This window comes from Streptomyces sp. NPDC054842 (assembly GCF_053611025.1).
Map to the genome: position 1 here is coordinate 226,973 of NZ_JBSGZN010000001.1, position 175,444 is coordinate 402,416.

At 72.5% G+C, this 175,444-nt stretch carries 150 protein-coding genes, 2 tRNA genes, 1 pseudogene and 1 riboswitch (1 of these 154 only partly in view); of the genes and pseudogenes, 91 read left to right on the plus strand and 62 right to left on the minus strand.

The genetic code is table 11. The features are described from left to right. Nucleotides 1-137, plus strand: partial view of an MMPL family transporter gene (locus ACWGIS_RS00960; protein ID WP_453360278.1) — the 3' portion only. It extends 2,095 nt beyond the left edge of the window; the window shows 137 of its 2,232 coding nt (coding positions 2,096-2,232); its start codon lies off the left edge, out of view; it ends in the stop codon at nt 135-137. Nucleotides 138-190: 53 nt separating this feature from the next. Here the strand turns inward: ACWGIS_RS00960 and ACWGIS_RS00965 are convergent, their stop codons facing one another. Then, nucleotides 191-754: an ATP-binding protein gene (locus ACWGIS_RS00965; protein ID WP_453360279.1), complete on the minus strand. Its 564-nt coding sequence runs from the start codon at nt 752-754 to the stop codon at nt 191-193. 140 nt (nt 755-894) lie between these two features. Here ACWGIS_RS00965 and ACWGIS_RS00970 point away from each other — a divergent pair, with 140 nt between their 5' ends. From ACWGIS_RS00970 to ACWGIS_RS00980, 3 genes are read left to right on the plus strand one after another with little or no spacing between them, the layout of a single operon-like run. Next, nucleotides 895-1,743 carry a helix-turn-helix domain-containing protein gene (locus tag ACWGIS_RS00970; RefSeq protein WP_453360280.1) on the plus strand — a complete coding sequence of 283 codons (849 nt, stop codon included), beginning with the start codon at nt 895-897 and terminating at the stop codon, nt 1,741-1,743. Continuing rightward, nucleotides 1,740-1,979, plus strand: coding sequence for a DUF397 domain-containing protein (locus ACWGIS_RS00975; protein ID WP_453360281.1), 240 nt, complete (start codon nt 1,740-1,742; stop codon nt 1,977-1,979). The genes ACWGIS_RS00970 and ACWGIS_RS00975 overlap by 4 nt, the downstream gene beginning before the upstream one ends. Before the next feature lie 26 nt (nt 1,980-2,005). After that, nucleotides 2,006-2,215, plus strand: coding sequence for a DUF397 domain-containing protein (locus ACWGIS_RS00980; protein WP_453360282.1), 210 nt, complete (start codon nt 2,006-2,008; stop codon nt 2,213-2,215). Between the two features lie 23 nt (nt 2,216-2,238). Here ACWGIS_RS00980 and ACWGIS_RS00985 read toward each other — a convergent pair whose 3' ends face one another. Then, nucleotides 2,239-2,589 carry an SsgA family sporulation/cell division regulator gene (locus ACWGIS_RS00985; protein WP_453360283.1) on the minus strand — a complete coding sequence of 117 codons (351 nt, stop codon included), beginning with the start codon at nt 2,587-2,589 and terminating at the stop codon, nt 2,239-2,241. A gap of 166 nt (nt 2,590-2,755) precedes the next feature. Here ACWGIS_RS00985 and ACWGIS_RS00990 point away from each other — a divergent pair, with 166 nt between their 5' ends. From ACWGIS_RS00990 to ACWGIS_RS01005, 4 genes are all read left to right on the plus strand, one after another. After that, nucleotides 2,756-3,808 (plus strand): energy-coupling factor ABC transporter permease, encoded by a 1,053-nt coding sequence (locus tag ACWGIS_RS00990; protein ID WP_453360284.1) that lies wholly within the window; start codon nt 2,756-2,758, stop codon nt 3,806-3,808. A gap of 1 nt (nt 3,809) precedes the next feature. After that, nucleotides 3,810-4,571, plus strand: coding sequence for a cobalt ECF transporter T component CbiQ (gene cbiQ, locus ACWGIS_RS00995; protein WP_453360285.1), 762 nt, complete (start codon nt 3,810-3,812; stop codon nt 4,569-4,571). A gap of 10 nt (nt 4,572-4,581) precedes the next feature. After that, entirely contained in the window at nt 4,582-5,358 is a 777-nt protein-coding gene (locus ACWGIS_RS01000; RefSeq protein WP_453360286.1) for an energy-coupling factor ABC transporter ATP-binding protein, read from the plus strand. A 313-nt stretch (nt 5,359-5,671) separates the two neighbouring features. Then, entirely contained in the window at nt 5,672-6,835 is a 1,164-nt protein-coding gene (locus ACWGIS_RS01005; RefSeq protein ID WP_453360287.1) for a serine hydrolase domain-containing protein, read from the plus strand. Between the two features lie 191 nt (nt 6,836-7,026). On the opposite strand, the gene ACWGIS_RS01010 is transcribed toward ACWGIS_RS01005, so the two are convergent. The 5 genes from ACWGIS_RS01010 to ACWGIS_RS01030 form a co-directional block, all read right to left on the minus strand. Then, nucleotides 7,027-7,872 (minus strand): EamA family transporter, encoded by an 846-nt coding sequence (locus tag ACWGIS_RS01010; RefSeq protein ID WP_453360288.1) that lies wholly within the window; start codon nt 7,870-7,872, stop codon nt 7,027-7,029. After that, on the minus strand, nt 7,869-8,426 hold the full coding sequence (locus tag ACWGIS_RS01015; RefSeq protein WP_453360289.1) for a YbaK/EbsC family protein: 558 nt from the start codon (nt 8,424-8,426) through the stop codon (nt 7,869-7,871). Before ACWGIS_RS01015 ends, ACWGIS_RS01010 begins: the two co-directional genes overlap by 4 nt. 58 nt (nt 8,427-8,484) lie before the next feature. After that, complete coding sequence (locus ACWGIS_RS01020) at nt 8,485-10,146, minus strand: penicillin-binding transpeptidase domain-containing protein (protein ID WP_453360290.1); 1,662 nt, start codon at nt 10,144-10,146, stop codon at nt 8,485-8,487. A 96-nt stretch (nt 10,147-10,242) separates the two neighbouring features. Next, nucleotides 10,243-11,871, minus strand: coding sequence for a penicillin-binding transpeptidase domain-containing protein (locus ACWGIS_RS01025; protein WP_453360291.1), 1,629 nt, complete (start codon nt 11,869-11,871; stop codon nt 10,243-10,245). A 75-nt stretch (nt 11,872-11,946) separates the two neighbouring features. Then, on the minus strand, nt 11,947-13,686 hold the full coding sequence (locus ACWGIS_RS01030) for a dolichyl-phosphate-mannose--protein mannosyltransferase (RefSeq protein WP_453360292.1): 1,740 nt from the start codon (nt 13,684-13,686) through the stop codon (nt 11,947-11,949). Nucleotides 13,687-13,748: 62 nt separating this feature from the next. Here ACWGIS_RS01030 and rsmI point away from each other — a divergent pair, with 62 nt between their 5' ends. The 10 genes from rsmI (at nt 13,749) to ACWGIS_RS01080 (ending at nt 26,836) form a co-directional block, all read left to right on the plus strand. After that, complete coding sequence (gene rsmI, locus ACWGIS_RS01035) at nt 13,749-14,606, plus strand: 16S rRNA (cytidine(1402)-2'-O)-methyltransferase (RefSeq protein WP_453360293.1); 858 nt, start codon at nt 13,749-13,751, stop codon at nt 14,604-14,606. Between the two features lie 230 nt (nt 14,607-14,836). Beyond that, nucleotides 14,837-15,250: a hypothetical protein gene (locus tag ACWGIS_RS01040; RefSeq protein ID WP_453360294.1), complete on the plus strand. Its 414-nt coding sequence runs from the start codon at nt 14,837-14,839 to the stop codon at nt 15,248-15,250. A gap of 51 nt (nt 15,251-15,301) precedes the next feature. Further along, nucleotides 15,302-16,171: a TatD family hydrolase gene (locus tag ACWGIS_RS01045; RefSeq protein WP_453360295.1), complete on the plus strand. Its 870-nt coding sequence runs from the start codon at nt 15,302-15,304 to the stop codon at nt 16,169-16,171. Between the two features lie 133 nt (nt 16,172-16,304). After that, complete coding sequence (locus ACWGIS_RS01050) at nt 16,305-17,741, plus strand: ubiquitin-like domain-containing protein (protein ID WP_453360296.1); 1,437 nt, start codon at nt 16,305-16,307, stop codon at nt 17,739-17,741. A gap of 470 nt (nt 17,742-18,211) precedes the next feature. Next, a complete protein-coding gene (rsmA, locus tag ACWGIS_RS01055; RefSeq protein WP_453360297.1) occupies nt 18,212-19,144 on the plus strand; it encodes a 16S rRNA (adenine(1518)-N(6)/adenine(1519)-N(6))-dimethyltransferase RsmA in 933 nt (310 codons plus the stop codon). Continuing rightward, nucleotides 19,141-20,034 (plus strand): 4-(cytidine 5'-diphospho)-2-C-methyl-D-erythritol kinase, encoded by an 894-nt coding sequence (locus ACWGIS_RS01060; RefSeq protein WP_453360298.1) that lies wholly within the window; start codon nt 19,141-19,143, stop codon nt 20,032-20,034. The genes rsmA and ACWGIS_RS01060 overlap by 4 nt, the downstream gene beginning before the upstream one ends. 70 nt (nt 20,035-20,104) lie before the next feature. After that, nucleotides 20,105-21,910, plus strand: coding sequence for an ABC-F family ATP-binding cassette domain-containing protein (locus ACWGIS_RS01065; RefSeq protein ID WP_453360299.1), 1,806 nt, complete (start codon nt 20,105-20,107; stop codon nt 21,908-21,910). Nucleotides 21,911-22,109: 199 nt separating this feature from the next. Beyond that, complete coding sequence (locus tag ACWGIS_RS01070) at nt 22,110-23,975, plus strand: outer membrane protein assembly factor BamB family protein (RefSeq protein ID WP_453360300.1); 1,866 nt, start codon at nt 22,110-22,112, stop codon at nt 23,973-23,975. Between the two features lie 82 nt (nt 23,976-24,057). Further along, complete coding sequence (locus ACWGIS_RS01075) at nt 24,058-25,869, plus strand: outer membrane protein assembly factor BamB family protein (RefSeq protein WP_453360301.1); 1,812 nt, start codon at nt 24,058-24,060, stop codon at nt 25,867-25,869. A 262-nt stretch (nt 25,870-26,131) separates the two neighbouring features. Continuing rightward, entirely contained in the window at nt 26,132-26,836 is a 705-nt protein-coding gene (locus ACWGIS_RS01080) for a helix-turn-helix transcriptional regulator (RefSeq protein ID WP_453360302.1), read from the plus strand. A 50-nt stretch (nt 26,837-26,886) separates the two neighbouring features. Here ACWGIS_RS01080 and ACWGIS_RS01085 read toward each other — a convergent pair whose 3' ends face one another. Continuing rightward, nucleotides 26,887-27,183, minus strand: coding sequence for a hypothetical protein (locus tag ACWGIS_RS01085; RefSeq protein WP_453360303.1), 297 nt, complete (start codon nt 27,181-27,183; stop codon nt 26,887-26,889). A gap of 20 nt (nt 27,184-27,203) precedes the next feature. Then, entirely contained in the window at nt 27,204-28,901 is a 1,698-nt protein-coding gene (locus ACWGIS_RS01090) for a sodium:solute symporter family protein (protein ID WP_453360304.1), read from the minus strand. A 172-nt stretch (nt 28,902-29,073) separates the two neighbouring features. Here ACWGIS_RS01090 and galT point away from each other — a divergent pair, with 172 nt between their 5' ends. The 3 genes from galT to galK are packed head-to-tail and all read left to right on the plus strand — an operon-like array spanning nt 29,074 to nt 32,271. After that, a complete protein-coding gene (galT, locus tag ACWGIS_RS01095; RefSeq protein WP_453360305.1) occupies nt 29,074-30,162 on the plus strand; it encodes a galactose-1-phosphate uridylyltransferase in 1,089 nt (362 codons plus the stop codon). Next, nucleotides 30,159-31,118, plus strand: a complete 960-nt coding sequence (galE, locus tag ACWGIS_RS01100; RefSeq protein ID WP_453360306.1) for a UDP-glucose 4-epimerase GalE — start codon at nt 30,159-30,161, stop codon at nt 31,116-31,118. Before galT ends, galE begins: the two co-directional genes overlap by 4 nt. A gap of 10 nt (nt 31,119-31,128) precedes the next feature. Next, nucleotides 31,129-32,271 (plus strand): galactokinase, encoded by a 1,143-nt coding sequence (gene galK / locus ACWGIS_RS01105; protein ID WP_453360307.1) that lies wholly within the window; start codon nt 31,129-31,131, stop codon nt 32,269-32,271. Between the two features lie 84 nt (nt 32,272-32,355). On the opposite strand, the gene ACWGIS_RS01110 is transcribed toward galK, so the two are convergent. After that, the gene (locus ACWGIS_RS01110; protein ID WP_453360414.1) at nt 32,356-32,814 is read right to left on the minus strand and encodes a GNAT family N-acetyltransferase; all 459 of its coding nucleotides are present in this window, start codon (nt 32,812-32,814) and stop codon (nt 32,356-32,358) included. 243 nt (nt 32,815-33,057) lie between these two features. Between ACWGIS_RS01110 and ACWGIS_RS01115 the strand changes: the two genes are divergently transcribed. Next, nucleotides 33,058-33,825, plus strand: a complete 768-nt coding sequence (locus ACWGIS_RS01115) for a LuxR C-terminal-related transcriptional regulator (protein ID WP_453360308.1) — start codon at nt 33,058-33,060, stop codon at nt 33,823-33,825. Here ACWGIS_RS01115 and tamR read toward each other — a convergent pair. Then, nucleotides 33,784-34,281 carry a MarR family transcriptional regulator TamR gene (tamR, locus tag ACWGIS_RS01120; RefSeq protein ID WP_355790238.1) on the minus strand — a complete coding sequence of 166 codons (498 nt, stop codon included), beginning with the start codon at nt 34,279-34,281 and terminating at the stop codon, nt 33,784-33,786. The genes ACWGIS_RS01115 and tamR overlap by 42 nt on opposite strands. Before the next feature lie 241 nt (nt 34,282-34,522). Here tamR and ACWGIS_RS01125 point away from each other — a divergent pair, with 241 nt between their 5' ends. Both ACWGIS_RS01125 and ACWGIS_RS01130 read left to right on the plus strand, forming a co-directional pair. After that, on the plus strand, nt 34,523-35,332 hold the full coding sequence (locus ACWGIS_RS01125) for a trans-aconitate 2-methyltransferase (protein WP_453360309.1): 810 nt from the start codon (nt 34,523-34,525) through the stop codon (nt 35,330-35,332). A gap of 3 nt (nt 35,333-35,335) precedes the next feature. Beyond that, nucleotides 35,336-35,716 (plus strand): VOC family protein, encoded by a 381-nt coding sequence (locus ACWGIS_RS01130; RefSeq protein ID WP_453360310.1) that lies wholly within the window; start codon nt 35,336-35,338, stop codon nt 35,714-35,716. Here the strand turns inward: ACWGIS_RS01130 and ACWGIS_RS01135 are convergent. Next, nucleotides 35,713-36,387 carry a TetR/AcrR family transcriptional regulator gene (locus ACWGIS_RS01135; protein WP_355790251.1) on the minus strand — a complete coding sequence of 225 codons (675 nt, stop codon included), beginning with the start codon at nt 36,385-36,387 and terminating at the stop codon, nt 35,713-35,715. The two genes, ACWGIS_RS01130 and ACWGIS_RS01135, sit on opposite strands and share 4 nt — an antisense overlap. After that, entirely contained in the window at nt 36,384-37,394 is a 1,011-nt protein-coding gene (locus ACWGIS_RS01140) for an acyl-CoA desaturase (protein ID WP_453360311.1), read from the minus strand. The genes ACWGIS_RS01135 and ACWGIS_RS01140 overlap by 4 nt, the downstream gene beginning before the upstream one ends. 327 nt (nt 37,395-37,721) lie before the next feature. Between ACWGIS_RS01140 and ppc the strand changes: the two genes are divergently transcribed. Continuing rightward, nucleotides 37,722-40,454, plus strand: coding sequence for a phosphoenolpyruvate carboxylase (gene ppc / locus ACWGIS_RS01145; RefSeq protein WP_453360312.1), 2,733 nt, complete (start codon nt 37,722-37,724; stop codon nt 40,452-40,454). Nucleotides 40,455-40,534: 80 nt separating this feature from the next. On the opposite strand, the gene ACWGIS_RS01150 is transcribed toward ppc, so the two are convergent. The 8 genes from ACWGIS_RS01150 to ACWGIS_RS01185 form a co-directional block, all read right to left on the minus strand. Further along, nucleotides 40,535-41,242, minus strand: coding sequence for an LPXTG cell wall anchor domain-containing protein (locus ACWGIS_RS01150; protein WP_453360313.1), 708 nt, complete (start codon nt 41,240-41,242; stop codon nt 40,535-40,537). A gap of 244 nt (nt 41,243-41,486) precedes the next feature. Next, nucleotides 41,487-41,975 carry a hypothetical protein gene (locus tag ACWGIS_RS01155; RefSeq protein ID WP_453360314.1) on the minus strand — a complete coding sequence of 163 codons (489 nt, stop codon included), beginning with the start codon at nt 41,973-41,975 and terminating at the stop codon, nt 41,487-41,489. A gap of 95 nt (nt 41,976-42,070) precedes the next feature. Further along, entirely contained in the window at nt 42,071-42,682 is a 612-nt protein-coding gene (gene pth, locus ACWGIS_RS01160; RefSeq protein ID WP_453360315.1) for an aminoacyl-tRNA hydrolase, read from the minus strand. A 69-nt stretch (nt 42,683-42,751) separates the two neighbouring features. Beyond that, on the minus strand, nt 42,752-43,342 hold the full coding sequence (locus ACWGIS_RS01165; protein ID WP_453360316.1) for a 50S ribosomal protein L25/general stress protein Ctc: 591 nt from the start codon (nt 43,340-43,342) through the stop codon (nt 42,752-42,754). Between the two features lie 199 nt (nt 43,343-43,541). Beyond that, nucleotides 43,542-44,516 (minus strand): ribose-phosphate diphosphokinase, encoded by a 975-nt coding sequence (locus ACWGIS_RS01170; RefSeq protein WP_121402468.1) that lies wholly within the window; start codon nt 44,514-44,516, stop codon nt 43,542-43,544. 111 nt (nt 44,517-44,627) lie between these two features. Further along, nucleotides 44,628-46,076, minus strand: a complete 1,449-nt coding sequence (gene glmU, locus ACWGIS_RS01175) for a bifunctional UDP-N-acetylglucosamine diphosphorylase/glucosamine-1-phosphate N-acetyltransferase GlmU (RefSeq protein WP_453360317.1) — start codon at nt 46,074-46,076, stop codon at nt 44,628-44,630. Nucleotides 46,077-46,191: 115 nt separating this feature from the next. Beyond that, nucleotides 46,192-46,263 (minus strand) — tRNA-Gln (locus ACWGIS_RS01180). A gap of 27 nt (nt 46,264-46,290) precedes the next feature. Then, nucleotides 46,291-47,148, minus strand: a complete 858-nt coding sequence (locus ACWGIS_RS01185; protein WP_453360318.1) for a hypothetical protein — start codon at nt 47,146-47,148, stop codon at nt 46,291-46,293. A gap of 167 nt (nt 47,149-47,315) precedes the next feature. Between ACWGIS_RS01185 and ACWGIS_RS01190 the strand changes: the two genes are divergently transcribed. Continuing rightward, entirely contained in the window at nt 47,316-48,629 is a 1,314-nt protein-coding gene (locus ACWGIS_RS01190) for a sensor histidine kinase (RefSeq protein WP_453360319.1), read from the plus strand. Nucleotides 48,630-48,673: 44 nt separating this feature from the next. On the opposite strand, the gene ACWGIS_RS01195 is transcribed toward ACWGIS_RS01190, so the two are convergent. Then, nucleotides 48,674-49,168 carry an SUKH-3 domain-containing protein gene (locus ACWGIS_RS01195; protein ID WP_453360320.1) on the minus strand — a complete coding sequence of 165 codons (495 nt, stop codon included), beginning with the start codon at nt 49,166-49,168 and terminating at the stop codon, nt 48,674-48,676. A gap of 62 nt (nt 49,169-49,230) precedes the next feature. After that, nucleotides 49,231-49,743: a YwqJ-related putative deaminase gene (locus ACWGIS_RS01200; protein WP_453360321.1), complete on the minus strand. Its 513-nt coding sequence runs from the start codon at nt 49,741-49,743 to the stop codon at nt 49,231-49,233. Between the two features lie 247 nt (nt 49,744-49,990). On the opposite strand from ACWGIS_RS01200, the gene ACWGIS_RS01205 reads away from it, so the two are divergent. From ACWGIS_RS01205 to ACWGIS_RS01215, 3 genes are all read left to right on the plus strand, one after another. Further along, the gene (locus ACWGIS_RS01205; protein WP_453360322.1) at nt 49,991-51,007 is read left to right on the plus strand and encodes an SMI1/KNR4 family protein; all 1,017 of its coding nucleotides are present in this window, start codon (nt 49,991-49,993) and stop codon (nt 51,005-51,007) included. Nucleotides 51,008-51,014: 7 nt separating this feature from the next. Next, nucleotides 51,015-53,885 (plus strand): SUKH-4 family immunity protein, encoded by a 2,871-nt coding sequence (locus ACWGIS_RS01210; protein WP_453360323.1) that lies wholly within the window; start codon nt 51,015-51,017, stop codon nt 53,883-53,885. Nucleotides 53,886-54,077: 192 nt separating this feature from the next. Beyond that, nucleotides 54,078-54,962, plus strand: a complete 885-nt coding sequence (locus ACWGIS_RS01215; protein ID WP_453360324.1) for a DivIVA domain-containing protein — start codon at nt 54,078-54,080, stop codon at nt 54,960-54,962. 37 nt (nt 54,963-54,999) lie between these two features. On the opposite strand, the gene ACWGIS_RS01220 is transcribed toward ACWGIS_RS01215, so the two are convergent. From ACWGIS_RS01220 to ACWGIS_RS01230, 3 genes are all read right to left on the minus strand, one after another. Beyond that, nucleotides 55,000-56,580, minus strand: coding sequence for a sodium/solute symporter (locus tag ACWGIS_RS01220; protein WP_453360415.1), 1,581 nt, complete (start codon nt 56,578-56,580; stop codon nt 55,000-55,002). 26 nt (nt 56,581-56,606) lie between these two features. Beyond that, nucleotides 56,607-57,050 (minus strand): DUF485 domain-containing protein, encoded by a 444-nt coding sequence (locus ACWGIS_RS01225; RefSeq protein ID WP_453360325.1) that lies wholly within the window; start codon nt 57,048-57,050, stop codon nt 56,607-56,609. Between the two features lie 232 nt (nt 57,051-57,282). Further along, complete coding sequence (locus ACWGIS_RS01230; protein WP_453360326.1) at nt 57,283-58,806, minus strand: MFS transporter; 1,524 nt, start codon at nt 58,804-58,806, stop codon at nt 57,283-57,285. Between the two features lie 457 nt (nt 58,807-59,263). Here ACWGIS_RS01230 and ACWGIS_RS01235 point away from each other — a divergent pair, with 457 nt between their 5' ends. From ACWGIS_RS01235 to mfd, 3 genes are all read left to right on the plus strand, one after another. Next, the gene (locus tag ACWGIS_RS01235; RefSeq protein WP_453360327.1) at nt 59,264-60,052 is read left to right on the plus strand and encodes an ABC transporter ATP-binding protein; all 789 of its coding nucleotides are present in this window, start codon (nt 59,264-59,266) and stop codon (nt 60,050-60,052) included. Next, nucleotides 60,049-62,616 carry an ABC transporter permease gene (locus tag ACWGIS_RS01240; protein WP_453360328.1) on the plus strand — a complete coding sequence of 856 codons (2,568 nt, stop codon included), beginning with the start codon at nt 60,049-60,051 and terminating at the stop codon, nt 62,614-62,616. The genes ACWGIS_RS01235 and ACWGIS_RS01240 overlap by 4 nt, the downstream gene beginning before the upstream one ends. 538 nt (nt 62,617-63,154) lie before the next feature. Then, nucleotides 63,155-66,685, plus strand: a complete 3,531-nt coding sequence (gene mfd, locus ACWGIS_RS01245; protein WP_453360329.1) for a transcription-repair coupling factor — start codon at nt 63,155-63,157, stop codon at nt 66,683-66,685. Nucleotides 66,686-66,915: 230 nt separating this feature from the next. Here mfd and ACWGIS_RS01250 read toward each other — a convergent pair whose 3' ends face one another. Beyond that, on the minus strand, nt 66,916-67,497 hold the full coding sequence (locus ACWGIS_RS01250; RefSeq protein WP_453360330.1) for a TetR/AcrR family transcriptional regulator: 582 nt from the start codon (nt 67,495-67,497) through the stop codon (nt 66,916-66,918). 114 nt (nt 67,498-67,611) lie between these two features. Here ACWGIS_RS01250 and ACWGIS_RS01255 point away from each other — a divergent pair, with 114 nt between their 5' ends. Continuing rightward, nucleotides 67,612-68,544: an SCO6745 family protein gene (locus ACWGIS_RS01255; protein ID WP_453360331.1), complete on the plus strand. Its 933-nt coding sequence runs from the start codon at nt 67,612-67,614 to the stop codon at nt 68,542-68,544. A gap of 502 nt (nt 68,545-69,046) precedes the next feature. Here the strand turns inward: ACWGIS_RS01255 and ACWGIS_RS01260 are convergent. Next, nucleotides 69,047-69,226 (minus strand): antitoxin, encoded by a 180-nt coding sequence (locus ACWGIS_RS01260; protein ID WP_453360332.1) that lies wholly within the window; start codon nt 69,224-69,226, stop codon nt 69,047-69,049. Nucleotides 69,227-69,385: 159 nt separating this feature from the next. On the opposite strand from ACWGIS_RS01260, the gene ACWGIS_RS01265 reads away from it, so the two are divergent. Then, the gene (locus ACWGIS_RS01265) at nt 69,386-70,099 is read left to right on the plus strand and encodes an HNH endonuclease family protein (protein ID WP_453360333.1); all 714 of its coding nucleotides are present in this window, start codon (nt 69,386-69,388) and stop codon (nt 70,097-70,099) included. 232 nt (nt 70,100-70,331) lie between these two features. Here the strand turns inward: ACWGIS_RS01265 and ACWGIS_RS01270 are convergent, their stop codons facing one another. Further along, nucleotides 70,332-71,078 (minus strand): hypothetical protein, encoded by a 747-nt coding sequence (locus tag ACWGIS_RS01270; protein ID WP_453360334.1) that lies wholly within the window; start codon nt 71,076-71,078, stop codon nt 70,332-70,334. 226 nt (nt 71,079-71,304) lie between these two features. On the opposite strand from ACWGIS_RS01270, the gene ACWGIS_RS01275 reads away from it, so the two are divergent. The 6 genes and pseudogenes from ACWGIS_RS01275 to ACWGIS_RS01300 all read left to right on the plus strand — a co-directional run bounded on the left by ACWGIS_RS01275 (nt 71,305) and on the right by ACWGIS_RS01300 (nt 78,136). Next, complete coding sequence (locus ACWGIS_RS01275) at nt 71,305-73,374, plus strand: N-6 DNA methylase (protein WP_453360335.1); 2,070 nt, start codon at nt 71,305-71,307, stop codon at nt 73,372-73,374. A gap of 132 nt (nt 73,375-73,506) precedes the next feature. Beyond that, nucleotides 73,507-74,112: a hypothetical protein gene (locus ACWGIS_RS01280; protein WP_453360336.1), complete on the plus strand. Its 606-nt coding sequence runs from the start codon at nt 73,507-73,509 to the stop codon at nt 74,110-74,112. A 38-nt stretch (nt 74,113-74,150) separates the two neighbouring features. Next, nucleotides 74,151-75,644 carry a protein kinase domain-containing protein gene (locus ACWGIS_RS01285; RefSeq protein ID WP_453360416.1) on the plus strand — a complete coding sequence of 498 codons (1,494 nt, stop codon included), beginning with the start codon at nt 74,151-74,153 and terminating at the stop codon, nt 75,642-75,644. Further along, nucleotides 75,604-76,002: pseudogene (locus ACWGIS_RS01290) on the plus strand (glycoside hydrolase domain-containing protein); the annotation flags it as partial. The gene ACWGIS_RS01285 and the pseudogene ACWGIS_RS01290, both read left to right, overlap by 41 nt. 218 nt (nt 76,003-76,220) lie before the next feature. After that, complete coding sequence (locus ACWGIS_RS01295) at nt 76,221-76,877, plus strand: SurA N-terminal domain-containing protein (RefSeq protein WP_453360337.1); 657 nt, start codon at nt 76,221-76,223, stop codon at nt 76,875-76,877. A gap of 260 nt (nt 76,878-77,137) precedes the next feature. Then, nucleotides 77,138-78,136: a nucleoside triphosphate pyrophosphohydrolase gene (locus tag ACWGIS_RS01300; RefSeq protein WP_453360417.1), complete on the plus strand. Its 999-nt coding sequence runs from the start codon at nt 77,138-77,140 to the stop codon at nt 78,134-78,136. 238 nt (nt 78,137-78,374) lie between these two features. Here the strand turns inward: ACWGIS_RS01300 and ACWGIS_RS01305 are convergent, their stop codons facing one another. Then, nucleotides 78,375-79,853: a globin domain-containing protein gene (locus ACWGIS_RS01305; RefSeq protein ID WP_453360338.1), complete on the minus strand. Its 1,479-nt coding sequence runs from the start codon at nt 79,851-79,853 to the stop codon at nt 78,375-78,377. Between the two features lie 743 nt (nt 79,854-80,596). Here ACWGIS_RS01305 and ACWGIS_RS01310 point away from each other — a divergent pair. The 12 genes from ACWGIS_RS01310 to ACWGIS_RS01365 all read left to right on the plus strand — a co-directional run bounded on the left by ACWGIS_RS01310 (nt 80,597) and on the right by ACWGIS_RS01365 (nt 94,710). Next, complete coding sequence (locus ACWGIS_RS01310) at nt 80,597-81,838, plus strand: cytochrome P450 family protein (RefSeq protein ID WP_453360418.1); 1,242 nt, start codon at nt 80,597-80,599, stop codon at nt 81,836-81,838. A 274-nt stretch (nt 81,839-82,112) separates the two neighbouring features. After that, a complete protein-coding gene (locus tag ACWGIS_RS01315; RefSeq protein WP_453360339.1) occupies nt 82,113-83,099 on the plus strand; it encodes a transglycosylase family protein in 987 nt (328 codons plus the stop codon). 216 nt (nt 83,100-83,315) lie between these two features. Beyond that, a riboswitch (cyclic di-AMP (ydaO/yuaA leader) is annotated at nt 83,316-83,486 on the plus strand. A gap of 4 nt (nt 83,487-83,490) precedes the next feature. Then, nucleotides 83,491-84,186, plus strand: a complete 696-nt coding sequence (locus tag ACWGIS_RS01320) for a transglycosylase family protein (RefSeq protein ID WP_453360340.1) — start codon at nt 83,491-83,493, stop codon at nt 84,184-84,186. Nucleotides 84,187-84,620: 434 nt separating this feature from the next. After that, nucleotides 84,621-85,907 (plus strand): phosphopyruvate hydratase, encoded by a 1,287-nt coding sequence (gene eno, locus ACWGIS_RS01325; RefSeq protein ID WP_453360341.1) that lies wholly within the window; start codon nt 84,621-84,623, stop codon nt 85,905-85,907. A 97-nt stretch (nt 85,908-86,004) separates the two neighbouring features. Beyond that, nucleotides 86,005-86,481, plus strand: a complete 477-nt coding sequence (locus ACWGIS_RS01330) for an FtsB family cell division protein (RefSeq protein ID WP_453360342.1) — start codon at nt 86,005-86,007, stop codon at nt 86,479-86,481. 26 nt (nt 86,482-86,507) lie between these two features. Beyond that, a complete protein-coding gene (locus ACWGIS_RS01335; protein ID WP_453360343.1) occupies nt 86,508-87,047 on the plus strand; it encodes a DUF501 domain-containing protein in 540 nt (179 codons plus the stop codon). A 260-nt stretch (nt 87,048-87,307) separates the two neighbouring features. Beyond that, on the plus strand, nt 87,308-88,249 hold the full coding sequence (locus tag ACWGIS_RS01340) for a Ppx/GppA phosphatase family protein (protein ID WP_453360344.1): 942 nt from the start codon (nt 87,308-87,310) through the stop codon (nt 88,247-88,249). Between the two features lie 468 nt (nt 88,250-88,717). Then, nucleotides 88,718-90,124 (plus strand): NAD(P)/FAD-dependent oxidoreductase, encoded by a 1,407-nt coding sequence (locus tag ACWGIS_RS01345; protein WP_453360345.1) that lies wholly within the window; start codon nt 88,718-88,720, stop codon nt 90,122-90,124. Between the two features lie 246 nt (nt 90,125-90,370). Beyond that, complete coding sequence (locus tag ACWGIS_RS01350) at nt 90,371-91,666, plus strand: class I SAM-dependent methyltransferase (protein WP_453360346.1); 1,296 nt, start codon at nt 90,371-90,373, stop codon at nt 91,664-91,666. A gap of 526 nt (nt 91,667-92,192) precedes the next feature. After that, nucleotides 92,193-92,275 (plus strand) — tRNA-Leu (locus ACWGIS_RS01355). A 214-nt stretch (nt 92,276-92,489) separates the two neighbouring features. Continuing rightward, the gene (locus tag ACWGIS_RS01360) at nt 92,490-93,665 is read left to right on the plus strand and encodes a 4-hydroxybenzoate 3-monooxygenase (protein WP_453360347.1); all 1,176 of its coding nucleotides are present in this window, start codon (nt 92,490-92,492) and stop codon (nt 93,663-93,665) included. A 148-nt stretch (nt 93,666-93,813) separates the two neighbouring features. Further along, nucleotides 93,814-94,710, plus strand: coding sequence for a Bax inhibitor-1/YccA family protein (locus tag ACWGIS_RS01365; RefSeq protein ID WP_453360348.1), 897 nt, complete (start codon nt 93,814-93,816; stop codon nt 94,708-94,710). Nucleotides 94,711-94,818: 108 nt separating this feature from the next. On the opposite strand, the gene ACWGIS_RS01370 is transcribed toward ACWGIS_RS01365, so the two are convergent. After that, a complete protein-coding gene (locus tag ACWGIS_RS01370) occupies nt 94,819-95,049 on the minus strand; it encodes a DUF4287 domain-containing protein (RefSeq protein WP_355779589.1) in 231 nt (76 codons plus the stop codon). Nucleotides 95,050-95,152: 103 nt separating this feature from the next. Between ACWGIS_RS01370 and ACWGIS_RS01375 the strand changes: the two genes are divergently transcribed. After that, nucleotides 95,153-95,464 carry a hypothetical protein gene (locus ACWGIS_RS01375; RefSeq protein ID WP_453360349.1) on the plus strand — a complete coding sequence of 104 codons (312 nt, stop codon included), beginning with the start codon at nt 95,153-95,155 and terminating at the stop codon, nt 95,462-95,464. 54 nt (nt 95,465-95,518) lie between these two features. Here the strand turns inward: ACWGIS_RS01375 and ACWGIS_RS01380 are convergent, their stop codons facing one another. The 3 genes from ACWGIS_RS01380 to ACWGIS_RS01390 all read right to left on the minus strand — a co-directional run bounded on the left by ACWGIS_RS01380 (nt 95,519) and on the right by ACWGIS_RS01390 (nt 99,497). Next, entirely contained in the window at nt 95,519-96,331 is an 813-nt protein-coding gene (locus ACWGIS_RS01380; protein ID WP_453360350.1) for a hypothetical protein, read from the minus strand. Between the two features lie 311 nt (nt 96,332-96,642). After that, nucleotides 96,643-97,863, minus strand: coding sequence for an acetyl-CoA C-acetyltransferase (locus ACWGIS_RS01385; RefSeq protein ID WP_453360351.1), 1,221 nt, complete (start codon nt 97,861-97,863; stop codon nt 96,643-96,645). A 608-nt stretch (nt 97,864-98,471) separates the two neighbouring features. Continuing rightward, nucleotides 98,472-99,497: an SGNH/GDSL hydrolase family protein gene (locus ACWGIS_RS01390; RefSeq protein ID WP_453360352.1), complete on the minus strand. Its 1,026-nt coding sequence runs from the start codon at nt 99,495-99,497 to the stop codon at nt 98,472-98,474. Between the two features lie 173 nt (nt 99,498-99,670). Between ACWGIS_RS01390 and ACWGIS_RS01395 the strand changes: the two genes are divergently transcribed. Continuing rightward, nucleotides 99,671-101,065 carry a cystathionine beta-synthase gene (locus ACWGIS_RS01395; protein WP_453360353.1) on the plus strand — a complete coding sequence of 465 codons (1,395 nt, stop codon included), beginning with the start codon at nt 99,671-99,673 and terminating at the stop codon, nt 101,063-101,065. Between the two features lie 393 nt (nt 101,066-101,458). Here the strand turns inward: ACWGIS_RS01395 and ACWGIS_RS01400 are convergent, their stop codons facing one another. The 5 genes from ACWGIS_RS01400 to ACWGIS_RS01420 form a co-directional block, all read right to left on the minus strand. After that, nucleotides 101,459-101,884: a hypothetical protein gene (locus ACWGIS_RS01400; RefSeq protein WP_453360419.1), complete on the minus strand. Its 426-nt coding sequence runs from the start codon at nt 101,882-101,884 to the stop codon at nt 101,459-101,461. A 145-nt stretch (nt 101,885-102,029) separates the two neighbouring features. Next, on the minus strand, nt 102,030-102,962 hold the full coding sequence (locus tag ACWGIS_RS01405) for an ABC transporter substrate-binding protein (protein WP_453360354.1): 933 nt from the start codon (nt 102,960-102,962) through the stop codon (nt 102,030-102,032). A gap of 9 nt (nt 102,963-102,971) precedes the next feature. Next, a complete protein-coding gene (locus ACWGIS_RS01410; RefSeq protein WP_453360420.1) occupies nt 102,972-103,640 on the minus strand; it encodes an ABC transporter permease in 669 nt (222 codons plus the stop codon). Next, the gene (locus ACWGIS_RS01415) at nt 103,640-104,281 is read right to left on the minus strand and encodes an ABC transporter permease (protein WP_453360355.1); all 642 of its coding nucleotides are present in this window, start codon (nt 104,279-104,281) and stop codon (nt 103,640-103,642) included. The genes ACWGIS_RS01410 and ACWGIS_RS01415 overlap by 1 nt, the downstream gene beginning before the upstream one ends. Continuing rightward, a complete protein-coding gene (locus tag ACWGIS_RS01420) occupies nt 104,278-105,378 on the minus strand; it encodes an ABC transporter ATP-binding protein (RefSeq protein WP_453360421.1) in 1,101 nt (366 codons plus the stop codon). The genes ACWGIS_RS01415 and ACWGIS_RS01420 overlap by 4 nt, the downstream gene beginning before the upstream one ends. A 142-nt stretch (nt 105,379-105,520) precedes the next feature. Between ACWGIS_RS01420 and ACWGIS_RS01425 the strand changes: the two genes are divergently transcribed. The 3 genes from ACWGIS_RS01425 (at nt 105,521) to ACWGIS_RS01435 (ending at nt 108,547) form a co-directional block, all read left to right on the plus strand. After that, nucleotides 105,521-107,041, plus strand: a complete 1,521-nt coding sequence (locus ACWGIS_RS01425) for an aromatic amino acid ammonia-lyase (protein WP_453360356.1) — start codon at nt 105,521-105,523, stop codon at nt 107,039-107,041. Then, a complete protein-coding gene (locus ACWGIS_RS01430; RefSeq protein WP_355792421.1) occupies nt 107,038-107,880 on the plus strand; it encodes a MurR/RpiR family transcriptional regulator in 843 nt (280 codons plus the stop codon). Before ACWGIS_RS01425 ends, ACWGIS_RS01430 begins: the two co-directional genes overlap by 4 nt. A gap of 82 nt (nt 107,881-107,962) precedes the next feature. Continuing rightward, on the plus strand, nt 107,963-108,547 hold the full coding sequence (locus ACWGIS_RS01435) for a hypothetical protein (protein ID WP_453360357.1): 585 nt from the start codon (nt 107,963-107,965) through the stop codon (nt 108,545-108,547). 75 nt (nt 108,548-108,622) lie between these two features. Here ACWGIS_RS01435 and ACWGIS_RS01440 read toward each other — a convergent pair whose 3' ends face one another. From ACWGIS_RS01440 to ACWGIS_RS01460, 5 genes are all read right to left on the minus strand, one after another. Then, complete coding sequence (locus ACWGIS_RS01440; protein WP_402385112.1) at nt 108,623-108,997, minus strand: roadblock/LC7 domain-containing protein; 375 nt, start codon at nt 108,995-108,997, stop codon at nt 108,623-108,625. A 16-nt stretch (nt 108,998-109,013) separates the two neighbouring features. After that, nucleotides 109,014-109,565, minus strand: a complete 552-nt coding sequence (locus ACWGIS_RS01445; protein WP_453360358.1) for a roadblock/LC7 domain-containing protein — start codon at nt 109,563-109,565, stop codon at nt 109,014-109,016. Between the two features lie 38 nt (nt 109,566-109,603). Beyond that, entirely contained in the window at nt 109,604-110,341 is a 738-nt protein-coding gene (locus tag ACWGIS_RS01450; protein ID WP_453360422.1) for a transcriptional regulator, read from the minus strand. A 104-nt stretch (nt 110,342-110,445) separates the two neighbouring features. Further along, nucleotides 110,446-110,844 carry a hypothetical protein gene (locus tag ACWGIS_RS01455; protein ID WP_121402515.1) on the minus strand — a complete coding sequence of 133 codons (399 nt, stop codon included), beginning with the start codon at nt 110,842-110,844 and terminating at the stop codon, nt 110,446-110,448. A 248-nt stretch (nt 110,845-111,092) separates the two neighbouring features. Continuing rightward, nucleotides 111,093-112,508, minus strand: coding sequence for a diaminopimelate decarboxylase (locus tag ACWGIS_RS01460; RefSeq protein ID WP_453360359.1), 1,416 nt, complete (start codon nt 112,506-112,508; stop codon nt 111,093-111,095). Nucleotides 112,509-112,653: 145 nt separating this feature from the next. Here ACWGIS_RS01460 and hutU point away from each other — a divergent pair, with 145 nt between their 5' ends. The 4 genes from hutU (at nt 112,654) to hutI (ending at nt 118,113) form a co-directional block, all read left to right on the plus strand. After that, a complete protein-coding gene (gene hutU / locus ACWGIS_RS01465) occupies nt 112,654-114,318 on the plus strand; it encodes a urocanate hydratase (protein WP_453360360.1) in 1,665 nt (554 codons plus the stop codon). Next, nucleotides 114,315-115,538 carry an allantoate amidohydrolase gene (locus tag ACWGIS_RS01470; protein ID WP_453360361.1) on the plus strand — a complete coding sequence of 408 codons (1,224 nt, stop codon included), beginning with the start codon at nt 114,315-114,317 and terminating at the stop codon, nt 115,536-115,538. Before hutU ends, ACWGIS_RS01470 begins: the two co-directional genes overlap by 4 nt. Continuing rightward, nucleotides 115,535-116,869: a formimidoylglutamate deiminase gene (locus tag ACWGIS_RS01475; RefSeq protein ID WP_453360362.1), complete on the plus strand. Its 1,335-nt coding sequence runs from the start codon at nt 115,535-115,537 to the stop codon at nt 116,867-116,869. Before ACWGIS_RS01470 ends, ACWGIS_RS01475 begins: the two co-directional genes overlap by 4 nt. Nucleotides 116,870-116,937: 68 nt before the next feature. After that, on the plus strand, nt 116,938-118,113 hold the full coding sequence (gene hutI / locus ACWGIS_RS01480; protein ID WP_453360363.1) for an imidazolonepropionase: 1,176 nt from the start codon (nt 116,938-116,940) through the stop codon (nt 118,111-118,113). A 585-nt stretch (nt 118,114-118,698) separates the two neighbouring features. Here the strand turns inward: hutI and ACWGIS_RS01485 are convergent. Next, nucleotides 118,699-119,622 (minus strand): RNA polymerase sigma factor SigF, encoded by a 924-nt coding sequence (locus ACWGIS_RS01485; RefSeq protein ID WP_453360364.1) that lies wholly within the window; start codon nt 119,620-119,622, stop codon nt 118,699-118,701. A gap of 237 nt (nt 119,623-119,859) precedes the next feature. Here ACWGIS_RS01485 and ACWGIS_RS01490 point away from each other — a divergent pair, with 237 nt between their 5' ends. The 6 genes from ACWGIS_RS01490 (at nt 119,860) to ACWGIS_RS01515 (ending at nt 125,642) form a co-directional block, all read left to right on the plus strand. Next, nucleotides 119,860-120,228 carry an STAS domain-containing protein gene (locus ACWGIS_RS01490; protein WP_355792397.1) on the plus strand — a complete coding sequence of 123 codons (369 nt, stop codon included), beginning with the start codon at nt 119,860-119,862 and terminating at the stop codon, nt 120,226-120,228. Between the two features lie 233 nt (nt 120,229-120,461). Continuing rightward, complete coding sequence (locus tag ACWGIS_RS01495) at nt 120,462-120,998, plus strand: ATP-binding protein (RefSeq protein WP_453360365.1); 537 nt, start codon at nt 120,462-120,464, stop codon at nt 120,996-120,998. A 452-nt stretch (nt 120,999-121,450) separates the two neighbouring features. Further along, nucleotides 121,451-122,194 (plus strand): LPXTG cell wall anchor domain-containing protein, encoded by a 744-nt coding sequence (locus ACWGIS_RS01500; protein WP_453360366.1) that lies wholly within the window; start codon nt 121,451-121,453, stop codon nt 122,192-122,194. A 105-nt stretch (nt 122,195-122,299) separates the two neighbouring features. Beyond that, nucleotides 122,300-123,208 (plus strand): hypothetical protein, encoded by a 909-nt coding sequence (locus tag ACWGIS_RS01505; RefSeq protein ID WP_453360367.1) that lies wholly within the window; start codon nt 122,300-122,302, stop codon nt 123,206-123,208. Further along, nucleotides 123,205-124,317, plus strand: a complete 1,113-nt coding sequence (locus ACWGIS_RS01510; RefSeq protein WP_453360368.1) for a hypothetical protein — start codon at nt 123,205-123,207, stop codon at nt 124,315-124,317. The genes ACWGIS_RS01505 and ACWGIS_RS01510 overlap by 4 nt, the downstream gene beginning before the upstream one ends. Nucleotides 124,318-124,355: 38 nt before the next feature. Then, a complete protein-coding gene (locus ACWGIS_RS01515) occupies nt 124,356-125,642 on the plus strand; it encodes a hypothetical protein (RefSeq protein WP_453360423.1) in 1,287 nt (428 codons plus the stop codon). Nucleotides 125,643-125,934: 292 nt separating this feature from the next. Here the strand turns inward: ACWGIS_RS01515 and ACWGIS_RS01520 are convergent, their stop codons facing one another. Beyond that, nucleotides 125,935-127,431 carry an oligopeptide:H+ symporter gene (locus ACWGIS_RS01520; RefSeq protein ID WP_453360369.1) on the minus strand — a complete coding sequence of 499 codons (1,497 nt, stop codon included), beginning with the start codon at nt 127,429-127,431 and terminating at the stop codon, nt 125,935-125,937. Nucleotides 127,432-128,003: 572 nt separating this feature from the next. Here ACWGIS_RS01520 and ACWGIS_RS01525 point away from each other — a divergent pair. Both ACWGIS_RS01525 and ACWGIS_RS01530 read left to right on the plus strand, forming a co-directional pair. Next, on the plus strand, nt 128,004-128,681 hold the full coding sequence (locus ACWGIS_RS01525) for a response regulator transcription factor (RefSeq protein ID WP_453360370.1): 678 nt from the start codon (nt 128,004-128,006) through the stop codon (nt 128,679-128,681). 56 nt (nt 128,682-128,737) lie between these two features. Next, a complete protein-coding gene (locus ACWGIS_RS01530; RefSeq protein WP_453360371.1) occupies nt 128,738-130,012 on the plus strand; it encodes an ATP-binding protein in 1,275 nt (424 codons plus the stop codon). A gap of 47 nt (nt 130,013-130,059) precedes the next feature. Here ACWGIS_RS01530 and ACWGIS_RS01535 read toward each other — a convergent pair whose 3' ends face one another. Beyond that, on the minus strand, nt 130,060-130,599 hold the full coding sequence (locus tag ACWGIS_RS01535; protein ID WP_453360372.1) for a GtrA family protein: 540 nt from the start codon (nt 130,597-130,599) through the stop codon (nt 130,060-130,062). Nucleotides 130,600-130,787: 188 nt separating this feature from the next. Here ACWGIS_RS01535 and ACWGIS_RS01540 point away from each other — a divergent pair, with 188 nt between their 5' ends. The 4 genes from ACWGIS_RS01540 (at nt 130,788) to ACWGIS_RS01555 (ending at nt 134,887) form a co-directional block, all read left to right on the plus strand. Continuing rightward, nucleotides 130,788-131,927 carry a 5-(carboxyamino)imidazole ribonucleotide synthase gene (locus tag ACWGIS_RS01540; protein WP_453360373.1) on the plus strand — a complete coding sequence of 380 codons (1,140 nt, stop codon included), beginning with the start codon at nt 130,788-130,790 and terminating at the stop codon, nt 131,925-131,927. After that, nucleotides 131,924-132,463, plus strand: a complete 540-nt coding sequence (gene purE, locus ACWGIS_RS01545) for a 5-(carboxyamino)imidazole ribonucleotide mutase (RefSeq protein WP_453360374.1) — start codon at nt 131,924-131,926, stop codon at nt 132,461-132,463. Before ACWGIS_RS01540 ends, purE begins: the two co-directional genes overlap by 4 nt. A 5-nt stretch (nt 132,464-132,468) precedes the next feature. After that, nucleotides 132,469-133,647, plus strand: coding sequence for a dipeptidase (locus ACWGIS_RS01550; protein WP_453360375.1), 1,179 nt, complete (start codon nt 132,469-132,471; stop codon nt 133,645-133,647). Between the two features lie 115 nt (nt 133,648-133,762). Further along, a complete protein-coding gene (locus ACWGIS_RS01555; protein ID WP_453360376.1) occupies nt 133,763-134,887 on the plus strand; it encodes a dipeptidase in 1,125 nt (374 codons plus the stop codon). Nucleotides 134,888-134,905: 18 nt separating this feature from the next. On the opposite strand, the gene ACWGIS_RS01560 is transcribed toward ACWGIS_RS01555, so the two are convergent. Beyond that, complete coding sequence (locus tag ACWGIS_RS01560; RefSeq protein ID WP_453360377.1) at nt 134,906-135,274, minus strand: VOC family protein; 369 nt, start codon at nt 135,272-135,274, stop codon at nt 134,906-134,908. 112 nt (nt 135,275-135,386) lie between these two features. On the opposite strand from ACWGIS_RS01560, the gene ACWGIS_RS01565 reads away from it, so the two are divergent. Further along, nucleotides 135,387-135,884, plus strand: a complete 498-nt coding sequence (locus tag ACWGIS_RS01565) for a CGNR zinc finger domain-containing protein (RefSeq protein ID WP_453360378.1) — start codon at nt 135,387-135,389, stop codon at nt 135,882-135,884. A 111-nt stretch (nt 135,885-135,995) separates the two neighbouring features. Here ACWGIS_RS01565 and ACWGIS_RS01570 read toward each other — a convergent pair whose 3' ends face one another. Next, nucleotides 135,996-137,339: a UDP-glucose dehydrogenase family protein gene (locus tag ACWGIS_RS01570; protein ID WP_453360379.1), complete on the minus strand. Its 1,344-nt coding sequence runs from the start codon at nt 137,337-137,339 to the stop codon at nt 135,996-135,998. Between the two features lie 186 nt (nt 137,340-137,525). Between ACWGIS_RS01570 and ACWGIS_RS01575 the strand changes: the two genes are divergently transcribed. Then, nucleotides 137,526-138,683 (plus strand): acyl-CoA dehydrogenase, encoded by a 1,158-nt coding sequence (locus tag ACWGIS_RS01575; protein WP_453360380.1) that lies wholly within the window; start codon nt 137,526-137,528, stop codon nt 138,681-138,683. A gap of 75 nt (nt 138,684-138,758) precedes the next feature. Here the strand turns inward: ACWGIS_RS01575 and ACWGIS_RS01580 are convergent, their stop codons facing one another. Beyond that, entirely contained in the window at nt 138,759-140,036 is a 1,278-nt protein-coding gene (locus ACWGIS_RS01580; protein WP_453360381.1) for an LCP family protein, read from the minus strand. 108 nt (nt 140,037-140,144) lie between these two features. Here ACWGIS_RS01580 and ACWGIS_RS01585 point away from each other — a divergent pair, with 108 nt between their 5' ends. Then, nucleotides 140,145-140,705, plus strand: a complete 561-nt coding sequence (locus ACWGIS_RS01585) for an acyl-CoA thioesterase (RefSeq protein ID WP_453360382.1) — start codon at nt 140,145-140,147, stop codon at nt 140,703-140,705. Nucleotides 140,706-140,756: 51 nt separating this feature from the next. Here ACWGIS_RS01585 and ACWGIS_RS01590 read toward each other — a convergent pair whose 3' ends face one another. Continuing rightward, nucleotides 140,757-142,229 (minus strand): LCP family protein, encoded by a 1,473-nt coding sequence (locus ACWGIS_RS01590; RefSeq protein ID WP_453360383.1) that lies wholly within the window; start codon nt 142,227-142,229, stop codon nt 140,757-140,759. A 125-nt stretch (nt 142,230-142,354) separates the two neighbouring features. Here ACWGIS_RS01590 and ACWGIS_RS01595 point away from each other — a divergent pair, with 125 nt between their 5' ends. Further along, complete coding sequence (locus tag ACWGIS_RS01595) at nt 142,355-143,383, plus strand: glycosyltransferase family 2 protein (RefSeq protein WP_453360384.1); 1,029 nt, start codon at nt 142,355-142,357, stop codon at nt 143,381-143,383. Between the two features lie 64 nt (nt 143,384-143,447). On the opposite strand, the gene ACWGIS_RS01600 is transcribed toward ACWGIS_RS01595, so the two are convergent. The 4 genes from ACWGIS_RS01600 to ACWGIS_RS01615 all read right to left on the minus strand — a co-directional run bounded on the left by ACWGIS_RS01600 (nt 143,448) and on the right by ACWGIS_RS01615 (nt 149,745). Continuing rightward, nucleotides 143,448-145,199 carry an LCP family protein gene (locus ACWGIS_RS01600; RefSeq protein ID WP_453360385.1) on the minus strand — a complete coding sequence of 584 codons (1,752 nt, stop codon included), beginning with the start codon at nt 145,197-145,199 and terminating at the stop codon, nt 143,448-143,450. 105 nt (nt 145,200-145,304) lie between these two features. Next, complete coding sequence (locus ACWGIS_RS01605; RefSeq protein ID WP_453360386.1) at nt 145,305-147,047, minus strand: LCP family protein; 1,743 nt, start codon at nt 147,045-147,047, stop codon at nt 145,305-145,307. Nucleotides 147,048-147,284: 237 nt separating this feature from the next. Continuing rightward, on the minus strand, nt 147,285-148,649 hold the full coding sequence (locus ACWGIS_RS01610) for an LCP family glycopolymer transferase (protein ID WP_453360387.1): 1,365 nt from the start codon (nt 148,647-148,649) through the stop codon (nt 147,285-147,287). Nucleotides 148,650-148,989: 340 nt separating this feature from the next. Further along, nucleotides 148,990-149,745 carry a TIGR03089 family protein gene (locus ACWGIS_RS01615; RefSeq protein ID WP_453360388.1) on the minus strand — a complete coding sequence of 252 codons (756 nt, stop codon included), beginning with the start codon at nt 149,743-149,745 and terminating at the stop codon, nt 148,990-148,992. Nucleotides 149,746-149,873: 128 nt separating this feature from the next. Between ACWGIS_RS01615 and ACWGIS_RS01620 the strand changes: the two genes are divergently transcribed. Together ACWGIS_RS01620 and ACWGIS_RS01625 are read left to right on the plus strand one after the other, a co-directional pair. After that, entirely contained in the window at nt 149,874-151,223 is a 1,350-nt protein-coding gene (locus ACWGIS_RS01620) for a peptidoglycan recognition protein family protein (protein WP_453360389.1), read from the plus strand. Nucleotides 151,224-151,340: 117 nt separating this feature from the next. Next, the gene (locus ACWGIS_RS01625) at nt 151,341-152,423 is read left to right on the plus strand and encodes a sugar phosphate nucleotidyltransferase (protein WP_453360390.1); all 1,083 of its coding nucleotides are present in this window, start codon (nt 151,341-151,343) and stop codon (nt 152,421-152,423) included. 5 nt (nt 152,424-152,428) lie between these two features. On the opposite strand, the gene ACWGIS_RS01630 is transcribed toward ACWGIS_RS01625, so the two are convergent. The 4 genes from ACWGIS_RS01630 to ACWGIS_RS01645 all read right to left on the minus strand — a co-directional run bounded on the left by ACWGIS_RS01630 (nt 152,429) and on the right by ACWGIS_RS01645 (nt 156,423). After that, nucleotides 152,429-153,430, minus strand: coding sequence for a DNA-3-methyladenine glycosylase family protein (locus tag ACWGIS_RS01630; protein ID WP_453360391.1), 1,002 nt, complete (start codon nt 153,428-153,430; stop codon nt 152,429-152,431). A gap of 155 nt (nt 153,431-153,585) precedes the next feature. Beyond that, a complete protein-coding gene (locus ACWGIS_RS01635) occupies nt 153,586-154,911 on the minus strand; it encodes a coenzyme F420-0:L-glutamate ligase (protein ID WP_453360424.1) in 1,326 nt (441 codons plus the stop codon). Nucleotides 154,912-154,916: 5 nt separating this feature from the next. Next, on the minus strand, nt 154,917-155,876 hold the full coding sequence (cofD, locus tag ACWGIS_RS01640; protein ID WP_453360392.1) for a 2-phospho-L-lactate transferase: 960 nt from the start codon (nt 155,874-155,876) through the stop codon (nt 154,917-154,919). 34 nt (nt 155,877-155,910) lie between these two features. Further along, nucleotides 155,911-156,423, minus strand: a complete 513-nt coding sequence (locus ACWGIS_RS01645; protein ID WP_453360393.1) for a cysteine dioxygenase — start codon at nt 156,421-156,423, stop codon at nt 155,911-155,913. Between the two features lie 682 nt (nt 156,424-157,105). Here ACWGIS_RS01645 and ACWGIS_RS01650 point away from each other — a divergent pair. The 3 genes from ACWGIS_RS01650 to ACWGIS_RS01660 all read left to right on the plus strand — a co-directional run bounded on the left by ACWGIS_RS01650 (nt 157,106) and on the right by ACWGIS_RS01660 (nt 162,716). Then, complete coding sequence (locus ACWGIS_RS01650; RefSeq protein WP_030377564.1) at nt 157,106-157,369, plus strand: WhiB family transcriptional regulator; 264 nt, start codon at nt 157,106-157,108, stop codon at nt 157,367-157,369. Between the two features lie 182 nt (nt 157,370-157,551). After that, on the plus strand, nt 157,552-161,217 hold the full coding sequence (locus tag ACWGIS_RS01655) for a glycosyltransferase (RefSeq protein WP_453360394.1): 3,666 nt from the start codon (nt 157,552-157,554) through the stop codon (nt 161,215-161,217). Next, entirely contained in the window at nt 161,214-162,716 is a 1,503-nt protein-coding gene (locus ACWGIS_RS01660) for a DUF5719 family protein (RefSeq protein ID WP_453360395.1), read from the plus strand. Before ACWGIS_RS01655 ends, ACWGIS_RS01660 begins: the two co-directional genes overlap by 4 nt. Nucleotides 162,717-162,765: 49 nt before the next feature. Here the strand turns inward: ACWGIS_RS01660 and ACWGIS_RS01665 are convergent, their stop codons facing one another. Continuing rightward, nucleotides 162,766-163,215, minus strand: coding sequence for a metallopeptidase family protein (locus ACWGIS_RS01665; RefSeq protein ID WP_453360425.1), 450 nt, complete (start codon nt 163,213-163,215; stop codon nt 162,766-162,768). Between the two features lie 329 nt (nt 163,216-163,544). Here ACWGIS_RS01665 and ACWGIS_RS01670 point away from each other — a divergent pair, with 329 nt between their 5' ends. The 6 genes from ACWGIS_RS01670 to ACWGIS_RS01695 all read left to right on the plus strand — a co-directional run bounded on the left by ACWGIS_RS01670 (nt 163,545) and on the right by ACWGIS_RS01695 (nt 169,469). Further along, the gene (locus ACWGIS_RS01670; protein WP_356173093.1) at nt 163,545-163,919 is read left to right on the plus strand and encodes a DUF3499 domain-containing protein; all 375 of its coding nucleotides are present in this window, start codon (nt 163,545-163,547) and stop codon (nt 163,917-163,919) included. 333 nt (nt 163,920-164,252) lie between these two features. Then, entirely contained in the window at nt 164,253-165,614 is a 1,362-nt protein-coding gene (locus ACWGIS_RS01675) for a phosphomannomutase/phosphoglucomutase (RefSeq protein ID WP_453360396.1), read from the plus strand. A 184-nt stretch (nt 165,615-165,798) separates the two neighbouring features. Next, nucleotides 165,799-165,969 carry a Trm112 family protein gene (locus ACWGIS_RS01680; RefSeq protein ID WP_121402559.1) on the plus strand — a complete coding sequence of 57 codons (171 nt, stop codon included), beginning with the start codon at nt 165,799-165,801 and terminating at the stop codon, nt 165,967-165,969. 42 nt (nt 165,970-166,011) lie between these two features. Beyond that, a complete protein-coding gene (locus ACWGIS_RS01685) occupies nt 166,012-167,139 on the plus strand; it encodes an SIS domain-containing protein (RefSeq protein WP_453360397.1) in 1,128 nt (375 codons plus the stop codon). An 83-nt stretch (nt 167,140-167,222) separates the two neighbouring features. After that, the gene (gene manA, locus ACWGIS_RS01690; protein ID WP_453360398.1) at nt 167,223-168,374 is read left to right on the plus strand and encodes a mannose-6-phosphate isomerase, class I; all 1,152 of its coding nucleotides are present in this window, start codon (nt 167,223-167,225) and stop codon (nt 168,372-168,374) included. 117 nt (nt 168,375-168,491) lie between these two features. Beyond that, a complete protein-coding gene (locus ACWGIS_RS01695; RefSeq protein WP_453360399.1) occupies nt 168,492-169,469 on the plus strand; it encodes a cation diffusion facilitator family transporter in 978 nt (325 codons plus the stop codon). 88 nt (nt 169,470-169,557) lie between these two features. Here the strand turns inward: ACWGIS_RS01695 and lepB are convergent, their stop codons facing one another. Next, complete coding sequence (gene lepB / locus ACWGIS_RS01700) at nt 169,558-170,226, minus strand: signal peptidase I (RefSeq protein WP_453360400.1); 669 nt, start codon at nt 170,224-170,226, stop codon at nt 169,558-169,560. Between the two features lie 373 nt (nt 170,227-170,599). Between lepB and ahcY the strand changes: the two genes are divergently transcribed. Both ahcY and ACWGIS_RS01710 read left to right on the plus strand, forming a co-directional pair. Next, nucleotides 170,600-172,057, plus strand: coding sequence for an adenosylhomocysteinase (gene ahcY, locus ACWGIS_RS01705; protein WP_453360401.1), 1,458 nt, complete (start codon nt 170,600-170,602; stop codon nt 172,055-172,057). A 135-nt stretch (nt 172,058-172,192) separates the two neighbouring features. After that, complete coding sequence (locus ACWGIS_RS01710) at nt 172,193-172,807, plus strand: hypothetical protein (protein WP_453360402.1); 615 nt, start codon at nt 172,193-172,195, stop codon at nt 172,805-172,807. A gap of 39 nt (nt 172,808-172,846) precedes the next feature. On the opposite strand, the gene ACWGIS_RS01715 is transcribed toward ACWGIS_RS01710, so the two are convergent. Then, nucleotides 172,847-173,905 carry an RDD family protein gene (locus ACWGIS_RS01715; protein ID WP_453360403.1) on the minus strand — a complete coding sequence of 353 codons (1,059 nt, stop codon included), beginning with the start codon at nt 173,903-173,905 and terminating at the stop codon, nt 172,847-172,849. A 119-nt stretch (nt 173,906-174,024) separates the two neighbouring features. Between ACWGIS_RS01715 and ACWGIS_RS01720 the strand changes: the two genes are divergently transcribed. Beyond that, nucleotides 174,025-175,032: a stage II sporulation protein M gene (locus tag ACWGIS_RS01720; protein WP_453360404.1), complete on the plus strand. Its 1,008-nt coding sequence runs from the start codon at nt 174,025-174,027 to the stop codon at nt 175,030-175,032. The last annotated feature ends 412 nt before the right edge of the window (nt 175,033-175,444 follow it).

Here is a 175,444-nt window from a genome sequence, read left to right on the forward strand (position 1 = left end):
GCAAGCGGGCCTGGTGGCTGCCGAAGTGGCTGGACCGGGCGATCCCGAACGTCGACGTCGAGGGCGAGGGGCTGCGCGCCCACGACACCGACGGCCCGAAGGACGACGACGGGGACCGTGAGCTCGTACGGGTCTGACCCGGCCCTTCGCCCTCTCGCCGGCCGCCGGTGAGGCCCCCGCAGGGGTGCCCTCACCGGCGGCCGGCGCGGTTCGGGGGGACGTCGCTCTGCGGCGCCGGTACCCGGCTCTCCGGGGTGCAGGAGGCCGTCGGTACGCCGCTTTCCGGGGTGCAGGAGGCTGCCGGTTCCCCGCTCTCCGGGGTCCAGGGGGGAATCCGCACCTCCGCCCAGACCGTTTTGCGCGGCGGCGGCCCCGAGGACACGCCCCAGCGGTCGGCGAGGGCGTCCACGAGCAGCAGCCCCCGGCCCGACGCGGACTCCGGGAGCACGTCGCGCGGGAGGGCGGGCAGCCGGTCACCGCGCGTGTCCGTCACCTCGACGCGGAGGGTGTCGCCGACGACGTAGAGCGTCAGCCGGAAGTCCCGCCCCGGCACCCGGCCGTGCGTCACGGCGTTGGCGGCCAGCTCCGCCACGAGGTGGGCCGTCGTCGCCGACGGCAGCTCCCAGCAGCGCAGTTGCTCCACCGCGAGCAGGCGGGCCAGGCGGGCGCCACGAGGGGTCGGGGACAGCAGGACGCTGAAATTGCGCAGGGGATGGGCGACTTGGGGCCGCGGCCCACGGGTCTCTTGATTCACGTCACTCAGCGTGGCCGACGCGGCCCGCGCCGAGCGGGGATCACGCCGGTACGTACGGGGACTGTCCGGCCGCTGTCCCACTCTGTCCGGGGTGTCCCGAGTGCGGTTCGGGTACGGCTGAGCGTTGGAAGGGGGTGCACATGAGCGGCGAGGGTGCGGACGAGCCCGGGTGGGATGTCGGACCGGAGGACGAGATCGCTCCGGTGGTGGAGGCGACGGGGCGCCAGATCAGACTCTGGCGCGAGGCTGCGGGGCTGCGGGTCGCCGACTTCGGGGAGGCCGTCGGCTACGGCGAGGACCTGGTCCGCAAGGTGGAGCGCGGGGCGCGCATCCCCCGCGCCGAGTTCCTGGACAGGGCGGACGAGGTCCTGAACGCGGGGGGCCGCATCCGCGCGTTCCGCGAGGACATGGAGAAGGCCCGGTACCCGAAGAAGGTGCGGGAGCTGAAGATGCTGGAGGAGCGGGCGGTGGAGCTTGTCGCCTACGGTGACCACAACCTGCATGGCCTTCTGCAGACGGAGCTTTACGCCCGTGCCCTCTTCGAGATGCGTCAGCCCGCGTATGCCCCTGACGAGGTCGAGCGAGCGGTGGCGGCACGGATGGCACGACAGGCCATCTTCGACCGTGACCCCGCTCCGGCTCTCGTCTTCGTTCAGGAAGAGGTGACGCTGCGGCGGCCTCTCGGGGGGAGAATGGTGATGCGCCGCCAACTCGAACGCCTGCTTGAAGTGGCGCAGTTGAGGAACGTCACCATTCAGGTGATGCCCACGGACCGCGAGGAGCACGCGGGTATGCAGGGCGAGACCCAGGTGCTGAAGTTCGAGGACGGCTCGGCGGTGGGGCGCTCCGAGGGGGCGTTCAACGGCCGTGCGGTGTGCGAACCAAGGCAGCTTCGGATCCTGGAGCTGCGCCATGGCATGATCCGGGCTCAGGCTCTCACGCCCCGGGAGTCGACGGCCTTCATCGAGCAAGTGCTGGGAGAGACATGACACTTGGGACCACTGCCGAGACCGTCTCCGGGTTGCTGTGGATCAGAAGCAGCTACAGCGACAGCAGCAACAGCAGTGAGTGCGTCGAGATGGCCGCCGCCCCGCCGACGATCCACGTCCGTGACTCCAAGAACCCGGGCGGCCCGCGCCTGGCCGTGGAAGCCGGCGCGTGGACGGAGTTCGTGGCGTACGTGACGTCCGCCCAGTCCGCGGCCGGCGTCTTCGCGGCACGGTGACCTGACGTGCGACTGCCGGGAGGGACATGAGACGTGAGCCGACGGCCGGGTCCAGCTCCGGGCCGACGTGGATCAAGAGCAGCTACAGCGACAGCAACAACCCGAACGACTGCGTCGAGATAGCCACCGCCCCGCCGACGGTCCACGTCCGTGACTCCAAGGACCCCCGCGGCCCGCGCCTGGCCGTGGAGGTCAACGCCTGGACGGTGTTCGTGGCGTACGTGGCCGGGGTGTGAGGCGAGGCGTTGCTCAGGTCACCTCAATGCGCCACCGGCGCCACCGGTACCGCCAGGTACGTCCGGCGGAGGAAGCGGATGAGGGTCTTCGCGTCGAACTGGACGACCGCCGTTCCCTTGGGGGAGTGGAACTCCATGATCGCCTGGACCCGGCCGCAGGGCCATATCTCCACGTCGCCGCTGCGGACGGGGGTGCGCAGGCCGCGTTCCAGCAGTTCGCGGGGGAACGTCCACTCGTGAGGGCCGGGCAGGGCGATCCGGACGGCGCGGGGGTCGATCTCGGGGTCGTAGCGCAGGGCGACCGGGACGGCATTCTCGCCTTCCTGGGACTCCGTGACGATGTGGACTCGCGCGTACTGCTCGACGACGGACATCGGACGGCTCCTTACGCAGCGTGACCCGAGCGGAAGCTATGCGTCCGCTCCTCATCCAATGTCCCATATTTTCCCAAAATCACCTCATGGTGGTGCTCGGTCGCCGGGACTATTCATGTGGGGCCGCTCTTGCAAGGCGTTCGCAACAAGGCGCTATCCTCGTACGGTGCATGTGCCTGACGGATTCATCAACGCCCCGGTCTCCGCGGTCACCGGCGTCATCGCCGCCGGTGCCATCGCCGTGAGCCTCAAGGGGGCCCGCCGCGAACTGGACGAGAAGACCGCGCCGCTCGCCGGACTCGTCGCCGCCTTCATCTTCGCCGTACAGATGCTGAACTTCCCGGTCGCCGCCGGGACCAGCGGGCATCTGCTCGGCGGCGCCCTGGCGGCGATACTCGTCGGCCCCTTCACCGGGGTGCTGTGCGTCTCCGTCGTGCTGCTGATGCAGGGCATCCTCTTCGCGGACGGCGGCCTGACCGCGCTCGGCGTGAACATCACCGACATGGCGATCGTCACGACGGTGCTGTCCTACGCCGTCTTCCGGGGACTGGTGAAGGTGCTCCCGCGCGGGCGCCGCTCCCTCACCGCCTCCGCCTTCGTCGCCGCGCTGATCTCCGTACCGGGCGCCGCCGTCGCCTTCACCTTCCTCTACGCCCTGGGCGGCACCACGGACGTGTCGATCACCAAGGTCGCCACCGCCATGATCGGCGTCCACGTCCTCATCGGCCTCGGCGAGGCCGCGATCACCGCGCTCACGGTCGGCGCCGTGATCGCCGTACGGCCGGACCTCGTGTACGGCGCGCGGGGCCTGCGGCAGCGCCTGAAGCTGCGCGTGAACGGGGAACTGGTCGACGCCCCCGGCACCGTCGCCGTCCCGGTGGCCGCCCGGACCTCCCGGCGCGGGGTGTGGGCCGCGGGCCTGGCCGCCTCCCTCGTCCTCGCCGGGTTCGTCAGCTTCTACGCCTCCGCCAGCCCCGACGGACTGGAGAAGGTCGCCCACGACCAGGGCATCGACAAGAAGGCGGAGGAGCACGCCGCCTCCGGCTCCCCACTGGCCGACTACGGCGTCAAGGACGTCTCCGACGCCCGGATCTCCGGCGGCCTCGCGGGCGTGATCGGCGTCGGCGCCACCGTCGTCGCGGGCAGCGGCGTCTTCTGGGCGGTCCGCAGGCGGCGTACGGCCGACGCCTCGCCCGTCTCCCTCCCCGAGGGCGTCTGAGATGGGGGCGGGCCACGCCCACAAGCTCTACCGGCACGGGCACTCCGCCGTGCACGCCCTGCCCCCGCACACCAAGCTCGCGGCGGCCTTCGGCTTCGTGGTCGTCGTGGTCTCCACCCCGCGCGAGGCGATGTGGGCGTTCGCGCTCTACGCGGTGCTCCTCGCCGGCGTCGCCCACCAGGCCCGCGTCCCGGCGCCCTTCCTCCTCAAGCGGCTGCTGATCGAGGTCCCGTTCGTCGCCTTCGCGGTGCTCATGCCGTTCGTGGCCGAGGGCGAGCGCGTGGACGTGCTCGGCCTGTCCCTGAGCGTCAACGGCCTCTGGGGCGCCTGGAACGTCCTCGCCAAGGGCACCCTCGGCGTCGCCGCCTCCGTACTCCTCGCCTCCACCACCGAGTTGCGCGAACTGCTCCTCGGACTCCAGCGCCTGAAGCTGCCGCCGCTGCTCGTGCAGATCGCGTCCTTCATGATCCGCTACGGCGACGTCATCACGGACGAGATGCGGCGGATGCGCATCGCGCGCGAGTCACGCGGGTTCGAGGCCCGCGGCGTCCGGCAGTGGGGCGTCCTCGCCAAGTCGGCCGGCGCGCTCTTCATCCGCTCCTACGAACGCGGGGAGCGCGTGCACCTGGCCATGGTGAGCCGCGGATACGCCGGCTCCATGCCGGTGATCGACGAGGTGACCGCGTCCCGGGCCCAGTGGACGTACGCCCTCACCCTCCCCCTCGCCGCCCTCGTCGTCTGTCTGCTGGGATGGACCCTGTGACCCCGTCTGGATGGACCCCGTGACCCCCACCGCCGTGACGCCGCCCTCGCTGGACGTGGCCGGGCTGGCCTTCGCCTACCCCGACGGCCACCAGGCCCTGTTCGGCGTCGACTTCACCATCGGGCGCGGCGAGCGGGTGGCGCTGCTCGGGCCGAACGGCGCCGGCAAGACCACCCTCGTGCTGCACCTCAACGGCATCCTGAGCGGCGGCGCCGGGACCGTGACGGTCGCCGGACTCCCCGTCGGCAAGAAGCACATGGCGGAGATCCGGCGCAAGGTCGGCATCGTCTTCCAGGACCCCGACGACCAGCTCTTCATGCCGACCGTGCGCGAGGACGTGGCCTTCGGGCCCGCCGCGGCGGGCCTGCGCGGGGAGGAACTGGAGGCGCGGGTTCGTACGGCGCTGGAGCGGGTCGGCATGGAGTCCTTCGCCGACCGTCCGCCGCACCACCTCTCCTTCGGCCAGCGCCGCCGGGTGGCCGTCGCCACGGTGCTCGCGATGGAGCCGGAGATCCTCGTTTTGGACGAGCCCTCCTCCAACCTTGACCCCGCCTCCCGGCGCGAACTCGCCGACATCCTGCGCTCGTTGGACGTGACGGTGCTGATGGTCACGCACGACCTGCCGTACGCCCTCGAACTGTGCCCCCGCGCCCTGATCCTCAGCGAGGGCGTCATCGCGGCCGACGGGAGGACCGGCGAACTGCTCTCCGACGACGCGCTGATGCGCGGTCACCGGCTGGAGCTTCCGTTCGGCTTCGACCCGCGCTCCGTGACCATGGGCGCGTGACAAACGAAGAGACGGGCCCGGGCGGCCCCGCGGCCGCGCCGGGAAGCCGTGGCGGCTCGCCCGGCGTGCGGAGAGCAGCGCCGGGCACGGGCACCAGCAACCGTCGTCCGGATCGAGTCGGCGTCGCGGGAGCCGAGTGCGCCCGTACTCCGGTGCCACTCGCGGTGACCTCGGCCTCACGGTCCTGCCCGGGCGGCGCGGGCGCAGGAATCGGGCGGGACGCGCCGCTGTTGCACACCCTGGCGCCGGCTGGGCGCGGGCGAGGGCGGACGCGGGTACGCGTACCGGCGGTCAACTGGACGGAGTGGCGGGCGTGGACGTGAACGGCACAGTGGCCGAGGGCTTCGAGCCGGTCAGGGAGGCGTTCGTCCGCAACTTCGACGCGCTCGGCGAACGGGGCGCCGCGGTGGCCGTCCACCGCCACGGACGCAAGGTCGTCGACCTGTGGGGCGGCACGCGGGACGTGGACGGCACCGCGCCCTGGGAGCAGGGGACCGCGCACGTCGTGCACTCCGCGACGAAGGGCGTCGCCGCCGCCGTACTCCTGCTGCTGCACCAGCGCGGGCAGGTGGACCTCGACGCCCCGGTGGGCGCGTACTGGCCCGAGTTCAAGGCCCGGGGCAAGGAGGCGGTGCTCGTCCGCCACGTGCTGTCGCACCGGGCCGGGGTACCGGTGGTGGACCGCCCGCTGACCCCCGCCGAGGCCGCCGACCCCGCCCGTACCGCGGAGGCGGTCGCCCGGCAGGCCCCCGTGTGGGAGCCCGGCACGGAGCACGGCTACCACGCGCACACCTACGGCTGGCTCGTCGGCGAACTCGTCCGCCGGATCACCGGCCGGGGCGTCGGCGACTGGATCGCGGACGAGATCGCCGGACCGCTCGGGGCCGACCTGTGGGTCGGGCTGCCGGACGCGAGCCGGGACCGGGTCGGGCGCTCCGGCAAGGTCGCGCCGCCGGAGACGGCGAGCAGCCTGCGGATGCGCCCGAAGCGGTCCGTCGCCGAGTCCTACGCCGACCCGGCCTCGCTGACCAGCCGCGCCTTCGCCGCGATCACCCCGCACCCCGACGACAACGACCCGGCGTACCGGGCGGCGGCGCTGCCCGCCTCGAACGGCATCGCCACGGCGGAGGCGCTGGCCCGCTTCTACGCCGCCCTCATCGGTGACGTGGACGGCCGCGCCCGCCTGTTCACGCCGGCGACCGTCGACCTCGCCCGCGCGGAGGCGTCCTCGGGCGCGGACCGCGTCCTGGTGGTCAACACCCGCTTCGGCCTCGGCTTCATGCTGCACGGCACCGCCTCCCCGCTGCTCGGCCCCGGCTCCTTCGGACACCCCGGCCGCGGCGGCCCCCTCGGCTTCGCCGACCCCGAGTCCGGCATCGCCTTCGGCTACGTCACGAACGGCTTCCGCAAGACGGTGACGGCGGACCCGCGGGCGCAGGCGCTGATACGCGGGGTGCGGGCGTCGCTCGCCGGCTGAGGGGCCCGCCCGCGGGAAAGCGGGGTGCGGGCGTGCTCGCCGGCAGAGCGGCCCGCCGGATCGCGGGGTGCGGAGGGCGGAGGCGTCCGGCCGGGACCTGGACCGCGCCCGCAGGCGTGCGGCGGGACCCGGACCGCGCCCGCGGCGGTCTCCACCGGCCCCCGCGGCGGTCTCAACCGGCCGCGGCGGTCTCAACCGGCGTGCAGCATCAGCCCGATGCCCGCCACCAGCAGTCCCGCCGCCGCGACCCGGGGCGCCCCGAAGCGTTCCTTGAAGAACACCGCGCCGATGGCCGCGCCGACGATGATCGAGGACTCCCGCAGTGCCGCGATCGGCGCCAGCTCGGCGCGGGTCTGGGCCCACAGGACCAGGCCGTACGCCGAGACGGAGAGGACCGCCCCGAGCAGCCCGACGGCGGCGAAGGGGCGCAGGCGCGCGACGGCGGAGCCCCGCCACCGGTGGAGCGCGTACACCGGGATCACCCAGCCCTCCGCGGCCATCAGCCAGGCGGTGTACCCGAGGGAGGAGCCGGAGGCGCGGACGCCGAGCCCGTCGACGACGGTGTACGCGGCGATCGACAGGCCGGTCGCCAGCGCGGCGCCGATCGCCGCCCAGTGGGGCCGCCGCCCGCGCAGGCCCCACAGCGCGACGCCCGTCAGCCCCGCGCAGGACAGCGCGATCCCCGCCGCCGCCCACCGGTCGGGGACCTCGTGCGCGAAGAAGGCGGCCAGCACGGTCACCACGAGCGGCGCCGTCCCGCGCGCGATCGGGTACGCCTGCCCGAAGTCGCCGAGCCGGAACGAGCGCATGAGCAGGGCGTAGTACACGACGTGGATGAGGGCCGACGCGATCAGGTACGGCCACGCCCCGCCCGCCGGGAACGGCACGAACGGGATCGCGGCCAGCCCGAGGAGCGCCCCGCCGCCCGCGATCAGGGTGAAGCCGACGAGCTTGTCGGTGATGCGGTGGGCGAGCGCGTTCCACCCCGCGTGGGTCACGGCGGCGAGCAGTACGGCCGCCGTGACCAGCGGCGTCACGGAGTCCGCTCGCGCACGTCCGCCCCGGCGGCCCCGCCGCCCGACTCCGGTGCGGGCGCGTCCTGTTCGCGGACGTCGGCCAGGGTGGCGCCCGAGTGGGAGACGAGTTCCCCGGGGGTCATCGGGAAGACGGCGTAGGGGGTGCCCGCCGCGGCCCACACCGTGGCGTGGGCGAGCAGGGAACGGTCCGCCAGCACGCGGGTCCTGGTGCGGTGGCCGAAGGGCGGGACGCCGCCGATCGCGTACCCCGTCGTCTCGCGGACCAGGTCCGCCCGCGCGCGGGTGACCTTCTCGGCGCCCAGCGTCCGCCGGACGAGCTCCAGGTCCACCCGGGACGCGCCGTCCATCAGCACCAGGACCGGGACCCCGTCCGCGGCGAAGATGAGCGACTTGCAGATCCGGCTCGGGTCGCAGCCGATCGCGGCGGCGGCCTCGGCGGCGGTGCGCGTCGCCTCCGGGAACCGGCGGACGCGCGGCAGCAGGTCCTCCAGGCCCGCCTCGCGCAGGGCCTCGGCGAATCGGGGGTGGGCGGCGTGCTCTTCGGCGGCGGTCATGGACGGCACGGTAGTGGTGGATGTACGGGGCACGCGAACGGTTTCCGGGACGTGGACGTCAGCTTCCCGCACGCAGCAGCGCGGCCACGAGCGGGCCCGCGGAGTCGCCGCCGTGCCCGCCCGCCTGCACCACGCCCGCGGCCGCCAGGTCGCCCTTCCAGGCGGTGAACCAGCCGTTCGGCTTCTCCTGGCCGTCGACCTCCGCGGACCCGGTCTTGGCGCCGAAGTCGGGACCGAGCCCGGACATGGCCCGGGCGGCGGTGCCGGCGGCGGCCGTGTACCGCAGCAGTTCCTTCAACTGCGCGCGCGTCGCCGGGGACAGCGGACGGGACGCCTTGGCGAGGGTGCGGCGGTCCACCGAGGGCGGCACCAGGTACGGCTGACGGAAGGTGCCCGTCTTGGCGGTGGAGACCACCGACGCCATGTTCAGCGGGTTCATGCGCACGCCGCCCTGGCCGATCAGGGAGGCCGCCATCGACGCGGCGCTCTGCACCGGGACGGAGCCGTCGAAGGAGGGCACGCCGATGGACCAGTTGTCCATGCCGAGGCCGAAGACCTGCTGGGCCTGCGCGGTCAGGTCGCCGTTGTCCAGCTTCTTCGCCTGGGAGATGAAGGCGGTGTTGCAGGACGCGGCGAAGCTCGCCTTGAACGTGCCGTCCTTGATCTGGAACTTGTCGTCGTTCTGGAACTTCCAGCCGCCGTACGTCACGTACTTGGGGCAGGGGTGCCGCTTCTCGGCCGACGCCAGGCCCTTGTCGATCAGCAGCGACGAGGTGACGATCTTCATCGTGGAGCCGGGCGCCAGGGAGCCCTGGAAGGCCGTGTTGAAGCCGTGGCCCGAGTTCGCGACGGCCAGGATCTCGCCCGTCGAGGGGCGCATCACCACCACCGACGCCCGGGGCTTCTTCGCCACCTGCCGTTCCGCGGCGGCCTGGAGAGCCGGGCTGAGCGTCGTGCGCACCGTCCCCGGAGTGCCCTCGCTCAGCGCCACCAGCGTCTTGTCGGGCGTCTTGTCGGCGCCCTTCGCCGCGGCCCTGCGGACCACCCGGAGTTCGATGCCGGCCTTGCCGCCCGCCTTCTTGCCGTACTTCTCGCGCAGCCCGTCCAGCACGGTGCCCAGCGACGGGTACGCGGCCTCGGTCAGCACACCGCCGGCCGCGTCGAGCGCCTTGACCGGGGGCGTGCCGGACTCGCCGGTGACGAGCCGGTCGCCCTCCCGCAGATCGGGGTGCACGACGGAGGGCCGCCAGTCGACGAGCGGGACACCGTCCTCGGCCCGCCGTACGACGGTCAGCTTCGTGTCGTACGCCAGGGGCCTGCTCCTGCCCTTGTACGTCACCGTCGCCTTCACGGAGAACGGGACGGCGGTGCCCGCCCGCCTGCCCGGGGTCAGTGTCACGCCGGTGAGGTGGGCGTCCTCGCGGTGGCCGGTGAGGGCGGCCTCGGCGGCGGCCGGGTCGTCGGTGACGGCGGCCGCCTTCGCGAGGCGGCCCCGCTGCCAGGAGGTGAGGAACGTCGTCGCCGCCGTGCGGACCTCGGCCGCCGACAACGGGCCCGTCTTCACCGGCTTCTGGTCGGCGCTGGTGGACCCTTCGTCACCCGCCGCTCCGAACAGGCTGTAGGCGCCGAACCCCCCGCCCGCGACGACGACGGCGATCAGCCCGCCGATCACGGCCGGCCTCGTCCTGCTGCGCTCGGCGGCGCGCCCTCTCTTGCCCACAGCTACAGATCCTTTGCTGGTTCCCCTGATGCCCCGGTGCCCTCGCGTGCTCAACGAGGGGCACCATCCCGGGGTCCCGGTGCGGCCGGTGTGACTTCAGCCGCTCGTTCTTAGCACATCCGCGACGATGGGCCCGGCCGCGTCCCCGCCGTGGCCGCCCTCCTCGGTCATCGCGGCGACCGCCATGTCGCCGCGGAACCCGGTGAACCAGCTGTTGGACCTCGCCTGGCCGTCCACCTCGGCGGAACCGGTCTTGGCGCCGATGTCGCCGCCGAGCCCCGCCATCGCCGGGGCACCGGTGCCCTGCGTCGCGGTGAGGCGCATCATCTGCTTCAGCTGCGCCGCGGTCCCGGCGCGCAGACCGCGGGCCGTCGCGAGGGTACGGCCGTCGAGCTTCGGCGAGACGAGGTAGGGCTGGCGGAACGTGCCCGTGACGGCGGTCGCGGTGACGGACGCCATGTTCAGCGGGCTCATCTGCACCTGGCCCTGGCCGATCGCGTTGGCCGCGCGGTCCGGGCCGCCGGACGCGGGGATCCGGCCGTCGAAGGAGATGATCCCCGTCTTCCAGTCGTCCCGCCCGAGGCCGAACCGCTCCTGCGCCTCGGTGGTCAGCGAGGCGTCGGTGAGCGGCTTCTCGTCGACGAGCTTCACGAAGGCGGTGTTGCACGAGCGCATGAAGCTGTTCGCGAGCGTGGCCTTCTCGTTGGGGGGCATGCCCTTGAGGTTGTGGAAGGTCTGGCTCTGCCACACGGCGGTGTCCGTGCAGGGCGCCGGGCCGTTCATGGAGGTCACGCCGTTGTCGATGAGCATGGCCGCGGTGATGATCTTCATCGTGGAGCCGGGGGCGAGGCGGCCCTCGAAGGCCGCGTTGAAGGCGTCCCTGCGGTGGTTGGCGACCGCCAGCACCTCACCGGTGCTGGGCTTCACCGCCACCACGGACGACTCGGCGTACCCCTCGACGGCCCGCTCGGCGGCGGCCTGCGCGCTCGCGCTGATGGTGGTGCGCAGCCGGCCCGGCTTCCCCTTGGCGAGGGTCAGCAGCGTCTTGTCGCCCGCGTTCTCGTCCGCGTGCCGGATGGCGAGCTCGACGCCCGGTGTGCCGCCCGCCTTGTCGCCGTACCGGCCGCGCAGCGCGTCCAGGACCGGGCCCAGCGACGGGTACTTGCCCTCCGTCAGGACAACGTTGTTCCGGTCCACGGCCTGGATCGGCGCGCTCGCCGCCTCGCCCGTCACCAGCGTGTCCCCCTCGACCAGGCCGGGGTGCACGACGGAGGGCTTCCAGCCGACCAGCGCCTTGCCGGTGGTGACCCCGCGCACGACGGTGAGCTGGGAGTCGTACGCCAGCGGCTTGCTCTTGCCCCGGTACCGCACGGTCGCCCGCACCGAGTACGGCACGGTCGTCCCGGAGGGCGCGCCCGCCTTGATCCGCACGCCGGTGAGATGGGCGTCGTCGCGGTAGGCGGCGAGCAGCGGCTCGGCGGAACCGGCGTCGTTCGTGTACGCCGCCGCCTCGGCCGCGTCGCCCTTCTCCCAGGCGGCGAAGAACTTCTCCGTGGTCTCCCGGACCTCGTCGCCGTCGGGCGTCCCGGTCCGCACGGGCGCGGGACCGCCCGCCGTCCCGTCCCCGCTGACGGCGGTCACCACGTTGTAGGCGCCGTACCCGGCACCGCCCACCATCACCGCGAACACACTGCCGACGACGGCAGCCTTGACCCCCTTGCGCATGGCGCGCTCCCTCCCCGTAAGCGGTTGCACTCTAAGCCTGGCGAGTGACGGGAGGGGAGGGTGTTTTCGCGATTGTTAGACCCAGGTATCCAGCCACATGCGTGAACGCCAGTCGTCGATCGGGATCGCGGTGCCCGTGTAGATCGGCCAGAAGTAGATGAAGTTCCAGGCGATCAGGAGGACCAGGACGCCCGTGGCCGTGGCGCCCGCGACGCGGCGGCGTTCGCCGGAGCCGGGGGGGCCGAGGATCGCGCCGACCAGCATGGCGACGGCCAGGCAGAGGAACGGCACGAAGACGACGGCGTAGAAGAAGAAGATCGTCCGCTCCTGGTACAGGAACCAGGGGAGGTACCCGGCGGCGACGGCGCAGGCGATCGCGCCCGCCCGCCAGTCGCGGCGGAACGCCCAGCGCCACAGCACGTACAGGAGCGCGAAGCACGCCGCCCACCACAGCAGCGGGGTGCCCAGCGCCAGCACCTCGCGGGCGCACTTCGCGCCGGCGTCGGCGGGGCAGCCGTCCTTGCCGGGCGCCGGGGACTCGTAGAAGTACGAGACGGGGCGGCCGGTGACGAGCCAGCTCCACGGGTTCGACTGGTAGGTGTGCGGGGAGGACAGGCCCACGTGGAAGTCGTAGACCTCGTGCTCGTAGTGCCACAGGCTGCGCAGCCAGTCGGGCAGCAGGGTCCAGTCGCCGCCCTTGCCGTCGGTCGCCGCCCAGTTGCGGAAGTAGCCGCCCTTGCCGTCGGCCGGGGAGAGGATCCAGCCGGTCCACGACGCCAGGTAGACCACGACGGCGACCGGCACCGTGGCCAGGAACGTGATGCCGGTGTCGCGCAGGAGGGCCGCCGAGTACGGGTGACGGGCGCCGGCGACCCGGCGCGAGGCGACGTCCCACAGGACGGCCATCACGCAGAACGCGGCCAGGACGTACAGGCCGTTCCACTTCGTGCCGATGGCCAGGCCCAGCATCACACCGGCACCCCAGCGCCACGGCCGCAGACCGAGGCGGGTGGTCTCGGCGATGTGCGCGTCGGGCCGCACCAGGCCGTCCGCGTCCGCCGGCAGCGCCGCCGCGAGCCGCGCCCGTGCCTTGTCCCGGTCGACGACCAGGCAGCCGAAGGCGGCCAGCACGAAGAACATCAGCACCCCGTCGAGCAGCGAGGTGCGGCTCATCACGAAGTGCAGCCCGTCCACCGCCATCAGCGCGCCCGCCAGGCACCCGAGGAACGTGGAGCGGAACAGCCGCCGGCCGATCCGGCACAGCATCAGCACCGACAGCGTGCCGAGCAGCGCCGTCATGAAGCGCCAGCCGAACGGATCGAAGCCGAACATCAGCTCGCCGAGCCCGATGACGTACTTGCCGACCGGCGGGTGCACGACGTACGCGGCGTCGGTCGGGATCGACACGTGCCCGTTGCCCTGGAGGATCAGGTCGTTGGCGTCCTTGGCCCAGTTGACCTCGTACCCGCGGTGCACCAGTGCCCAGGCGTCCTTGGCGTAGTACGTCTCGTCGAATATCACCGCCTTGGGGCTGCCGAGGTTCCAGAACCGCAGCACCCCGGCCAGCAGGGTCACGAGCAGCGGACCGCCCCACCCCGACCAGCGGGCGAGGCGGTCGCCGGTCTCCCGGCGCAGCCCGATCGCGGCCCAGAACCGGGCCCCCGGCTCCGCGTAGGGCGGCACGAGGCGGTCGCGGACGTCGCTTCGGGGCCTGGCCGAGTAGCCGAAGCGCCGCAGCCGCTGCTGCCACGACGGCCGCTGCTCTTCGGTGGCCCGGCCCTGCCGGGTGTCCGTGGAGGACGCGGTACTGGTCACCGCGCCATCGTAGGGAACGTCTCTGTGGGAGTCCCGTCCCCGGGCCCTGCGAGGATGGAAACGTGACAGGAACCCTTGTACTGGCAGGCACCCCCATCGGCGACGTGAGCGACGCCCCGCCGCGGCTCGCGCACGAGCTGGCGACCGCGGACGTCGTGGCCGCCGAGGACACCCGGCGGCTGCGCAGGCTCGCGCAGGCGCTGGACGCGCTGCCGACCGGGCGCGTGGTCTCGTACTTCGAGGGGAACGAGGCCGCCCGCACCCCGGAGCTGGTCGAGGCGCTGGCCGGCGGTGCCCGGGTGCTGCTGGTCACCGACGCGGGCATGCCGTCCGTGTCCGACCCCGGCTACCGGCTGGTCGCCGCCGCCGTCGAGAAGGACATCAAGGTCACCGCCGTGCCCGGCCCGTCCGCGGTGCTCACCGCGCTCGCGCTGTCCGGGCTGCCCGTCGACCGGTTCTGCTTCGAGGGCTTCCTGCCGCGCAAGGCGGGCGAACGCCTGTCGCGGCTGCGGGAGGTCGCCGAGGAACGCCGCACCCTCGTCTACTTCGAGGCGCCGCACCGGCTCGACGACACCCTCGCCGCGATGGCCGAGGTGTTCGGCGAGGGCCGCCGGGCCGCCGTCTGCCGGGAGCTGACGAAGACGTACGAGGAGGTCAGGCGCGGCCCGCTCGCGGAGCTGGCCGCCTGGGCCGCCGAGGGCGTGCGCGGCGAGATCACCGTCGTCGTCGAGGGGGCGCCGGAGAAGGCCGCCGGTGACCTGGACGCCGCGGAGCTGGTGCGCAGGGTGCGGGTGCGCGAGGAGGCGGGGGAGCGCCGCAAGGAGGCGATCGCCGCCGTGGCCGCCGAGGCGGGGATTCCCAAGCGCGAGGTCTTCGATGCCGTGGTGGCGGCAAAGAACGCGGCGCAGAGCGCACCATAGAAGGGCAAAGGACTGTCGGGAAAGGCAAAGCCCGGACGGGCTCCGGGGGCGTTGCGGCAAGGAACGGCCAAGACGCCTCCAACACTCGGCAGGTCTGATGCTTTCGCGCCGGGAGAAGCGTCCACTGGTCGAAGGGACGCACCCGTCCCTCGCCTCCGGAGGGCCGCAGGGGAGCCCGCGCTCCCCCGTCCGCGACGGAGGCGCTTGTCCAGCGGACAAGAGGAGCTGGAATGAGTGAGATCGCCGGGCGGACCGGTCACCGCACCCCGGGGGCCGACGTCGTCCACGAGTCGTACGCCTTCGCCTGCATGCGCTGCGGGCACGGCTGGGAGCAGTCCTACGAGATCGAGCACCACCGCGACGCCGAGGGCACCGCGTTCGTGACGTACGTGGCCGACGGCCTGGTGGTGCCGTCGCCGCTGAGCCGGCCCACCTGCGTCAACTGCGACAACCACGTGGTGCGCATCATGCGCGCCGGACAGGTGTCCTCCGCGCTGGCCTCCATGCGGCGCGCCCAGCCGCCCGCGCTGCCCCGGCAGGCCGGCCAGGAGCCCGCCGGACCCGAGCAGGGACCGGAGCCCAAGGAGCACCACTGGCACCTCTCGGACCTGCTGCACCCCTTCCAGCACCGCAGGGCGAGCTGATCCGCCGACCGTGACGAGAGGGCGGGCATGCCCCCTTCGTAGGATCGGGGCATGCCTTCCAACGCCGAAGCCCCACCCCTGCCGGAGCCGCTGCGCGTCGCGGTCGCCGACTCGCACACCCACCTCGACATGCAGTCCGGCACGGTCGAGGAGGGGCTCGCCAAGGCCGCGTCGGTCGGCGTGACGACGGTCGTCCAGGTCGGCTGCGACCTGAAGGGCTCCCGCTGGGCGGCCGAGACGGCCCTGGCCCACGACGCCGTGCACGCGACCGTGGCACTGCACCCCAACGAGGCGCCCCGCATCGTGCACGGCGACCCCGACGGGTGGTCCCGCCAGGGCGCGCGCACCGCCGGTGGCGACGCCGCGCTGGACGAGGCGCTCGCCGAGATCGACCGGCTGGCAGCCCTCCCCCAGGTCAAGGGCGTCGGCGAGACCGGACTCGACTACTTCCGCACCGGACCCGAGGGCAAGGCCGCCCAGGAACGGTCCTTCCGCGCGCACATCGAGATCGCCAAACGGCACGGCAAGGCCCTGGTCATCCACGACCGCGACGCCCACGCCGACGTGCTCCGCGTCCTCGACGAGGAGGGCGCACCCGAGCGGACCGTGTTCCACTGCTACTCCGGCGACGCGGAGATGGCCGAGATCTGCGGCCGGGCCGGGTACTTCATGTCCTTCGCCGGCAACATGACCTTCAAGAACGCCCAGCCGCTGCGCGACGCGCTCGCCGTGGCTCCGCTGGAACTGCTCCTGGTGGAGACCGACGCGCCGTTCCTGACCCCGGCCCCGTACCGCGGACGGCCCAACGCCCCGTATCTCGTTCCGGTGACCGTCCGCGCGATGGCCGCCGTGCGCGGCATCGGCGAGGACGCGCTGGCGACGGCACTCGCCGCGAACACGGCCCGCGCGTTCGATTACTGACCCATAACGCTTCCAGGGGTTTTCCCGCGGTCCCACCTTGGGGGAGTGTCGCGACACTGTGTAGCCGCGTTGCTTTGGAGAGTGACGGCCACTCCGCTAGGTTCTGGTCGCCCGATCCCCCTGGAGCGTCGTCGTGAGCAACTCGCAGTACGAGACGTACGGCCCGGCCGGTCCCGGCCCGGTCACCTATGACCCGCCGGTGCCGTACGACGTCCATGACCCGCACAGTGCCCCGACGCTGCCCTACGACGTGCACGCCGGGCACGGCGGCCCCGCCGGGTTCGAGGCCGCCGACGGTCCGGCCGGGGCCTACGCGGACACCTACCGGCCCGCCTACGAGGAGCCCACGCTGCCCCGGCAGGCGTACCCGGAGGGCGGGTTCCCCGAGCACGCGACCCTCCCCGCCCCCGTGGGGCCGCCGCCCGGCGGACGGGCCCAGGCGCGCCGCGCCGCCCGCCGCAGACGCACCGCCGCCGGGCCCGACCCGCTGCGCCGGCTGCTTCCGCAGGCCCTGGTCGTGGCGTTCCTGGCGGGCGGCACCAGCGCCTTCGTCGCCAAGGACAAGGCGATCGAGCTCAGCGTCGACGGCAAGCCGCGCACGCTGCACACCTTCGCGGACGACGTCAGCGAACTACTCGCGGACCAGGGGGTCGACGTCGGCGCCCACGACGTCGTGTCGCCCGCCCCCGGCACGGAACTCGACAGCGGCGACGAGGTCACCGTCCGCTACGGGCGGCCCGTGCACCTCACCCTCGACGGGCAGCGGCACACGGTGTGGACGACCGCGCACACCGTGGACGGCGCCCTCCGCCAGCTCGGGGTCCGCGCGGAGGGCGCGTACCTGTCGGCCGCGCGCTCCCGGCGGATCGGCCGGGCGGGGCTGGCCCTCGACGTCCGCACGGAACGCACCGTCACGATCATGGCGGACGGGCGGGCCCGGACGATCCGCACGAACGCCGCGAGCGTCCGGGAGGCGGTCGAGGAGGCCGGCATCACCCTGCACGGCCAGGACACCACCTCCGTGGCGCCGGGCAGCTTCCCGCGGGACGGGCAGACCGTCACCGTCATGCGGATCACCGGCACCAAGGAGGTCCGCGAGGAGCCGATCCCGTTCGCGGTGGAGCGCACCCAGGACCCGTCCCTGTTCCGCGGCACGGAGGTGGTCGAGCGGGCCGGGCGGCCGGGGACCCGCCGGGTCACGTACGCCCTGCGCACCGTGAACGGCGTCCGGCAGAAGCCCCGGCGGCTGCGGACCGAGATCGTGCGGGAGCCGCAGACCCAGGTGGTGAAGGTGGGCACGAAGGCGCCGCCGACGTCCGTCGCGGGGGCCGACCACCTCGACTGGTCCGGGCTCGCGGCGTGCGAGTCGGGGGGCCGGCCGGGGGCGGTCGACGCGTCCGGGACGTACGGCGGGCTCTACCAGTTCGACACCCGCACCTGGCAGAGCCTCGGCGGGGCGGGGCGCCCCCAGGACGCCCCGGCGGCGGAGCAGACGTTCCGGGCGAAGAAGCTGTACGTGCGGCGTGGGGCCAGTCCGTGGCCCCACTGCGGGGCGCGCCTGCGCGGGTGAGGCCGGTCGGTCTCCGGGGCTGCGCTCCCGAAGCCCGGGGGGCGGTGTCCTCAATCGCCGGACGGGCTCAATCTTCTTCCGGGCCTCGGCTGTCCGGTTGCTGTTCCTGTCCTTGACCGCCTTCCGGGCCGGGGGTGGTTCGAACTCTCGGTGTGCGTTGGCGCGCTTGTCCTCAATCGCCGGACGGGCTCGAAGTTCCTCCGCCCTTGGCTGTCCGGCGAACCCTCGGTGTGCGTGGCCGCGCTTGTCCTCAATCGCCGGACGGGCTCAATTTTCTTCCGGGCCTTGGCTGTCCGGCGAACCCTCGGTGTGCGTGGCCGCGCTCGTCCTCAATCGCCGGACGGGCTCCGATTTCCTCCGGGCCTCGGCTGTCGGCTGTCCGGGCGAACCCTCCGTGTGCGCTGGCGCGCTCCCCGACGGGCTCGGACGGGGTGGGCGAGGTGGGGGGTGGGCACCCGTACCCTTGGTGCGTGAGCAGCCCCACCCCCGACGCCCTCCTGGGCCCCGCCGACATCCGCGAGCTCGCGGCCGTCCTCGGCGTGCGGCCCACCAAGCAGCGCGGCCAGAACTTCGTGATCGACGCCAACACCGTGCGGCGGATCGTGCGGACCGCCGGTGTGCGCTCCGACGACGTGGTCGTCGAGGTCGGGCCCGGGCTCGGGTCGCTGACCCTGGGGCTGCTGGAGGCGGCCGACCGGGTCGTCGCCGTCGAGATCGACGACGTGCTCGCGAGCGCGCTGCCCGCCACCATCGAGGCGCGCATGCCGGAGCGGGCCGAGCGGTTCGCGCTCGTGCACTCCGACGCCATGCAGGTGACCGAGCTGCCGGGCCCCGCGCCCACCGCCCTCGTCGCGAACCTGCCGTACAACGTCGCCGTGCCCGTGCTGCTGCACATGCTGGAGGCCTTCCCGACCATCGAGCGGACGCTCGTGATGGTGCAGGCGGAGGTGGCCGACCGGCTCGCCGCGCCGCCCGGCTCGAAGGTGTACGGCGTGCCGTCCGTGAAGGCCAACTGGTACGCCGAGGTGAAGCGCGCCGGGGCCATCGGGCGCAACGTGTTCTGGCCCGCGCCGAACGTCGACAGCGGGCTGGTGTCGCTGGTGCGGCGGACCGAGCCCCTGAAGACCACGGCCTCACGGCGCGAGGTGTTCGCCGTCGTCGACGCCGCGTTCGCGCAGCGCCGCAAGACGCTGCGGGCGGCGCTCGCCGGGTGGGCGGGGTCCGCCGCGGCCGCCGAGGCCGCCCTCGTCGCCGCGGGTGTCTCGCCGCAGGCCCGCGGGGAGGCGCTGACGGTCGAGGAGTTCGTCCGCATCGCGGAGCACCGCGCCGCCGCGGGCGGCACACAGGCGGCGGACGCCGGGCACGGCGAGCACACCGAGAAGAAGGAGCCCAGGGCATCGTGACGGTGACGGTACGCGTCCCGGCCAAGGTCAACGTCCAGCTCGCGGTGGGCCCCGCCCGCCCCGACGGCTTCCACGACCTGGCCAACGTCTTCCTGGCGGTCGGGCTGTACGACGAGGTGACGGCCACCCCCGCCGACGAGCTGCGCATCACCTGCGCGGGCCCGGACGCCGCACAGGTGCCCCTGGACGCCACCAACCTGGCGGCCCGCGCGGCCCTCGCGCTCGCCGCCCGGTACGGCCGCACCGCCGGCGTCCACCTCCACATCGCCAAGGACATCCCCGTCGCGGGCGGCATGGCGGGCGGCAGCGCGGACGCCGCCGGCGCGCTCCTGGCCTGCGACGCGCTGTGGGGCACCGGCGCCCCGCGGGAGGAACTGCTCGACATCTGCGCCGAGTTGGGCAGCGACGTGCCGTTCAGCCTGGTGGGCGGGGCGGCTCTCGGCACCGGCCGGGGCGAGCGGCTGCGGCCGCTGGAGGTCGGCGGGACCTTCCACTGGGTCTTCGCCGTCGCCGACGGCGGGCTCTCCACGCCCGCCGTGTACCGGGAGTTCGACCGGCTCACCGCGCACGTCACCGTTCCCGAGCCCGCCGCCTCCCAGGAACTCCTCGACGCCCTCGCCAAGGGCGACCCGGCGGCCCTCGCCGCCGCCGTCTCCAACGACCTCCAGCCGGCGGCGCTCTCCCTGTTCCCGGCGCTCGCGGACACCCTGGACGCCGGACGCACCGCGGGCTCCCTCGCCGCGCTGGTCTCCGGGTCCGGACCGACCACCGCCTTCCTCGCCCGGGACGCCGGGTCCGCCCGGGAGATCGCGGACGCGCTGCTCGCCTCGGGCACCTGCCGGACGGCACGCGTCACCGAGGCCCCCGCGCCCGGCGCCACCCTGCTCTGAGACCGCGGCCCGGGCGAGGACGGGCCCGGACTACCCTTGAGGGTCGATCGTCCCCCTTGTCAGGAGAGAAATGGCCGTCAACCTGGTCAATGTCGAGTCCGTCAGCAAGGTGTACGGAACCCGTGCCCTGCTCGACGGAGTCTCCCTCGGCGTGTCCGAAGGGGACCGGATCGGCGTGGTCGGCCGCAACGGCGACGGCAAGACCACCCTGATCCGGCTGCTCGCCAAGCTGGAGGAGGCGGACACCGGCCGGGTCACGCACTCCGGCGGCCTGCACCTCGGGGTGCTCACCCAGCACGACTCCCTGGACCCCGCCGCGACCGTCCGGCACGAGGTCATCCGGGACATGGCCGACCACGAGTGGGCGGGCAACGCCAAGATCCGTGACGTGCTGACCGGCCTCTTCGGCGGCCTGGACCTGCCCGGCTTCCCGCAGGGACTCGACACCGTGATCGGCCCGCTGTCCGGCGGTGAGCGGCGGCGCATCGCGCTCGCCAAGCTGCTCATCGAGGAGCAGGACCTGATCATCCTGGACGAGCCCACCAACCATCTGGACGTGGAGGGCATCGCCTGGCTGGCGAAGCACCTGCGCGAGCGGCGCTCGGCGCTGGTCTGCGTCACCCACGACCGGTGGTTCCTCGACCAGGTCGCCACCCGCATGTGGGACGTGCAGAAGGGCGCCGTCTACGAGTACGAGGGCGGCTACACGGACTACGTCTTCGCGCGGGCCGAACGGGAGCGCATCGCCGCCACCGAGGAGACCAAGCGCCAGAACCTGGTGCGCAAGGAGCTGGCGTGGCTGCGCCGGGGCGCGCCCGCCCGCACGTCCAAGCCGCGCTTCCGGGTCGAGGCCGCCAACGAGCTGATCGCGGACGTGCCCCCGCCCCGGGACACCAGTGAGCTGATGAAGTTCGCCTCGTCGCGGCTCGGCAGGACCGTGTTCGACCTGAAGGACGTGACCGTCCAGGCGGGGCCCAAGCTGCTGCTCAAGCACCTGACCTGGCAGCTCGGCCCGGGCGACCGGATCGGCCTGGTCGGGGTGAACGGCGCGGGCAAGACCTCCCTTCTGCGGGCCATGGCCGAGGCCGCCCGCAGCGACGGCGAGAAGCAGCCCGCGGCCGGCCGGATCGTCACGGGCAAGACCGTCAAGCTGGCCTACCTGTCGCAGGAGGTCGCCGAACTCGACCCCACCTGGCGGGTGCTGCAAGCGGTGCAGGCCGTGCGCGACCGCGTCGACCTCGGCAAGGGCCGGGAGATGACGGCGGGACAGCTCTGCGAGACGTTCGGCTTCAGCAAGGAGAAGCAGTGGACGCCCGTCGGCGACCTGTCCGGCGGTGAGCGCCGCCGGCTCCAGCTCCTCCGGCTGCTGATGGACGAGCCGAACGTCCTCTTCCTCGACGAGCCCACCAACGACCTGGACATCGAGACCCTCACGCAGCTGGAGGACGTCCTCGACGGATGGCCCGGGTCGATGGTCGTGATCTCCCACGACCGGTTCTTCATCGAGCGGACCACCGACAAGGTGTACGCGCTGCTCGGGGACGCCACGCTGCGGATGCTGCCGCGCGGCATCGACGAGTACCTGGAGCGTCGCCACCGTATGGAGGAGGCCGCCGCGGCCGCCGTCCTCGCCGCCGCCCCGGCCCCGGTCAAATCCGCGTCGGCCGCGGACGCCCGCGCCGCGAAGAAGGAACTGCAGAAGATCGAGCGGCAGTTGGACAAGATCTCCGACAAGGAGACCAGGCTGCACGCCCAGATCGCCGAGAACGCGACGGACTTCGCGAAGGTCGCCGGACTGGACGCGGAGCTGCGGGAGTTGGCCGGTGAGCGCGAGGAACTCGAACTGCGCTGGCTGGAGCTGGCCGAGGACGCGTAGCACATCGCCGGGGGCGTGAAGGGCGCGTGAAGGCGCGTAACGAGGGCATCACGGGCCGGTCCTCCCTTGGGAACAGGGGATGGACCGGCCCCTTGTTCGAGGGCCGCGCAGTGATAGAAAGAGCCGTCTAAGACAGTCTGAGAACCACTCCGGCGCGCGACGCGGGTGGCTAAAAATCAGTGAAGAGGGGGGAGCGCTGATGACTCAGCCGCCCAACGAGCCGCCCAAGGGCGGCTCGGGAACGCCGCACGACCAGCCGACACAGATCGCCTTCGGGGCACCGCAGGACCCGCGGCAGGGAGCGACACCCCCGCCGCCGGCACAGCCGCCCCAGGCGCCGGCCGCCCCGCCGGCCGGCGGACCTCCGCAGGCACCGCAGCCCGGCTACGGCTACCCGCAGCAGCCCGGCCCGTACGCCCAGCCCGGCCCGTACACCGCACCGCAGCAACCCGGCCCCTACGGCCAGCCGCAGCAGGCCGGTCCCTACGGCCAGCCCCAGCAGCCGGGCCCCTACGGGCAGCCTGCGCAGCCCGGGCCGTACCCGCAGCAGGGCCCGTACGGGCAGCCGCCGCAGCCCGGCTACGGCTACCCGCAGGCGCAGTTCCCCGGCGGCCCCGTGCCTCCGCCGCCCGGCGGCGGGTCGCGGAACCCCTTCAAGGGCCGGCCCGCGATGATCATCGGTGCCGCGGTCGCCGCGCTCCTCGTCGTGGGCGGCACCGTGTGGGCCGTCTCCGGCGACGGTGACGACGACAAGAAGCCCGTCGCGAAGAAGACCCAGGACGGCAAGCCCACCCAGTCCGCGCCCGTCAACGAGGGCGACGGCAGCGGCGACGGCGGCGAGGACCCGGACAACCTCAACGAGGGCCGCCAGGACGGCGAGGCGAAGGTCCTCTGGTACAAGGAGGCGCCCGACGCCCCCGCCTCCGGCGCGGACGCCCCCGGCATGTGGATCACCGACAAGTCGGCGGTGAAGGCGGCCTACAAGCAGCTGTTCGCGTACAACGTCGGCGACGGAAAGCCCGCCTGGGAGATCACCTTCCCCCAGAAGATCTGCTCGGCCACCCCGCAGAAGACGTCGGACGACAAGATCGTCGTCGCGTACAAGAGCGGCGCGAGCGACAGCGCCAAGTGCAACCAGATACAGCAGGTCGACCTCACCACCGGCAAGAAGGGCTGGAGCGGGAAGGTCGCCGAAGGCGGTCTCTTCGACAGCGCCCTGTCGGTCGAACTGACCCTGTCCGGCGACACGTTGTTGGTCGGGCGCTCGCAGTCCGGCACCGCCTACGACATGTCCTCCGGCAAGAAGCTGTGGGACAAGGAGAAGTACGGCACGGCCTGCTTCCCGACCGCGTTCGCGGGTGGCGCCAAGCTGATCTCGGTGTCCTCCTGCGGCGCCGGCACCTCCAACGAGCACGACGAGGTGCAGGAGCTGGACCCGGCGACCGGCAAGACCCGCTGGACGCAGAAGGTCACCAAGGGATGGCAGGTCGCCCGGACGTATTCCGTCGACCCCGTCGTCCTCTACCTGACCAACAAGGACAAGAAGCAGTGGAACGTCTCCACGCTGAAGAACAACGGGACGATCCGCTCCCAGGTCGACGTCGACGAGTCGTTCGCACCGGAGTGCGGCTGGGCCATCCTCACCCGTGACCTCCAGGGCTGCACCGGGGTCGCGGCCGACGCCAACACCCTCTACCTGCCCACCGAGGCGAAGAGCGGCCCGAACGAGATCGTCGCGATCAGCCTGGAGAGCGGCAAGGAGAAGTGGCGCGTCAAGTCGCCCACGGACCAGACGATGCTGCCGCTGAAGCTCGACGGCGGCAACCTCGTCGCGTACGTCGAGCCGTCGTACGACGCGGGAGGGCGCATCGTGTCCGTCCCGACCGGCGGCGCCTCCCACAAGCCGACCGTGCTGCTGCAGAACCCGCAGGGCGCCGCGGACGTCGAGAACGGCTTCTACTCGAAGGCACTCGACTACGTGGACGGGCGCTTCTACCTCTCCACGACCCGGCTGACGGGCAACGACGAGTCGAAGGAGAAGCTGATGCTGGCCTACGGCAAGTGACCGCCGGCCCGCGCAGAACGATCCTCCCCGCCGCCGCCGTGCGCCCCGCGCGCCCTTCCGAACACCCCGAGGTAGAGACGTCATGAGCCAGCCGCCGCCACCGCCCAACCAGCCCCCGCAGGGGGGAGGCTTCGGCGCACCGCAGGACCCGCCCCCCGGCGGCTTCGGCGCGCCCCAGAGTCCGCCGCCGGGCGGCTTCGGCGCGCCCCAGCAGCCGCAGGGACCGGGCTACGGCTACCCGCAGGCCCCCCAGCCGCCGCAGGCGCCGCCGCCCGCCCCGCCGCAGGGCACGCCCCCGCAGCCGCAGGGCCCGGGTTACGGCTATCCGCAGACCCCGCCGGCCCAGCCCGGCTACGGCTACCCGGGGCAGCAGCCCCCCTCGCCGTACGGCTATCCGCAGCCGCCGACGCAGCCCATGCACCCGCAGGTGCCGCAGGGCGGCGGTGGCCGCAAGGCCAGCCCGCAGCTCCTGATCGTCGTCGCGGCGGTCGTCGCCATCGGCCTCATCATCGGCGGCGGTGTCTGGTACTCGTCCTCGGGCAAGGACGACAACAGCAAGGACACCTCCGCGGGAACCGGCGGCGGCACCGGCGGCAAGGACGGCAAGGGCGGCTCCGGCACCTCCGGGGGCGGCGGCTCCAAGGAGAAGGCGCCGTCCGACCCGGCCGCCAAGGTCCTCTTCCAGGTACCGGCGCCCGAGGTCAAGGAGGACAGCCAGATCGACAGCGTGGCCGGCTCCTGGCTCACGGACGCGGTGTACGCCAAGTCCGGCGTCAACAAGATCGTCGGCTACGAGCCCGACAGCGGCTCCGAGAAGTGGACCCTCGACCTGCCCGGGCAGACCTGTGCGGCCTCCCGCGAGACGACCGGGGCCGGTGTCGCCGCCGTGGTGACCGAGGAGGCCCCGCGCAAGAACAAGAACGACCGCCGGCCGTGCACGCAGGTCGTCGCCTTCGACGTGAACACCGGCAAGAAGCTGTGGACCGGCACGGTCGCCATCAGCGGCACCAAGGTCGCCTTCGGCGAGATCACCATCAGCGGCAGCACCGTCGCGGTGGGCGGCGGATTCTCCGGTGGTGCCGCGTTCGACGCCAAGAGCGGCAAGGTCCTGTGGCAGCCGAAGGTCAGCTCCTGCGAGGACGTCGGCTACGCGGGCGGCGCGCAGCTGGTCGCGGTCCGCAAGTGCGGTGACTACGGCAGCGAGAAGTACCAGGTGCAGCTGCTCGACCCGAAGAGCGGCAGCGTCAAGTGGAGTTACAAGCTGCCCGCCGGCATCGACAACGCGAAGGTGATCTCCACCAAGCCGGTGGTCTTCGGCGTGGACTCCGGCGACATCACCGCCTCCGGGGTCACGGACGCCTTCTCGCTCGACGACAACGGCAAGCTGCGCACCAAGATCACGCTGGCCGACGGCAAGTACGAGCACGACTGCGACGTCGGCAAGGTGAACGACTGCAAGAGCATCACGGTCGGCAACGACAAGCTGTACGTGCCGACCAAGGAGCACGAGGGCACCGGCGAGTACAGCCGGACCAACGAGATCATCTCGTTCTCGCTGGCCACCGGTAAGACCACCGGCGACCGGATCGACGCGGGCGACGGCTACTCGATCTTCCCGATCCGGATGGACGGCGCCAACGTCATCGCGTATAAGGACGGTCCGTACAACAAGGGCGCCCAGGTCGTCTCCGTGGACGGCACGTCGCTGAAGCAGACGAAGCTTCTGGAGACGCCGGCCTCCGAGACCGTCCTGGACGCGATCAGCGGTATGGTTCCGGACTCCTGCGAGCTGCTCTACTCCGGCGGCCGGCTGTTCATGGGCAAGGACCTCGTCAGCAAGCCGTACTCGAAGGACGAGAAGGAGTACACGGCCCTCGGGTTCGGCGCGAAGTAGCACCGCCCGGCGCCCGGTGCGCACGAGGCCCCGCCCCCGGGCGGGTGCGCGGCCGACGGCCCCGCCCCTGCTCAGGGGCGGGGCCGTGCGCATTACCCCGCATCATTCGCGAAGGGGAGGGATTTCGGTATTCCGGGTCACTTCTCTCCGGTAGGGGAAGCGCAACGTCGAACAAGCGTGTAGCTTCCGGGGGATGGAGAGCCGGGGGGCTCCTACCACGGGGAACCAGTGGGGATGCTCAGGGGGACTGGGGGGTTGCTCGATGGGAGTTCGGCTCATGGTGGTCGACGACCACCGGCTGCTCGCCGAGGCGCTGGCCTCGGCGCTGAAACTGCGCGGGCACCGGGTGCTCGCCGCCGCCGCGCCGGCCGCGGGAGCGGCCGAGCTGGTGATCGCGCGGGCGCCCGAGGTGTGCCTGATCGGCACGGCGGCGCCGGCGGAGCCGGGGATCTTCGACCCGGTGGTGAAGATCAAGCGGGAGCGTCCGCAGGTCGCGGTGCTGGTCCTCGGGCCGGTGCCGAACCCGCGCGGGATCGCCGCCGCCTTCGCGGCCGGGGCCTGCGGGTACGTCCGGCACGACGAGCGGATAGAGGGCGTCGAGCGCGCCATCATGAAGGCCCGGGCCGGAGAGGCCGCCGTGGCCCCGCAGTTGCTCCAGGGCGCCTTCGGTGAGCTGCTCAACCCGGCGGCGCAGCCCGACGACGAGGGCCAGCGGCTGCTGCAGATGCTCACTCCGCGCGAGGTGGAGGTGCTGGTGCGGGTGGCCGACGGCGAGGACACGCGGCTGATCGCGGCCGGCATGGGGATCGCCCCGAGCACCGCGCGCACGCACGTCCAGCGGGTGCTGATGAAGCTGGGGGTGGGCTCGCGGCTTGAGGCGGCGGCGCTCGCCGCGCGCACCGGGCTGCTCGACCGGGCTGGCCCGGTGCCGCACCCCCCGGCGGAGACGGAGACGGGGCCGGAGTGACGTGAACTCCGGCCCCGCCGGGGCGGTTCGGGCGCGCCCGCGCCCGTCCGTCAGGCGCTGTCGTCCCGCGCCCCGGTCTCGTCCGGGGTGGGCGGGGCGATGGGGCGCAGCTTCAGCCACACCAGGAAGAACAGCCCGAGGGCGAGCATCGCGAGGCCCGTCCACAGGTTGATGTTGACGTTCTCGGCCTTCTCCAGGTCGGCGTCGGACGGGTTGATGCCGGCGATCGTGACGATCACGCCGTAGACGACGAACAGGCCGCCGATGATGCGCCGGATGTCGAAGAGACGGGCGGCGGTCGCGGACTTGCTCTCCAGCTCGGAGACTTCGCGTTGCAGGTCGGACATGGTCAGTGCCTCCGATCGGGTCAGAAGGAGTACGGGACGTAGCACAGCGCGGCGAGGGCGATCGCGCCCCAGCCCAGCAGGGCAGGCCTGCGGTACCAGGCGTCGTCGCCCTTCGCGGGCGGCTCGGCGAGACCCGGGGAGGTCGTCCCGTAGACCAGACCGGCGAGTTCGGCCTCCGGCTTCGGGGCGGTGAACAGGGTGACGGCGACCATGACGACCGCGCCCGCGACGAACCCGACGATGGCCGACACGAAGTTGGCGCCCTGGTCGCTGGGGATGGAGATGACGCCCTGCTTGTAGATCCAGAAGTAGTTGACCATCGCGGCCGTGGTGCCCGCGACCAGGCCCCAGACACCGGACTTGACCGAGGCGCGCTTCCAGAACATGCCGATGATGAAGACCACGAACATCGGCACGTTGAAGAAGGAGAACAGCGTCTGGAGGTAGCTCATGATGTTGGAGAAGCTGGAGGCGATGAACGCCGTGCCGACGGAGGCCAGCACACCGATCGCGGTGATCAGCCGGCCGAACCTCACGTAGTAGCCGTCCTCGCGGTCCTTGACCACGTACCGCTGCCAGATGTCGGTGGTGAAGACGGTGTTGAAGGACGAGACGTTCGCCGCCATGCCCGCCATGAACGCGGCGAGCAGACCGGTCACCGCGATGCCGAGCACGCCGTTGGGCAGCAGCTCCTGCATCAGGTACGGGATCGCGTCGTTGTACTGGAGGTCCGAGCCGCCGGTGCCGATCTTCGGGACGAGGACGGCGGCGACCAGGCCCGGGATCATCACCAGGAAGACGATGAAGATCTTCGGGAACGCGGCGATCAGCGGGGTGCGCTGGGCGGCGGAGAGGTTCTTCGCGGACAGCGCGCGCTGGACCTCGGCGAAGTTGGTCGTCCAGTAGCCGAAGGAGAGCACGAAGCCGAGACCGAGGACGATCGTCAGCCAGTTCGCGCCGAGCGGGTTGGCGTCGCCGATGCCCGTACCGCCCCAGGCGGAGAGGAAGTTGTCACCGTGGCTCTTGGTGAGCGAGTCGCTCAGGCCGTCCCAGCCGCCGACCTTCTTCAGGCCGAGGACGGAGAGCGGGATGAGCGCGGCGAGGATCACGAAGAACTGCAGGACCTCGTTGTAGATCGCCGAGGACAGGCCGCCGAAGGTGATGTAGGCGAGGACGAAGAAGCCCGCGACGACGATCGCGACCCACTGCGGCCAGCCGAGCAGCGCCTCGACGACGATCGCCAGCGCGTACAGGTTGACGCCCGCGATGAGCACGGCGGCGAAGGCGAACAGGATCGAGCTGAGCAGATGTGCGGACTTGTCGAACCGCTGGAGCAGGAACTCCGGTACGGACCGGACCTTGGAGCCGTAGTAGAACGGCATCATCACCAGGCCGAGGAAGACCATGGCCGGGATGGCGCCGATCCAGTACCAGTGGACGACGGCCACGCCGTACTGTGCGCCGGTCGCCGCCATGCCGAGGATCTCGGTGGCGCCGAGGTTGGCCGCGACGAACGCGAGGCCGGTGACCCAGGCGGGCAGCGAGCGCCCGGACAGGAAGAAGTCGAGGCTCGTCTTCACCGAGCGGCGCGCGGCGAAGCCGATGCCCAGCACGACGACGAAGTAGATCGCCAGGATCGCGTAGTCGAGCCCGTTGGTGGGGAGCCGGAGCCCTTCCGCGAGATAGGTGCTTCCGGGCGGATATGTGGGGGACTGCATAGGGGAACTCGCTTCGTTGCGTGAACGTATCCGACCGGAACCTACGCCTCCGCGTTCAGAATTTGAACACTTCGGTTGATGTTCTTTGTTTGATTGTGATGTTGACGCCCGTGGGGACTTGTGGTTTGTTGTGTTCGGTTCTGTTTGATGGGTGGGACAGGGGAGTCCGGCAGTGAAGAAGACGTCGACCCGGCTGGCGGACGGCCGGGAGCTCATCTACTACGACGCCCGGGACGACTCGGTGCGCGACGCGGTCGACCGGCGCCCGCTCGACCCGACCGTCACCACCTCCGAGGTCCGCCGCGACCCGCTGCTCGGCGACGCCGTCGCGATCGCATCGCACCGCCAGGGCCGCACCTACCACCCCCCGGCCGACGAATGCCCCCTGTGCCCGTCCCAGGGCGACCGGCTGAGCGAGATCCCCGACTCCTCGTACGACGTCGTGGTGTTCGAGAACCGCTTCCCGTCGCTGGCCGGCGACTCCGGCCGCTGCGAGGTCGTCTGCTTCACCTCCGACCACGACGCGTCGTTCGCCGACCTCACCGAGGAGCAGGCCGGCCTCGTCCTGGAGGCGTGGACCGACCGCACCGCCGAGCTGTCCCATCTCCCCTCCGTCGAACAGGTCTTCTGCTTCGAGAACCGCGGCGCCGAGATCGGCGTGACCCTCGGCCACCCCCACGGGCAGATCTACGCCTACCCCTTCACCACCCCGCGCACCGCACTGATGCTGCGCTCGCTGGCCGCCCACAAGCAGGCCACCGACGGCGCCAACCTCTTCGACGAGGTCGTCGCCCGCGAACTCGCCGACGGCACCCGCCTCGTCCTGGAGACCGAGCACTGGGTCGCCTTCGTGCCGTACGCCGCGCACTGGCCCTACGAGGTGCACCTCTACCCCAGGCGCCGGGTGCCCGACCTGCTCGGCCTGGAGGAGGGCGCGCGCACAGAGTTCCCCCAGGTCTACCTGGAACTCTTGAGGCGCTTCGACCGGATCTTCGACGCGCGGGACGAGAAGAAGGAGGGCGGGGGCGAGCCTCCGACGCCGTACATCGCGGCCTGGCACCAGGCGCCGTTCGGCACGCTGGAGGAGTTCGAGGGCGTCAGCCGCGACGACTTCGCCCTCCACCTCGAGCTTTTCACCATTCGCCGCACTTCCGGCAAGCTGAAGTTTCTCGCGGGTTCCGAGTCCGGCATGAGCGTGTTCATCAACGACGTGCCGCCGGAGACCGCGGCCCAGCGACTGCGAGAGGTAGCGAGTTCATGAGTGGGAAGTACCTGGTCACCGGCGGCGCGGGTTATGTCGGCAGCGTGGTCGCCCGGCATCTGCTGGAGGCGGGCCACGAGGTCACCGTCCTCGACAACCTCTCCACCGGCTTCCGCGAGGGCGTCCCCGCCGGGGCCGCGTTCATCGAGGGCGACATCCGCGACGCCACCAAATGGCTGGACTCCTCCTACGACGCGGTCCTGCACTTCGCCGCGTTCTCCCAGGTCGGCGAGTCCGTCGTGAAGCCCGAGAAGTACTGGGACAACAACGTCGGCGGCACCATGGCGCTCCTCGCCGCGATGCGCTCCGCGGGCGTGCGCAAACTCGTCTTCTCCTCCACCGCCGCCACCTACGGCGAGCCCGAGGTCACCCCCATCGTCGAGAGCGCGCCGACCGCCCCCACCAACCCCTACGGCGCCTCCAAGCTCGCCGTCGACCACATGATCACCGGCGAGGCGGCGGCCCACGGACTCGGCGCGGTGTCCCTGCGCTACTTCAACGTGGCGGGCGCCTACGGCGACTGCGGCGAGCGGCACGACCCCGAGTCGCACCTCATCCCGCTGGTGCTCCAGGTCGCCCAGGGCCGCCGCGACGCCATCTCCGTCTACGGCGACGACTACCCGACCCCGGACGGCACCTGCGTCCGCGACTACATCCACGTCGCCGACCTCGCCGAGGCGCACCTGCTCGCGCTGACCGCGGCCCGCCCCGGCGAGCACCTCATCTGCAACCTCGGCAACGGCAACGGCTTCTCCGTCCGCGAGGTCATCGAGACCGTCCGGCAGGTGACCGGCCACCCGATCCCCGAGGTGATCGCCCCGCGCCGCGGCGGCGACCCGGCCGTCCTGGTCGCCTCCGCCGCCACCGCGCGCGAGCGGCTCGGCTGGAACCCGTCCCGCGCGGACCTCGCGGGGATCGTCGCGGACGCGTGGGCGTTCGCACAGAACAGGGACTGAGGAGTAGCAGGTGGGGGTTCGCGAAGGATTCCAGGAGCTGTACGGGACCGCGCCGGAGGGCGTCTGGGCGGCCCCCGGCCGGGTCAACCTGATCGGCGAGTACACGGACTTCAACGAGGGGTTCGTGATGCCGCTGGCCCTGCCGCACACCGCGGTGGCGGCGGTCTCCCGGCGGGCGGACGGCGTCCTGCGGCTGCACTCGGCCGACATCGACGGACCCGTCGTCGAGCTGCACGTCGACACGCTCCAGCCGCTCACCGACACCGGCTGGGCCGCGTACCCGGCCGGCGTGGTGTGGGCGCTGCGCGCCGCCGGGCACGCGGTGACCGGCGCCGACGTGCACCTCGCCTCCACCGTGCCGACGGGCGCGGGCCTCTCCTCCTCCGCGGCCCTGGAGGTTGTGACGGCCCTGGCCCTGAACGACCTGTACGAACTCGGCCTCACCCGGCCCGAACTGGCCCGGCTGGCGCAGCGCGCGGAGAACGACTTCGTCGGCGTGCCCTGCGGGATCATGGACCAGACGGCGTCGGCGTGCTGCACCGAGGGGCACGCCCTGCACCTCGACTGCCGCGACCTGTCGATCCGTCAGGTCCCCTTCGACCTGGCGGCCCAGGGTCTCGAACTGCTCGTCGTGGACAGCCGCGTCAAGCACGCCCTCGGCGACGGCGCCTACGCGGAGCGGCGCGAGGGATGCGAGGAGGGCGCGCGGCAGCTCGGCGTCCCCCACCTGCGCGACGTCGCGTACGAGGACCTGGACGCGGCGCTGGAGCGGCTGTCCGACGAGCGGGTGCGCCGCTACGTCCGGCACGTCGTCTCCGACGACCACCGGGTCGAGCGGGTCATCGGCCTGCTGGACGCGGGCGACGTGCGCGCCATCGGGCCCGTCCTCACCGAGGGGCACGTCTCCCTCCGGGACGACCTGCGGATCTCCTGCCCGGAGCTGGATCTGGTGGTGTCCGCCGCCAACGCGGCGGGGGCGCTCGGGGCGCGGATGACCGGCGGCGGCTTCGGCGGCTCGGCGGTCGTCCTGGTGGAGTCCGCCGACGTCGACAACGTCACCAAGGCGGTGACGGAGGCGTTCGCCGCGGCCGGCCACACCGCCCCCCGGGTGTTCCCGGCGGTCCCGGCGGCGGGCGCCCACCGGCTGAGCTGAACCCCGGGGGAGGGGACGCGCGGGGCGGAGGACCCGAAGGGCCCCGTGCCTCAGTGGGGCAGCGGGCCGGGAAGGCCCCGTGCCTCAGCGGGTCAGCCGTTTGGTGAGGGTGTACTCGGTGATCCCCGGCGGATAGCCGGGAATCACGCACACCACCTCGTAGCCCTGCTTCCGGTAGAAGTCGGGGGCCTGGAAGTCCCAGGTCTCCAGCCGGGCACTGCGGCAGCCGTGGTCGTCGCGCGCGGCCCGCTCGGCCCGCGCGAGCAGCCGGCTCCCGAGGCCGGCTCCCCGGTGCCGGTCGTCGACCCAGAGATACGTGACGTGCAGCCAGGTCGCCCAGGCGTGCCCGACGAGTCCGCCCGCGAGCGCGCCGGCGTCGTCCAGAGCCCAGACGTGGAGCGGAACCTCCCGCTCACCGGGGGTCCCCCGCAGGGAGCGCAGCACCGGCGAGGCCTGCGTGTTGGCCTCCCGCAGCCGCCGGCGCAGCAGATCCCGCCGTTCCCTGTCCACTTCTGTCTCAAGACGAAACATACGGCTCACCATAAACGCGCTGGCCAACCAGTTCTGCAAATGGCCTTCCGCTCCCCGCTCCCAGCCCTACCCTGATGAACAGCACCGGTGGGGGCCGGTGCTGATCAGGGGGCGAGACAGCCGGGTACGACGCCCTGAGTGGGGGTAGCAGTTCCAGCACGGCGGCGGCCGTGCGGCTGCGGCGCCCACCCCGGGGTCCGGGGTCGTTCCGGGCGTCGTACCTGCGCAGGTCGTCCTCCGACAGTGGGGGTTTCAGTGGTTCGCATCCGAGTCCTGGTCGTCGACGACCACCGCATCTTCGCCGAGTCGCTCGCCGCGGCACTGGCCGCCGAGCCGGACGTCGACGTGTCCGCGGCGGGCAGCGGCCCCGCCGCGCTGCGCTGCCTGGAGCGCGGCGCCGCGGAGGGGCACAGATTCGACGTCCTGCTCGTCGACGCGGACCTGGGCGGCAACGTCCCGGGCATGCGGTCGGCCGTCCCGGTGCAGGAGAGCAACGAGGACGGGCTGGTCGACGGCATCTCGCTCGTCGCCGGGGTCCGTTCCGGCCAGCCCCACGTCCGCACGGTGGTGCTCGCCGAGAAGGACGACCCGCGCCGCGCGGCCCTCGCCCTCCAGGCCGGCGCCTCGGGCTGGGTCGCCAAGGACTGCTCGCTGTCCCGGCTGCTGACCGTCATACGGGGGGTGCTGCGCGACGAGACGCATCTGCCGCCCGCCCTGCTCACGGGCGTGCTGCGGGAGCTGACCGCCGCCCGCAAGCACCGCACCGAGAGCGAGCGCCTGGTGGAGTCCCTCACGCCGAGGGAGCGGGAGGTGCTGCGGTGCATGGTCGCGGGGCTGGGCCGCAAGGCCGTCGCCGAGCGGCTGTTCCTGTCGCCGCACACCGTGCGCACGCACATGCAGAACGTCCTGGGCAAGCTCGGGGTGCACTCCACGCTCGCGGCGGTCGCGCTCGCCCGGCGGGCCGGGGTGGGCCCGGTCGACCTAACCGGGGATGTTGTCGAACGGGGCGGTCAACTGGCGTAGCAGCGCGGCCAGTTCACCGCGCTGGGCCCGGCTGAGTTCCGCCAGGATCGCCCGCTCCTGGGCGAGGAGTCCGGCGAGTGCCTGGTCGGCGCGGTCCTGGCCCTCCTCGGTGAGCCGCACCAGCACGCCCCGGCGGTCGCTGGGGTCGGGCAGCCGCTCCACCAGGCCCTTCTTGGCGAGCCGGTCGATGCGGTTCGTCATGGTGCCGGAGGTGACCAGGGTCTGGGTCAGCAGCTGGCCGGGGGAGAGCTGGTAGGGGGCGCCCGCACGGCGCAGCGACGTCAGGACGTCGAACTCCCAGGGCTCCAGGCTGTGCTCGGAGAACGCCAGGCGGCGGGCCCGGTCCAGGTGCCGGGCCAGTCTGCTCACCCGGCTGAGCACCTCGAGCGGTTCCACGTCGAGGTCAGGGCGCTCCCGGCGCCATGCTGCGACCAGCCGATCGACCTCGTCCTCCATGACGATCAGTGTAGTGGTTGTGTCGATGTGAAGTCTCTTGACGTCAAGATACTTCCGGTGTGAGGGTGGAGACCGCCCGGAACGCCCCCCTGGGAAGGACCGGGCCGCCCCCACGCGCCCGCTGCCCGCTGCCACCGCCCACGCGACCGCCCCTCGCCCCGCACCATCGTCCCGACCGTCCGTCCAGGACGCCACCGCACCGGTACCCGAGCACCGGACGACACCTCAAGGAGGCCCCGCCATGCCCGCCGCCGCCCCCCTCTGGGACCCCCGCCAGTACCTGCGCCACGCGGACCACCGCGCCCGCCCCTTCGCCGACCTCCTCGCCCGCGTCCCGGACCTCCCCGGCCGGCCCGCCCGCATCGCCGACCTCGGCTGCGGCCCCGGCAACGTCACCGCCCTGCTCGCCGCGCGCTGGCCCACCGCCCACATCACCGGCTACGACAACTCACCGCAGATGCTGGAGCGCGCCCGCGCCGACCACGAGGGCCCCACGCCGGGCGGCGGCCGCCTCGACTTCACCGCCGCCGACGCCCGCACCTGGGCGCCCGCGGAGCCGTACGACCTGATCATCAGCAACGCCACCCTCCAGTGGGTCCCCGGGCACCCGGCGTCCTTCCCGGCCTGGGTCGACGCCCTCGCCCCCGGCGGCACCCTCGCCTTCCAGGTCCCCGGCAACTTCGACTCGCCCAGCCACCGGCTGATGCGCGAGATCGCCGGCACCCCGCGCTGGCGGGACCGCCTGAGCGGCACCCTGCGCCACGACGGGGCGATCCTCACCCCGGCCGGCTACCTGGACCGCCTCGCCGCCCTCGGCTGCGACGCCGACGTCTGGGAGACGACGTACCTGCATCTCCTGACCGGCGAGGACCCGGTGCTCGACTGGGTGAAGGGAACCGGGCTGCGGCCCGTACTGACCGAGCTGGGGCCGGACGCGGACGCGTTCGTGGACGAGTACCGGGCGGCCCTGCGCACGGCCTATCCGGCGGGCGAGCACGGCACGGTGTTCCCGTTCCGCCGTGTCTTCGCCGTCGCCCGCAAGGCGGGCTGACCGGTGCTGACCAGCGTCGACCACGTCCAGCTCGCCGCCCCGGCCGGCTCCGAGGACGCCCTGCGCGCGTACTACGTGGACGTCCTCGGCATGACCGAGATGCCCAAACCGCCCGCTCTCGCCGCCCGCGGCGGCTGCTGGTTCGCGGCGGGCGCGGTGCGCCTGCACCTGGGGATCGAGGACGGCTTCCGCCCGGCGAGAAAGGCCCACCCGGGGCTGCGCGTCCACGGCATCGCGGCGTACGCGGCCCGCCTCGCGGCGCACGGGGCGCCCGTCACCTGGGACGACGGGCTCCCGGGCCACCACCGCTTCTTCTCCGAGGACCCGGCCGGCAACCGGCTGGAGTTCCTCGAACCCCACGCCGCCGGCCGGAGCACCGCCTAGGCCTTGCGGTGGCCGATCAGGCGGGGCTTGGCCTCCAGGCCGTCCAGCCCGTGCCAGGCCAGATTCACCAGATGGGCGGCCACCTCCGCCTTCTTCGGCCGCCGCACGTCCAGCCACCACTGGCCGGTCAGCGCGACCATGCCCACCAGGGCCTGCGCGTACAGCGGCGCCAGCTTCGGATCGAAACCGCGGCTCTTGAACTCGCGGCCCAGGATGTCCTCCACCTGCGTCGCGATGTCCGAGATGAGCGACGCGAAGGAACCCGTCGACTGCGGGATGGGGGAGTCGCGGACCAGGATCCGGAAACCGTCCGTGTACTCCTCGATGTAGTCCAGGAGCGCGAACGCGGCCTGCTCGCACAGCTCACGCGGATGCCCGGCCGTCAGCGAACTGGTCACCATGTCCAGCAGCCGGCGCATCTCGCGGTCCACCACCACCGCGTACAGGCCCTCCTTGCCGCCGAAGTGCTCGTACACCACCGGCTTGGAGACCCCGGCCTTCGCCGCGATCTCCTCCACCGACGTGGCCTCGAAACCCTTGGCGGCGAACAGCGTGCGACCGATCTCGAGAAGCTGCTGGCGTCTTTCAGCACCGGTCATACGGGTCCGGCGCGGACGCCGCTGCTTGTCGTTGCCGGAGGTGCTGGAGTCGGTCGCCACGCCGTCCATCATGCCGCGTCGGCGGTCTCCGGCTTGCGGCGGGCGCCCGTCCCGTCCGTGTTCCGGCGGGAATCGATACGCGAGCGTGACGGCCAGCGCACGTCATAGGCCCAGCCCAGTTGCTCGCACCAGCGGATGATCCGGGCCGAGGAGTCCAGCTGGCCCTTCTCCACCCCGTGCCGCGCCGACGTCGGGTCGGCGTGGTGCAGGTTGTGCCAGGACTCGCCGCACGACAGCACGGCCAGCCACCACACGTTGCCCGAACGGTCACGCGACTTGAAGGGCCGCTTGCCCACCGCGTGGCAGATCGAGTTGATCGACCACGTCACGTGATGCAGCAGCGCCACCCGCACGAGTGAACCCCAGAAGAACCCGGTGAACGCGCCCCACCAGGACATCGTCACCAGACCGCCGATCAGCGCCGGCAGCGCCAGCGACAGCGCCGTCCACGCGATGAACTGCCGCGAGATCGCCCGGATGGCCGGGTCCTTGATCAGGTCCGGCGCGTACTTCTCCTGCGACGTCCGCTCCTCGTCGAACATCCAGCCGATGTGCGCCCACCACAGGCCCTTCATCAGCGCGGGAAGGGTCTCACCGAAACGCCACGGCGAATGCGGGTCGCCCTCCGCGTCCGAGAACTTGTGGTGCTTGCGGTGGTCGGCCACCCAGCGCACCACGGGCCCCTCGACCGCCATCGAGCCGGCGATCGCCAGCGCGATCCGCAGCGGCCGCTTGGCCTTGAAGGAACCGTGCGTGAAGTACCGGTGGAAACCGATCGTGATGCCGTGGCAGCCCAGGTAGTAGAAGAACACCAGCAGGCCGAGGTCCAGCCAGCTCACCCCCCAGCCCCAGGCCAGCGGCACCGCCGCCAGCAGGGCCAGGAAGGGAAAGACGATGAACAGCAGCAGCGCCAGCTGTTCCACCGAACGCTTCTGCTCACCGCCCAGCGTGGCCGGAGGGAGCGTGCCGTCGTCGTCCGCCTGCGGGGCGTCTTCGATCACGTCGGAGCTTGCGGTCATGGGCGTCCCCTTGTGGGGTCGAGGGTCTGGGGGTTGAGAAAGATGCCGCGGGTAGGGATCCCGGAGACATCCCTGGAGCTGACGGGGTCCCTACGGTTCCGTAACCTACGGCGTCGTAAGTATGGCAGCGCGAAGGCCGACGGCAAGAGCCCGAGAGTCTGCGCGTCCGCATGGACACCTATCCTTGAGGTCGGTCGGACAGCGCGGTCCGTTCTGACTTCTTCCCGGATGCCACGTCCCTAAGCGGCACCCCGCCGCGCGGTCGCCACCCGGGTTCCCCTCCAGACGAGCTTCAGACGAGCTTCAACACTGCAAGGAGCCGCACCTGTGAGCAGTGCCGACGATCAGACCATGACGACCAGCAGCGAGCTGCGCGCCGACATCCGCCGCCTCGGCGACCTGCTGGGCGAGACCCTCGTACGGCAGGAGGGCCCCGAGCTCCTGGAACTGGTCGAGAAGGTCCGCCGCCTGACCCGCGAGGACGGCGACGCCGCCGCCGAGCTGCTCCGCGGCACGGAACTGGAGACCGCCGCCAAGCTGGTCCGCGCCTTCTCCACGTACTTCCACCTGGCGAACGTCACCGAGCAGGTGCACCGCGGCCGCGAGCTGCGCGCCAGGCGCGCCGCCGAGGGCGGCCTCCTCGCCCGCACCGCGGACCGCCTCAAGGACGCCGACCCCGACCACCTGCGCGACACCGTACGCAACCTCAACGTCCGCCCGGTCTTCACCGCGCACCCCACCGAGGCAGCCCGCCGCTCCGTACTGAACAAGCTGCGCCGCATCGCGGCCCTCCTGGAGACCCCGGTCATCGAGGCCGACCGGCGCCGCCACGACACCCGGCTCGCCGAGAACATCGACCTCGTGTGGCAGACCGACGAACTGCGCGTCGTCCGCCCCGAGCCCGCCGACGAGGCCCGCAACGCCATCTACTACCTCGACGAACTCCACGCCGGCGCCGTCGGCGACGTCCTGGAGGACCTCACCGCCGAACTGGAGCGCGTCGGCGTCGTCCTGCCCGACGACACCCGCCCCCTCACCTTCGGCACCTGGATCGGCGGCGACCGCGACGGCAACCCCAACGTCACCCCCCAGGTCACCTGGGACATCCTGATCCTCCAGCACGAACACGGCATCAACGACGCCCTGGAGACCATCGACGAGCTGCGCGGCTTCCTGTCGAACTCCATCAGATACACCGGCGCCACCGAGGAACTGCGCACCTCCCTGCGCACCGACCTGGAACGGCTGCCCGAGATCAGCCCCCGCTACAAGCGGCTCAACGCCGAGGAGCCCTACCGGCTCAAGGCCACCTGCATCCGCCAGAAGCTCGAGAACACCAAGACACGCCTCGCCAAGGGCACCCCCCACGAAGAGGGCCGCGACTACCTCGGCACCGGCGAACTGCTCGCCGACCTCACCCTCATCCAGACCTCCCTGCGCGAGCACCGCGGCGCCCTCTTCGCCGACGGCCGCATGAACCGCACCATCCGCACCCTCGCCGCCTTCGGCCTCCAGCTCGCCACCATGGACGTCCGCGAACACGCCGACGCCCACCACCACGCCCTCGGCCAGCTCTTCGACCGGCTCGGCGAGGAGTCCTGGCGCTACGCCGACATGCCCCGCGACTACCGCGGCAAGCTCCTCGCCAAGGAACTGCGCTCCCGCCGCCCCCTCGCACCCAGCCCCGCACCCGTCGACGCCGCCGGCGAGAAGACCCTCGGCGTCTTCCAGACCGTCAAGCGGGCCCTGGAGGTCTTCGGACCCGAGGTCATCGAGTCCTACATCATCTCCATGTGCCAGGGCGCCGACGACGTCTTCGCCGCCGCCGTCCTCGCCCGCGAGGCCGGCCTCATCGACCTGCACGCCGGCTGGGCGAAGATCGGCATCGTGCCGCTCCTGGAGACCACCGACGAACTGCGCGCCGCCGACATCATCCTCGACGAGATGCTCGCCGACCCCTCCTACCGGCGCCTGGTCGCCCTGCGCGGCGACGTCCAGGAAGTCATGCTCGGCTACTCGGACTCCTCCAAGTTCGGCGGCATCACCACCTCGCAGTGGGAGATCCACCGCGCCCAGCGCCGCCTGCGCGACGTCGCCCACCGCTACGGCGTACGCCTGCGCCTCTTCCACGGCCGCGGCGGCACCGTCGGCCGAGGCGGCGGCCCCTCGCACGACGCGATCCTCGCCCAGCCCTGGGGCACCCTCGAAGGCGAGATCAAGGTCACCGAACAGGGCGAGGTCATCTCCGACAAGTACCTCGTGCCGTCACTCGCCCGCGAGAACCTCGAACTGACCGTCGCCGCCACCCTCCAGGCGTCCGCCCTGCACACCGCACCCCGCCAGTCCGACGAGGCCCTCGCCCGCTGGGACGCCGCGATGGACGTCGTCTCCGACGCCGCCCACGCCGCCTACCGCCGGCTCGTCGAGGACCCCGACCTGCCGACCTACTTCCTCGCCTCCACCCCCGTCGACCAGCTCGCCGACCTGCACCTGGGCTCGCGGCCCTCCCGCCGCCCCGGCTCCGGCGTCTCGCTCGACGGACTGCGCGCCATCCCCTGGGTGTTCGGCTGGACCCAGTCCCGGCAGATCGTCCCCGGCTGGTTCGGCGTCGGCTCCGGCCTCAAGGCCCTGCGCGAGACCGGCCTCGACACCGTCCTCGACGAGATGCACGAGCAGTGGCACTTCTTCCGCAACTTCCTCTCCAACGTCGAGATGACGCTGGCCAAGACGGACCTGCGGATCGCCGGCCACTACGTCGAGACCCTCGTCCCCGACGAACTCAAGCACGTCTTCGACACCATCAAGGCCGAACACGAACTCACCGTCCGCGAGGTCCTGCGCGTCACCGGCGGCGAGCAACTGCTCGACACCCAGCCGGTGCTCCAGCAGACGTTCGCCATCCGCGACGCCTACCTCGACCCGATCTCCTACCTCCAGGTCGCCCTCCTCAAGCGCCAGCGCGACGAGGCCGCGGCCGGCACCGAACCCGACCCGCTGCTCTCCCGGGCCCTGCTCCTCACCGTCAACGGCGTCGCGGCCGGCCTGCGCAACACCGGCTGACCGCACCCCCGCACGGACGTGGCCCCCGCCCTCGCACCAACGAGGACGGGGGCCACCCCCATGTCACCGGCGCCGCGGGCTCAGCCGCGGTTCGCCCGACGGCGGAACACCAGGTAGCCGCCCGCGGCCACCAGCGCCGCGGCCGCCGCCGACAGCGCGCCCACCGGAGCGCCGCTGCCCGTCTCCGCGAGGTCACCGCCGCCCTGCGCCGACGGCGACGAGGACGGCGAAGCGCCCTCCGCCGGAGCCGACGACGTCTGCGACACGGACGAGGACGGAGACGCGCTCGCCCCCGTCGACCCCGACGGCGACGCCGACGCGGACGCGGACGGCGAGGCGGACGCGGACGGCGTGCCGCCGCCACCCGCCTCGCCCTCGCAGTCCGACCAGAACACCTTGTGCTTCGCGGCGCCCTTCTCCCCCTCGAAGGTCCAGAACAGCTTGTAGTGCCCGTCGGGCAGCTTCAGGTCGTCGCTGCGGCCGTGGCCCTCCGCGTCCAGGGTCAGCTCACCCGACTTCACCGTCTCCCCCTTGACGTCGGCGGTCGGCGCCCAGGCCTCGATGTGCCAGTCCACCTCCTGCACCCCGTCGAAACCGAAGGCGTCCAGGTAGAACGCGCACACGTGCGGCTCGTTCCTGCGGAGCTCCTCGCCGGTGACGGCGTCATGGATCTTGACGGTGCCGTTGTCACCCGGAGCGGTGTGCGGCGTGGCATGGGCGGAGGGCGCGGTCAGCAGCGCGGCGGAGAAGCCGGCGACGAGAGCGCCGGCGCGAACGAGGGTACGCATGGGCAGTCCATCTTCGAGAGGAGCGGCGGAAGATGTGGAGGGGGCGGCTCAGCATCCAGCCGCCACGGCCGCCCGTCAAGCGATGCAACGTCCCCCGTGCCCCATGCGCCACCATTCGCCCCCGAAGGAACGGATAACGATCGGGGAACACGGAGATCATCCGCCTCCGCCCCGCGCAATTCAGCGCACCGGAAGGTCGGCGCACCAGGACTTCAGCGCATCAGAAGGTCAACGCCCCGGTACCTCACAGCACCAGGAACGTCGCCGTCAAGAACGTGACCCCCGCGCCCGCCATCAGCCACGCCGCCCGCGTCAGCCGCAGACCCCCCGCCACCACCACCGACGCCAGCAACAGCGCACCCGCCAACGGCACCCACGCGTACAACAGCCCCGCGGGCCCCGTACGCACCACATGACCACTGCCCGGCTTCACCGCGACGGCGTACGTCCGCCCCTTCTCCACCGCCACCGGCTGCTCGATCACCACCCGCGACCGCGCAAGCGAACCCACCGACTCCGGCCGGTACGGCCCCCAACAGGCGTCGTCCGCACACGACGTCACCCGCATCGTCCCCTGCTCACGCCCCTTGGTCAGCATCACGTGCTGCGCCGTACCCCAGGAACCCCACACCCCCGCGACCAGGATCAGCGCCGCGACCGCGCCCATCACCGCGAGCCGCCCGAACCGCAGCGCCGCGTACGCGCTCTGACTGGAAGAGGGCTTGGAACGCATGGCGGCGATCCTTGGCCATGGCGCTGCACCCGGTCAACCGGCCCGGGCGACAAGTCGCCCCATGTCCCCCTACATCGACCGGCCCCCCGGCCCGCTCACGAGTTGTACGTGCCCTGCGCCCGCTCCAGACCCTCGATGACCAGAGCCTCCGCCGCGTCCGCCGCACGGTCCACGAAGTACCCCAGCTCCTTGCGCTCCGCCGACGAGAAATCCTTCAGCACGAAATCCGCCACCTGCATCCGCCCCGGCGGACGCCCGATACCGAAACGCACCCGGTGATAATCCGCACCCATCACCTTCGTCATCGACTTCAGCCCGTTGTGCCCGTTGTCGCCGCCCCCCAGCTTCAGCCGCAGCACACCGAAATCGATGTCCAACTCGTCGTGCACCGCCACCACCTGACCCACCGGCACCTTGTAGAAGTCCCGCAGGGCGTTCACCGGACCACCGGACAGATTCATGTACGACATCGGCTTCGCCAGGATCACCCGCCGGTTCGCCGGCCCCGGCGGACCGATCCGCCCCTCGATCACCTGCGCCTGCGCCTTCCCCGCCCGCTTGAACTTCCCGCCCACCCGCTCCGCCAGCAGATCGGCCACCATGAAGCCCACGTTGTGCCGGTTCATCGCGTACTCGGGCCCCGGATTGCCCAGCCCCACGATCAGCCAGGGCGCATTGGCGTCGGTCGTCACGTCCGTGTCTCCCATGTGTCTTGGATACACGCCGGCCGCCGCCCCGGAACGGAGCGGCGGCCGGCATTCGAGCAGAGCGAGGGATCAGGCCTCGGCGGACTCGTCGCCACCCTCGGAGTCGGCCGCGGCCTCCTCCGCCTGGGCGGCCAGCACCTGGAGGACGACCGCGTCCTCGTCGATGGCGAGCTTCGTGCCCGACGGCAGCGGGATGTCCTTCGCGAGGATGGCCGCACCGGCCTCCAGGCCCTCGATGGACACGGTGACCGACTCGGGGATGTGCGTCGCCTCGGCCTCGACCGTCAGCGTGCTCAGCACGTGCTCGAGCAGGTACGCGCCCGGAGCCAGCTCGCCCTCGGTGTGCACGTAGACCTCGACCGTGACCTTCTCGCCACTGCGGACGAGCAGCAGGTCGACGTGCTCCAGGAAGCCCTTGATCGCGTCACGCTGGACGGCCTTCGGGATCGCCAGCTGCGACTTGCCCTCGAGCTCCAGGGACAGCAGGACGTTCGGGGTACGCAGGGCGAGCAGCAGCTCGTGACCCGGAAGCGTCACGTGGACCGGCTCGGCGCCGTGGCCGTAGACGACACCGGGGACCTTGCTGTCACGACGGATACGGCGCGCGGCACCCTTGCCGAACTCCGTGCGGGTCTCAGCGGCGATCTTGACCTCGGACATGTCACTCCTCGTAGTACCTGGGGAAAGTGGTCACCCGGCCACGAACGGCCTGCTACGAAGAGCGCGTCGATAACGGACAGCCGTACGCACAAAGCGGTACGGCCTCCCTCGCCGAGCAACTGTGACAGCTTACTCGGCGGGAAGGCCGTACCAGAAATCGATCTTCAGCGAACCCGCGGACGGCTCACCGCCCCCCGCGTCACTGCTCCTCGAACAGGCTCGTCACCGAACCGTCCTCGAAGACCTCACGCACCGCGTTCGCGATCGTCGGCGCGATCGACAGCACCGTGATCTTGTCCAGCTCCAGCTCACCCGGCGTCGGCAGCGTGTCCGTGAACACAAACTCGCTCACCTTCGAGTTCTTCAGCCGGTCCGCCGCCGGACCCGACAGCACACCGTGCGTCGCCGTCACGATGACGTCCTCCGCACCATGCGCGAACAAGGCGTCCGCCGCCGCGCAGATCGTGCCACCCGTGTCGATCATGTCGTCGACCAGGACACAGACCCGGCCCTTCACGTCACCCACCACCTCGTGCACGGTGACCTGATTCGCGACGTCCTTGTCACGCCGCTTGTGCACGATCGCCAGCGGCGCGTCCAGCCGGTCGCACCACCGGTCCGCCACCCGCACCCGGCCCGCGTCGGGGGAGACGACCGTCAGCTTGCTGCGGTCGACCTTCGCACCCACGTAGTCCGCCAGGATCGGCAGCGCGAACAGGTGGTCCACCGGACCGTCGAAGAAGCCCTGGATCTGGTCCGTGTGCAGGTCCACCGTCAGAATCCGGTGCGCACCCGCCGTCTTCATCAGATCCGCGATCAGACGCGCCGAGATCGGTTCACGCCCACGGTGCTTCTTGTCCTGCCGCGCGTAACCGTAGAACGGCACGATCACCGTGATGCTCCGCGCGGAGGCCCGCTTCAGAGCGTCGATCATGATCAACTGCTCCATGATCCACTTGTTGATCGGAGCCGTGTGGCTCTGCATCAGGAAGCAGTCGGCACCACGAGCCGACTCCTGATAACGGATGTAGATCTCACCGTTCGCGAAGTCGAAGGCCTTCGTCGGGACGACCCCGACACCCAGCTTGTGGGCGACCTCCTCGGCAAGCTCGGGGTGGGCGCGGCCGGAGAAGAACATCATCTTCTTCTCGCCGGTCGTCTTGATCCCGGTCACAGCACTGTCTCCTCAGAGGTGTCTCAGCTGGGCGTTGAGAAGTGATCTCAGCTGGGGATTGCGGGTGGTGCACCTATCACGGTACGCCGTGTCCGACGTGCCGGTTTCCGGTCAGCCCTCGCCGTCCGGCTCCCGGGAAGCCACCTCCGCCGCCTTCGCGGCCGCGCTCCCCGGACGCTTACGAGCCACCCAGCCCTCGATATTCCGCTGCTGGCCCCGGGCCACGGCCAGCGAACCGGGCGGCACATCCTTCGTGATCACCGAGCCCGCCGCGGTGTACGCGCCGTCCCCGATCGTGACAGGAGCCACAAACATGTTGTCCGAACCCGTACGGCAGTGCGAGCCCACCGTCGTGTGATGCTTCGCCTGCCCGTCGTAGTTCACGAACACGCTGGCCGCACCGATGTTGGAGTACTCACCGATCGTCGCATCACCCACATACGACAGATGCGGCACCTTCGTCCCCTCACCGATCGTCGCGTTCTTCGTCTCCACGTACGTACCCACCTTGGACTTCAGCCCCAGACGCGTACCCGGACGCAGATACGCGAACGGACCCACACTCGCCTGCGGACCCACCTCCGCGCCGTCCGCCACCGTGTTGTCCACCCGGGCCCCCGCACCCACCGACGTGTCCTTCAGCCGCGTGTTCGGACCCACCTCCGCACCCTCACCCAGATGCGTCGCCCCCAGCAGCAGCGTCCCCGGCAGCACCACCGCGTCCCGCTCGAACGTCACCGACACGTCCACCCACGTCGACGCCGGATCCACCACCGTCACACCCGCCAGCATCGCCCGCTCCAGCAACCGGTCGTTCAGCGTCCGACGCGCCTGAGCCAACTGCACCCGGTTGTTGATGCCGGCGATCTCCCGATGGTCGGCCGCCACCGACGCCCCCACCCGGTGACCCGCCTCCCGCAGGATCCCGAGCACATCCGTCAGGTACTCCTCACCCTGGCTGTTGTCCGTACGCACCTTCCCCAGCGCGTCCGCCAGCAACTGCCCGTCGAACGCGAACACCCCGGAATTGATCTCCCGGACCGCCCGCTGCGACTCCGTCGCGTCCTTGTGCTCCACGATCGCTGTCACCGCGCCGCTCGCGCCGTCCCGCACGATGCGGCCGTAGCCCGTCGCGTCCGGGACCTCGGCCGTCAGCACCGTCACCGCGTTGCCGTCCTCGGCGTGCGTGGCCGCCAGCCGCTCCAGGGTCGCCCCCGTCAGCAGCGGCGTGTCCCCGCAGACCACCACGACGGTCCCGTCGACCGGGCCGCCCAGCTCCTCCAGCGCCATCCGGACCGCGTGCCCGGTCCCGTTCTGCTCGGCCTGCACCGCCGTCCGCACGCCCGGATCGGTCTCGGACAGGTGCGCGATGACCTGCTCGCGGGCGTGACCCACCACGACGACCAGGTTCTCGGGGTCCAACTCACGCGCGGCGGCGAGCACATGGCCCACCAGCGAGCGGCCACAGAGTTCGTGCAGGACCTTCGGTGTGGCCGACTTCATACGGGTGCCCTCACCCGCTGCAAGAACGACGACGGCTGCCGGGCGGTTGGCGCTCACGGGGATGCCCTTCGGCTACGGATGGCGGGGTGGACATCCGCAGGATACCGGGGCGTTTCGGGGGCGACATGGGAGCGGGTCCTGACGGAGCCGTCAGGACCCGAACCGAGCAGGGCTCCCCCGCCAGGACTCGAACCCGGACAGATGGCACCAAAAGCCACAGTGCTGCCAATTACACCACGGGGGAACAAGTGCGACTAAACCGGACATTCGGTCAGGTCGCCGAGTTGGCACCCAACACTATGCCGTACCAGGCACCTTCGATGCGACGGTACAACTCGGCACCCTGGCCGACGTAGACGGCCAGGCATCCGCGGTAGGTGTCGCCGACGTTCCTGCGCACCGTCCTCGGGTTGTGCTTCTTGAGCGTGGTGCGGTGGAAGGAGTGGCCGCCGGGCCCGACGTGGTCCGCCCAGAAGCGCTCGGCGGCGGCCACGTCGGCGGACTCGTGGATCATCACGCGGAAGCGCAGGCGGGCGCGGTCGACATGGAGGAGGTCCAGCCAGGCGAGGAACACGGAGATCATGCCGGGGTCGCTGTTGACGAAGAGGACCTGCTCGCGGCGGCTGTAGGGCTTGTCCTTGGCCCCTTCGGCCCAGTACAGGCCCACGCCCACGAGGAACAGCTCGCGGTCGGAGAGCCGGCCGACCGCCGCGGCCGCCGTCCGCTTGGTCGCCTCGCGTGCGAGGTTTTGGGAGGCGCGCAGCCGAGCCAGCCCCGCGTTCATCCGCGCCCGCTGTTGCTCCGGGGTGCAGCGTGCTTCCGGCCGGGGGAGATCGCGCACCCACAACGAGACCGAACTCTTGGAGCAGCCCAGCTCCGCCCGGATCTCGTCGTACGTCCAGCCGCGGCGGCGCAGCTCGCGGGCCCTGTCCCGCAGGTCGTCCTTCGCGTTCGGCCGCCTCGTCCACTCCGGAGGCGGCTCGCCCTCGACGAGCCGCTGGAGCACCTTCTTGTCACGGACGCCGAGCCGCTCCTTGATCTGCCGGAGGCTGAGTCCCTCCCGGCGCAGTGCCGCCGCCCGTTTCCGTAGGTCCTCGAAGTCGGTGTATTTGCCGTGTGCGTATGCCATGGGCACAGGCTTCGGGCGGAATGTGGGGGTCCGGGGGTGGACGCTGTGCGATTCAGCAGTTCGAGGGATACCGGCAGGTTTCGCTTCTGTTCGATTGCGGCGTGTGATGGGGGTCGCTCGCGAAAACTCACCGGAAATCGGGCGGGGTGCGCCCGTAGGCTGGAGGCATGACCACGACGGGGGAAGACCACACCGGGGCCGGGAGAGGGCCGTGGTGGTGGGCGAAGTGGCGCAGTGCGGTGCTGGACGTGGGCCTGGCGCTGGCGTCGGCGGTGGAGTGCGCGGCGGAGGGGGTGCCGTTCGCGCGGGACGCGGGGCTGCCGCCGGCGGTGGGTGTCGTGTTCGGTCTTGTGGCCGGTTCGGCGCTGGTGCTGCGGCGGAGGTGGCCGATCGCGGTGGTGCTGGTCGCGATCGCGATCACGCCGGCGCAGATGGGTTTCCTGATGGGTGTCGTCGGGCTGTACACGCTCGCGGCGTCGGAGCTGCCGCGGCGGATCATCGGGGCGCTGGCGGGGATGTCGTTGGTGGGGACGTTGATCGTGACGTTCGTGCGGGCGAGTCAGGACGTGGTGCGGGGTGATCTGACGACGGGGGACTGGTTCGTGCCGTTCCTGGCGATCACGACGTCGCTGGGGCTGACGGCGCCTCCGTTGCTGCTGGGTCTGTATGTGGGGGCGCGGCGCCGGCTGATGGAGTCTCTGCGGGAGCGGGCGGATTCGCTGGAGCGGGAGCTGCAGTTGCTGGCGGAGCGCGCGGAGGAGCGTGCGGAGTGGGCGCGTGGTGAGGAGCGGACGCGGATCGCGCGGGAGATGCATGACGTGGTGGCGCACCGGGTGTCGTTGATGGTGGTGCACGCGGCGGCGTTGCAGGCGGTGGCGCGGAAGGATCCGGAGAAGGCGGTGCGCAATGCGGCGCTGGTGGGGGACATGGGCCGGCAGGCGTTGACGGAGTTGCGGGAGATGTTGGGGGTTTTGCGGTCGGGGGAGCCGGATTCGCGGGCGGGGGTGCGTTCGCCGGTGCCGTTGGTGGCGGTGGGGGTGGCGGCGGCGGAGGCGGCGTCGCGGGCGGTGGACGAGGCGGCGGAGGGGCCGTGTCTGGCGGAGCTGGACGAGTTGGTGGGGCAGTCGGCGGCGGCGGGGATGGTCGTGGATCTGTCGGTGGAGGGGGAGGTGCGGTCGTATGCGCGGGAGGTGGAGCAGACGGCGTACCGGGTGGTGCAGGAGGCGTTGACGAACGTGCACAAGCATGCGGCGGGGGCGAAGACGTATGTGCGGTTGGCGCATCGTTCGTCGGAGATCGCGATGCAGGTGGAGAACGAGCCGCCGCCGGAGCCGGGTTCGGCTGCGGCGGCGCGGTTGCCGAGTGGCGGTAACGGTCTGGTGGGGATGAAGGAGCGGGTGACGGCGCTGGGGGGTGTGTTCGTGTCGGGGCCGACGGATGCGGGGGGTTACCGGGTGTCGGCGGTGTTGCCGGCGGCCTGAGGGTGTGTCCGGGGGCGCCTGGTGGTGGGCGCCCGGGGGCGGGTTCAGGCGGCGGTGAGGCGTACGGGTTCGAGGCCGGTGAGGAGTGTGGTGAGGGCCTGGTCGATGTCGTGGCCCAGGTACCAGTCGCCGGTGTGGTCGAGGGTGTAGACGCGGCCTTCGCTGTCGATGGCGAGGGCGGCGCCGGTGTCGGTCTCCTCGCCGAGGGGGCAGACCTCGGTGTCGAGGGCGCGGCCGAGGTCGCCGAGGGTGCGGGCCATGTGGAGGCCGTGCAGGGGGTCGAGGTGGAGGGCGGCGGGGGCGACGCGTCGTCCGGGTCCCTGGGGGGTGATGCGGAGTCCGCCGAATTCGGCCCAGGCTTCGACGGCGGCGGGGAAGACGGTGTGCCGGTGTCCGGCGGATGAGGTGTGTCCGCGCAGGGTGTCGGCCCAGTATTCGGCCTGTTTTATGTCCCAGCGTCCCGGTTGCCAGCCCGCGTCCCGCAGTGCGGCGTCGACGGGTACGGCGAAGCGTGTGGTGGAGGTGCGGTCGGCGTGCATCTGCCCTTCGTTCGTCGAGTGTCGTGGACCGGCGTGGTCGCCGTGGTGCGGGGGGTGGGGGGTCAGTCGTCCTGCGCGGTGGGGTCGACGATGCGGACGCCGAAGTGGTCGCTGAGCGCGGTGCAGGAGCGGCACGGGGTGGCGAAGCTGCCGTGCAGGGGGTCGCCGTCCTCGCGGATGCGGCGGGCGGTGAGTTTGGCGTGCTTGAGGGCTTTGCGGGCCTCGCCGTTGGTCATGGGTCTGCGGGCGGCGCGTTTGCTGCGGGCGGCGTCGGCGTTCGCGAGGTGGCGGGAGATGAGGATGGCCTCGGCGCAGCGTCCGGTGAAGCGGTCGCGTTGTCCGCTGGTGAGGGTGTCGAGGTAGTCCTGGACGAGGTGGTGCAGGGCGGGGGGCTGGTCGCCGCGGGCGGCGGTGCCGGTGAGGGTGGCGCCGCGTACGGAGAGGGCGGCGGCGACGGTGGGGAGTATGCCGTCGCGGCGGTGCAGGAGTGTGGGGGTGGGGGGTGTGTCGGAGCTGCTCCAGCCGACTCGTGGGTCGCCGGACGTGCCTGTCTGTGTCGCGTTCATGGTTGCCATCCCCTCCCGTCCCGTGGTGGTGGCCGCTGTGGTGACCGCCCCTCGGTGCGGTCACAGACTGCCAAACGGCGTGGCTGGTGGGGAAGCTGGGGCGGTGCGACACGCCCGGGCTTCGGCGCACGGTCACGGCGTTGTGACGGCTGGTCACGGAACTGGAGGCCCGGTGACCGGGGTCGTCGTACCGCATAGGCTGTCGACATCCGGGATCCATACAGCCATACGAAGAACGCCGCAGGGGGCAATCGTCATGACGACAGGTCGGCTCGGGCTGGGGGCACCTCCCGGCCGCCAGGCCGGGGGCCAAGCCGCGCCGCCGAACGCGGCGTACGCCGGGCAGGTCGTGCATTTCCCGGATCCGGTCCGGGCCGCGCGTCATCCCAAGGGGGTACGGGTGGACGAGCACGGCTATCCGGATTTCTCGCCGTACGCGCGTGCCGCCGCGGAGATCGCGGAGCCTCCGGAGGGTTTCGGGGTGGACGAGTTGCGGTTGACGGACTATGTGTCGGCGAACGCGGCGCTGGCCGTGACGGGGCACGAGCTGTGGGACACGATTCCGTCGGTGGCGACGCCGCACGGCTGGACGTGGCATCACGTGCCGGGTACGCGGCGGCTGGAGCTGGTTCCGGTCGAGGTGAAGGCGTTGCTGCGGCATCACGGTGGTCTGGCGACGGCGGCGGTGGATCAGGAGAAGCGGGGGACGCGGCCGTTGCAGGAGACGCGGCCGGCGCATTTCGGGCTGCCGAAGGCGTCGGTGGCGGTGACGGAGCAGCAGGTGCTGGGGGTCGAGGAGGATCTCGGGTACCGGTTGCCGGGTGCCTACCGGTCGTTTCTGAAGGCGGGGGGCGGGTGTGCGCCGGTGGGTGCGGCGCTGGACGCCGAGTTGGGGCTGCTGGTGGACCAGCCGTTGTTCACGGTGCGGGACGAGGCGGCGGTCAATGACCTGGTGTACATCAACAAGTGTCTGCGTGACCATCTGACCAAGGACTATCTGTGCGTGGGTTTCGTGCAGGGCGGTCTGCTGGCGGTGAAGGTGAAGGGTGACCGGATCGGGTCGGTGTGGTTCTGCGCGTACGACGACGCGCGGGATCAGGACGCGTGGCCGCCGGCCGAGCGGGTGGAGCGGCTGTTGCTGCCGTGCGGTGACGACTTCGACGCGTTCCTGTCGCGGCTGGCGGGTAATCCGCCGGAGCTGGAGACGGTGGCGAATCTGATGGTGGACGGTGGCTTCGCGTACGCCGTGCCGGTCTCTTCGGTGGGGGAGTGAGCGTCCGATGGTGACCTTCGCGCAGGCGCAGGAGCGTGCGGAAGAGTGGATCAACGGGGACGTGGCCGCGTACCAGCACCGGGAGGTGCGGGTGCGGGAGTTCGATCTCGGGTTCGTGGTGTGGGCGGAGGACCGTGTGGACGGTCCGCGTTCGGACGGTGGTGCGCAGCGGCTGGTCATCGCGCGGGACAGCGGTGAGGCGACGTTGTGGCCGGGTCTGCCGGTGGGTGAGGTCATTCGCCGGTACGAGGAGGAGTACGGGGTGGCGGACGCGGCGGAGCAGTCGGCTCCGGCGCCCGTGCAGCGGGTCGATCTGAATCAGACGTCGTTCTTGTTGAGCCCTCCGGAGTGGCTCCAGGAGGCGGCTGACCGGATGGGGATTCCGGATCGTCGGGCGGGTGCGTCGGACGGTGCGGGGTCGCGTCCGGTCGTCGCGGACGCGTCGTCGGGGGGTCCGTCGGCCAACGGGTCGGGTGATGACGCGGCGTCAGCGGGCGCCGGGGTTCCGGGGGTTCCGGGGGGTGCGACGCCGTGGCCGGCGGCCGCGGCGGCCGACGACGCCGAGGGCGCCGAGGACGCGCCGCCGCGGGACCGGGTGCCGGGTGCGCCCGCGGGGGCGACGCCGTGGGCGGGTACGGACACCAACGGCGAGGGGGGCGAGGACCGTTCGGTGCCGTTGCCGGTGACGGTGTTCGCGCCGCCGCTGAGCGATGCCGACGACGCGACGCCGCCGCCGGGGGTGACGCCGGACGCGAAGACGGCTCTGATGTCGGGCGGCAGCATGCTTCCGCGGACGACGGTGGCGCCGGCGCTGGACGATCCCGCCGCTCCTGGGCCGCAGGGTCCGGGCGCGCGGGCGGCGGCAGGCCCGCAGGACGCGCCGCCGCCGGGTGCGCCGTCGTACGGCTATCCGCAGGGTCCCGGCCCGGTTCCGGGCGCCCCGCAGGGACCGGCGGTTCCGGGCACGCCGCCTCCGGGCACGCCGGTTCCCGGTGGTCCGGGTACGCCGGCTCCGGGGACCGCGGTTCCGACTGGTGCGGGCACGCCTCCTCAGGGGGCGCCCGTTCCCGGTGGCCATCAGGGCACGCCCCCGCACGGGGCGCCCCTTCCCGGCGGTCAGGGCACGCCTGCGCCGGGTGTCGCGCCGTACGGCGGTCCGGGGGTTGCCGGGGTGCCGCACGCGCCGCAGCCGCCCGCGGGTCCGGCGTCCGCCGGTCGTCCGCTGCCGTCGAACGCGGGTGACATCGCGGACGCGGCGACCAGCAAGGCGCAGCCTCCCGCGCGGGCCGGGCGGGGCGGTGGCGCGGCGACGCCTCCGCCGCCGGGTGAGCCGGGTGTGCCGGGGGCGCGGCCGACGCCTCCGCCGGCTCCGGGTGCTCCGGGCGCGCCGGCGGGCGGGTACGTGCCGACGCGGCTCGTCTCGCAGCTGGGCCCGGACGGGCCCGAGGCCCCGGGCGCTCCGGGTGCGCCGGGCCATTCGGGCGGCACGCCTTCGGGTGACGCTCCTCACGCGGCGACGATGCTGGCGGGTCCCGCGGTCGGCGGTCCGGGCGCTCCGTCCGCTCCCGGTGCTCCGCGGCCTCCGGGTGCGCCGGGCCGGCCGGGCGGTACGCCTCCGGGTGACGCTCCTCACGCGGCGACGATGCTGGCGGGTCCCGCGGTCGGCGGCCCGCACCAGCCCGGTGCCCCGCAGCCGCCCGGCGTTCCGGGTGCCCCGGCGGCGCCCGGTGCTCCGGGCGCGGTCCATCACGCGGCGACGATGCTGGCGGGTCCGGCGGTCGGCGGTCCGGGTGTGCCCCCGCCGCCGCAGGCCCCCGGCGTGCCTCCGGGCGCCCCGCAGCCGGTGCCGGGTCAGCCGGTGCCCGGTCAGCAGCCGCCGGCGTACGGGTATCCGCAGGGCGGGCTGCCGACCGTGGGCCCCGGTTACCAGGCGGTGCTGCGCTACCGGGCCCAGGACGGGTCGGAGCAGCAGCTGATCCGGCGGTCCGCGCCGGGCACCCCGCATCCGGAGTGGCAGATCCTGCACGAGCTGCGCGCGATGAACGTGCCGCCGCAGCAGGTGCTGGAGCTGCACACGGAGCTGGAGTCCTGCGAGCTGCCGGGCGCGTACTGCGCGCGGATGATCCGGGAGACCTGGCCGCAGGCGCGGATCACCAGCATCGCCCCGTACGGCACGGATCACGCGAGCCGTCAGCAGGGCATGCAGCAACTGCTCGCGCATCAGGGTGAGTTGCACCAGGTGGCGGACGGTCCGGCGCGGCCGGCGCCGGTGCGGGCCCCGATCCCGCCGGTGCATCCGGCGCCGCCGCTCCCGCCGGAGGGCATCGCGCACGAGCTGGCGGCGGCGTTCGGGCCGGGTGTCTTCCGCTTCGACCAGGCGGCGGTGTCCCGGCAGGGCGTGCCGCCGATCGTGGCGCACACGCTGGTGGTGGCCGGGCTGCCGGTCGACATGGGGCCGTTCTTCTGGGCGCAGGCGCAGCCGGGCCGTCCGGTGCCGACGCTCGCCGAGCTGGCGCAGGAGCGGGGGGTGCAGCCGTCTCCGGACGCGGGTTCGTATCTGGTGATGGGCAGTGACTTCGGCCGGGCGGTCTGTGTCCAGTACGGCACGGCGAACATCGTGGCCGTGCCGGTGGAGGCGGGTCCCGGTGGGGGGTCGGTGCCGCCGCAGTTCGTGAACACGGGGCTGCCGGAGTTCGCGCGCTGTCTGGCGCTGCTGGGCCGGATGTGGCGGCTGCGGTTCGGTCTCAACCAGGAGCAGGCGGGCCGCTGGACGGTGGACTTCCAGGCGCAGCTGGCCGCTCTGGACCCGGCGGCGCTGGGGTCGCCGGAGAGCTGGTGGTCGGTGCTGCTGGAGCAGATGTGGGACGGGCTGCTGTGAGGCGCCGCTGAGTTCGGGTCCCGTACCCGAGGGGCGGATTCGGTCGTAGGACCGGGTCCGCCCCTTTTGTTGTGCGCCGTGACCGGATGGACCGGGCGGAGTGTCGCGTTATGAACACTTCCGTGCGATCCAGCAGTATATGCGCGAAATCATTCCGTATTTCGTGTGTGTACGGCGGAGAGGGGTTACAGGATGAGCAGCGCTCCGGTGTCGCCGCACGGCTTCGTGGCCGCACGGCGTGGTTACCGTCCCGAGCAGGTCGACGCGTTCGCCGCGGCGCTCTCGCAGGACCGCGACGCCGCCTGGGAGCGGGCCGCCCGGCTGACCGTGCTGGCCAGGGACATGGAGGCCGACGCCGAGGATCTGCGCGAGGTGGTCGCCGGCCTCGCTCCGCAGACGTACGAGAGTCTCGGCGAGAGCGCCCGGCGGCTGTTCGCGCTGGCCGTCGAGGAGGCCGACGCGGTGCGCGAGGGCGCCCGCAGGCAGGCGCGGCTGGCGGTGGAAGCGGCGCGGGAGGACGGCCGGCGGCTGCGCGAGGACGCGGAGGCGTACGCGGAGGCGGTGCGCGCCGAGACCGACGGGCAGGTGGGGCGGCGGCTGGAGGCGGCCCGTGCCGAGGCGGACGCCGTGCGGATCTCGGCGCGGCGCGCGGTCAAGGAGGGCCGCGGTGAGGTGCTGGCCGTACTGCGCGAGGCGCGGCGGCGCGGCGAGGCGCTGCTCGCCGGCCAGGAGCGGGAGCAGGCGGCGCGCTGGGCGGAGGCCGAACGGGCGGCCGAGGAGCGGGCGGCGGCGCTCGACGCGCACCACGAGGAGCTGGCGGCCCGGGCCGAGGCCGCGCTGGCGGCGGCGGGGCGGGAGCTGGCGCGGGCCGAGGCGTCGGTGCCGCTCACCGAGGAGGCGGCCGGGAAGCGGGCGGCGGAGGTGCTCGCCGACGCCCGGCTCCGCGCGGACGGCGTCGCGCGGGAGACCGAGCGGGTGCTGCGGGAGCACGGCGAGCGGTGGGACGAGGTGCGCGCCCACATGGACCACGTGCGCGGGAAGCTGATGGCGCTGACGGGGCGGGCGCCGGTCGAGTGATCTCCGCCCGGCGCCCGCGGTGTCGTCGTGCGGCCGTTCAGTCGGTGCGGCGGACGGCGCCCGCCAGGATCCAGCCCTCCACCGCCTCGTACTGCCGGCGCTGCTGCTCCGCCTTGCGGCGTCCGGAGGCCACCGTCCCCAGCCAGCCGTAGGCGAAGCCCAGCGGGATGGAGAGGATGCCGGTCGTGGTGAACGGGAACCAGTTGAAGTCGGCCTCGGGGAAGGCGGCGGCGGGGGAGCCGGACACCAGGTTGGTGCCCGTCATGAGCACCAGGACGGTGAGTGTGCCGCCGATGAGGGTGCACATCAGGCCCGCGCGGGTGTAGCGGCGCCAGAAGAGGCTGTAGACCAGCGCGGGCGCTATGGCGGACGCGCCCAGGCAGAACGACAGGGTGACCAGCGGCTGCAGGCTGTGGTGCTGGACGAGGGTGGCGAGCAGGATCGCCGGTGCGCCGACCGCGAGAGCGGAGAGCCGGGCGACGGTCATCTCGCGGCGCGGGCTCATCTCCCGCACGCGCGCCGCGAACACGTCGTGGGCGAGGGAGTTGGCGCAGGCCAGGATCATCCCGGCGACCGAGGCGAGCACCGTCAGGAACAGCGCGGTGGTGACCGTGGTGAACAGCAGGGTCTCCGCCGTGGAGACGCTCGTCCCGAACGCGGCCCGGGCGCCCAGCAGATAGGCCGTGTTGCCCTGCGGGTCGGCGCCGGCGATCACCTCCCGCCCGATCAGCGCCGTCGCGCCGAATCCGACGACCGAGATGACGAGCACGAACAGGGCCACCGACGGCACCGCCCAGGACAGCGAACGGCGCACCTGGCGGGCGCTGTTGGCGGTGTACATGCGCATGGTGACGTGGGGCAGGCAGGCGCCGCCGAGGACGACGGTCAGCTCCGCGCTGATCATGTCCAGGCGGGGGCTGGGTCCGCCGGCGAACTGCAGTCCCGACTGCAGGAAGGCCGGTCCCGCGCCGCTGCCCTGCGCCGCGGCGTCCAGCAGCGCGCCCGGACTCCAGTCGAAGCGGCTCATGATGAGGACGGCGACCACGGCTCCGGAGCCGAGCAGCATCACGATCTTCATGATCTGGATGAGGGCGGTGCCCTTCATGCCGCCGATCGCCGCGTAGCTGATCATCAGCACGCCGAGCCCGATCACGCAGCCGGTCTTCAGGGAGTCGCTGGAGAAGCCGAGGAGGAATGCCAGCAGGTCGCCGGTGCCGGCCAGCTGGACCAGCATCAGGGGGAGCAGCGCGGTGATGGTCGCGGCGCACGCGGTGATGCGGACCGCGCGTCCGGGCATGCGCCGCGCGAACGCGTCGCCCATGGTGAACCGGCCCGCGTTGCGCAGGGGTTCGGCGAGCAGGAACATCAGCAGCATCAGCGACAGGGCGGTGCTCAGGGCGAGGACGACGCCGTCGTACCCGGCGAGCGCGATGACGCCGCCGGTGCCGAGGACGGTCGCCGCGGAGATGTAGTCCCCGGCGATGGCGAGGCCGTTGCGCATGGGGGAGAGCGACCCGTACCCGGTGTAGAACTCGTCGATGTCGTCGCGGTCGGGGCCCGTCATCACGCACAGCAGCAGCGTGATGGTGGCGACGGCGGTGAAGGCCACCAGGGACATGGCCTGCGCGGAACTGCTGAACCCGGTCACCGGGACTCCTCCCGCCTGATGTCCAGCGCGGACTGTCTGCGGATGCGGTCGGCGACCGGGTCGACGCGCCGGCGGGCCGTGTACTCGTACACGAGGATCGCCAGGCAGGTGACCGGGACCTGGAGCACTCCCAGGAGCAGGCCGACGGACAGGCCGCCGGAGACGGTCCGCGTCATCAGGGAGGGGACGAACGCGGAGAGGAGGAGGAACAGCACGAAGTAGCCGAGGGCGGTGAGGGTGGCCACGCGGCGCTGCCAGCGGTAGGCGCTGCGCAGCAGGCGGATGTCGCTGTGCTGCCCCAGCGCGTGGTGGCGCGGACGGCGTGCCCGCGCGGGCGGGGCCGGCGGCGGCTGCCAGGGATAGGTGGCGTAGGAGGGTGAGGAGTTGTACGGGAACTGCTGGTTCTGCTGGTACTCGGGGGACGAGAACGCGTCTGGCATCCCGTTTCTCCTTGCGTGGCTCGGGCCCTTGCGGACCGCAGGGAGCGGGGGGTGAGCGAGGCACGCTACTCGCAGGTATCCGGCGCGCGGGGCACTTTCGGCAAACTGAGCGGTCGGTACGCGCTTACTTCGGTGACCTGCGGTGTTACCCGCGTTAACCCGGCCGTCCGGGCGTCCACGGCGTGGGCCGGGTCCGCGGTCGGCCGTCCGGCGTCACGGCCCGGACCCGCGGTCAGCCGGCCTGGTTGTCCAGGACGGGGAACCGGCGCGGCGCCAGCACGAGCAGCACCAGGAACGCGAGGGCCGCCGCGCCGGCCGCGCCCAGGTAGACGGCGTGCACGGCGTCGGCGACCGCCCTGCTCAGGTGGCCGTCGGGGTGACCGGAGTCCAGCGCGCGGGTCACCGAGTCGAGGTCGCCCGCTCCGCCGAGGCGGGCCGCGAGCACCCCGTTGGCGACCGCGCCGAACAGGGCCGCGCCGACCGTCTGCCCGGTCTGGCGGCAGAACAGGACGGAGGCGGTTGCCGTGCCGCGTTCCGCCCAGCCGACCGTGGACTGGACCCCGATGATCAGCGGGAGCTGGAAGAGGCCGAGCGCGCCGCCGAGGAGCAGCATCAGCAGGGCCGGCTGCCACGGTTCGCCCGGGTAGGGGAGGAAGGGGAACGCGAGCAGCAGGAGCGCGGCCACGCCGATCCCGAGCATCGCGGTGTTGCGGAAGCCGATCCGCCGGTACACGTGCTGGCTGAGCGCCGCCGACACCGGCCAGCTCAACGTCCATACGGACAGCACGAATCCGGCGGCGACCGGCGCCAGCCCGAGCACCGCCTGCGCGTACGTCGGCAGGAACACGGTCGGCGCGACCATGAGCAGCCCGAGCGCGCCGAGCGCCAGATTGACCGCGGCGATCGTCCGGCGCCGCCACACCCAGCCCGGGATGATCGGCTCGGCCGCCCGCCGCTCCACGAGGACGACGACCGCGACCAGCGCCAGTCCCGTGCCGAACAGGGCGAGGGAGGGCGCCGACAGCCACGCCCAGGCGACGCCGCCCTGCACCAGCGCCATCAGCAGGACACCGCCGCAGGCGAACACGGCGAGCGCGCCCGCCCAGTCGACCCGGGGCCGCTCCCGGCGGGCGACGCGCTCGGGCTCGTGCAGGTGACGGACGATCAGCCACAGGGCGAGCGCGCCGACCGGCAGGTTGATCAGGAAGATCCAGCGCCAGTCCGCGTACGCCGCGAGGAGGCCGCCCAGCGCGGGACCCGCGACCGCCGACGTCGCCCACACCGTGGACAGCCGCGCCTGGATCTTCGGGCGCTCCTTCAGCGGGTACAGGTCGGCGGCGAGCGTCTGGACGGTGCCCTGGAGGGCACCGCCGCCGAGCCCCTGCACGACGCGGAACGCGATGAGCGCGGCCATGTTCCACGCGGCGGCGCAGAGCAGGGAGCCGGCGAGGAACAGGACGGCGCCCGCGACCAGCACCGGCTTGCGGCCGAAGGTGTCGGAGAGCTTGCCGTACACCGGCAGGGTGACGGTGACCGCCAGCAGGTAGCCGGAGAACAGCCACGAGAAGACGGAGAAGCCGCCGAGGTCGCCGACGATCTGCGGCACGGCGGTGGACACGATGGTGGAGTCGAGCGCGGCGAGCGCCATGGCGAGCATGAGAGCGGCGACCACCGCCCGCCGCCGGCGGACCTCCGTCCGCCCGTCCGCCGGTGCGCCGGCCCGCGTGGCCGGTGTGTCCGTCTCCCCCTGGCCCACTGGATTCCTTCCCCCTGCATCTATCCGCCCCGGACACCTTCTCACCCTCCCGCCGCGCGGCGGGAGGGTGGACGCCGGAAGGGCCCGGAGGTGGACACGACCCCGAGAAGGACTCCACCGCAGGGTGGAGAGCCCCTAGGGGTACCTCCGTACTACGGCTCGGGGAGGGTTCGTACCGCCGGAGGACGAGGAAGCACCCGGCCGGTCCTTAACCTGGCTTTACGCCGCTGGGAAGCGGTCCGCGGCCCGCCCGGGTCCTGCGGACCGCACCCCGGGGGGTGGGGTTTTCCCCAGGTGAAGAGTGCGCTGGGCACCAGCGCGCCGGACCCCCTGCGGCCACCAGACTGAACGACGTACCGAGCGACCGGGTCCAGGACCACCGGGCCCCGCCCGGCGGCACCGCAAACTACCCGCGGCACCGCCCTGCTCAACCGCCGACCGACATAGGAGACTTACCGTGACAACGGCTGTGACCATTCCCAGGCACGGGGGCACTGGAGGGCGTACGGCCGTTGCCGCCAAGGCGCGGCAGGTCGTCAAGGCGTACGGCTCCGGGGAGACCCGCGTCGTCGCTCTCGACCACGTCGACGTCGACATCGCCCGGGGCCGCTTCACCGCGATCATGGGCCCCTCCGGGTCCGGCAAGTCGACGCTGATGCACTGCCTCGCCGGACTCGACACCGTCACCTCCGGGCAGATCTTCCTGGACGAGACCGAGATCACCGGCCTCAAGGACAAGAAGCTCACCCAGCTGCGCCGGGACCGGATCGGCTTCATCTTCCAGGCGTTCAACCTGCTCCCGACGCTGAACGCCCTGGAGAACATCACGCTGCCGATGGACATCGCCGGCCGCAAACCCGACAAGGCGTGGCTGAGTCAGGTCGTCGACACCGTCGGTCTCGGCGACCGGCTCAAGCACCGGCCGACCCAGCTCTCCGGCGGCCAGCAGCAGCGCGTCGCGGTGGCCCGTGCCCTCGCTGCCCGGCCCGAGATCATCTTCGGTGACGAGCCGACCGGAAACCTCGACTCCCGGGCAGGCGCCGAGGTACTGGGCTTCCTGCGCCGCTCCGTCGACGAGCTCGGCCAGACCATCGTCATGGTCACGCACGACCCGGTGGCGGCCTCGTACGCGGACCGCGTGCTGTACCTGGCCGACGGCCGCATCGTCGACGAGATGCACCGGCCCACCGCCGAAGCCGTGCTGGACCGCATGAAGGACTTCGACGCCCGGGGACGGACGTCATGACCGTCGTCAAGACCTCGATGCGCAACTTCCTCGCGCACAAGGGGCGCATGGCCCTGTCGGCCGTCGCCGTCCTGCTGTCGGTGGCGTTCGTCTGCGGCACGCTGGTGTTCACCGACACGATGAACACGACGTTCGACAAGCTCTTCGCGACGACCGCGTCCGACGTCACGGTCTCCCCGAAGGACGCCAGGAGCGACGACACCCCGCAGAACGGCAAGCCCGAGTCGCTGCCCGCCTCCGCGGTGCGGCAGGCGGCCGGCGCCGACGGCGCCAAGTCGGCGGAGGGCGCGGTCAGTTCGATGAACGTGACCGTCGTCGACAAGGACAACGAGAACATGGGCTCCGACAGCGGCGCCCCGACGATCGCCGGCAACTGGACGAAGAACGACCTGCGGTCCATGGAGATCACCTCCGGACACGCGCCACGCGGCCCCACCGAGGTGATGGTCGACGCCGACACCGCCGACAAGCACCACCTGAAGCTCGGCGACGAACTGCGCACGATCTCCGTCGCCGGTGACTTCCGGGCGCGGATCAGCGGCATCGCCGCCTTCAAGGTGACCAACCCCGGCGCCACGGTCGTCTACTTCGACACCGCCACCTCCCAGCGCGAACTCCTCGGCGCCACCGGCCGGTTCACCCACGTCCTGGTCACCGCGGCCCCCGGCGTCAGCGACACCCAGCTCAAGGCGAACGTCGCCCGGTCCCTGGACGGCGGCACGTACAAGCTGCAGACCGCCAAGGAGAACGCCGACGAGAACCGCCAGGACGTCGGCGAGTTCATGAACGTCATCAAGTACGCCATGCTCGGCTTCGCCGGGATCGCGTTCCTGGTGGGCATCTTCCTGATCATCAACACCTTCTCCATGCTGGTCGCCCAGCGCACCCGCGAGATCGGCCTCATGCGGGCCATCGGCTCCTCCCGCAAGCAGGTCAACCGCTCCGTGCTGGTCGAGGCGCTGCTGCTCGGCGTGGTCGGGTCGATCCTCGGCGTCGGCGCCGGCGTCGGCATCGCGATCGGCCTGATGAAGCTCATGTCGGCGGCCGGCATGAACCTCTCCACCGACGACCTGACCGTCAAGGCGGCCACCCCGATCGCCGGAGTCGTCCTGGGCGTGGTCGTCACCGTCCTCGCCGCCTACCTGCCGGCCCGCCGCGCCGGCAAGATCTCCCCGATGGCCGCGCTGCGCGACGCCGGAACGCCGGCCGACGGCAGGGCCGGTGTGGTGCGCGGCCTGATCGGGCTCCTCCTGACCGGTGCGGGCGCCTTCGCCCTGTTCGCCGCGGCGCAGGCCGACAAGGCGAGCGACGGTTCGCTGATGCTGGGCGCGGGCGTGGTGCTCTCCCTGATCGGCTTCGTCATCATCGGCCCGCTGCTGACCGGCGGCGTCGTACGGGTGCTCAGCGCCGTGCTGCTGCGGCCCTTCGGCTCGGTGGGCCGGCTCGCCGAACGCAACGCCCTGCGCAACCCGCGCCGCACCGGAGCCACCGGCGCGGCCCTGATGATCGGGCTCGCCCTCGTGGCCTGCCTGTCGGTCGTCGGTTCCTCGATGGTCGCCTCCGCCACCAGCGAACTGGACAAGTCGGTCGGCGCGGACTTCATCGTCCAGGGCAACCAGCGGATCGTCCCGCAGGCCGAGAAGGCCATGCGGAACAGCCCGCACCTGGCCCACGTCACCCGCTACAAGGAGGTGAACGCCACCCTCACCGCGCCCGACGGCACCACCGACACCTCGCAGATGACGGCCGCCGACCCGACGTACGCCCAGGACCTGCGCCGCCCCGTCACGGCCGGCACCCTGTCCGCCGCCTACGGCAAGGACGCCATGTCGGTCGGCTCCGACTACGCCAAGAAGCACGGCGTGCACGTCGGCGACACCTTCACCGTCGCCTTCAAGGGCGGCCGGACCGCGAAGCTCCGGGTCGCGGCCATCACGGACGACGAAGGCGTCCTCGACAAGGGCGTGCGCTACATCAGCATCGACACGATGAAGAAGTACCTCCCGGCCGACCAGGTCCCGCCCAACTCGATCATGTTCGCCGAGGCCAGGAAGGGCCAGGAGACCCAGGCGTACACGGCGCTGAAGAAGGCGCTGCACGACTACCCGCAGTACCAGGTCCGCGACCAGACCGACTACAAGCAGGAGCTGAAGGACCAGATCGGCCAGCTCCTCAACATGGTCTACGGCCTGCTCGCCCTGGCGATCATCGTGGCGGTCCTCGGTGTGGTGAACACCCTGGCCCTGTCGGTGGTCGAGCGGACCAGGGAGATCGGCCTGATGCGCGCCATCGGCCTCTCCCGCCGCCAGCTGCGCCGCATGATCCGCCTGGAGTCCGTCGTCATCGCCCTCTTCGGCGCCCTCCTCGGCCTCGGCCTCGGCATGGGCTGGGGCGCCACGGCGCAGAGGCTCCTCGCCCTGGAGGGCCTGAACGTCCTCGACATCCCCTGGCCGACGATCATCGGCGTCTTCGTCGGATCCGCCTTCGTGGGCCTCTTCGCCGCCCTCGTCCCGGCGTTCCGCGCGGGCCGCATGAACGTCCTCAACGCCATCGCCACCGAGTAGCCCCCCGCGGACGGGGGTCACGGGGAACGGGCCCGGCCCGGTCCAGGAGAGCCACGGCTCCCCTGGACCGGGCCGGGCCGCTTTGGCGGGGCCCAGCCGAGGAGGCGTGCCCCGCCCAGACGGGCAGGCGTGCACTGCCCAGCCCGGGGACGCGGGAGGTATTTCAGCCCGCCGGGCTGGGTTTTCAGCCTCCGTCGGCGTTCGCGAGGGCCCAGGGCAGGTATCAGCCCGTCCAGCCGGTTGGGGGCCAGCTGGAGATATTTCAGCCCGTCCGGCGTTGGGGTCTGGGGACGTCAGCCCTCAGGGACGTCAGCCCCCACCGGGGAACGCAGAACCGGGAGAAGAACCCACCGGGGACACCGCCCCCACCGGGGGACGCGGACCCCCGCCGGACGGGAAGCCGGCGTCGGGCCCCCGGGGCTGGGGCCGTCGTCCACAGGCACGGCACCGCCGCCCACACCGACGTACGCTGGAGGCCCCCGGCCAGACCTCGCGCCGGGCGCTTCGCGTTGCCCACCCCCGGACGGGATTGCCTTTCATGAGCCTGCACGGTCTGCTCGACGCCGTCGTCAAGGACGCCGCACTCGCGGAAGCGGTAAAGGCCGCCGCCGACGGAAACCGCATGCACGTCGACCTGGTCGGACCTCCCGCGGCCCGCCCCTTCGCGGTGGCCGCCCTGGCCCGCGAGACCGGTCGCCCCGTGCTCGCGGTGACGGCGACCGGCCGCGAGGCGGAGGACCTGGCCGCCGCGCTGCGCTCCCTGCTGCCGCCCGACGGCGTCGTGGACTACCCCTCCTGGGAGACGCTCCCGCACGAGCGGCTCTCCCCCCGCAGCGACACCGTCGGCCGCCGCCTGGCCGTCCTGCGCCGCCTCGCGCACCCGCGGCCGGACGACCCCGAGACCGGCCCGGTCTCCGTCGTCGTCGCCCCCATCCGCTCCGTGCTCCAGCCGCAGGTCAAGGGCCTCGGCGACCTGGAGCCCGTCGCCCTGCGCACCGGCGAGAGCGCCGACCTCGGCCGCGTCGTCGAGGCGCTCGCCGCGGCCGCGTACTCCCGGGTCGAACTCGTCGAGAAGCGCGGCGAGTTCGCGGTCCGCGGCGGCATCCTGGACGTCTTCCCGCCCACCGAGGAACACCCGCTGCGCGTGGAGTTCTGGGGCGACGACATCGAGGAGATCCGCTACTTCAAGGTCGCCGACCAGCGGTCCCTGGAGATCGCCGACCACGGTCTGTGGGCCCCGCCCTGCCGCGAGCTGCTGCTCACCGACGACGTACGGCAGCGCGCCGCCGCCCTCGCCCAGGAGCACCCCGAGCTGGACGAGCTGCTCGGCAAGATCGCCGAGGGCATCGCCGTCGAGGGCATGGAGTCCCTGGCGCCGGTGCTGGTCGACGACATGGAGCTGCTGCTCGACGTACTGCCGCAGGGCTCGATGGCCGTCGTCTGCGACCCGGAGCGGGTGCGGACGCGGGCCTCGGACCTGGTGGCGACGTCGCAGGAGTTCCTCCAGGCGTCCTGGGCGGCGACCGCGGGCGGCGGCGAGGCGCCCATCGACGTAGACGCCGCCTCCCTGTGGTCCATCGCGGACGTCCGGGAGCGCGCCCGCGAGCTGGGCATGATGTGGTGGTCCGTGAGCCCCTTCGCCGCCGACGAGGAGCTCGACGCGGCCACCCTCAAGCTGGGCATGCACGCCCCCGAGAGCTACCGCGGCGACACCGCCCGCGCCCTCGCCGACACCAAGGGCTGGATCTCGGACGGCTGGCGCACGGTCTTCCTCACCGAGGGCCACGGCCCGGCCGCCCGCACCGTCGAGGTCCTCGGCGGCGAGGGCATCGCGGCGCGCCTCGACACCGACCTCACCGACATCACGCCCTCCCTCGTCCACGTCTCCTGCGGCTCGATCGACCAGGGCTTCGTGGACCCGCGGCTCAAGCTCGCGGTCCTCACGGAGACGGACCTGTCGGGGCAGCGGACGGCGACCAAGGACGGCGCGCGCATGCCGGCCCGCCGCCGCAAGACGATCGACCCGCTCACGCTGGAGGCGGGCGACTACATCGTCCACGAGCAGCACGGCGTGGGCCGGTACATCGAGATGGTGCAGCGCACCGTCCAGGGCGCGACCCGCGAGTACCTGGTCGTGGAGTACGCGCCCGCCAAGCGCGGCCAGCCCGGCGACCGGCTCTACATCCCCACCGACCAGCTGGAGCAGATCACCAAGTACGTCGGCGGGGAGGCCCCCACGCTGCACCGCCTGGGCGGCGCCGACTGGACGAAGACCAAGGCGCGCGCCAAGAAGGCCGTCAAGGAGATCGCGGCCGACCTGATCAAGCTGTACTCGGCCCGCATGGCCGCCCCCGGCCACGCGTTCGGCCCGGACACCCCCTGGCAGCGCGAGCTGGAGGACGCCTTCCCGTACGCGGAGACCCCCGACCAGCTGACCACCATCGCCGAGGTCAAGGAGGACATGGAGAAGACGGTCCCCATGGACCGCCTGGTCTGCGGCGACGTCGGGTACGGCAAGACGGAGATCGCCGTGCGGGCCGCCTTCAAGGCGGTGCAGGACGGCAAGCAGGTCGCCGTGCTCGTCCCGACGACGCTCCTCGTCCAGCAGCACTTCGGCACGTTCTCCGAGCGGTACGCGCAGTTCCCGGTGAACGTGCGCGCCCTGTCCCGCTTCCAGACGGACAGCGAGGCGAAGGCCGTCCTGGAGGGCCTGCGGGACGGCTCGGTGGACATCGTGATCGGCACGCACCGGCTGTTCTCCTCCGAGACCAAGTTCAAGGACCTGGGCCTGGTCATCGTCGACGAGGAGCAGCGCTTCGGCGTGGAGCACAAGGAGCAGCTGAAGAAGCTCCGTGCGAACGTCGACGTCCTGACGATGTCCGCCACCCCCATCCCCCGTACGCTCGAGATGGCCGTCACGGGCATCCGCGAGATGTCGACGATCACCACCCCGCCGGAGGAGCGCCACCCGGTGCTGACCTTCGTCGGGCCGTACGAGGAGAAGCAGATCGGCGCGGCCGTCCGCCGTGAACTGCTGCGCGAGGGACAGGTCTTCTACATCCACAACCGGGTCGAGTCGATCGACCGGGCCGCCGCGCGGCTGCGGGAGATCGTCCCGGAGGCGCGCATCGCGACGGCGCACGGCCAGATGGGCGAGCAGGCCCTGGAGCAGGTCGTCGTCGACTTCTGGGAGAAGAAGTTCGACGTGCTGGTGTCGACGACGATCGTCGAGTCCGGCATCGACATCTCGAACGCGAACACGCTGATCGTGGAGCGCGGCGACAACTTCGGCCTCTCGCAGCTGCACCAGCTGCGCGGCCGGGTCGGCCGTGGCCGCGAGCGCGGTTACGCCTACTTCCTGTACCCGCCGGAGAAGCCGCTCACCGAGACCGCGCACGAGCGCCTCGCCACGATCGCCCAGCACACCGAGATGGGCGCCGGCATGTACGTGGCGATGAAGGACCTGGAGATCCGCGGCGCCGGAAACCTGCTCGGCGGCGAGCAGTCCGGCCACATCGCGGGCGTCGGCTTCGACCTGTACGTCCGCATGGTGGGCGAGGCGGTGGCGGACTACCGCGCCTCCCTCGAAGGCGGCGTGGAGGAGGAGCCGCCGCTGGAGGTCAAGATCGAGCTGCCGGTCGACGCGCACGTCCCGCACGACTACGCGCCCGGCGAGCGGCTCCGTCTCCAGGCGTACCGCGCCATCGCCTCCGCCAACACGGAGGAGGACATCAAGGCGGTCCGCGAGGAACTGGTCGACCGCTACGGCAAGTTGCCCGAGCCGGTGGAGAACCTGCTGCTGGTCGCGGGCCTGCGGATGCTCGCGCGTGCCTGCGGGGTCGGCGACATCGTGCTGCAGGGCACCAACATCCGGTTCGCGCCGGTGGAGTTGCGCGAGTCGCAGGAGCTGCGCCTCAAGCGCCTGTACCCGGGCACGGTCATCAAGCCCACCGCGCACCAGCTCCTCGTCCCCCGCCCCAAGACGGCGAAGGTGGGCGGCAAGCCGCTGGTCGGCCGCGAACTGCTCGGCTGGACCGGGGAGTTCCTCACGACGGTCCTGGGGTCGTAGGCGGGCCTACGACGCTCCCCGGGCCGTGGGCACGTCTCGCGGCGGTGCGCGGCCCGTGGGCACGTCCCACGGCGGTGCGCGGGCCGTGGGCAGGTCCCGCGGTCCGTGCGCGAGTGACGGCCACCTGAGCGTTCCGGGGGACCCGGCGGCGCGTCCGGCGGCCCTTCCCTCCCGAGAGTCCCGGCGCCCCGTCCCCCTCCGAGGGGGCGGGGCGCTCGTGCGTCCGCGCGTCAGCCGGGTCGGAACAGCAGGCCGGTCAGGGCGCGGAAGACCTCCTCGGGGTCCTGGTCGCCGACCGGGCCGTCCAGGTTGTGCCCGAGGAGCAGCGTGGCGAAGCCGTGCGCCAGCGACCAGGCGGCGACCCCGGCGAGGCGGGCGTCGGAGCCCCTGCCCTCGGACGGTACGGCGGCCACCGCCGCCCGCAGCCGCTCCCCGGCCAGCGCTCGCGCCGTCGTCAGTTCGAGATCGCCCTCGCGCAGCAGGCCGGGCGTGAACATCACCTGGAAGTGCGCCGGACGCCCGCGCGCGAAGCGTACGTAGCGGACTCCGGCGTCCCGCAGGTCGGCGGCCTCCGCGAGTGCGTCCGCCAGCAGGGCGAAACCCTCGGCCGCGATCGCGGTGAGCAGGCCCGTGCGGTCCTTGAAGTGGTGGGCGGGCGCGGCGTGCGAGACGCCTGCCCGGCGCGCCAGGTCCCGCAGGCTCAGCGCGGACGGGCCGTCGGCCGCGATGACGTCGAGGGCGGCACTCAGGATCGCGCGCCGCAGATCGCCGTGGTGGTAGCGGGGGCGGTCCTCGGAGTCGGCACTGGTCATGACAGCAGCGTACGCGGGATCTAGGCATTGACAAGTTCGCCGGCACTCGGGCAATCTTGTCAGTGTCAAGTTGTGGGCGAGCGGGCCAGCGGGATCGCGACAAGGAGCGAAGCCATGTCGGAGAGCGTCAGCGAGGCACGGACGGTGGGCGGTTCCGCGGCGGGGGAGCGGGAGCCGGGGGGCGGTGTGGAGCCGGGCCGGGTCCGGCAGCTGTGGCATCTCCTGGAGCCGCTGCACGCCGTGTTCTATTACGCGCCGGAGACCTTCGAGGAGGCCGCCGCGCTCGGTCTCGGCACCGAGGAGCGCTGGCCGAGCTACTTCCCGTTCCGCGCCGCGCCGTTGGGAGCCGTCGGCGCCGGGCAGGTCACGTCCGCCTTCTACAGCTTCAGTCCCCGCATGGTCGCCCGGTACATGGACGCCGTGTGGGACCGGATGAGCCCGCGGGACGTGCTGGCGGCGCGGGAGCGGGCCGTCGACCGGGCCTACGGGGCGATATTCGGCGACCGTGCGGCCAGTCCCGAGTTGGCCGAGGCCGCCGCCCTGGCCCGCCGCGCCGCCGAGGCGGCGAACACGGCGGGCCGGCCGCTGGCCGCCGCCAACGCCGAGTTGGGCTGGCCCGAGGCGCCGCACCTCCAGCTGTGGCACGCGGCGACGATCCTGCGCGAGCATCGCGGGGACGGGCACCTGGCGGCGCTGCTCGTCGCCGGACTCGACCCCGTCGAGTCGCTCGTCTCGTTCGCGGCGATAGGCGCGGCCTCCCGGGAGCGGTTCGACAGCCGGGGGTGGAGCGATGAGGAGTGGACCGCCGCGCACCGGCGGCTCGTGTCCCGCGGCCTCCTCGCGGAGGACGGCACCGCCACGGAGACGGGCCGGGAGGTGCGCCGCCGGGTCGAGGCGCACACGGACGAACTCGCTTCGGGTCCCTGGCAGTTCCTCGGCCCGGACGCCACCGCCCGCCTCGCCGAACTCCTCGGCGAGTTCTGGGTCGCGGCGCTCGGCTCGGGACTCCTGCCGTCGGAGACGACGCTGGGCATAGGCAAGGTCTGACGGGGCGTCGGAGGATTGGGGGCCGGGGGGTCAGTAATCAGGGGTCAGGGGTCCGGGAGGGTTACGGGGGTCGGGGGTACGGGGGTCGAACTGAGGGTGGCGACGGCACCGTGAGGGTGCCGACGGCGCCGTCACTCTCCACGCCCGCCCGTGGGGAAGCCCGCGCTCCGCACGGCACGCAGTCGGTGCCGTGCACGGCAGGATGCCTGCGCCTCACACGGGAGGATGCCTGCGCCTCGCACGGCAGGATGCCTGCGCCTCGCAGGGGACGCGATTCCCGGGCCTGCACGGGAGGGTGCCTGGCCCCGCACAGGACGATGTCCGCGCCCCGCACAGGACGATGTCCGCGCCCCGCACAGGACGAAGCCGCCCGGGGAGAAGAATCTCCGGACGGCTGAACTCCCTCGGGCGGCGAGGCGTCGGGACCTGCGCGCGGCCGGATCGCTGTCCGCGTGGACGGAGTTCGGGCGGTGCCCTCTCGGGCTGCCTGCCTGCTTACGGGCTACGGCCTGTCGGGGTCGTCGCGGCGCATCCCCATGCGGTCCTCGGCCTGTTGCTGCGCCTTGTCGACCTGTTCCGCGTACTTGTCGCCCGTCCGCTTGTTGATCTCGCGCTCGGCGGTGTCGGACATGTTCGGACCCTTGTCCCGCGCGTGGCTCTTGAACCTGTCGAAGATGCCCATCCAGAGCTCCTTCCAGAGGTGACTCACTCCGACGATACGCCTGGCATACGGCAATTGCCCGTTGAGGCCCGGTATGGCCCGCGCATCCCGGCCGCTACGGTGGAGATCAGCGAGGACCGCCCGTGCGGGGTGGCTCGACAGCGCAAGGGGAGGGGTGTCGTGGTGCGTCCGAGGGGTGGGGTGGCCGCCGCTGTTCTGGTGCTGCTGGCCGTCAGCGGCTGCGCGGAGCAGACGACGGGTGTCGCGGGACCCGAGGACACGGCGGCCGGCGGCGCCGCGCTCACCGCCGTGGACTCGCTGACCGTCAAGGGGCGTGCGCCGAAGACCGGTTACGACCGTGATCGGTTCGGCACCGCGTGGGCCGACACGGACTCCAACCGCTGCGACACCCGGGACGACATCCTCAAACGGGACCTGGAGGACGTGAAGTTCAGCGACGGCAAGTGCAAGGTCAGCTCGGGAAGGCTGGACCCGGATCCCTACACGGGCAAGGACGTGGAGTTCGCGCGCGGCCGCAGCCAGGTGGACATAGACCACCTGGTCGCGCTCTCCGACGCCTGGCAGAAGGGCGCCCAGAAGTGGGAGGCGAGCAAGCGCATCGCGCTGGCCAACGATCCGCTCAACCTGCTCGCCGTCGACGCCGGGACGAACCGCAGCAAGGGTGACGGCGACACGGCGACGTGGCTGCCGCCCAACAAGCGCTACCGCTGCACGTACGTCGCCGCCCAGGTGGCCGTGAAGAGGAAGTACGGGCTGTGGGTCACCGGCGCCGAGAAGGCCGCCATGAAGCGGGTGCTCTCGGGCTGCCCCGGCCAGAAGCTCCCGGAGGGCGGAAACCCGACCCGGGCACCGGAACGCTTCCACGCGGGCTGACCGTCCCCGACGCGAACGCCGTTGCGGTGCCGTGGGACGCGACCCCGGTGTAGTCGTACCACTCGGTCCCCGGCGGGACGCGATACCCCGGTGCAAGTCCCGCGAATCGGGACTCGGTTGAGCGCGAGCCCGGTGTTTCCGACGCGAGCCCCGGCGGTCCGCTGCGGCCGGACGGGCTGTCCGGTCCGGTGGGCCGGGGCGGCCGCTCGGGCGGCTTGCGGCGGGCGCGGTCCTAGCCGAGCTTGTCCAGGTCCATGACCTTGCCCTTGGGGGCGTCGGCCGGGACCGGCTCGTCGTAGTCGCTGAAGGTCAGGGTGCCCGGGTCCTTGGCGGACTTGCTGACGACCTTCAGGATGTACGGCTTGCCCTCGGTCGCCACGTAGGTGGTGTAGCGGTCCTTGCCGTCCTTCTCGTGCAGGAGGATCGCCGGGGTGCCGTCGACCGACGAGGTCTTGCCGCGGGTGGCGTCGGAGTTCACGTTCCCGGTCTCGGCGAGCACCGTGTCGAGGTCGCAGAAGCTCGCCATCTCCTTGGCGTCCGCGCTGGTCGCGGCCATCTTGGTCCAGCGGCCCGCGAGCAGTTCCACGACGCCCTCGGTCTCCTCCTTCGAGTCGCCCTTGCCCTGCTCGCGCAGGAACGCCTCGTCGTACTTCATGTAGAGGGTGTCGCCGGTCTTGATGAGTTCGGCCTGGCCCTTGTCCCCGAGGCCGACGGTGCCGGCGCACTGGCCCTTCGTGTCCATGGCCATGTCGAGCCGGATGGTGCCGCCGCTCTCCTCGTCGGGGACGTCCCCCTTCATGCGGAGCGACTCGGCGTTCTTGGTGGCCTTCACGGCGCGTTCGGCGATCTCGCCGCCGGTCAGTCCGGCGAACGGACCCTTCGGCTTGTTGTCCGCCTTGTCCTCGCCGGACTGGCAGCCGGTGAGGCTCAGGGTGGCCGCGGCGGCGAGGCAGACAGCGGCAAGTGCGGTTCGGCGCATGGGAGTTCCTCCAGGTGAGAGGTGGACGGTGGACGCACGGGGCCGGCCCGACGCGAGGCGCTGGGCGCTGCGACGGCGGCGCCGTTCGATGGGTCAATCACAGCAGACCATGTGAACCGAGTCAACACGGTTCACAGAACCTCTTGTGTACACGGCCGTGAATCGGTAGATCTTGCGTACGCCGGTATGCTCGACGCCACACGACAGGTAGAGGGGAGCCGGGCGCGTGCAGGAGAACGGGACAGAGGTGACCGCCGCCGGTATCGCGCGGCTCGCCGGGGTCGGCCGTGCGGCCGTCAGCAACTGGCGCCGCCGCCACGCCGACTTCCCCAAGCCCGTCGGCGGCACCGAGAGCAGCCCGTCCTTCGCGCTGCCCGAGGTCGAGGCATGGCTGCGCGACCAGGGCAAGCTCGCCGAGGTCCCGTTGCGCGAGCGCGTGTGGCAGCACCTCGCGGGCCACCCCGACGGACCGGTGACCGCCCTCGTGCACGCGGGCTGCGGCCTCCTGCTCATCCACGACCGGCCCACCGTGTGGCTGGAGCTGAGCGCGACCTCCGACGAGCGGCTCGCCGGACTCCTGCCCGCCGCCCTCGAACAGGTGCTGACCCCGCGCTTCGGCGCCCCGCGCGACCGCGCCGTTTCCACCCCCTCCGCCGCCGAACTCCTGCCGTCGGCACCCCTGTTGCGCGGCGCCGCCGAACTCGCCGCGGAACTCGGCGCGCGGCAGACGTACGAGTTCCTGCTCGGCCGGCATCTGGACGCCAACCCGCGGCAGTACACCCTCACCCCCGGCGGCCTCGCCACGCTGATGGCCGAACTCGCCGGCCCCGCCCGCACCGTGCTCGACCCGGCCTGCGGCACCGGCGCCCTGCTGCGCGCGGTGGGAGCCGAACCGGGCCAGGAGCTGTACGGGCAGGACAGCGCCCCCGAACTGGCCGCGCTGACCGCGCTGCGGCTGGCCCTGCACACACGGGCGGCCGTCCGCACCGCCGCCGGCGACACCCTGCGCGCGGACGCACACGAGAGCGTGCGCGCCGACGTGGTGCTGTGCCACCCGCCGTTCAACGAACGCAACTGGGGCCACGACGAACTGGCCTACGACGCCCGCTGGGAGTACGGCTTCCCGGCCCGCACCGAGTCCGAGCTGGCCTGGGTCCAGCACGCGCTGGCCCGGCTCCGGGAGGGCGGCACCGCCGTCCTGCTCATGCCTCCCGCCGCCGCCTCCCGCCGCTCCGGCCGCCGGATCCGCGCCGACCTGCTGCGCCGCGGCGCCCTGCGCGCCGTGATCGCCCTGCCGGCCGGTGCCGCGCCGCCGTACAACATCCCCCTTCACCTGTGGGTGCTGCGCCGGCCCGGGAAGGCGCCCGCGCAGCCCGAGCTGCTGCTCGCCGACACCGCCGCGCCCGCCGAGGCGGGGGGCTCCCCGGCCGAGCGGGTCCGGGAGACCGGCGGCGGCCGGGCCGGCCTCGACTGGCAGGCCGTGCGCACCGCCGTCCTGGACGCCTGGCGGCCCTACGAGCGCACCGGGACGGCCCCCGAGCGCCCCGGCCTCAGCCGTTCCGTGCCGGTCATCGACCTCCTCGACGACGACGTGGACCTCGCTCCCGCCCGTCATCTGCCGCCGCCCGCCGAGGCCGGCGGCGCCGAACAGCTCGCGACCGTGCGCGAACGCCTCGGGGAGACCCTGCGGCTGACCGCCGACCTGGCACCGCAGGCCGCCGGGGAGGACGGACCGGCGCACTGGCCGCTCACCACCGTCGGCGAACTGGCGCGCGGCGGCGCCCTGTTGCTGCGCACCGGCGGCAGCAGCGCTCCCGCGCGCGTGCCCGTGCTCACCGACCACGACGTCCTCGCCGGCACCGCGCCCTCCGGCACCCTGCCCGAGGGCGAGGAGGAAGCCGTCCTGGTCGAGGCGGGCGACGTCGTCGTGCCCGTGCTCGGCGGCGGGTCGATCGCACGCGTCGTCGACGAGCGGACCGCGGGAGCCGCCCTCGGCCGCAACCTCACCCTGCTGCGCCCCGACCTGACCGCGCTCGACCCGTGGTTCCTGGCCGGCTTCCTGCGCGGCACCGCCAACAACCGGCAGGCCAGCAGCTACGCGTCCACCGCGACCCGGCTCGACGTGCGCCGCCTCCAGCTGCCCCGGCTCCCGCTCGGCCAACAGCGCCGCTACGGCGAGCGGTTCCGCGCGCTCAGCGAGTTCGAGGACGCGCTCAGGCTCGCCGGCCGCCTCGGCGAGCAGCTCGTACGGGGCATGTACGACGGGCTGACGGACGGCACGGTCGCGCCCGGCTGAGCCGCACGGCACGGCACGACGTGATCAGCACGACAACGGTTCGGTACAACCCGGGACCGGTGACGCTTGTCGGCCTATACGCTCGGACTTCCAGCTCACCTGTCCATCCCATCAGGCCCTCCGGGAGCAGCCATGCACGGCCACGGCTACGCGCCGCCTCCGCCGAAGCGACCCTCGACCGGGGCGCTGGTCGTGCTGCGTGTGATCTTCGCGGCGGTGCCGCTGCTGACCATCGGATTCCTCGCCTGGGTCTCGTTGTTGCGGGTCGCCATCGTCACCCGCCGCGCCGCGGACTGGTGGATCTTCGTGGGTTCGCTCGTGGTCCTCGGCATCAGCTTCGCGTTCCTCAGCACCGACCGCACCGACGACTTCAGCAGCCCGAACGGCAACGTCGGCATGATCATCCTGCTGCTGAACGCCGTCGCCTGCACCGCCTACTTCCTGTTCGCGGACATCCGCCACTACGCCCGGCTCCCCGTGACCGGCTATGTGCCGCCGCAGCCGCACGCCGCGCACTACGGCTACCCCCAGCCCGCGCCGTACCCCGTCGCGCACCCCGCGACCCCCGTGCCGCACACGCCCTTCGCGCACACCCCCGTGCCGGAGACCCCCGTGCCCGGCACGCCCGCCCCGCCCACGCGTCCCGCTCCCGCCCGGATCGACCAGGTGCGCGCCGAGCTCGACGAGCTCAGCGACTACCTGCGCAAGCACGACGGCGGCCACGAGGACGGCAGGTGAGCGTGGCGACGGGACGCGTGGTCGCCGACCGCTACGAGCTGTCCACGCTCATCGGGCAGGGCGGCATGGGCCAGGTCTGGACGGCGTACGACCGGCGCCTGGACCGGCGTGTCGCCGTCAAGCTGCTGCGCCCCGACAAGGTCGCGGGCCAGGAGGCCGACGAACTGCGCCGCCGCTTCGTGCGCGAGTGCCGCGTCACCGCGCAGGTCGACCACCCCGGTCTCGTCACCGTCCACGACGCGGGCAGCGAGGGCGAGGAACTGTTCCTCGTCATGCAGTACGTCGACGGAGCCGACCTCTCCGACCACCTCGCCGAGCACGACCCCTACCCCTGGCAGTGGGCGGTCGCCGTCGCCGCGCAGCTGTGCGCCGTGCTCTCCGCCGTGCACGCGGTGCCGATCGTCCACCGCGACCTGAAGCCGCGGAACGTGATGGTCAAGCAGGACGGCACGGTCACCGTCCTCGACCTCGGCGTCGCGTCCGTCATGGACACCGACACCACCCGCCTCACGCACACCGGCTCGCCCATCGGCAGCCCCGCCTACATGGCGCCCGAGCAGGCGATGGGCGGCGCGGTCGGCCCGTACACCGACCTGTACGCGCTCGGTGTGCTGATGCACGAACTCCTCAGCGGGGACGTGCCGTTCTCGGGTTCCACCGCCCTCGGCGTCCTGCACCGCCACCTCTACGAGCCGCCGCTCCCCGTGCGCCGGATGCGGCCCGAGGTGCCGGAGGCCCTGGAGCACCTGGTGCTGCGGCTGCTCGCCAAGGACCCGCAGCACCGCCCCGGCTCCGCTCAGGAGACGTACGAGCAGTTGCTGCCGCTGCTGCCCGCGCGCGGCATGCCCTCGGGCGCGCCGCTCGACCCCACGCGCCCCTTCCTGCGCCCGCACGCGCCCTGGCCGGACCGCGCCCGCATCCCCGCGCCGCAGCCGTCCGCGGCGGCCGCGGCAACGACCGGGGTCGAGAAGCCCGACGTCGCCGGTGCCGTCGACGAGGTCAAGCGGCTGCTCGGCGAGGGCCGCATCACCCAGGCCGTCGACATCCTCGGCGCGATCCTCCCGGCCGCCGCCGCCCAGCACGGCGAGCACTCGCCCGTCGTGCGCACCCTGCGCAAGCAGTACGCGGCCACCCTCATGGACGACGGCCAGTACCGCCGTGCCCTGCCCGAGCTGCGCCGCCTCGCCGACGAGCGGGCCGCCGAGGCCGGACAGGCCGACACGCAGTCGCTGCGCTTCCGCTACGAGGCCGCCCAGTGCCTGGAACAGCTCGGCGAACCCGCCGCCGCGCTCGCCGAGTACCGCGCCCTGCTGCCGTACTACGAGAACCAGTACGTCGCCGGCGACCCCGAGCTGTCCCTGGAGGTCCGCCGCCGCATCGGCCACCTGCTGCTCGCCCTCGGCGACCGGCCCGCCGCCCACGACACCCTGGCCCGGCTGCTGCACGACGTCGAGCGGCTGAAGGGCCCCGGGCATCCGGTCGCCGCGGAGGTCCGCCGCACCCTCCAGTGGCTGGGCCAGGTCCGCGGCTGACCGAGCCGCCGGACGCCGCCACGCGCGCGGCATGAAGGCGGGCAGCCAGGTCTACGTCCGCGCCTTCGACCAGACCCTGCACGCCAAGACGTACCGCACCGGGTTCTACGGCTTCCGCAGTTCCAGCGCCAAGGCGATCGCCGACGCGGCCGACCGCACCGACCTGCCGGGCAACCTCTGGTACGCGCTGTGGGACAAGCAGAACACCACGACCGCCGACTGGCCGTTCGCGGCCGACCGCTGGACGAACCACAGCCGCGCCCACCAGTACATGGTCAACAGCAAGGAGTCGCGCGGCGGTTACACGATCACCGTGGACCGCGACGCCTGGGACGCACCGGTGGCGATCACGGGCTGACGCCCCGCCCGGCCGGCCCCGGCACCCCTGCCGCCGGGTCCGCGTCGGCAGGGGTGCCGGGGCCGGTCCGGCGGTCCGGCGGCGGACACGCGGGCGCGAGGGTGCCCGAAGTCCTCGCGAATCGTTGGTCGAATGGGTGGCCGAGAGCTGAGCCACTGCCTAACATCGATCACCGCAAGACCTTGTGCACCGTCGCACAATCTCCTCGGGAGGCTTCCTTGCACCGCCGCCGTCGCACCGCGCTCGTCCTCTCCGCCGCGATCATCGCCGCGGCCCCCCTGCTCACCGCCTGCGGCAGCGACGCGCACCCCGGCGCCGCGGCCGTCGTGGGCGGCCAGCGGATCACGGTCGGCCAGCTGGAGAGCCGGGTGAACGAGGTACGCGTGGCACAGCGGGACGCCACCAAGGACGACGCCCAGTACGAGCAGGCCGTCGCCAAGACCGGCAGCCTGACCCGCGACACCCTGCACAGCCTGGTCCTGGACCGGGTCCTGGCACGCGCCGCCGAGGACGCGGGCGTGCGCGTCACCCGCAAGGACACCCAGCAGATGCGCGCCGGCCTGGAACGGCAGGCGGGCGGCGCCAAGGCGCTGGAGACGGCCTGGCTCCAGCAGTACGGCGTCGCTCCCCAGCGTCTCGACGACAGCCTCCGCACCGAGATCGAGGCGCAGAAGCTCGCCGCCGCGCTCGGCGCCGACATGAACACCGAGGCGGGCAAGGCCACGTTCTGGAAGGCCATGTCCGACGCCTCCAAGAAGCTGCACGTCGACCTGAACCCCCGCTACGGCACCTGGGACGTCGAGAAGAGCAGCCGCGTCGACGCGAAGACCCCGTGGCTGCGGGACATCACGGCGGCGGCCCAGAAGCCCGCCTAGGCCGTCGTCCGGATCGAGCCGGCCGAGCGGGACGAACCGTCGGCTACGACCGGCCTGACCATCGCGAGAAACCCTGGCCACGCGGCCGGTGGGCTGTGGACAAACGGTTCAGCCCGCCGGCGGGCGGCCGCTGCCTGTGGACAACCGCCGGGGGTGTCGGCCGGGTGGGTTACGTTCGAAGGGTGAACGCAACCAGCCTCGACGGCGATCCGAACGCGAGCGGCTCCGGGACCGGCGCCGCACCCGGCCCCGACACCTCCGTGCCCGGCACCGGCGCCCCCGGCCGTATCGTCCTGCTCACCACCAGCCACCGCGTCGCGCCCGGGCTGTTGTCCTGGCCGGCCTGGCAGGCGCTGCACGCGGCCGACCGCGTCCTGTGCGCGGACGGCGCGCACCCCCAGCTGCCGTACCTGCGCGAGGCGGGCGTCCCGGTCGACGAGGCGTCCCCGACCGCCGAGGAACTGCTCGACCACTGCGCGGGCGGACGCACGGTGGTCGTCGTCGCCACCGGCGAGGGCGAACCGCGGCTGACCGACGGACTCGCGCGTCTGGCCGGTAGCGGACGCGTGCAGATGCCGGAGCTGGAGCTGCTCCCCGCCTCGTACGACCTGCCGGGCGCCCGGCTCCTGGACCTCGTCCAGGTCATGGACCGCATCCGCGTCGAGTGCCCGTGGTCGTCCCGGCAGACCCACCAGGGCCTCGCGAAGTACGGCATCGAGGAGGCGTACGAGCTGGTCGAGGCCATCGAGGAGGGCGACCGGGACGAGCTGCGGGAAGAACTCGGCGACGTCCTGCTCCAGGTCGTCTTCCACGCCCGGATCGCGGAGGAGGGCAGCCCCGAGGACGGCTCCGAGCCCTTCTCGATCGACGACGTGGCGGGCGGCATCGTCACCAAGCTCATCCACCGCCACCCCCACGTCTTCGGGGACGCGTCCGCCACGACCCCCGAGGAGGTCAAGGAGCACTGGATGCGCACCAAGGCGGAGGAGAAGCGCCGTACCTCGGTGACGGAGGGCATCCCCCTCGGGCAGCCCGGTCTGGCGCTGGCGGCGAAGCTCGCCTCGCGCGTCCGCACGGCCGGCCTCGACGTCCCGCTGCCCCGGGGCGAGGGCGTCGGGTACGAGCTGCTGGCCGCGGCGGCACGCGCCGAGGAGGCCGGCGTCGACCCGGAGACGGCCCTGCGCGCGGCGGCCCGCGCCTACCGGGACGCGATCAGAGCGACGGAGGAGTCGGGAACGGGCGACGTGGGCGAGAGCTGAGGGTCACGGGAATCCGGGGCGGCGGGCTTCGGGGGCGGGCTTCGGGGCCGGCACGCAGGGGTGCGGGGTTGCCCCGCTCCGGGACTGTCGGCGCCGTGAGGCTGTGGAGTTGCAGGACGTCGGGCCCCCGAGGCTCCGGGACTTCCGGTGCTGCGGGACCAGGGGCGGGACCTCTGTCAGTGCCGGTGCGGGCCCGGGTGCCGGTGCCGGCACCGTGTCTGTGCCGGGGCGGATCCGGTCAGTGGCCGGGCTCGCGGCCCGACGGGTTGTGCCAGCTCGGTCGCGTCCGGTCCAGGAACCACTCGGCGGGGCCCGAGGGCCGGGGGTCGGACTCCCGCACGGTCGGGAGCAGGTCGTGGAAGATCCGCTCGGGCGCGGTGCCGAGGGCGGGGAGGGCGTCGCCGATCTCCTCGACGAGCTTGGCCGGTCCGGCGAGATACACGTCGTGCTGGGCCCAGTTGGCGCGGTTTCCGAGGGCCGTGAGCAGGCGCTCGGTGGCCTGCGCCTTGGGCCGGCCGGGCGCGGGCGTGATGAAGGTGACGGCCAGCCGGGGGAGACGCGCGCGCAACTCCTCGATGGAGGCGCGGTCGTAGACGTGGGCGAGATCGCGGGCCACGACGAAGAGGCGGGAGTCGTACGGCGCTTCGTCCCGCCCCGCGAGCCCGGGCTGCGCGGCGTTCTCGCCCTGCCCGGCGTCCTCACCGGGCCCGGCGTGTTCACTGCGCTCGGAGTGTTCGGTGTCGGGATGTTCGCGGTGCCCGGCGTCTGTGTGGTGCCCGGCGTCTTCGCCGGGTCCGGTCCGCGCTCTCCACTCGGTCGGCCCGTTCCGTCCGTGCCGCTCGGGGCACCGGCTCCGCGGGCCTCGCTCGCCGCGCCGGCTCCGTTCGCTTTCCCGGAGCCCTTCGAGCCGGACCAGTTGCTCCAGGAGGGCCTTGACGGGCGCCCAGCCGGTCCCGGCGGCGACGAAGGTGACGGGCCGGTCCTCCGGGGGCCGCAGCGTCAGCCCGCCGCCCGGCGCGCCCAGCCGGAGCACGTCGCCCTCGCGGGTCTGCCGCACCAGGGCGGTGGACAGGACCCCTCCCTCCACCCTGCTGACGTGGAGGTCGAGCGTACGGTCGGGCCGGGGCGCGTTGCCCACCGAGTAGGGGCGCCAAATCCCCGGTAAGTAGGGGACGTTGACGCTGACGTACTGACCGGGGAGGTGGGTGAGGGGACGGGCGGGCCGCAGCGTCAGGACGACGACGTCCTCCCCGTACCGCCGGCGCGCGACGATCTCGGCGTCCCACCAGGGAGGTTCGTCGTCGTTCTCCGCCGCCCAGGCGCCCTGGAGCATCGCGTCCGCGATCGTCGCGTACGCCTCTCCCCACGCCTTCTCGACCTCCGCGTTCCACGCCGACCCCGCGACCGCGGCGAACGCGGCGATCAGGCTCGTGCCGACGGCCGTGTAGTGCGCCGGATCCGCCAGGTACTTGCGGTGGTCCCGTCCCAGTTCCCCGAGGTACCCCGCCAGCGTCGGGTCCTCCAGTCGTCCCACGACCTGGGTGAGGGCCGCGAACAGCCGGTCCCGCTGCCGCTGCATGTCGTCGGGGAAGTCCAGCGGGAAGAGCCCGCGGATGTCCGGGTGGTGCCGGAACAGGTGCGAGTAGAAGTACTTGACCGCGAACTCGGCCCGTCGTTCGACGACCGCGAAGCTGGATCTGAGTATTTCGGGGTCCACGGGCGGAATGTAGGGAGGTCGCGAGCCGCGAAGTCAAGTCGCGGGCTATTTGCGGACAGTCCGGGGTGAAGTGTCCGGGCGCGGGGGAGGGCGTCGCTGAACACCCTTGTCCGAGGGTGTCCGGCGGCGGTCCGCGAGGGGACGGGAACGCGCGGGAACTGTCCCTCCGGCCGCACGCACGACCGTGCGGCCGGTGTTCGACCCGGCCCGCCGGATGGCCGGATCGCACACCCGCCCGAACCGCACGGTGCTACCGCCCGGACGAAGCGCCGCTCTCCAACGGCTCCCGGCCCCCCCGTGCCGCAAGGCGCGCCGCTCCCCGACCGTCGCCCGGCACCCGCGCCGGACGCCGCGGCGCTTCCCCGACCTCGCCGGTCCCCGCCTGTTTTCGCAGCGCTTCCGAACGCTCCCCCGGCTCCCTGTACCCCAAGGCGCGCCGCTCCCCGAGCGCCCCCAAACCCTCGGCCGGACGCCGCCGCGCTTCCCCCCCCCAGCACCCCCGCCCGTCGTCGCCGCGCTCCCCGACCGCTCCCCGGCCCCCTCTCCCCGGTGCCGGATACCGTCGACGCGTGACCGAAGACCCCGTACAGCCCGCACGCACGAGCAATGCCCCCGCCGGGAACACCCCCACCGGCAGCACTCCTGGCAGCACCCCCGCCCCCGGTGCCGACGTCCCCGCCGGGAGCGCCCCCGCCCCGGGCGCCGCCCCCGCCGGGGCCTCGGGCGTCGGGGCCTCCGGGCCCGTGCCCGAGCTGTTCAGCTGGGAGTTCGCCACCGATCCGTATCCGGCGTACGCCTGGCTGCGCGAGCACGCTCCCGTGCACCGGACGCGGCTGCCCAGCGGGGTGGAGGCCTGGCTGGTCACCCGGTACGGGGACGCCCGGCAGGCCCTCGCGGACGGACGGCTCAGCAAGAACCCGGCGCACCACGACGAACCCGCGCACGCCAAGGGCAAGACCGGCATCCCGGGCGAGCGCAAGGCCGAGCTGATGACGCATCTGCTGAACATCGACCCGCCGGACCACACCCGCCTGCGCCGCCTGGTCAGCAAGGCGTTCACGCCCCGGCGGGTGGCCGAGTTCGCGCCGCGCGTCCAGGAGCTCACCGACCGGCTCATCGACCGGTTCGCCGAGCGGGGCGAGGCCGACCTCATCCACGACTTCGCCTTCCCGCTCCCCATCTACGCCATCTGCGACCTCCTCGGCGTCCCGCCCGAGGACCAGGACGACTTCCGGGACTGGGCCGGGATGATGATCCGGCACGGCGGCGGGCCGCGCGGCGGTGTCGCCCGGTCGGTGAAGAAGATGCGGGGCTACCTCGCCGAGCTGATCCACCGCAAGCGCGAGGCGCTCCCGGAGGTCCCGGGGCCCGGTGAGGACCTGATCTCCGGACTGATCCGGGCCTCCGACCACGGCGAGCACCTGACGGAGAACGAGGCCGCGGCGATGGCCTTCATCCTGCTGTTCGCCGGCTTCGAGACGACCGTGAACCTGATCGGCAACGGCACCTACGCGCTGCTCACCCACCCCGAGCAGCGGCGGCGACTGCAGGACTCCCTGGCCGCCGGGGAGAGCGCGCTGCTGGAGACCGGTGTCGAGGAGCTCCTCCGCTACGACGGGCCCGTCGAGCTGGCCACCTGGCGCTTCGCGACCGAGGCGGTCCGGATCGGCGGGCAGGACATCGCCGCGGGCGACCCCGTCCTGGTCGTCCTCGCGGCCGCCGACCGCGACCCGGAGCGGTTCGAGCACCCGGACACGCTGGACCTCGCCCGCCGCGACAACCAGCACCTGGGATACGGGCACGGCATCCACTACTGCCTCGGGGCGCCGCTCGCCCGGCTGGAGGGGCAGACCGCCCTGGCGACGCTCCTGACCCGCCTCCCGGACCTGCGGCTGGCCGCGGACCCGGCCGAGCTGCGCTGGCGCGGCGGGCTCATCATGCGCGGACTGCGCACGCTTCCCGTGGAGTTCACACCGCCCCGGTAGCGGGGACGGGTGCCCGTCCGGAGGGCACGCGATCCGTTTCGCGGCCGGCGTCGGCAGAGGTGAACTCCTGCAACCCGGACATACGGACGGAGTTCGCACGTCGACGGCACACGCCTACCGCCCGGTCAAACATGACGCACCGTCAAAACTGTGATCTTCACGTGATCTGCGCTGCATCGACTTGTGACAAGCGTTCGAGTGCCGATACGTTCACGCATCAACGCGATGGATCTTCCGTCGCGTCTGTCACCGCTGTCTCCGAAAGGCCCACCGCATGCTCTCCGGGAACGGTCGTCACCGTCGCCCCCGCCAGGCTCCGGCAATCATCGTCGCGGCCGGCGTCACCGGATCGGCCATCGCCATCCCGTTGCTCGGCGCCACCGGCGCGAGCGCAGCCGACGGCACCACGTGGGACCGGGTCGCGGAGTGCGAGAGCGGCGGCTCCTGGAGCGCCGACAACGCCAACGGGTTCTACGGCGGCCTCCAGATGACCCAGGAGAACTGGGAGAAGTACGGCGGCCTCGCCTACGCGCCCAGCCCCGACGAGGCGAGCCGCTCGCAGCAGATAGCCGTCGCCGAGAAGGTGCTCGACGGGCAGGGCCTGGCGGCCTGGCCCACCTGCGGCCCGCTCTCCGGCCTCAGCAAGCACTCGGGTTCCGTCGAGGTCGACACGGGCGTGGCCGACGACGCGTCCCCGTCCCCCGACACCTCGCCGTCCGATTCGTCCGCGAAGGGCGAGTCGTCCGCTTCGGACGGTCTGTCGACCGGCGGGGCCGACGCCAAGCCGTCCCCGTCCGGGTCCGGCAAGGCGGCGAAGTCCGACGCGTCTCCGGCACCGAAGGAGAGCGCCGACGACTCGGGGGACTCCGGTGTCGCGGACAAGGGCAAGGCAAAGGCTGACGACTCGGACAAGTCGGGCCCCACCGGCGGCTCCTCCACCACGCCGAGCACCCCCGCGAGCGAGGGGACCGGCACCGGCAAGCACCGCGGCCCGAGCGCCGAGGGTGCCTCGAACACCGGTGTGGACGCGGGGCGCCAGAAGGACTCCGCGGGCCGTCACGCCGCGCGTGACGCGGACGCCTCCGACTCCACCTCCGAGGGCTCCTACACCGTCCGTCTCGGCGACAGTCTGACGAGCATCGCCGACTCCCTTGCGGTCAGCGGCGGATGGACCGAGCTGTACACGGAGAACGAGAAGACGGTCGGCTCCGACCCGGACCTCATCCTCCCCGGTCAGAGCCTTGAGGTCGCGGGAGACTAAGCGGTCGTCAGGCGGCGAATCGGGTACAAAACAGCGGTAGTTCGCGTCATGGTTCACACCGCAATGTCCGGTTTGGTGAGAGTGAGAGATGGGTCTCAGAAGCCCTGATCGTCTTTGAAATTCCGGCCGTCGCGTGTCTACGGTCGTGATCGCTCGCCATCGCGGGCCCCGACGGTCGCAACGCCGAATCCTGCCAGCGGCCGCCCGGGAACAGTCGTCGCGTAAGCGCCGCAGGCAGGAGCGGGGGACCCAAGGTAAGTGCCGGGCCCGGGAGTTGAGAGACCTCCGGAAACGGCTTGGGGTGAAGTCGGGCGCCATGGGCGCACGACCGGGCACTCACCCGCCCGAACCCGACAGCTCACCTCGCAGGCGTCGGTGAGGGGATCACTTCATGCTGCGTAACAACAAGGCCAAGCACCGCCGCCCGTCCAAGGCCACCCGTGTCGCCGCGCTCGCGGGGGTCACCGGTGTCGCCATCGCCGCCCCGCTGATGGCGGCCGGCAACGCCTCGGCCGCCACCACCTCCGAGTGGGACGCCGTCGCGCAGTGCGAGTCCGGCGGCAACTGGTCGATCAACACCGGCAACGGTTACTACGGCGGCCTGCAGTTCTCCGCCTCCACCTGGTCCGCCTACGGCGGCTCGGCCTACGCCTCCACCGCCGACCAGGCCTCCAAGTCCCAGCAGATCGCGGTCGCCGAGAAGGTGCTGGCCGCGCAGGGCAAGGGTGCCTGGCCGACCTGCGGCACCGGCCTGTCCGGCGCCTCCACCGGCGGCGCCGCGACCGACACCGGCTCGCAGAGCACGGCCCAGCCGCAGCAGCAGGCCCCGCAGCAGCAGGCGCCCCAGGACCAGCGCGCCTCGCGTTCCTCGGAGCGTGAGACGGCCAAGAAGACCGTCGAGACCCCGACCGGCAAGAAGGTCGAGAAGGGCGACGGCGAGTACAAGGTCGTCAAGGGCGACACCCTCAGCTCCATCGCCGCGGAGAAGAACGTCAAGGGCGGCTGGCAGAAGCTGTTCAAGCTGAACAAGGACATCGTCGACGACGCCGACTTCATCTTCCCCGGCCAGCAGCTCCACCTCAGCTGACACCGGCGCCGGCCGCCCTCCGGCGGACCGCGGCCGGCAACCGGCTCACAGCCGGCCCACGGCCCTCCCCTCATACGGGGCTCCGCAACGGAGACCCCGTGAGGGCCACCCGCCCCCACGGGCTCCCGTCATGGAGAGCCTGTGAGGGGCACCCCGTCCCCACGGGCTCCCCGCTCCGGTGCGTGTTCCCCCGTACGCATCGGAGCGGGGCTTTTTCGTGCCCGCGCCGGACGCGCCCCTCTCCCGCGGATGCCTGTACCGGACAGGTTTTTGTTCCGTTCGGAAACAATTTACTCTCGGTTCTGTCCATGGGGTGGTCGACCGGCTGGCCGATCGCCCCGGGCCGGTTAGGCTCATGTCGCGGAGCCGACCGCGGCTCCGTGCAGTCAGCGGGCCAAGGGGCTCCGCGTACCCGCGTCACATCCCAGAAGGAGATGCTCGTGCCGTCGATCGACGTCGTCGTAGCCAGGGAAATCCTCGACTCGCGAGGCAACCCCACCGTCGAGGTCGAGGTCGGCCTCGACGACGGCAGCACGGGTCGTGCCGCCGTCCCGTCCGGCGCCTCCACCGGTGCCTTCGAGGCCATCGAGCTGCGCGACGGTGACCCCAACCGCTACCTGGGCAAGGGTGTCGAGAAGGCCGTCCTCGCGGTCATCGAGCAGATCGGCCCGGAGCTCGTCGGCTACGACGCCACCGAGCAGCGCCTGATCGACCAGGCGATGTTCGACCTGGACGCCACGGACAACAAGGGCTCGCTCGGCGCCAACGCCATCCTCGGCGTCTCCCTCGCCGTCGCGCACGCCGCCTCCGAGGCCAGCGACCTGCCGCTCTTCCGCTACCTCGGCGGTCCGAACGCGCACCTGCTGCCCGTCCCGATGATGAACATCCTGAACGGCGGCTCGCACGCCGACTCGAACGTCGACATCCAGGAGTTCATGATCGCGCCGATCGGCGCGGAGTCCTTCTCCGAGGCGCTGCGCTGGGGCGCCGAGGTCTACCACACCCTCAAGAAGGTGCTGAAGACCAAGGGCCTGTCCACCGGCCTCGGCGACGAGGGCGGCTTCGCCCCGAACCTGGAGTCCAACCGCGCCGCCCTCGACCTCATCATCGAGGCCATCAAGCAGGCCGGTTACGTCCCCGGTGAGCAGATCGCGCTCGCGCTCGACGTCGCCGCGTCCGAGTTCTACAAGGACGGCTCGTACGAGTTCGAGGGCAAGTCCCGCTCGGCCGCAGAGATGACCGAGTACTACGAGGAGCTCGTCTCCGCGTACCCGCTGGTCTCCATCGAGGACCCGCTGTACGAGGACGACTGGGCCGGCTGGAAGGTCATCACCGACAAGCTGGGCGACAAGGTCCAGATCGTCGGCGACGACCTCTTCGTCACCAACCCGGAGCGCCTGGCCCGCGGCATCGAGGAGGGCTCCGCCAACGCCCTGCTCGTCAAGGTCAACCAGATCGGCTCGCTGACCGAGACCCTGGACGCCGTCGAGCTGGCCCAGCGCAACGGCTTCAAGTGCATGATGTCCCACCGCTCCGGCGAGACCGAGGACGTCACCATCGCCGACCTCGCCGTCGCCGTGAACTGCGGCCAGATCAAGACCGGCGCCCCGGCCCGCTCGGACCGCGTCGCCAAGTACAACCAGCTCCTGCGCATCGAGGAGATCCTCGACGACGCCGCGGTCTACGCCGGCCGCTCGGCGTTCCCGCGCTTCAAGGGCTGACCCGTAGGAAGCGTCGTACGTACGTCCCCGTACTCGGTCCCGTACCGTGTGCGGGGACGTACGCACGTGACGGGCTTGTGCCGGGGAGGCGGGATTCATGGCCGTGAAGGACCGGGACCGGTTCTCCACCACGACCAGGCTGCGGCTGCTCGGTGAGCAGACGGCGGCCCGGGTCTACCGCTCCCAGACCAAACGGCAGGCCCGCCGCTCCCGCCTGACGGGCCGTGCGGCGCTGCTGGCGCTGGTCCTGTGCTCCCTCGTCGTGGCCCTCGCGTACCCGATAAGGCAGTACGTGTCCCAGCGGGCCGAGGTGGCCGAGCTGGAGCGGCAGCAGGACGAGGCCCGGCAGCGCGTCGAGGAGCTGCGGGACCTCAAGGCCCGCTGGAAGGACGACGCGTACGCCGAGCAGCAGATCCGGCAGCGGCTGCACTACATGATGCCGGGCGAGACCGGCTACATCGTCATCGATCCGGACGCGGTGAAGAAGTCCCGCACCGACCAGGGGGCGGCTGCCCGCCCCTGGTACGCCAACGTCTGGGACGGCGTGGACAAGTCCGACCGCGCCGCCCGGTAACTGATCAGAAAGACACGACACACGGCATGGAAACGCCCCCGCCGCCCACCCCGCGCACCGAGCCCACCGACGCGGACGTCGAGGCGTTCGAGCAGCAGCTCGGCCGCCCGCCGCGCGGCCTGCGCGCGATCGCGCACCGCTGTCCCTGCGGTCAGCCCGACGTGGTGGAGACGGCGCCCCGCCTGCCCGACGGCACGCCGTTCCCGACCACGTACTACCTGACGTGCCCGCGGGCCGCGTCCGCGATCGGGACGCTGGAGGCGAACGGCGTCATGAAGGAGATGACGGAACGGCTCGCCACCGATCCCGAGCTGGCGGCGGCCTACCGTGCGGCGCACGAGGACTACATCGCCCGCCGGGACGCCATGGAGGTCCTGGAGGGCTTCCCCAGCGCGGGCGGCATGCCGGACCGCGTGAAGTGCCTGCACGTGCTCGTGGCGCACTCGCTCGCCGCGGGGCCCGGGGTGAACCCGCTCGGGGACGAGGCGATCGCGATGCTGCCGGAGTGGTGGCGCAAGGGATCGTGCGTGGCCCCCGGGGGCGGGGCCGCCTCTCCCCAGGGGTGACCGTCCCCGGGGTGCCGTTGCCGGGGGCTGCTGCCCCCGGACCCCCGTTTCGGCCTGGACAGCCTCGTCCTCAAGCGCCGGGCGGGCTGAAAAGCTCTCCCTGACGGCGAGGTCCCAGCCCCCGGGGGAACTCGTCCCGGCCTGGACGGCCTCGCTTTCACAAGCCGGACGGGCTGAAAATGGCGAGCTCCGGCCCCCGGGGGGAACCCGTTTCCGATCCGGGCCCGGGGCGCCACCCATGACGACAGGAGACCGAACGCATGACCAGGGTCGCCGCCATCGACTGCGGTACCAACTCGATTCGTCTGCTCGTCGCCGACGCGGACCCGGCGACGGGTGAACTCGTCGACCTGGACCGGCGGATGACCATCGTCCGGCTCGGCCAGGGCGTCGACCGGACCGGGCGTCTCGCCCCCGAGGCGCTGGAGCGGACCTTCGCCGCCTGCCGCGAGTACGCGGCCGTCATCAAGGAGCACGGCGCGGAACACCTGCGCTTCGTGGCGACGTCCGCCTCGCGCGACGCCGAGAACCGCGACGAGTTCGTCCGCGGGGTCCTCGACATCCTCGGGGTCGAGCCGGAGGTCATCACCGGCGACCAGGAGGCGGAGTTCTCCTTCACCGGGGCGACGAAGGAACTGACCGGACGGGACGACCTGGCGAAGCCGTACCTGGTGGTGGACATCGGCGGCGGGTCCACGGAGCTGGTCGTCGGTGAAGACCGCGTACGCGCCGCGCGTTCCGTGGACATCGGCTGCGTACGGATGACCGAGCGGCACCTCGTGCACGACGGCACCGTCACGGATCCGCCGACGCCCGCTCAGATCGACGCCATCCGGGCGGACATCGAGGCCGCGCTCGACCTGGCCGCGCGGACGGTCCCGCTCGACGAGGCGCGCACCCTGGTGGGCCTGGCCGGCTCGGTCACCACGGTGTCGGCGATCGCGCAGGACCTCCCCGCGTACGACTCGGCGGCGATCCATCACTCCCGGGTCTCCCGCGAGCGCGTCCGGGAGATCACCGAGCGGCTGCTGTCCTCGACTCATGCCGAGCGCGCGGCCATCCCCTCGATGCACCCGGGACGGGTCGACGTGATCGGGGCGGGCGCCCTGGTGCTGCTCGCGATCATGGAGCGGGTGGGCGCGGAGGAGGTCGTGGTGAGCGAGCACGACATCCTCGACGGCATCGCCTGGTCCGTCGCCTGACGGGCTTCCTCCCCGCGGGGAGGGGCCGACGGTGAGGGAGTCTTTACTACTCGCCGGTAGCCTCGCTTGAGCAGGTCGGATAACGTATGAGCACGCGCTGAGGGGCCTGAAAACCGCCTCCGTGACGTGCCGTCGGGAAAGTTCGTGAAGTTCTTCACAAGAGAATCGGTCCCGATGGACGCGGATTCGGCCCGATAGGCCCTTCCGGGGGGCTCAGCAGCCCGGCAAGGGTGCTCACGGGAGCGTTTCAGGGGTGTTGCGGGCACGTGTGGCAAGGGGCTGGTTCAGCGGGGCCTGAGGCCCGGAGTGGCAGCTCACGCGGTGTTGACAACGGCCGACGGTATGCGGTGGTTCCCTCGTTCCGGCATGACCTGGGTCACGTGAGCCGCGCAGTGTAGCAGAGGGCTCACCCATGCTTGTGAAGGGGCGCACGAGCGACCCCCCGGAAGCGGGTGGATACTCGATGGCATGAGCACCACGGAGCGTCCCAGGATCCTCGTAGTAGGCGGTGGGTACGTAGGCCTGTACGCAGCTCGGCGCATTCTCAAGAAGATGCGCTACGGAGAGGCGACCGTCACGGTCGTCGACCCCCGGTCGTACATGACCTACCAGCCCTTCCTCCCCGAAGCCGCCGCCGGCAGCATCTCCCCCCGGCACGTCGTCGTCCCGCTGCGACGCGTCCTGCCGAAGGCGGAGGTCCTCACCGGCCGGGTCACGACCATCGACCAGGACCGCAAGGTCGCCACGGTCGCGCCCCTCGTCGGCGAGGCGTACGAGCTGCCCTTCGACTACCTCGTCATCGCGATGGGCGCGGTCTCCCGCACCTTCCCGATCCCCGGCCTCGCCGAGCAGGGCATCGGCATGAAGGGCATCGAGGAGGCCATCGGCCTGCGCAACCACGTCCTCGAGCAGCTCGACAAGGCCGACTCCACGACCGACGAGGACGTCCGCCGCAAGGCGTTGACCTTCGTCTTCGTGGGCGGCGGCTTCGCGGGCGCCGAGACGATCGGCGAGGTCGAGGACATGGCCCGTGACGCGGCCAAGTACTACAACAACGTGTCCCGCGAGGACATGCGCTTCATCCTCGTCGACGCTGCGGACAAGATCCTCCCCGAGGTCGGCCCCAAGCTCGGCGCGTACGGCAAGGAGCACCTGGAGAGCCGCGGGGTCGAGGTCTACCTCTCGACCTCGATGGACTCCTGCGTCGACGGTCACGTGGTCCTGAAGAACGGCCTGGAGGTCGACTCCAGCACCATCGTGTGGACGGCCGGCGTCAAGCCGAACCCCGTCCTCTCCCGCTTCGGTCTGCCGCTCGGCCCGCGTGGTCACGTGGACACCCAGCCCACCCTCCAGGTGCAGGGCACGGACTACATCTGGGCCGCGGGCGACAACGCGCAGGTGCCGGACGTCGCGGCCCGCAAGGCCGGCGTCGAGAACGCCTGGTGCCCGCCGAACGCCCAGCACGCGCTGCGCCAGGCGAGGGTCCTCGGCGACAACGTGATCTCCGGTATGCGGGGCTTCCCGCAGAAGACGTACGCGCACTCCAACAAGGGCGCGGTCGCGGGTCTCGGCCTCCACAAGGGCGTCGCGATGATCGTCATGGGCAAGATGAAGATCAAGCTCAAGGGCCGTCTCGCCTGGTACATGCACCGTGGCTACCACGGTCTGGCGATGCCGACCTGGAACCGCAAGATCCGCGTCTTCGCGGACTGGACGCTCGCGATGTTCCTCAAGCGCGAGGTCGTCTCGCTCGGCGCCATCGAGACTCCCCGCGAGGAGTTCTACGAGGCCGCCAAGCCGGCGCCGGCCGTCGCGCAGGCCGCGGAGGCCCAGCTTCCGCCGGCGAAGACCGAGGAGAAGGCCAAGGCCTCCTGACCTCCGGTCGCTGAACGGCCCGAAGGGGCCTCCCGCCATCCGTGGTGCGGGAGGCCCCTTCGGTGTTTCCCGGCGCGGGGCGGGCGAAGGCTTCGGCGCCGGGGCCGCCCGCCGGCCGCCACCCTGAAACGTGGTGGCTACATCTGTTTTGCCGATCCATGACGCGGGCGAGGGACTGCGGGCGGGGACGGTTGGTGTTTACGTGGTGTTGGACGTTCCGGGATCCGTTGTCACGGAGGTGTGGCCATGCCCGACGCCGCGCTGCGGCTGAACAGCCTTTTCGAGCAGTTGCTGGGAGCCCCGCTTCCGGTACGCATTCGTGCCTGGGACGGTTCGGAGGCGGGGCCGCCCGGGGGACCCGTCCTCGTGATCAGGAACCGCCGTGCGCTGCGCCGGCTGATCTGGAAGCCGGGGGAGCTCGGGCTCGCGCGGGCCTGGGTCGCCGGGGACGTCGGGGTGGAGGGGGACTTCTACGCGGTCCTGGAGGTGATGGCCGGACTCGTGTGGGAGCGCGGGGAGGGCGCCAGGGGACTCGGCGAGACGCTGCGCGACCCCGACGCGCGCGCGGCCGTCCGGGGCCTGCTGCGGATGGGCGGGCCCGCCGGACCGCCCGCACCGCCGCCCGAGGAGGTCCGCGGCCGCCGCCACGCGCACACCAGACGCAGCGACCGCCGCGCCATCAGCCACCACTACGACGTGGGCAACGACTTCTACGAGATCGTCCTCGGCCCCTCCATGGTGTACTCCTGCGCCTACTGGGAGGACGCCGGAACCCTGGAGGGCGCCCAGCGCGACAAGCTCGACCTCGTCTGCCGCAAGCTGGACCTGCGGCCGGGCATGCGGCTCCTGGACGTCGGCTGCGGCTGGGGCTCGATGGCCGTCCACGCCGCCCGGGAGTACGGCGTGAGCGTCGTCGGCGTCACGCTGTCGCAGGAGCAGGCCGGTCACGCCCGCAAGCGCGTCGCGGAGGAGGGCCTGACCGACCGGGTGGAGATCCGGGTCCAGGACTACCGGGACGTCAGCGACGGCCCGTACGACGCCATTTCGTCCATCGGCATGGCCGAGCACGTCGGGAGCGAGCGCTACCTGGAGTACGCCCGGGTGCTGCACGCCCTGCTGAAGCCGGGCGGACGGCTGCTGAACCACCAGATCGCCCGCCGCCCGCAGACGGACGAAACGGCGTACAGCGTCGACCGGTTCATCGACGCCTACGTCTTCCCCGACGGCGAACTGGCCCCCGTCGGCACCACCGTGACGCAGTTGGAGCGGGCCGGGTTCGAGGTCCGCGACGTCGAGTCCCTGCGTGAGCACTACGCCCTGACCCTGCGCCAGTGGGTCGCCAACCTGGAGGCGCGGTGGGCGCGGGCGGTGCGGCTCACCAGCCCGGGGCGGGCCCGCGTCTGGCGGCTCTACATGGCGGCCAGCGCCCTCGCCTTCGAGGGCAACCGCATAGGCGTCAACCAGGTCCTGGCGGTCCGCACGCCCGAGTCCGGCACCTCCGGCCTGCCGCTGCGGGCGCGCACCTGGAACACCCGGCCGTAGCGGAGCCGGCGCCGCGGCGGCCGGGCCCCGTCCGGGAACGGACGGGGCCCGACCGCCGTACGGCCACGTGGACTTGACAGTTCCTGGCGCGGGCGGCCACCGCGGTGGCCGGGGCGGCGAGGGGGGTGCTGGTCACGGGAGGTGCTCCTGAGGGGACGACGTGTTTCCGGGGGGTGTCGTCGATCCTCACGGCCGCCGGGCGGCGAGTGGTCAGCCGCTGTCCCGGTGTTCCAGGGCGACTCCGGTCGGACTCCGGGCGGCCGTGCCATACCTGGGTATGACGAACCCTCCTGAGGGGTCATCAGGCGCGTACCGCGCGGACACCGCCACCCGGGCGGTGAAATTCCGTCATTCCGTATACGCGGCCGGGCGCCGCCAGAAAGGCTATTGGCAAGTGCGGATGGCCCGTACCCAGTGCTGATGCACCCTCAGACGTCAATAAAATAAGACAACATCGGGCCGCCCTCCCGTAGTTAGGGGGATGCGTCCCGATAGGCTCGGAACCTCGATGCGGAGCCCATGGCCTGCCCGGATGGTGGAATGCAGACACGGCGAGCTTAAACCTCGCTGCCCCTCGCGGGCGTACCGGTTCAAGTCCGGTTCCGGGCACCTCCGACTTACACGCGGACGAAATCACCCGCTATGGGGCCACAAGCGTGTTCCGAGACGCCGTAGACGGCTCGGTCTCTCCGAACCGCTTCCCGCACCGCCCATTGACAGCCGGCCCGGCGCCCCCGAGACTCACATCGAGCAATGGTGAAAATAATTTCACTACGCGAACAAGAGTGCGGACGAAGAGGGCGAGCGCAAAAGGGGCGTGCCGATGCGGACCACCGTCGGAATCATCGGGGCCGGACCGGCCGGACTGCTGCTGGCGCGGCTGCTGCACGAGGCGGGCATCGAGTCGGTCGTCCTGGAGAGCCGCGACCGGGCCTACGTCGAACAGCGGCAGCGCGCCGGAATCCTGGAGCAGGGCACGGTCGACGTGCTGCGCGCGGCCGGCGCCGGGGAACGCATGGACCGCGAGGGCCTGCGGCACGACGGCATCGAGCTGCGCTTCGACCGCACGCGGCACCGCGTCGACTTCCCCGCGCTCACCGGCGGCAGCGCCGTGATGGTGTACGCGCAGACCGAGGTCTGCAAGGACCTCATCGCGCTCCGGCTCAAGGAGGGCGGACCGCTGCTGTTCGGCGCCGAGGCGCTCGCCGTCGAGGACGCGGACGGCGAGCACCCCCGCGTGCGCTTCCGCCACGAGGGACGCGAGGACGTCCTGCACTGCGACTACGTCGTGGGCTGCGACGGCTTCTGGGGTGTCGCCCGCAAGGCGGTCCCCGCCGCCCTCTCCCGCGTCTACGAGCGGACCTACCCCTACGGCTGGCTCGGCATCCTCGCCGACGTGCCCCCCTCGCACGACGAACTCGTCTACGCCCGCCACGAGCGCGGCTTCGCCCTGCTCAGCATGCGCTCACCCGCCGTCTCGCGCCTCTACCTCCAGGTGCCGGAGGGCACCGACGCCCAGGCGTGGTCCGACGACGACATCTGGGACGAGCTGGAGCGGCGCTTCGAGACCGACGACGACTGGCGGCTCGCCCGGGGCCCCGTCACGTCGAAGTCGGTGACCCCCATGCGCAGCTTCGTCCACGAGCCCATGCGGTACGGGCGCCTCTTCCTCGCCGGCGACGCGGCGCACATCGTGCCGCCCACCGGCGCCAAGGGGCTGAACCTCGCGGTCGGCGACGTCGTCACCTTCGCCCGCGCCCTGGTCCACGAGCGGGACACCGGATCGGCGGAACGGCTCGACGCGTACTCCGAGACCTGCCTGCGCCGCGTCTGGCAGGCCGAGCGGTTCTCCTACGACATGACGACCCTGCTGCACCGCGCCCCCGACGCCACCCCCTTCGACGACCGCGTCCAGCTGGCCCGGCTGCACCGGATCGCCGCGTCCCGGGCGGCCGAGACGGACCTGGCGGAGGCGTACACCGGCTTCCCCTTCGGCTGAGCGGCCCCTCGCATGCCGGGAATCCCCCGGCCGCGTAGCGTGTTGCGCACCACGACGAGGGAAAGATCCTCCCCAAGCAGTAGGTTCTTTCCTTTGCCTACCTATTACTCTTGAGCCAAGGCCCACTCGGTGGCCATGGAGGAGTGAAATGAGGAGCAGCAACCCGGTCTTCTCGCGACGGGGGTTCAGCCGCGACAACGGCTACGCGGGCTTCAACACCGCGCCGCAGGCCGGGGGAGCAGCTGTCGGCACGCAGGGCAACCCGTACGCGCAGGGGAACCCGTACGCCCAGCAGGGCGGCAACCCCTACGCGCAGAACCCTTACGCGCAGCAGGACCTTCAGCACGGCGCCCCGCAGGCACCGGTCACCACCGGCCGGATGACGATGGACGACGTCGTCATGCGCTCGGCCATGACGCTCGGCACCGCGGCCGTCGGCGCCGTCCTGGCCTGGACGCTGCTGCCGGTCTCCGGCAGCAGCTACGGCCTGGCGATCGGCGCCGCGATCATCGCCTTCGTCCTGGCGATCGTCCAGTCCTTCAAGCGCAAGGCCTCGCCCGCGCTGATCATCGGCTACGCGGCCTTCGAGGGTGTCTTCCTCGGGGTCATCAGCGAGATGTACAACAGCCGGTGGTCGGGCGCGCCCTTCCAGGCCGTCCTGGGCACCATGGCCGTCTCCGGCGCCACCCTGCTCATCTACCGGGCGGGCTGGATCCGGGTCACGGCGCGGTACGCGCGCATCGGCATGGCCATCGCCATCGCCTTCGTGCTCGTCCTCGCGGTCAACCTGCTGCTGGTCGCCTTCGGCGTCGCCGAGGACGGCGGACTGCGCAGCATGGGCCCGCTCGGCGCCATCGTCGGCATCCTCGCGATCGTCTTGGGCGCGTTCTTCCTGACCCTCGACTTCAAGCAGATCGAGGACGGCATCGCGTACGGCGCTCCCCGCGAGGAGGCCTGGCTGGCCGCGTTCGGCCTGACCCTGACCCTCGTGTGGATCTACCTCGAGATGCTGCGGCTGGTCGCCATCTTCAGCAGCAGCGACTAGCGGTACGGCTTCCTGGTCCCGCCGGTCAGCCGGCGGGGCTGAAGGGCCCGCGAACCCCAGGTTCGCGGGCCCTTCGTCGTCTGCGGTGCGGGTGCCGGTGGTGCGCGCTCAGAGGAGTTTGCGCGCGGCCCTCCTCAGGTCGTACTCGTGGATGATCGCCTTGGCGTGGCCGTACGCGAGATCGTGTTCCGCGCGGAGCCAGCTGACCTTCTCCTCGAAGCGGAAGAGGGCGGGGCCTTCGTCGACGGTGCGAAGCCAGTCGGACACTTCACGACCGGTGCAGTGCGGGATTCGGGCGAGCAGGTTGCGGTGGGTCTCCTCGGAGAAGACTTGGGACATCGGCGCCTCCGGACGCAATGGGATGTAAGCCGGTCCTTCACGACACCGTGCCTGAGCGTTCGGGCGTTGGCAACAGTCCCGCCGCGGCGCGTAGTCTCGCGGCGTGCTTGATACGACGCCGCTGACCCGAGCCGTGGACCACTTCGCCGACCGGTTGCGGGCCGCGCCGCAGAGCCGCCTGCAACGGGGCGCGGCGGCCGAGGCACTGGGGGTGGCCAGGGAGTTGTCCCTGCGGGCCCAGCGGCTGGAGGACCCCTCCGCCGCGCCCCGGGAGATGCCGGACGTGGGCATGTTCGCCGCCGCGGACCAGATCACGGTGGCCGGACACGACCTGGCACTCGCACTGAAGGACGAGGCGGATCTGGCGGAGGCGCTGACGCTCGTCCAGGAGGCACAGAAACGCGCCGGAGTCTGACCGGCGATCGGCTCCGACGCGTGGGGTCCCGGCGAGTCCGGGCGCGGGGGCGGGCTACAGGGACGCGATGACGCGGTCCGCGAGGATGTAGACGTTCTCCTCGCCGCACTCGAACGTGAGGGTGTACGCGCCCGAGACGCCGGAGCCGCCCAGCAGGACGGGGGTGCGGCCCGCGCGCAGGGCGGCGGCCAGGCGCTCCGCGGTCTCCCGGTGGCCCGGGGTCATGCACAGGGTCGTTCCGTCCGCGAAGACGTAGACGTCGAGGGTGCCCAGCGGGCCCGGCCGGACGTCGGCCAGCTCGGTACGGGACTCCGCGAGCTCCTCCAGGCAGGCCACCGTGCGCTCGTGGTCGTTCACGACGGGTGACTGGACCGGAACGAAGTCCGGGTGCGAGGGGTGGCGGCGGCGGGCCGCGGCCAGCTCCGGGGAGTCCGTCGGCGTACCGCCCTGGACGAAGTCCCTCTGGGAGAACTCGTCGATCTCATGGCCGGGCTCGGTCACCGGCTCCAGGTGCTCCAGACCGGCGAAGTCCGACTGGCGCGGCAGGAACAGCTCGCTGTCGGGCAGACCCAGCAGCGTGGGCCCGTCGGAGGCGTCACGCGCCTCCTGGGCGGCCCAGAACGCGCGCGCCTCGGCGAGCTCCCGCTCCCGCTCCTCGGCGAGCGCCTCGGCCACCGCGGTGCGTATCTCCTCGGTGTCGGCGCCTGCCCGGGCGGCGGGCACGAGACCGCGCAGGGCCTCAGTGCGGCTCTCGGCGAGTTCGGTGCGCAGGGCCCGCACCTGTCGACGCAGCCCGTGCACGGCACGCAGGACGGCGACGCCCACGGCGGCTGTTGCGGCCGTGGTGAGCAGCAGAGCTAGAGGCATGGTGCTCACTGACGTACTCCCGGTTCAAAGTCGACCCCCGACTTCCTACATCAGCTTGAAGGGCGGACTAACCAGCTGTCAGTGCGTAACGTCACAAAAAGGGCAGGACTTTGGGCCCGGGGTTTACTCGCGAAACGGCTCTGACCTGGGAAAAGACCCTTCCGGGGGGAGATAGGTCACATCCTGGGGGAGATTGGATCACAAATCGGCCCAGAGTCCCGAAGTTTCCGGGGCCCTGGGCCGGTTCGGTCACGCTGCGTCCAACTGCGGTCACTTACAGGGGAGTAGGTGACCGCTTTTCGGCGCGTCGGTCAGCTGAGGCGCTCGATGACCATCGCCATGCCCTGCCCGCCGCCGACGCACATCGTCTCCAGGCCGAACTGCTTGTCGTGGAACTGGAGGCTGTTGATGAGGGTGCCGGTGATGCGGGCGCCCGTCATGCCGAAGGGGTGGCCGACGGCGATGGCGCCGCCGTTCACGTTCAGCTTCTCCAGCGGGATCTCCAGGTCGCGGTAGGACGGGATCACCTGGGCGGCGAAGGCCTCGTTGATCTCGAACAGGTCGATGTCGTCGACGGTCAGTCCCGCGCGCTTGAGGGCCTGCTTCGACGCCTCGACCGGGCCGAGGCCCATGATCTCGGGAGAGAGCCCGGTGACGCCGGTGGACACGATGCGGGCGAGCGGGGTCAGACCCAGCTCGCGGGCCTTGGTGTCGCTCATGATGACGAGGGCCGCGGCGCCGTCGTTCAGCGGGCAGCAGTTGCCGGCGGTGACCAGGCCGTCGGGGCGGAACACCGGCTTGAGGCCCTGGACGCCGTCCAGCGTGACGCCGGCGCGGGGGCCGTCGTCCTTGCTGACGACCGTGCCGTCCGGGGTGGTGACCGGGGTGATCTCCCGCTCCCAGAAGCCGTTCTTGATGGCTTCCTCGGCGAGGTTCTGCGAGCGGACGCCGAACTCGTCCATGTCCTGGCGGGTCACGCCCTTGATGCGGGCCAGGTTCTCGGCGGTCTGGCCCATCGCGATGTACGCGTCCGGCAGCAGGCCGTCCTCGCGCGGGTCGTGCCAGGAGGCGCCCTCGCTCTGCGCGACCGCGGCGGTACGGGCCTCGGCGTCGGCGAAGACGGGGTTGTGGGTGTCGGAGAGGCTGTCGCTGTTGCCCTTGACGCTGCGGGACACCATCTCGACGCCGGCCGAGATGAAGACGTCGCCCTCACCGGCCTTGATGGCGTGCAGGGCCATGCGGGAGGTCTGCAGCGAGGAGGAGCAGTAGCGGGTGATGGTGCAGCCCGGCAGGTGGTCCATGCCCATCTGCACGGCCACGATCCGGCCGAGGTTGTGGCCCTGCTCGCCGCCGGGCAGACCGCAGCCCAGCATCAGGTCGTCGATGTCCCTCGGGTCCAGCTCGGGGACCTTGGCGAGGGCCGCCTGGATGATCGTGGCGGTCAGGTCGTCGGGGCGCACGTCCTTCAGGGAGCCCTTGAAGGCGCGGCCGATCGGGGAGCGGGCGGCTGAGACGATCACGGCTTCGGGCATCACGGCTCCATGGGAAGGGGGGCGGCGCGGAGCGCCTGGGCGAGCGGGCTTGCGGGACTGGTTGGGAAGTTACCCGTACGTACCCGCGCGGTCACGGGTGTGGGGGTGTGACTCGGGCCGCACTTTCCAAGCGCTTGCTTTTTTCTGGCGGGGGCGCCTTGGGGGTTGGGGGTGGGGTTCGCTTGCGGGGCCGCCTTTCGCTCGGGTCGTTGTCGGTGCCGCCTCGGGGCTCCGCCCCGGACCCCGCTCCTCAAGCGCCGGAGGGGCTGGATTCTCCCGGAGGTGCGGTGCGGGGTCCGTGGTGCGCGGTGCGGGGTGTCCGCGCCGCCTCGGGGCTCCGCACCGAGCCCCGCTCCTCAAACGCCGGAGGGGCTGACTTTTGCCGGAGGGGCTGGATTGTTCCGATTGGGTGTATTAGGGGGGATTCTGCCCGCGTGTGCGGGGCGGGCGGGGTGTCCGTGCCGCCCTGGGCTCCGCCCCGGGCCCCGCTCCTCAGACGCCGGAGGGGCTGGATGGTGCCGGAGGGGCTGGATCCAGGTGTCCAGCCCGTCCGGCGGTTGAGGACGAGCGCGGTAGCGCGATTCTCTGACGGAGTGGGGACGGTGCCGTCAGTTGTACGGGGCCGGGGTGGTGGCGGGGTCGGTGGTGGGGAGGCGCCGGCGGCGGCGGCGTTTGAGGAGGGCCCAGGGGCCTCGCGGGCCCGTGGGCATCGCGGCCGTGACCTCCGTGCCCGGCTCGGACGCCGCCTCCGCGGCGGCCCGGGCCACCGGCAGGAAGCCCTCGCGGCGCGAGACGTCCGGACGCTCCTCGTCCGCCGGCCACAGGCCGAGCGCGGCGCAGACCGTCGGGAGGACCGCCATCGCGGCCGTCGCGTACCCCTCCGCCGAGGGGTGGTAGTTGTCGGGGCCGAACAGCTCCCGCGGGTTCTCCTCGAACTCGGGACCCAGCAGGTCGCCCAGCGACACCGTGCGCCCGCCCTGCTCGACCGTGCCGATCGTCTGCGCCGCCGCGAGCTGGCGGGAGGCACGCCGGGCCAGCCAGCGCAGCGGCTGCTGGACCGGCTCGATGGTGCCCAGGTCGGGACAGGTGCCGACGACGACCTCGGCGCCCGCGGTGCGCAGCCGCCGTACCGCAGAGGACAGGTGGCGGACCGAGCGGGTCGGCGGCATCCGGTGCGTGACGTCGTTCGCGCCGATCATGATCACGCAGACGTCGGGCACCCGGGCCGGGTCCGCGAGGGTGAGCGCCACCTGACGGTCGAGGTCGTCCGACTGGGCGCCGGGCAGCGCGACGTTGGTGAGCTCGACGGGGCGCTCGGCCACCGCCGCGAGTCCGGCCGCCAGCAGGGCTCCGGGGGTCTGCCGGGCGCGGTGCACGCCCTGGCCGGCGGCCGTGGAGTCGCCGAGTATGGTCAGCCGCAGCGGCGGATCGTCGAAACCGGCGTACGCGTGGCCGTACAGGCCGTCCGCGCGGGGCGCGTGCGCGCTCCCGTTGCCCACGTGGCGCTTCGCCAGCTGCACCTCGGCCAGCAGGACGCCGACCGCGGCCGCGCCCATCAGACCGATCCCGCCACCGCCGTACGCCGCACCCGCCGCGATGCGCCGGGCGACCCTTGCCCTCGACAAGCTCGACATGCGTAGCCGCCACCTCCTCGTAGCCGTACACCCACTGCTTGCCCCGTGGAGCGGGTCGGTCAATCTCGGGCGGCGGTCGTGGCACCTTCTGGAGGCAACTGTCGGCCCTCCGTCCCACGTGGGGCCGTAGGCTGACGGGACCATCCCTCAGATACACAGCTCCGGAGACAACGGTGCAATTCCACGACTCGATGATCAGCCTCGTCGGCAACACCCCGCTGGTGAGGCTCAACAACGTGACCGCGGGCATTCAGGCGACGGTCCTGGCGAAGGTTGAGTACTTCAACCCCGGCGGGTCCGTGAAGGACCGCATCGCGCTGCGCATGATCGAGGCCGCGGAGGAGAGCGGCGCCCTCAAGCCCGGCGGCACCATCGTCGAGCCGACCAGCGGGAACACCGGTGTCGGCCTCGCCATCGTGGCGCAGCAGAAGGGCTACAAGTGCATCTTCGTCTGCCCCGACAAGGTCAGCACCGACAAGATCAACGTGCTGCGGGCCTACGGCGCCGAGGTCGTCGTCTGCCCCACCGCCGTGGACCCCGAACACCCGGACTCCTACTACAACGTCTCCGACCGGCTGGTCCGTGAGACGCCGGGCGCCTGGAAGCCGGACCAGTACTCCAACCCGCACAACCCCCTCTCGCACTATCACTCCACCGGCCCCGAGCTGTGGGAGCAGACGGAGGGGAGGATCACGCACTTCGTGACCGGCGTGGGCACCGGCGGCACCATCTCGGGCACCGGCCGGTACTTGAAGGACGCCAGCGACGGGCGGGTCAAGGTGGTGGGCGCCGACCCCGAGGGGTCCGTGTACTCCGGCGGGTCCGGGCGGCCGTACCTCGTGGAGGGCGTCGGCGAGGACTTCTGGCCGAGCGCGTACGACCGGACCGTCGCCGACGAGATCGTCGCCGTGTCCGACAAGGACTCGTTCCAGATGACCCGGCGCCTGGCCAAGGAGGAGGGGCTGCTGGTCGGCGGCTCCTGCGGGATGGCCGTCGTCGCCGCGCTGCGGGTCGCCGAGCGGCTCGGGCCGGACGACGTCGTGGTGGTGCTGCTGCCCGACAGCGGCCGCGGCTACCTGAGCAAGATCTTCAACGACGAGTGGATGGCCGACTACGGCTTCCTGGAGGACGAGGGCCCCAGCGCCCGCGTCGCCGACGTCCTCAGCGACAAGCAGCACGGCGCCATGCCGTCCCTCGTCCACATGCACCCCGAGGAGACCGTCGGCCAGGCCATCGACGTCCTGCGCGAGTACGGCGTCTCGCAGATGCCGATCGTCAAGCCCGGCGCCGGCCACCCGGACGTCATGGCGGCCGAGGTCGTGGGCTCCGTGGTCGAGCGGGAGCTGCTGGACGCCCTGTTCACCAAGAGGGCATCGCTGGAGGACCCGCTGGAGAAGCACATGTCGGCGCCGCTGCCGCAGGTCGGCTCGGGCGAGCCGGTCGGGGACCTGATGTCCGTGCTCGGTGCGGCGGACGCCGCGATCGTGCTGGTCGAGGGCAAGCCGACCGGGGTCGTCAGCCGGCAGGACCTGCTGTCGTTCCTCGCCAAGGGCGGCACCAAGCAGTAGAGGTTCCGCGCGTAGACCCGCGCGCGGAGCGGAGGAGATCGCCTGAAGTGCCCCGGTCTCGGGCGATCTTCCGGTGGCGGCGGTGGGGAACTTCGCGGAAGTGGTACGAGCGCGTCACGTCCGCGCAGCACCCGCTTAACACGCGTTCGGCACAGTGGTGGTTGTCGGCAGGGCGGGAGCGGCTCCCCGCCCGGGCCGGCGACCGAACGGCGTCAAGGACCTCCGGAGCGGCTCCCGGACCTCCAGGACGCCAAGGACGCGCAAGCCCGGCCCTGACCCGGCCCGCGTCCCTCGCGGGGACCGCCGTCGTCCCGCCCCCCGGCAACGGGGGTGCGGCGGTCCCCGCGCACAATCCTTCCGCGCCCGCCCTGTTCTCGGGCGGTTGCGCGGGGCTCAGTCCTCCCAGTCCGAGGGCGGCTTGTCCCGGTCCCGGTTCCGGCGCAGCGGCAGCGTGTGGCGCAGGGCCTGCACCGCGTTGACTCCCACGATGCCCGCCCAGGCGACCATCAGGCCCGGCAGGTTCCCGACGCCGCCGCCGATGGCGGACAGCGGGATCGCCAGCACGAGCGAGACGATGCCGAAGCCGAAGCGCTCGCCCCAGGAGTCCGCCGGCCTCGGCGACCGGGCCTCCCTGGCCACCACCATCTGCTGTTCCGCGAGGTGGCGGCGCACCCGGCGCTCGACCGTGGAGTCGAGGCGCTGCTCGACCTTCTCCAGGAACGAGTCGACCAGCGCGGGCTCGTACTCCTCGCCCAGCTCCCTGCGTGCCTGCAGGGTGGCGTCGAGTTCCTTCTTGAGTTCGGTGTCGCTGGCATCCATACCGGTCATGGCCCCCACGCTAGGGAGCGGGGACCGTGACCGCACTGGGGTTAGCCCCCCTTTCGGGGCTGTGCTCCGCCCCCGTGGGACCGGACCCCCGGGGGCCGCCGCGGGGTGCGTCGGCCGCCCGGCCGGGGAGCAGGGCTCACTCCGTCAGTCCGTGCTGCCGGGCGTAGGCGTCCGCCACGTCCTGCGGGTCCTTCTTGTCCTTGTCGACCTGGCGGTTCAGCTCGGTGAGCTGGGCGGTGGTGAGCACGTTGCCCAGCCGGGCGAGTGCCTTGCGGACCGTGGAGTCCGCCTTGCGGTCGGCGATGAGCGGCACGACGTGCTGGCCGGGGACGAGGTTCTTCGGGTCGGTCAGGACGACCCAGTCGTTGGCCGTGATGTCGGTGTCGGTGGTGAAGAGGTTCGCCACGTCCACGTCGCCCTTCCGCAGGGCGCCCTTGACCAGGGGACCGGAGGAGTCCAGCGACTTGAACTCCTTGAACTCGACGCCGTACACGTCCTTGAGGCCGACCACGCCGACCTGGCGCTTCTTCACCTCGGCGGAGGCGCCGATGACGAGCTTCCCGTTCTGCTTCCGCAGGTCTGCGAGGGAGGCGAGCCCGTACTTCCTGGCCGTCCGCCGGGTGACCACGAACGCGTCGGAGTCCTCGGCCCTGCCGTAGGGCAGGATCTGCAGTCCCCTGGGGAGGGCGACGGCGAGGGCGTTCTGCATCTCGCCCTCCTCCGTGGCCTTCGACTTCGGGTCGAGGTAGTGCAGCAGGGCGCCCTGGTACTCGGGCAGCAGGTCGATGTCGCCGCCCCGCAGCGCCGGGATGAGGATCTCGCGGGTGCCGAGGTTCGGGCGGACCTTCGTCTTCACGCCCGCCGCGTCCAGGACGGCCGCGTACAGATAGCCGAGGACCTGGTTCTCGGTGAAGTTGGCGGTGCCGATGGTGAGGCCGTCCTTGCTGGAGCCGCCACCGCCGGCCGCGGACCCCTCGCCGTCGAGCGAGGTGATGCCGCTGCTGCACGAGGCGAGGGCGGGGACGGAGGCGGCGGCGAGCAGGCCGCCGAGGAGGGTACGACGATTCACGGGGGTCCCCTAAGCGGTGCGGGTGCGGTGGCGGAAGAGGAAGCGCTGGAGGCCGCTCAGGGCCAGGTCCAGGACGACGGCGACGACGGCGACCAGCACCGCGCCCCCGAGCACCTGGACGAGGTCGCGCTGGGCGAGCCCGTCGAAGACGTAGCGGCCGAGGCCGCCGAAGGAGACGTACGCCGCGATGGTGGCCGTGGCGACCACCTGGATCAGCGCGAGCCGCAGGCCGGTCATGATCAGCGGGAGGGCGAGCGGCAGTTCGACCTGGAGGAGCACCTGGTGCCCGCGCATGCCCTGCCCGCGCGCCGCGTCCCTCACGTCCGGGTCGACGGCGGTCATCCCGGCGTAGGTGTTCGTCACGATCGACGGGACCGCGAGGGCGACCAGCGCGATGTAGACCGGCCACATCGACAGGCCGCTGGCCAGGAAGACCAGGACCACCAGGCCGACGGTGGGCAGCGCCCGCCCGAACGACGCCAGGTTGATGGCGAGGAACGCGCCCCGGCCGGTGTGCCCGATGAGCAGCCCGACCGGCAGGGCGATCACGGCCGCGACGAGGGTGGCGAGCAGGGAGTACTGGAGGTGCTCGGCGAGGCGGTGGGCGATGCCGTCCTGGCCGGCCCACTGGTCGCCGCTGGTCAGCCAGCCGCCGAGGTTCTTCAGGAGTTCGTACATCAGGCTCGCCGCCTCGTCCACGGGGTGAGTACGTACTGCACGGCGACCAGCAGCGCGTCCGCCACCAGCGCCAGCAGGAGCGTCAGGACGACGCCGACGATCACCGGCGTCGGGAAGTTGCGCTGGAAGCCGTCGGTGAAGAGCTGGCCGAGGCCGCCGTCGCCGATGTACGTGGCGACCGAGACCAGCGAGATCGACATGACGGTGGCGATCCGCACGCCCGCCATGATCACCGGCAGGGCGAGGGGCAGCTCGACGGTGAGGAGCGTGCGCAGCGGGCGGGAGCCCATCGCCTTCGCGGCCTCCTTGGTCCGCGCGGGCACGGAGTCCAGGCCCTCGACGGTGTTCCGCAGGAGGACGACCAGGGTGTAGATCGTCAGCCCGATCACGGTGGTGGTGCGGGTGAGGCCGGACACCGGCAGGAGCAGCACGAACACCGCGATCGACGGGATCGTGAAGAGGACGTTCGAGAGCCCGAGCAGGAAGCCGCGCAGCGGGCGCACCCGGTGGGCGAGCACGGCCAGCGGCAGGGAGACCAGCAGGCCGAGGAGGACGGCGGACAGGGCCGCCTGGAGGTGGGACAGGGTGAGAGTGGTGAGGTCGTCGGCGTGGTCGGAGATCCACGGCCAGTCGATGGTCATATCGCCACGTCCGCGGTGTCGTCGGGGGTGCCGGCCGGGCGCGCGCCGCCGGCGCCACCGGACGTCGGGGCCGCGGCCGCGGCGGTGTGCGCCCGGCCCGCGTGCTCGTGGATGTCCTCGCGCGAGGTGACGCCGGTCAGCACGCCGTCGGTGTCGACGCGGGCGACCAGGCCGGCCGGCGAGGCGATCGACTCGTCGAGGGCCGCGAGCAGCGAGTCGGTGTCGCGCAGCGGACGCAGCGGGAGTTCGGTGTCCCCGGCGCGCCAGTGCAGGGGCCTGCGGGCGCCGTCCAGGACGAGCCGCCAGGTGCCGCCCTCGGGGGCGGGAGCGCGGGGGACGCCCGCGAGCGGGGTGAGCGAGAGGAGTTTGAGGCCGCGCTCGGCGCCCAGGAAACCGGCGACGAAGTCGTCCGCGGGGCGGGCCAGCAGCTCCGCCGGGGCCGCGCACTGGACCAGGTGCCCGCCGGTGCGGAAGACCGCTATCCGGTCACCGAGCCGGACCGCCTCGTCGATGTCGTGCGTGACGAAGACGATGGTCTTGTTCAGCTCCTTCTGCAGGCGCAGCAGCTCGTCCTGGAGCTGGGTGCGCACCACCGGGTCGACCGCGCCGAAGGGCTCGTCCATGAGCAGGACGGGCGGGTCCGCGGCGAGCGCCCGGGCCACGCCGACGCGCTGCTGCTGGCCGCCGGAGAGCTGGTGGGGGTACCGCTTGCCCGCGCCGGCGTCGAGGCCGACGGTCTCCAGCAGCTCGGCGGCCCTGGCCCGTGCCCTGCGCCGGCCCCAGCCGAGGAGGAGGGGCACGGTGGCGATGTTGTCGAGCACCGTGCGGTGCGGGAAGAGGCCCGACTGCTGGATGACGTACCCGATGGAGCGGCGCAGCTCGGCCGCGTCCTGGCGCAGGACGTCCTTGCCGCCGACCCGGATGGTCCCGGAGGTCGGCTCGACCATCCGGTTGATCATCCGCAGGGTGGTCGTCTTGCCGCAACCGGAAGATCCGACGAGGACGGTCACGCCGCCTTCCGGCATCTCCAGGGAGAGGTCGTGGACTGCTGTGGTGCCGTTCGGGAAGCGCTTGTGGACCGTGTCGAACTGGATCATGAGGTGTCCCTTGCCCGGCCTGTATATCGTCATGCAGAGTTCTCGGTGTCTGAATAGCTTGTCAATGCCCCGGCGTTAATCGCCGGTTACTTATGGCCGACTGGCAAGACCTGATGTCCGGGTTGAGGGGAGTTCGCACGTGATGTCGTCTCGGATCGTGGACACATCGACGGCGGTGGTCAGGCCCGCCGCACCCGGGCTCGTCGTCCTGGACGGTCGCGGCCTCGGCGTCGGCGACGTCGTCCGCCTCGCCGACGGCTCCGCGCGGCCCGTCCCCGGCACCGAGGCGATCAAGCGCGTCGAGGACTCCTGGGACGCCGCCCGGCGGATCGCCGCGACCGGCCGCGTCTACGGGCGCTCCACCGGCGTGGGCGCCAACCGGAACGAGGACGTGCCGACCGAGGCCGCCGCCGGGCACGGACTGCGCCTGCTGCGCAGCCACGCCGGCGCCATCGGCGAGGAGCTGCCGGCCCGCCAGGTGCGGGCGATGCTCGCCGTGCGCGCCAACCAGCTGCTCGCCGGCGGCGCGGGACTGCGGCCCACCGTCGTCACCGCCCTGTGCGAGGCGCTGGAGAGCGGCGCCCACCCGGCGGTGAACGAGTTCGGGTCCGTGGGCACCGGCGACATCGCGGCGCTGGCCCAGGTGGGACTCGCCCTCGCCGGGGAGCACCCCTGGCGCGGCTCCGGCGCCCCCGCCCCCCAGCCGCTCGACAACAACGACGCCCTCGCGCTCATCAGCAGCAACGCCCTCACGCTCGGCCAGGCCGCCCTCGCCCTGCACGAGCTGCGCGGACTGATCGCCGCCACCCAGGTCGCCGCCGCCCTGTCGCTGGTCGCCGTCGACGGATCGCACGAGGCGTACGCGGCCCCCGTGCACAGCGCCCGGCCGCACCGCGGCTCCACCGAGGTGGCCCGCCGCATGCGCGAGCTGATCGGGGCCGCCGACCGGCCCACCCCGCCGCTCGGCCGGATCCAGGACCCGTACGGCTTCCGGTGCGTGCCGCAGATACACGGCCCCGCCCACGACGCGGCCGACGCCCTCGAACAGGTCCTCGCCGTCGAGATCAACGCCGCCGCCGAGAACCCCCTCATCTCCGCCGAGGACATGGCCGCCTACCACCACGGCGGCTTCTACCAGGCACAGCTCGCCCTCGCCCTCGACCACTTCCGGCTGGCCGTCACCCAGGTCGCCCGGCTGTCGTCCTCCCGGCTGTCGACCCTCAACGAGCCCGCCTACACCCGGCTGCGCCCCTTCCTCGCCGACCACGAGCCCGCGTCCTCCGGCGTGATGATCCTGGAGTACGCGGCCGGGGCGGCCCTCGGTGACCTGCGGGCCTTCTCCGCCCCCGCCTCGCTCGGCCACGCTGTACTCTCCCGGGGCGTCGAGGAGCAGGCGAGCTTCGCCTCGCTCGCGGCACGCCAGACCCTGCGGGCGTGCGGCGCGTACCGTCTCGTCGTCGGCTGCGAAGTCGTGGCCGCCGTACGGGCGTTGCGCCAGCGCGGTCTGCGGCCCGACCCGGAGCTGCCGGCCGGCCGGGCGCTGGAACTCGCCGAGTCGGTGCTCGACCCGGACCAGGCCGACCGGCCGCTCACGGACGACGTGGCGGCGGCGGCCGCACTGCTCGACCGGTTCACGGACATCTGGAGGGGGAGCACGTCATGAGCGTGACCGACAGCCCTGCCGCGCGGCTGCAGGCGCTCTTCGAGGGGCGCCGGCTCACACCGACGCAGCGGCGCATCGCGCACAGCATGGTGCGGCGCGCCGCCGACGTGCCGTTCCTGTCCAGCGTCGAACTCGCCGAACTCGCCGGGGTCAGCCAGCCGTCCGTCACCCGCTTCGCGGTCGCCCTCGGCTTCGACGGCTACCCGGCGCTGCGCCGGCACCTGCGCGAGGTCGCCCCCGCCGAACCGGTCACCGACACGGCCTCCTACAACGAGTACCAGCAGGCCGTCGAGGCCGAGATCGAGAACCTGCGGCACCTCGCCGAGGTGCTGGCGGACCCGCGTCCGGTGGAACGCGCGGGCCGGCTGCTCGCCGCGTCCAGGCCGCTGCCGGTCCTCGGGCTGCGGGCCGCCGCCTCCCAGGCGTACGGCTTCGCGTACTTCGCCGCCAAGGTCCACCCGGACGTCCGGCTGCTGCACGAGGGCGGCACCATGCTGCACGACCGGATCGACGCCGCCGTGCACGCCGGCGCCACGACCCTGCTGTGCTTCGCCCTGCCCCGGCATCCGCGCGAGGTCGTCGACTCCCTCGCCTACGCCAAGTCGGCGGGGCTGACCGTCGTCACCGTCGCGGACTCGGCCTTCGCGCCGGTCGCCAAGGTGTCGGACCTGCTGCTGCCCGCCGCCGTCGGCACGGGCCTCGCCTTCGACACCGCCTGCGCCCCGATGCTCCTCGGCCGGGTCCTGCTGGAGGCCATGTGCGACGGGCTGCCCGACGCGCAGGCGCGGCTGGAGGAGTTCGACGCGCGGGCCGCCGCCCGGGGGCTGTTCGTGGAGTGACAGGGCGTCGGATTTCTCAGACTCGTCTCACGTTCTCTCGCTAATCTGCACCTCCCAGACAGGCCGAGACGGGAGGCGGAACGTGGCACGCGGAGGGCAGGGACTGGCTCGGGTGGCGGTCGTCGTGAGGGCCGGCGCGGCACCGCTGTGGTGGACGGGAGTGTGCGCGGCGGGCATCGGCGTCGTGCCGCCCGGGGTGACCGGCCGCCGGATCGGGGTGATGGCCGGGGCGGTGTGCTTCATCGTCGCGGCGGCCGTGGTGGCGTACGCGCGCCGCGGGCGGTACACGGAGCTGTCCCGCTCCGCCGCTCGCGCCGCCAAGCAGGACGTGCTCCAGGACCGTGCCGTGTCCGTGCGCAACTGGCGCCGGGGCCACCGCTGGTGGCTGCTGCTCGGTTTCCTGGCCGCGCTCGGCAGCGCGTTCGCCGTGCCGGCCGCGGGCGGACTGCTGCTGGCCGGGGCCGGCGTCGGGCTGTGGCTGAAGGCGGCCTGGCTCGGCCGCCGGGAGCAGGACGGCGAGGCGCTGCTGTGGGTGCGCGTCGACTGGCTCGGCAAGCGCGCCGGCGCTCCCGCGGGCAGGCCCGTCAAGGGCTTCCGCAGCACGGGCATCGCCGCGGGCGACGCGGCCCCTGGCGGGGCCCGCCGCCGCGTCGACGCCCTGGTGTAGCCGCCGCTCGGGCGCACCGTCCGCGGGGTGCGTACGGCGCACCCCGCGGACGGCCTGGCCGGGCTGCGAGGCGCGCTAGACCTCCAGCTCGGCCTCGATTTTCTTCAGCTGGTGCCGGGCCATCGCGAGGTTGGACCGTTTGGCGTCGAGGACCAGGTACAGGAACAGCCCGTTGCCGCCGCGCCCCTGCATCAGCCGGATCAGGTGGTACTGGTCGCTCAGGGTGATCAGGATGTCCTCGATCTCGCCCTTGAGCCCGAGGTGCTCCATGGTGCGGAGCTTGGCGCGGACGACGTCGGTGTTGCCGGCCGCGGCGACGTTGAGGTCGAACCCCTTGCTGCCGCCGATCGTGCCGAGCGCCATGCCGCTGGTGTAGTCGACGAGCGCGGCGCCGGTCGCGCCTTCGATGGAGGCGAGTGCCTCTTTGAGTGCGGTCTCCGTGTTGGCCATGGTGCTGTGGGTCCTTTCAGCTTTCGGTGGTGGTAGGGGACTTGGTGGTAGGTGTCCTGACGGGCAGGCTCTGTTCCGCGGGCGCCGGGTCGGTGCGGCCGGTCGCCGGGAGCCGGGGTGCGCGGGTGCGCGCGCCGACCGTCCGGGGGGCGGGCTTGGCGGGGATCCGGACCTGCGCGGCCGGTTCGCCGCGGGCCGTCGCGGCGTCCACGAGCTCGCCGATCCGGGTCCCGGAGCGGCGCCCCTCCAGGTGCAGCCGGCCGACGTTGACCCGGTCCTGGGCCAGCAGCGTCAGCACGGCCGAGGGCCCGGCCGCGTACGTCGCCACGTAGCCGTACACGCCGCGTACGAGCAGCTCGCGGAAGTCGCCCTGGCCGGTCGCGTCGGTCATGCGCAGCGCGACGCCGAGGGACGCCGCGGTGAGCGCGGCCACGCCCTCCGGTTCCACTCCCGGGGTGTCGTGGGCGAGCACGAGACCGTCCACACTGGCCGCGAGCGCGCCGGTCACCTGGGGTACTCGCGCCCTCAACCGGTGGAGTTCGTCGAGGACTTCGGCCTCCGCGGCCATGAGCAGTCTCCTTTCGGCACGCTGTCGGAGCGCGCGGATCACAGGGCCTCCAGGGCGTCTCTGAGCCGGCGCAGCAGGGCGACGTCCGGATCGTCCGACGTCTGGTCGAGCACGGCCGCCACGGCGGGCGAGGGGGCCCGCTCCAGGGCGGGCGCCGTCGCCACGATTCCGCCGGCCGCCAGCCGGCGCAGGTCGACCAGGGTGTGGAACGCGGGGCGTCCCAGGGCGAGCGATATGTCCGCCGCGGTGCGTACGCCGTTCACGTGGCCGAGCACGGCGCGCTGGCGCGGGGTGAGCGAGGGGGCGGCGCCCCGGGAGCGGACGATCGGCGCGGTGTCCGTCGCCGGGTCGCGCCAGATGCGGTGCAGCAGCGCACGGCGGCGCAGCGTCTCGCGCTCCAGGGCGGCCACCGGGACCGGGCGCAGCGGGCCGAGCCAGTGCGCCGCCCCGTACCGGAAGCGGGCCGGGGCGCTGCTCGGGCCGAGCACGAAGTACGCGGCGTCGTACAGCGCCCCGAGGTGGCACAGCTCCAGCGCGCCCTCGGCTATGCGGCCGCTGTCGACCAGGAACCGCCCCACCCGGCGGCGGGCCCCGGCCTCGGCGACCGCCTGCCGCCACACGTCGGCGTGCAGGGTGCCGGGGACGGTGAGCAGCACGTCGAGCGACGGGGTCGCCGGGCTCTCCGCGTGCACCACCTGCCCGTCGCAGAGGTACAGCGTGCCGCGCTCGCGCATCAGCACCCCGGTCGCCCGTTCCTCGGCCAGGCGGCTGAGCATGGGGGAGAGGGCGCCGGCCGGTGCGAGGTGACGGTCCCGGCCGGTGGACTCCTCGATGGGGTCCCGCACGGGGAGCGGGGGTGCGACGGGCGTTCCGACGGTGCTCATCCCAGCACCAGCCGTCCGGCCATCTCGCCGAGCCTGATGCGGGCGAGGGCGAGGTTGCCGTCCTCGCGGCCCAGCCACAGGTGCAGGAAGACGCTGCTGTCGAACGTCGTCCTGACGAACCGCAGGACGTGGTAGCTGTCGCGGTTGCTGATGATCAGGTCCTCGACCGGCGGTTCCGCCTCGGACCAGTCGGAGCCGTCCGCCGGGGCGAACGCGTGGTGCTCCGCGGCGAGCCGGGCCAGTTCGGCGGCCTCCGCGGCGGTCGTCTCGTGGTCACCGCCCGGGGCGTCGCCGACGGTGCCCAGCGCCAGACCGCTGGTCCAGTCGACCACCGCGGCACCTCGCGCACCGGGCAGACGCATGGCTTCCAACAGGCACTCGTCGATTCCGGGCACCGTATCCCCTCCCGCCTCGGGTTCGGCTGAGTGACGCAGAGGCTACGCAACGTGTGCGCGGGGGGTGAGGGTTCCGGCATTTTCCAGTGGAACATGCGCGGAGTGACTAAGGTGGGTCAACTGGCCTCGACCGGCGGCAAGTTGACCATGGACGGATTCTCGCGGGGGAGAGGGCTTGAGCTGCCCGGACGCGGCTCCCGAGGGGCGGCGCCGTCCCTTGGCGCCCGGACCTGTGGTCCCGTCCTCGCCTAGAGCGCGGTGAGCGACGAGGCGTGCGCTCCGCCCGACTCCGCCACGATCTGGGCGAGCGTCTGGGCTTCCCGTACGACCGCGAAGCGTATTCCGCCGCCGTCCGGCACGAAGCCGTGCACCCCCGGACGGGCCAGCGAGTTGTAGGCGTAGTGGTGGGCGAAGCAGTAGGCCCCCGTGTCCAGCACGGCCGCGTGGTCGCCCGGTTCGAGCAGCGGCAGCGGCCGGCCCTCGGCGAGCAGGTCACCGGCGAAGCAGGCGGGTCCCGCGACGTCCTGCACCACGTCGGGCGTCGGCTTGGGGCGCCCCTTGCCGTCGTAGGCGGCGATCCGCAGCGGCCAGGAGGCGGGCGCGTACACCGTGCGGGCCGCGATCTGCACCCCGGCGTGGGTGACCGCGATGGGCCTGCCGCCGGCCTCCTTGGTGTACTCGACCCGCGTGAGCACCGTCCCGTGCTTCGCCAGCAGTGACCGCCCGAACTCGGTGACCAGCCCGTAGCGCCCGCCGAACAGTCCCGGGACGGCCTCGGCGAGCAGCCGGGCGTACTGCGCGTACGTCGGGGCCGTGGCGTCCGAGCCGAAGTTCACCGGGAGCCCGCCGCCGATGTCCAGCGTGTCGATCTGCCGCCGCCCGATCCGCGCGTTGATCTCCTCGGCGAGCGCGTACGTCTCCGCCACGCCCCGGGCCATCAGCGAGAGCGGCACGCCCTGCGACCCGGAGTGCGTGTGCAGCCGCGTCAGCCACGGCCGGTCCGCGTACGCCTGGACGAGCCACGCCCGGGCGCCTTCGTCCCGCAAGGCCACGCCGAACTTCGACGTCGGCGTGGCGGTCGACAGCGCCTCGATGGCGCCGCCGCCGACCTGCGGGTTCACCCTGATCCCGAGGGGCGAGCGGGTGACGGCGGAGCGCACCAGGCCGTCGAGGCGCTCCAGTTCCTGCGGATTGTCGGCGTTGACGGCGATGCCGAGGGCCAGTGCCTCCCGCAGCTCGGCGCGGGTCTTGGCGGGGGAGTCCAGAACGGTGCGGGCGGGCGCCACCCCGGCGGCGCGGGCCAGCGCCAGCTCCCCGGCGCTCGCGACCTCGGCCCCGATGCCCGCCTCGTGCAGCAGCCGCAGCACCGGCACCAGCGGGGCCGCCTTCACCGCGAAGGCGTGCAGCACCGGGGTGCCGGGCGCGGTCACGGCGTCGAAGGCCGCCCGCAGGGCCGCCGCGGACGCCCGGATCCCGGCGACGTCGAGCAGGCACACCAGCGGGGCGCCGGGCCCGATCAGGCCCTGTTCCACGGCGGCCCGGACGGCGTCGTCGCGCCGGGCCACCCGGTCGTCGTCCCGCTCGCCCGCCCCGGCCCGGGGCGGTGCGGCACCGCTCGGCCCGCGACCCGTCGGATCCCCCGTCGTCTCCCTGTGCGCGCCCATGCGCCCAGCCAAACACCGACGGCGCGCCCGCGCTGACGTACGAACGTATTGACTAGCTCTATTCATGAGTCCAGGATGTGAATAACCAGAGCAACAACCGGCATGCCGCGGCCCGCGTGCGGCAGTCCATCCCAGGAGGCAGACCATGTCAGGACCCCGCCCCGTCCGAGCACCGCGCGGCACGGAACTGAGCGCCCTGGGATGGCAGCAGGAAGCCGCCCTGCGCATGCTGCAGAACAACCTCGACCCCGAGGTCGCCGAACACCCCGACAAGCTCGTCGTCTACGGCGGCACCGGCAAGGCCGCCCGCGACTGGCGCTCCTTCGACGCCATGGTGCGCACGCTGCGCACCCTCAAGCAGGACGAGACGATGCTCGTCCAGTCCGGTCGCCCCGTCGGCGTCATGCAGACCCACGAGTGGGCCCCGCGCGTCCTCATCGCCAACTCCAACCTGGTCGGCGACTGGGCGAACTGGGAGGAGTTCCGGCGCCTCGAACAGCTCGGGCTGACCATGTACGGCCAGATGACCGCCGGCTCGTGGATCTACATCGGCACCCAGGGCATCCTCCAGGGCACCTACGAGACCTTCGCCGCCGTCGCCGCGAAGAAGTTCGGCGGCACCCTCGCCGGCACGATCACCCTGACCGCCGGGCTCGGCGGCATGGGCGGCGCCCAGCCGCTCGCCGTCACGATGAACGACGGCGTCGCCATCTGCATCGACTGCGACCCGCGCGCCATCGAGCGCCGCATCGAGCACCGCTACCTCGACGTCAGGGCCGACTCCCTGGAGCACGCCCTCCAGCTCGCCACCGAGGCCCGCGACGCCCGCCGCCCCCTCTCCATCGGCCTGCTCGGCAACGCGGCCGACCTGCTCCCCCGCATGCTCGCCGAGGGCGCCCCCGTCGACATCGTCACCGACCAGACCTCGGCCCACGACCCGCTGTCCTACCTGCCCTCCGGCGTCGACTTCGACGACATGGCGTCCGCGGCGGCGAAGGACCCGGCCGGCTTCACCACCCGCGCCCGCGAGTCCATGGCCCGGCACGTCGAGGCCATGGTCGGCTTCATGGACGCCGGCGCCGAGGTCTTCGACTACGGCAACTCCATCCGCGGCGAGGCCCGGCTCGCCGGGTACGACCGGGCGTTCGCCTTCCCCGGTTTCGTCCCCGCCTACATCCGCCCCCTGTTCTGCGAGGGCAAGGGCCCCTTCCGCTGGGCCGCCCTGTCCGGTGAGGCGTCCGACATCGCCAAGACCGACAAGGCGATGCTGGAGCTCTTCCCGGAGAACGAGTCGCTGCACCGCTGGATCAAGATGGCCGGCGAGCGCGTCCACTTCCAGGGCCTGCCCGCCCGCATCTGCTGGCTCGGCTACGGCGAGCGCGACAAGGCGGGCGAGCGCTTCAACGACATGGTGGCCTCCGGCGAGCTGGCCGCACCGCTCGCCATCGGCCGCGACCACCTCGACTCCGGCTCCGTCGCCTCCCCGTACCGCGAGACCGAGGCCATGCTCGACGGCTCCGACGCGATCGCCGACTGGCCGCTGCTCAACGCCATGGTCAACGTCGCCTCGGGCGCCTCCTGGGTCTCCATCCACCACGGCGGCGGCGTCGGCATGGGCCGCTCCATCCACGCCGGCCAGGTGTCCGTCGCCGACGGCACGAAGCTCGCCGGCGAGAAGCTGCGGCGCGTGCTCACCAACGACCCCGGCATGGGCGTCATCCGGCACGTCGACGCCGGCTACGACATCGCCGAGACCGCCGCCGACGAGCGCGGTGTGCGGGTCCCGATGCGCGAGGGTGACCAGGCGTGACCTTCCACAGCATGTGGGCGGAGCTGCTGCCGGTCGGCCGCAGCTCCGCCTCCGGCGGGTACCGCAGGTTCGCCTGGACCGGCGCCGACGCCGACTGCCGCGCCTGGTTCCGCGCCCAGGCCGAGGCCCGCGGCCTGACCTACGAACTGGACCGCAACGGCAACCAGTGGGCCTGGCTCGGCGACCCCGCCGCCGGGGACGCGGTCGTCACCGGCTCGCACCTGGACTCGGTGCCCGACGGCGGCGCCTTCGACGGCCCCCTCGGGGTCGTCTCGTCCTTCGCCGCGCTGGACGAACTCCGCAGGAGGGGAACGGAGTTCGCCAAGCCGCTCGCCGTGGTCAACTTCGGCGACGAGGAGGGCGCCCGCTTCGGCCTCGCCTGCGTCGGCTCCCGCCTCACCGCGGGCGAGCTGACCGTCGAGCAGGCGCACCGCCTCACCGACGCGGACGGCGTCACCCTCCCCCGGGCCATGGAGCGGGCCGGCTACGACCCGGACGCCATCGGCCCCGACCCCGAGCGGCTCGCCCGCATCGGCGCCTTCGTCGAACTGCACGTCGAACAGGGACGCGCCCTCGACCTCAGCGGCGACCGGGTGGGCATCGCCAGCGCCATCTGGCCGCACGGCCGCTGGCGCTTCGACTTCCGCGGCGAGGCCAACCACGCGGGCACCACCCGGCTGGCGGACCGCCGGGACCCGATGCTGCCGTACGCGCAGACGGTGCTCGCGGCCCGCCGCGAGGCCGAACTCGCGGGCGCCGTCGCCACGTTCGGCAAGATCGCCGTGGAGCCGAACGGGGTGAACGCCATCCCGTCCCTGGTCCGCGGCTGGCTCGACTCCCGCGCCGCCGACCAGACGGCCCTCGACACCGTCGTCACCGGCGTCGAGAAGGCCGCCCGCGAGTACGCGGACGCCCACGGCGTCGACCTCGACGTCGTCCGCGAGTCCTTCACGCCCGTCGTCGAGTTCGAGCACGCCCTGCGGGACGAGCTGGCCCGCATCCTGGGCCGGGACCGGGACGCGCACCTCGCGGTCCCCGTCCTCGGGACCGGCGCGGGACACGACGCGGGAATCCTCTCCGGGAGGATCCCGACCGCCATGCTGTTCGTGCGCAACCCCACCGGTGTCTCGCACTCCCCGGCCGAGTACGCCGCCGAGGACGACTGCGAGGCCGGGGTGACCGCACTCGCCGACGTACTCGAAGGGCTGGCCCGCAGGTGACGCAGACGTACTGGCTGGAGCACGCCTGGCTCGACACCCACGTCGAGCCGGGGGTGGCCGTCGAGACCGCGGACGGACGGATCACCGCCGTCCGCACGGAGGCCGCGGCCCCGCCGCCCGGCGCCGAGATCCTCCGCGGCCTCACCCTCCCCGGCCTCGCGAACGCCCACTCGCACGCCTTCCACCGGGCCCTGCGCGGCACCGTCCAGGTCGGCTCCGGCACCTTCTGGACCTGGCGCGAGGTCATGTACTCCGTCGCCGAGCGGCTGACGCCGGACACCTACCACGCCCTCGCCCGCGCCGTGTACGCCGAGATGGCGCTCGCCGGGATCACGGCCGTCGGCGAGTTCCACTACGTCCACCACGCCCCCGGCGGCACCCGCTACGCCGACCCCAACGCCATGGGCGAGGCGCTGATCGCCGCCGCCGCCGAGGCCGGCATCCGCGTCACCCTCCTCGACACCGCCTATCTCTCGGCCGGCTTCGGGCAGCCCCCCAACCGCCACCAACTGCGCTTCTCCGACGGCACGGCCGAAGACTGGGCGCAACGCTGTGCAGTTCTCAAGGACCGGGACCACGCACGGATCGGGGCCGCCGTGCACTCCGTACGGGCGGTGCCCGCGGACCAGCTGGCGACGGTGGCCCGCTGGGCCGGCGAGCGGCACGCCCCCCTCCACGTCCACCTGTCCGAGCAGACGGCGGAGAACGACGCCTGCCGGGAGGCCCACGGCTGCACGCCCACCCGGCTGCTCGCCGACCACGGCGTCCTCGGCCCCCGCACGACCGGCGTCCACAGCACGCACCTCACGGACGAGGACATCGCCCTGCTCGGCGGCTCGGGGACCGGCACCTGCATGTGCCCGACGACCGAACGGGACCTCGCCGACGGCATCGGCCCGGCCGTCGCCCTCCAGCGGGCGGGATCGCCGCTGTCGCTCGGCTCCGACAGCCACGCCGTGATCGACCTGCTCGAAGAGGCCCGCGCCATGGAGCTGAACGAACGGCTGCGCACCCGCACCCGCGGCCACTGGACGGCCGCCGCGCTGCTCCGGGCCGCCTCCGCCGACGGCCACGCGGCCCTCGGCTGGGACGAGGCGGGCAGCCTGGAGGCCGGCGCGCTCGCCGACTTCACGACGATCGCGCTCGACTCGGTCAGGACGGCGGGACCGCTGCCGCGGCTCGGCGCCGAGACCGCCGTATTCGCGGGAACGGCGGCCGACGTGCGCCACACGGTCGTGGCCGGCCGGCACGTCGTGCGCGACGGGGCGCACACCCTCGTACCCGACGTGCCGGCAGCGCTCGCGGACGCCGTCGAGGCACTGCGCGCCTGACCCCCGCCGGCCCGGCCGACACCCCAGCCACCGCCGCCCACACCGCCGACAAGGTCCACGAGGACGCCATGAGCAGCACGACCGTCATCACCGACATCGCCCGTCTGGTCACCAACGACCCCTCCCTCGGTGACGGATCCCCCCTCGGTCTGATCCACGACGCGGCCGTCGTCATCGACGGCGACCGCATCGCGTGGATCGGTGAGTCAAGACAAGCACCCGCCACTGACAACCGGGTCGACGCCGGGGGACGGGCGGTGATCCCGGGCTTCGTGGACTCCCACTCGCACCTCGTCTTCGCGGGCGACCGCACCGAGGAGTTCAACGCCCGCATGTCCGGCCGCCCCTACAGCGCCGGCGGCATCCGCACGACGGTCGCCGCGACCCGGGCCGCGAGCGACGAGGACCTGGAGCGCAACCTCGTCCGCCATCTGCGCGAGGCGCTCCGCCAGGGCACCACGACCTTCGAGACCAAGTCCGGCTACGGCCTCACCGTCGAGGACGAGGCCCGGGCCCTGCGCATCGCCGCCCGCCACACCGACGAGGTGACCTACCTGGGCGCGCACATCGTGTCGCCCGACTACGCGGACGACCCCGCCGCCTACGTCGCCCTCGTCACCGGCGAGATGCTCGACGCCTGCGCGCCGCACGCCCGCTGGATCGACGTCTTCTGCGAGAAGGGCGCCTTCGACGGCGACCAGGCCCGAGCCGTTCTCACCGCGGGCCGGGCGAAGGGCCTGCACCCCCGCATCCACGCCAACCAGCTGACGTTCGGCCCCGGTGTCCAGCTCGCGGTGGAGCTCGACGCCGCGTCCGCGGACCACTGCACCCACCTCACGGACGCCGACGTCGACGCCCTGGCCGGCAGCGCGACCGTGGCCACCCTGCTGCCCGGCGCCGAGTTCTCCACCCGCGCCGCCTGGCCCGACGCCCGCCGCCTGCTGGACGCGGGCGCGACGGTGGCCCTCTCCACCGACTGCAACCCGGGCTCGTCGTTCACGTCGTCGGTCCCCTTCTGCATCGCCCTCGCCGTAAGGGACATGGGGATGACCCCGGACGAGGCACTCTGGTCGGCCACGGCCGGCGGCGCCGCGGCCCTGCGCCGGGACGACATCGGCCGCCTCACCCCGGGCGCGTACGCCGACCTGTCCTTCCTCGACGCGCCGAGCCACGTCCACCTGGCCTACCGGCCCGGCGTCCCGCTGGTGTCGCAGGTGTGGCGCCGCGGAGTCCGCGAGGTCTGAGCCGGCCGGAGCCCCCGGGGCGGCCGGGTCCCGGACGGCGCCGCCGCCGGAGGCGCTCCGGAGCGGCCTCCCCGCCTTCCGGGGCGTACGAGGCCGCCCAGCCCGTCCGTGTCGGCCGCGGGGCCTCACGAGGGCGCCTCACGGGCTTCCGGCGCCGAGACAGGGCTTCGGCACGCCCGGACACCCGCACGCCCGGACACCCGCACGTCCGGACACCCGCACGTCCGGGCGTCGGGACGTCCGCACGGCAGCGCCCCGCGTGCGGGGCCTCAGGAGCACCATCGGCCAGTGCCCGGCGCGAGGTGCCGCGCGGCTCGTACGCCCGTGCCCGGCGTGAGGTCGCTCACGAGTACCGCCGCCGCACCCGGCCTGGGAGGTCTGCCCCCGCACCCGGCGTGAGGTCTCTCACGGACGCCGTGCGTCGTGCCCTCGTCGTGACGCTCGTCACGGATGCGGGGCCGCCCGTCACCGCTCCGGCACCGCGGGCGGCGGGAGTCGGAGCCGGAGCCGGAGCCGGCGGACGAAACGAAACCGCGCCCGGTCCCCCCTCGCGGGGAGCCGGGCGCGGCCGACGACTTCGGGCGGTCACTCCTCGACCGTCAGTCCCTTCCGCAGCCGGACCAGGGTCCGCGACAGCAGCCGGGAGACGTGCATCTGGGAGATGCCGAGCTCCTCGCCGATCTCCGACTGCGTCAGGCCGGCGACGAAGCGCAGGGACAGGATCTTGCGGTCCCGGGAGGGGAGTTCCGCGATCAGCGGCTTCAGGGACTCGACGTACTCGATGCCTTCGAGCCCGTGGTCCTCGTAGCCGATGCGGTCCGCGAGCGCGCCCTCGGAGTCGTCCTCCTCGGGCTGTGCGTCCAGCGAACTGGCCGTGTACGCGTTCGACGCGGCCATGCCCTCGACGACCTCGTCCTTGGTGATGCCGAGGCGTTCCGCCAGCTCGCCCACCGTGGGGGCGCGGTCGAGCTGCTGGGCGAGTTCGTCGCCCGCCTTGGCCAGGTCGAGACGGAGTTCCTGGAGCCTGCGCGGCACGCGCACCGACCAGCTGGTGTCGCGGAAGAACCGCTTGATCTCACCGACGATGGTTGGCATCGCGAAAGTCGGGAACTCGACGCCACGACTCAGTTCGAAGCGGTCGATCGCCTTGATCAGGCCGATGGTGCCGACCTGGATGATGTCCTCCATCGGCTCACTGCGGGAGCGGAAGCGGGAGGCGGCGAACTTGACCAGTGCGAGGTTGAGTTCGACCAGGGTGTTGCGCACGTACGAGAATTCGTACGTGCCTTCTTCGAGGGACTCCAGCCGCTCGAAGAGGGTCTTGGACAGGGCCCGTGCGTCAACCGGCCCCACCTCTGCGTACGGAGGGATCTCCGGAAGGCCGGCGAGCCCGTCGGCCTCGCGCGGTGAGGCGGCGAGAGACCCGCCCTTCAGACTGTCCGGAGGGAGTGTCGACGTCGCCTTCTGGGTATGCGATTCGTCGAGCCGGGGTGACATGATGTCCTCCATCGTTCTCGGCATATGGCCGCCGATGCCTGTACGTGCACTGCGGTGTGCGGCGCCTCCAAAGCCGGCCGTGTCGATTAGGTGTCCCTCTAGCCCTACCCGGTTTCGCGACGCCACCGCAAGTGCGTTTCCTTGTGAAATGTCCCTTTTGGCGGGGTTGTTCGGGTGCCAAGGTGCGCAGGGAGGGCGTAGGGTTCGTGAGCATCGGGCAACAGCAACGACGGTCGGGAGAGAGACGGCATGGACCGCGGGACGGTCGGCAGCGCACAGTCGGGCCGGCTTCTTGTCGAAGTGCGAGAAGAGGGCACGAGCGCCGTCGTGACCCCGGCGGGTGAGTTGGATCACCACACCGCCGATCTGTTGCGTGAGCCACTCGAGGAGTGCCTGGCGAAGGGCTTCGCCCGGCTGGTCGTGGACTGCTCACGCCTCGAGTTCTGTGATTCCACCGGGCTCAACGTGCTGCTCGGTGCGCGGCTGAAGGCCGAGGCTGCTGGGGGTGGGGTCCATCTCGCGGGAATGCTGCCGGTGGTGGCGAGGGTCTTCGAGATCACCGGAGCGGAGGCCGTCTTCACCGTCCACGAGACGCTGGACGCGGCACTGGCCGAGTAGGCCGACCGCCCCGCGCACGGATCACGTGCCGGGGGTCCCGTGTGACCGGCGCGTTGTCCGGGTCACACGTTCCGTGTCGAACAAGTGGGTGTTCGGACGGTTCGGTCGGGCAGGAGACATCCTGAACACGTCGGCACCCGCTCATGTCGGCAGCTCAACCGGCGACTGCGCCGCAGATCCAAACGTACTGAGTCTTGAATCACGAACTGGTGAATCGGTGAGGTGAAGCGCTGATGAGCACCACCCGGCCTTACTCGCCGGGCGACCGCGGCCCGGAGTCGGGTACCGGCGGCGCTTCCGGGGTCTCCGAAACGGGTGCGACCGCGCCCCCCGAGCAGGGCGCGACCGTGCCCGCCGTGGGCCGTCAGGTCCGCAGACTGGACTTCGAGGACGAGAGCGGAGTCGTGCCCCTGGCGCGGGACTTCGCCCGTCAGGCGCTCTACGCCTGGGGCTGGCTGCCGGCCGAGGGCGCCGATCAGCGTGCCGCCGCCGAGGACGTCCTGCTGGTGGTCTCCGAGCTGGTCACCAACGCCTGTCTGCACGCCGAGGGGCCGGACCACCTCCTCATCAGCTGCGACAACAAGGTGCTGCGGATCGAGGTCTCCGACCGGGGCACGGGCGAGCCCGCCCCGCGCACCCCGCACCGCGCCGGCCGCCCCGGCGGCCACGGCATGTTCATCGTGCAGCGGCTCTGTCTGGACTGGGGAGTCGTACGCACCCCCGACGTCGCCGGCAAGACGGTCTGGGCGGAGCTGGGCGCACCCGCCTGAGCCCGCCGGGCCGACCCGCGTCCAGGTGAGCCGGCCCCCGAGACCGGGCCCAGTGCGCGGCAGGCCCGCACGCGTACCCTCCGGCCCGTATCGCCGCGCTCCCGCGCCCCCGCATCCGTGGCCGCCTGCGTGAGGACACCGCAGGCCCGCTCCATACTCGTGGCCCCCGCGTGAGGACACCGCAGGCCCGCCCCCCGTGAGCGCCTCTCATTGCACTCCCGCGAGCCCCCACGGAACCTTGCCCCCGCGAGCGCCCTCCATTGCACTCCCGCGAGCGCCCCACCATCCCCCGGCCACCGCACCTCCCGCGCCCCCGCCGACCCCACCTCGGGTTACCCGCGGTTCGCACCCCTCTCCGCCCTCGCCCGCCCCGGCGCCGCACTTCCCCGGATCCGGGGCGCCCTGTGTCTTCCCTCTGTGAGGCGCCGGGCGTACTTTGGCCGCCCGATCTGATGTGCCGTCAGAAAACTCCGGCGACGAGGGGACTCGAGGTGTCCTACCGGACGTACCAGAAACGGACCGCCGCGCTCGCGTTCACCGCGGCCCTGGCCGGCTCGGCGGTGCTGACGGGCGCCCCCGCCGCCCGGGCCGATGTGGTGGATGTCGACTACCAGTGCAAGACGCCGATCGGCGACAAGAGCGCCGTCTCGCCCATCGACATCAAGAGCGTCAGGAGCGGCAACGGCTACAAGCTCACGATGTCCTTCCAGAAAGGCGTCTCCTCCAGCCCCGTGGAGCTGGGCAAGGGCGCCATGAACCCCAGCGCCGTCATCAATGTGGGCGGGGCCGACAGTGGCACCGTCGCGGTGACCGGCCCCGCCAACCCGGCGGCCATCCCCGCCGACACGCCGATCAGGATCACCGACCTGTCGGGCACGTACACCCCGAGGAAGACCGGCAAGGTCACCTTCACCGCGGGCGTGCTCACCATCAAAGCGCTCGGCACCACCACGACGTGCACCCCCTCGAACAACCCCAAGCCCTCGCTGACCCTCGACGTCACGGCCGCGGGCGGCGGCGGATCGCCCACCGGCCGGGCGCAGACGGGATCCGGCTCCGACTCCGGCGCCGGGCTCCCGCAGACCGGACCGGGGGACTCCGCGATCGCCCTCGGCACCCTCGGCGGCACGGTGCTGCTCACGGGCGCCGCGGGCGCGCTCTGGCTGACCCGCAGGCAGCGGACGGCGCGCCGCTGAGCCCGAGCGGACCCGCCGGACGCCCCACCCACCCCCGGCGAGGGTCCCCGGAGCCCCCGGGCCCTGGGGATCCCGCCGCGCCGCCCCTGCCCACGGGAGCCGCCGATGCCGTACGCCCCCAGCGCCGTGCGTGCCCTGTGCCTCGCCGGTCTGCTGCTCGCGGCCGCCGCGTCCCCAGCCCCGGCCGGGGACGGCTGGTCCGCCGTGCCGTCCGGGAGCACGCCCGGGGAGCGGCCGTACGTCTACGCGGAGGCCGAGCCCGGCACCGTGTCGCAGGACACCGTCTCGGTGCGGAACCCGGGCGACGAGCCGGTCACCGTGCGGCTGCGCGGCGCCGCGGGCGCGCGGGCGCGGGACGCCGGTGCCTGGATCGGCTTCGCGGGGACACGCGGCGGACGGCGGGTCCCGGTCGGCGCCGTGACCGTGCGGGTCCCCGCGCACACCCGCGCCGAGGTGCCCTTCACGGTCGGCGTGCCGGCGGACGCGGCACCCGGCGAGCGGTCCTGCGTGATCCTCGCCACCGGCGGCGGGCGGTCCTCGTCGGTCCCGGTCCGGCTGCGGGTCGTCGGTCCCGCGCTGTCCGCGCTGACCGTCGAGCACGTCGTCGTGCGCCCCGGCCGGATCTCGTACGAGCTGGTCAACCGCGGTACCACCGTGCTCACGCCGCGGCTCGCGGTGCACGCCCACGGCGTCCTCGGCGCCCGCCTCGACCGTCCGCCGCGCACCCTGCCCGTCGTACTGCCGCCGGGCCGCCGGATCACCCTGCGCGAGCCGTGGCCGGGGACCCCGGCGCTCGACGCGGTCGAGGTGCGGCTGACGGCGACGGCGGAGGGCGGCGCGCGCGGCACGGCGTCCGCGTCCGCGCGCTTCGTGCCCTGGCGCGCGGTGGGCGCGGCGGCGGGCGGCGCGGCCGTCGTCGCCCTCGTCGCCGTACGACGGCGGCGGGACCGCACGGCGGGCAGGGCGCCCCAAAGCCCGTGCGAGCACGCCGAGTTGACGGGAGCGGTCACGTGAAGGTGCGCGTGCTGGCGCTGTTGGCCGTCCTCACGTTCGTCTGGCTGCCGCTGTCCGGGCCGGTCGCGGCCGCGGTGGACCGGCCGTCCGTCGAACTCTCCAAGTCCCAGGCCGGTACGGGCGGTTCGGTCACCGTCTCGGGCAGCGGCTGGGGCGCGAAGCGGCTGCTGATGATTCTGATCTGCGGTCAGTCCGAGCCGTCGCGGGGAGTCGTCGGCGGCACCAACTCCTGTGCCAACGCGGACGGCCGGGCCGTCACCACCGACGCCGACGGCCGCTTCGACCGCGCGCTTCCGGTCGTCGAACCGCCGAGGCCGTGCCCGTGCGTGGTGCACGTCGCGACCGTCACGGGCCGCAGGGCCGCGGCGGACGCCGGCCTCGTGGTCGCCGGCCACTCGGTCGAACCGCTGCCGAAGGAGCGGACCGGCGGCCGGCTCTCCGTGCTGACGGACACCCGGCTCGACGGCTCCGGCACGCTGCTGACCTGGTTCGGCTCACCGCCCGCGCGCCGCCTGGTGTTCACGGTCGGCAACACCGGCACGACCCCGGTCAGGAATCCGGTTTTCGAAGTCGGCACCGCCCACGGCGTGTTCGCGCCGCAGTGGGAGGAGCAGCAGTGGCGCGGCACGATCGCGCCGGGCCGCAAGGCGCGCGTCTCGCTGCCGGTGGAGCTCGCCGCCGGAGCGCACGGCGACTACACGGTCTCGCTGAAGTACGGCGGCCGGGTGCTGGCCGAGCAGCCGTGGGGCGTCGGCCGGCCCTGGGGGGTGACCGTGTTCTGGATCCTGGTGTGCGTCGTCGTGCCGGCGGCCGTCTTCCGCGCCGGCATGGCGGTCGTGGACCGGGTGCGGCCCGGCCGGACCTCCGGACGCGGTGGCCGGCACCGCGGCCTCGGGCTGTCTCTCGGGCTGCCCGGACGGGCCCCGCGCGCACCGGGGCCGGACCCGCGCCACGGGTCACGGTCCGCGAAGCCGGCACCGACGCCCTCGGCGGCCCCGGCCTTGCCGTGGTTCACGCCGGACACCGATCCGGGGACCCCGGCGCCCCCTCAGCTCTCCGCACCGCACGAGAACGGTCCGACGACCCCCACGAGGAGAGGGAACACGTGAGCAGGAGACGGAGAGCCGGCGCGGCCGGAGTCGCGCTGATGCTCGGTGGCGCGGGCATGCTGCTGGGCGTCGCCGCGGCCCCGGCCCAGGCGGCCGAGGTGGCGTACGCGACCGAGTGCGTACCGCCCGCGATCTCGGGGCTGCCCCCGGTCCAGGGCACGACGAAGGCGCGGATCGGCGCCCCGGCCGAGGCGAAGGTCGGCGACGAGGTGACGGTCACCTGGACGTTCGTCCAGGCCGCGTCCAGGAACCCCGACGTCCTCGACCTCGACAAGGACACGGTCAAGCCGACCGGCACCCTCAGGGCGGCGGGCGCGCAGACGGCCGCCGTCGCGATGGAGGGGCCGCGCACCAATCCGCCGATCCCCAAGAACAGCGACATAAAGCTGTCCGAGATGACCGGCAGGCTGAAGCTGACGGCCGCGGGCGAGGTGACGCTCACACCCGACGCGTACACCATCAACGTCAGCAAGCCGCTGTCGACCGACACGAAGTGCACGCCGAAGGAGGCGGTGAAGTCCGCGGCGACCATCAAGGTGACGGCGGGCGGCGGGGGGCCGGGCGGCACGACGGGCGGCCAGCCCACCGTGACCCCGCCGACGGTGACTCCGCCGACCGGGACGCCCTCGGCCAGCGCGACCGGTCCGGGGGGTCCGGGCGGCGGCGACACGGGCGGCTCCACCGGAGGCGGCGGGCAGAGCGACTTCCCCGGCGAGGAGGTGTCCGTCCCGTACGCCTGCAAGACACCCATCGGCGACAAGGAGGCCACGTCACCGGTGCGGATCGACGCGAAGAAGGACGGCGGGAGCTTCGGGCTCACGGTCCGGTTCGGGACGTCCGTGATGGACAGCCCGGCCGACATCCCCGCCGGCTCGGTGAAGCCCTCGATGGAGGTGGTCCTGGGCGGCGCGGACAAGGGCACGGTGCACGTCGAGGGCCCGGCCAACGCAGAGGCCATCAAGGCGGGCGACCCGATCGAGGTCCCCGACCTGACGGGCACCTACAAGCCGGGCGCGAGCGGGAAGTCGACGCTCTCACCGGGTGTGCTGACCGTGCGGGCCCTCGGGACGACGACCACGTGCACCCCGGTGAGGACGGCCGTCTCCCTGACCCTGGACACCACGGAACAGGCGAGCGGCGCCTCGGGTGGCGGCTCGTCCGCGGCGGGCGGGGCGGCGGGCGGCGGTACCGCGTCCGGCGGCGGCCTCGCGGAGACGGGCGCCGAGGGCCACGGCGCCCTGAAGGCCCTCGGGCTGGTCGCGGGGACGGTGTTCCTGCTCGGCGGGGCGGTCTTCACCTTCATGCCCCGCCGTCGGCCGCACTGACCGGGCCGGTACCCGCCCGGAGGCCGCTCCGGCACGTGGGGCGCGGCGGACGGGCGGGAAGCGCGGACCCGGCCCCGCATCCGCGGCGCAGCGCCCGTACGCGAGGCAGTTCCCGCACGCGGCGCGGAGGGGCCCGTACGCGACGGAGAGGCCCGCACGCGACGGAGAGGCCAGTGCGCGTCGGAAGGGCCCGTACGCGGCGGAGAGGGCCCATGAACGACGGAGGGCCGCCGCACCGGATCGGTGCGGCGGCCCTCCGTCGCCGTGCGTCAGGGCACGGGCCGTGAGCGCGTCAGCGGACGTCGCCCATCAGCTCCTTGACCTTCTTGCGGTACATCCACACCGCGAATCCGGCGACCGCGGCGAGCGTGGCCTCCAGCGTCACGATGCCCGTCTTGTTCAGGTCGACCCCGGCGATGGAGAGCAGGCCGGTCGTGGCGTCACCGGCGGTGACGGCGAGGAACCAGACCCCCATCATCTGCGAGGCGTACTTCGCGGGCGCCATCTTCGTCGTCAGGGAGAGGCCGACGGGGGAGACCGTCAGCTCACCGACGGTCTGCACGAAGTAGATCGCGACCAGCCACATCGCGGCCGCCTTGTGACCGCCCTCGGCGATCGTCAGGGGAGCCAGGAAGAGGAAGAAGGACGCGCCGATGAGGATCAGGCCCGAGGCGAACTTCACCGCGGTGCTCGGCTCCTTGCCGCGCCGGTTCAGCGCCAGCCACAGCCACGCGAACACCGGCGCGAACGCCATGATCATGACCGGGTTGACCGACTGGTACCAGGAGACCGGGAACGTCCAGCCGAACACGCTGTTCTCCGCCGACTCCTCGGCGAACAGCGACAGCGTCGAACCGCCCTGGTCGTAGATCATCCAGAACACGGCGGCGGCGACGAAGAACCAGATGTACGCGGACATCTTCGACTGCTCGACGCGGTCCAGCTCCTTGTCGCGCTTGATCCGCGCGATGACCATGACCGGGATCAGCAGACCGGCGACCGTGATCGGGACCAGCAGCCAGTTCAGCGTGTAGTGGCCGGAGAAGCCGACGATCGCGTAGAAGACCACGGCGACGCCGGCCCACATCGCGGACTTGCGCAGCGTGGCGGCCTTCTCCTCGGCGGACAGCGGCGTCGGGACGACGTCGGAGCGCGCGCTCAGGTGGCGGCTGCCCAGCAGGAACTGGACCAGGCCCAGCGCCATGCCGAGCGCGGCGAGCGCGAAGCCCAGGTGCCAGTTGACGTTCTCGCCGACGGTGCCGATGATCAGCGGCGCGGCGAAGGCGCCGAGGTTGATGCCCACGTAGAAGAGGGTGAAGCCACCGTCGCGGCGCGGGTCGTCCGGGCCGTCGTAGAGGTGGCCGACCATCGTGGAGATGTTGGCCTTCAGGAGGCCGGAGCCGATCGCGACCAGACCGAGGCCCGCGTAGAAGGTGCCGGAGTTCGGCAGGGCCAGGGTGAGGTGGCCGAGCATGATGACCGCGCCGGCGACGGCGACGGTCTTGCGCGGGCCGAGGACGCGGTCGGCGAACCAGCCGCCCGGCAGGGCGAGCAGGTACACCAGCGACAGGTAGACCGAGTAGATCGCGGTCGCGGTCGCCGCGCTGAGGTGCAGGCCGCCGGGAGCGACGAGGTACAGCGGGAGCAGTGCCCTCATGCCGTAGTAGGAGAAACGCTCCCACATCTCGGTCATGAAGAGAGTGGCCAGTCCGCGGGGGTGGCCGAAGAAGGACTTCTCGGAACCGGGGGTGCCCGGAGTGACCGAGTCCTTCGTCAGGCTGGACGCCATGGTCGTTCCTTGCTGGTCGGGGCGTGCCGCACGGGGGGACCCCCGGCCCGGCGGAGCCGGGGTCCAGGGGCGGGTGCGCGCCCGGTGGGGGGCGGCCGGCACCGGCGGGACTCGACCGTCCGCCCCCACGCCCAGGGGAGTCCGCTCCGGGTCACGGAGCGGTGGACGACGACCACCGGGATCCACGCCCCTTCGCGCGTCGATGCGCTCGGGGCCCGGCCACAGGTCATTCCTTTCGGGGCTGGCGAACACCAGCCCGCACACAAAAGAGACCTTCAGCATCGAACTCGCGCCAAAGGTCCCCGTGTGGTGCTACAGGCGTCTGGTCACAATACGACATGCGAATGCGGCATATGGAAGGACTTGAGACATGGATCACAGGTAAGAAAGGAACCGCACGCGTCCATTCGAAGGTCTCTCCCAGGATCGCATCCCACAGCCGCAGGCGACCCGCGTCACAGCGGCCGGCGGGCCGGCTCCCGGACACCGGCTGCGGCCCCGCGCGGCGAAGGTGGGAATCACGCCTGCGGATCACCCCCCGGCTCCCGTCCGGGGCGGACTACCATCAGCCCATGACCCGTGTACTGCTCGCCGAGGACGACGCGTCCATCTCGGAGCCGCTGGCCCGTGCCCTGCGCCGGGAGGGCTACGAGGTGGAGGTGCGCGAGGACGGACCCACCGCGCTCGACGCCGGCATCCAGGGCGGCGTCGACCTGGTCGTGCTGGACCTCGGGCTGCCCGGCATGGACGGCCTGGAGGTGGCGAGGCGGCTGCGCGCCGAGGGCCACACCATCCCGATCCTCATCCTGACCGCGCGCGCCGACGAGGTGGACACCGTAGTCGGCCTGGACGCGGGCGCCGACGACTACGTGACCAAGCCGTTCCGGCTGGCCGAGCTGCTGGCCCGGGTCCGGGCCCTGCTCCGGCGCGGCGCCGCGGAGCCCCAGCAGCCGCCCGCCACCCACGGCGTGCGGATCGACGTCGAGTCCCACCGCGCGTGGATGGGCGAGGAGGAACTCCAGCTCACCGCCAAGGAGTTCGACCTCCTCCGGGTCCTCGTCCGGGACGCGGGCCGGGTCGTCACCCGCGACCAGCTGATGCGCGAGGTCTGGGACACCACCTGGTGGTCCTCCACCAAGACCCTCGACATGCACATCTCCTGGCTCCGCAAGAAGCTGGGGGACGACGCGGCGAACCCCCGCTACATCGCGACCGTACGAGGCGTGGGCTTCCGGTTCGAGAAGAGCTAGGGGAACTCCGTCCGCAGGACGACAGCCCGGTTCCTCCGCTCCCCAGGTGACAGGTCATGCGCCGACGACTCATCCAGTCCACGCTCGCCGTCGTACTCGTGGTGATCGCCGTCTTCGGTGTGTCCCTCGTCATCGTCGAGACCCGGACCATCAGCAACAGCGCCCAGGAACGGGTGGACTCCGAGGCGCTGCGCCTCGCCAGCATCGTGGACAGCCGCATCCTCGGCGACGAGCGGATCAGCGGCGCCATCCTCCGGGACCAGGTCGCCAAGGGCCGCTACGCCGTGATCCGCATCCCCGGGCAGGCGCCCATCGAGATCGGCAAGCCGCTCACCGGCGACGTCATCCACGCCGAGGCCACCGGCGAGGAGGGCGAGACGGTCACCGTCGAGGAACCGCGTTCCTCGGTCACCCGCGAGGTCGGCCGCACGCTCATGATCATCGCCGCGGTCGCGCTGCTCGCCGTGATCGCCGCCGTCCTGCTCGCCGTACGGCAGGCGAACCGTCTCGCCTCCCCGCTCACCGACCTCGCGGAGACCGCGGAACGGCTCGGCTCGGGCGACCCCCGCCCCCGCCACAAGCGCTACGGCGTCCCGGAGCTGGACCGCGTCGCCGACGTGCTGGACGGCTCCGCCGAGCGCATCGCCCGCATGCTGACCGCCGAGCGCAGACTGGCCGCCGACGCCTCGCACCAGCTCCGTACGCCGCTGACGGCGCTGTCCATGCGGCTGGAGGAGATCACCCTCACCGACGACCCGGAGACGGTGAAGGAGGAGGCGACCATCGCGCTGACGCAGGTCGAGCGGCTCACGGACGTCGTGGAGCGGCTGCTGACCAACGCCCGCGACCCGCGCACCGGCTCCGCCGTCTCCTTCGACCTCGACGAGGTGATCCTCCAGCAGCTCGCCGAGTGGCGTCCCGCCTACCGCAGCGCGGGCCGCGCCATCGTCAGCTCCGGGAAGCGGCACCTGCGGGCGGTGGGCACCCCGGGCGCGGTCGCCCAGGTCCTCGCCGCCCTCATCGAGAACTCCCTCATGCACGGCGGCGGCACCGTCGCCCTGCGCACCCGCGTCACCGGCAACCAGGCCGTCGTGGAGATCACCGACGAGGGTCCCGGCGTCCCGGCCGACCTGGGCGCCCGCATCTTCGAGCGCACGATCAGCGGCCGCAACTCCACGGGCATCGGCCTGGCCGTCGCCCGCGACCTGGCGGAGGCCGACGGCGGCCGCCTGGAGATGCTCCAGGCCCAGCCCCCGGTGTTCGGCCTGTTCCTGTCCCGTACGCCCCTGAAGCGGCCCGCGGAGGGCGAGCAGGAGCCCACGGTCCGCTGACCGACGGCCTCCCGCGGCGGACGCTCACCCCGCGGGAGCGGGCGGGATCAGGGCACGCGCTGCGCGGGCCGTCCGGCCTGTTCCGGCCGGGAACCGAGCACCGCCTCGGCGCCCGCCACCGCCTCGCTCTCCGGCAGCGAGCGGAACACCATCGTGCGGTACGACCAGAAGCGGAACATCGTCGCGATGCCGATGCCGAGAACCTTGAAGACGTTGCGCTGCACCGGGCTGTCCCAGCCGAAGCCGTAGATCGCCGCGTAGAGCACGCCGTTCTCGATGACCAGGCCCACCATGCTGAACGCCAGGAAGAGCGTGAGCTCCTTCGTCCGGGCGCTCTTGTCGCGGTCGCGGTAGGTGAAGTAGCGGAAGCCCACGTAGTTGCAGGCGATGGCGACGACCGTGGCGATCACGTTCGCCCGGACCGCCTGGAGGTCCGTGGTGTGCCACAGCAGATTGGAGACGCCGAAGTTGACCAGGGTGCCCACGGCGCCCACGGCGCCGAACTTCGCGACCTCGCGCGCGAGCAGGTCGAACCGCTCGCGCACCGTGCTGCGGGGCGCGCGCACGTCCGTGGAACCACTGCCCATCGTGTCGCCAGCCCCCGTCGGTCGGATGCATAGGTCGGATACGTCAACCCGGCCATGCTAACCAGCGGCCCCCGGCGGCGCCCGTGTACGGGCGGACACGCGGGCGGAGAACCGGCCCCCGCACCCCTTCGGGGGCCGCCGGGAGGGACCAGATCCGGCCGCTGCGGCGTGGCCGATACTCTTGGAGCGTGACGTTCCCGGTAGTCGGCATGGTCGGCGGGGGGCAGCTCGCTCGTATGACACACGAGGCGGGCATCCCGCTCGGCATCAGGTTCAAGCTCCTCAGTGACACCCCGCAGGATTCAGCGGCGCAGGTGGTCGGTGATGTCGTCGTCGGCGACTATCGCGACCTCGACACGCTGCGTGACTTCGCGCGGGGCTGCGATGTGATCACCTTCGATCACGAACACGTACCCACCGAGCATCTGCGGGCCCTGGAGGCGGACGGCATCCCCGTCCGCCCCGGCCCCGACGCGCTCGTGCACGCCCAGGACAAGGGCGTGATGCGCGCGAAGCTCACCGAGATCGGCGTGCCCTGCCCCCGGCACCGGATCGTGAGCGACGTCGAGGACGTCGCCGCGTTCGCCGCCGAGGGGGACGGGTTCCCCGTGATCCTCAAGACGGTCCGCGGCGGCTACGACGGCAAGGGGGTCTGGTTCGTGCGCTCCGCCGAGGAGGCCGCCGCCCCCTTCCGCGCCGGCGTCCCGGTCCTCGCCGAGGAGAAGGTCGACTTCGTGCGCGAGCTCGCGGCCAACGTGGTGCGCTCCCCGCACGGCCAGGCGGTCGCCTACCCCGTGGTGGAGTCCCAGCAGGTCGACGGCGTCTGCGACACGGTGATCGCGCCCGCGCCCGGCATCCCGGAGGCGCTGGCCCTGGAGGCCGAGGAGCTGGCCCTGCGCATCGCGCAGCGGCTCGGCGTCGTCGGGCACCTCGCGGTGGAGCTGTTCGAGACCCGCGACGGCCGCATCCTGGTCAACGAGCTGGCGATGCGCCCGCACAACTCGGGCCACTGGACCCAGGACGGCGCGATCACCTCCCAGTTCGCCAACCACGTCCGCGCGGTCCTCGACCTGCCGCTCGGCGACCCGCGCCCGCGCGCCCCCTGGACCGTCATGGTCAACGTCCTCGGCGGCGACTACCCCGACATGTACTCCGCGTACCTGCACTGCATGGCCCGCGACCCCAAGCTCAAGATCCACATGTACGGCAAGGACGTGAAGCCCGGCCGCAAGGTCGGTCACGTCAACACCTACGGCGACGACCTGGACGAGGTCCTCGATCGCGCCCGGCACGCAGCCGGCTACCTGAGAGGCACGATCACCGAATGAGCACGTCCCCGCAGTCGCCCGTCGTCGGCATCGTCATGGGGTCCGACTCCGACTGGCCCGTCATGGAGGGCGCCGCGAAGGCCCTCGACGAGTTCGAGATCGCCTACGAGGTGGACGTCGTCTCCGCGCACCGGATGCCGCGCGAGATGATCGCGTACGGCGAGCACGCCGCGGAGCGCGGTCTGAAGGCGATCATCGCGGGCGCGGGCGGCGCCGCCCACCTGCCCGGCATGCTCGCCTCGGTCACCCCGCTGCCCGTCATCGGGGTGCCGGTGCCGCTCAAGTACCTGGACGGGATGGACTCGCTGCTGTCCATCGTGCAGATGCCCGCCGGCGTCCCCGTCGCGACCGTCTCCGTCGGGGGCGCGCGCAACGCCGGCCTGCTGGCCGCCCGTATCCTCGCCGCGCACGACGAGGAACTCCTCGCCCGCATGCGGGAGTTCCAGCAGGAGCTGAACGACCAGGCCACCGAGAAGGGCAAGCGGCTGCGCACCAAGGTCGAAGGCGCGGGCGGCGGCTTCGGGTTCGGGAAGTGACGCGGATGTCCTCCCTGGACCTCGCCCGCGAGTTGCTCGCCGAATTCCCCGTGGTCGACGGGCACAACGATCTCCCGTGGGCCCTGCGCGAGCAGGTCCGCTACGACCTCGCCGCCCGCGACATCGCGTCCGACCAGAGCGCCCACCTGCACACCGACCTGGCGCGGCTGCGCGCGGGCGGGGTCGGCGCCCAGTACTGGTCGGTGTACGTGCGCTCGGACCTGCCGGGCGCCCTGACGGCGACGCTCGAACAGATCGACTGTGTACGGCAGCTGATCGACCGTCACCCGGCCGACCTGCGGGCCGCGCTGACCGCCGCGGACATGGAGGCGGCGCGCGCGGAGGGCCGTATCGCCTCCCTGATGGGCGCCGAGGGCGGGCACTCCATCGACAACTCCCTCGGTGCGCTGCGGCAGTTGTACGCGCTGGGCGTGCGGTACATGACGCTCACGCACAACGACAACATCGCCTGGGCCGACTCGGCGACGGACGTGCCGCGCGTGGGCGGTCTGTCCGCGTTCGGCCGCGAGGTGGTCCGGGAGATGAACCGCGAGGGCATGCTCGTGGACCTCTCGCACGTGGCGGCGACGACGATGCGCGACGCGCTCGACACCAGCGCCGCGCCGGTGATCTTCTCCCACTCCTCCGCGCGCGCGGTGTGCGACCACCCGCGCAACATCCCGGACGACGTCCTGGAGCGGCTGCCCGCCAACGGGGGAGTGGCGATGGTGACCTTCGTGCCCAAGTTCGTCCTCCAGGCCGCCGTCGACTGGACGGCCGCGGCGGACGACAACATGCGCGCGCACGGCTTCCACCACCTCGACACCACCGCCGAGGCGATGAAGGTCCACCGCGCCTTCGAGGAGACGAACCCGCGCCCCGTCGCCACCGTCTCCACGGTCGCCGACCACCTGGACCACATGCGCGAGGTGGCCGGCGTCGACCACCTCGGCATCGGCGGCGACTACGACGGCACGGCGTTCACGCCCCAGGGCCTGGACGACGTCTCCGGCTACCCGAACCTCGTCGCGGAACTGCTCGACCGCGGCTGGTCCCGCGCCGACCTCGCCAAGCTGACCTGGCAGAACGCGGTACGGGTGCTGGGCGCGGCCGAGGACGTGGCCCGTGACCTGCGGGCCGGCCGGGGTCCCTCGAACGCCACGCTGGAGCAGCTCGACTGCTGAACGGTGCCGCGGCGTCCGGGGGTCCGTACCCCCGAACGCCCCACCCACCGAGAAGCCCCCGGACCTCCGTGCGACGGTGACCGTACTGCGATCACGCTGACGTACGGAGCCGGCCATGGCAGACCTCCAGGACGACCTGCACAGCACCGCCGAGGTGGGCGGACTCGACCGGCCCGTCGCGCTGCCCGCGACCGCGCCGCCACAGCACGCCGAGGAAGCGCCCGCCGTCTCCCCAGAGGCGCTGGAGCGTGCCTGCGCCCTGCTCGCCGAGCACCCCGTCGCCGACGGCTACACGGGCCTGCCGTGGGCGCTGCGCCACCTGCCCTGGTACGACCTGGAGCTGGGCGAGAGCGCCCTGGACACGGACGTCCCGCGGCTGCGGGCCGGACACGTCGGCGCGCTGTTCTGGTCGCTGCACCTGCCCGAGGGACTGGCCGGCGACCGGGCCGTCGGCGCCACCCTGGACCAGATCGACCTGGTGAAGACGGTGGTCCAGGCCCACCCCGAGGGCCTGCGCCTCGCGTACAGCGCGGGCCAGATCACCGACGCCCGCCACTGCGGCCGCATCGCCGTGCTGCTGGGCCCCGCCGGCGCCCCCGCCCTCGGCGACTCCCTGGGCATCCTGCGGGCGCTGCGCGGCCTCGGGCTCCGCTTCCTCACGCTCGCGGGCACCAGCTGGGCGAGCGGGACGGGCCTGACCCGGTTCGGCGAGGAGGTGGTCCGCGAGATGAACCGCCTGGGAGTCCTCCCGGACCTCTCCGGCGCCTCCGACGCCACGGTCCGCCGCGCCTTCGCGGTCTCCAAGGCGCCGGTGGTCTTCGTCCGGTCCGCGGCCCGCTCGCTGCGCCCCCACCCGGCCAACCTGCCCGACGAGGTGCTCACCGAGCTGGGAGCCGCCCACGGGCTGTGCCTGGTGCCGCTGACGGCCGAGCAGACGGGCCCCTCGGTGCCCGACGTGGCCGACCACCTCGACCACGTGCGCGCGCTCGCGGGACCCGAGTGCGTCGGCCTCTCGGGGACGTACGACACGGGGGCGGCGCACCCCCGCGGCCTCACGGACACCTCGTGCTACCCGCTCCTGGTCGCCGAGTTGCTGGACCGCGGCTGGCCCGAGTCCGACATCGCCCTGCTCACCTGGGGCAACGTCCAGCGGGTGCTGCGCAACGCGGACTTCACGGCCCGCGCCGCGCAGTCACGGCGCGAGCCGTCCACCGCGAAGATCTCCGAACTCGACAGCTGAGGCGGGCGCGGGGCCCCGCTACGGCTGGGCGGTCACGCAGAGGCAGAACGGGTGCCCCGCGGGATCGGCGTACACCCGGAACGTGCGCGAGCGGTCCTCGGTGTCCAGCGGCCTCGCGCCCAGTGCCAGCACGCCCTTCTCGGCCGTGTCCAGGTCGGCCACCATCAGGTCCAGGTGGAACTGCTGCGAATGCTCGGCGGCGGGCCACTTCGGCGGTACGAATCCGGGCGCGGCCTGGAACGCCAGCGTCCGGCCCCCCGGCACCGTCAGGTCCACCCAGTCCCCGTCGCCCTCGACCGTCCCGCCGAGCATCTCGGCGTAGAACCCGGCCAGGGCGCGGGGGTCGGGACAGTCCAGGACGACGGCGCCCAGTTCGGCCAGAGCCATGACTTCCTCCTGTGTCTCCTGCGGAATGCGGTCACCGAATGCGGTTACCGGTAGAAGCGGGTAACCAGTAACGGTTACTGCATGCTCCCGCACAAGAGGTAACGTCGCAAGCATGAATGACCGTGCGCCCGCGCCCGGCGGCCTGGCCCTGGTCCAGGCGCTGGTGAACACCCTGGACATCGAGTCGGGCGCCGACCGGCTCGACACGGAGGAGGGACGGGCGCCCTACGGACTCGCGGAGGCGGACGGACCGGCGGCGCGCGAACTGCGCGAGTCGCTGCGCGCGGTGTGCCTGGCCCACGCGGGGCATCCGCCGCACCGCGAGGTGACCCCGCTGGGCCGGCTGCTGGCCGCGGCGCCCCTGCTGGTGACCGTGGACGGCGACGGCGCCGCCTCGCTCACCGCGGCCGACCCGGCGCCGCTGGCCTCCCGGGTGGCGGCGGCGGTCGCCCAGGCCCTCGTGGAGGGCACCTGGCTCCGCCTGAAGGCCTGCGAGGCACCGGACTGCCACTGGGCGTACTACGACCGCAGCCCGGCCGGACGCGGCCGCTGGTGCTCCATGTCCGTCTGCGGGGCCCGCGCCAAGATGCGCCGCTACCGCGCGAAGTGACGGCTTGTGCCCACGCCCGGCGGCGCGCCGGGGGAGAATGAGCGAGGACGCCGGTCCGGCCGACTGAGCCTCGGCCGGACCGGCGTCCTTCGGCGTCCTGCGCGGCGGACGCTACGCCGTGGGCCGGCCCATCGCGCGGTAGGTCCAGCCGGCCCGGCGCCACAGCTCCGGGTCCAGGGCGTTGCGGCCGTCCAGGACCAGCCGGGCGGTGACCGCCCCGCCCAGTACCGCCGGGTCCAGCTCGCGGAACTCGCGCCACTCGGTCAGGTGCAGCACCACGTCGGCGCCGCGCACCGCCTCCACCGCCGAGTCGGCGTACCCGAGCGTCGGGAAGATCCGGCGGGCGTTCTCCATGCCCTTCGGGTCGTACACCGTGACCTGGCCGCCCTGGAGGTGGATCTGCCCGGCCACGTTCAGCGCGGGCGAGTCCCGTACGTCGTCGGAGTCCGGCTTGAAGGTCGCGCCGAGTACGGCGACCCGCTTGCCCAGGAAGGGACCCCCGCCGAGCGCCTCGCGCGCCAGCTCCACCATCTGGCCGCGCTGGCGCATGTTGATCGAGTCGATCTCGCGCAGGAAGGTCAGCGCCTGGTCGGCGCCCAGCTCGCCGGCGCGGGCCATGAAGGCGCGGATGTCCTTCGGCAGACAGCCGCCGCCGAAGCCGATCCCGGCCCGCAGGAACTTCTTGCCGATCCGGTCGTCGTGCCCGATCGCCTCGGCCAGCTTGGCGACGTCACCGCCGGCCGCCTCGCACACCTCGGCCATGGCGTTGATAAACGAGATCTTGGTGGCGAGGAAGGAGTTCGCGGAGGTCTTCACCAGCTCCGCGGTCGGGAAGTCGGTCACCACGAACGGCGAGCCCTCGGCCACGGGCGTCGTGTAGACCTCCCGCAGCAGCTTCTCGGCGCGGTCGCTGCGGACGCCCACGACGATGCGGTCGGGATGCAGCGTGTCCTGCACGGCGAACCCCTCGCGCAGGAACTCCGGGTTCCAGGCCAGCTCGGCGTCCTCGCCGGCCGGTGCCAGCTCCGCCAGCCGCGCCGCGAGCCGGTCCGCCGAGCCCACGGGCACGGTCGACTTGCCGACGACGAGCGCGGGACCGCGCAGATGCGGGGCGAGCGACTCGAACGCGGCGTCCACGTACGACATGTCGCAGGCGTACTCACCGTGCTTCTGCGGGGTGTTCACGCAGACGAAGTGCACGTCGCCGAACGCGCCGACCTCGGCCCAGTCCATCGTGAAGCGCAGCCGGCCGCTGGATCCCTCGATGCCCGCGACGTGCTTGCGGAGCAGCTCCTCGAGACCGGGCTCGTACATCGGGACCTCGCCCCGCTGGAGCATCTCGATCTTCTCGGGCACCACGTCGAGACCGAGGACCTCGTAACCGAGTTCCGCCATGGCCGCGGCATGCGTGGCGCCGAGGTAGCCGGTGCCGATCACGGTGATCCTGAGGGCCATGCGGTGCTCCCGTGCTTCCAGGCGGACTTCTTTCTGCGGTGCGGGCCCGAGCATAGTCGGGGCGTGACGGGGCCTCTCACCGGGCAACTTCCCCCCTGTCGCCAAGCTCACGTATCCCCCGCGTGGGCAGACCCCTAAAATTTGGGTTACTTAACGGTAATTAGCGTCCTTGGAGCGTGAGAGACCTTGGCCGGATCGGCTGATTTCGACCTGTACCGCCCGTCCGAGGAGCACGACATGCTCCGGGACGCGATCCGTGCGCTGGCCGAGGCGAAGATCGCGCCGTACGCCGCCGCGGTGGACGAGGAAGCCCGTTTCCCGCAGGAGGCGCTGGACGCCCTGACCGCGAACGACCTGCACGCGGTGCACGTCCCCGAGGAGTACGGCGGCGCCGGCGCGGACGCGCTGGCCACCGTCATCGTGATCGAGGAGGTGGCGCGGGTGTGCGCCAGCTCCTCCCTGATCCCGGCCGTGAACAAGCTGGGCTCGCTCCCGGTGATCCTCTCCGGCTCCGAGGACCTGAAGAAGCGGTACATGACCCCGCTCGCCAAGGGCGACGGGATGTTCTCCTACTGCCTCTCCGAGCCGGACGCCGGCTCGGACGCCGCGGGCATGAAGACGAAGGCGGTCCGCGACGGCGACCACTGGATCCTCAACGGCGTGAAGCGCTGGATCACCAACGCCGGCGTCAGCGAGTTCTACACGGTCATGGCGGTGACCGACCCCACCAAGCGCTCCAAGGGCATCAGCGCCTTCGTGGTCGAGAAGTCGGACGAGGGCGTCTCCTTCGGCGCCCCGGAGCGGAAGCTCGGCATCAAGGGCTCCCCGACCCGCGAGGTCTACCTCGACAACGTGCGCATCCCCGCCGACCGCATGATCGGCGAGGAGGGCACCGGCTTCGCCACCGCGATGAAGACCCTGGACCACACCCGCATCACCATCGCGGCGCAGGCGCTGGGCATCGCGCAGGGCGCCCTGGACTACGCCAAGGGCTACGTCCAGGAGCGCAAGCAGTTCGGCAAGCCGATCGCCGACTTCCAGGGCATCCAGTTCATGCTCGCCGACATGGCCATGAAGATCGAGGCCGCCCGCCAGCTCACCTACGCGGCCGCCGCCAAGTCCGAGCGTGGGGACAAGGACCTCACCTTCCAGGGCGCCGCCGCCAAGTGCTTCGCCTCCGACGTGGCCATGGAGGTCACCACGGACGCCGTCCAGCTCCTGGGCGGCTACGGCTACACGCGCGACTACCCGGTCGAGCGCATGATGCGCGACGCGAAGATCACCCAGATATACGAGGGCACGAACCAGGTCCAGCGGATCGTGATGGCCAGGAACCTGCCGTAACCGCTTCTCCCGTATGCGTGAGAGGGCCCCGCCGGTGTGACCGGCGGGGCCCTCTCACGTGCGGTGCGGGTGGGCTCAGTTGCCCGACACCGTCACCTTCTCGTCGTTCTTCAGCTCGTTCACCAGGGTCTTCACCTTGGCCTTGTCCCAGACGAGGTTGCCGCCGGTGGAGCCCGAGATCGGCATGTTCATCGAGGTGCCGTCGCCGCCGCTGACGCTCTTCATCGCCCAGAACATGTCGCCCAGGTCGAACAGGCCCATGTCCTTGTCCACGATCAGGGTGTCCAGGCCCGCGCTCATCGTCGGGTACAGCTTGAAGGGGTTCAGGATCGTGCTCGGCGTCGCGACCTGGTTGGCCAGCGCCGAGAGGAACTTCTGCTGGTTCTTCGTACGGTCCAGGTCGCTGCCCGCGAGCGCGTACCGGGTGCGCACGAAGGCGAGGGCCTGCTGCCCGTCCAGGGTCTGCTTGCCCGCCTCGAAGTCGGCACCGGACTTGGTGTCCTTCATGCCGCCCTTGGGAATCTCGATCTCCACGCCGCCGACCGAGTCGACGATGTTCGCGAAGCCCGCGAAGCCGATCTCCACGTAGTGGTCGATGCGCAGGCCGGTGTTGAACTCGACGGTGCGGACCAGCAGTTCGGGCCCGTCCTCGGCGTACGCCGCGTTCAGCTTCACGTGCCGGCCCGTGCCCTGGTACGTCTTGCCGGAGTCGGAGCCCTTGAAGGTGGGGATCTCGACGTCGGAGTCGCGGGGCAGGGAGATCAGCGTCGAGCCGTTCCCGCCGGTGTGCAGGATCATCATCGAGTCCGTGCGCTTGCCCTCGGCGGACCCGGTGTGCAGCTTCTTCTTCTCCTCGCTGGACATCCCGGCGCGGCTGTCGGAGCCGACGATGAGGTAGTTCGTCCCCTCGCCCGCCTCCGGCCGGTCGATCACCTTGGAGAGGTCGACGTCACGGTGCAGCTTGGAGTCGGCCCAGAAGTACGTGCCGACGGAGACCACGACCAGCAGCGTGACCAGGGTCAGCGCGGTCCACTTGATCCGCCTGCGCCAGTCCGGCGCGGAGCGCGGGCCCCGGCCGCCGGGACCACCGTGGCCGCCGCCGTCCGGCGTCCCGTAGACCTGGCCGGTGTTGTATCCGTCACGGCCCGGCCCGTCGTCGTAGCCCTGGCCGTCGACGTAGGTCGGCTGCTGCGGCACCCCGCCGTACGGCGGCGCGGAGCGGCCGGGCCCGGGGGTCGCCGGACGCCGTACCTGGCGCATCACACGCGCGCTCTCGGGCTGGGCGCTCGCGCTGCCGCCGCCGTACCGGTTGCTGCGGTTGTCGTCGGACCACCCGTCGGGCCAATCGTTCATGCCGCCCAGTGTGCAGTGCCGTACCACGTGCCTTACAAGGTTCGAGGGAAAATAGGGCCAGTGCTGTTGCGAAGCTGACACATATCGGCCCGGCATAAGGTGGAGGCCATGACAGACCAGGCCCCCGCCCCGGAATCAGCGGCTCGGGACGACATCCCCGGCAAACCGACCTCGGCGTCCCGGACGACGCTCAGCCACATCATGACCCACGCCGACACCAACCTGCTGGGCACGGTGCACGGCGGCGTGATCATGAAGCTGGTCGACGACGCGGCGGGCGCGGTGGCCGGACGGCACTCGGGCGGACCCGCCGTCACCGCCTCGATGGACGAGATGGCCTTCCTGGAGCCGGTCCGCGTGGGTGACCTCGTCCATGTGAAGGCCCAGGTGAACTGGACCGGCCGGACCTCCATGGAGGTCGGCGTACGGGTCCTCGCCGAGCGCTGGAACGAGTCCGCCCCGGCCACCCAGGTCGGCTCCGCCTACCTCGTCTTCGCGGCCGTCGACGCCGACGGCAAGCCCCGCCGGGTACCGCAGGTGCTGCCGGAGACCGAGCGCGACGAGCGCCGCTGCCAGGAGGCGCAGATCCGCCGCACGCACCGGCTCGCCCGGCGCCGCGCGATCATGGAGCTGCGGGAGAAGCGCGCCGCCGAGGGCCTGGACGACTGAGCCCGCCCGGCCCCCGGCTCCCCGGGCACACCACCTGGTGGCGTCTCCCGGCTACGGGCACACCACCTGGTCGCCCGTCACCACGCCGAACTCGCCCTGGTAGGGATCCGCGGCCTTGACCCGCTGCACGCCCTTGTAGTCCGCCCCCGTGATCACCTTCAGCGTCGGCCCCTGGCCCCTGACCGCCCGCAGCTCGCAGCCGGGCAGGGCGGTGGCCAGGGACCTCGCCGAGCGGTCCCAGCGCGGGTCGTAGGCGACGACGGTGCGCCGTACGGTCCGGTCGGCCGCGTTCGACGGCAGCCGGGTGGTGAGGAAGCCGGTCCGGGCGAGCGCGGCGTCGACGCGCTTGCCGAGGCCCTCCGTCGGCGTCCCGTTCTCCACCTGGACCCGGATCTGCTGCGGGGCCACGTCCACCCGCAGCGCCTTGCTGCGGGCCTTGTGCCGGGCCAGCGGCTCGTCCTCGCGCAGCGCCCTGAACAGCTTCGCCGCCTTGGCCCGGTCCCACTTCAGCGTGGAGCCGATGCCCTTCACGGCGTAGGCCATCTCGCCGATCGGCACCGTGGTGAACTCCGAGGAGGAGGGCGAGAAGTTCCGCATCGCCCGCCCCAGGTCCAGCAGCTCGTCGGTGCCGAACGCCTTGTCCGCGCGCACCGAGCCGAGCACCGCGTGCGTGATGTCGCGGAACTTCATCGGGTTCAGCAGGACCCCGGACGAGGTGGCCTTCTCGATCATCGCCGCGAGGAAGCGCTGCTGGCGCTGCATCCGGCCGAGGTCGGAGGCGCTGTCGACGTGCCGGGAGCGGACGTACTGCAGCGCCTGCCCGCCGCTCAGCGCGTGCGAGCCGGCCGGCAGGTCGAGCCCGGTGTAGGTGTCCTTGAGCGGCTGCGCGGTGCAGATCTCCACGCCGCCGAGCACGTCCACCGTCTTCATGAAGCTGGTGAAGTCGACCTCCAGGTAGTGGTCGATCTTGACGTGGGTCATGTTCTCGACCGTGCGCACGGTCAGCTGCGGACCGCCCTCGGCGTAGGCGGCGTTGAGCTTGACCGGGTGCGGCTCGTGCCGCTTGCCGGTGATCTGGTCGGTGTGCGCGGGCGTCTCGGCGTAGGAGTCGCGCGGCAGGCTGACGATGCTGGCCCGCTCCCGGTCCTCCGAGATGTGCACGATCATGATCGTGTCCGTGCAGTGGCAGGGCGCGCCGCCCAGCCGGTACCTGGCCTTCTCCTCCGGGGTGATCCGGTCCCGGCCGTCGGTGCCGACGAGCAGCACGTTCATGCCGGTGCCGCCCTCGGGACGGTTCTTCATGTCCTTGAAGGGGTCGACCCGGGCGATGTCCGCGTCGAGGTTGGTGACCACCGCGTGCCCGATGCCGGCGGACGCGAGGACGACCACGGAGAGCGTGGTCACCGTCCGCATGGCCCAGCGAGGCTTCTTGCGTGCCGCGCGGGGCTTCCGGGAGCGGGACGGCCCGGGTGGCCGGGGCACGGGTGCGGTGGGCGGACGGGGCGGCGTGGGCTGCGTGGGCAAGGGGGGCCTCCGCGAGGGCCGGGCGTGGGAATCCGTGAGCACGGTAGGCCGATACGATCTGCGGCCCGGGTCCTGACCCCTGCGGCGCGCACCGGTGTCCCCCGTTCGCGGTAACGTGACGTCCGATGAGCGAGAAGTCTGACGTGCGGCCCCCCGCCGTTTCTGTGATCATGCCCGTCCTCAACGAGGAGCGGCATCTGCGCGGGGCCGTCCAAGCGATCCTGGCGCAGGAGTACGACGGCGAGATGGAGGTGGTCATCGCCCTCGGTCCGTCATCGGACCGCACGGACGAGATCGCCGCCGGGCTCGTACGCGAAGACCCGCGCGTCCACACGGTGCCGAACCCGACAGGGCGCACCCCCGCCGCGCTGAACGCCGCGATCAAGGCGTCCAGGCATCCCGTCGTCGTGCGCGTCGACGGGCACGGCATCCTGTCGCCGAACTACATCGCGACCGCGGTCCGCCTGCTGGCGGAGACGGGCGCGCAGAACGTCGGCGGGATCATGCACGCCGAGGGCGAGAACGACTGGGAGCGCGCGGTCGCCGCCGCGATGACGTCGAAGATCGGCGTGGGCAACGCGGCGTTCCACACGGGCGGTGAGGCCGGCTCCGCCGAGACGGTCTACCTCGGCGTCTTCCGGCGCGAGGCCCTGGAGCGCCAGGGCGGTTACAACGAGGAGTTCATACGGGCCCAGGACTGGGAGCTGAACTTCCGGATCCGCGAGGCGGGCGGCCTCATCTGGTTCTCGCCCGAGCTCCGGGTGTCGTACCGCCCGAGGCCCTCCGTGCGGGCCCTCGCCAAGCAGTACAAGGACTACGGGCGCTGGCGCCATGTCGTCGCCCGCTACCACGAGGGCTCCATCAACCTGCGCTACCTCGCGCCGCCGACCGCCGTGTGCGCGATCGCGGCGGGCGTGGTGGCCGGCCTCGCGGTGACGCCCTGGGCGCTGCTGGTCCCCGGCGGCTACCTCGCGGCGATCGTGCTCGGTTCGATACCCGCGGGCAAGGGCCTGCCGCTGAAGGCCCGCCTGCGGATCCCGGTCGCGCTCGCGACGATGCACATGTGCTGGGGCTGGGGCTTCCTCACCAGCCCGAAGGCGCTGGCCCGGAAGGTCATCGCCTCGCGCCGTCCGGCGGTGCTGAGCGCCGGCTGACCTTCCCTCCGTCCATGGTCGGGCCCCTCCCCGGCGTCACCGCCGGGGAGGGGCCCGACCCGTGTCAGGACCAGGTGAAGTTCGGGTTCACGTGCATGCAGGCCCCGTCGTCCGCGCCGTTGAGGGCGTCCGCCGTCTTCGGCGTCCTGTCGTCGCGCGCCTTGGCCTTGTACGCCGTTCCCTCGCGCCAGTCGGCGCCGACCACCAGCGTGACACCCGAGACGTCCTGGGACTCCTCGACCGCGCTCAGGGGGATCTTGAGGGCCTTGGCGACCCGCTGGGCGTCGCCCTCCAGGTCGGCGCTCGGGTAGCGGATCACCGTCTCGTCCTCGGCGCTCGCCGTCGTGGTGTCCGCCGTTGTCCGCAGGAACCCCTTGCCGACGAGCAGCTGACTCACGGTGCTCGCGCGTCCGGGGACCGGGGCAAGGGCCGAGGTGCGGGTGCCGTTCTGCACCGTCACACCGATCCGCTCGTCCTCGGAGGCCGGGTCCGAGGACGTCTTGTCCGCGTCGGACTTCTTGTTCTTGCCGTCGAGCGCGATGTCCTCGCGCACCAGGCGGAACAGTTTGGTCGCGTCGTCGGTGGGCTCGACCCGGGCGCCGACGTACCGGTTGGGCATCGTCGTCATCGTGATGCGCTCCGGCGAGACCTTCTTCAGCTCGTTGCCGAGGTCGTAGAGCTTCTTCACGGTGCCGAGGCCGTCGTCGACGGTCAGGGCCTTCGTCGCCGTCTCGGCGAGCTTGCGCAGCTTGTTGGGGTTGCTGACGGTGGCGTTCTCGCGCAGCTCGCGGACCATCGAGTTCATGTACTGGTGCTGCGCCCTGGCGCGTGCCAGGTCGCTGCCGTCCTCGAAGCCGTACCGGGTGCGCAGCCACTCCAGGGCCTGCTTGCCCTTGATCGAGGTGGTGCCCTTCTCCAGCTTCAGCCCGGAGCCGTGGCCCTGGCTGTCCTTGGAGTGGATGTTGGCGTCCACGCAGACCGGGACGCCGCCGATCGCGTCCGCCATCGCCACCACACCCGAGAAGTCGATCTGCATGAAGTGGTCGATGTGGATCTTCGTCAGCTTCTCCCAGGTGGCCACCGTGCAGCCCGGACCTCCGCGTCCGAGCGACTGGTTGGTCATCACCCGTCCGACGGTCGCCTGGTACACGCGCTGCTCGTCGGGGTCCGTGCACTTGGGTATCTGCACCAGGGTGTCGCGCGGCATGCTGACCACCGACATGTTGGTGCGGTCCGCGGAGAGGTGCAGCAGCATCTGGACGTCCGCGAGCGGGACGCCGCCGAACGTCTCCCTGGCGCCGCCGAGCTTCTGGTTCTCCTTGGTGTCCCGCGCGTCGGAGCCGATCAGCAGGATGTTCAGCGGGGTCTGCCCGGCGGCGTTCGGCGTGGGCGCGGCGGCCCTGTCCTTGGCGTCGCCGATGTTCAGGTCGTCCTTGTGGATGTTGTCGTTCAGGTGCTGGTAGTAGAGATAACCGGCACCCGCGGTGCCGAGTATCAGGACCGCCAGGACCGTCGCCGACCAGCGCAGGGCCCGGCGTCTGCGACGCGGCCTGCGGCCCTCTCCGCCCGGCCGCCGCTGCCCGCCGCCGTGCCGGCCGCCGTGGTCCTGTGTCTCGGGTGCCGGGTCGTCGCCGTCCTCCGGAGCGGCCGCGGAGCCGGACTCGTCCCGGACCTGCCCGCCGGCCTCCCGCACCGGTTCGCCGGCCGGTTGAACCGGATCGCCGTTCTCGTCGTACAGACTGTCGTCCCAGCCCAGTTCTCCCGCGTGCCGGACACGTGACCGTGCCCCCTCCCCACGCACACCGCTCTGCGCCATCTCCCCTGCCTCCCCACCCTGAACCTGACAAACGGGTCCGTCCCGCGTCCGGTTGGACGCACGAGCGCCCCTGAAGGTTGGACGCGTGACGGACCCGTCAGGTCATCAACTGGCGCACACTTGCTTGTCCGCCGTGGACTTGTCGACGTCCAGGTCCACCGACGAACTCGTCAGCGGCACACCAGCGCCCTTGAAGTCCTCGCCGAGGGTCAGCACGATCGCGGGCAGCCCCTGGGCGTTCTTCTCGCTCTTGCCGGGCTTCATCGCGGAAGCCGGCAGTCCCATGAGGTCGGCCAGCTTGCGCGCCTGATCCGCCTGGTCGGGAGAGTACTCCAGGGTGGTCTTGCTCAGCGTTTCGCCGGCGTTTCCGAGCTGGCTCGACTTCAGCACGCCCTCATCATTCTGCAGCCAGCTGAGAGTCTGCTGTGCGGAGCCTGCCTCGGCACCGCCGTTGTAGATGTCGACCCGGATGTCGGAGGCGTCGGAGCGGGGACCCTTGAGGCGGGCGGCCACGGCGGCCTTCTCCTTCTTCTCCTTCTGCTTCACCGCGGTGAGCGACACGTCGTTCTTGATGGCCTCGAAGAGCGGCTTGGCCTTGGACTCGTTGACGACGACCGTCGCCTTCACCTTCTCGGCGGGGTTGTCGAGCACCGGCAGCGTGGTGAAGGTGATGTTCTTCGGCGGCACCTTCTTCAGCTCCATCGCCACGTCCTTGAGCGTGCTGACCTTGCCGATGCCGGTGTCGACGGTCAGCGCCTTGGTGGCGGCCTCGGCCAGCTTGTAGAGCTTCGCGGGGCTGGTCAGGGTGTCGCTGGAGGACATCTTGCGCATCAGCGAACCGAGGAACTGCTGCTGCACCTTGATGCGGTCGAGGTCACCCTGGTTGCCGAAGCTGTGCCGGGTGCGCACGAAGGCCAGCGCCTGCTCGCCCGCGACCGTCGACTTCCCCTTCGGCAGCTTCAGGTGCGACTCCTTGTCGTCCACCGGGTGGGCCACGCAGACCTCGACGCCGCCGACCGCGGAGGTCAGCGTCTTGACCGCGTTGAAGTCCGCCATCATGAAGTGGTCGGGCTTGATGCCGGTGAGGGCCTGGACCGTGCGCATGGTGCAGCCGGGGTCCCGATCGCCCTGCCCGAGACTGGTGTTGAAGCGGACGCTCCGGCTGCCCGCGATGACCTTCTCGGAGCCGTCGGGCTGGATGGTCGGGCAGTCCGGGACGTCGGTGATCAGGTCGCGCGGGATGCTCACCGCCGTGGCGTTCGTGCGGTCCTTGGCGACGTGCAGCAGGATGTTGGTGTCCGCGTGCCCGACGCTGTTCTTGTCGCCGTAGCCGCCGTTGCCCTTGCCGGTGCGCTTGTCGGTTCCGATGATCAGGATGTCGAAGGCCTCGTCCTTGCTGAAGCCCTCGCTGCCCGCGCTGCCGACGTCCGTCGTGTTGACGTTTCCCTCGAGGTGTTTGAGGTACAGGTAACCCGCGGCACTCACACCGACGAGGACGAAGGCCATGGAACCACCGGTCCACAGCAGTATCTTCTTCGCCTTCGACTGCTTGGGCTTCTTCGCGGGGCGCGAGCGGCGCCGGCCCGGGGGCGGCGCCGGCTCGGGGGGCGCGCCGCGGCGGCGCCGCGGTCCGGGCAGCGTGTCGGGGGCGAGAGTGTCGTTCGCCTCCCGGTCCGGCGCCCTGCGCGTCCGGGTCCCGCCACCGGTGGCGGTCCTGCGAGGTCGGGGGACTGCCGGTTGCGCTGCGGAAGGACTCAGTCGCAGTTCGTATTCGCCGGTGTCCGGGTTGAGTACCCACTGGTCTGCGGGGTCGATGTCGTCCGCCCGCCCACGGCCTTGCGCGTCCACGGTTGTCTGAATCCTCCGTCGGGGCCACGCGGCGCCTTACCCCCCTCAAGAAGGCGCTCGGGTCTCGGTCAAGCAGTGCGCGACCCTGAGGGATGACCTCGCGGCCGGGTGCACCGGATCGCTCACACTATCCGCCCAGTTCAGCGTGGAGCGACGACGGTGACAAATTCCACTTCCCTACAACTGGGCAATCCGTCCTATTTCTTGGGACTGATGTTCCCCGGCTTGGCGAGCGCTTTACTCGCAGCCGTCGTCGGCCGCCGTGTTGCCCCGGAAGGTCGGAGCCGGTTCGGGGCTCTCAACTGGGCTGTCGGGGCGCTTTTCCCCGGACTTGGCGTCACCGTGTGATGTCTCTGCGTAGTCGCGTGCGGGCCGGTCGTCGGAATCGGGCGAGGAGTCGTACGGCTCTTCGTCACCCCGCTCGTACGAGTTCTCCTCGGTTTGCGGGTCCGTGCCGCGGCTTTCCGCGGCGGAGTCCTCCGGAAGCCCTTTGGAGACCTCCACCGGCTCGTCCGCGCGCAGCCGGGCGAAGAGCCGGTCGGCCGCGGGCTCCACGAGCTGGTCGCGATTGGCGTTGTAGGTGTACGACGTCCTGGGCACCGTCAGGAAGCGCACTCGCTCGGTGGGGATGTCGCGCATGCCGCGCACGAGTTGGTACAGCCCGCGCAGGCTCGCCAGGGCGGGGTCCGTGGTGAGGGACGAGGTCGCCGCGTCGAGCAGCGGATACAGCTTCGTCGGGTTGAGCAGGACGTCGTTGCTCTGCACCTTGTTGACGAGCGCGCCGAGGAAGCGCTGCTGGCGGTCCATGCGGTCGGTGTCGCTGCCGTCGCCGATGCTCTTGCGGGCGCGGACGTAGCCGAGGGCCTGCTCGCCGTCGAGCTTCACCCGGCCCGCGGGCAGCCGCAGCTTGGCGGCCTTGTCGTCGATCGGCTCCTTCAGACACACCCGGACGCCGTCGACCGCGTCGACCATCTCCTTGAAGCCGCTGAAGTCGACGACCACGTGATGGTCGACCCGCACGTTGGTGAGCTTCTCGACCGTGCGGACCGTGCACGCCGAACCACCGGTCTGGAAGGCGTAGTTGAACATCGCGAAGACCGGTTCCGTGCGGCTGCCGTCCGGGCGGCGGCAGCCGGGCACGTCCACCATCAGGTCGCGGGGCAGCGAGACGGCCGTCGCGTTGTGCCGGTCGGCCGCCAGGTGCAGCAGGATCGTGGTGTCGGACCGCTCGGTGCCCGAATCCCGCCCGTACTTGCGGTTGCCGTCGCCCGAGCGGGAGTCCGACCCGATCAGCAGGATGTTCTGCGCGCCGCGGACGAGCGAGGTGGGCCGCTCCTTCTCGTACCGGGCGAGTTCGGCGGCCGCGTCGTTGTCCGCGGTGATGTTCGAGTCCAGCTTCTCGTAGACGGCCCAGCCCGCTCCCGCCGCGCACGCCAGCACGACGGCGACACCGATCGCGGTGTAGCGCAGCCACCGCTTGCGGCGGCGCGCGAGTCCCGCCCCGGTGGCCGACGCTCTCAGACCCGGCCCCAGCACGACCGCGGGCTCAGGCGCGTCATCGCCCGGGCGTCCGGAGGGAGGGCCCGCGGCGGTGTCGGTCACGTGTGGATCCACCCCTCCTGGCGTACGAGCGTCCCGTGCTCCTACGACCATGACCCGCGGGGCGACAAAGGACCCAAGAACACTGAGCCGAACGAGCGACCACCCCCAACGGCGCCGAGCCGCCAAGGGCGCGAGGAACGGCGCGAGCAACCCCCACGGCGGCAAGGCAGCCCGACGGCCCCAGCCCCCACGGCGCTCAGGGGCGCGAGGAACGGCGCGAGCAACCCCCACGGCGGCAAGGCAGCCCGACGGGCTCGGCCCCCACGGCGCCAAGCCCCGCGAGGGCCGACGCAAGCCCCCAGACCCCGGCCAGCCGGCCCACCCCGAAACGCCCGGAGGGCTACCGCGCGGTAGCCGTCACCTGCTCACTCTCGATCCGCCGAACCACCGCATCCGCCCCGAGCCGGTCGAGATTCCGGCACAGCACCACGGACCCGCCGGCCGCCAGAGGCGCGTACAGCCCGGCACTCAGCCCCTCCCAGGTGTCGTACGGCAACGCCGACAGCATCCGCGACCCCGGCCCCGTGAGGTCGAGCCCGGGAGCGTCCCCGAGCGCCCGCTCGACGACCTCCGCCCCGGTGTACTCGGCCCCCGCGACGATCAGCGCCGGCTCCTCCGGGTCCACCGGGGCGTACGCCTGGAAGCGGTCGCCCTGGCTCGGCACCTCGACGGCGTAGTCGGCGTACCCGGCCGGCGGGGTGGGGAAGCGGCGGCCCAGCGGGGCCAGCGAGAGGGCGAGGCGCTCCCCGGAGCAGGCGAGCCCCTCCTCGAACCGGCCGGGCCCCGCGACGACGTGGTCCGCCGCGGCCGCGTCGCCGTCGACGTCGGCGATCACGCCCACGGAGGAGCAGGCGAGCAGCCACACCGCCGTCTGCCAGTGCGCGGGCAGCAGCAGCGCGACCCGTTCGCCGGGCTCGGCGGACAGCTCGCCCTGCAGCAGATTGGCGGTCTTGGCCACCCAATTGGCGAAGGTGGCCACGGAGAGTTCGACGCGTTCACCCGTGGCGTCGTCGTAGAAGGTCACCAGGGGGCGCGCGGGGTCCGCGGCGAGCGCGGATCGCAGCAGGTCGGCAGGGGTGCGGTCGGTGGCGGTCACGCGGGCCAGGGTACGCGGGGGCGGCGGGCGGGTCGCGGCCGACGGGTCGCCGGATCGGACGAGTGGGCCCGACGACCCGTCAATTCCCCGATGGACAGATATGTATGGCTATGTCCACGATCGTTCGCATGCGTGGATTTCTTGCTTCCTCGATCGGTGTCACGTGCGCGGCCGCCCTGGCCCTTCCGGGGGCCCTGCCCGCCTCGGCCTCGTCCGCTCCACGGACGGCCCCGGCCTCCGCCCCCGCCGCGGCGGCCCTGCCCGGCAGCACCCAGTCCCTTCCCCTCGTGCCGCTTCCCGCCGACCGCGCCGCCGGAGCCGCCGTCCCGCAACAGGGGCTGCTGCGACGGGACGTACGGCCGTTCTCGCTGGTCGGTGTCATCTGGGACGATCCGGACGCCGAGCTGTTCGGCCGGGTCCAGGTCCGCACCCGGGCCGCCGGCAGCGGCCGCTGGTCCGGCTGGCAGGACGTCGAGACGCACAACCACGAGCACGCGGCCGACCCCGACACCGCCGAGCGTGACTCGGGCCGGGTGCGTGGGGCCACGGCGCCGCTGTGGGTGGGCAACTCGAACGGCGTCGAGGTGCGGGTGCAGGCCGAGGCCGACGACCGCGGCCCCGGCTCCGACGAGTCGCCCTTCCCGCGCGGCCTGCACCTCGAACTGGTCGACCCCGGCACGGCGCCCCCGAGGGGCGCTCCGGTGGACGCCCCCCGCGCCTCCGCCACCCAGTTCCCGGAGCTGTCCCGGCGGCAGACCGTGGCGGAGTTCCTGGCCGGGCAATTCGGACGCGCACAGGTCGGACGCGGCGAGGTCCGCGCCGTACGCACCGGTGCGCGCGGCGCCTTGCGGGACGAGCGGCGCGTGCAGCCGTACATCGGCCCGCGCCCGCGCATCGTCACGCGCCGGGGCTGGGGTGCCGACGAGAACCTGCGCGAGCGGGGCTTCGTGTACACGAAGAAGGTCAGGGCGGCCTTCGTGCACCACACCGCCTCGGGCAACAACTACCGCTGCGCCCAGGCCCCTTCGGTGATCCGGAGCATCTACCGCTATCACGTCAGGAGCAGCGGCTGGCGTGACATCGGCTACAACTTCCTCGTCGACAAGTGCGGGAACATCTACGAGGGCCGCGCCGGTGGCGTGGCGAAGCCCGTCATGGGCGCCCACACGCTCGGCTTCAACAGCAACAGCATGGGGATCGCCGTCCTCGGCAGCTTCGGCTCCTCGAAGCCGTCCGGCGCGGCCGTCAAGGCCGTCGCGAAGCTCACGGCATGGAAGCTGGGCCTGTTCGGGGCCAATCCGCGCGGCAAGACATACCTGACGTCCGGCGGTGGCAATCTGTACCGAAAAGGTCAGAAGGTACGACTGAATGTGATTTCCGGTCACCGGGACGGCTTCGCCACGGAATGTCCGGGACGCCGTCTCTACACCAAGCTCGGCACGGCCCGCTCCACGGCGGCCCGCTACCAGGGCCGGTGAGGGGCGGGGCACCGCGGGGCGAGGGCGGCGGCCGTCGGACCGGCCATCGGAAGGTCTGCATACACTGACCGGCCGAAAGACAGTTCGGCCGGTCCCGGCAGGAAGCGAAGACGACAGGTGACAGAAGCGATCCTCCTGGTCGGCGGCAGAGGCACCCGGCTGCGCCCGCTCACGGTGCACACCCCCAAGCCGATGGTCCCGGCGGCCGGGGTCCCCTTCCTCACGCACCAGCTGGCGCGGGCGAGGGCGGCGGGCGTCGAGCACGTCGTCCTGGCGACCTCGTACCTGGCCGAGGTCTTCGAGCCCCACTTCGGCGACGGCTCGGCGCTCGGCCTCCACCTGGAGTACGTCACCGAGGAGGAGCCCCTCGGCACCGGCGGAGCCATCCGCAACGTGGCCTCGCGGCTGCGCTCAGGACCGGACGACCCGGTCCTGATCTTCAACGGCGACATCCTGACCGGCCTGGACATCCGGGCGCTGGTGCGCACGCACGAGACCTCGGGCGCGGACGTCTCGCTGCACCTCACCCGGGTCGAGGACCCGCGGGCGTACGGCCTGGTGCCCACGGACGCGACCGGCCGGGTGACGGCCTTCCTGGAGAAGCCGCAGACCCCCGAGGAGATCGTCACCGACCAGATCAACGCGGGGGCGTACGTCTTCCGGCGCTCGGTCATCGACACCATCCCGGCGGGCCGCCCGGTCTCGGTCGAGCGCGAGACGTTCCCGGAGCTGCTGGCCACCGGCGCCCACCTCCAGGGCATGGTGGACTCGACCTACTGGCTGGACCTGGGCACTCCGCAGGCCTTCGTACGCGGCTCTGCGGACCTCGTCCTCGGCCGCGCCCCCTCCCCGGCGGTGCCCGGCCGCTGCGGCGACCGCCTGGTCCTGCCCACCGCGTCCGTCGCCGCGGACGCCAAGCTGACCGGCGGCACGGTGGTCGGCGAGGGCGCGTTCGTCGGCGAGGGGGCCCGCATCACCGGCAGCACGGTCCTGGAGGGCGCCGTGGTCGAGCCGGGCGCCGTCATCACGGACTCCCTGATCGGCGCGCGGTCCCGCATCGGCACCCGCTCGGTCCTGACCGGCACGGTCGTCGGCGACGGCGCGACGATCGGCGCCGACAACGAACTGCGCGAGGGCGTCCGCGTGTGGTGCGACGCCCGCATCCCGGCCGGCGCGGTCCGCTTCTCCTCGGACCAGTAGGCCGCCTACAGCCGGCCGATGTCCCACAGGGGCATCTTCGGCACCCTCCGCGGCGGCGTGCGGCCCGACAGCAGGATGAACCGGGCCGCACGGTGCCGCTGGCCCGCGTACGGCTCCAGCAGCGACAGCATGACCGCGTCGTCCGCGTCCCGGTCGCCGGCCAGCGCGTAGCCCACGATCCCCGGCAGGTGCAGGTCCCCGACCGTCACCGAGTCCGCCGCCCCGTGGCTGCGCTGCACCACCTCCGCGGAGGTCCAGGGCCCGATCCCGGGGATCAGCTCCAGCCGGGCCTGCGCCTTCACCGGGTCGAAGCCCACGGCCTCCTCCAGCCGCCGCGCGACCCGCACCGCGCGCAGGATCGTCGACGCCCGCTTGTCGTCGACACCGGCCCGGTGCCACTCCCAGGAGGGGATCAGCGCCCAGGTGCGCGGCGCCGGCATCACGTGCATCCGCCCCACCGCGGGGCCCGGCGCCGGCTCGCCGAACCTCCGGACGAGCAGCCGCCACGCCCGGTACGCCTCGTCGGTGGTGACCTTCTGCTCCAGGACCGACGGGATCAGCGACTCCAGCACCAGCCCGGTGCGGGTCAGCCGCAGCCCGGGGCGGCGGTGCCGGGCCAGCGCGACCAGCCGGTGGCGCGGTGCGAAGGCGTCCGGGTCGTCCGCCGCGCCGAGCAGCTCGGGGAGCTGCTCGAGCAGCCACTCGGCCCCCGGCCCCCACGCCTCGGCCTCGGCCGCCCCGCCGCGCAGTGCCACGCGCAGGGTCCCGGGGCCGGCGGGCGTCAGGGTGGCCCGCCACACGGAACCGTCGGGTGTCGTGCGGAAGGTCGGGTCGCCGGGTCCACGGCGCAGCGGGCCGAGCACCAGCCCGAGGTCGATGGGCTCCGGCGGCGTCCAGGTCCGCCGGCGGCCGGGCGCCGACGCGGGGCGCGGCACACCGCCGGGCACGGCGACCTGCCCGCCGCGCACGGTGGTGCGCGTCGGTCCGGGGGAGAAACGTCCGGCCACGGGTGAGGTCCTAGGGGTGCTCGGGGTGCCCTACGAGGGTAGGCGCTCCGCGGACCCGGACGGGACGACTCCGCCCGGCCCGCCCCGTACGGTCCTCGCGGCGCACGCCGTCCGGTCCGACCGGCGCGCCCCCGGCCGCCCCTGCCGCGCCCGGCTCAGCGGACCTCGACGAACGCGGCGGCGTCCCGCGCGGGGCGCGGCTTCGGCTCCTCGGCCGGGTGTCCGACGGCCACGGCGCCCATCGGGTCCCAGCTCTCGGGCAGCTCCAGCACCTCCCGGACGACCTCGCGGCAGAACATGGTCGAGGACACCCACGCGGAGCCCAGCCGCTCACCGGCCAGCGCGACCAGGAAGTTCTGCACGCCCGCGCCGGCGGCGACGACGAACATCTCGCGCTCGGCACCGTCCCGCCGGGGATCGCCGTACGTGTGGGAGCCGTCCATGACCAGGCACGGCACGACCAGGTACGGGGCCCGGCGCAGCACGTCGCCGCGCCGCACCCGCCTGGCGACGGACTCCTCCGACTTGCCGTCCCGGCGCAGGTCCGCGATCCACGCGTCCCGCATGGCGTCCAGCAGGCGCGTGCGGGCTTCCTCGGACTCCAGCAGCACGAACCGCCAGGGGGTCGTGTGGTGCGGCGCCGGCGCGGTCACCGCGGCGGCCACCGCGCGCCGGACGGCACCGGGGTCGACGGGCTCGTCGGTGAAGGCCCGCACGGTCCGCCGCTGGGTCACGGCCTCCCGTACGGCCTCCGAGGTGCCGAGCCGGAACATGTCGTCGCGCGCGCCGCGCACCAGGGACCGGGTCCCCGCGCCGTCGTCCTCCGCCACCACGTGCGCCAGCCCGCGCACCACGGCGACGGGCAGTCCGGCGGCCTTGCCCTTGACCAGGTCGCCCGCCGCGGCGAGCTCGTCGGCGGTGGCGACGACGGTCGCGCTCAGCGGGTTGCCGTACGCGTCCGTGCCCCCGCGCAGGTCGTCCAGCACCCGGACGCCGGCGGCCCCGATGGCGACGTCGGTGAGCCCGGTGCGCCACGGCCGCCCGAAGGTGTCGGTGACGACCACACCCACGTCCACCCCGAGGGCGTCCCGCAGTCCGTCGCGCAGGGCGCGCGCGGAGGCGTCGGCGTCCTCGGGCAGCAGCAGCACGGTGCCGGCCGGTGTGTTCGAGGCGTCGACCCCGGCGGCGGCCATCACGAGCCCCTGCCGGTTCTCGACGATGCGCAGGGCGCCGCGACGGGCCACGACGCGGACGGTCTCGGCGTCGATGGCCGCCTCGCGGTCGGACGCCTCGACGGTCCGGCCCTCGGCCTTGGACACGATCTTCGAGGTGACGAGGAGTACGTCACCGTCGGCCAGCGCGGGCTCGGCCGCCGCGATGAGCTTGGCGAGGTCGTCGCCCCGCTGGATCTCCGGGAGCCCGGGCACGGCCCACACCCGGTAACCGGGGGCCGCGCCGTCCGCGGTCCCGCCCGTGGACAGGCCGCTCAAGCGCCCCGCACCTCCTCCGCCAGGGTCAGCGCCTCACGGGCCATCCGCTCGGTGGCCTCCAGGTCGGACATCAGCAGCGGTACGGCCCGGCAGCGGATGCCCGCCGTCTCCACCCGCTCCACGGCTGAGGCGTCCACCGTGTCGACGAGCCAGCCGTCGAGGAGGCCCGACCCGTAGTGCTCGGCGACCGCCGCGGCCGTCGACTCGACGCCCACCGCGGCGAGCACCTTGTCGGCCATGCCCCGCACGGGCGCGTCCCCGACGATGGGGGAGAGGCCGACCACGGGGACGCCCGCGTCGGCGATCGCCTCCCGGATGCCGGGCACGGCGAGGATCGTGCCGATGGACACGACGGGGTTGGACGGCGGGAAGAGCACCACGTCGGACTCGGCGATGGCCTCCAGCACCCCGGGCGCGGGCTTCGCCTGCTCCGCGCCGACCGGCACCACGGCCTGCGCCTCCACGGAGGCCCGCAGCCGCACCCAGTACTCCTGGAAGTGGATGGCCTTGCGCTCGCCGTCGACCTCGACGGCGACGTGGGTCTCCACGCGGTCGTCGGACATGGGGATCAGGCGCACGCCCGGCTGCCAGCGGTCGCACAGCGCCTCGGTGACGGCGCTGAGCGAGTAGCCCGCGCCCATCATCTGGGTCCGCACGATGTGCGTCGCGAAGTCGCGGTCGCCGAGCCCGAACCACTCGGGGCCGACCCCGTACGCGGCGAGCTCCTCCTTGAGGTGGAAGGTCTCGTCGGCACGCCCCCAGCCCTGCTCCTCGTTGATGCCGCCGCCGAGCGTGTACATCACCGTGTCGAGGTCCGGGCACACCTTCAGCCCGAAGAGGTGGATGTCGTCCCCGGTGTTGCCGATGACCGTGATGTCCGCGTCCGGCGCGGCCCGCTTCAGACCGCGCAGGAAACGGGCACCACCGATGCCGCCTGCCAGAACCACAATGCGCATGGGGTTCAGTCTGGCAGGCGGGGCCGACAATCCGTCAGGCGGTCACGACATCCTCCGCGTCGTGCGCGGCCCCTCCCGAGCACTGGACGCCGTGCATCGGCATCTCGGTGAGCCCCGGGTGGTAGATGTGCAGGCTTATGGCCGGCTCCAGCGTGTCGTTGACCACCTCGTGGACGTAGCCGGGAGCGAAGACCCGCTGCGCGCCCGCGCCCAACGCGCGCGTGCCGCGCTCGGTGCGCTCGGTGAGGGCGCCCTCCAGGACCGTGAGTACGCCGGAGGAGCGGCCGTGGTCGTGCAGTCCGCTGCCCTGGCCCGGTACCCAGGACAGGAGCCACACCTCGTACCCGGGGCCGGTGCGCAGCCGGTGGTACCAGCGGGTGGTCGCGTCGTAGCGGACGAGGTGCTCCCACTGGGAGCGGTCGCCGGCGATGGCCCGGGCGAGTCCGGCGAACTCGGCCACGGTGACGGGGTGCTCGCGCGGCGGCTGGAGCAGGTGCGGGACTTCGAGGATGTCGCCGGCGATCTGGAGGTCGCTGTCACTGTTCATGGGTGCGGTGGTTCCTCGGCGGGAGAGTGCTGGGGTGTCGCAGACGGTTTCCGTCCGGATCGCGGACGGCGGGGGTGCCCGGGTGGGGGCGGACAGTCACCTCGATGAGGCGAGGCGGCCGGAGCGCGGTGGGCTCAACAGCCGGGACAGCAACAGCTACAGCGAGCGCGGGCAGCACCGAGCGACCCGGCGGTCCGGGTCGAGGTGGTTGCCAAGTTCGCGAGCATGCCCACTAGGACATCGGCTCACACCTCGACTGTCAACTTCGTGTCCGCCATGTGGGAGATGTTTCACCTCATCCGGTCCAACCGAAAGGCGAAAGGTTTGTTCACCCGACTCTCCGGACACATGGCGCACAACCGGGAGCACAAACCTCGCCGCGATCCCGTGATCCAACTGTGATCATGTTCGCTTCGGTGTTCGTGTCGGAACGAGATCGAACTCCTGGACGTCCTCTCCTTCGTAGGGGTGGAGGTCCGGTACGGGTCCCGCTCGGTGTCAGGGTTTATGCCGATTTGAACACTTTCCGCATAGCCTTGGTTCCGCAGAGTGAATAAGGGGCCCAATAGCAGATCTCGGCTTGACTGGCCCGGATCGGCACACTTGTAATTTCACTCGTGTCGTTCAGCCGAAATCGGTAACGGCAGCATCACGGGGACGCGAAGACGGACGAGGGGCGCACATGACCGAGCTGGTGGAGCAACTGCTGGTCGACGACGCGGACGAGGAACTCGGCTGGCAGGAGCGCGCGCTGTGCGCCCAGACCGACCCCGAGTCCTTCTTTCCCGAGAAGGGCGGCTCCACCCGAGAGGCCAAGAAGGTCTGCCTCGCCTGCGAGGTCCGCTCCGAATGCCTCGAGTACGCGCTGGCCAACGACGAGAGATTCGGCATCTGGGGCGGCCTGTCCGAACGGGAGCGACGGCGGCTGAAGAAGGCCGCTGTCTGACCGAAAGACACCGAGTCTCCCGTACGGATACGTAACGTCCGGCCCGTCGCACGTGGGTTGTCCACAGGCGGCGGGCCGCTGTGCTGCTCAGCCGTTAGTGTGGGCCCTCGTCCGAGACGTCCCGCTGTCCCCGCCGGACACAGGCGTCCACCGCAGTCCACCGAACCGGGGCCCGTACCTCGATGTCCGTGCACAGTCATACGGCAGGCCACTACGACACTGCCGCCGCGCCGTTCGACCCGGCCCGCCCGCCCGAGTTCCCGCGTCACGTGGTGACCGCGGTGCTCGTCTCCCACGACGGCGCCCGCTGGCTGCCCGAGGCCCTCGCCGGGCTGCTCGGCCAGGAGCGCCCCGTGCAGAACGCGGTGGCGGCCGACACCGGCAGCGCGGACGACTCCGCCCAGCTCCTCACCGACGCGCTCGGCGCCGACCGGGTCCTGCACCTCGCCCGGCGCACCGGCTTCGGCCAGGCCGTCGAGGAGGTCTCCCGGACCGCCGGCGTGCTCACCCCGGACGACCTGCCCTACCTGAAGCGCCCCAGCGGCTGGGACCCCGTCACCCGCACCTGGCGCGACGACACGTACGACCTGCCCGAACTGCCCCACGGCGAACCCCTGCAGTGGCTCTGGCTGCTGCACGACGACAGCGCCCCCGAGCCGGACGCCCTCGCCCACCTCCTGCGGGTCGTGGAGAACGAACTGGAGCTCGGCAAGGACGTGGCCGTCGTCGGCCCCAAGCTCCGCGGCTGGTACGACCGGCGGCAGCTCCTGGAGGTCGGCGTCACCATCGCCCACTCCGGCCGCCGCTGGACCGGCCTGGACCGCCGGGAGCAGGACCAGGGCCAGCACGACCACGTACGGCCCGTCCTGTCCGTGTCCACCGCCGGCATGCTGATCCGGCGTGACGTCTTCGAGGAGCTCGGCGGCTTCGACCGCCGGCTGCCCCTCATGCGGGACGACGTCGACCTGTGCTGGCGCGCCCAGGCCGCGGGGCACCGCGTCCTCGTCGCCCCCGAGGCGGTCGTCCGCCACGCCGAGGCCGCCTCCCGCGAGCGCCGCACCGTCGACTGCGTGGGCCGCACCTCCGCCTCCCCGCACAAGGTCGACAAGGCCGGCGCCGCCTACACCCTCCTCGTCAACGCCCGCACCGCGCAGCTGCCCTGGATCCTCTTCCGGCTGGTCCTCGGCACCCTGGTGCGCACGGTCGCGTACCTGGTCGGCAAGGTCCCCGGACAGGCCGTCGACGAGATCCGCGGCCTCCTGGGCACCCTGCTGCGCCCGGAGCGGATCATCGCGGGCCGCCGCAGACGCGGCACCCCGCAGATCGACAAGGACGAGCTGCGGGCGCTGTTCCCGCCGCCCGGCGCCACCGTCCGGGCCACCGTCGAACAGGCGGCGGGCAGCCTCGTCGGCCGCTCCGACCCCGAGGTCACCACCGGCGCCGGACGGCACGGCGGCGCGGTCGAGTCCGGACCCGGCGGCGACGACGCCGACTTCCTTGAGGTCGAACAGTTCGCCCGGCTGAAGCGGGCCGCGCGCAGGCCCGGCCCGATGCTCTTCGTCGTCCTGCTGTTCGTCTCGCTCATCGCCTGCCGCGAACTGTTCGGCGGGGGCGCGCTGGCGGGCGGCGCGCTGCTGCCCGCGCCGGCCGACTCCTCCGGGCTCTGGTCGCGCTATCTGGACGGCTGGCATCCGGTGGGCACCGGCGGCACGCAGTCCGCGCCGCCCTATCTCGCCGTCGTCGCCGTGCTCGCGAGCGTGCTGTTCGGTTCCACCGGTCTCGCGGTCACCGTGCTCCTCGTCTGCTCCGTGCCGCTTACCGGCTTCGCCGCGTACTTCGCCTCGCGGCCCCTCGTCGAGTCGCGGCTGCTGCGCGCCTGGGCCTCCGTCGCCTACGCCTTCCTGCCCGCCGCCACCGGCGCGCTCGCCGGCGGCCGCCTCGGCACCGCGGTCCTGGCGATGCTGCTGCCGCTCATGGCGCGCGCGGGCATCGCCGCCAGTGGCCTCGCCCACGGCTCCGGCGCGCGCGGCAGCTGGCGCGCGACCTGGGCGTACGCGCTGCTGCTCACCCTCACCACCGCGTTCACGCCGATCGTGTGGCCCATCGCGCTGGTCCTCGGCCTCGCCCTCCTCGCGGTGCGCCGCCGGGAGATCACCGCCTACGGTCTCCGCTTCCTGGCCCAGCTCGGTACGCCGCTGCTGGTTCTCGCCCCCTGGTCGCTCACGCTGCTCCCGTTCGGCTTCTTCACGGAGGCGGGCCTGGAGTACGGCGAGAGCGCGGCCTCCGCGCTCGACCTGCTCGGCGCCGGCCCGGGCGGCCCCGGCACCGTCGGCGGGCCGATCCTCATCGGCGTCGTGCTGGCCGCCCTGGCCGCCCTCATGCGCTCCGAGCGGCAGCGGGCCGCGCGCACCGCCTGGGCCGTCGCCCTGGTCTCCCTCGTCTTCGCCGCGCTGTCGAACGGCTCGGCCTGGGCCGGACCCGCCACCCTCGTCTACGGCATCGCCCTCCTCGGCGCCGCCGTGGTCGGCGCCGACGGGGCACGCGCGCGCGTGGCCGAGCAGAGCTTCGGCTGGCGCCAGCCGGTGGCCGCGCTCATCGCGTTCACCGCCGCCGCGGGACCCCTGCTCGTCGGCGCCGGCTGGATGATCCGCGGCGCCGACGGCCCCCTGGAGCGGCGCGACCCGGTGCAGGTGCCGGCATTCGTCGCCGAGGAGAGCGGCACCCGCGACCAGGCCCGCACCCTCGTCCTCGACAGCGACACCGCCGCGCGCGTGGGCTACACGCTGGTGCGCGGCTCGGGTGCCCGTCTCGGCGACGCCGAGCTGGCCGCCGCGGGCGGCGAGAACGCGCGGCTCGGCAAGGTCGTCGCCAACCTGGTGGCCGGCTCCGGTGCCGACCAGGCGGACCAGCTCGGCGGCTTCGCCGTGCGCTACGTCCTCGTCCGCAAGGGCGCCCCCCGCGAGGTCAGCCGTGTCCTGGACGCGACGCCCGGCCTGAGCCGGCTCAGTCAGCGGGACGGCGGCGCGCTGTGGCGCGTGGACCGCCAGGTGTCGCGCGTCGCCGTGGTGCCCGAGTCCGGCGAACCGCAGGCCGTCGCCGCCGGTCCCGTCGACGTGCACACGAGTCTGCCCGCCGGCCCGTCGGGCCGTGTCCTGCGCCTCGCCGACGCGGCCGACGAGGGCTGGACCGCCACCCTGGACGGCAAGCCGCTCACCCGCACCACCGTCGACGGCTGGGCCCAGGGCTTCCAACTGCCCACCACCGGCGGCAGGCTGGACGTCACCTTCGACGCGCCCGCGGGGCACACCGCGTGGCTGTGGACGCAGGGCGCGCTCGCCGTCGTCCTCGTGGTGCTCGCCCTGCCCGGCCGCCGCCGCGACGTCGACGACGACCTCCCCGAGGAGGAACTCGCCGTCCCCGCCCAGGAGGTGACCGGCGAGGGCCGCCGCGCCCGCCGGCTGCGCGCCCAGGCCGAGGCGGACGCGGAGCACCCCGACGAGGACGGCCCCGCGGCCCCGGACCGGGCGCCGCAGGAGGTCCCGGCCACCGTCCCGCAGCAGCAGCCGTACGACGAGTGGGACGCGGCGAGCTACGCGGGCGCCGACTACGGGACGTACGGGGGCGAGCAGTACCAGGGCACACCGCAGCAGTACCCGGCGGGCACGTACGAGCAGCCGTACCAGGCCGACCCCTACCAGGGCGGCCAGTACGACCCGTACGCCTACGGCGGCACGACGGGTTACGAGCAGACGTACCACCAGGGCTACGACCCGGCGTACGACCCGGCACAGCCCCCGCAGCCGCCGCACGGCACCGACAGTGAGCGCCCCGACGGGAGCCAGCAGTGAAGCGCACGACCGTGTCCCTGATCGCGGGGACCACCGCCCTCGCCGCCGTCACCGGCTTCGCCGCGCTCACCGCGCCCGGCGCCGCGGGCGGCGACACCGCGCGGTCGGCGGCCCGGCTGCCCGTCGAGCGCACCAGCCTGCTCTGCCCGCAGCCCAGCACCTCCGACCTGGCCGAGACCGCGTACACGTCCTACACGCCCGTCTCCAAGGGCGCCGGCAGCGGCGGACGGGCCGAACTGCGGTCCGCGGCGCAGGAGTCGGCGGACGGCGCCAAGGGCGGCAAGGACAAGAAGAAGCAGGACGACGAGCCCGTCCTGTCGCCGAAGGAGCCGGGCAAGCCGGTCACCGGTGAGGAGTCCGGGGCCGACGCGCCCGCCCGGATCGGCACCGCCGGGGGCAGGTTCGCCCCGGGCTGGACCGTCCAGGAGACCACCGAGGTGGCCGCGGGCACCGGACGCGGTCTGCTCGGCGCCAACTGCACCGCCCCGGACACCGAGTTCTGGTTCCCGGGCGCCTCCACCGCCGACGACCGCACCGACTACGTGCACCTGACCAACCCGGACGACTCGGCGGCGGTCGCCGACATCGAGCTCTACGGCAAGGACGGCGCCCTCAAGTCGACGGTGGGCGAGGGCATCGCGGTCCAGCCCCACTCCAGCGAGCCGATCCTGCTGTCCACGCTCACCGGCAAGCCGCAGACCGACCTGACCGTGCACGTCACCGTCCGCAGCGGCCGGGTCGCCGCCGCGATCCAGGCCCTGGACGACAAGCTCGGCGGCGACTGGCTGCCCGCCGCCACGGACCCGGCGGCCGGTCTCGTCCTGCCCGGCATTCCGAAGGACGCCACGTCGGTGCGGCTGGTCGCCTTCACCCCCGGCGACACCGACGCCGACCTCAAGGTCCGGCTGGCCTCGCCGTCCGGCACGATCACCCCCGCCGGGCACGAGACCCTGCACGTGAAGGCCGGCATGACCGCCGCCGTCGACCTCGGTGACCTCACCCGCGGGGAGGCGGGCTCCCTGGTGCTGTCACCGGGCGACGCCTCGGTGCCGGTGGTCGCGGCCCTGCGCGTGGTGCGCGGCAAGGGCGACAAGCAGGAGACGGCGTTCATCCCGGCCACCGCCCCGGTCGGCAGCCGCGCGACGGTCGCCGACAACCGCGCCAAGGGCAGCACGCTCGCCGTGACCGCCCCTGGCCGCTCCGCGAAGGTGAGGATCACGGCCTCGGCGGGCAGCGAGGGGGGCAAGGCGGTGACGAAGACGTTCACGATCAAGGGCGGCACCACGCAGAACGTGGCCGCGCCCGTCCCGAGCGGTCTGAAGGGCACGTACGCGCTGACGGTGGAGCCGCTCTCCGGGGGCTCGGTCTACGCCTCGCGGATGCTTGAGTCCCCGGTCGAGGGACTGCCGGCGTTCACCGTGCAGACCCTGCCGGACGACCGCGGGACGGTGGCCGTGCCGCACGCCGAGCAGGACCTGTCGGTGCTGCAGAAGCGGTGATCGGCGAGGGCGGGAAGGGGCCGGTCCGCGCCGCGAGCCGCGGTACCGGTCAGTCCTCGCCGTAGCGGGGGTCCACCGTCTCCGGGGTCAGGCCGAGGATCTCCGCCACCTGCTCCACCACCACCTCGTGGACCAGGGCCGCGCGCTCGTCGCGGCCCTTGCTGCGGATCTCCACCGGACGCCGGTAGACGACCACGCGCGCGTGGCGGCCCTCCCGGGCCGGGATCGTGCCGCCCAGGGGGACCGCCTCGTCGTTCCAGTTGTCACCGGCGGCGTCGAGGCGCGGCACCTCCAGGACCATGAAGTCGATCTCGGCGAGCTGCGGCCAGTGCCGCTCAAGGCGCTCCACGGAGTCCTGCACCAGGTCGGCGAACACCTCGGCGCGGCTCGCGGCGAGCGGCACCTGCGGGGGCGCGACGGGGCCGCGCATGCCCCTGCCGTGGCGGTCGCGGCGGCGGGGCCCGGGTGCGGCGGCGCGGGGCGGTACGGGGTTGTCCATCACCGACGAAGCGTAGTCCCCGACGGAGCCGCGTGCCGGGCTCCACGCGCTGTCCGGGGAAGACACGGCTTGTCGCCGGATGACCATTCCAGCCAAGATCGGGCTCGATTCCGTATCTCTCCGCGACCGTCGGCCTCATGGCAATTGACGTGGTTTGCACCGGGTGGTGACCGCTTCCGCGTCGGACGCGTTTCCCGCCGGACGGTGTACTCCCAGGTCAGGAAGGGGTGTTCGGAGATCGAAGTGAGCGGTCTCACAACCCGACACGGTGGGGTGACCCGGGGGAGAGTCGTCGCGGCCCGCTCAAGAGTGCGGTACCGTCCAACGTCGTGAGCCCTGTACGTCGCTGTTCGCGCACCGCTTGCGGCCGTCCCGCCGTCGCGACGCTGACGTACGTCTACGCCGACTCGACCGCGGTCCTCGGCCCGCTCGCCACCTACGCCGAACCCCACTGCTACGACCTGTGCGCCGAGCACTCCGCCCGCCTCACCGCGCCCCGCGGCTGGGAGGTCGTGCGGCTGTCCGACGGGTCGGCCCCGTCCCGCCCGAGCGGCGACGACCTCGAAGCGCTCGCCAACGCGGTGCGCGAGGCGGCCCGCCCGCAGCAGCGGACGGCGGAGGCCGGGGGCGGTGCGCGCACGGCGGACCCCATGGAGGTCGCGCGCCGCGGCCATCTGCGGGTGCTGCGCTCGCCCGACAACTGAGGCCGCGCCGCCCGCCTTTCGCGGTCCCCGTCCGCCTCTCACCGTACCGGGCCGACTCGTCACCCTGCGTGACCGTTCCGGCGTCCGTCCCGCCTGTCCGCCTTCTCCCCGGCAACTCGCCGACAGCGGCGCGGGGTTGCCCGACAGGCCGTCGCCGTCGGCCACTTCCGAGCCGCGACCGGCACGGGCCCGCCTTCCTCGCGCCGTCTCCGGCCGCACGCCGACCCGAGCCGCAGGCCGGCGGGTGCGCCCGCGCCGCCGGGCCCTTCACGCGGGACGGCCGGTCCGTACGGGTAGTTTGGGGGTCACTGCTCGCATCCAGGAGGGTTGGCCGTGGCTGCTGATCTGTCACAGCTCGTGAAGGCGTACGACGTCCGCGGGGTGGTCCCGGACCAGTGGGACGAGCCGCTGGCCGAGTTGTTCGGGGCGGCCTTCGCGCGCGTGACCGGCGCGGACGCGATCGTGACCGGCCACGACATGCGGCCCTCGTCGCCCGGCCTCTCACGCGCCTTCGCCCGCGGTGCCGCCGCGCTCGGCGTCGACGTCACCGAGATCGGCCTGTGCTCCACCGACCAGCTCTACTACGCCTCGGGCGCCTTCGGCCTGCCCGGCGCCATGTTCACCGCGTCGCACAATCCCGCGCAGTACAACGGCATCAAGATGTGCCGGGCGGGCGCGGCGCCCGTCGGCCAGGACACCGGCCTCGGCGACATCCGCGAACTCGTCGAGTCCTGGGCCGACTCGGGCGCGCCCGTCTCCGACGCCGCACCGGGAACGATCACCCGGCGCGACACCCTGGACGACTACGCGGCGCACCTGCGCGGACTGGTCGACCTGACCTCCGTCCGCCCCCTGAAGGTCGTCGTCGACGCGGGCAACGGCATGGGCGGGCACACGGTGCCCACCGTCCTCGCCGGCCTGCCCCTGGACGTCGTCCCGATGTACTTCGAGCTGGACGGCACGTTCCCGAACCACGAGGCCAACCCGCTCGACCCCGCGAACATCGTCGACCTCCAGAAGCGGGTGCGCGAGGAGGGCGCCGACCTCGGCATCGCCTTCGACGGAGACGCCGACCGCTGCTTCGTCGTGGACGAGCACGGCGACCCCGTCTCCCCGTCCGCGATCACCGCCCTCGTCGCCTCCCGCGAGCTGGCCAAGCACCCCGGCGGGACGGTCATCCACAACCTGATCACCTCCTGGTCGGTGCCCGAGGTCGTGCGGGAGAACGGCGGCGAGCCGGTCCGCACCCGCGTCGGCCACTCCTTCATCAAGGAGCAGATGGCCAGGACCGGAGCGATCTTCGGCGGCGAGCACTCCGCGCACTACTACTTCCGCGACTTCTGGAACGCGGACACGGGCATGCTGGCCGCGCTGCACGTCCTCGCCGCGCTCGGCGGCCAGGACGGCCCGCTCTCCGCCCTCGTCGCCCAGTACGACCGCTACGCCGGTTCCGGGGAGATCAACTCCACGGTGGACGACCAGACGGCCCGCCTCACGGCGATCCGGACGGCGTACGAGGGCCGCGAGGGCGTCACCCTCGACGAGCTGGACGGCCTCACCGTCACCGCCGGCGACTGGTGGTTCAACGTCCGCCCCTCCAACACCGAGCCGCTGCTGCGTCTGAACGCGGAGGCCCGCGACGAGGCGACGATGACGAAGGTGCGCGACGAGGTCCTGGCGATCATCAGAGCCTGAGCCACCGGCTCCGCGGGCCCCGGAGACCCCCCGAGGGGGGCACACCCGTCCCGCGGGACCCGCGGTGGGCGGGGGCGGACGGCCGGGCCCGCCCCGCGCCGGGCAGATGTCTCCCAGGCCCGCGCCCCCCTGCCCGCGGCGGTACCCTGACCAGGCCGCATCCACCTGTTCGGAAGGACACCCCATGCCGCTCGAAGCCGGCCTCCTGGAGATCCTCGCCTGCCCGGCCTGCCACGCCCCGCTCACCGAGCAGGAGAGCGAGCTGGTCTGCACCGGCCAGGACTGCGGCCTCGCCTACCCCGTCCGGGACGGCATCCCCGTACTCCTCGTCGACGAGGCCCGCCGCCCCGCGTAAACGACGGACCGGTGCCACACCGGTGATCGGAGCTGTCGCCCCATGCTCGACGAAACGCTGCTCGACGACCCCGAAGCGCTCGCCCGCGCCGACCGCCGCGAACTGCTGCGCGGCGCCGCCGAGGCCGGGGCCCGGGTGCGCACCGCCGTCCGGCACGCCACCGAGGCGGGCATCCCGGACCTGAAACCCGAGGGCCGCCCGCGGGGCGTCCTGATCGCCGGGCCCGGCATGGCCGCCACCGGGGTCGCCGAACTGCTCGGCACCCTCGCCGGAGCGAGCTGCCCCGTCACCCGGCTCACCCCCGTGGGCGTCGCGCCCGCCGCGGGCGCGCTGCGCTGGGAGCTCCCCGGCTGGGCCGGCTCCGTCGACCTGCTCCTGATCGCCACCCCGGACGGCTCGGAGCCCGGCCTCTCGCTCCTCGCCGAACAGGCCTACCGGCGCGGCTGCACCGTCGCCGCCGTCGCCCCGCCCCGCTCCGCGCTGACCGAGTCGGTCGACGGCACCCACGGCCTGTTCGTCCCGATGGCCACCGCCCCCTACGAGCCGGCCGAGCCGCTGGCGGCCTCCGCCCCCGGAGTCCTCTGGGCGCTGCTCACCCCGCTGCTCGCCCTCCTGGACCGCACCGGCCTGATCTCCGCGCCCCCCGAGGCACTGCAGAAGGTCGCCGACCGGCTCGACCAGGTCGCCGAGCGCTGCGGACCGGCCGTCGCGACGTACGGCAACCCCGCCAAGACGCTCGCCGCAGAACTGGCCGACGCGCTCCCGGTGGTCTGGACGGAAGGCGTCTCGGCGGGCCCCGCCGGCCGCCGCTTCACCGCAGCCCTCGCCGAGCTCGCGGGCCGCCCCGCCCTCACCGCCGAACTCCCCGAAGCACTCGCCTCCCACAGCGTCCTGCTCGCCGGGGCACTCGCCGCCGGGGCCGACCCCGACGACTTCTTCCGCGACCGGGTCGAGGAGCAACAGGCCCTGCACGCACGCGTGGTGCTCCTGCGGGACCGCCCCATCGGCGGCCTCACCGCCGCCCCCGCCGCCCGCGAACTCGCCCTCGGCCACGACACGGCCATCAGCGAACTCGAACCCGAGGAGGGCGGCGAACTGGAGACCCTCGCGGAACTGATCGCCGTCACGGATTTCGCCGCCGTTTACCTGGCGCTCGCTTCGAGGGCCTGATCTTGAGCCATGCCTCCCCGGCGCCCGGGGAGGCCCCGGCCGGCGTTCGCCGGGCTGCGTACGTACGGAGAAGAAGACAGAGCATGGACCGCCTCGACAACACCGTCCGCCCCTACGCCTGGGGCTCGACCACCGCCATCCCGCGGCTGCTCGGCGTCGAGCCGACCGGCGAACCGCAGGCGGAGATGTGGATGGGCGCCCACCCCGGCGCCCCCTCGCGCACCCCGCGCGGGCCTCTCGACCGGGTCGTCGAGGCGGACCCCGAGAAGGAGCTCGGCCCGGCCGCCGTCGCCCGGTTCGGCCCCCGCCTGCCGTTCCTGCTCAAGCTCCTCGCGGCCGGCGCCCCCCTCTCCCTCCAGGTGCACCCCGACCTCGCGCAGGCCAAGGCGGGCTTCGCGGACGAGGAGAGCCGCGGCATCCCGGTCGACGCGGGCCACCGCAACTACAAGGACGCCAACCACAAGCCCGAACTCATCTGCGCGCTCACCGAGTTCGACGGCCTGTGCGGCTTCCGCACTCCCGATGCGGCCGCCGGACTGCTGGCCGGCCTGGACGTCGACTCCCTCAAGCCGTACGTCGACCTGCTGCGCGCCCACCCCCAAGAGGCCGCCCTGCGCGAGGTGCTGACGGCCGTACTCACCGCGGACCGCGAGGAGATGGCCCGCACCGTCACCGAGGCCGCGGCCGCCTGCGACCGCCTCGGCGGCTCCTACGCCCCCTACGCGGCCATCGCCCACCACTACCCGGGCGACCCCGGCGTCATCGCGGCGATGCTCCTCAACCACGTCCGACTCCAGCCGGGCGAGGCCCTGTACCTCGGCGCCGGCGTCCCGCACGCCTACCTCGAAGGACTCGGCGTCGAGATCATGGCCAACTCGGACAACGTCCTGCGCTGCGGCCTCACCCCCAAGCACGTCGACGTCCCCGAACTCCTGCGCGTGGTCCGCTTCGAGGCGGGCGACCCCGGCGTGCTGCGCCCGGAGGCCGCCCCGGACGGCGAGGAGGTCTACGAGACCCCCATCGACGAGTTCCGCCTCTCCCGGTACGTACTGCCCGAGAGCACCGCCCCGCACGACCTCACCCGGCCCACCCCGCAGATCCTGCTGTGCACGGCCGGTTCGGTACGGGCGGACGGGATCACGCTCTCACCGGGCGAGTCCGTGTTCGTACCGGCGGGCGAAAAGGCCGAAGTGTCCGGACCTGGAACGGTGTTCCGGGCCACCGTCGTCGCCTGATCGAGTTCGTGCGACGGGCTGACGGGCACTAGTCCGGGCGGGCTGCAACAATGGCCCATCGCAAAGGGCGGGCAAAGGCCCGGTGACTGGCAGAGGGCGAAGGGACACCCCGGACACATGAGCGCGTCAGGCGGCACCAAGGCGATCGTGGCGGCACTCGGCGCCAATCTAGCGATCGCGGCATCGAAGTTCGTGGCGTTCCTCTTCAGCGGTTCGTCCTCGATGCTCGCCGAGTCCGTGCACTCGCTCGCCGACTCCGGCAACCAGGCCCTGCTCCTGGTCGGCGGCAAGAAGGCCCAGCGCGAGGCGACCCCCCAGCACCCGTTCGGCTACGGCCGCGAGCGCTACATCTACGCCTTCCTCGTCTCCATCGTCCTGTTCTCCGTCGGCGGCATGTTCGCCGTCTACGAGGGCTACGAGAAGATCAAGCACCCGCACGAGCTGGAGCACTGGTACTGGCCCGTCGGCGTGCTGGTCTTCGCGATCATCGCCGAGAGCTTCTCCTTCCGCACCGCCATCAAGGAGTCCAACCCGCTGCGCGGCAAGGAGTCCTGGAAGTCGTTCATCCGCCACGCCAAGGCCCCCGAGCTGCCGGTCGTCCTGCTGGAGGACCTGGGCGCGCTGGTCGGCCTGATCCTCGCGCTCGGCGGCGTGGGCCTGGCCCTGGCCACCGGCGACGGCGTCTGGGACGGCATCGGCACCCTGTGCATCGGCATCCTGCTCATCCTGATCGCCCTCGTGCTGGCGGTGGAGACGAAGTCCCTGCTGCTCGGCGAGTCCGCCGGCCTGGACACCGTCAAGAAGATCGAGGCGTCCGTCGTCGACGGCCACACCGTCACCGGCATCATCCACATGCGCACGCTCCACCTCGGCCCCGAGGAGCTGCTGGTCGCCGCCAAGATCGCGGTCCGGCACGACGACACGGCGGCGCAGGTGGCCTCCGCGATCAACGCCGCCGAGGCCCGCGTCCGCGAGGCGGTCCCGATCGCCCGCGTCATCTACCTGGAGCCGGACATCTACAACGAGACCGAGGCCGCCAAGGGCCCGGACCGCGAGGCATCGCCCGGCGGACCGGCGCAGGTCACCGAGCACTGACCCGGGCCGCTGCACCACAGGCCACGCACACGCGGACGGGGCCCGCCTGATCCCAGGCGGGCCCCTTCGCGTACGCGTGGCCCGCCGCTCAGACCCGCACGGCCCACGGCGGCGCCGGCGGCACCATCCGCCGCCGCCGGGTGGCGAGCGCGGCGATGCCGAGACCGAGCCCCGTGAGCGCCAGGACGAGCCCCGCCACCGCCGCCACGACCGTCACGACCAGCGGCGTACGGTCCTCCAGAACGCGCGCCCGCACGGCGCCGACGGGCACCGTCCCCTCGTGGTCCTCCGGAAAGAAGCGCGAGTCCCGGGAGTTCAGCCGGTGGTCGCCGAGCAGGAACAGCCGCCCCGGCGGCACCGTCACCTCGTACGGCCGGTGCGTCCCGTCGGCTATGCCCTCTCGCACGTACGGCTCCTCCAGCGGCTTCCCGTTGACCGTGATCCGCTCCCCGGGCCCCTCGCCCTCGCAGCACACCACCCGGTCGCCGCCGACCCCGACGACGCGCTGCACGACACTCAGCTCGCCGTACCGCTCCGGCACCGAGAACAGGACGACATCGCCCCGCCGCACCTCGTCCCCGCCCACGCGCTCCAGGAAGAGCCGGTCCCCGACCTCGTACGTCGGCGTCATGCTCTCGCTCGCCTGCGTGGCCCCCGTGTATCCGCTCCGCACCTGCAGAACGGCCCCCACGCACAGCAACAGCCCCAACGGCCCCAGCAGCCACGCCGCGACCGCCAGACCCCGCCCCTTGCGCATCTCTGTCCCCTCCCCGCACGGCACTCCCGCGCGCGCAGAGGCTAGCGGTCCCCGCCGAACACCCCCCTCGCGGGCCCGCCTCACCCCCCGCGCGGACACGGCCGGCAGGCCCACGCCCCCGGCAGATCGGCCGGATGCGACCGGAGGCGGACTGGGGGTCGCCCGGCCCACCGGTGTAGCTTGGTGATGAGCCAGACGTCGCTGCTGATGGCGGTCGGGCGGCCCCGCGAGGGCCGGCCGAGGGAGAGAGGGCCTCCGACGGACTGCGCTGCGCGCACCGAGGCATGCCCGTGACCCACTCGGGCAGGCGTGTGCCCGACGCCGCGCAGACCAGCCGTACCCACCTCGCCCCGATCCCGAGGAGCAGCTCCTTATGACCACTGTCGACAGCCGACAGGACTTCAAGGTCGCCGATCTCTCCCTGGCCGCGTTCGGCCGCAAGGAGATCACCCTGGCCGAGCACGAGATGCCCGGCCTCATGTCCATCCGCAAGGAGTACGCCGAGACGCAGCCCCTCGCGGGCGCCCGCGTCACCGGCTCCCTGCACATGACGGTGCAGACCGCCGTCCTCATCGAGACCCTGGTCGCCCTGGGCGCCGAGGTCCGCTGGGCCTCCTGCAACATCTTCTCCACCCAGGACCACGCCGCCGCCGCCATCGCGGTCGGCCCGAACGGCACCCCCGAGGACCCGCGGGGCGTCCCGGTCTTCGCCTGGAAGGGCGAGACCCTGGAGGAGTACTGGTGGTGCACGGAGCAGGCGCTGACCTGGCCGAACACCCCCACCGGCGGCCCGAACATGATCCTGGACGACGGCGGTGACGCCACCCTCCTCGTCCACAAGGGCGTCGAGTACGAGAAGGCCGGCAAGGTCCCCTCGGTCGACACCGCCGAGTCCGAGGAGCACCGCGCCGTCCTCGAACTGCTGCACCGCACCATCACCGACGGCTCGCAGAAGTGGACCCAGCTCGCCTCGGAGATCCGCGGCGTGACCGAGGAGACCACGACCGGTGTCCACCGCCTGTACGAGATGCACCGCGACGGCACCCTGCTGTTCCCGGCGATCAACGTGAACGACGCCGTCACCAAGTCGAAGTTCGACAACAAGTACGGCTGCCGCCACTCCCTGATCGACGGCATCAACCGCGCCACCGACGTCCTCATCGGCGGCAAGACCGCCGTGGTCTGCGGCTACGGCGACGTGGGCAAGGGCTGCGCGGAGTCCCTGCGCGGACAGGGCGCCCGCGTGATCATCACCGAGATCGACCCCATCTGCGCCCTCCAGGCGGCGATGGACGGCTACCAGGTCACCACCCTCGACGAGGTCGTCGAGCAGGCCGACATCTTCGTGACGACCACGGGCAACAAGGACATCATCATGGCCGCCGACATGGCCAAGATGAAGCACCAGGCGATCGTGGGCAACATCGGTCACTTCGACAACGAGATCGACATGGCCGGCCTCGCGAAGATCCCCGGCATCGTCAAGGACGAGGTCAAGCCGCAGGTCCACACCTGGACCTTCCCCGACGGCAAGGTCATCATCGTGCTGTCCGAGGGCCGCCTGCTGAACCTGGGCAACGCGACCGGCCACCCGTCGTTCGTCATGTCCAACTCGTTCGCGGACCAGACCCTGGCCCAGATCGAGCTGTACACCAAGCCCGACGAGTACCCGACCGACGTCTACGTGCTGCCCAAGCACCTCGACGAGAAGGTCGCCCGTCTCCACCTCGACGCGCTCGGCGTGAAGCTCACCAAGCTCCGCCCCGAGCAGGCCGCGTACATCGGCGTCGAGGTCGACGGCCCGTTCAAGTCGGACCACTACCGCTACTGAGCGCACACCTCAGCAGACGGTGAGCGCGCCCGGTCACTGACACGCCCACCCGCAGCAGGTCCCAGGCAGGCCCCCGCACCCCGGTGCCGGGGGCCTGCCCGTTACCGGACCGATCCCGGAGGATCCAGGACCCCCATGCCCCGCGGCCGCTATTCGCTCCACGATCCGCACGACCACACCCCCCTCGCCGAAGAACACTTCCACTGCGCGCCCGGCCCCTCCGGCTGGCGCTACGTCTCGCAGCTCACCACCCCCACCGGCGACCACGCCGGCTCCGTCGACCTCGCCCTCGACGACCTGGGCCGCCCCATCCGCCTCGAACTGCACGCCGCGAGCTGGCAGGTCCGCGGCGCCGCCCTCGACGGCGTCACCTGGGTCCGCACCGACCCCACCGGCACGGAGGCCACCGAGGGCAACGTCCGCGCCCACGCCTTCACCGGCACCTCACCGGCGTTCCTCGTCGCCACCGCACGTCTGCTGCGCCTCACCCCCGATGCCTCAGCCACCCGCGTACGCCTGGTCGCCTTCACCGACCCGGTCCTCGCCCCGCGCACCCTCGACCAGTCCTGGGCCCTGATCTCGAGAGAAGCACACGCCACTGACAACGGCCCGCTGATCGTGGACGCGTACCAGGTCACAGCCCTGGACACCGGCGAGCAGCACGCCGTCCACATCGCGGGCGACGTGGTCCTCGCGGCGCCCGGAATCGAGCTGGAACACCTGGAGACGCCCCCGTCGTCCTTCGCCTGACGCGGACACACAGGGGGCCGTACACCGGAGTCGGGCAGGTCAGGCCGGCGGTGCGAAGTTGGTCGAGGGCCGCCCGGAATCCGCGCCGGGACGCCCGTCCCGCGGCTGCCCGACCGCCGGAGAGCCCGGTCGCGCCGGGTCCACGGACAGGGGGGACTGCGGCGGAGGCAGGTGACCGGCGCCCGACTGCGGCTGTCCACCAGTGGGGACCGGCTGCCACGCCGGACCGGTGCTCGCCCCCGCGTGCCCGCCCGCGCCGAAACCGCCCGGCACCGGCGCCGGGCCGGCCATCGCCGGATAGGGCCCCGCAGCACCGGGACCGAAACCGGGACCCGCGCCCGCGGCACCGCCCTGGCCGAACGTACGGCGCACCTCACGGGCCTGCCGCTCCTGCACCACCGCCGCCAGATAGGCGGCCGGCGGAACCCCCTGCGGCGCCGGGGTACCGGTGCACGCCGCGAGGTCCCCGGCGAGCCGCTGCGCCATGGCCCAGCCGACCTGCGGGTCCAGCTGCTGCATCCGCGTCAGGTACTGACGCACGGCGAGCCACAGCCCGTCCGGTACGGCCGACAGGTCGAGCCCGGAGAAGCGTCCCGACAGCCAGGGCGGCGGGGGAGGCACGAAGGACACGCGCGCGTTCGGCACCCGCTCCCGTACGACCAGCGTCCCCGCGAACACGTCGCCGATCCGCCGTCCCCGCGCCGAGACCAGCGACGCGATGCACGCCACGACCCCGAGCGTCATCAGGATCTCGACGACACCCACCGCGCCCCGCACGAGCGCGTGCCGGAACCGGATCGGCCCGCCGTCGTCCCGCACCACCCGCAGTCCGCAGGCCAGCTTCCCGAGCGAGCGCCCGTGGCTGAGCGTCTCGACGGCGATCGGCCCGCCCACCAGCACCAGCAGGAACGTCGCGATCGACACCGCCATCTGCGCCGCCTCGTCCAGACTCGCGGTGGAGATCACCAGCACGATCGTCACCAGGATGTAGACGACCATCGCCACGAGCAGGTCGAGCAGTACCGCCAGCGCGCGGCTCGGCAGTTTCGCCGGGCGCAGCTCCAGCGCCACCGCCTCGCCCGTCACCAAGTCACTCACGTGCGCCGTCCTTCCCCTGACCTGCCCCGAGAACCGCCAGTCTGCCAAGCTGAGGGCGCATCGCGCCGCAGTACGACAAGCTGACACGCAGTACGAGAGGACGAGGAGCAGCAGAACCGATGGACCTCGACGTCTTCGTGTCCACCCACCGTGCCGAGTGGGACCGCCTCGAAGCCCTGCTGAGCCGCCGGCGCCGCCTGAACGGCGCCGAGGCCGACGAACTCGTCACCCTCTACCAACGCACCGCCACCCACCTCTCCCTGATCCGGTCCAGCGCCCCGGACCCCCAGCTGACCGGGCGCCTGAGCCAACTCGTGGCACGCGCGCGCAGTGCCGTGACGGGAACCCGCCGTGCCTCGTGGCGCGACGTCACCCGCTTCCTGACACACGGCTTCCCCGCCGCCGTCTACCGTTCCCGCCACTGGTGGGTCCCTACGGCCCTGCTCTCCACGGTGGTCGCGGCCCTCCTGGGGTGGTGGATAGCCACGCACCCCGAGGTCCAGTCCTCGATCGCCGCCCCCGACGAGCTGCGGCAGCTCACCCGTCCCGGTGGAGAGTACGAGACCTACTACTCCAGCCATCCGGCGGCGTCCTTCGCCGCCCAGGTCTGGACGAACAATGCCCAGGCCGCCGCGATGTGCCTGGTCCTCGGCGTCTTCCTGGGACTCCCCGTCATCTGGATCCTCTTCCAGAACATGCTCAACCTGGGTGTCGGCATCGGCCTGATGTCGTCGGCCGGACGCTTCGACACCTTCATGGGGCTCATCCTTCCGCACGGTCTGCTGGAGCTGACCGCCGTCTTCGTCGCGGCCGGCACCGGCCTGCGCCTCGGCTGGACCCTGATCGACCCGGGCCCCCGGTCCCGTCGCATCGCCCTCGCCGAGGAGGGCCGGGCCGCGCTGGGCATGGCCGTCGGCCTGGCCCTGGTCCTGTTCGTCTCCGGCGCCATCGAAGGCTTCGTCACCCCCTCGGGCCTGCCGACGTGGGCCCGAATAGGCATCGGCATCGCCGCCGAACTGGCCTTCCTCGCGTACGTCTATGTCCTGGGCGGACGCGCGGCCCGAGCAGGCGAAACGGGTGACGTCGAGGAAGCCGAACGCAGCGCCACCGTGCCGACCGCCGCCTGATGTGCGTTCGGCCCCGCTGAGCTGCTAGTCTCCTCTTCGCCCCAAGGGACCTGTTGACACGGGACCTGCGGGGAGGTAGATTCAAACAGTTGCCTAGAACTGGACACGTCCGGTGGCAACCGCTAGTCTCTAGCTGCTTCCGGAGACAATCGATTAACTCGATTCCCGGGAAGCCCCTCCAGATGATTCGGAAATGGCAGCCGGTAAGTCCGGCCCAAAACTTCTGATAAAGTCGGAGTCGCCGGAAAGGGAAACGCGAAAGCGGAAACCTGGAAAGCACCGAGGAAATCGGAACCGGAAACGGTCTGATAGAGTCGGAAACGCAAGACCGAAGGGAAGCGCCCGGAGGAAAGCCCGAGAGGGTGAGTACAAAGGAAGCGTCCGTTCCTTGAGAACTCAACAGCGTGCCAAA

Excerpts from the sequence above, each read along its gene's own strand:
- ACWGIS_RS00970 (WP_453360280.1), top strand. The coding sequence starts at position 895 with ATGAGCGGCGAGGGTGCGGACGAGCCCGGGTGGGATGTCGGACCGGAG.
- ACWGIS_RS00975 (WP_453360281.1), top strand. The coding sequence starts at position 1,740 with ATGACACTTGGGACCACTGCCGAGACCGTCTCCGGGTTGCTGTGGATC.
- ACWGIS_RS00980 (WP_453360282.1), top strand. The coding sequence starts at position 2,006 with ATGAGACGTGAGCCGACGGCCGGGTCCAGCTCCGGGCCGACGTGGATC.
- ACWGIS_RS00985 (WP_453360283.1), bottom strand. The coding sequence starts at position 2,589 with ATGTCCGTCGTCGAGCAGTACGCGCGAGTCCACATCGTCACGGAGTCC.
- cbiQ (WP_453360285.1), top strand. The coding sequence starts at position 3,810 with ATGGGGGCGGGCCACGCCCACAAGCTCTACCGGCACGGGCACTCCGCC.
- ACWGIS_RS01000 (WP_453360286.1), top strand. The coding sequence starts at position 4,582 with ATGGACCCCGTGACCCCCACCGCCGTGACGCCGCCCTCGCTGGACGTG.
- ACWGIS_RS01015 (WP_453360289.1), bottom strand. The coding sequence starts at position 8,426 with ATGACCGCCGCCGAAGAGCACGCCGCCCACCCCCGATTCGCCGAGGCC.
- ACWGIS_RS01025 (WP_453360291.1), bottom strand. The coding sequence starts at position 11,871 with ATGCGCAAGGGGGTCAAGGCTGCCGTCGTCGGCAGTGTGTTCGCGGTG.
- ACWGIS_RS01040 (WP_453360294.1), top strand. The coding sequence starts at position 14,837 with ATGAGTGAGATCGCCGGGCGGACCGGTCACCGCACCCCGGGGGCCGAC.
- ACWGIS_RS01045 (WP_453360295.1), top strand. The coding sequence starts at position 15,302 with ATGCCTTCCAACGCCGAAGCCCCACCCCTGCCGGAGCCGCTGCGCGTC.
- ACWGIS_RS01065 (WP_453360299.1), top strand. The coding sequence starts at position 20,105 with ATGGCCGTCAACCTGGTCAATGTCGAGTCCGTCAGCAAGGTGTACGGA.
- ACWGIS_RS01070 (WP_453360300.1), top strand. The coding sequence starts at position 22,110 with ATGACTCAGCCGCCCAACGAGCCGCCCAAGGGCGGCTCGGGAACGCCG.
- ACWGIS_RS01075 (WP_453360301.1), top strand. The coding sequence starts at position 24,058 with ATGAGCCAGCCGCCGCCACCGCCCAACCAGCCCCCGCAGGGGGGAGGC.
- ACWGIS_RS01080 (WP_453360302.1), top strand. The coding sequence starts at position 26,132 with ATGGGAGTTCGGCTCATGGTGGTCGACGACCACCGGCTGCTCGCCGAG.
- ACWGIS_RS01085 (WP_453360303.1), bottom strand. The coding sequence starts at position 27,183 with ATGTCCGACCTGCAACGCGAAGTCTCCGAGCTGGAGAGCAAGTCCGCG.
- ACWGIS_RS01090 (WP_453360304.1), bottom strand. The coding sequence starts at position 28,901 with ATGCAGTCCCCCACATATCCGCCCGGAAGCACCTATCTCGCGGAAGGG.
- galE (WP_453360306.1), top strand. The coding sequence starts at position 30,159 with ATGAGTGGGAAGTACCTGGTCACCGGCGGCGCGGGTTATGTCGGCAGC.
- ACWGIS_RS01110 (WP_453360414.1), bottom strand. The coding sequence starts at position 32,814 with ATGGTGAGCCGTATGTTTCGTCTTGAGACAGAAGTGGACAGGGAACGG.
- tamR (WP_355790238.1), bottom strand. The coding sequence starts at position 34,281 with ATGGAGGACGAGGTCGATCGGCTGGTCGCAGCATGGCGCCGGGAGCGC.
- ACWGIS_RS01125 (WP_453360309.1), top strand. The coding sequence starts at position 34,523 with ATGCCCGCCGCCGCCCCCCTCTGGGACCCCCGCCAGTACCTGCGCCAC.
- ACWGIS_RS01135 (WP_355790251.1), bottom strand. The coding sequence starts at position 36,387 with ATGATGGACGGCGTGGCGACCGACTCCAGCACCTCCGGCAACGACAAG.
- ACWGIS_RS01140 (WP_453360311.1), bottom strand. The coding sequence starts at position 37,394 with ATGACCGCAAGCTCCGACGTGATCGAAGACGCCCCGCAGGCGGACGAC.
- ACWGIS_RS01150 (WP_453360313.1), bottom strand. The coding sequence starts at position 41,242 with ATGCGTACCCTCGTTCGCGCCGGCGCTCTCGTCGCCGGCTTCTCCGCC.
- ACWGIS_RS01155 (WP_453360314.1), bottom strand. The coding sequence starts at position 41,975 with ATGCGTTCCAAGCCCTCTTCCAGTCAGAGCGCGTACGCGGCGCTGCGG.
- pth (WP_453360315.1), bottom strand. The coding sequence starts at position 42,682 with ATGGGAGACACGGACGTGACGACCGACGCCAATGCGCCCTGGCTGATC.
- ACWGIS_RS01165 (WP_453360316.1), bottom strand. The coding sequence starts at position 43,342 with ATGTCCGAGGTCAAGATCGCCGCTGAGACCCGCACGGAGTTCGGCAAG.
- ACWGIS_RS01185 (WP_453360318.1), bottom strand. The coding sequence starts at position 47,148 with ATGGCATACGCACACGGCAAATACACCGACTTCGAGGACCTACGGAAA.
- ACWGIS_RS01190 (WP_453360319.1), top strand. The coding sequence starts at position 47,316 with ATGACCACGACGGGGGAAGACCACACCGGGGCCGGGAGAGGGCCGTGG.
- ACWGIS_RS01195 (WP_453360320.1), bottom strand. The coding sequence starts at position 49,168 with ATGCACGCCGACCGCACCTCCACCACACGCTTCGCCGTACCCGTCGAC.
- ACWGIS_RS01200 (WP_453360321.1), bottom strand. The coding sequence starts at position 49,743 with ATGGCAACCATGAACGCGACACAGACAGGCACGTCCGGCGACCCACGA.
- ACWGIS_RS01205 (WP_453360322.1), top strand. The coding sequence starts at position 49,991 with ATGACGACAGGTCGGCTCGGGCTGGGGGCACCTCCCGGCCGCCAGGCC.
- ACWGIS_RS01210 (WP_453360323.1), top strand. The coding sequence starts at position 51,015 with ATGGTGACCTTCGCGCAGGCGCAGGAGCGTGCGGAAGAGTGGATCAAC.
- ACWGIS_RS01215 (WP_453360324.1), top strand. The coding sequence starts at position 54,078 with ATGAGCAGCGCTCCGGTGTCGCCGCACGGCTTCGTGGCCGCACGGCGT.
- ACWGIS_RS01220 (WP_453360415.1), bottom strand. The coding sequence starts at position 56,580 with ATGTCCCTGGTGGCCTTCACCGCCGTCGCCACCATCACGCTGCTGCTG.
- ACWGIS_RS01225 (WP_453360325.1), bottom strand. The coding sequence starts at position 57,050 with ATGCCAGACGCGTTCTCGTCCCCCGAGTACCAGCAGAACCAGCAGTTC.
- ACWGIS_RS01240 (WP_453360328.1), top strand. The coding sequence starts at position 60,049 with ATGACCGTCGTCAAGACCTCGATGCGCAACTTCCTCGCGCACAAGGGG.
- mfd (WP_453360329.1), top strand. The coding sequence starts at position 63,155 with ATGAGCCTGCACGGTCTGCTCGACGCCGTCGTCAAGGACGCCGCACTC.
- ACWGIS_RS01250 (WP_453360330.1), bottom strand. The coding sequence starts at position 67,497 with ATGACCAGTGCCGACTCCGAGGACCGCCCCCGCTACCACCACGGCGAT.
- ACWGIS_RS01255 (WP_453360331.1), top strand. The coding sequence starts at position 67,612 with ATGTCGGAGAGCGTCAGCGAGGCACGGACGGTGGGCGGTTCCGCGGCG.
- ACWGIS_RS01260 (WP_453360332.1), bottom strand. The coding sequence starts at position 69,226 with ATGGGCATCTTCGACAGGTTCAAGAGCCACGCGCGGGACAAGGGTCCG.
- ACWGIS_RS01270 (WP_453360334.1), bottom strand. The coding sequence starts at position 71,078 with ATGCGCCGAACCGCACTTGCCGCTGTCTGCCTCGCCGCCGCGGCCACC.
- ACWGIS_RS01280 (WP_453360336.1), top strand. The coding sequence starts at position 73,507 with ATGCACGGCCACGGCTACGCGCCGCCTCCGCCGAAGCGACCCTCGACC.
- ACWGIS_RS01315 (WP_453360339.1), top strand. The coding sequence starts at position 82,113 with ATGCTCTCCGGGAACGGTCGTCACCGTCGCCCCCGCCAGGCTCCGGCA.
- ACWGIS_RS01320 (WP_453360340.1), top strand. The coding sequence starts at position 83,491 with ATGCTGCGTAACAACAAGGCCAAGCACCGCCGCCCGTCCAAGGCCACC.
- eno (WP_453360341.1), top strand. The coding sequence starts at position 84,621 with ATGCTCGTGCCGTCGATCGACGTCGTCGTAGCCAGGGAAATCCTCGAC.
- ACWGIS_RS01330 (WP_453360342.1), top strand. The coding sequence starts at position 86,005 with ATGGCCGTGAAGGACCGGGACCGGTTCTCCACCACGACCAGGCTGCGG.
- ACWGIS_RS01335 (WP_453360343.1), top strand. The coding sequence starts at position 86,508 with ATGGAAACGCCCCCGCCGCCCACCCCGCGCACCGAGCCCACCGACGCG.
- ACWGIS_RS01340 (WP_453360344.1), top strand. The coding sequence starts at position 87,308 with ATGACCAGGGTCGCCGCCATCGACTGCGGTACCAACTCGATTCGTCTG.
- ACWGIS_RS01345 (WP_453360345.1), top strand. The coding sequence starts at position 88,718 with ATGAGCACCACGGAGCGTCCCAGGATCCTCGTAGTAGGCGGTGGGTAC.
- ACWGIS_RS01350 (WP_453360346.1), top strand. The coding sequence starts at position 90,371 with ATGCCCGACGCCGCGCTGCGGCTGAACAGCCTTTTCGAGCAGTTGCTG.
- ACWGIS_RS01360 (WP_453360347.1), top strand. The coding sequence starts at position 92,490 with ATGCGGACCACCGTCGGAATCATCGGGGCCGGACCGGCCGGACTGCTG.
- ACWGIS_RS01365 (WP_453360348.1), top strand. The coding sequence starts at position 93,814 with ATGAGGAGCAGCAACCCGGTCTTCTCGCGACGGGGGTTCAGCCGCGAC.
- ACWGIS_RS01370 (WP_355779589.1), bottom strand. The coding sequence starts at position 95,049 with ATGTCCCAAGTCTTCTCCGAGGAGACCCACCGCAACCTGCTCGCCCGA.
- ACWGIS_RS01380 (WP_453360350.1), bottom strand. The coding sequence starts at position 96,331 with ATGCCTCTAGCTCTGCTGCTCACCACGGCCGCAACAGCCGCCGTGGGC.
- ACWGIS_RS01385 (WP_453360351.1), bottom strand. The coding sequence starts at position 97,863 with ATGCCCGAAGCCGTGATCGTCTCAGCCGCCCGCTCCCCGATCGGCCGC.
- ACWGIS_RS01390 (WP_453360352.1), bottom strand. The coding sequence starts at position 99,497 with ATGTCGAGCTTGTCGAGGGCAAGGGTCGCCCGGCGCATCGCGGCGGGT.
- ACWGIS_RS01400 (WP_453360419.1), bottom strand. The coding sequence starts at position 101,884 with ATGGATGCCAGCGACACCGAACTCAAGAAGGAACTCGACGCCACCCTG.
- ACWGIS_RS01410 (WP_453360420.1), bottom strand. The coding sequence starts at position 103,640 with ATGTACGAACTCCTGAAGAACCTCGGCGGCTGGCTGACCAGCGGCGAC.
- ACWGIS_RS01415 (WP_453360355.1), bottom strand. The coding sequence starts at position 104,281 with ATGACCATCGACTGGCCGTGGATCTCCGACCACGCCGACGACCTCACC.
- ACWGIS_RS01420 (WP_453360421.1), bottom strand. The coding sequence starts at position 105,378 with ATGATCCAGTTCGACACGGTCCACAAGCGCTTCCCGAACGGCACCACA.
- ACWGIS_RS01425 (WP_453360356.1), top strand. The coding sequence starts at position 105,521 with ATGTCGTCTCGGATCGTGGACACATCGACGGCGGTGGTCAGGCCCGCC.
- ACWGIS_RS01430 (WP_355792421.1), top strand. The coding sequence starts at position 107,038 with ATGAGCGTGACCGACAGCCCTGCCGCGCGGCTGCAGGCGCTCTTCGAG.
- ACWGIS_RS01440 (WP_402385112.1), bottom strand. The coding sequence starts at position 108,997 with ATGGCCAACACGGAGACCGCACTCAAAGAGGCACTCGCCTCCATCGAA.
- ACWGIS_RS01445 (WP_453360358.1), bottom strand. The coding sequence starts at position 109,565 with ATGGCCGCGGAGGCCGAAGTCCTCGACGAACTCCACCGGTTGAGGGCG.
- ACWGIS_RS01450 (WP_453360422.1), bottom strand. The coding sequence starts at position 110,341 with ATGCTCAGCCGCCTGGCCGAGGAACGGGCGACCGGGGTGCTGATGCGC.
- ACWGIS_RS01460 (WP_453360359.1), bottom strand. The coding sequence starts at position 112,508 with ATGGGCGCGCACAGGGAGACGACGGGGGATCCGACGGGTCGCGGGCCG.
- hutU (WP_453360360.1), top strand. The coding sequence starts at position 112,654 with ATGTCAGGACCCCGCCCCGTCCGAGCACCGCGCGGCACGGAACTGAGC.
- hutI (WP_453360363.1), top strand. The coding sequence starts at position 116,938 with ATGAGCAGCACGACCGTCATCACCGACATCGCCCGTCTGGTCACCAAC.
- ACWGIS_RS01485 (WP_453360364.1), bottom strand. The coding sequence starts at position 119,622 with ATGGAGGACATCATGTCACCCCGGCTCGACGAATCGCATACCCAGAAG.
- ACWGIS_RS01490 (WP_355792397.1), top strand. The coding sequence starts at position 119,860 with ATGGACCGCGGGACGGTCGGCAGCGCACAGTCGGGCCGGCTTCTTGTC.
- ACWGIS_RS01495 (WP_453360365.1), top strand. The coding sequence starts at position 120,462 with ATGAGCACCACCCGGCCTTACTCGCCGGGCGACCGCGGCCCGGAGTCG.
- ACWGIS_RS01500 (WP_453360366.1), top strand. The coding sequence starts at position 121,451 with ATGTGCCGTCAGAAAACTCCGGCGACGAGGGGACTCGAGGTGTCCTAC.
- ACWGIS_RS01505 (WP_453360367.1), top strand. The coding sequence starts at position 122,300 with ATGCCGTACGCCCCCAGCGCCGTGCGTGCCCTGTGCCTCGCCGGTCTG.
- ACWGIS_RS01515 (WP_453360423.1), top strand. The coding sequence starts at position 124,356 with ATGCTCGGTGGCGCGGGCATGCTGCTGGGCGTCGCCGCGGCCCCGGCC.
- ACWGIS_RS01520 (WP_453360369.1), bottom strand. The coding sequence starts at position 127,431 with ATGGCGTCCAGCCTGACGAAGGACTCGGTCACTCCGGGCACCCCCGGT.
- ACWGIS_RS01525 (WP_453360370.1), top strand. The coding sequence starts at position 128,004 with ATGACCCGTGTACTGCTCGCCGAGGACGACGCGTCCATCTCGGAGCCG.
- ACWGIS_RS01530 (WP_453360371.1), top strand. The coding sequence starts at position 128,738 with ATGCGCCGACGACTCATCCAGTCCACGCTCGCCGTCGTACTCGTGGTG.
- ACWGIS_RS01535 (WP_453360372.1), bottom strand. The coding sequence starts at position 130,599 with ATGGGCAGTGGTTCCACGGACGTGCGCGCGCCCCGCAGCACGGTGCGC.
- purE (WP_453360374.1), top strand. The coding sequence starts at position 131,924 with ATGAGCACGTCCCCGCAGTCGCCCGTCGTCGGCATCGTCATGGGGTCC.
- ACWGIS_RS01550 (WP_453360375.1), top strand. The coding sequence starts at position 132,469 with ATGTCCTCCCTGGACCTCGCCCGCGAGTTGCTCGCCGAATTCCCCGTG.
- ACWGIS_RS01555 (WP_453360376.1), top strand. The coding sequence starts at position 133,763 with ATGGCAGACCTCCAGGACGACCTGCACAGCACCGCCGAGGTGGGCGGA.
- ACWGIS_RS01560 (WP_453360377.1), bottom strand. The coding sequence starts at position 135,274 with ATGGCTCTGGCCGAACTGGGCGCCGTCGTCCTGGACTGTCCCGACCCC.
- ACWGIS_RS01565 (WP_453360378.1), top strand. The coding sequence starts at position 135,387 with ATGAATGACCGTGCGCCCGCGCCCGGCGGCCTGGCCCTGGTCCAGGCG.
- ACWGIS_RS01570 (WP_453360379.1), bottom strand. The coding sequence starts at position 137,339 with ATGGCCCTCAGGATCACCGTGATCGGCACCGGCTACCTCGGCGCCACG.
- ACWGIS_RS01580 (WP_453360381.1), bottom strand. The coding sequence starts at position 140,036 with ATGAACGATTGGCCCGACGGGTGGTCCGACGACAACCGCAGCAACCGG.
- ACWGIS_RS01585 (WP_453360382.1), top strand. The coding sequence starts at position 140,145 with ATGACAGACCAGGCCCCCGCCCCGGAATCAGCGGCTCGGGACGACATC.
- ACWGIS_RS01595 (WP_453360384.1), top strand. The coding sequence starts at position 142,355 with ATGAGCGAGAAGTCTGACGTGCGGCCCCCCGCCGTTTCTGTGATCATG.
- ACWGIS_RS01600 (WP_453360385.1), bottom strand. The coding sequence starts at position 145,199 with ATGGCGCAGAGCGGTGTGCGTGGGGAGGGGGCACGGTCACGTGTCCGG.
- ACWGIS_RS01620 (WP_453360389.1), top strand. The coding sequence starts at position 149,874 with ATGCGTGGATTTCTTGCTTCCTCGATCGGTGTCACGTGCGCGGCCGCC.
- cofD (WP_453360392.1), bottom strand. The coding sequence starts at position 155,876 with ATGCGCATTGTGGTTCTGGCAGGCGGCATCGGTGGTGCCCGTTTCCTG.
- ACWGIS_RS01645 (WP_453360393.1), bottom strand. The coding sequence starts at position 156,423 with ATGAACAGTGACAGCGACCTCCAGATCGCCGGCGACATCCTCGAAGTC.
- ACWGIS_RS01650 (WP_030377564.1), top strand. The coding sequence starts at position 157,106 with ATGACCGAGCTGGTGGAGCAACTGCTGGTCGACGACGCGGACGAGGAA.
- ACWGIS_RS01655 (WP_453360394.1), top strand. The coding sequence starts at position 157,552 with ATGTCCGTGCACAGTCATACGGCAGGCCACTACGACACTGCCGCCGCG.
- ACWGIS_RS01665 (WP_453360425.1), bottom strand. The coding sequence starts at position 163,215 with ATGGACAACCCCGTACCGCCCCGCGCCGCCGCACCCGGGCCCCGCCGC.
- ACWGIS_RS01680 (WP_121402559.1), top strand. The coding sequence starts at position 165,799 with ATGCCGCTCGAAGCCGGCCTCCTGGAGATCCTCGCCTGCCCGGCCTGC.
- ACWGIS_RS01685 (WP_453360397.1), top strand. The coding sequence starts at position 166,012 with ATGCTCGACGAAACGCTGCTCGACGACCCCGAAGCGCTCGCCCGCGCC.
- manA (WP_453360398.1), top strand. The coding sequence starts at position 167,223 with ATGGACCGCCTCGACAACACCGTCCGCCCCTACGCCTGGGGCTCGACC.
- ACWGIS_RS01695 (WP_453360399.1), top strand. The coding sequence starts at position 168,492 with ATGAGCGCGTCAGGCGGCACCAAGGCGATCGTGGCGGCACTCGGCGCC.
- lepB (WP_453360400.1), bottom strand. The coding sequence starts at position 170,226 with ATGCGCAAGGGGCGGGGTCTGGCGGTCGCGGCGTGGCTGCTGGGGCCG.
- ahcY (WP_453360401.1), top strand. The coding sequence starts at position 170,600 with ATGACCACTGTCGACAGCCGACAGGACTTCAAGGTCGCCGATCTCTCC.
- ACWGIS_RS01710 (WP_453360402.1), top strand. The coding sequence starts at position 172,193 with ATGCCCCGCGGCCGCTATTCGCTCCACGATCCGCACGACCACACCCCC.
- ACWGIS_RS01720 (WP_453360404.1), top strand. The coding sequence starts at position 174,025 with ATGGACCTCGACGTCTTCGTGTCCACCCACCGTGCCGAGTGGGACCGC.